This window comes from Leadbetterella sp. DM7, from assembly GCF_040829825.2.
GTDB lineage: Bacteria > Bacteroidota > Bacteroidia > Cytophagales > Spirosomataceae > Leadbetterella.
Window position 1 is genome coordinate 1 of sequence record NZ_JBFOLH020000004.1, and the last position, 216,723, is coordinate 216,723.

General features: G+C 50.3%; 195 protein-coding genes. 114 read left to right on the forward strand and 81 right to left on the reverse strand.

What is annotated here, in order from left to right:
- Nucleotides 1-236: 236 nt before the first annotated feature.
- Nucleotides 237-1,097, reverse strand: a complete 861-nt coding sequence (locus AB2U10_RS05575) for an AraC family transcriptional regulator (RefSeq protein ID WP_367913358.1) — start codon at nt 1,095-1,097, stop codon at nt 237-239.
- A gap of 143 nt (nt 1,098-1,240) precedes the next feature.
- Here AB2U10_RS05575 and AB2U10_RS05580 point away from each other — a divergent pair, with 143 nt between their 5' ends.
- From AB2U10_RS05580 to AB2U10_RS05655, 16 genes are all read left to right on the forward strand, one after another.
- The gene (locus AB2U10_RS05580; protein ID WP_367913359.1) at nt 1,241-2,839 is read left to right on the forward strand and encodes a fucose isomerase; all 1,599 of its coding nucleotides are present in this window, start codon (nt 1,241-1,243) and stop codon (nt 2,837-2,839) included.
- 5 nt (nt 2,840-2,844) lie between these two features.
- Nucleotides 2,845-4,395, forward strand: coding sequence for a sodium:solute symporter family protein (locus AB2U10_RS05585; RefSeq protein ID WP_367913360.1), 1,551 nt, complete (start codon nt 2,845-2,847; stop codon nt 4,393-4,395).
- Between the two features lie 5 nt (nt 4,396-4,400).
- Entirely contained in the window at nt 4,401-5,315 is a 915-nt protein-coding gene (locus AB2U10_RS05590; RefSeq protein WP_367913361.1) for a dihydrodipicolinate synthase family protein, read from the forward strand.
- A 28-nt stretch (nt 5,316-5,343) separates the two neighbouring features.
- Nucleotides 5,344-8,328, forward strand: coding sequence for a SusC/RagA family TonB-linked outer membrane protein (locus AB2U10_RS05595; protein WP_367913362.1), 2,985 nt, complete (start codon nt 5,344-5,346; stop codon nt 8,326-8,328).
- A gap of 21 nt (nt 8,329-8,349) precedes the next feature.
- On the forward strand, nt 8,350-9,951 hold the full coding sequence (locus AB2U10_RS05600) for a RagB/SusD family nutrient uptake outer membrane protein (RefSeq protein WP_367913363.1): 1,602 nt from the start codon (nt 8,350-8,352) through the stop codon (nt 9,949-9,951).
- A 22-nt stretch (nt 9,952-9,973) separates the two neighbouring features.
- Nucleotides 9,974-11,098, forward strand: coding sequence for a sialidase family protein (locus AB2U10_RS05605; protein WP_367913364.1), 1,125 nt, complete (start codon nt 9,974-9,976; stop codon nt 11,096-11,098).
- Between the two features lie 63 nt (nt 11,099-11,161).
- Nucleotides 11,162-12,328 carry a sialidase family protein gene (locus AB2U10_RS05610; protein ID WP_367913365.1) on the forward strand — a complete coding sequence of 389 codons (1,167 nt, stop codon included), beginning with the start codon at nt 11,162-11,164 and terminating at the stop codon, nt 12,326-12,328.
- Nucleotides 12,329-12,332: 4 nt separating this feature from the next.
- A complete protein-coding gene (locus AB2U10_RS05615; protein ID WP_367913366.1) occupies nt 12,333-13,439 on the forward strand; it encodes a sialidase family protein in 1,107 nt (368 codons plus the stop codon).
- 50 nt (nt 13,440-13,489) lie between these two features.
- The gene (locus AB2U10_RS05620; RefSeq protein ID WP_367913367.1) at nt 13,490-14,758 is read left to right on the forward strand and encodes a DUF3748 domain-containing protein; all 1,269 of its coding nucleotides are present in this window, start codon (nt 13,490-13,492) and stop codon (nt 14,756-14,758) included.
- A gap of 93 nt (nt 14,759-14,851) precedes the next feature.
- Nucleotides 14,852-15,514, forward strand: coding sequence for an HAD family hydrolase (locus AB2U10_RS05625; RefSeq protein ID WP_367913368.1), 663 nt, complete (start codon nt 14,852-14,854; stop codon nt 15,512-15,514).
- Nucleotides 15,515-15,803: 289 nt separating this feature from the next.
- Nucleotides 15,804-18,917 carry a SusC/RagA family TonB-linked outer membrane protein gene (locus AB2U10_RS05630; RefSeq protein ID WP_367913369.1) on the forward strand — a complete coding sequence of 1,038 codons (3,114 nt, stop codon included), beginning with the start codon at nt 15,804-15,806 and terminating at the stop codon, nt 18,915-18,917.
- Between the two features lie 13 nt (nt 18,918-18,930).
- Complete coding sequence (locus AB2U10_RS05635; protein ID WP_367913370.1) at nt 18,931-20,595, forward strand: RagB/SusD family nutrient uptake outer membrane protein; 1,665 nt, start codon at nt 18,931-18,933, stop codon at nt 20,593-20,595.
- Nucleotides 20,596-20,639: 44 nt separating this feature from the next.
- Complete coding sequence (locus AB2U10_RS05640) at nt 20,640-21,155, forward strand: hypothetical protein (protein WP_367913371.1); 516 nt, start codon at nt 20,640-20,642, stop codon at nt 21,153-21,155.
- 5 nt (nt 21,156-21,160) lie between these two features.
- Entirely contained in the window at nt 21,161-22,336 is a 1,176-nt protein-coding gene (locus AB2U10_RS05645) for a glycoside hydrolase family 88 protein (protein ID WP_367913372.1), read from the forward strand.
- Between the two features lie 55 nt (nt 22,337-22,391).
- Nucleotides 22,392-26,627, forward strand: a complete 4,236-nt coding sequence (locus AB2U10_RS05650; protein ID WP_367913373.1) for a hybrid sensor histidine kinase/response regulator transcription factor — start codon at nt 22,392-22,394, stop codon at nt 26,625-26,627.
- 267 nt (nt 26,628-26,894) lie between these two features.
- Nucleotides 26,895-28,010 (forward strand): alginate lyase family protein, encoded by a 1,116-nt coding sequence (locus tag AB2U10_RS05655; protein ID WP_367913374.1) that lies wholly within the window; start codon nt 26,895-26,897, stop codon nt 28,008-28,010.
- Nucleotides 28,011-28,108: 98 nt separating this feature from the next.
- On the opposite strand, the gene AB2U10_RS05660 is transcribed toward AB2U10_RS05655, so the two are convergent.
- From AB2U10_RS05660 to mnmE, 5 genes are all read right to left on the reverse strand, one after another.
- The gene (locus tag AB2U10_RS05660) at nt 28,109-28,264 is read right to left on the reverse strand and encodes a helix-turn-helix domain-containing protein (RefSeq protein WP_367913375.1); all 156 of its coding nucleotides are present in this window, start codon (nt 28,262-28,264) and stop codon (nt 28,109-28,111) included.
- Nucleotides 28,261-28,509: a DUF2442 domain-containing protein gene (locus AB2U10_RS05665; protein ID WP_367913376.1), complete on the reverse strand. Its 249-nt coding sequence runs from the start codon at nt 28,507-28,509 to the stop codon at nt 28,261-28,263. Before AB2U10_RS05665 ends, AB2U10_RS05660 begins: the two co-directional genes overlap by 4 nt.
- A 66-nt stretch (nt 28,510-28,575) precedes the next feature.
- A complete protein-coding gene (locus tag AB2U10_RS05670) occupies nt 28,576-28,959 on the reverse strand; it encodes a helix-turn-helix domain-containing protein (protein WP_367913377.1) in 384 nt (127 codons plus the stop codon).
- A 2-nt stretch (nt 28,960-28,961) separates the two neighbouring features.
- On the reverse strand, nt 28,962-29,174 hold the full coding sequence (locus tag AB2U10_RS05675) for a type II toxin-antitoxin system HigB family toxin (protein WP_367913378.1): 213 nt from the start codon (nt 29,172-29,174) through the stop codon (nt 28,962-28,964).
- Nucleotides 29,175-29,630: 456 nt separating this feature from the next.
- Entirely contained in the window at nt 29,631-30,965 is a 1,335-nt protein-coding gene (mnmE, locus tag AB2U10_RS05680) for a tRNA uridine-5-carboxymethylaminomethyl(34) synthesis GTPase MnmE (protein ID WP_367913379.1), read from the reverse strand.
- Nucleotides 30,966-31,167: 202 nt separating this feature from the next.
- On the opposite strand from mnmE, the gene AB2U10_RS05685 reads away from it, so the two are divergent.
- Together AB2U10_RS05685 and AB2U10_RS05690 are read left to right on the forward strand one after the other, a co-directional pair.
- A complete protein-coding gene (locus AB2U10_RS05685; protein WP_367913380.1) occupies nt 31,168-32,559 on the forward strand; it encodes an MBOAT family O-acyltransferase in 1,392 nt (463 codons plus the stop codon).
- Nucleotides 32,559-33,554, forward strand: coding sequence for a hypothetical protein (locus AB2U10_RS05690; protein ID WP_367913381.1), 996 nt, complete (start codon nt 32,559-32,561; stop codon nt 33,552-33,554). The genes AB2U10_RS05685 and AB2U10_RS05690 overlap by 1 nt, the downstream gene beginning before the upstream one ends.
- A gap of 70 nt (nt 33,555-33,624) precedes the next feature.
- On the opposite strand, the gene AB2U10_RS05695 is transcribed toward AB2U10_RS05690, so the two are convergent.
- A complete protein-coding gene (locus tag AB2U10_RS05695) occupies nt 33,625-34,761 on the reverse strand; it encodes a glycosyltransferase (protein ID WP_367913382.1) in 1,137 nt (378 codons plus the stop codon).
- A gap of 75 nt (nt 34,762-34,836) precedes the next feature.
- Complete coding sequence (locus tag AB2U10_RS05700) at nt 34,837-36,141, reverse strand: MFS transporter (protein ID WP_367913383.1); 1,305 nt, start codon at nt 36,139-36,141, stop codon at nt 34,837-34,839.
- A 193-nt stretch (nt 36,142-36,334) separates the two neighbouring features.
- Here AB2U10_RS05700 and AB2U10_RS05705 point away from each other — a divergent pair, with 193 nt between their 5' ends.
- From AB2U10_RS05705 to AB2U10_RS05740, 8 genes are all read left to right on the forward strand, one after another.
- Complete coding sequence (locus AB2U10_RS05705) at nt 36,335-37,852, forward strand: MFS transporter (RefSeq protein WP_367913384.1); 1,518 nt, start codon at nt 36,335-36,337, stop codon at nt 37,850-37,852.
- 91 nt (nt 37,853-37,943) lie between these two features.
- Entirely contained in the window at nt 37,944-38,159 is a 216-nt protein-coding gene (locus tag AB2U10_RS05710; protein WP_367913385.1) for a DUF6814 family protein, read from the forward strand.
- 69 nt (nt 38,160-38,228) lie between these two features.
- Entirely contained in the window at nt 38,229-39,602 is a 1,374-nt protein-coding gene (locus AB2U10_RS05715) for an L-serine ammonia-lyase (RefSeq protein ID WP_367913386.1), read from the forward strand.
- 40 nt (nt 39,603-39,642) lie between these two features.
- Nucleotides 39,643-40,911, forward strand: coding sequence for a cation:dicarboxylate symporter family transporter (locus AB2U10_RS05720; protein ID WP_367913387.1), 1,269 nt, complete (start codon nt 39,643-39,645; stop codon nt 40,909-40,911).
- 167 nt (nt 40,912-41,078) lie between these two features.
- The gene (locus AB2U10_RS05725; RefSeq protein ID WP_367913388.1) at nt 41,079-41,348 is read left to right on the forward strand and encodes a DUF2089 family protein; all 270 of its coding nucleotides are present in this window, start codon (nt 41,079-41,081) and stop codon (nt 41,346-41,348) included.
- Nucleotides 41,348-41,893, forward strand: coding sequence for a hypothetical protein (locus AB2U10_RS05730; RefSeq protein ID WP_367913389.1), 546 nt, complete (start codon nt 41,348-41,350; stop codon nt 41,891-41,893). Before AB2U10_RS05725 ends, AB2U10_RS05730 begins: the two co-directional genes overlap by 1 nt.
- Nucleotides 41,894-41,908: 15 nt before the next feature.
- Entirely contained in the window at nt 41,909-43,714 is a 1,806-nt protein-coding gene (locus AB2U10_RS05735; RefSeq protein WP_367913390.1) for a serine hydrolase, read from the forward strand.
- A 32-nt stretch (nt 43,715-43,746) separates the two neighbouring features.
- Nucleotides 43,747-45,108: an alpha/beta hydrolase family protein gene (locus AB2U10_RS05740; RefSeq protein WP_367913391.1), complete on the forward strand. Its 1,362-nt coding sequence runs from the start codon at nt 43,747-43,749 to the stop codon at nt 45,106-45,108.
- Nucleotides 45,109-45,158: 50 nt separating this feature from the next.
- Here AB2U10_RS05740 and AB2U10_RS05745 read toward each other — a convergent pair whose 3' ends face one another.
- The 3 genes from AB2U10_RS05745 to AB2U10_RS05755 form a co-directional block, all read right to left on the reverse strand.
- Nucleotides 45,159-45,992, reverse strand: a complete 834-nt coding sequence (locus AB2U10_RS05745) for an N-acetylmuramoyl-L-alanine amidase (protein WP_367913392.1) — start codon at nt 45,990-45,992, stop codon at nt 45,159-45,161.
- A gap of 237 nt (nt 45,993-46,229) precedes the next feature.
- The gene (locus tag AB2U10_RS05750) at nt 46,230-47,804 is read right to left on the reverse strand and encodes an amidohydrolase family protein (RefSeq protein ID WP_367913393.1); all 1,575 of its coding nucleotides are present in this window, start codon (nt 47,802-47,804) and stop codon (nt 46,230-46,232) included.
- Nucleotides 47,805-47,851: 47 nt separating this feature from the next.
- The gene (locus AB2U10_RS05755) at nt 47,852-48,337 is read right to left on the reverse strand and encodes a hypothetical protein (RefSeq protein ID WP_367913394.1); all 486 of its coding nucleotides are present in this window, start codon (nt 48,335-48,337) and stop codon (nt 47,852-47,854) included.
- Nucleotides 48,338-48,565: 228 nt separating this feature from the next.
- Between AB2U10_RS05755 and AB2U10_RS05760 the strand changes: the two genes are divergently transcribed.
- Complete coding sequence (locus tag AB2U10_RS05760; RefSeq protein WP_367913395.1) at nt 48,566-48,799, forward strand: helix-turn-helix domain-containing protein; 234 nt, start codon at nt 48,566-48,568, stop codon at nt 48,797-48,799.
- Between the two features lie 19 nt (nt 48,800-48,818).
- Here the strand turns inward: AB2U10_RS05760 and AB2U10_RS05765 are convergent, their stop codons facing one another.
- Nucleotides 48,819-49,511 carry an NIPSNAP family protein gene (locus AB2U10_RS05765; RefSeq protein ID WP_493820286.1) on the reverse strand — a complete coding sequence of 231 codons (693 nt, stop codon included), beginning with the start codon at nt 49,509-49,511 and terminating at the stop codon, nt 48,819-48,821.
- Between the two features lie 159 nt (nt 49,512-49,670).
- Between AB2U10_RS05765 and AB2U10_RS05770 the strand changes: the two genes are divergently transcribed.
- From AB2U10_RS05770 to rplQ, 32 genes are all read left to right on the forward strand, one after another.
- Complete coding sequence (locus tag AB2U10_RS05770) at nt 49,671-50,156, forward strand: hypothetical protein (protein ID WP_367913397.1); 486 nt, start codon at nt 49,671-49,673, stop codon at nt 50,154-50,156.
- On the forward strand, nt 50,039-50,332 hold the full coding sequence (locus AB2U10_RS05775; RefSeq protein WP_367913701.1) for a membrane dipeptidase: 294 nt from the start codon (nt 50,039-50,041) through the stop codon (nt 50,330-50,332). The genes AB2U10_RS05770 and AB2U10_RS05775 overlap by 118 nt, the downstream gene beginning before the upstream one ends.
- Before the next feature lie 400 nt (nt 50,333-50,732).
- On the forward strand, nt 50,733-50,930 hold the full coding sequence (locus tag AB2U10_RS05780) for a type II toxin-antitoxin system VapB family antitoxin (RefSeq protein ID WP_367913398.1): 198 nt from the start codon (nt 50,733-50,735) through the stop codon (nt 50,928-50,930).
- 389 nt (nt 50,931-51,319) lie between these two features.
- Nucleotides 51,320-51,937, forward strand: coding sequence for a 50S ribosomal protein L3 (gene rplC, locus AB2U10_RS05785; RefSeq protein ID WP_367913399.1), 618 nt, complete (start codon nt 51,320-51,322; stop codon nt 51,935-51,937).
- A 53-nt stretch (nt 51,938-51,990) separates the two neighbouring features.
- On the forward strand, nt 51,991-52,620 hold the full coding sequence (rplD, locus tag AB2U10_RS05790; protein ID WP_367913400.1) for a 50S ribosomal protein L4: 630 nt from the start codon (nt 51,991-51,993) through the stop codon (nt 52,618-52,620).
- Nucleotides 52,621-52,624: 4 nt separating this feature from the next.
- Entirely contained in the window at nt 52,625-52,912 is a 288-nt protein-coding gene (rplW, locus tag AB2U10_RS05795) for a 50S ribosomal protein L23 (RefSeq protein WP_367913401.1), read from the forward strand.
- Between the two features lie 53 nt (nt 52,913-52,965).
- Nucleotides 52,966-53,790, forward strand: a complete 825-nt coding sequence (gene rplB / locus AB2U10_RS05800) for a 50S ribosomal protein L2 (protein ID WP_367913402.1) — start codon at nt 52,966-52,968, stop codon at nt 53,788-53,790.
- Nucleotides 53,791-53,803: 13 nt separating this feature from the next.
- The gene (gene rpsS / locus AB2U10_RS05805; RefSeq protein ID WP_367913403.1) at nt 53,804-54,082 is read left to right on the forward strand and encodes a 30S ribosomal protein S19; all 279 of its coding nucleotides are present in this window, start codon (nt 53,804-53,806) and stop codon (nt 54,080-54,082) included.
- 38 nt (nt 54,083-54,120) lie between these two features.
- Entirely contained in the window at nt 54,121-54,477 is a 357-nt protein-coding gene (gene rplV, locus AB2U10_RS05810) for a 50S ribosomal protein L22 (protein ID WP_367913404.1), read from the forward strand.
- A 31-nt stretch (nt 54,478-54,508) separates the two neighbouring features.
- Nucleotides 54,509-55,303: a 30S ribosomal protein S3 gene (gene rpsC, locus AB2U10_RS05815; protein WP_367913405.1), complete on the forward strand. Its 795-nt coding sequence runs from the start codon at nt 54,509-54,511 to the stop codon at nt 55,301-55,303.
- 32 nt (nt 55,304-55,335) lie between these two features.
- Nucleotides 55,336-55,755: a 50S ribosomal protein L16 gene (rplP, locus tag AB2U10_RS05820; protein ID WP_367913406.1), complete on the forward strand. Its 420-nt coding sequence runs from the start codon at nt 55,336-55,338 to the stop codon at nt 55,753-55,755.
- Between the two features lie 15 nt (nt 55,756-55,770).
- Complete coding sequence (gene rpmC / locus AB2U10_RS05825; protein WP_367913407.1) at nt 55,771-55,956, forward strand: 50S ribosomal protein L29; 186 nt, start codon at nt 55,771-55,773, stop codon at nt 55,954-55,956.
- 17 nt (nt 55,957-55,973) lie between these two features.
- Nucleotides 55,974-56,228, forward strand: coding sequence for a 30S ribosomal protein S17 (gene rpsQ / locus AB2U10_RS05830; protein WP_367913408.1), 255 nt, complete (start codon nt 55,974-55,976; stop codon nt 56,226-56,228).
- Between the two features lie 36 nt (nt 56,229-56,264).
- Complete coding sequence (gene rplN / locus AB2U10_RS05835; RefSeq protein ID WP_013408575.1) at nt 56,265-56,633, forward strand: 50S ribosomal protein L14; 369 nt, start codon at nt 56,265-56,267, stop codon at nt 56,631-56,633.
- Nucleotides 56,634-56,657: 24 nt separating this feature from the next.
- A complete protein-coding gene (rplX, locus tag AB2U10_RS05840; RefSeq protein WP_367913409.1) occupies nt 56,658-56,996 on the forward strand; it encodes a 50S ribosomal protein L24 in 339 nt (112 codons plus the stop codon).
- 36 nt (nt 56,997-57,032) lie between these two features.
- A complete protein-coding gene (gene rplE, locus AB2U10_RS05845; RefSeq protein ID WP_367913410.1) occupies nt 57,033-57,581 on the forward strand; it encodes a 50S ribosomal protein L5 in 549 nt (182 codons plus the stop codon).
- A gap of 18 nt (nt 57,582-57,599) precedes the next feature.
- Complete coding sequence (gene rpsN / locus AB2U10_RS05850; protein WP_367913411.1) at nt 57,600-57,869, forward strand: 30S ribosomal protein S14; 270 nt, start codon at nt 57,600-57,602, stop codon at nt 57,867-57,869.
- 113 nt (nt 57,870-57,982) lie between these two features.
- Nucleotides 57,983-58,384 (forward strand): 30S ribosomal protein S8, encoded by a 402-nt coding sequence (gene rpsH / locus AB2U10_RS05855; protein ID WP_367913412.1) that lies wholly within the window; start codon nt 57,983-57,985, stop codon nt 58,382-58,384.
- 51 nt (nt 58,385-58,435) lie between these two features.
- Nucleotides 58,436-58,993, forward strand: a complete 558-nt coding sequence (gene rplF / locus AB2U10_RS05860) for a 50S ribosomal protein L6 (protein ID WP_367913413.1) — start codon at nt 58,436-58,438, stop codon at nt 58,991-58,993.
- 25 nt (nt 58,994-59,018) lie between these two features.
- Nucleotides 59,019-59,366 carry a 50S ribosomal protein L18 gene (gene rplR / locus AB2U10_RS05865; protein ID WP_367913414.1) on the forward strand — a complete coding sequence of 116 codons (348 nt, stop codon included), beginning with the start codon at nt 59,019-59,021 and terminating at the stop codon, nt 59,364-59,366.
- 10 nt (nt 59,367-59,376) lie between these two features.
- On the forward strand, nt 59,377-59,880 hold the full coding sequence (gene rpsE, locus AB2U10_RS05870; protein ID WP_367913415.1) for a 30S ribosomal protein S5: 504 nt from the start codon (nt 59,377-59,379) through the stop codon (nt 59,878-59,880).
- A gap of 24 nt (nt 59,881-59,904) precedes the next feature.
- Entirely contained in the window at nt 59,905-60,084 is a 180-nt protein-coding gene (gene rpmD, locus AB2U10_RS05875) for a 50S ribosomal protein L30 (protein WP_367913416.1), read from the forward strand.
- 45 nt (nt 60,085-60,129) lie between these two features.
- On the forward strand, nt 60,130-60,618 hold the full coding sequence (rplO, locus tag AB2U10_RS05880; RefSeq protein WP_367913417.1) for a 50S ribosomal protein L15: 489 nt from the start codon (nt 60,130-60,132) through the stop codon (nt 60,616-60,618).
- 14 nt (nt 60,619-60,632) lie between these two features.
- The gene (gene secY, locus AB2U10_RS05885) at nt 60,633-61,958 is read left to right on the forward strand and encodes a preprotein translocase subunit SecY (RefSeq protein ID WP_367913418.1); all 1,326 of its coding nucleotides are present in this window, start codon (nt 60,633-60,635) and stop codon (nt 61,956-61,958) included.
- A 1-nt stretch (nt 61,959) separates the two neighbouring features.
- Entirely contained in the window at nt 61,960-62,763 is an 804-nt protein-coding gene (gene map / locus AB2U10_RS05890) for a type I methionyl aminopeptidase (RefSeq protein WP_367913419.1), read from the forward strand.
- Between the two features lie 4 nt (nt 62,764-62,767).
- Nucleotides 62,768-62,986, forward strand: a complete 219-nt coding sequence (gene infA, locus AB2U10_RS05895) for a translation initiation factor IF-1 (RefSeq protein ID WP_013408563.1) — start codon at nt 62,768-62,770, stop codon at nt 62,984-62,986.
- A gap of 23 nt (nt 62,987-63,009) precedes the next feature.
- Nucleotides 63,010-63,126, forward strand: a complete 117-nt coding sequence (gene rpmJ / locus AB2U10_RS05900; protein WP_367913420.1) for a 50S ribosomal protein L36 — start codon at nt 63,010-63,012, stop codon at nt 63,124-63,126.
- A gap of 6 nt (nt 63,127-63,132) precedes the next feature.
- Entirely contained in the window at nt 63,133-63,507 is a 375-nt protein-coding gene (rpsM, locus tag AB2U10_RS05905; protein ID WP_367913421.1) for a 30S ribosomal protein S13, read from the forward strand.
- A 66-nt stretch (nt 63,508-63,573) separates the two neighbouring features.
- Nucleotides 63,574-63,969, forward strand: coding sequence for a 30S ribosomal protein S11 (rpsK, locus tag AB2U10_RS05910; RefSeq protein ID WP_367913422.1), 396 nt, complete (start codon nt 63,574-63,576; stop codon nt 63,967-63,969).
- A gap of 68 nt (nt 63,970-64,037) precedes the next feature.
- Nucleotides 64,038-64,643, forward strand: coding sequence for a 30S ribosomal protein S4 (gene rpsD / locus AB2U10_RS05915; protein WP_367913423.1), 606 nt, complete (start codon nt 64,038-64,040; stop codon nt 64,641-64,643).
- Nucleotides 64,644-64,739: 96 nt separating this feature from the next.
- Nucleotides 64,740-65,729: a DNA-directed RNA polymerase subunit alpha gene (locus tag AB2U10_RS05920; RefSeq protein ID WP_367913424.1), complete on the forward strand. Its 990-nt coding sequence runs from the start codon at nt 64,740-64,742 to the stop codon at nt 65,727-65,729.
- 161 nt (nt 65,730-65,890) lie between these two features.
- A complete protein-coding gene (gene rplQ, locus AB2U10_RS05925; RefSeq protein ID WP_367913425.1) occupies nt 65,891-66,493 on the forward strand; it encodes a 50S ribosomal protein L17 in 603 nt (200 codons plus the stop codon).
- Between the two features lie 185 nt (nt 66,494-66,678).
- On the opposite strand, the gene AB2U10_RS05930 is transcribed toward rplQ, so the two are convergent.
- The 14 genes from AB2U10_RS05930 to AB2U10_RS05995 form a co-directional block, all read right to left on the reverse strand.
- Nucleotides 66,679-68,820, reverse strand: a complete 2,142-nt coding sequence (locus tag AB2U10_RS05930; protein ID WP_493820293.1) for an outer membrane protein assembly factor BamB family protein — start codon at nt 68,818-68,820, stop codon at nt 66,679-66,681.
- A 57-nt stretch (nt 68,821-68,877) separates the two neighbouring features.
- Nucleotides 68,878-70,647, reverse strand: a complete 1,770-nt coding sequence (locus AB2U10_RS05935) for a RagB/SusD family nutrient uptake outer membrane protein (RefSeq protein ID WP_367913427.1) — start codon at nt 70,645-70,647, stop codon at nt 68,878-68,880.
- Nucleotides 70,648-70,662: 15 nt separating this feature from the next.
- Nucleotides 70,663-74,160, reverse strand: coding sequence for a TonB-dependent receptor (locus AB2U10_RS05940; protein ID WP_367913428.1), 3,498 nt, complete (start codon nt 74,158-74,160; stop codon nt 70,663-70,665).
- Nucleotides 74,161-74,383: 223 nt separating this feature from the next.
- Nucleotides 74,384-75,442: a FecR family protein gene (locus tag AB2U10_RS05945; RefSeq protein ID WP_367913429.1), complete on the reverse strand. Its 1,059-nt coding sequence runs from the start codon at nt 75,440-75,442 to the stop codon at nt 74,384-74,386.
- Nucleotides 75,443-75,530: 88 nt separating this feature from the next.
- Entirely contained in the window at nt 75,531-76,058 is a 528-nt protein-coding gene (locus AB2U10_RS05950; RefSeq protein WP_367913430.1) for an RNA polymerase sigma factor, read from the reverse strand.
- A gap of 117 nt (nt 76,059-76,175) precedes the next feature.
- On the reverse strand, nt 76,176-77,216 hold the full coding sequence (locus AB2U10_RS05955) for a response regulator (RefSeq protein WP_367913431.1): 1,041 nt from the start codon (nt 77,214-77,216) through the stop codon (nt 76,176-76,178).
- On the reverse strand, nt 77,213-77,581 hold the full coding sequence (locus AB2U10_RS05960; RefSeq protein WP_367913432.1) for a response regulator: 369 nt from the start codon (nt 77,579-77,581) through the stop codon (nt 77,213-77,215). Before AB2U10_RS05960 ends, AB2U10_RS05955 begins: the two co-directional genes overlap by 4 nt.
- 12 nt (nt 77,582-77,593) lie before the next feature.
- Nucleotides 77,594-78,934, reverse strand: coding sequence for a sensor histidine kinase (locus AB2U10_RS05965; protein ID WP_367913433.1), 1,341 nt, complete (start codon nt 78,932-78,934; stop codon nt 77,594-77,596).
- 134 nt (nt 78,935-79,068) lie between these two features.
- On the reverse strand, nt 79,069-80,316 hold the full coding sequence (locus tag AB2U10_RS05970; protein WP_367913434.1) for a sulfate adenylyltransferase subunit 1: 1,248 nt from the start codon (nt 80,314-80,316) through the stop codon (nt 79,069-79,071).
- Between the two features lie 116 nt (nt 80,317-80,432).
- On the reverse strand, nt 80,433-81,323 hold the full coding sequence (gene cysD / locus AB2U10_RS05975; protein WP_367913435.1) for a sulfate adenylyltransferase subunit CysD: 891 nt from the start codon (nt 81,321-81,323) through the stop codon (nt 80,433-80,435).
- A 1-nt stretch (nt 81,324) separates the two neighbouring features.
- Nucleotides 81,325-82,023 (reverse strand): phosphoadenylyl-sulfate reductase, encoded by a 699-nt coding sequence (locus AB2U10_RS05980; protein WP_367913436.1) that lies wholly within the window; start codon nt 82,021-82,023, stop codon nt 81,325-81,327.
- Nucleotides 82,007-82,588, reverse strand: a complete 582-nt coding sequence (locus tag AB2U10_RS05985) for a precorrin-2 dehydrogenase/sirohydrochlorin ferrochelatase family protein (RefSeq protein ID WP_367913437.1) — start codon at nt 82,586-82,588, stop codon at nt 82,007-82,009. Before AB2U10_RS05985 ends, AB2U10_RS05980 begins: the two co-directional genes overlap by 17 nt.
- A complete protein-coding gene (cobA, locus tag AB2U10_RS05990; protein WP_367913438.1) occupies nt 82,581-83,375 on the reverse strand; it encodes a uroporphyrinogen-III C-methyltransferase in 795 nt (264 codons plus the stop codon). Before cobA ends, AB2U10_RS05985 begins: the two co-directional genes overlap by 8 nt.
- A gap of 358 nt (nt 83,376-83,733) precedes the next feature.
- The gene (locus AB2U10_RS05995) at nt 83,734-85,803 is read right to left on the reverse strand and encodes a ferredoxin-like domain-containing protein (RefSeq protein ID WP_493820295.1); all 2,070 of its coding nucleotides are present in this window, start codon (nt 85,801-85,803) and stop codon (nt 83,734-83,736) included.
- A gap of 323 nt (nt 85,804-86,126) precedes the next feature.
- Here AB2U10_RS05995 and AB2U10_RS06000 point away from each other — a divergent pair, with 323 nt between their 5' ends.
- From AB2U10_RS06000 to AB2U10_RS06010, 3 genes are read left to right on the forward strand one after another with little or no spacing between them, the layout of a single operon-like run.
- Complete coding sequence (locus AB2U10_RS06000) at nt 86,127-87,023, forward strand: hypothetical protein (protein ID WP_367913440.1); 897 nt, start codon at nt 86,127-86,129, stop codon at nt 87,021-87,023.
- A gap of 12 nt (nt 87,024-87,035) precedes the next feature.
- Nucleotides 87,036-88,376 (forward strand): lipase family protein, encoded by a 1,341-nt coding sequence (locus AB2U10_RS06005; RefSeq protein WP_367913441.1) that lies wholly within the window; start codon nt 87,036-87,038, stop codon nt 88,374-88,376.
- Complete coding sequence (locus AB2U10_RS06010) at nt 88,370-89,674, forward strand: outer membrane protein assembly factor BamB family protein (RefSeq protein ID WP_367913442.1); 1,305 nt, start codon at nt 88,370-88,372, stop codon at nt 89,672-89,674. The genes AB2U10_RS06005 and AB2U10_RS06010 overlap by 7 nt, the downstream gene beginning before the upstream one ends.
- 58 nt (nt 89,675-89,732) lie before the next feature.
- Here AB2U10_RS06010 and AB2U10_RS06015 read toward each other — a convergent pair whose 3' ends face one another.
- From AB2U10_RS06015 to AB2U10_RS06025, 3 genes are all read right to left on the reverse strand, one after another.
- Nucleotides 89,733-92,291: a TonB-dependent receptor gene (locus AB2U10_RS06015; protein ID WP_367913443.1), complete on the reverse strand. Its 2,559-nt coding sequence runs from the start codon at nt 92,289-92,291 to the stop codon at nt 89,733-89,735.
- Nucleotides 92,292-92,424: 133 nt separating this feature from the next.
- Nucleotides 92,425-93,321, reverse strand: coding sequence for a sulfite exporter TauE/SafE family protein (locus AB2U10_RS06020; RefSeq protein WP_367913444.1), 897 nt, complete (start codon nt 93,319-93,321; stop codon nt 92,425-92,427).
- A gap of 198 nt (nt 93,322-93,519) precedes the next feature.
- Entirely contained in the window at nt 93,520-95,895 is a 2,376-nt protein-coding gene (locus AB2U10_RS06025; RefSeq protein ID WP_367913445.1) for a TonB-dependent receptor, read from the reverse strand.
- A 281-nt stretch (nt 95,896-96,176) separates the two neighbouring features.
- Between AB2U10_RS06025 and AB2U10_RS06030 the strand changes: the two genes are divergently transcribed.
- Together AB2U10_RS06030 and AB2U10_RS06035 are read left to right on the forward strand one after the other, a co-directional pair.
- Complete coding sequence (locus AB2U10_RS06030) at nt 96,177-96,878, forward strand: hypothetical protein (RefSeq protein ID WP_367913446.1); 702 nt, start codon at nt 96,177-96,179, stop codon at nt 96,876-96,878.
- 69 nt (nt 96,879-96,947) lie between these two features.
- Entirely contained in the window at nt 96,948-97,937 is a 990-nt protein-coding gene (locus tag AB2U10_RS06035) for an LLM class flavin-dependent oxidoreductase (protein ID WP_367913447.1), read from the forward strand.
- Between the two features lie 9 nt (nt 97,938-97,946).
- On the opposite strand, the gene AB2U10_RS06040 is transcribed toward AB2U10_RS06035, so the two are convergent.
- From AB2U10_RS06040 to hutH, 5 genes are all read right to left on the reverse strand, one after another.
- Nucleotides 97,947-98,909, reverse strand: coding sequence for a formimidoylglutamase (locus AB2U10_RS06040; RefSeq protein ID WP_367913448.1), 963 nt, complete (start codon nt 98,907-98,909; stop codon nt 97,947-97,949).
- Nucleotides 98,910-98,921: 12 nt separating this feature from the next.
- Nucleotides 98,922-100,154, reverse strand: coding sequence for an imidazolonepropionase (hutI, locus tag AB2U10_RS06045; protein WP_367913449.1), 1,233 nt, complete (start codon nt 100,152-100,154; stop codon nt 98,922-98,924).
- A 136-nt stretch (nt 100,155-100,290) separates the two neighbouring features.
- Complete coding sequence (gene tnpA / locus AB2U10_RS06050) at nt 100,291-100,743, reverse strand: IS200/IS605 family transposase (RefSeq protein ID WP_367913450.1); 453 nt, start codon at nt 100,741-100,743, stop codon at nt 100,291-100,293.
- A 624-nt stretch (nt 100,744-101,367) separates the two neighbouring features.
- Nucleotides 101,368-103,035, reverse strand: coding sequence for a urocanate hydratase (gene hutU, locus AB2U10_RS06055; protein ID WP_367913451.1), 1,668 nt, complete (start codon nt 103,033-103,035; stop codon nt 101,368-101,370).
- Complete coding sequence (gene hutH / locus AB2U10_RS06060) at nt 103,032-104,600, reverse strand: histidine ammonia-lyase (RefSeq protein WP_367913452.1); 1,569 nt, start codon at nt 104,598-104,600, stop codon at nt 103,032-103,034. Before hutH ends, hutU begins: the two co-directional genes overlap by 4 nt.
- Before the next feature lie 118 nt (nt 104,601-104,718).
- On the opposite strand from hutH, the gene AB2U10_RS06065 reads away from it, so the two are divergent.
- The 5 genes from AB2U10_RS06065 to AB2U10_RS06085 all read left to right on the forward strand — a co-directional run bounded on the left by AB2U10_RS06065 (nt 104,719) and on the right by AB2U10_RS06085 (nt 108,957).
- A complete protein-coding gene (locus tag AB2U10_RS06065) occupies nt 104,719-105,009 on the forward strand; it encodes a type II toxin-antitoxin system TacA family antitoxin (RefSeq protein WP_367913453.1) in 291 nt (96 codons plus the stop codon).
- Nucleotides 105,006-105,509 carry a GNAT family N-acetyltransferase gene (locus AB2U10_RS06070; protein ID WP_367913454.1) on the forward strand — a complete coding sequence of 168 codons (504 nt, stop codon included), beginning with the start codon at nt 105,006-105,008 and terminating at the stop codon, nt 105,507-105,509. The genes AB2U10_RS06065 and AB2U10_RS06070 overlap by 4 nt, the downstream gene beginning before the upstream one ends.
- Before the next feature lie 125 nt (nt 105,510-105,634).
- Entirely contained in the window at nt 105,635-106,312 is a 678-nt protein-coding gene (locus AB2U10_RS06075) for a YceI family protein (protein ID WP_367913455.1), read from the forward strand.
- A 171-nt stretch (nt 106,313-106,483) separates the two neighbouring features.
- A complete protein-coding gene (locus tag AB2U10_RS06080) occupies nt 106,484-107,485 on the forward strand; it encodes an NAD-dependent epimerase/dehydratase family protein (RefSeq protein WP_367913456.1) in 1,002 nt (333 codons plus the stop codon).
- Nucleotides 107,486-107,541: 56 nt separating this feature from the next.
- Nucleotides 107,542-108,957, forward strand: coding sequence for a tetratricopeptide repeat protein (locus tag AB2U10_RS06085; protein WP_367913457.1), 1,416 nt, complete (start codon nt 107,542-107,544; stop codon nt 108,955-108,957).
- 134 nt (nt 108,958-109,091) lie between these two features.
- On the opposite strand, the gene AB2U10_RS06090 is transcribed toward AB2U10_RS06085, so the two are convergent.
- From AB2U10_RS06090 to lysS, 7 genes are all read right to left on the reverse strand, one after another.
- Nucleotides 109,092-110,846: a DUF885 family protein gene (locus AB2U10_RS06090; RefSeq protein ID WP_367913458.1), complete on the reverse strand. Its 1,755-nt coding sequence runs from the start codon at nt 110,844-110,846 to the stop codon at nt 109,092-109,094.
- A gap of 13 nt (nt 110,847-110,859) precedes the next feature.
- Nucleotides 110,860-112,113, reverse strand: coding sequence for an NAD(P)/FAD-dependent oxidoreductase (locus AB2U10_RS06095; protein ID WP_367913459.1), 1,254 nt, complete (start codon nt 112,111-112,113; stop codon nt 110,860-110,862).
- A 16-nt stretch (nt 112,114-112,129) separates the two neighbouring features.
- Nucleotides 112,130-113,137, reverse strand: a complete 1,008-nt coding sequence (locus AB2U10_RS06100; protein ID WP_367913460.1) for a 4-hydroxyproline epimerase — start codon at nt 113,135-113,137, stop codon at nt 112,130-112,132.
- 48 nt (nt 113,138-113,185) lie between these two features.
- Nucleotides 113,186-114,652, reverse strand: coding sequence for an aldehyde dehydrogenase (NADP(+)) (locus AB2U10_RS06105; protein ID WP_367913461.1), 1,467 nt, complete (start codon nt 114,650-114,652; stop codon nt 113,186-113,188).
- A gap of 1 nt (nt 114,653) precedes the next feature.
- The gene (locus tag AB2U10_RS06110; protein WP_367913462.1) at nt 114,654-115,574 is read right to left on the reverse strand and encodes a dihydrodipicolinate synthase family protein; all 921 of its coding nucleotides are present in this window, start codon (nt 115,572-115,574) and stop codon (nt 114,654-114,656) included.
- 159 nt (nt 115,575-115,733) lie between these two features.
- Nucleotides 115,734-115,862, reverse strand: a complete 129-nt coding sequence (locus AB2U10_RS06115; RefSeq protein ID WP_367913463.1) for a hypothetical protein — start codon at nt 115,860-115,862, stop codon at nt 115,734-115,736.
- A 167-nt stretch (nt 115,863-116,029) separates the two neighbouring features.
- Nucleotides 116,030-117,730 (reverse strand): lysine--tRNA ligase, encoded by a 1,701-nt coding sequence (gene lysS, locus AB2U10_RS06120; RefSeq protein WP_367913464.1) that lies wholly within the window; start codon nt 117,728-117,730, stop codon nt 116,030-116,032.
- 200 nt (nt 117,731-117,930) lie between these two features.
- Here lysS and AB2U10_RS06125 point away from each other — a divergent pair, with 200 nt between their 5' ends.
- The 4 genes from AB2U10_RS06125 (at nt 117,931) to AB2U10_RS06140 (ending at nt 123,146) form a co-directional block, all read left to right on the forward strand.
- A complete protein-coding gene (locus AB2U10_RS06125; RefSeq protein ID WP_367913465.1) occupies nt 117,931-119,472 on the forward strand; it encodes a glycoside hydrolase family 10-like protein in 1,542 nt (513 codons plus the stop codon).
- 150 nt (nt 119,473-119,622) lie between these two features.
- Entirely contained in the window at nt 119,623-120,333 is a 711-nt protein-coding gene (locus AB2U10_RS06130; protein ID WP_367913466.1) for a DUF4290 domain-containing protein, read from the forward strand.
- A complete protein-coding gene (gene murA, locus AB2U10_RS06135) occupies nt 120,330-121,634 on the forward strand; it encodes a UDP-N-acetylglucosamine 1-carboxyvinyltransferase (RefSeq protein ID WP_367913467.1) in 1,305 nt (434 codons plus the stop codon). Before AB2U10_RS06130 ends, murA begins: the two co-directional genes overlap by 4 nt.
- Before the next feature lie 108 nt (nt 121,635-121,742).
- The gene (locus AB2U10_RS06140) at nt 121,743-123,146 is read left to right on the forward strand and encodes a Gfo/Idh/MocA family oxidoreductase (RefSeq protein ID WP_367913468.1); all 1,404 of its coding nucleotides are present in this window, start codon (nt 121,743-121,745) and stop codon (nt 123,144-123,146) included.
- 137 nt (nt 123,147-123,283) lie between these two features.
- Here the strand turns inward: AB2U10_RS06140 and AB2U10_RS06145 are convergent, their stop codons facing one another.
- From AB2U10_RS06145 to AB2U10_RS06180, 8 genes are all read right to left on the reverse strand, one after another.
- Entirely contained in the window at nt 123,284-123,853 is a 570-nt protein-coding gene (locus tag AB2U10_RS06145) for a hypothetical protein (RefSeq protein WP_367913469.1), read from the reverse strand.
- A complete protein-coding gene (locus AB2U10_RS06150) occupies nt 123,850-124,722 on the reverse strand; it encodes a hypothetical protein (RefSeq protein WP_367913470.1) in 873 nt (290 codons plus the stop codon). The genes AB2U10_RS06145 and AB2U10_RS06150 overlap by 4 nt, the downstream gene beginning before the upstream one ends.
- 131 nt (nt 124,723-124,853) lie before the next feature.
- Nucleotides 124,854-126,731, reverse strand: a complete 1,878-nt coding sequence (locus AB2U10_RS06155; RefSeq protein ID WP_367913471.1) for a TonB-dependent receptor — start codon at nt 126,729-126,731, stop codon at nt 124,854-124,856.
- Between the two features lie 184 nt (nt 126,732-126,915).
- Nucleotides 126,916-128,223 carry an AMP-binding protein gene (locus AB2U10_RS06160; protein ID WP_367913472.1) on the reverse strand — a complete coding sequence of 436 codons (1,308 nt, stop codon included), beginning with the start codon at nt 128,221-128,223 and terminating at the stop codon, nt 126,916-126,918.
- 3 nt (nt 128,224-128,226) lie between these two features.
- Nucleotides 128,227-129,225, reverse strand: a complete 999-nt coding sequence (locus tag AB2U10_RS06165) for a glycosyltransferase (RefSeq protein ID WP_367913473.1) — start codon at nt 129,223-129,225, stop codon at nt 128,227-128,229.
- Nucleotides 129,222-130,079, reverse strand: coding sequence for a glycosyltransferase family 2 protein (locus AB2U10_RS06170; protein WP_367913474.1), 858 nt, complete (start codon nt 130,077-130,079; stop codon nt 129,222-129,224). Before AB2U10_RS06170 ends, AB2U10_RS06165 begins: the two co-directional genes overlap by 4 nt.
- Before the next feature lies 1 nt (nt 130,080).
- On the reverse strand, nt 130,081-130,815 hold the full coding sequence (locus tag AB2U10_RS06175) for an FkbM family methyltransferase (RefSeq protein WP_367913475.1): 735 nt from the start codon (nt 130,813-130,815) through the stop codon (nt 130,081-130,083).
- Nucleotides 130,816-130,929: 114 nt separating this feature from the next.
- Complete coding sequence (locus tag AB2U10_RS06180; protein ID WP_367913476.1) at nt 130,930-132,021, reverse strand: glycoside hydrolase family 99-like domain-containing protein; 1,092 nt, start codon at nt 132,019-132,021, stop codon at nt 130,930-130,932.
- Between the two features lie 141 nt (nt 132,022-132,162).
- Here AB2U10_RS06180 and mutS point away from each other — a divergent pair, with 141 nt between their 5' ends.
- The 3 genes from mutS to AB2U10_RS06195 all read left to right on the forward strand — a co-directional run bounded on the left by mutS (nt 132,163) and on the right by AB2U10_RS06195 (nt 140,014).
- On the forward strand, nt 132,163-134,772 hold the full coding sequence (gene mutS / locus AB2U10_RS06185; RefSeq protein WP_367913477.1) for a DNA mismatch repair protein MutS: 2,610 nt from the start codon (nt 132,163-132,165) through the stop codon (nt 134,770-134,772).
- Nucleotides 134,769-137,096, forward strand: a complete 2,328-nt coding sequence (locus AB2U10_RS06190; protein ID WP_367913478.1) for a penicillin acylase family protein — start codon at nt 134,769-134,771, stop codon at nt 137,094-137,096. Before mutS ends, AB2U10_RS06190 begins: the two co-directional genes overlap by 4 nt.
- 278 nt (nt 137,097-137,374) lie before the next feature.
- Nucleotides 137,375-140,014: an alpha-L-rhamnosidase gene (locus tag AB2U10_RS06195; protein ID WP_367913479.1), complete on the forward strand. Its 2,640-nt coding sequence runs from the start codon at nt 137,375-137,377 to the stop codon at nt 140,012-140,014.
- 45 nt (nt 140,015-140,059) lie between these two features.
- Here the strand turns inward: AB2U10_RS06195 and AB2U10_RS06200 are convergent, their stop codons facing one another.
- From AB2U10_RS06200 to rsfS, 3 genes are all read right to left on the reverse strand, one after another.
- The gene (locus AB2U10_RS06200) at nt 140,060-141,109 is read right to left on the reverse strand and encodes a PDDEXK nuclease domain-containing protein (RefSeq protein ID WP_367913480.1); all 1,050 of its coding nucleotides are present in this window, start codon (nt 141,107-141,109) and stop codon (nt 140,060-140,062) included.
- 134 nt (nt 141,110-141,243) lie between these two features.
- Entirely contained in the window at nt 141,244-143,280 is a 2,037-nt protein-coding gene (ftsH, locus tag AB2U10_RS06205; RefSeq protein ID WP_367913481.1) for an ATP-dependent zinc metalloprotease FtsH, read from the reverse strand.
- A 30-nt stretch (nt 143,281-143,310) separates the two neighbouring features.
- Complete coding sequence (gene rsfS / locus AB2U10_RS06210; RefSeq protein ID WP_367913482.1) at nt 143,311-143,703, reverse strand: ribosome silencing factor; 393 nt, start codon at nt 143,701-143,703, stop codon at nt 143,311-143,313.
- A 74-nt stretch (nt 143,704-143,777) separates the two neighbouring features.
- Here rsfS and AB2U10_RS06215 point away from each other — a divergent pair, with 74 nt between their 5' ends.
- On the forward strand, nt 143,778-144,527 hold the full coding sequence (locus tag AB2U10_RS06215; protein ID WP_367913483.1) for a biotin--[acetyl-CoA-carboxylase] ligase: 750 nt from the start codon (nt 143,778-143,780) through the stop codon (nt 144,525-144,527).
- A gap of 87 nt (nt 144,528-144,614) precedes the next feature.
- Nucleotides 144,615-147,278 carry an MGH1-like glycoside hydrolase domain-containing protein gene (locus AB2U10_RS06220; RefSeq protein ID WP_367913702.1) on the forward strand — a complete coding sequence of 888 codons (2,664 nt, stop codon included), beginning with the start codon at nt 144,615-144,617 and terminating at the stop codon, nt 147,276-147,278.
- On the opposite strand, the gene AB2U10_RS06225 is transcribed toward AB2U10_RS06220, so the two are convergent.
- Nucleotides 147,243-150,269, reverse strand: coding sequence for an efflux RND transporter permease subunit (locus AB2U10_RS06225; RefSeq protein ID WP_367913484.1), 3,027 nt, complete (start codon nt 150,267-150,269; stop codon nt 147,243-147,245). The two genes, AB2U10_RS06220 and AB2U10_RS06225, sit on opposite strands and share 36 nt — an antisense overlap.
- A 10-nt stretch (nt 150,270-150,279) precedes the next feature.
- Nucleotides 150,280-151,122 carry an efflux RND transporter periplasmic adaptor subunit gene (locus AB2U10_RS06230; RefSeq protein ID WP_367913485.1) on the reverse strand — a complete coding sequence of 281 codons (843 nt, stop codon included), beginning with the start codon at nt 151,120-151,122 and terminating at the stop codon, nt 150,280-150,282.
- 406 nt (nt 151,123-151,528) lie between these two features.
- On the opposite strand from AB2U10_RS06230, the gene AB2U10_RS06235 reads away from it, so the two are divergent.
- From AB2U10_RS06235 to AB2U10_RS06260, 6 genes are all read left to right on the forward strand, one after another.
- Nucleotides 151,529-151,939 carry a 6-pyruvoyl trahydropterin synthase family protein gene (locus tag AB2U10_RS06235; protein ID WP_367913486.1) on the forward strand — a complete coding sequence of 137 codons (411 nt, stop codon included), beginning with the start codon at nt 151,529-151,531 and terminating at the stop codon, nt 151,937-151,939.
- Nucleotides 151,936-153,024: a lipid-A-disaccharide synthase gene (gene lpxB / locus AB2U10_RS06240; protein ID WP_367913487.1), complete on the forward strand. Its 1,089-nt coding sequence runs from the start codon at nt 151,936-151,938 to the stop codon at nt 153,022-153,024. The genes AB2U10_RS06235 and lpxB overlap by 4 nt, the downstream gene beginning before the upstream one ends.
- 4 nt (nt 153,025-153,028) lie before the next feature.
- Complete coding sequence (locus AB2U10_RS06245) at nt 153,029-153,502, forward strand: hypothetical protein (RefSeq protein WP_367913488.1); 474 nt, start codon at nt 153,029-153,031, stop codon at nt 153,500-153,502.
- 65 nt (nt 153,503-153,567) lie between these two features.
- Nucleotides 153,568-155,013 (forward strand): Fe-S cluster assembly protein SufB, encoded by a 1,446-nt coding sequence (sufB, locus tag AB2U10_RS06250; RefSeq protein ID WP_367913489.1) that lies wholly within the window; start codon nt 153,568-153,570, stop codon nt 155,011-155,013.
- Nucleotides 155,014-155,076: 63 nt separating this feature from the next.
- Nucleotides 155,077-155,802 (forward strand): monofunctional biosynthetic peptidoglycan transglycosylase, encoded by a 726-nt coding sequence (gene mtgA / locus AB2U10_RS06255; protein ID WP_367913490.1) that lies wholly within the window; start codon nt 155,077-155,079, stop codon nt 155,800-155,802.
- Nucleotides 155,799-158,279, forward strand: a complete 2,481-nt coding sequence (locus AB2U10_RS06260) for a DUF5686 family protein (RefSeq protein WP_367913491.1) — start codon at nt 155,799-155,801, stop codon at nt 158,277-158,279. Before mtgA ends, AB2U10_RS06260 begins: the two co-directional genes overlap by 4 nt.
- A gap of 208 nt (nt 158,280-158,487) precedes the next feature.
- On the opposite strand, the gene AB2U10_RS06265 is transcribed toward AB2U10_RS06260, so the two are convergent.
- A complete protein-coding gene (locus tag AB2U10_RS06265) occupies nt 158,488-159,693 on the reverse strand; it encodes an MFS transporter (protein WP_367913492.1) in 1,206 nt (401 codons plus the stop codon).
- A 195-nt stretch (nt 159,694-159,888) separates the two neighbouring features.
- Here AB2U10_RS06265 and AB2U10_RS06270 point away from each other — a divergent pair, with 195 nt between their 5' ends.
- The 4 genes from AB2U10_RS06270 (at nt 159,889) to AB2U10_RS06285 (ending at nt 163,858) form a co-directional block, all read left to right on the forward strand.
- Nucleotides 159,889-160,449 (forward strand): pentapeptide repeat-containing protein, encoded by a 561-nt coding sequence (locus tag AB2U10_RS06270; RefSeq protein ID WP_367913493.1) that lies wholly within the window; start codon nt 159,889-159,891, stop codon nt 160,447-160,449.
- 123 nt (nt 160,450-160,572) lie between these two features.
- Nucleotides 160,573-161,850, forward strand: a complete 1,278-nt coding sequence (gene glyA, locus AB2U10_RS06275) for a serine hydroxymethyltransferase (RefSeq protein WP_367913494.1) — start codon at nt 160,573-160,575, stop codon at nt 161,848-161,850.
- A 42-nt stretch (nt 161,851-161,892) separates the two neighbouring features.
- The gene (gene tatC, locus AB2U10_RS06280; RefSeq protein ID WP_367913495.1) at nt 161,893-162,750 is read left to right on the forward strand and encodes a twin-arginine translocase subunit TatC; all 858 of its coding nucleotides are present in this window, start codon (nt 161,893-161,895) and stop codon (nt 162,748-162,750) included.
- A complete protein-coding gene (locus AB2U10_RS06285; protein WP_367913496.1) occupies nt 162,737-163,858 on the forward strand; it encodes an AI-2E family transporter in 1,122 nt (373 codons plus the stop codon). Before tatC ends, AB2U10_RS06285 begins: the two co-directional genes overlap by 14 nt.
- On the opposite strand, the gene AB2U10_RS06290 is transcribed toward AB2U10_RS06285, so the two are convergent.
- The 7 genes from AB2U10_RS06290 to AB2U10_RS06320 form a co-directional block, all read right to left on the reverse strand.
- Entirely contained in the window at nt 163,842-164,594 is a 753-nt protein-coding gene (locus tag AB2U10_RS06290; RefSeq protein WP_367913497.1) for an RluA family pseudouridine synthase, read from the reverse strand. The genes AB2U10_RS06285 and AB2U10_RS06290 overlap by 17 nt on opposite strands.
- Nucleotides 164,595-164,617: 23 nt before the next feature.
- A complete protein-coding gene (locus tag AB2U10_RS06295) occupies nt 164,618-165,667 on the reverse strand; it encodes a sensor histidine kinase (RefSeq protein ID WP_367913498.1) in 1,050 nt (349 codons plus the stop codon).
- Between the two features lie 32 nt (nt 165,668-165,699).
- Nucleotides 165,700-166,374, reverse strand: a complete 675-nt coding sequence (locus AB2U10_RS06300; RefSeq protein WP_367913499.1) for a response regulator transcription factor — start codon at nt 166,372-166,374, stop codon at nt 165,700-165,702.
- 160 nt (nt 166,375-166,534) lie between these two features.
- Nucleotides 166,535-167,401, reverse strand: a complete 867-nt coding sequence (locus AB2U10_RS06305; protein ID WP_367913500.1) for a hypothetical protein — start codon at nt 167,399-167,401, stop codon at nt 166,535-166,537.
- Nucleotides 167,401-168,972: a maltokinase N-terminal cap-like domain-containing protein gene (locus tag AB2U10_RS06310; protein WP_367913501.1), complete on the reverse strand. Its 1,572-nt coding sequence runs from the start codon at nt 168,970-168,972 to the stop codon at nt 167,401-167,403. Before AB2U10_RS06310 ends, AB2U10_RS06305 begins: the two co-directional genes overlap by 1 nt.
- Before the next feature lie 65 nt (nt 168,973-169,037).
- The gene (locus AB2U10_RS06315; RefSeq protein ID WP_367913502.1) at nt 169,038-170,687 is read right to left on the reverse strand and encodes a lamin tail domain-containing protein; all 1,650 of its coding nucleotides are present in this window, start codon (nt 170,685-170,687) and stop codon (nt 169,038-169,040) included.
- A 48-nt stretch (nt 170,688-170,735) separates the two neighbouring features.
- On the reverse strand, nt 170,736-171,122 hold the full coding sequence (locus tag AB2U10_RS06320) for a hypothetical protein (RefSeq protein ID WP_367913503.1): 387 nt from the start codon (nt 171,120-171,122) through the stop codon (nt 170,736-170,738).
- A 224-nt stretch (nt 171,123-171,346) separates the two neighbouring features.
- On the opposite strand from AB2U10_RS06320, the gene AB2U10_RS06325 reads away from it, so the two are divergent.
- From AB2U10_RS06325 to AB2U10_RS06375, 11 genes are all read left to right on the forward strand, one after another.
- A complete protein-coding gene (locus AB2U10_RS06325; RefSeq protein ID WP_367913504.1) occupies nt 171,347-172,519 on the forward strand; it encodes a DUF4271 domain-containing protein in 1,173 nt (390 codons plus the stop codon).
- A gap of 44 nt (nt 172,520-172,563) precedes the next feature.
- Complete coding sequence (locus AB2U10_RS06330) at nt 172,564-173,337, forward strand: uroporphyrinogen-III synthase (RefSeq protein ID WP_367913505.1); 774 nt, start codon at nt 172,564-172,566, stop codon at nt 173,335-173,337.
- A gap of 71 nt (nt 173,338-173,408) precedes the next feature.
- Entirely contained in the window at nt 173,409-174,359 is a 951-nt protein-coding gene (locus AB2U10_RS06335) for a PorP/SprF family type IX secretion system membrane protein (protein ID WP_367913506.1), read from the forward strand.
- A gap of 197 nt (nt 174,360-174,556) precedes the next feature.
- Nucleotides 174,557-175,639: a T9SS ring complex lipoprotein PorK/GldK gene (gene porK, locus AB2U10_RS06340; RefSeq protein ID WP_367913507.1), complete on the forward strand. Its 1,083-nt coding sequence runs from the start codon at nt 174,557-174,559 to the stop codon at nt 175,637-175,639.
- 35 nt (nt 175,640-175,674) lie between these two features.
- Entirely contained in the window at nt 175,675-176,502 is an 828-nt protein-coding gene (gene porL, locus AB2U10_RS06345; RefSeq protein WP_367913508.1) for a type IX secretion system motor protein PorL/GldL, read from the forward strand.
- A gap of 33 nt (nt 176,503-176,535) precedes the next feature.
- On the forward strand, nt 176,536-178,137 hold the full coding sequence (gene porM / locus AB2U10_RS06350; RefSeq protein WP_367913509.1) for a type IX secretion system motor protein PorM/GldM: 1,602 nt from the start codon (nt 176,536-176,538) through the stop codon (nt 178,135-178,137).
- A gap of 6 nt (nt 178,138-178,143) precedes the next feature.
- Nucleotides 178,144-179,043 carry a type IX secretion system ring subunit PorN/GldN gene (gene porN / locus AB2U10_RS06355; protein ID WP_367913510.1) on the forward strand — a complete coding sequence of 300 codons (900 nt, stop codon included), beginning with the start codon at nt 178,144-178,146 and terminating at the stop codon, nt 179,041-179,043.
- Nucleotides 179,044-179,154: 111 nt separating this feature from the next.
- Nucleotides 179,155-180,606 (forward strand): Asp-tRNA(Asn)/Glu-tRNA(Gln) amidotransferase subunit GatB, encoded by a 1,452-nt coding sequence (gatB, locus tag AB2U10_RS06360; protein WP_367913703.1) that lies wholly within the window; start codon nt 179,155-179,157, stop codon nt 180,604-180,606.
- Nucleotide 180,607: 1 nt separating this feature from the next.
- A complete protein-coding gene (locus tag AB2U10_RS06365; RefSeq protein WP_367913511.1) occupies nt 180,608-181,735 on the forward strand; it encodes a redoxin domain-containing protein in 1,128 nt (375 codons plus the stop codon).
- A gap of 26 nt (nt 181,736-181,761) precedes the next feature.
- Nucleotides 181,762-182,562 carry a pyrroline-5-carboxylate reductase gene (proC, locus tag AB2U10_RS06370; RefSeq protein WP_367913512.1) on the forward strand — a complete coding sequence of 267 codons (801 nt, stop codon included), beginning with the start codon at nt 181,762-181,764 and terminating at the stop codon, nt 182,560-182,562.
- Nucleotides 182,563-182,681: 119 nt separating this feature from the next.
- Entirely contained in the window at nt 182,682-183,140 is a 459-nt protein-coding gene (locus AB2U10_RS06375) for an Lrp/AsnC family transcriptional regulator (protein ID WP_367913513.1), read from the forward strand.
- Between the two features lie 6 nt (nt 183,141-183,146).
- Here the strand turns inward: AB2U10_RS06375 and AB2U10_RS06380 are convergent, their stop codons facing one another.
- The 5 genes from AB2U10_RS06380 to AB2U10_RS06400 form a co-directional block, all read right to left on the reverse strand.
- Nucleotides 183,147-183,812 (reverse strand): response regulator transcription factor, encoded by a 666-nt coding sequence (locus AB2U10_RS06380; protein WP_367913514.1) that lies wholly within the window; start codon nt 183,810-183,812, stop codon nt 183,147-183,149.
- A gap of 66 nt (nt 183,813-183,878) precedes the next feature.
- Nucleotides 183,879-184,652: a sensor histidine kinase gene (locus AB2U10_RS06385; RefSeq protein WP_367913515.1), complete on the reverse strand. Its 774-nt coding sequence runs from the start codon at nt 184,650-184,652 to the stop codon at nt 183,879-183,881.
- Nucleotides 184,631-185,287, reverse strand: a complete 657-nt coding sequence (locus AB2U10_RS06390) for a hypothetical protein (protein ID WP_367913516.1) — start codon at nt 185,285-185,287, stop codon at nt 184,631-184,633. The genes AB2U10_RS06385 and AB2U10_RS06390 overlap by 22 nt, the downstream gene beginning before the upstream one ends.
- Nucleotides 185,288-185,292: 5 nt before the next feature.
- Nucleotides 185,293-185,979, reverse strand: coding sequence for a hypothetical protein (locus AB2U10_RS06395; protein WP_367913517.1), 687 nt, complete (start codon nt 185,977-185,979; stop codon nt 185,293-185,295).
- A gap of 222 nt (nt 185,980-186,201) precedes the next feature.
- Nucleotides 186,202-187,086, reverse strand: coding sequence for a YicC/YloC family endoribonuclease (locus tag AB2U10_RS06400; RefSeq protein ID WP_367913518.1), 885 nt, complete (start codon nt 187,084-187,086; stop codon nt 186,202-186,204).
- 99 nt (nt 187,087-187,185) lie between these two features.
- On the opposite strand from AB2U10_RS06400, the gene argS reads away from it, so the two are divergent.
- Nucleotides 187,186-188,946 (forward strand): arginine--tRNA ligase, encoded by a 1,761-nt coding sequence (argS, locus tag AB2U10_RS06405; protein WP_367913519.1) that lies wholly within the window; start codon nt 187,186-187,188, stop codon nt 188,944-188,946.
- Between the two features lie 149 nt (nt 188,947-189,095).
- Here the strand turns inward: argS and AB2U10_RS06410 are convergent, their stop codons facing one another.
- Nucleotides 189,096-190,331 carry a nucleoside recognition domain-containing protein gene (locus AB2U10_RS06410; RefSeq protein ID WP_367913520.1) on the reverse strand — a complete coding sequence of 412 codons (1,236 nt, stop codon included), beginning with the start codon at nt 190,329-190,331 and terminating at the stop codon, nt 189,096-189,098.
- A 90-nt stretch (nt 190,332-190,421) separates the two neighbouring features.
- Between AB2U10_RS06410 and AB2U10_RS06415 the strand changes: the two genes are divergently transcribed.
- The 3 genes from AB2U10_RS06415 to AB2U10_RS06425 all read left to right on the forward strand — a co-directional run bounded on the left by AB2U10_RS06415 (nt 190,422) and on the right by AB2U10_RS06425 (nt 194,670).
- Complete coding sequence (locus tag AB2U10_RS06415) at nt 190,422-191,180, forward strand: M15 family metallopeptidase (protein WP_367913521.1); 759 nt, start codon at nt 190,422-190,424, stop codon at nt 191,178-191,180.
- 97 nt (nt 191,181-191,277) lie between these two features.
- A complete protein-coding gene (gene pheS, locus AB2U10_RS06420) occupies nt 191,278-192,306 on the forward strand; it encodes a phenylalanine--tRNA ligase subunit alpha (protein WP_367913522.1) in 1,029 nt (342 codons plus the stop codon).
- A gap of 12 nt (nt 192,307-192,318) precedes the next feature.
- Complete coding sequence (locus AB2U10_RS06425) at nt 192,319-194,670, forward strand: sialate O-acetylesterase (protein WP_367913523.1); 2,352 nt, start codon at nt 192,319-192,321, stop codon at nt 194,668-194,670.
- Here AB2U10_RS06425 and AB2U10_RS06430 read toward each other — a convergent pair.
- The gene (locus AB2U10_RS06430) at nt 194,634-195,176 is read right to left on the reverse strand and encodes an RNA methyltransferase (RefSeq protein ID WP_367913524.1); all 543 of its coding nucleotides are present in this window, start codon (nt 195,174-195,176) and stop codon (nt 194,634-194,636) included. The two genes, AB2U10_RS06425 and AB2U10_RS06430, sit on opposite strands and share 37 nt — an antisense overlap.
- A 186-nt stretch (nt 195,177-195,362) precedes the next feature.
- Between AB2U10_RS06430 and AB2U10_RS06435 the strand changes: the two genes are divergently transcribed.
- The 7 genes from AB2U10_RS06435 (at nt 195,363) to AB2U10_RS06465 (ending at nt 202,382) form a co-directional block, all read left to right on the forward strand.
- The gene (locus AB2U10_RS06435; protein WP_367913525.1) at nt 195,363-196,565 is read left to right on the forward strand and encodes a bifunctional 3,4-dihydroxy-2-butanone-4-phosphate synthase/GTP cyclohydrolase II; all 1,203 of its coding nucleotides are present in this window, start codon (nt 195,363-195,365) and stop codon (nt 196,563-196,565) included.
- Nucleotides 196,566-197,097: 532 nt separating this feature from the next.
- The gene (locus tag AB2U10_RS06440; RefSeq protein WP_367913526.1) at nt 197,098-197,556 is read left to right on the forward strand and encodes an Lrp/AsnC family transcriptional regulator; all 459 of its coding nucleotides are present in this window, start codon (nt 197,098-197,100) and stop codon (nt 197,554-197,556) included.
- A gap of 9 nt (nt 197,557-197,565) precedes the next feature.
- Nucleotides 197,566-198,360, forward strand: a complete 795-nt coding sequence (locus tag AB2U10_RS06445) for an N-acetylmuramoyl-L-alanine amidase-like domain-containing protein (RefSeq protein WP_367913527.1) — start codon at nt 197,566-197,568, stop codon at nt 198,358-198,360.
- A 9-nt stretch (nt 198,361-198,369) separates the two neighbouring features.
- Nucleotides 198,370-199,653 carry an aminopeptidase P N-terminal domain-containing protein gene (locus tag AB2U10_RS06450; protein ID WP_367913528.1) on the forward strand — a complete coding sequence of 428 codons (1,284 nt, stop codon included), beginning with the start codon at nt 198,370-198,372 and terminating at the stop codon, nt 199,651-199,653.
- A 12-nt stretch (nt 199,654-199,665) separates the two neighbouring features.
- The gene (locus tag AB2U10_RS06455) at nt 199,666-200,082 is read left to right on the forward strand and encodes an OsmC family protein (RefSeq protein WP_367913529.1); all 417 of its coding nucleotides are present in this window, start codon (nt 199,666-199,668) and stop codon (nt 200,080-200,082) included.
- The gene (gene xerD / locus AB2U10_RS06460; RefSeq protein ID WP_367913530.1) at nt 200,082-200,972 is read left to right on the forward strand and encodes a site-specific tyrosine recombinase XerD; all 891 of its coding nucleotides are present in this window, start codon (nt 200,082-200,084) and stop codon (nt 200,970-200,972) included. The genes AB2U10_RS06455 and xerD overlap by 1 nt, the downstream gene beginning before the upstream one ends.
- Before the next feature lie 72 nt (nt 200,973-201,044).
- Nucleotides 201,045-202,382, forward strand: coding sequence for a tetratricopeptide repeat protein (locus AB2U10_RS06465; protein ID WP_367913531.1), 1,338 nt, complete (start codon nt 201,045-201,047; stop codon nt 202,380-202,382).
- A gap of 17 nt (nt 202,383-202,399) precedes the next feature.
- Here AB2U10_RS06465 and AB2U10_RS06470 read toward each other — a convergent pair whose 3' ends face one another.
- Nucleotides 202,400-203,173, reverse strand: coding sequence for an AMP nucleosidase (locus AB2U10_RS06470; RefSeq protein ID WP_367913532.1), 774 nt, complete (start codon nt 203,171-203,173; stop codon nt 202,400-202,402).
- A gap of 69 nt (nt 203,174-203,242) precedes the next feature.
- Between AB2U10_RS06470 and AB2U10_RS06475 the strand changes: the two genes are divergently transcribed.
- A complete protein-coding gene (locus AB2U10_RS06475; protein WP_367913533.1) occupies nt 203,243-203,689 on the forward strand; it encodes a type I restriction enzyme HsdR N-terminal domain-containing protein in 447 nt (148 codons plus the stop codon).
- Nucleotides 203,690-203,834: 145 nt separating this feature from the next.
- Here the strand turns inward: AB2U10_RS06475 and AB2U10_RS06480 are convergent, their stop codons facing one another.
- Together AB2U10_RS06480 and AB2U10_RS06485 are read right to left on the reverse strand one after the other, a co-directional pair.
- Nucleotides 203,835-205,280, reverse strand: coding sequence for a TlpA family protein disulfide reductase (locus AB2U10_RS06480; protein WP_367913534.1), 1,446 nt, complete (start codon nt 205,278-205,280; stop codon nt 203,835-203,837).
- 391 nt (nt 205,281-205,671) lie between these two features.
- Nucleotides 205,672-207,435, reverse strand: coding sequence for a phospho-sugar mutase (locus AB2U10_RS06485; RefSeq protein ID WP_367913535.1), 1,764 nt, complete (start codon nt 207,433-207,435; stop codon nt 205,672-205,674).
- Between the two features lie 378 nt (nt 207,436-207,813).
- Here AB2U10_RS06485 and AB2U10_RS06490 point away from each other — a divergent pair, with 378 nt between their 5' ends.
- On the forward strand, nt 207,814-208,647 hold the full coding sequence (locus tag AB2U10_RS06490; protein WP_367913536.1) for a hypothetical protein: 834 nt from the start codon (nt 207,814-207,816) through the stop codon (nt 208,645-208,647).
- Nucleotides 208,648-208,697: 50 nt separating this feature from the next.
- Nucleotides 208,698-209,039 carry a DUF2853 family protein gene (locus AB2U10_RS06495; protein WP_367913537.1) on the forward strand — a complete coding sequence of 114 codons (342 nt, stop codon included), beginning with the start codon at nt 208,698-208,700 and terminating at the stop codon, nt 209,037-209,039.
- An 83-nt stretch (nt 209,040-209,122) separates the two neighbouring features.
- Here the strand turns inward: AB2U10_RS06495 and accC are convergent, their stop codons facing one another.
- Genes accC through AB2U10_RS06535 form a run of 8 tightly spaced genes read right to left on the reverse strand, consistent with a single transcriptional unit; the run spans nt 209,123 to nt 214,955 of the window.
- The gene (gene accC, locus AB2U10_RS06500) at nt 209,123-210,466 is read right to left on the reverse strand and encodes an acetyl-CoA carboxylase biotin carboxylase subunit (protein WP_367913538.1); all 1,344 of its coding nucleotides are present in this window, start codon (nt 210,464-210,466) and stop codon (nt 209,123-209,125) included.
- Between the two features lie 26 nt (nt 210,467-210,492).
- Nucleotides 210,493-210,966 carry an acetyl-CoA carboxylase biotin carboxyl carrier protein gene (gene accB / locus AB2U10_RS06505; RefSeq protein WP_367913539.1) on the reverse strand — a complete coding sequence of 158 codons (474 nt, stop codon included), beginning with the start codon at nt 210,964-210,966 and terminating at the stop codon, nt 210,493-210,495.
- A gap of 59 nt (nt 210,967-211,025) precedes the next feature.
- A complete protein-coding gene (gene efp / locus AB2U10_RS06510; protein ID WP_367913540.1) occupies nt 211,026-211,595 on the reverse strand; it encodes an elongation factor P in 570 nt (189 codons plus the stop codon).
- Nucleotides 211,596-211,597: 2 nt separating this feature from the next.
- A complete protein-coding gene (locus AB2U10_RS06515) occupies nt 211,598-212,233 on the reverse strand; it encodes a hypothetical protein (RefSeq protein ID WP_367913541.1) in 636 nt (211 codons plus the stop codon).
- A 9-nt stretch (nt 212,234-212,242) separates the two neighbouring features.
- Nucleotides 212,243-213,229, reverse strand: a complete 987-nt coding sequence (locus tag AB2U10_RS06520) for a beta-ketoacyl-ACP synthase III (protein ID WP_367913542.1) — start codon at nt 213,227-213,229, stop codon at nt 212,243-212,245.
- 24 nt (nt 213,230-213,253) lie between these two features.
- Nucleotides 213,254-214,201 (reverse strand): phosphate acyltransferase PlsX, encoded by a 948-nt coding sequence (gene plsX, locus AB2U10_RS06525; protein WP_367913543.1) that lies wholly within the window; start codon nt 214,199-214,201, stop codon nt 213,254-213,256.
- 22 nt (nt 214,202-214,223) lie between these two features.
- The gene (rpmF, locus tag AB2U10_RS06530; protein ID WP_367913544.1) at nt 214,224-214,409 is read right to left on the reverse strand and encodes a 50S ribosomal protein L32; all 186 of its coding nucleotides are present in this window, start codon (nt 214,407-214,409) and stop codon (nt 214,224-214,226) included.
- A gap of 12 nt (nt 214,410-214,421) precedes the next feature.
- Nucleotides 214,422-214,955: a YceD family protein gene (locus tag AB2U10_RS06535; protein WP_367913545.1), complete on the reverse strand. Its 534-nt coding sequence runs from the start codon at nt 214,953-214,955 to the stop codon at nt 214,422-214,424.
- Nucleotides 214,956-215,193: 238 nt separating this feature from the next.
- Here AB2U10_RS06535 and AB2U10_RS06540 point away from each other — a divergent pair, with 238 nt between their 5' ends.
- A complete protein-coding gene (locus AB2U10_RS06540; RefSeq protein ID WP_367913546.1) occupies nt 215,194-215,943 on the forward strand; it encodes a type III pantothenate kinase in 750 nt (249 codons plus the stop codon).
- A gap of 45 nt (nt 215,944-215,988) precedes the next feature.
- Here AB2U10_RS06540 and nadD read toward each other — a convergent pair whose 3' ends face one another.
- A complete protein-coding gene (gene nadD / locus AB2U10_RS06545) occupies nt 215,989-216,561 on the reverse strand; it encodes a nicotinate (nicotinamide) nucleotide adenylyltransferase (RefSeq protein ID WP_367913547.1) in 573 nt (190 codons plus the stop codon).
- Between the last annotated feature and the right edge of the window lie 162 nt (nt 216,562-216,723).

The following is a 216,723-nucleotide window of genomic DNA, read 5'->3' on the forward strand; positions in this document are numbered from 1 at the left end:
CCGGCATATAGGCCTGCCTTGATGCACGTTTTTGACGCGCTTTTGCCATATTATTCGCTTTTGCCTCCGAAAAATAAGAAATAATCCCCTTTTAATAAAGAATTTAGCCTGTTAACAGCAAACCCTAAATAGAGAAGGGTTCGCAATGATCTCATGGAATAAAGATAGAAAGCGGGCCATAAAAAAGCAAATTTCGCTTATTACGGTAAGGGCAAAATGGCCGGAGTGATTTTTGCTTAAAGAAACCCGGCCTTATATTCCTTAGGTGTTATTCCCTTCATTTTCTTGAAGTGCCGGTAGAAGTTGGACGTATTTTCGAAGCCGCTGTCCATGGCAATATGCTGAATGGTGTAGTCGGTTTCTACAATGAGCCGACAGGCGTGATTGAGCCGTACTTCGGTGAGAAAATCAAAATACGATTTGTTGGCCGTGATCTTAAAATACCGGCAAAACGATGTCACACTCAGGTTAGTGAGCCTGGCCACATCTTCAATAAAAATCTTTTCCTTAAAATTCTGTAGCGTATAAGAGAAAATTTTATCGATCCGGTTTTCGTCAAGCTTATTGAATTTAGAATACTCAATACTGTTGGATAATACTTCATACTCCTGGTTTTCAAGCAGAATATGGAATATGCGCAACAGGTAGATGAGCTTGTTCAGCCCGCTTTCTGTTTTCATCATCCATAGCAGCTCGGTAATCGCTTCTTTGGAAGCCCCGTGAATGATGAGCCCGTTCCTGGCCAGCTCATTCAGCTTGTTGATTCCCTGGGTTTCCGAAAAATTCAGAAATTCCTTTCCCAGGCACTCCGGGTGGAAGTGCAGCACCATGGCCTCCACGTGGTCGTGGGTGGCATCGGAGATGGTGCGTTTCCACGTATGGGGCAGGTTGGAGCCCATCAGGATCATATCGCCTTTCTGGAAATTACCGATGTGATCTCCTATAAACCGCGTACCCTCACCCTTGATCAGGTAATGCAGCTCTATTTCAGGATGGTAGTGCCAGACCGTACCGAAATGGGGCAGGATATCGTGCCTCAGGCTGAACGCATTGTCCAGGGCTTTGGGAACAATATGTAATTTGGGAGTAAGGTTCATGGAATAAAGATATGTACGAAATTTTAAAAATGAGAACCGGAGAAAGAATAATATGATAATATATTGGATAAGTATGAAAATTTAGGGAAATGTTTCTTGTGAAAAGCTATTCAACTTTGTACCATCAAATTTGATTCAACCTTATGGAAAATAAAAGTGTGTTGCTGGTTTGCAGTGGTGATCTCCGGCCTTCAGCCAATCTCAAATGCTGGCCTATGCAGGAGCAGATGGAAAAAAACCTGGCGCTTACCCTGGAGCGGTACGGCTGGTCGGTGGAAAGGGCGCATACCTATAATGCAGAGAAAGGACATGGCTTCATCGATTACCAGCATGAAGGGGTAAAGATATTCAGGAAGATAGATAAAAAACGTCCGCTGATTGTGGCAGAAAGTGTCTGGCAGTACAGCCATCACGTGCTGGCCGGGCTGATCTCGCACGAAGGTCCCATACTGGTGGTGGCCAACTGGGACGGAACCTACCCGGGGCTGGTGGGTGCGCTTAACCTCACGGGCTCCCTGACCAAAGCCGGAGTGAGCTACAGTTTTCTCTGGAGCGGAGATTTTACAGATAATTTTTTCAGGAAAGGACTGCAGGAGTGGCTGGAAACAGGCAAAGTGAGCCAGGATTATTCCCACGTTACCCGTTTCAACCCGGAGGTTGTTTCGGGCAGTGACCGGGAGCTGGCCGGTGACTTTGCCGCCCGTATGCTGAACGACAAGGTCATCATGGGCGTATTTGACGAGGGCTGCATGGGCATGTTCAATGCCATTGTTCCCGATGCGCTGATTCACCGCCTGGGTATATTCAAGGAGCGGCTGAGCCAGTCTACCCTCTATGCAAAGATGCTGACCGTTACCGATGCAGAGGCCGAAGCCGTGCTGGGATGGCTGCTGGAGCGGGGCATGCGCTTTGACTGGGGCACCGATCCGGTTACCGAGCTGACCCGCGATCAGAGCCTGGAGCAGTGCAAAATGTATATAGCAGCTTTACGCCTGGCCGCAGAATTCGGCTGTGATACGATAGGCATTCAGTACCAGCAGGGACTGAAAGAGCTCACGCCTGCCAGTGACCTGGTAGAAGGGCTGCTGAACAATACCGACCGGCCGCCGGTTTGGGATGAACAGGGCAATGAGCTGTACGCGGGAGTGGCGCTGCCCCACTTCAACGAGGTAGACGAATGCGCCGGTATAGACGGTTATGTTACCTATCATTTGTGGCGGGAGCTGGGCCTGAACGGCGACAACACCCTGCACGACCTGCGTTACGGAGAGAATTTTACAATAGACGGCCGGGAAGAGTTTGTGTGGGTGTTCCTGATCTCGGGAGCAGTGCCGGCCTCTCATTTTGAGGGCGGCTATGCCGGAGCCAGCAGCCTGCGCCAACCGGCCATGTTTTTCAGAAAAGGCGGCGGAACCCTGTGTGGGGTGAGCCGGCCCGGCAAGATCGTCTGGAGCCGGGTATATATTGAAAACGATGAGTTATGGTGCGATATCGGTACCGGCAGAGCCGTGGAGCTGCCGGAAGAAGAAACGCAGCGCCGCTGGAAAATGACCGACCCGCAGTGGCCCGTGATGCACGGGGTGCTTGACGGCGTCAGCCGTGAACAGATGATGGCCAAGCACAAAGCCAACCATATCCAGGTGGTGTATGTAGACGGCGATTTTGATGTGAGGAGAGCGGCAGAGATCAAGGCAGCTACCCTGGAAAGCTTAGGAATCAAAGTGAACTTTTGCGGAATATAAAAGCCATGAATCACCTGCCTGTATTTGATATTGCCATTATTATTGCCTACCTGATCGGGATGGTGCTGGTGGGGGTGTATTTCTCCAGGAGAAATACCTCTGCCGATGAATTTACACGGGCTGCCGGGCGTATCCCGGGTTGGGCCATCGGTATTTCCATTTATGCCACCTTCCTGAGTTCCAATACCTTTCTCGGCGTTCCGGGGAAAGCCTACGGCGGCAACTGGAACGCATTTGTTTTCAGCCTGTCGATGCCCCTGGCGGCCTGGTTTGCCACGCGGTATTTTGTACCTTTTTACCGGAGCACCGGTGAGGTATCGGCCTACACCAACCTCGAGAAAAGGTTTGGTACCTGGGCCCGCACCTATGCGGTAGTGTGCTTCCTGCTGACCCAGCTGGCCCGTATCGGTTCCATCTTTTTCGGTATCTCGCTTACCCTGCAGGCGCTCACAGGTTACAGCATGGTCACCATTATGATCATAACGGGTATTTGTATCGTGATCTATACCGTTATGGGCGGGATTGAGGCCGTGATCTGGACCGAAGTGGTGCAGGGGATACTCAAAACCCTGGGAGCCATTATCATTATTTACCTGGTAGTCAGGGAGGTTCCGGGAGGCTTTTCTGAGATTATCCAGACCGGTAAGGCCGACCACAAGTTCAACCTGGGCTCCCTGGCGCCTGATTTTGTCAGCTCTTCTTTCTGGGTGGTGCTGTTGTACGGGTTCTTCATCAACCTGAACAACTTCGGGATGGACCAGAACTACGTTCAGCGTTACCATACCGCTACCAGCGCACGCGAAGCCAACAAATCGGTGTGGCTGTGCGTATGGATCTACGTGCCGGTATCGTTGCTGTTTTTTGTGATCGGCACCTGCCTGTACACCTATTACCAGCAGAACCCTGAGCTTCTGCAGACCATCACCCTGCAGGCAGCTTCCGAACGGCTGGGCCTGTCAACCAATAATCCCGAAGTGGTGAAGCTGGCGGCCACCCTGCAGCCGGCCGACTACGGTGACAAAGTGATGCCGCACTTTATGGTGCGTATGATCCCGACCGGCCTGCTGGGTCTGATCATCTCCGCTATATTATCGGCGGCCATGAGCACCATCAGCTCGGGTATGAATGCTTCGGCCACCGTATTTACCGAAGATATTTACAAGCGCTATTTTAACCGCGGCTCATCTGAAAAAAACAGCCTGAAAGTACTGTATATCGCCACGGTTATTGTAGGGCTGATGGGTATGCTGTGCGGCATAGCCATGATTGGCATCAAGAGCCTGCTGGATGTATGGTGGACCCTGTCGGGTATTTTTGCCGGCGGTATGCTGGGGCTTTTCCTGCTGGGCCTGATCAGCAAAAAAACGGAGAACAGCGATGCCCTGGCCGGAACCCTGGCCGGTATCCTGGTGATTCTGTGGATGACCTTCTCGTATCTCATCCCCGAATCGTATGCGTATCTGAAGAATCCCTTACACGCCAACATGATTATTGTGGTAGGCACGCTGACCATCTTCCTGGCCGGTAACCTCAGTAGAAAAATAAGAAAAAAATAAAAATTATGACCCATAAAAAATACGTACCTGTAATGCTGATGCCATTCCAGGCTGACAACACTATTGACTATAAAAGCCTGGATGAGCTGGTTGAGCTCTATCTGAATGCCGGTGCCGGGGGGCTTTTTGCCAACTGTCTTTCCAGTGAAATGTTTAATCTTTCCAGGGAAGAGATGCTGCGCTCGGTGGCCTTCATTGTAGAGAAAGTAAACGGGAGGGTTCCGGTAGTAGCTACGGGAACATTCGGGGAGCCCCTGGAAGACCAGGCCCGTTTTGTGAAAGAAATATACGCTACCGGGGTAGAAAGTGTGATTGTGATCACCAGCCTGCTGGCAGCGGAAACCGATGACGAAGCTACGTTCAGGGCCAATGTGGGAAAATTGCTGGCGCTTACCGGCGACGTACCCCTGGGCTTTTACGAGTGCCCTGTGCCCTACAAGCGGCTGATTCAGCCTGATTTCCTGGGTGAGCTGGTTGCCAGCGGCCGGGTGAACTATCACAAAGACACCTGCCTGGATATGGACGGCATACGCCAGAAGCTGGCCGCTACGGCCGCCTGGCCGGAGTTCGGGTTGTACGATGCCTATATGGCGCATGCTGTGGAGTCGCTGCGGGCCGGTTCGGCAGGATTGTCGTGCATCCAGGGCAATTATTTCCCGGAGCTGGTGACCTGGCTGTGCGATCACTACCATGAGGAATCGCCGGAAGTAGCCGAAGTGCAGCGCTTCTATGTCAGCAATATGGATGTCATGCACGATACCTATCCTGCCAGCGCCAAGTATGTGCTGCAGAAAAGAGGCGTGGATATCGGGCCTACCTGCCGTAACGGGAGCGTGACAGACCAGCAGGAAGAATTAGACCGGTTGCTGGATGAGTTCGAGGCTTTGTCTGAACGCATCGGCCTGGTATCTGTAAAATAATAACCAATTAACCTTAAATGAAAAACAAATGATGAATCGAAATCTGATCCAATTTCCTTTGGTTTTGATTTTGCTGCTGTTTTCGCTTACAGCTTTAGCGCAAAATGTCGTTACCGGGAGGGTAATCGACGCCAAAACCAATGAGCCGCTACCCGGTGCTACCGTAACGTTTGCCACGAACGGCCGGGGAGTATCTACCGATGAAAACGGTAATTTCCGGATAGAAGTACCGGAAAAGAAAGGCACACTGACCGTGTCTTTTATAGGCTATAACTCAAAGGAAGTCCAGTTAAATGCAAGCTCCGATAACCTGGTGATCGGGCTGAGCTCTTCCAATGAGAACTTAGATGAAGTGGTGGTAGTGGGGTACGGAACCCAGTCAAAACGAAAAGTAACCGGAGCCGTAAGCAGCCTGGATATGACGGTGCAGCAAAACAGCCCCTCGGTCAATGCAGGCCAGGCTTTGCGCGGACGGGTGGCCGGCGTGCAGATCCTGGATAACGGAAGGCCCGGCCAGGATCCGAGCATCCTGATCCGGGGTCAGCGTTCGCTGAGCGCCAACAACGCCCCCCTGATTGTGCTTGACGGGATTATCTTCGGCGGAACCCTGAGCGACATCAACCCGAACGACATCCTGTCTATGGACGTCCTGAAAGATGCCAGCGCCGCGTCGATATACGGTTCAAGGGCAGCAAACGGGGTGATATTGATCACGTCGAAAAAGGCAACTACCGAAGGAGTGGTGATTACGGTGAATTCCAGTGTGTCGTCGTATGGATGGGGCAAGAAGATCCCTTTTTACAGCCCGGAAAGATACATTCAGAGCAAGCTGGATTACCGGAAGCAGTCGGGCCTGGAAGCGGATCCTTCCAAAATAGCAACGTATTTGTACAAGACAGAGGCCGACAATTACCTCAACGGTAAGGTGACGGATCCGTACGATGAGGTTTCACAAAAAGCCGGCATGTTCAACTACGATATTAACCTGGCCGGAAGAAGCACCAAAACCAATTATTACTTGTCCAGCTCATTTTCAAAAGAAGCCGGGCTGCTGGTGAACGACAACTTCAAGCGGCAAACTTTCCGGGCCAACCTGGAAACGGAAGTGAATCCGTTTATTAAGCTGGGTCTGACTTCTACCTACGGACAAAGAGATATGAGCGGAGTGGCGGCATCTGTGGCAAGCCTGTATACCAGCAGCCCGTACGGAACCTGGTATTACCCCAACGGAAATCCTTCGAAATACGTGGTAGCGGAAGACCAGGTATCCTCTAACCCGTTGTACAATTCTTTTATGACAGACAATGAAGAGATATACAACAACCTGCTGAGTAATTTTTACACCGAAATAGCGATACCAGGTGTAGAAGGCCTGAGCTTCAGGATGAACTTCTCGCCCAATGTAAGGTGGAGCCATAATTACAACTTCTTCAGGCAGGATCAGTACCTGACCAACAATACTACCTATGCCAATAAGCAGAATCAGAACGGTTTTGACTGGGTGTGGGAGAATATCGTGAAGTACAACAAAGACATCAACCGTCACCATTTTGATGTAACCCTGTTGTTCGGTAAAAACTATATGAAGCAGGAGCAAACCCGGGCCAATGCCGATCAGCTGAGCTCAGATGCCCTCGGCTACAACGATTTGAGCCTGGGCACCATCCTGACCAACAGCTCATCGGCCTACGAGATACGGGGTATTTCTTCCATGGCCCGCTTAAATTATGACTACGCCGGGAAGTATATGGCTACGCTCACTACCCGTCGCGACGGTAGCAGTGTTTTTGCAGCCAATAATAAATATGCGTTGTTCCCTTCTGTAGCGCTGGGATGGAACGTAACCGGTGAAGAGTTTATGAACGACCAGGATATTTTTGATAACCTGAAGCTGAGACTCTCCTACGGCTCGATAGGAAACCAGGGGATTGATCCCTACCAGTCGCTGAGCTTATCCAGCATTACCCAGTATGTATACGGAAACGGCGGAAGCATGTCTATCGGGGCCTATCCAAACATTATGGGGAACGATGACCTTCGCTGGGAAACCACTTATTCCGGTAACCTGGGAATAGATTTCAGCATCCTTAAGCGGCGGCTGAGCGGTACAGTGGAAGTATACAACACCAAAACCAAAGACCTCCTGGTACGGAGATCCATCCCTGCCATGAACGGCTACCTGAACGTACTGACCAACATCGGGGAAGTACAGAACAAAGGGATCGAGCTATCGCTGAATAGCGTGAACATCGCTACTCCGAAATTTGGCTGGAACACCGGCTTTAATTTCACCTACAACGTCAATAAGATCACCAAGCTCTACGGCCAGGACCTGAATAATGACGGTGTGGAAGACGATGACCTGAGCAACCGCTGGTTTATCGGTTACCCGATCAACACCTATTACGATTATGTATTTGACGGTATTTACCAGGTGGGAGAGGAAATGCCTGCCGGCTATAAGCCCGGGTATGTGAAGCTGAAAGATGTCAATAAAGACGGTAAAATAGATGCCAATGACCGGCAGATTATCGGTTCGGGCGGTCAGCCTAAATTCAAATTCGGGCTTTCCAACGAGTTCTACATCGGTAACTTTACCATTTCAACCTTCTTTAACGCCATGACCGGCTGGATGAGCAATTTCCCGCTGCTGAATACGGCTGTGAGTCCTAATGCTCCGGGCCGCGGACTTAACCAGCTCGATGCCGGCTACTGGACAGAAGAAAATGCTTCCCAGACCCGTCCGTCGCTCCTGTACACCAACCCTCAGGGCCATGGCTGGTACGTTAGCCGGAATTTTGTTCGTCTGCAGGACCTGTCGGTTTCTTATCAGGTGCCTGAGTCGGTGACCAACCGGCTGAAACTGCGCTCACTTCGGGTTTATGCCAATGCTAAAAACCTGTTCACATGGAGCGACTGGCCGGGTACTGACCCTGAAATAGGCGGTACCTCATCTGACCAGCTGTACTCTTTGCCGCGCATATTTAATCTTGGTTTAGGTTTTAGCTTTTAATTGATGAAAAACAGTAAATATATGAAACGCATTTTAATCTTACTGACAGGGTTGATCTTCTGGGGCTGCCAGAAAGATGAGCTCAAGGAGACTCCGTTATCCAATCTGAGTGCGGAGCAGATTCTTACTTCGCCCAACGGCTTCAGAATGTATCTTACGGGATTGTATGCGGCCTCGCGGGAAGAAATGTCAATGGGCGATAATACCTATTTTGCATTGAACTTTGCATATACAGACATCGGTGCCGACGCCGGCGTGGAGTATATCGGTCTGAGAAATTACCAGACCACCTATACGCCTACCAATGCCAACCTGAATACGCTCTGGAACTGGGCCTATACGGCGATGATCGTCAGGGCCAATACCCTCCTGCATTACGGGGAGGCCCACAATGATATCTGGACTTCCGAAAAAGAAAAGAACCAGATCATGGCAGAAGCCCGGTTCTTCAGGGCCTACACTTATAATCTCCTGGTTAATTCATTCGGAGGAGTGCCCATTGTAGACGATATTACCAATACGCCTAAAAATGACTACTCCCGGGCTTCCAAAGAAGAAGTGCTGAATTTTGTAAAAAGCGACCTGGACTTTGCCATACAGTGGCTGCCGTCTGTTACCGAAGGAAACTACGACGGGAAAGTAACCCGGGGAGCGGCCCAGCACCTGATGACCGAGGTATACCTGAGCTTAAATGACCCGGCCAATGCCGTAAAGGTATCCTCTGACCTGATCGGGTCCGGTGATTACAAGATCATGACGTCGCGCTTTGGTTCGAAATCAACCCAGCCGGGCGATGTATTTTCAGACCTGTTTCTGGACAGGAACCTCAACAGGTCATCCGGAAACCTGGAGTCGATTTTTGTGTGGCAGTTTGAAAATAACGTACAAGGGGGAGGCAGCAGCCTGAACGGGAATGTGCAGATCAGGAACTGGGCTCCTTTCCTGAGTAAAATTGTGGCTCCTGACGGGGTAGCTATGCTGGTAGTAGACAGTTTGGGCAGGGGTGTTGGACGAGTTAGGGGAACAAACTATTATCTTTACGATATCTGGAAGGGATATAAGCAGGATATGCGTAATTCTCAGTACAATATGCGGAGGAAGTTCTATTACAATAACCCGGCCTCCCGGTATTTTAACCAGGAGGTGGAAGCCAGAACGGCATTAGACGATACTATGAGGAATATCTATCCTTACTCCCGGAAGATCGAAGGCGAACCCTGGGCAAACAATGCCACTTCGGGCCGTTCGGCCAAAGACGTTATGGTTTACCGGCTGGCAGAAACCTACCTGCTGAGAGCGGAGGCCAACCTGAAGCTGGGCCGTAAAGATCTTGCCGCTGATGACATCAATGTGATCAGGAAAAGAGCCAATGCGCCTGCAGTGACTGCCGAGCAGATCGATATAGACTTTATATTGGATGAAAGAGCTAGGGAGCTGACCGTAGAGGAACCCCGCAGGCGGGTATTGGTGCGCCTGGGTAAGCTGGTGGAACGGGTGAAGAAGTATAATTTCCTGGAAGAAACGAAAAACTCAATCCAGGATTACCATATGTACTTCCCTATTCCGCAATCGGTTATCGATGCGAATTACGGGAAAAAGATAGAACAAAATCAGGGATATTAACAATTCAACTTATTCGTAGATTATGGTAAATTTTAAGAGCATTCGAAAAACGGTTCAGGTAGCAGGGCTTTCCGCTTTCAGCGTATTGTGCTTTGGGCAGAAATATACGATTCCGGAGCGGGCTGTAGTAGGAAAGCAGGGTGTGGTGAGCGCCGAACTGGTTTATGAGCTGGATGAGAAGCCAACCGCCCAATGCCATGCATCAACTATCCTGGAAACCCGTGACGGGCTGATGTGTGCGTTTTTTGCAGGAACCCACGAAAACAACAAGGACGTGGGTATCCGGGTGGCGCACTACAGGAACGGGAAGTGGAGCTGGCCGGTGGAAGTAGTTAACGGCTTTGTGTCTGACTCCGTTAAATACCCGGCCTGGAACCCCGTATTGTTCCGGCCCAAGGGCGGCCCCATTTATTTGTTCTATAAGGTAGGCCCCAATGTAGATGACTGGTGGGGAGCCTATACTACCTCTTCTGATGAGGGCCGTACCTGGACGAAACCCGTGGTTATGGGCAAAAATGAGCTGGTGGGGCACCTGCTCGGACCGGTCAAAAATAAGGCGGTTCAGCTGGCTGACGGTACCATTATCTCACCCACCAGCCTGGAAAGAAGGGGAACGCCGAACGGGCGCGACTGGCGGATTTATTTCGAGATCAGTAAGGATAAAGGAAAAACCTGGAAGGTAATTCCACCCATTAATGACGGCGTAGAATACGACGCCATCCAGCCGAGTGTCCTGATCCATAAAAACGGTGACCTCCAGATCATAGCCCGGACCCTGCAGGACGTGCTGGTCACCAGCTGGTCGAAAGACAAAGGGGAGACCTGGTCGAAGCTGGAAAGTACCGGACTGCCCAACCCGAATTCAGGAACCGATGCGGTTACGCTCAAAGACGGAAGGCATTTGCTGGTATATAACCATACTACCAATAAAGGAGATGAGCCTAAAGGAAGAAATATGCTGAATGTGGCTATCTCCGAAGACGGTAAAAACTGGAAAGTAGTAACCACCCTGGAAAATGAGCCTATCTGGGCAGGCTATTCTTACCCGGCAGTTATTCAATCGTCTGACGGACGGGTTCATATTACCTATACCTATGGAAGAAGATCGGTTAAGCATGTGGTGGTTGATCCTGCTAAGCTGAAGTGAGAAGAATCAGTGCATTATCGAATTTGAAGCCGGGTAGTTTTCCGGGCACTAAAAAAGAGATTCATGTTTAAGGTGTGGAAGCTATATGGTTTATTATTGTGGAGCAGCAGTTTATTGGCCCAGACTGTTCCGGGGAATATCGTTTGCTACGAGCCCGCCTCGTCGCAGCGGTACATCGGTTCACCCGGCCTGGCTATGCTTCCCAATGGCGACTATGTAGCTTCCCACGATTTTTTCGGGCCTCAGAGCTCGGAGTGGCAGCAGGCTACTACCCGTATCTATTCGTCGAATGATAAAGGCAGGACCTGGAGGTACCTCACCGAAATTCACGGAGCTTTCTGGAGCTCGCTGTTTGTACACCGGGGTGTGCTCTATCTTTTAGGCCCCGATCGTCATCACGGAACGGTGCTGATCCGGAAATCAACAGACGGCGGCATGACCTGGACCCAGCCCACCAACCGGGAGAACGGTGTACTGCTGACGGGTGAATTCCATTGTGCACCCATGCCGGTAATAGAATACAACGGCAGGCTGTGGCGGCCGATGGAAACCGCTCACGGACCCATATTGCAGTGGGGCAGGCGCTACGGGGCCATGGTGATGTCGGCGCCGGCAGATGCCGATCTCCTCGATGCCCGGTCGTGGCAAACCAGCACACCCATGCTCTATGACAGTACGTATAACAACGGCGACTTCGGCGGATGGCTGGAAGGTAATTTCGTGGTAGACCGGAACGGGAAGATGTGGGATATGCTGCGGGTGGCCAATACGAAGTCGATCGACGAGAAGGCGGCAATGGTCGGGATATCTGCCGATGGCAAGACACTGGATTTTGACCCGGCAATCGGCTTTATTCCTTTTGATGGCGGAAGCAAGAAATTTGTGATCCGATACGATACGGTCAGCGACCGGTACTGGACGCTCGTTAACGCGGTAAAAGACAAATACCGCAGGCAGTTCCCGGAGCGGAACCCGTCGGGTTTCCGGAATGTGCTGGTGCTTAAAAGCTCAAAAGACCTGAAAAGCTGGCAGGAAGTGAAGGTGATCCTGGAACATGAAGATGTGCTCAACCACGGATTCCAGTATGTGGACTGGTCTTTTGAAGGAGAAGATATCATCGTGCTGTCAAGAACAGCGTATTTTGACGGAAAGGCCAATGCGCACAATAATCATGATGCAAACTACCTGACCTTTCACCGGGTAGAGAACTTTAGAAAACTCAAAAAGTAACGGAATGATACGGGGGAGAAACACCTTATTATTAGCGGGATTCCTGGGTATTGCCTCTGCAGGCACAGGCCAGGGGCTTCCTGCCCGGGCCACCCCGGGAGAACAGGGCGTAGTTCGCGCAGAGCTCATCTATGAGCTGGATGAAAGACCAACCGCCCAATGCCATGCTTCTACGCTTATTGAAACTCAGGACGGCCTGATGTGTGCATTCTTTTCCGGAACCCACGAAGGAAACGGGGATGTGGGCGTACGTGTGACGCATTACCGAGACGGGAAGTGGAGCTGGCCGGTAGAAGTGGTCAACGGCTTTGTATCAGATTCGCTGAAGTATCCTGCAAGGAATCCTGTATTGTTCCAGCCTAAGGGAGGCCCCCTCTATTTATTCTATAAGATCGGGCCCAGGGCAGCTGAGTGGTGGGGAGCTTATACCACCTCTTCTGATGGAGGCTATACCTGGGAGAAACCCGTGATCATGGGTAAGCATAGTGTAGTGCGCGACCTGCTGGGGCCGGTCAAAAACAAGGCGGTTCAACTTTCAGACGGCACCATTATTTCACCCACCAGCCTGGAAAGGAAGGGAACACCCAACGGGAGTGACTGGCGCATCTATTTTGAGATCAGCAAAGATAACGGCAAGACCTGGAGGGTGATCCCGCCTATCAATGACGGCGTGGAATATGATGCTATCCAGCCCAGTATCCTTGTTCATAAAAACGGTGATCTCCAGATCATTGCCCGCACCATGCAGGATGTGCTGGTGACCAGCTGGTCAAAAGATAAGGGCGAAACCTGGTCGAAGCTGGAAAGTACCGGACTGCCCAACCCGAATTCAGGAACCGATGCGGTTACGCTCAAAGATGGCCGGCATCTCCTGGTCTACAATCATTCCACCAAACAGGGACCGGAGCCGAAAGACCGGAATATGCTGAACGTTGCCATTTCAGAAGACGGGAAAAAGTGGGAAACAGTATCCACCCTGGAGAATGAACCGGTATGGGCGGGGTATTCTTACCCGGCGGTGATCCAGACCGCTGACGGGCTGGTGCACATTACCTACACTTATGGCCGCCAGTCGATCAAGCACGTGATCATCGATCCATCCCGCTTATAAATATGACTTTAAGATCATTCATAACTATTTTTATCAGCTGCCAGAGTTGTATGACAATAAATCACAAAGATAACGAACCACTTACCCATTCTGCCACAGGACATACTATTCATCACAACGGTGTTTTTTCACCTGACGGCCGGTGGGTCGTATTTGATGGCCGGAATGACGATACCAAAATAGGGGAGAACGCTGTTATAGGTCTCGTGAACATTTCAACGGGTGAAGAAAAGATCATTTATAAAACACAGAATCCTACGGTTTACGGTCCCGGTGTGGGAGCCGCTTCTTTCAGCCCCGTTCGTGATTTCGTGATTTTTATTCACGGGTTACCCGATGCTGACCGGGAGAAACCGTATGCTATGAGCCGGAGAACAGGGGTAGGAATTGACATTCATCAACCCTTTCAGCCGGTGATGATGGATGCGCGCGACGTTACTTTGCCTTACACGCCCGGCTCGCTTCGGGGCGGTACCCATTCGCACGCCTGGAGCGGCGACGGACAGCTGATCAGCTTTACCTATAACGATGAGCTGGCGGATCCTGACCTGCGGGTAGTGGGAGTAATGATACCCTGTGAAAAGGGTGTGCAGGCAGACAGTGCGCCGGGGAACAATAACGGGAAGGACTACTCCGCCATCGTGACAGAAGTGGTGAGAAAACCTGTACCGGGCTCTGATGAGATCAGCAAAGCCTTTGATGAATGCTGGGTAAACGGTTATACCGATAAAACCGGTAAAAAGATACCCTATGCCATAGCATTCCAGGGAAATGTTCTTACGGCTGACGATAAGGTGAAAACGGAGATATTCCTGGTGGATATTGACCCCGGTAAAATCATGGGAGATCCCGGCGCTGTAGGAAACAAAGGGGAGCGGCCCCGTGTGCCGGAGGGCATCAGGCAAAGAAGGCTGACGTTTACAGAAAACGGGATTTCGGATACCCGCCACTGGTTACGTTCTTACGGTACCTTTATTTATGCTTTAGCCAAAGACCAGAAAGGATGGAACCAGATCTTACGGGTAGAAGTGAATACGGGTAAAACGGAGTGGGTCAGCCGGAATGACTTTTCCATTGATTATCCCTTTAACCTAAGCCATGACGGCCGTAAGATCGGTTTTGTGGCATTGAATCATGTATACATCCTTGACCTGGAAACGCGGGAATGCCGTCGTTTGACGCCTGATCATACCGCGGGTAAAATTGTCGGAGCACCTTCCTTTTCTCCTGACGGCACTTGTATGGTATACAATCGATACCGGATGCATACCGACGGGCGGGAATACCTGCAAATAGAGATCATTAAATTGAAGAATTAGCATTTTAACTTATACTATTTCAGTGAATTTCCACCTTTTTGGTGGATTTTTGCTTTTAACCCGGACCTTTGCGGCAGAATTTACGGAGAAAATATGGCCTTAAAAGCAGTTTTGTTTGATATGGACGGGGTAATTGTAGACTCGGAACCCCTGCACCGAAAAGCTTTTCACCGGGTTTTTGAAGACCTCAATATTCATGTTCCGCAGGAAATGTACTATTCATTCTCAGGAGCAGCCACCCGCCATATTGCAGAGCGCTTAACCGACCTGTTTGCCTTGCGGGTAAGCCCGGAATGGATCATGGAAGCCAAGCGGAAATATTTCCGGGAGCTCTTCTACAACGATACGGAATTTGACCTGCTGCCCGGGGTAAGAGAACTCATCGGGCATTACCATAAACAAGGCATCAGGCTGGTGGTAGCCTCTTCCGCTACCCGGAACACCATCGCCATGGTCTTTGACCGGTTTGGCCTCGATCCCTACTTTACAGCACGCATCAGCGGCGCCGACCTCAAAGCTTCCAAACCTGACCCGGAGATTTTCATCCGTGCCGCAGAACTGGCCGGCGAACCCCGCGAAAACTGCATGGTCATTGAAGATGCCACCAACGGAATCCTGGCGGCCCACCGTGCCGGTATCTTCTGCGCCGCCTTCAAAAGTCCGCACACCCACCTGCAGGATTACACCCTGGCCAACCTGGTGGTATCGGATTACCGGGAGCTGTGGGTGGATAACATAAATGTATATTTCCGGTAAATGAACCGTCGTTAAAAGTAAGCATCAGGCACTTTCTTCTCAGCGGTTATATCCCATCTTGTAATTACACCGGTAAGGAGGTGATGTTTCCGGGCTTATTGCTCCTGATTTTGCAGAATAATACTCGGATACAAGGCAATACGTTGCTGAAACCAGGGGTTTGAGCCGGATGCTGCTATCTGCCTGAACATTTTTTACCCCGCTTTCGACCGATAATTACCCCGTTAGGGGTTTTGTACCTCCCTACATTTGCTCCTGTAATTATTTACAAACGTTCAACCTTGACAATATGAATAAATGCTTTACAAAAAAACGAAGCTATGGCTTCGTATTAGCCCTGTGGATAGCCTGTATCGGTGTTGCCAACGCACAAATCACGGTGACCGGGAAGATCCTTCACCAGGACAGTTCACCCGCCGTGGGCGCCATTGTGACCGTAAAAGGAACAGGTACGGCTTCCATAGCAGATGCAGAAGGGAATTACCGTATCTCAGCACCGGGAGACGGCACCCTCGTATTCACATTATTGGGCAGTGTAGCCCAGGAAATGGCCGTTAATAACCGCTCAGTGATAAACATAACCCTTGCGGAAGACGTAGCTGCGCTGGAAGAAGTGGTGGTAGTGGGTTACGGTACCCAGAAAAAAGTAAACCTTAGCGGGGCAGTGGCCCAGATCAACAGCGACGTGCTGGTGAACCGGCCGGTGGCTAACCTGACGGGAGCTCTGCAGGGCGTATTGCCCGGTGTTACGGTATTCAGAGGCAGCGGGAAGCCCGGGGCCGAAGGCTATGGCGTGCGTATCCGGGGTTTTTCGTCGGCAAATGCCACCAATGCCCTGGTACTGGTAGATGGCATCCAGATGGACATGAACCTGCTGAATCCCGATGACGTGGAGTCGGTTTCCGTGCTTAAGGATGCTTCGGCATCGGCCATTTATGGCGCGCGTGCCGCGGGTGGCGTGGTATTGATTACCACCCGGAAAGGCAAAACGGGAAAAGCCCGGATCAATTTCAACAACTACTACGGCATCAATGCCACGGCACGCCAGCCCCAGCGCCTGAACTCATGGGACGAACAGACGCTCATCGATGAATCCCGTATTAACGCTACGGGAAACCCTGAATTCAGTGCGGAACAAATGGAATGGTTAAGCAATCCGAATTTCTCGGTAAGACCTAACCCCACACAGGACCGCTGGGAATATTTCGGCAATAACAACTGGCTCAAAGAGGGAATGGATAAGTACAATGCCATGCAGAATTATACCCTGTCTGTGAGCGGCGGAGCCGATAAGGTGAATTACCTGGTGTCCGGGAGTTACTATAAACGCGACGGGGTGTTACGTTACGGACCGGACGATAACTCGCGGTACAACATCAAAGCGAATATAAACGCGGACCTTAACAAGTACATGAAGCTGGAGCTGGTGACCGGGTATATCGGTTCCGTTGTCAATGAAAACGCTTATGGAACCGAACAGATCATTAACCGCCTCTACCGCAGCCGTGCCCGTCAGGACCTGTACGTACCCGAAGAGGATATCACCGGCCAGCCCTATAACGGCGACCTGCAGATCAATGCAGTGGATATTGAAAAAAATGCAGGAAGAGAACAGCGCCTCTACGAGTCGTTTACCGGGCGGGTAAACCTCAAAATACAAAACCTGGTAAGGGGCCTCACCTTTGATCTCTCGGGCTGGCGTAACCAGGACTACTACTCCATGGAGAATAACAGCCGTACGCTGTTATGGTACGGACGTACCACCGGTACCGTGCGTTTCCGGATTAACGACCCCAACACCAAAAATATGGTGAAAAACAGGGGTTACCACAATAACCTTCAGGGGGTGATGACCTACAACCTTTCGCTGGCCGATGCGCATAATTTCACGGTTCTCGGCGGGGCGTCGTTTGAAGAATACCGGCGCGACGAGTTTTCGGCAGGAGCGCAGTCGATGATCACCAACGACTTCTTCAGCTTCAACTTCGCCGATCCGCTCACCAAAACCAACGGTGATAACAATGCTACCTGGGCCATGGGCTCCTACTTTGGCCGGTTCAATTACAACTTCCTGGAAAAATACCTCTTTGAAGCCTCTTTCCGCTACGATGGAAGTTCCCGGCTGGCGCCTGAAAACCGCTGGCAGCTGTTTCCGTCCTTTTCTGCAGCATGGCGACTTGACCAGGAGAAATTCATGCGGGATCAGACCCTTTTCTCGGCACTCAAGCTACGGGGCTCCTGGGGCCAGCTGGGCAATGGCTCCGTGTTGGGGCTGTATGATTACATTGCCCTCTTAACCAGCGGACTCACGCAGTCGGGTAACCTGGTCTTCAATGACACACGTACCCAATATATGTACCAGTCCCAGCTGGCTTCTCCCCAGAAAACCTGGGAAACCGTACAGCAGGCTGATATAGGGATAGATGCCGGATTCCTGCGTGACCGGCTCACGCTCACGGCCGATTACTATGTAAAACGGAACAAGGATATGCTGGCGTCACTAAACCTCCCCAGCCTCATCGGGGTGACCGTTCCTGTCATGAACATCGGTGAGCTGAAAAGCTGGGGTTGGGAGCTGGATCTTCGCTGGCGTGACAAAATCAATACCCTTGAATACCGGCTTGGCTTCAACATTTCGGATAACCAGAACAAGCTGGTGAAATACGATGGCCGGAACTCTTTGGGTAACGGCGGCGTGATCCCGCTGCTGGAAGGCTACCCGCTGAATACGGTTTGGGGGTACCGGACAGACGGCTTCTTCCAGACCAACGAAGAATACCAGGCCTACAAGAAAACCGTGTCTACGCCGTTTTTTCCTAACAATGCCGGTGCCGGCGACATCAAATACCTGGATCTGAACGGGGACGGTGTCATCTCTCCCGGAGAAGCTACGCCCGAAAACCCGGGCGACCTGGTTTATCTCGGCACCACAAACGCCCGGTATACCTATGGATTTGACCTGGGACTCAACTGGAAGGCGATCGACTTTTCGGTATTCTTCCAGGGAGCTGCACAGCGCCGCTTCCTGATTAACGAAGGTACCCTGTCTCCCATGCTGGGTACGGCAGATATGCCCTGGACCATCCACATGGACCGGTGGACACCCGAAAACCCCGATGCGTATTTTCCGCGCATGTACCAGACCAGTGCCCACAACTACCGGGCGTCTGACCGTTGGGCACAGAATGGTAATTATCTCCGGCTTAAAAACATCCAGCTGGGCTATACAGTACCTGTGCGATGGAGCCGGATCCAGCAGATGCGGGTTTACTTCTCCGGGCAGGACCTGTGGGAGAAAACAGATGTCATGAAGGTGTTTGACCCCGAGGTGGGCAATGACGTAAGTGCTACCACTTACCCCTTCTACAGATCCTATTCATTTGGTTTAAATCTTACCTTTTAAAATCTTTCCGAACATGAATTATCCCAATATAGCCGGCTATATGCGTAAGCTTGTTTTCCTCTTTGGTATGGTTTTTCTTGGAGGCTGTGAGCTGGACCGTTTTCCCGAAAGTCAATTCACCGATGCCGCCTTCTGGAATACGGAAACCGACCTTACGAATGCCTGCAACCGGCTTTATCAACTACTGGCCGGATTCCAGCTCGATAGCCGGGGAGACGACAATGTGAACCAGACGGCCAACAGCATCAGTAACGGTACCCGGAATGTTCCGGCCACCAGTGGCGACTGGTCAAATGCATACCGCGATATTTTCACGGCCAATAATATTCTTGAAAAGGGAGGCAAGGCACAAGTTTCTGAATCGGTAAGAAACCGGTATTTTGGCGAAGCACGGTTTTTCCGGGCAAGTGCCTATTTCGGTCTGGTACAGAAATACGGCGATGTACCCCTTCTTCTGAAAACACTCGATGTCAATGCGCCGGAACTGTCTCAGCCCCGGACACCCAGGGCAGAGGTCATACAGGCCATTTATGATGATCTCGATTTTGCAGCGCAATGGCTTCCCACCCGCCAGCAGTTGCCCGCCGCGCAGTACGGGCGGGTTACCCGGAGCAGTGCATTGGCATTGAAAGCACGGGTGGCCCTGTACGTGGGTACACGGGCCAAATTCCACAATGAGGGCGACTGGCAACCGCACCTGAACATCGCCGTGCAGGCAGCACAGGCCGTAATGGCCCAGGGGCACCAGTTATACCGCTCTTACCACGGGTTGTTTCAGCACGAGGCCGAAGGTCCTTCCAATACCGAAAATATCTTTGTAAAGATCTATGGGGTGAGTGTTTCCAATCTCATTGTAGGCCACAGCTACTCCCGGGATATGGAAAACGGCCGTAATGCCCCCACCCGGAACCTGGTCCGTCAATACCTGTATACCGATGGCCTTCCGGCTTTCAACGGGCAAAACCAGCCTTCAGCCAGGCGTTCTGCCTACTTCGTTGAAGAAAAAGACGAAGCAGGCTACAATACGGTCTTTGAAAACCGTGATCCGCGTTTGGCCATGACCCTGTTCCAGGCAAGGGAGGAAGCGTACAAAGGCCCCTGGGTGCCTACCACCACCCTGGGTTCACGGACTGCCTATGCGGCAAAAAAAGGCTTCAACCTGACCGACTGGCAAACTACCGGTGCCGGCACAGTGGATAAGATCCTGATCCGTTACGGTGAAGTGCTGCTCATCTATGCGGAGGCTAAGTACGAACTGGACGGCGCAATAAGCGATGCCGACCTGGATCTTACCGTCAATGCCCTGCGCCAGCGCGCAGGCTTCGGGGCACGGCTTACCAACGCCTTTGCCACAGCAAATAACCTGGACATGCGCGACGAGATCCGGAGGGAGCGCACCGTGGAACTGGCATTGGAAGGGTTTCGTTACGACGACCTTATCCGCTGGAAAACGGCTGAGATCCACCTGGCAGGGCAATTGCTCGGCGCCAAATTCAATGCCACGGATTGGGTAGGGGCGGACCCGTCTACGCTGAGGATCAACAGTGACGGCGTACTCGTTACCGAAGATACAAATGTACGCTCCTTCAATCCTGCAAGAGACTACCTCTATCCCGTTCCGCTGCAGGAGATCACCTTAAGCGGCGGAAATGTGAGTCAGAACCCGAATTGGCAATAATACAAACGAAATAGCTGAAGGCTTAAAGCTAAAAATTTATACAGATGAAAAGACCAAATATATTTCTTATTTTACTGCTGTTATGCGGGGGATTGTTTTCCGCCTGCGAGGACAAGAGCTATCCTGCCGGGCTGGCGGAATACGAACACCATTATTACATTGTGTATGTACCGAACAATAACAGCGCAGTTACCGTGAGCAAGGCACAAACCGGGCTGTTAAAGCTGCCCGTCCAGTTTTATTCTTCATTCACGCGTACCTACGATGCCGTAGCGAATTACGCCGTGGTAACTCCGAATGTTGCTAATCCAGCTGTACCCGGCGTAGACTTCCAGATCGTGGACCGGCAGGGGAACACCCTTCAGCCGGACAGCCAGGGGAAATATTCCCTCCTGTTTCCCCAGGCCAGGAAAGCCACTGATACCGTGTATGTAAAGCTGCTGAATAACCCGGCACCGGGACGGCGTATCGTGGAGATCAATTTTGAAGACCATATTACACCCGATTACCGGGTAGATATTTTTTCCACGGCGTTCAAACGGACCCTCAATATTGACTAAATCGTATGATCAGAACAGGTTTTTTAGTAATCGTAATGGTATTGCTGTCCCGCGTCGGTCGCTCCCAGGCGACAGACGTGGAACAGGCTGTCCGTTTCACGGAAGCACAGGCCACGCTACAGCTGGAAGAGGTTCGTCGTTTAAACACCCCTGAGCGGGTCTCGCCGCGTACCTTAGATGCCGCCGGCCGTTTGGTACTGGTTCCGGCCGGTGACTGGACCAGCGGCTTCTTCCCCGGGATCCTTTGGCAATTGTACGGCTTTACGAAAAAGAGCAAATGGCTGGATGCGGCGCGGGAGGCTACCGCTAAGCTCGAAAACGAGCAATACAACGGCCGTACCCATGACATGGGCTTCAAGATTTACTGCAGCTATGGCCAGGGTTACCGGCTCACCGGCGATACGGCTTACCGGGCAGTGGTCATCCGTTCGGCACAGACCCTGGCTACCCGGTTCAATCCCGTGATAGGCTGCATCCGTTCCTGGGACCATAACAGGGATACATGGGAATTCCCGGTCATCATCGATAACATGCTTAACCTGGAACTGCTCTTTGCCGCTACCCGGCTGACCGGCGATTCCACCTTTTACCGGATCGCCGTATCTCATGCCAATACCACCCTGAAAAACCATTTCAGGCCTGATGGAGGCACGTACCATGTTATTGACTACGATCCGAAAACGGGAGAAGTCAAGAACCGGAACACGCACCAGGGATACAGCGATGAGTCGACCTGGGCGCGCGGACAGGCCTGGGCGCTGTATGGTTACACCATGTGTTACAGGGAAACAAAGGATCAACGCTATCTGAGCAAAGCGCTGGACATTGCCGCCTGGCTGATGAATCATCCGCATTTTCCGGCAGACGGAGTGCCGTATTGGGACTTCGATGCCCCCGGCATTCCCCATGAGCCCCGGGACGCTTCTGCGGCAGCCGTGATTGCCTCCGCTCTGTACGAACTCCACGGTTTTGCACCGGGAAACCTCGAACTGCGCAGCCTGGCAGACCGCATCGTACACAGTCTTGTCACCGGTTATACCGCCCCTGCAGGAACGCACGGCGGGTTTACCCTGCTGCACAGCACCGGATCGAAACCTGCGGGCTCCGAAGTGGATGTGCCCCTGATTTATGCGGACTATTATTTACTGGAAGCACTGGCCCGGGGGAAAACTACCCCTTAAGTACAGAAAATGTAAATATTTTCCCGATATTGTACCTGATACCTTAAAACAATACATGCGCTGCTCTGCTGTATCTTCTGTCCTTCTGGCGGCGGCCCTGTTGCTGGCTTCCGTCACATTTGGCCAGAACCCGGTCAAATTTACACAGGTCGGGCTAAGAGAGGGGCTGTCGCAAAGCAGTGTTTTCGCGCTGTGCCAGGATTACCTCGGCTTTATGTGGATAGGAACGCGGGACGGCCTGAACCGTTACGATTCCCGGAAGTTCATCACTTACCGCAATGTTCCTTCGGATAGTACATCGCTGACAGATAACTATGTTCTTTCTTTACTGGAGGATAGCAAAAAGCGGCTATGGGTCGGTACCCGTACCGGCCTGAACCGGTATGACCGCCTTCGTGACCGTTTCATCCGTGTACCTCTTCCGGATAACTCATCCGGCAATTCTTCCTCAGAACCTATGATATGGTCCATTGTGGAAGATCGGGCCGGCCGGGTCTGGTTAGGTACCAATCAGGGGTTATACTGCTATGATGAGCAGTCGGCAACCGAACCGCTGACGCTCGTATTTGAAGCCGTGAGATATCAGCTGCCCATGGGGTGCAGCAATGTAATGTCTTTCTACGAAGACAGGAAAAAGAACATCTGGTTAAGTACGGTTAACGGGGTGCTGGTTTTTGAGCCCTACCGCAGCGGATCTGCTCTCCGGCTGCAAAGGCATTTCCGGCAACGGGAAGGGGAGCTGAACAGCGAAGATGTGCGGGTGGTACAGGAAGTGAAAGACGGCATTTTCTGGTTCGGCACAAGGGAGGGCGGTATCAACGTGTACAACACCCTCACCCGGCAATTCAGCTATCTTGTTCATCAACCTCACGCAAAGGGGCGGTCCCTGGCCGGGAATGATGTAAGGTCTATCCTCAGGGACCGCTTTGGCGGGTATTGGATCGGTACCATTAACGGCCTGAACTATTATTCCGAAGCGGAGGGCTTCCTGACGTATTCAGCCAATGATTACGACCAGTTTTCGCTTACCAGTAATTCCATCCGGCCGATTTTCCAGGACGCCCGCGGATCGGTGTGGATCGGAACGTATTACAGCGGGGTATGCGTTTATGACCGGCATATCCCGGTTTTCAGGAATTATGCATACAGCCCTTATGTAAGCAGCCTGAGCTACAATGTGGTAAGCGGTATATTGGAAGACAGCAGGGGAAACCTGTGGGTAGGCACGGAAGGGGGCGGGCTGAATTACATGGACCGGTTCGGGCATGTTTTCCGGCAATTCAAACATGATCCGGCGAATCCGGGTACCCTGAGCCATAACCATGTGAAGTCGCTCCATCTTGATCAGGAAGGCGATCTTTGGGTAGGCACCTACCAGGGCGGGCTGAACCTGTTGCGAAAAGGTAGTCATACCTTCCAGCACGTCAGGAATGATCCGTCTGTACCCCATTCGTTATCCCATAATAACGTATATGCCATCAAAGAAGACAGGCAGGGAAATATGTGGTTTGGCACGTATGGCGGCGGTCTCAATCTTAAAAAAACCGGCCGGGAGATGCACTTTGAGAGCTACCGGGCAGGCAAAACGGGCCGTTATCACATCAGCTCAGATCTGATACGCACGGTTTTCATCGATAGCCGGGGCAATATCTGGGTGGGCACTGAAGACGGGCTGAATCTGAAACGCGCGGGCACGGATCATTTTGAAGTTTTCCGTTTTTCGCCCGATGACCCGGGCAGCATCAGCGGAAACGTGGTTATCAGCATCTTTGAAGACAGCCGGAACCGTGTGTGGCTGGGTACGTACAAAGACGGGTTGAACCAATATATCCCGGAGACAGGGTCGTTCAGCCGTTTCAGCGAGCGTGACGGGCTGCCCGGCAACAACATCTTCGGCATACTGGAAGATCAGCAAAAGCTGTGGCTCAGCACCAATAACGGTATCTGCAGCTTCAATCCCGGATCGGGCAGCGTCCGGTCGTATAATATCAAAGACGGCATCGGGGGCAACGAGTTTTCGATCGGCGCTTACTGTAAAGCTGCCGACGGGCAGCTGATTTTCGGTGGTACGCACGGTCTTACTTCTTTTTATCCCCGGAACTTCAGTGCCAGTAACTATGTGCCCCCCATTGTATTTACTGATTTCCGGCTGTTTAACGAACCCGTGGTTCCCGGTAAAAAGCATGTTCTGGAGAAACCCATTTCCGTTACCGATACCATTGTACTCACACACAAGCAGAATATTTTCACCATTGAATTTTCGGCTATCAATTACGTATTGCCTGAAAAGAACAGGTATGCGTATCGCCTGGAAGGCCTGGAAAATCAGTGGAACTACGTAAACGTCCCTTCAGCTACCTATACCAACCTGCATGCGGGTACCTATACGCTGCTGGCCAAAGGGGCGAGCAATGACGGCATCTGGAACGAAGAGCCTGCCGCGCTGACCATCCGGATCCTGCCGCCGCCCTGGCAAACCTGGTGGGCCTATGCCATTTACCTGGCCCTGATCGTGACGGCCGTTTATATGATCATCCGGTTTACCAAAATCAGGAGCCGGCTGGAACACGAGCTGCAGCTGGAACACCTGGAAAATGAAAGGCAACGGGAAATCAACGAGATCAAGCTTAACTTTTTTACCAGCATCTCCCATGAATTTCGTACTCCTCTCACGCTCATCCTGGCACCCGTGCAGCACCTGATCACCCACATGAACCTGGATGAAAATGCCAGGACCATGATGGCTACCGTGAAAAACAACTCGCTGCGATTGCTCAACCTGGTGAACCAGCTGCTGGACTTCAGGAAGCAGGAAAGCGGGAGTTTCCAGCTGGCAGTGGCCGCCCATGACCTCGCGGCGTTCACAGACCGGATCGCAGCGGAATTTACGCACTATGCGGAGGAGCGGAACATCCGTTTTCAATACAAGAGACCCGCGGCGGGTATCGAGGTTTGGTTTGATACCGATCAGTTGGAAAAAGTAATCTATAACCTGCTTTCCAATGCATTCAAGTTTGTTCCTGCAGGAGGAAAGGTAAAGCTGGATGTTGAAAAAACAGAACCTTCCCTTACCTGTCCGCAGGGGGCTGTGGCCATTCGTGTATGGGATAACGGCAAAGGAATTCCTGCCGACAAGCTGTCTTCCATCTTTGAATTTTACTATCAGCTTCAGACCGGACACGAAAAAAGGCAGGGGCATTTTGGTTCGGGGATAGGCCTGGCTTTAGCCAAAAACCTGACGGAAATGCATGGCGGAAAAATCCATGTGGAGAGCTACAACGGAGAGGAACAACCTACCTACACCTGTTTCACGGTGGAGCTGCCTTTGGGGAATGTGCATTTAAAACCGGGGGAAGTGACCGGTTCCGGAAAAGAGGAGCCCGGAAAGCGGGTGGAGGAACCGTCCGTAAAGGATGTTGATGACGCTGTGTATCCTGCAAATGCGCCGGCTCCTACCGGGAACGCTTCCGGCCGGCCGCTTATTCTTGTGGTGGATGACCACGAGGAAATACGGACAGTGATAGCCCAAAGCCTGCTTGACGATTATACGATACTGGAAGCGGCCGAAGGGCAGGAAGGCTGGGAGCTGGTCAGGTCGCATTTACCCGACCTGGTCATCACTGACATCATGATGCCGGTAGCCGATGGCATATCGCTGCTGAAAAACATCAAGCAAACCCTGGACACCAACCACATCCCTGTATTGTTGCTCACGGCACGTACGGCCATGGAAAGCGTTATTGAAGGCCTGCAATCCGGTAGCGACGACTACCTGACCAAACCCTTCCACCCGGAAGTGCTGTCGCTCAAGATACGGAACATTTTAGCCGCCCGTGAGCGTTTCCGCAAAAAGTTTATCCGGGAATATGTGCTCACCCCGCAGCAGGAAGTCAGTGAGCCGGATGCCGATCAGCAATTCCTGCATAAGGTCATCCGGCTGATTGAAGATAACCTTGCAGAAGTAAACTTCAATGTGAATGTACTGGCCAGGGAGCTCAGCATGAGCCGGCCGGTACTTTACCGGAAACTGAAGCAGCTGACCGACTTAAGCGTTATTGAGCTCATCAATATATTACGGCTTAAAAAGGCGGCCCAATTACTTGCCCAGGGCCATACACAGGTCAGCCAGGTGGCCTACCAGATCGGTTTCAGCGACCCCAAGTATTTCAGTAAATCGTTCAGAAACTATTTTGGCAAGTCGCCCAGTGAATACATCGCATTGAATGCCATTGAACAGGCGGAAATTATCACGTATAAATTTGATTCTTTTTCTCACGAGCCCCGTTCTTAACCTTTTTACTTTCGGTTTCTCCTTCTGCCCGGGCTAAATACCTCAGAAGGGACAATCTGAACGATTTTTACTATGGAAATAAGCGATAATTACCCCTGCGGGACGGTATCTACCCGATACCTTTGCAGCACAAGGTACCCGTTCCTGCAATATGATTTATATATGAAAACCGGCCGTAAAAAAACAATTATAACCTGCCTATTTCTCCTGCTTGTAACGGCAGTAAGGTATAATCTGCAGGCTCAATGGTTATGGGATGTGCAGAAAATGCATACCATTAAAGGTCAGCTGGCCTCTTCTGACTATGCACCTGCGTACAGAACCCTGATCCTGGAGGCTGACAGCCTGCTGCTCAGGCAGCACACCTATTCCGTGACCCAAAAAGAAGGTATAGCGCCCAGCGGAGACAAGCACGACTACGTAAGCCTGAGCCGGTACTGGTGGCCTAATCCGGATACCCCCGACAGGCTGCCTTACATTTACAAAGACGGGCAGTCGAATCCCGAACTGAACCACTACGACCGGAATACACTGGGCAATATGTGTTCCGCCGTGAATACGTTATCCCTGGCCTACTTCTACAGCGAAGAGGAAAAATACGCCCAAAAGGCTGTTGAGATCCTCCGGACCTGGTTTTTGAACAAAGACACCCGCATGAATCCACACCTGGAGTACGCACAATTTATTCCGGGAAGGAACGGCTCAAAGGGCCGGCCGGAAGGCCTTATCGACAGCTATTCGTTCGTCGATATGCTTAACAGTATACAATTGCTGAACGGATCGCCGGGCTATACCCCGCAAGACCGGGAAGCGCTTAAACAATGGTTCAGGGATTTTGCCAACTGGTTCCAGGTAAGCAGGCAGGGCAAAATGGAGAACATCGCTAAAAATAACCATTCCACTTCCTACGATGCGCAACTGATCTCTTACCACCTTTTTGCGGGAAATGAGAAAGCCGCCAGAGCCATCATCCGGGATTTCCCGGGGAGAAGGATATTCGCTCAGATCGAGCCGGATGGGAAACAGCCCAACGAGCTGTGGCGTACCCTCGCCTATCATTATTCCCAATACAACCTAAGCCATATGATCGACGTCTGCGCAATGGCCAAAAGGCTGGGAATCGATCTGCTGCATAGCAAGTCGGCCGACGGGCGGTCCATCTTTACAGCAATGGACTACCTCACCTCATTCCTCGGCAAGGAAGTAAGCAGCTGGCCCTACCAGCAGATCAGCGGATGGGAGGCTGAACACCAGGACATCTGCAATGACCTGGTCCGGATCCTCGACATCGATCCCGGCCAGGATGCCTACCGGAACCTGGTACGTACATACGCCCGGCAGGACACGACTGACCGGTGGCGACTGTTGTACGGAGCGGAGTGAAGCGGGGTGCGTTCTGCTGAAGTTTTAACGGATAAGGTAAAAGGATAGATTGAAAGGTAGTATACTTTCCGGTCTTTCAATATAGAGGAATGCTCTGATTAGAGAGAAACTTCCAAAAGCTCTTTACCAATGCGGTGTAGTTCTTTTTCTATTTCCTTCTTCCGGGATTCGCTCGGGATTTTGCTGCCGTTAATATAAGCTGCTATCAAGGGTTGGGAAATACCTAATCTTCTGGCAAAAGCGGAAATATTCAATTCTTGAACTTGCTGAATGTTTTCCCCATTTTCGGTTTAAAAAAGCCCCCGAAGCTCAAATCCTCGTCCAGTTCCGCCCAATGTATGCCGAAAGCGGAGGTGGTATAGCTTTCCCTTTGTTTTTGAGTAGCATTTTTCAGGCTCGGATAATCGGCAAAGTACTCCGTTCCTGTTTTACCCTCTTTGGTTTCTATGTGTATGGCTTCATCGGTAAGCCATATTTTAATAATATCTGCAAGTACCATAGCTATTTGTTATAAAAAAAGTCTGTCCAACACGCTATAGCTATTTCCTTTAAGACGTTTTTATTTTCAGGCAAGTAATACCTCGGCCGGAATACCAAAGTGTTTATGGAGCTTCTTAACCATATTTAAAGTAAGCTGCCTTTTTTTGTTCAGAACCTCGGAAACCCGGTTTTCTCCGCCAAAATAACGGGCAACATCCTTTTGGTTCAGATTCAGCATTTCCATACGCTGTTTAATGGCCTCTATCGGATCCAGCGGAGGCATAGGGTAGTGTTTTTTCTCGTAATCAATGGCCAGTACGGTAATGGCTTCCAAAATGTTCAGGGCCTTTGTTCTTTGGGCTTCGTCTTCTATCATATCCGCATCAACCAAAGCCTCAATGATCTGGCTGGCCTCCTCAAAATCCTCCTCTGTTACGATGGGCTTGATTTTTATATCGTCAATATTCATAATCAGATGTTTTTTATATCCTCTATCTTATCGTAGTCTTTATGGATGCCTATGAACCTGACAAAAACAAACCCTCTGTCATACTCGAATTTTGCAATCATCCTGTACTTGTTGCGACAAATGTTGAATACGATCCGGCTATTTCCTACGGTGTCAGCTCCTTTGAACAGCTTAATTACCTCATTCGGGTTTTTAAAGTCTGTTTCCTCTACCACGTCAAACCACGTCTTTAACGACGGGTATGCATCAGGATAGATGTTCCAGAACTTTGCCAGTGCCTTTGGTGAATATTCTCATAACAGTGTGAAGGTAAATAAAATTCCCAAATGTGGAAGTGATTTAAAAAAGTGCCCTAACCCTTAACCAACTTCACTATAGATTACTCTCCTGCCATCTTCCAAATTCTAAGTTCTTGTGTATGATGTCAATTTGCTGAATCCAATATGCTCTTTATAGACAGTGTGGTGAGCATTTATGACCGCAATATTGATTTCCCTATAAAAGGGTCGAGTTTGTACCTCAACTCGATAAGGTACAATAAAGGTACAAAAATAAACGTAATAAACTTATAGTATCACAAAACAGATCGTAATATCAATGCAATAAAAAAGCCCTTAAATCAGGGCTTTATAATGATTATTCTATTTTTATTACTGGTTTGTTTATCCCGGTTACTTTCCGATACAAAACTTCCCGAAAATATTCTTCAGCAAATCATCTGTTGATATCGTCCCTGTAATTTCCCCCAGATGATGCAGCGCCACGCGGATATCCTGGGCCAGGAAGTCGCCGGTGATGCCGGCGGCCAGGCCGGAGAGGACGTCGTTGAGGGCGTCGTTGGCTTTGGAGAGGTGTTCGTAGTGGCGGATGTTGGTGATGGTGTTATCTTCGGTTTTCAGGTCCTGAACGGCGCTGACAACGGCGGTTTTGAGAGCTTCGAGGCCCTGGTTTTCTTTGGCGGAAATGCTGAGCTCTTCGTCCCGGATAGGGGCAGGGGAAAGATCGGTTTTGTTTCTTACCCAGAATAAAACCTGCTGGTCGGAAACCTGGTCGCGCAGGTTTTGCAGGAAAGAGTAGCCTTCCGGTGAATCGTAGAGAAAGATCACCAGCCGGGCTTCTTTCAGGGCCTTTTTGGAGCGTTCTATCCCCATCGACTCGATGAGGTCGTCGGTTTCCCGGATGCCGGCAGTATCAATGAAGCGGAATTTGATCCCGCCAATGATCAGCGTGTCTTCGATGATGTCGCGGGTGGTGCCGGCAATGTCGGTGACAATGGCTTTTTCTTCGTTCAGCAGGGCATTCAGCAGGGTCGATTTCCCGGCGTTGGGTGCTCCGATGATGGCTACCGGGAAGCCTTCCTTGATGGCGTTCCCGTTATCAAAGGAGCTCAGCAGGGGCAGGATCTGGGCCTGGATGTTCAGGATCAGCGCGCGGAGGTCGTCACGGTCGGCAAATTCCACGTCTTCTTCGCCGAAGTCCAGCTCCAGCTCTACCAGGCTCGCGAAATGGATGAGGTCTTCGCGCAGCACGGCCAGCTTTCTGGAAAACCCGCCCCGCAGCTGATGCAGCGCCGTTTTATGGGCTGCTTCAGAATCGGCGGCGATCAGGTCAGCTACGGCTTCGGCCTGTACCAGGTCCATCTGGCCGTTTAAAAAGGCGCGTTGGGTGAACTCACCGGGAGCCGCTAAACGGCATCCGTTTTGCACCAGCAGCTTTAAAACATACCGGATAATGTACGGGCTGCCGTGGGTAGATATCTCGATCGAGTCTTCGGCTGTGAACGATTTCGGCGCTTTGAAAACGGACACCAGCACTTCGTCTACGGTTTTGTTACCGTCTGTTATCCGGCCGTAGTGGATAGTGTTTCCGGCTGCTTTGGTCAGGTCCCCGCCTTTGAAAATAGTATTGCCTATTTCAAGAGACCCGGGTCCTGAAACACGTATAATCGCCAAGGCTCCTACTCCGGGTGGAGTGGCTACAGCACAAATGGTATCCTGGTAATTCAAATTCTGATCTTTTTCAGTTACAAAGATAGTGTATTGTCTATAAATTGCGTTTGATCATGGTCAGACCAGCGGGGAGACAGGCAATAAAGTATTCTTTCTCCCGTAATTTATATTTTACGGTTACCAACTATTTTTACCCCTGATTTTACATTCCCTCTAACTTTCTCTATTTTTGAGCCCGGAATAACCCCATACGGCATAGATGTTATTTGACTCGCTGCAGTTTATACTGTTTTATATCGTAGTTACCATCCTTTATTTTTCGATTCGTCATCGGGGAAGGATCTGGCTGTTGCTGCTGGCGTCGTGTTATTTCTACCTGGTGTTCAAGCCGGTGTATATCCTGATCCTGCTGGTGACCATTGTGGTCGATTATTTTGCCGGTATCTGGATCGCCAACAGCGAAGGCAGGAAACGAAAATGGTTCCTGGTGCTAAGCCTGATTGCCAACATAGGCTTCCTGGCCTTTTTCAAATACTGGAACTTTTTTAACGATAATCTTACCCACCTGCTGAGCCTGTTCGGTATGGTGAATCACCTGCCCGACTATCGGCTGGAGCTACCCATCGGGCTGTCGTTTCACACGTTCCAGGCCATGAGCTATACCATTGAGGTGTACCGCCGGAAGCAGAAGCCCGAGAAAGATTTCATCATTTACTCGCTCTATGTAATGTTTTACCCGCAGCTGGTGGCCGGACCTATCGAAAGGCCCCAGAACATGCTGCCCCAGTTTCATACCTTTTTCAGGTTCAACTGGGAGAATATGAAATCGGGCCTCATGCTGATGCTGTGGGGGCTCTTCAAGAAGGTGGTGATCAGTAACCGCCTGGCCGAAATGGTCGACTATTGCTTTGATAACCCGGCTGAACATCCCGGCCTGACCCTCCTGGTGGCATCGGTGTTTTACAGCTTCCAGATCTATTGTGATTTTTCCGGTTATTCTGATATCGCCATTGGTGCCGGCCGGACCATGGGGTTCACCCTGATGAAAAACTTCGATGTGCCCTATTTGTCCAAAAGTATCGGTGAGTTCTGGCGGAGGTGGCACATTTCCCTATCCACCTGGTTTAAAGATTACCTGTATATCCCGCTGGGCGGCAGCCGCGAAGGGGAGTGGAAATTGTACCGCAACCTGGCCATTGTGTTCCTGGTGAGCGGGCTCTGGCACGGTGCCGCCTGGACCTTCATCATCTGGGGCGGTCTGCATGCTGTATTCCAGATCCTGGCGCGTATGCGCGACCGATACCTGCCTTTCCGGGTTCCTAAAAACGATGTGCTGTCGGTTATTTTTACGTTTGTCCTTGTTACCCTGGCCTGGGTGTTTTTCCGGGCCAAAGGCCTGTACAATGCAAAGGTGATCCTGGGTAAGCTGCTGACGTTCGACTTTTTCAGCGGCTATTCCATGCCGTACTCGGTCAATGAATTTATCTTCTGCTGGCTTCTTATTGCTGCCCTGTTCCTGAAGGATATTTTTGCTACGGAAACCAGCGTAAAAAATACGCCGGTGTTTTACCTGAAATTTGCAGGACTGGCCGTTTTGTGTTACTTCTTCGGCGTATTTTCGGGTGATCAATTCATTTATTTCCAGTTTTGATGAAGGTACTGAAATACATAGCGTTGGTGATTTGCGGTTTCCTGTGGTTCCTGGGATGCTCACGCGATACCGTCGTGTACCTGGTAGACAACGGGTTCATCGGCGACGATTTCCGGTACGGTGATCTGTACCGTCTTTCCAATCTTTCGGCTTACCGGGTGCCGGCAGAGAAATGCGACAGGCCTTATCGGGGGGCAAAGGTACCGGTGGCACTTTACCTGGCCGGTGACAGCTTTACGGAAGAGGGGCGGGTGAACCGGAATGAATATGCCACCGATCGTTACTTTCGCTCATTTGTGGCTGACGGGCAGGTACCGCTGCAGCTTTCAGACGGGAAAAAGATCCTGGTGATTGAGACCGTAGAGCGGCACCTGCGCGAGCGCTTCTCCGAAAAGCCCTGGATGAACTGGGTTGTGTCCCAACCGGCCGCTGCTGTGCCTGGCCCGGAGTCTTTCTCCTTTGCAGGGCTCTATCGTGCCCTGGTAGATTACAAGATTCCTTACCGCGAGGAGATGCATGAATCGGTGCTCTTCAGCAGTGATTTTATCCTGAAAATCAAAGAATGGAAAGCAGATTTCAACTACCGGGTTTTCGGGCGGGTAGATCCGAAAGTGGGTGTGCTAAAAAACCAGCTGGTGTATGATCTTGACCTCGCACCGGGCATCAGCTCGGTGTATGACCCGGTGCCGGAAGAGGAGATCAGCCGCATTGTAAAACATGCCAATGCTACCTGTGAACATTACCGCTCACTGGGTTTTGATGAGGTTTATCTGAGCATTATTCCCAATAAATCCAGCCTGTTAATCCGGGATGATACCGCTTATAATCACCTGGTGGAACGGGTGGAGGGCCATCCGGATCTGCAGGTACCTGTGATCAGCGTGTGGAAAGCCTTTACCGCAAAAAACTATTACCAGGCAGGAGATTCCCACTGGAATTGCGCAGGGCAGAAGCTTTGGGTAGATGCCGTCAACGAGCAGCTCTCCAACCACTGATCCGTAGGATCAGCACACCCACTACCCGGGGATTTATCCCCGAGGGGACGGCGGCACGCCACTCCCGGGCCTATAGCCCGCCCTCCAACAACACCTCCGCAAAGGCCCGGATATCGTGGGTATCGCGGTAGGCGGCTCCGTCAATAACCGGGGGCGACTGCCTGTAGCGGAGGATCGCGCTCCGGATGGCCTGCGGATCATGGGGGTTGACCACGTCGCCCAGCTTATATTTCTTCACCAGCTCGGCCATTACACCGCTGTCAGAAACAATCACCGGCTTATCGTGCCGGGCGGCTATGCCTACCACCCCGCTTGACCCGAAGAAGTTGACGTTCATGCGGAGAATAACATCCGATTGGTGAAAGGTACTTTCCATTTCTTCGTCTGAAATGAATTCGTCGCGGGTGATCATCGTGAACGGTCCGGTTTTGAGCCTTTTCAGCTCGTCTTCATACCCCGGTTTGAACTTACCGATGATCAGCAATGTTATATCAGTATAGGGCAGCTCATTCAGGGCTGCCAGTATATTCTCATTGTTTTTACGTTCATCCGCATAACCGAACTGCAGCAACACCATGTGATCATCCGGAATACCGTACTGTTTACGCAGGTCAGAGCCTTCTGCCATAGGGTAGTCAAACCAGGGGTCGGGCAGGGTAAAAAAGCGGCGGGCATCCAGCCAGGCGGGCATCTGCTCATCGTTCAAAATAAATATTTTATCGAGAGAGGGGTTACGGAGCGCCAGCTTCATCACCATCTGCTTTTGCAGCTTTGATTTCAGGAACCGCATTTTTTGAAGTATTCCCCTGCCTTCGGGTTCCATGCGCGCATAGGGCCGGAACCAGATCCCCGAGATTTTATAGGGAGCTGTATTTCTGCCGATGGCCACCTGGTAAAGATCCAGCTCCATCAGGATCACCCGCTGACAGCCGTACCGCCGGGCTTCGCGGTCAATGAGCGTCCATTCTGCCGCTGATTTTTGGAGCAACCCCGGCTGGCTTTGCAGCTGTTTTTGCTCTTCTGCTGCGGGTTGAATAACCTGTATATGCGGATAGGCGCTCTCAAGCTGAAAATCAGCTGAGCGGTTAACCAGGAATACAAATTCATCGTTCGGCCTGTTCTTCCCGGCGTAGTGCAGCAGGTTATTCACAAAACCGAATTTGTGCCCGTTGAGAGTGATATTTAAGTCAGCGATAAGGTACTTCATTCTGATAAAAAGTTCCGGGTTCAGAGCAGGGAGTTCTGATTTTCCGGGCAATGCCTGTGAGCTAAAGGTTACGGATCAGTCGGTATAAACGTGCTTCGACGGGATACGGATCAGCAACAGGAACCCGGCCACAAACAGTACGATCAGGAACAGGATGGAATTGCGCATGCTGCCGGTCTGATCCAGGATGAACCCGAATATAAACGTTCCGAGGGTCAGTGCTATTTTCTCCGTAATGTCATAAAAGGCAAAATAGGCCGAAGTTTCTTCCGCATTGTCAGGGATAAACTTGGCAAAAGTAGACCGGGAAAGCGACTGTATCCCGCCCATGACCAGGCCCACCAGGCAGGCAATAACATAAAACTGGTTGGCGGTGGTTGTAAAATAGGCGGCTATGGGTACGATGGTCCAGAGCACGATCTCGATCCGTAAAGCAATGGTGTTACCGAATTTTTCAGATAGCAGGGATGCCAGGTAAGAACCGGGAATGGCAATAAGCTGGATCAGTAGCAGGGTAGTGATCAGCCCCTGCCTCGGGATATTGATTTCTTCGTTGGCAAAGAGGGTGGCTACATAAATGACGGTCATCACGCCCATGTCATAAACCAGGAAAGCCAGCAGGAAACGTTTCAGGTACCGGCTTTTGCGCACATTCAGGAAGGTGTTTTTCAATTGCAGGAAACCGTTTTTAAGAAACTTCGACTGGAAAGGCTTGTTCTCGTCTTTGGGCAGGCGGAAAAACGGGATCTGCGCAAAGCCGGCCCACCAGAGCCCTACGGTAATGAAGGAAATACGGGTGGTAAAGCCGGAGTCGGAGTCGGCCTGCGTTAACCCGAACAGATCGGGCTTCATGATCAGGAGCAGGTTAAAGATGAGCAGCAGCACGCTTCCCACGTATCCGAACGCAAACCCGCGCGCGCTGAGGCGGTCATAATGCTCTTCTGTGGCGATCTGCGGGATAAAGGCATTGTAAAATACAAGGCTTCCACCCCAGCCGATGATCGACAGGCCGAAGGCGATCATAACGAATTCCAGGTTTTCCGGGGTGAAAAAGTAGAAATACGTACAGGAGGCAGCCCCCAGGTAGCAGAAGAATTTCATGAACATCTTTTTCCGCCCGGAGTAGTCGGCAATGCCGGTAAGAATGGGGTTGAGAAAGACCAGCAGCAGGGAGGCTGCCGAAATGGTAAACGTATAGAGGGCGTTCTTATCAAATTTAAAATTGAAAAAAGAAACGAGCTCTTTGGTGCCGCTGATTTCAGAAACCTGTACGGTAGACTGGTAGTAAATAGGAAATATAACGGTAATAATGACCAGGTTATGAACAGAATTGGCCCAGTCGTACATACACCAGGCATTCCACGTTTTCTTGTTATTCATTAAAGGGTTTCGGGTTTGGTAATGTTGTTTTTTGTGTTTTTGTCTTTCTGCCTGGCTATGGAGCCACCTCTCGAAAACACGAATTTACGAAAAAACGAATTTACAAAAAAACAAAACCATCCTCTCCAGCCGGTTTTACGCACAAATCCGATATATTTGCTCTTGTTCGACCTTAAACTAAGTAAAAGCATTCATGTCTCAGAAAAGGAGCCCGATGTTTGCCGTAATCGGCGCGTCATCAGTGGGTACCATGATCGAGTGGTACGATTTTTATATTTTCGGAAGTCTTGCCACCCTTATCTCCACCAAGTTTTTCCCGGGCGGGAATGAAACCCTTGCCTTTTTGTCAACGCTGGCCACTTTTGCCGCCGGGTTCATTGTGCGGCCTTTCGGTGCTTTGTTTTTCGGCCGGCTGGGCGATCTCATCGGAAGGAAATATACCTTTATGGTCACGCTGCTGCTCATGGGCGGCGCCACTTTCCTGATCGGCTGTATCCCGGCATACGAAACCATCGGCATTATTTCACCCCTGTTGGTGCTGCTGCTGCGCCTGCTGCAGGGACTGGCCCTGGGTGGAGAGTATGGCGGTGCTGCTACCTATGTGGCCGAGCATTCGCCCGATCACCGGCGGGGCCTGATGACCTCCTGGATCCAGACCACGGCCACGGCGGGCCTGATCATTTCGCTGATCGTGATTGCGGTTACCCGGAGCAGCATGTCGGAAGAATCTTTTCATGCCTACGGCTGGCGGATACCCTTCCTGGCTTCTGCAGTCATGATCTACGTATCGTATATCATCCGGAAAAACATGCATGAGTCGCCCCTGTTTGCCAGGGCCAAAGCAGAAGGAAAGACCTCTGCTAACCCCCTGAAAGAGTCATTCGGTAACCGGTATAACCTGAAATATGTGCTCCTGGCTTTGCTGGGGGTGACTATGGGACAGGGTGTGGTATGGTACACCGGCCAGTTTTATGCCATGTCGTTTATAGAACGCGTCATGCATGTTCCGAAGGTACAGGTAGACGGTATCCTGATCTGGGCGCTCTGCCTGGGTACCCCTTTCTTTATCTTTTTCGGATGGCTGTCGGATAAGATCGGGCGAAAATGGATCATGATGGCGGGGATGCTGGTGGCGGTACTGAGCTACCGGTTTATTTATACGCAGATGTACGAGACAACAAACGTACAGAACAAGACTGAGCTGACCGGCGAGACGGTGTTTAATACAACGGCAGCAGGAGCAGATTCGGTATATACCACTACCCGCAAGTACAGCGATGGTACCCTGTACAGCGAGGTCACCACCGTAAAAGCCGGAGCCCGGCATACGGATAAGGCCGTGACCATTAACGACGCAGATAAGCGCACACTGATCTTCTGGGTGTTCATCCAGGTGCTTTTTGTGACCATGGTTTACGGGCCGATAGCCGCTTTCCTGGTAGAAATGTTTCCTGTAAAAATACGGTATACGTCAATGTCGCTGCCGTATCATGTGGGAAACGGTATTTTCGGCGGACTGCTACCGGCCATTGCCACCTTCCTGGTCACCCGGGCAGGAGCCCTCAATGAAAAGGCGGTTGAGCAGGGGCTGTTGCCACCGGTAGATAAGCCTTACCTGGAGGGGTTGTGGTATCCTATGGTGATTGCGGCCATCTGCCTGGTCATAGGCGTGGTGTACCTCGACGGCAAAGATAACCGCGTAGACGATTAAAAAGCCGTTGAAAAACTACAAAACGGGTTAAATTACACCCGGAACTAAGAACCCGGAACTCGGAACTCGGAACTAAGAACTCGGAACTTCTATGAATACAATAAAACGAATTTTAGGTATTGTATGGATCCTGCTGGGAGTGGCAGCGGTCTGGTACCTGGTCTATAACCAGGCTATTCCCCTGTGGAAAGCCGGCGGTGAGAACATCATTGCCGCGGTAATTTACATTTTTGTTCTCTGTCCTATTGTTGCCGGCTCATTGGGCTGCTTCGGCTGGTTTGCCTTTCGGGGGGAGTTTGATGAATAAAATTTGTCATACGAATGATTATATGTTATTTTTGAGCTTGCGGGCTATATATAACATCAACGTAACCTTATGAAACAGGCGATTATCACCACTTCCGTTTTTGATTTGTTCAAAATCGGGCCCGGGCCGTCAAGCTCCCATACCATAGGACCTATGAAAGCCGGGTACGATTTTCTTGAGCGGATAAACCGCCTTACCTTTCCGGCGCACCGGGAGCTGAAAATAGAGATTCACCTGTACGGGTCGCTGAGCGCCACCGGTAAAGGGCACGGTACAGACCGGGCTGTTATCGGCGGACTTCTGGGCTGGTTGCCCGAGTCGGTTAACCCGGCAGCTTTTACCTCATTGCTGAAGAACCCCGGTGACGCCTACGCGGTCAAAGCAGGAGAGCACACGGTAACGGTATCTGCCGCCAGCGTGATTTTCCAACGGGTGAGGTACGATTCTCCACACCCCAATACCGTGGTCTTTAAGCTGCTGGGCGACGGTGAAGTTTTGCACGAGGAAGAATACTATTCAGTAGGGGGAGGATTTATTCAGCGGAAGGGAGAAGGGAAAGGAGAGGAGAGCAAAATACAGCCGCCATATCCTTACGCCACTATGAAGCAGCTGAAAGATCACCTGGTTACGCACGGGATATCGCTTTCGGAGCTGATGCTGGCCAACGAAGAAGCCCTGTCAGGCCTGGACAGGAAGGACATCCTGAAAAAAATAGACGATATCATTGAAACCATGCACAAGGCGGTGAAGCGGGGCTTAAAGCACCGGGGAGAGCTGCCGGGCACTATACGGCTGAGAAGGAAGGCCCCTGTTTTGTATGAGCAGGCCAAAAGCAGCGCTTCCACGTCAGACAGCTTCATGGTGTTCCTGAACGCCTATTGCATGGCGGCATCGGAAGAAAACGCTGCGGGGAACCTGGTGGTTACTGCGCCTACTTCGGGGGCTTCAGGGGTGATACCGGGCGTGACGTACCTTTTAAAGAATCATTACCATTACGACAGGCGGAAAATCAGGGGCGGAATGCTTGCGGCTGCTGTTATCGGGTTCCTGATCAAGCATAACGCGTCTATTTCCGGTGCAGAAATGGGCTGCATGGGAGAGATCGGCTCGGCCTCGGCTATGGCGGCGGCCATGCTGGCGCATTGTGCCGGTAAAAGCATTGAAACCATCGAAGTAGCGGCTGAAATTGCTATTGAGCATCACCTGGGCATGACCTGTGACCCTATCGGCGGGTATGTGCAGATCCCCTGTATAGAAAGGAATGCCATGGGGGCCATTAAAGCGTACAATGCCTACCTGATTGCGTCTTCGGGCAACCCCGGCGACCAGAAGATCTCTCTTGACAGCGTTATAAAAGTAATGCGGGCCACCGGCCGCGATATGTCTAAAAAGTATAAGGAGACGTCTGAAGCGGGCCTGGCGCTGAGCGCAACGGAGTGTTGAGTTTTTTTTTGTAAATTCGTGAAGTTGAGTTTTCGTAAACATGAAAAAAATACTCACCAATCTCACTTTCTGGGTTTTGTTGTCTATTGTGGCCGGCACACTGCTGGGGCATTATTTCCCTGACCTGGCTTTAAGCCCCATTATGGACAAGCCAGTGAAGTTCAGCCTTATCCTTACTTCTTTTGAAATCAAAGCCTCTTTCAGTGAGGCATTCAGCAGCGCATTTATCAGCCTGGTCAAGATTTTTATTAACCCCATTATCTTCCTGACCATTACCCTGGGCATGATCTCTATGGGAAACCTGAAGAAAGTAGGGAAGGTGGGCGCCAAGGCCCTTATTTATTTTGAAGTGGTGACCACGCTGGCGCTGATCATTGGAGTGGTGGTGGCCAATGTGATCCGGCCGGGTGTTGGTGTGGAAAGAAAGCATATTGCCGGGGGAGACATCAGCCGTTATACGCAGCAGGTAGATGATTTCACCTGGGCTCAGTTCTTTTGGGATAACGTTACGTTGCAGGTGCTGGTGCTCTCGCTGGTTCTCGGCATAATTTTCAGCAATTACAGCGGAAGGCAAAAGGTAGTAGACTTCCTGAACCCTATAGCCCGGGTGGTGTTCCGGGCCCTGCACAAGGTAATGTACCTGGCACCGTTGGGTGCTTTTGGCGGAATGGCCTATACGGTGGCCGTTTACGGGATTGATACCCTGCTCCCCCTGGCCAGCCTGATGGTTACGGTATATATCACCATGGCTCTTTTTATCTTTATTGTGCTGAACCTGATCCTGCGGCGGTATAAAGTGCGCATCGGGCGTTTTCTCCGGTATATCCGTGAAGAGCTCCTGATTGTTCTGGGCACGTCTTCTTCTGAAGCGGCCTTACCCTCGCTGATGGAGAAGCTGGAAAAAATGGGCTGTTCGAAATCGGTGGTGGGGCTGGTGGTGCCTACCGGGTATTCGTTTAATCTTGACGGTACAACCATTTACCTGTCTATGGCGGTTATTTTCCTGGCCCAGGTGTATAACGTACACCTGACGTTTGAGCAGGTGCTGACGGTTATCGGGATATTGATGGTGACATCCAAAGGTGCTGCAGGCGTTACGGGCAGCGGCTTTGTAGTGCTGGCTTCAACTCTTACTGCCATCAAGGTTATCCCGGTAGAAGGACTGGCTCTTCTGCTGGGGGTTGACCGTTTTATGTCAGAAGCCCGTGCTATCACCAATTTCATCGGGAACGGTGTGGCCACCATCTGGATCTCGAATAATGAGGGCGAATTTGATCGTGAAAAGATGGAAGCAGCCTTCCGGGAGTAGCCGGTTTCCGGTATGGAGCACGTACATAAGGGCCGCCTGTAGGCGGCTTTTTTATGTAAAAATCAACGATTTTGTTACTTTTTTTAAAAATAGTTAAAAATAAATAGTACTTTATTTTTAATTTTATTAAAATATATTTTAACTTTGTTTAATAAAGGTAAAAGAATATGAAACTCCCTATCGTTTGCCCTAGTTGTGAAAACATCCTTAAGGTGAGCCAGATGAAGTGCAGCTATTGCGACACCTCCATCAGCGGAAGCTTTGATCTGCCGGTCTTGCTGAGGCTGACCCAGGAAGAGCAGGAATTTATCCTGAATTTCTTTCTTTCCAGCGGAAGCATTAAGGAAATGGCACGACAGGCCGATATTTCTTACCCCACCATGCGAAATAAAATGGATGACCTGATAGAAAAAGTGAAAACCCTGCAAACCGTATAATGATGAAAAAACTGTTTAATCCTGTTGCGCATTTTGATGAGAAAGTACTGCTGGGAGCAGGCCTGGCCTCTGTAATTATTGCTATTGTTTTCGGTTATCTTTTTGGGTTTAAGCTGGATGCTTTATTTCATATTACCTATGCAAAGAAAGATTGGTCGGAAGTAGGTATTACTACCTTACGCAGTTACGGGGTTGCCGTTGCCGCTTTTTTTCTGCTGGGCTTACTCATTAATAAGAGAGCCCGTTTTATCGATATTCTTAATACGGTTCTTATTGCTAATGTTCCGCTCGTGGCTCTTTCACTTCTTCAGAAATTACCTTTTATTTCGAATGCATTAGACGCAGTACTTCGAAACCCGAAAGGCTTGGACCCGTTGACTATAAGTGCTCTGATGTTAATAAGCCTGATTGTTTTTCCCTTAACTGTGCTGTGCTTTGTACTTCTCTATAATGGTTTCAGAACTTCTGTTAATATGAAGGAGTGGTATCATATCACCTTGTTTGTTATGGTAGCGATATTCGTGAATTTTACCCAATTTATATAGTAAGCATTTCACCTTATGAAAAAGTTATTCATTGTTTTGATCCTGGTTTTTACAGGGCCTCTATATGCCCAGAAGAAGAAGAAAGCGGAGAAAATTGCAGATCCGCTTGCCGGCATTGAAAAGGAACTGGAGCAAATCCTGAAAGACCGTAAAGCCGCCGGTTTTGCGGTGGCAGTGGTCAAAAAAGACAGCGTAATCTATGCCCGGGGTTTCGGGTACAGGGATTACGAAAACAAGCTTCCCGTGACGCCCAATACCCTCTTTGCCATAGGGTCGTGCACCAAAGCCTTTACCGCATCACTCCTGGGGCTGATGAACAAAGAAGGTAGCCTGGATTTCAACAAGCCGGCCAGGGATTATTTGCCCGGCCTCAAGTTTTTTAACGACGACCTGACCCGTAATATAACCGTTAAAGATCTTATCGTGCACCGGACCGGCCTGCCCCGTCATGATTTATCGTGGTATTTGTTCAGCACGGATTCCAGGGAGGAGCTCCTGAAACGGATTGAATATATGGAGCCCACCGCTCCGCTAAGGCAAACCTGGCAGTATAACAATTTCATGTACCTTGTTCAGGGCATGGTGGCTGAAAAGCACTACGGGGAGACCTGGGAAAAGATTGTTGACAAAAAGCTATTGGAGCCCATGGGAATGAAACGGTCTAACAGCTCGATACCGGTATTAACGGCAGACAGCGATGCGGCTTTGGGGTATGAGCTCAAAAACGACAGCCTGGTTTCAAAGATGGATTATTACAATATTAACGCTATGGGCCCTGCCGGAAGCATCAACAGCAGCGCAATAGAAATGACCCGGTGGCTGAAAGTATGGATAAACAAGGGGAAGCTGAACGGCAAAGAAATACTGCCTGAGTCTTATATAAACGAGGCCATCAGCTCTCAGATGGTAATTTCTCCGCTTTTACCGCAGCCGGAGTCGCCTGATGTACATCTATCCAATTACGGGTATGGCTGGATGTTAAGCTCTTACAGAGGCCATTACCGGGCAGACCACGGTGGAAATATCGACGGGTTTTCGGCAAATGTTGCTTTCTATCCCACCGACAGCATAGGAATAGTGGTGTTGACCAATCAGAATGCTTCTTCCCTGAACAGTGTGGTCAGAAATACCATTGCCGACCGCTTATTGGTTTTAAAACCTGTTGACTGGAATGACAGGATGAATAAAGCACAGGCGAAATCAGGTTCCGGTTCGACAGGCGAAGAGAACCGGAAAAAAGGTACGCAGCCCTCGCATCACCTGGAAGAATACGCCGGGCTGTATACCCATAAAGCGTACGGAACTTTTGAAGTGAAGTATCAGAATGACTCGCTGATGGCTGTATTCCCGGTCGAAAAAATGTGGCTCCGGCATTACCATTACGATGTTTTCCAGGCAGTAGGCTATGATGATAACGGGCGGGTGGATACCACCGAAGTTTTTAATGTGCTTATCCCGTTTTATATGAATGAGGCCGGAGATATCGTTTCCACGAAGCTGCAGCTTCAGCCCGGGCTGGATGCCTTAACGTTTACCAAAGCCGGTAAATCGAAAGAGGTGAGTGAAAATGAGCTCCAGGTGTTTGTGGGGGAATATCAGCTGGCCCCGCAGGCCATTGCCCGGGTATATACAAAAGACAAAAAGCTGTATTTATTTATCCAGGGACAACCGGAATATGAGCTGCTACCCGTTGGAGACCGGAAGTTTGAAATAAAAACCTTAACGGGTTTTAGTGTGGAATTTGAAGGGAAAGATGACAGCGTGGAGGCAGTGAAATTTATTCAGCCTAACGGTATTTTTAAAGCAGGTAAAGTCAAGTAAAAATTAGCGCTCACAGCTAAAATTTAATACAGATGAAAAAGCTATTAATTCTCTTATTGGTCATGGCTCATACGGTTTGGGCCCAGGAAATCACCGGTTCATGGTCAGGCGAGCTGGCTGTGCAGGGAACCCGGCTTCCCCTCATTTTTAATATCAGCCGGGAGGGAGACGGCTACAAAACCACTATGGACTCCCCCCGGCAGGGAGCAAAGGGGATCCCACTCGGGGAAACCCGCTTTGAAAACGGTGAGCTGACCATCAATTCACCGGCGCAGGCGCTGAAATACACCGGGAAACTGAAAGATGAAAACACGCTGGAAGGTACGTTTTCTCAGGGGGGAATGAACCTCCCGTTTATCCTTCAAAGAGGGATACCGGCAGCTGCTGAGCTCAAACGTCCGCAGATGCCGAAGCCGCCGTATCCTTATAATACGGAAGACGTCACCTTCAGGAATGAAAAGGAGGGGAATCTGCTGGCCGGAACGTTGACAGCACCGGGTGAAAGTAAAGATATTCCTATTGTGGTAATGATTACCGGGAGCGGAGCGCAGAACCGTGATTCGGAACTTGCCGGGCATAAGCCTTTTTGGGTGATAGCTGATCACCTGGCAAAACAAGGGATCGGCACACTTCGGCTCGATGACCGGGGAGTAGGCGGCTCGGAAAGAGGGAAGGCGGGTCCCACCAGTGCAGATTTTGCGGGAGATATCAGCTCAGCCGTTAATTTCCTGGCAGAAAGGGGCTACACCCGCATCGGGCTGATGGGCCATTCAGAAGGAGGAATGATAGCACCCATGGTGGGAACTACCAACAATAAAGTAAAATTTATGGTATTGCTGGCAGGTCCGGGAATTCCCCTGGACAGGAACATGGATCTGCAGCTTTCCAATCTGTACAGAGCCACAGGGCTAAGTGAGGAAGTCGTAAATAGATTATCTCAGGGATTTAACAGGCTGATCCGGGAGGTTAATGAAAGGGAAACACCCCATACTGACCAGGAATTAAGAGCAGAGCTGAGTACCGTTTTTTCCGGAGTGCCCGAAAACCTGGGAAATGCTTTTATGAACGAGATCGGCCCTTTGTTTTCTTCGCCCTGGGGGCGGTATTTCCTAAGGTTTAAGCCGGAAGAATACCTTTCAAAAATTAAGGTTCCTTTATTGGCTTTAAACGGAAGCAAAGATATGAATGTTCCGGCTAAAGAAAACCTGGAAGGCATCAGGATGTCGTTGGAGAAAGGAGGAAACAAGCATTTTGAGGTAGCAGAGTTTGAGGGGTTGAACCATTTATTTCAAACCGCAAAAACCGGTAGCCCGGCAGAGTACAGCCTCCTGGAAGAAACCATTTCCCCGAAAGTACTGGAGAAGATCAGCACCTGGGTGCTGAATTTAAAGTGAGGCGGGTATTGGGACAGCGTTTTCCGCCGGGAAACCCTGCCCCAATCCTGTCATAAATACTTTTTAAAAATAGCATAAAGCACCTTTATATCCCATTCATTCAGGGTATTCTCCGGGCTGTCATCCTGGATATAATGAATTTTAAAGGCCCTGACGGTATTGTCTATGTTCCGGATATCGTAGCCGATAATACGCAGGGCCAAAACGGGGTCGAAGCTCGCCGGAGGGGTTTCCGGCTCTTCGTCATACCAGTACCCGAAGCCCTCTTCCGCCAGTCGTTTCCAGGGAAACCGGAAGGGGTCGACTTTCCGGTTAGGGGCATAGTCGGCATGCCCCAGGAAATTGCCCTGCGGAATATTGTAAGTTTCCCTGAGTACTTTCAGCAGCCCGATCAATGCGTTGATCTGTACCTCGGGCCAGGGATCAGTGGTACCGTTATTGTCCATTTCAATGCCGATTGAAGAGGAGTTCATATCGGTATTATTTCCCCATTTTCCCAAGCCTGCATGCTGTGCCCTGGCGTAGTCATTGACCATTTGCACCACCTTGCCGTCTCTTCCCACCACGTAGTGCGAGCTCACGGCGGTGCGCTCCAGTTGAAAGGTCTTTATGGTCTGATCGGTAGAATTCTGGGCGGTATGGTGAATGACCACATAATTGGGTTTGCGGATACCGAAGTTGGTTGTAGCGGCCCAGAGCTTGTCGTCCCATACGATTTTGTCTAGCTGGCTGGTCGCCGGCCGTTCGGTCAGCAGTTTTCCCATGGCTTTTACTTTTTTGCGGTATACTTTCTCCGCCGGGGCATATTTCCCGGTAATGCAGGACGAAGTGAGCAGCAGGAAAGCGGGGAAGAGTATAAAATTTCGGATCAGAAGTTTTTTCATTGGTAAATCGTTAGTTTTTAGTAGATAGTTACTAGTTCCGGGTGGAGAGTTCCGAGTTCCGAGTTTCGAGTTTCGAGTTTCGAGTGGGGAGTTCCGGATTATTGGCGCAGGATCCATCGTGCGGGGCTATGGACCGGCCCCTTGGTTTCCTGTTATACGAACCAGGATTCCTTACTCTCCACCCGTAACTCTCTACTCTCTACTCGGAACTCGGAACTCTCCACCCGGAACTCGGAACTATTTTTTCCCCGGCTGAGTAATTTCAAATTTTTCATCTTCCTTGGCTTTCTGAACGATCGCCTTCACGTCTTCCAGCAGCTTTTTGGCATCGTATACAATACCGTCTTTTACGGTATATTTTACCCCTCCCACACGTACCACCTCGTTGTCATCGGTCACCCGGATGGCTCCCGTACCGTACAGGGTACTGAAGTTGGCCAGCGGGTTTTCTGTGGTAATGACAAAATCGGCCAGCTTGCCTATCTCTACCGAACCCAGCTCTTTTTCCAGTCCCAGCGCTTCGGCCCCTTTAATGGTGGCCGATTGGATTACCTCTAAGGGGTGGAAGCCCGCCTCACGCAGCAATTCGAGCTCACGGATATAGGCAAAGCCATAGAGCTGATAAATATAGCCCGAATCAGAGCCGGTAGTGACCCTGCCGCCCCGGTTTTTGTATTCGTTCACAAAGCGCATCCAGAGGCGGTAGTTCTCTTTCCACCGGATCTCCTGCTCGGTACCCCAGTCGAGCCAGTAGCTTCCGTGGGACATGCGGCTGGGCCCGTAAAACCGCCACAGCGAGGGCAGGGTATATTCTTCGTGCCATTCGGCGCGGCGGGCACGCATGAAGTCGCGGTTGGCTTCGTAAATATTAAAGGTAGGGTCAAGGGTGAAATCCAGCTTCAGCAGCTCATCCATCACCTTATACCATTTTTCAGAGCCCGGTTCGGCCGCCTGCTTCCAGAGCTTTCCGGCCTCATCGAAACGGTGCTGCTCATTGTTGTAATTGTAGTCGGCGGGGTAATCCTGCAGGGTACGGTCGTTGAACAGGGCTTCGGGCAGTCCGTACCAGTGTTCCATAGAGGTAAGCCCGGCTTTGGCGGTAGCCAGCACATTCATGCGGGCCACATCCAGCTGGGCATGATGGCAGGCAGAACGCAGTCCCAGCTTCTTATTTTCTTCGAGCGCGGCACGGAAAACGGCGGGTTCTGCCCCGAAGAATTTGATGCCGTCAGCTCCCTTACGGGCATTTTCCTGCACCCAGATGCGGGCGGCTTCGGGGGTGCTGATGGCCTCCCTGCTGCCCGATCCGAAGAAGGTGTAGGCCAGGATACGGGGTGCCGTAATTTCATTTTTCAGGCTCAGCTGCTTGTGTCTGAGGGTCCAGTCGAGGCCGTTGCCCGAACCCGGTTCGCGTATGGTAGTGACCCCGTGGGCCAGCCACAGCTTGAAAACGTACTCTGACGGGGTGCCCTGGGCCCGCCCGCCGATATGACCGTGCATATCCACGAAACCGGGCATGAGGTACATCCCGGTACAATCCAGGTCTTTATCGCCGGCTCCGGCAGCGGGTCTTCGTTTCGGGTCGATGGGTACACCCGGGTAGCCTACCTGGCGGATCTCGCGGATCCGGTTTTGCTCCACCACAATATCTATAGGCCCTACCGGTGGCGCCCCGGTAGAATTGATAAGGGTAACTCCCCTGATGATAAGCCGGTTGTAAGGACCGTCGCCCTCCGTTCGCCGGGGAGCATCCTGGATCTGGGCCTGTGCACTGCCGGCAAGTATAAGAAGAAGCAGTAGTATTTTTTTCATAAATAAAGGTTTCGGTACCTAAAGTTATGAAAATATAGTCAATATCTCTACGGGGAGGGAAATTCCAGTCCTACCACGTCATGGAAATTTTGTTTTATCAGCTGCAGCAGGTAATCTATTCCGCCTTTATCCAGGTAAATTTTTTTTAGCTGATCGGGTGGGTTGATGTAACCGGGATAATGAATGTGCCGGGCAATAAAAAGCATTTCAGTGAGAAGAATTTTCCGGATGTTGGTCAGCTGATCAACGTCCAGGGCTATTGCCCCGCAATTCCGCAGGTCAATTTGCAGGTAATTTTTGTCGGAAAAGACATCTACATTCTTCAATGCGCCCTCATAATACTCTATTCCCAAAAAGGAAATGAGCTGCCGGCAGGTGACAACGATGTACATATACAGGGCTTCATCGGTTAGCGGGGCGGCTCTGCCGGACTTCAGCATGGCCTGGTAGCCGGATAATAATTGTACCCGGGGGTTAATGTACCGGGTACAAATCACTCTGGCATACTCGTGGTTAATATTTAGTGTTTTCATGGCTATAGAATTAGTGATTTAGGGGTTGTTATTATTCATGTAAAGCCATCTGACCTATAGGGGTAACAGGTATTGAGCTTTCTTATAAGTTATGATCCTCAAATAAAATACGTACTGGCCCGGCTTTTTAAAACATTCACCGGCCGCTTAATGCAAATATAGGGTTTAAATCCTATTTACCCAATATATTGGGTGGTAGAAATGTTTGTGTTGTTCCATTTTTGATATGTGAACAATTTAAGAAATAAGCACGTTTTGCTTACATTTGGACACCATTTAAAGAGTATTCGATTGGCTAAAGGTTGGAGCCAGGAAGAGCTATGCTTTAAAGCAGGATTGTCTAAAAATCAGATTGGCAATATCGAAAGGGGAGAGGTAAATGTAACTTTAACTACCGTAGTAGCTATTGCCAGTGCTTTTGGTATGAGCATTTCAGAGCTTTATACCGGGTTTGACCCGTAGAGCCGTTGAAGAAACGGCTCTAACGCATGCGTGAAAAATCTACGGGCCTGAGAAAGATACCCTCCATATTTTTTACGATTTTCCCGTCTTTTTCAGATTCATCCCGTACGTTTATCCATTGCGGATCACTCCGGAATGCTGCCAGCGAGCGGGCGGCGGTTTCAGCATCCGGATGGGTTCTGAAATACAGCAGGCTGCCGTCATCGGTATCGAAATACATGATGTTGGTCATGCCGTGTTTTTCGAAGAGTGTCATGGCATGATCCTTAAACCGTTTGATCAGGTCGGCGTATTTGCCCGGGTAGCAGTCGTAGGTGCGCATTTCAAACAGCCGGGGGACGTCAGCGGATTCCCGGTTTATGGCGGGGGTAAGTGAGGTGTTCAGCGTCATGAACCGGGAGGTGATCCGGGCCACGATTTTACCGTTAAGCTCCGAGTTACGGGCCACTTCCTGCCATTCGGGGTCGCTCAGAAACGATTTCCAGGAAGCTTCACGGGCCGCCTTATCGGGGAATCCCAGGATGTAATACAATACCTGCTCGTTACCTTCTGCCGGTACCCAGTAGCCGATATTCTCCATGCCGTGCTTCTCAAAGAGTTTCGTGGTATGGTTTCTGAACCGGTTGAGCAGGTCGCCCAGCTTGCCATCGTGGCAATAATAAGTTCTTAGCTCATAATAGGTAGACTGAGCAGGAGCAATAAGAGGTGTCATAAGGAAAAACAGAAGGAAAAAGATTTTATTCATCAGGCTGATTTTGAAATCGGTTCAAAGGTAAAGAGAAAAGCAATTAGATGAGCGGGTTTAAACGGGTAAAGCTTTTAAATTTAGTTTTAAATGTGCTACCTTTCAAAGTGGTTTAATTTTACCCCCGTGAAAAAAATACGCTGTTCCATTTTGATTTTGCTGCTGATCGGGGGAATTTACTTTTTCGGTTTTATGGCCGATGGCATCGATAAAAAGATGAATACCGTCAGCAATCCACACCCTTTGGAGAACCTGCAGCAAAAGGTAGAGCCTGTTCCCTTTATGGCCGACCTGCATTGTGATGCCCTGCTTTGGGACAGGAATTTGCTGGAGGAGGCCGATCACGGGCATGTAGACCTGCCGAGAATGCAAAAAGCGGGCATGGCGCTGCAATTCTTTTCTATTGTAAGCAAAACGCCCAAAGGCATTAATATTGAGCGTAACCCGGCGAACAGGGGATCTGTAACAATAACCGGAACCTCTCTGACCGGCACCTGGAAGAGCTCGGCTGCCGGAACGGGCTGGTGGGCATCGGCCTGTGGGAAACGGCGGTATGCGGTAAAGACGCCAGGGCCACGGCGCAGAACATCAAATACGTGGCAGACCGGATAGGGGTGGATAAGGTGGCATTGGGCAGTGATTTTGACGGAGCCATAGAAACCCACTTTGACGTAACGGGCCTGCCCCTGCTGGTGATAGAGCTTCAGAAGCTGGGCTTTTCTCAGGAAGACATAGATAAGATCATGGGCGGGAATGTGCGGGATTATTTCCTGCGGAACCTGAAATAGAAAACTCCTGCGGTGCCACCCCAGCCCCGAAGGGGCGTTATACGCTATCGACGGGCGAAGCCCGTCGTCTAAGGTAGCCACCTCGCCGCCTGCGTTCGTCTAAGCCAGCAGCTCTTTGCTCCCTGGTAGCCCTGAAGGGGCGGGATATTACGCCCCTTCAGGGCTACCAGGCAGGTGCCCTCACCGGCGCTTAGCGCACAGGGCCGCAGCCTGCGCCGGCAGGTTTAGCGTGGCGAGGGCTTCGGGTGTGGGGTGGGGCTGGGGGAGTATCATAGGGCTGTACCCTATGATGTGGGATAGCGCCCTTTCAGGGCTTATAGGAATGGAGAAATTGATTGAGTGGAGGTTTTGGGAGTAATATATCTTTTTTTGTATCTTTGTATATCAGAAAATATATATTATGAAAACATCCATAGATTTGCCCGAAGAGCTGATCAGCGAAGCGATGCGGATCAGCGGTGCCAAATCAAAGATTGAAGCCATCAAAAGGGCTTTGCAGGAAATGATTGAGCGGGAAAGGAGGTTGAAATTGCTCAAATTCAAGGGGAAGATAGACTTTGATATAGATTTGGATGCCGCCCGGGGCAGAACTTCCTGACTTATATGCCCTATATGGTTAAAATATTCCCCCAACTATTTCACCATTAAAAATTTATCCCTATCTTTGCACCGCAATTCCCGGAAGGAGTATTCTTTTTCTACGGTTTTGAGAAGTCGGAAATCTGCCGAAACCATCACTACCAGGACTTTAAATAGTCTCCGTTCGCGAAGTTTTATGGAAATCACCGTGAGGTAACAAGGCTTGTTCCTGCAATATAAAGTAGCCTTACCCGCCGTTTTGGGTTCACAGTGTTGTTCAAGTTGGTTCGTATGCCAACCTCTGGAGTTAAAAACTTGCTTTAAACTTTGAATATTGTATTGGTTTTCATACCTTTGCAGCCCGTTTCATGTTTGAGCGAAAAATTGCGAATAATATAAATTATAAATATGTCTGGTATTATTGGAAAAAAAATAGGGATGACCACCATTTTCAACAATGGTGCGGCTGTGCCTTGTACAGTGATTGAAGCAGGCCCTTGTGTAGTTACTCAGGTGAGAACTGAAGAAAGCGACGGATACAAAGCGATCCAGTTAGGCTTCGGTGAGAAAAAAGAAAAGAGAACTACCAAAGCCCTTTTAGGTCACTTCAAAAAGGCGAACACCACACCTAAAAGAAAGCTGGTTGAGTTTAAAGAGTTTGATAAGGAGTTCGCACTGGGCGCTACTATCAAAGTAGAAGACGTATTTACCGAAGGTGAATTTGTGGATGTCAGCGGTAATACCAAAGGAAAAGGATTCCAGGGCGTAGTGAAGCGTCACGGCTTCGGCGGGGTTGGACAGACCACTCACGGTCAGCACAACCGGGCCCGTCACCCGGGTTCAATCGGTGCCTGTTCCTATCCTGCACGGGTATTCAAAGGACTGAAAATGGCCGGTAGAATGGGTAACACCAAAGTGACCATCCAGAACCTCCAGGTATTGAAACTGTTCCCTGAGAAGAACCTGATCATCGTATCCGGATCTATCCCGGGAGGTAAAAACGGAATCGTAACCTTACATAAGTAATTCGTAATTTTTAAAGGTCGTGGCTGACGACATCGAAAAACAGCTGAGAAAAAATGGAAGTAAAAGTAATTAACAAAACAGGTAAAGAAACCGGGAAGTCGCTTCAGTTGAGTGACGAGGTTTTCGGAATTGAGCCTAACCAGCACGTGGTTTGGTTAGATGTGAAACACTATCTGGCTAACCAGCGTCAGGGAACTCACAAATCGAAAGAAAGAGCTGAGATAGCCCGTTCTACCAAGAAACTTCTTCGTCAGAAAGGATCAGGTGGTGCCCGTCACGGTTCTGCCAAAGCGCCTATCTACGTGGGTGGTGGTAGAGTGTTCGGTCCGCGTCCGAGAAACTACGATTTCAAACTGAACCTGAAAGTGAAGCAGCTGGCCCGTAGATCGGTGCTTTCTGCAAGACTGGCAGAAAACCAACTGAGAGTGGTGGAAGACTTCGGCTTTGAAAAGCCTAAGACCAAAGCCTATGTAGAGTTCCTGGATGCCCTTACACTGACCGGAAAGAAAACGCTTTTCGTAGTGAACGGTGCTGAAAACAACCTTTACCTGTCGGCGAGAAACATCCCTAAGACCAAAGTGGTGGATGTAAATTCAGTCAACACCTATGATCTGGTAAACACAGATACCATCCTGTTGGCGGAGAGTGCGATTTCTCAGTTAGAAACCATTTTGAAAGATTAAAGCAATGAGTATCTTAAAAAGACCCATTATCACTGAGAAGACTCAGGGGTTAAACGCAAAGAATAAATATACATTTGAGGTGGGCCGCGATGCCAACAAGATTTCCATCGCTGCTGCCGTAGAAAAAATGTACGGAGTAACCGTTGAGAAGGTAAATACCATTACCCAGATCGGTAAGAAAAAGTCGAGAATGACCCGCACCAAGATCAGCTCGGGTAAAACGGCTACTTACAAAAAAGCAATAGTTACACTTAAGGAAGGCGAAATCATTGATTTCTACGCCGAATTATAATCTAATTATAAAGTATAGCCCCGATGGGAATCGGGGCTGCAAAAGTTTGAACCATGGCAGTTAAAAAATTAAATCCGGTAACCCCCGGTACCCGACACAGAATTGCTCCTGACTTTTCTGATGTAACCACCAACAAGCCTGAAAAGAGCCTGCTGGGTGTTATCAAAAGAACGGGAGGTAGAAACAATGAAGGTCACAGAACCGCCCGTTATATCGGTGGCGGTCACAAGAGAAGATACCGTATTATCGACTTTAAAAGGGATAAATATGATGTTCCTGCAGAAGTATTGACCATAGAGTATGATCCGAACCGTACTTCCAGAATTGCACTTGTACAGTATACTGACGGCGAAAAGAGATACATCATCGCTCCTCAGGGTCTTAAAGTAGGTCAATCTATCGTTTCCGGTGAAAAAGTAGCTCCTGAAGTAGGCAATGCGCTTCAGCTGAAGAACATGCCGCTGGGTACTATTGTACACAACATTGAGCTGACTCCCGGAAAAGGTGCGCAGATGGCCCGCAGCGCCGGTACATACGCCCAGGTGCTGGCAAAAGAAGGGAAATACGTTACCCTGAAAATGCCTTCCGGCGAAATGAGACTGGTGCTCGCCAACAGCATGGCTACCGTAGGATCTGTTTCGAACCCTGACCACATGAACGTGGTATTGGGTAAAGCCGGACGTAACCGCTGGCTGGGCAGAAGACCAAGAGTAAGAGGGGTGGTAATGAACCCGGTAGATCACCCCATGGGTGGTGGTGAAGGCCGTGCGTCCGGAGGTCATCCGCGTTCACGTAACGGCCTGCTTGCGAAAGGTAAGAAAACCAGAAGCAAGAACAAGTACTCTAACAAGTTAATCATTTCCAGAAGAACCAAATAAAAACAAGTAATAAATGGCTCGTTCATTAAAAAAAGGACCATACATTGATTTTAGACTTGAGAACAAAGTCTTTGCAATGAATGACTCAGGAAAGAAATCCGTGATCAAGACCTGGTCAAGAAGATCCATGATTTCGCCAGACTTTATAGGACATACGTTTGCTGTACATAACGGAAACAAATTTATCCCGGTTTACGTGACAGATAACATGATTGGACATAAGTTAGGAGAATTTGCTCCTACACGTAACTTCAGAGGTCACGTAAATAAGAAAGATAAAGGTAAAAGATAATATTCTGAGGAGAAACTTCTCTACTAATAGATTAAGAAATGGAAGCAGTAGCAAAATTAAAGGATTTCCCTACCTCGCCGCGTAAAGCCAGGCTTGTAGCAGATCTTATCAGAGGTAAGAAAGTAAACCAGGCACTGGGGATTCTTTCTTATCAGCCTCAGCAGGCCGCACCGGTAATAAAGAAGGTATTACTATCTGCCATTGCCAACTGGCAAAACAGAAATGAAGATGCCCGTATTGAAGATGCTGATCTTTATGTGAAAACCATCATGATTGATGGCGGAAGAGTACTCAAGAGACTTCGTCCTGCTCCCCAGGGGAGAGCCTATCGGGTAAGAAAGCGTTCTCAGCACATCACCATCGTGGTTGACACACTGGAGAATCAATCAGCATAAGCAAATTAAGAATTTATATTAATCAGATACAATGGGACAAAAAGTAAATCCTGTAGGTTTAAGACTAGGTTACATAAGAGGCTGGGAGTCTAACTGGTACGGTGGAAAGACCTTTTCTGAGAAGCTTGTAGAAGACGATAAGATCAGAAAATATATTAACGCACGTATTCCCAAGGGTTCGGTTTCGAGAGTGGTTATCGAAAGAACCCTGAAAAGAATTACATTAACGATACATACGGCCCGGCCCGGTGTGGTTATCGGTAAAGCGGGGAGTGAAGTAGATAAGCTGAGAGAAGAGCTTAAAAAGCTGACCAAAAAAGACGTTCAGATCAACATCTTCGAGATCAAGAGACCTGAAATCGATGCCAAGCTGGTGGGTGAGACCATCGCGCAGCAATTGAGAGCAAGGATCTCCTTCCGGAGAGCCATGAAGCAGGCGATCCAGTCGGCCATGCGGGTAGGCGCTCAGGGAATCAAGATCAAGCTGGGCGGACGTCTGGGCGGTGCTGAAATGGCCCGTAACGAGCAATACAAAGAAGGCAGAATTCCTCTGCATACCCTCCGGGCAGACATTGATTACGCAGTAAGCGAAGCCCTGACCGTATACGGTCTGATCGGTATCAAAGTGTGGATCTTCAAAGGGGAGGTTTACGGTAAAAGAGACCTTACTTCGGTTCAGGCACTGGCTACAGAATCTCCGGACACCAAGAAGTCGTCGTTCGGCGGCGGACAGCAGGGTGACAGAAGAGGCCGCGGCGGAAGAGACGAAGAAGGCGGTAGAAAAAGAAGAGCTGGCGGTAGAGGAGCCGGCCATAAGAAAAATTAATTTAAGGGCTGTGAGCCGTAAACATTAGTATTATGTTACAACCGAAAAGAACCAGATTTAGAAAGCGTCAGAAAGGCAGAATCAAAGGTATTGCCAGCAGAGGACATGAGATTGCCTTCGGTTCATTTGCGATAAAGAGTTTAGAGCCGGGCAGGATCACTGCAAGGCAGATTGAAGCAGCCCGTATCGGGGTTACACGTGCCATGAAACGTGAAGGCCAGGTATGGATCAGAATATTCCCTGATAACCCCATCACTCAGAAGCCTCTGGAAGTGCGGATGGGTAAAGGTAAGGGAGCGCCTGAATATTGGGTGGCAAACATTTATCCGGGCACCATTCTTTTTGAATGTACCGGGGTTCCTTTAGAGTTGGCGAAAGAAGCTTTGAGATTAGCAGCTCAGAAGCTACCGGTTAAAACGAAGTTCGTGGTTCGCAGGGATTACGAAGCATAAAATTTCAAGAAGAAGATGAAAAAGAATGATCTAAGTGGCTTAACGGCTGAGCAATTGAAGCAACAGATAGCCGAAGAAAAGGACAGATTGGTGAAGCTTAAGTTTGCCCATGCAATTACTCCGATCGAAAATCCGAGGAGAATTACCGAGGCCCGTAAAAATATTGCACGGTTATCTACCGCTTTAACCAGTAAAAAATAATAAATTTTTAATTTCTCATGGAAAGAAAAGTAAGAAAAGAGCGTACTGGGGTAGTAACAAGCAATAAAATGGACAAATCCGGGACTATATCTGTGGTTCGGAAGGTGAAACACCCTAAATACGGAAAGTTCATGATCAGAAGCAAGAAGTTTATGTTCCACGATGAAAATAACGAAGCCGGAATCGGTGATACCGTAAGAATCATGGAAACCCGACCTCTTAGCAAGAACAAAAGTTGGAGATTGGTTGAGATTATTTCGAAGGCCAAGTAATCTGTTCATCACAAAACATAGTAAAAAGGTAATATAATGTTACAGCAGGAATCAAGAGCCAATGTAGCTGACAACAGCGGGGCTAAAGAAGTTTTGGTAATCAGGGTATTAGGGGGTACTAAAAAAAGATATGCCTCTTTAGGAGATAAGGTTGTAGTTACGGTAAAAAGTGCTCTTTCCTCTTCCAATATGAAAAAAGGTACCGTTTCCAAAGCCGTAGTGGTAAGAACAACCAAAGAGGTAAGAAGAAAAGACGGTTCCTATATCCGGTTTGAAGAAAATGCGGTGGTATTGCTGAATAACCAGAATGAGCCGCGCGGAACCCGGATCTTCGGACCCGTAGCCAGAGAGCTGAGAGAGAAGCAGTTTATGAAAATTGTTTCATTAGCCCCTGAAGTACTTTAATCATAGTAAAAGTAATTAATTGAAATGGAAAGGAAATTTAACAAGATACCTAAGCTTCACGTAAAATCGGGTGATACCGTGCAGGTGATTTCCGGGAACTCCAAAGGAAAAACCGGGAAGATCGTTGAGGTTTTGGTGAAGAAAAACAGAGTAGTGGTAGAAGGCGTGAATATCATCAAAAAACACGTCAAACCCAGCGCTCAGAACCCCCAGGGAGAGATCAGGGAGGTAGAAGCTGCCATTCACATCAGCAATGTGAAACTGGTAGATCCGTCTACAGGTAAGCCTACCCGTACCGGCAGAAAACTGAACGAAGCCGGTAAGCTGCAAAGATACTCGAAAGCAACAGGTAAATTTATCTAATGAAAACCGGGTGGGTCGGAAATCCACCTTACGAAAATGGCAAGATTAAAAGAAACATATAAGAACGAAGTAGTTAAGGCATTACAGGAGAAATTCCAGTACAAATCGATCATGCAGGTGCCTAAACTGGTGAAAATTGTAGTGAACAGGGGCGTGGGTGCTGCTACAGGCGACAAGAAGCTGGTAGACAGCAGCGTGGAAGAGCTGAGCACCATTACCGGTCAGAAAGCCGTACCAACCATCTCTAAAAAGGCCGTTTCTAACTTCAAACTGAGAGAAGGAATGCCGATCGGTGCTAAAGTTACCCTGCGTTCTACCATCATGTATGAATTCATGGACCGTCTGACTTCCGTGGCACTGCCAAGGGTAAGAGACTTCCAGGGTGTATCTGACAAAGGCTTTGACGGAAGAGGAAACTACAACTTCGGTGTAACCGAGCAGATCATCTTCCCTGAAATTTCGATCGACAAGATCAGCAAGATCCAGGGAATGGACATCACTTTCGTAACTACTGCCCAAACCGATGCCGAAGCATACGAACTGTTGAAAGCACTGGGAATGCCTTTCGCTAATAAAAATAAATAAAAGATATAATCACAGATCATGGCAAAAGAGTCAATAAAAGCTAGAGAGAGAAAAAGAGAGAAACTGGTAGCCCGCTATGCAGCTAAAAGAGAAGCTCTGAAAAAAGCGGAAGACTGGAAAGGTCTTGATGCCCTTCCCAAAAACTCTTCGCCTGTAAGACTTCATAACAGATGTAAGCTTACCGGTCGTCCGAAAGGATATATGAGGAGATTCGGCATCAACCGGGTTACCTTCAGAGAAATGGCCAGCAACGGATTAATTCCGGGTGTTACCAAGTCGTCTTGGTAAAAAAAGTTTTTTTTCTTATTCAGAATTATTATCTTTGCAGCCCAGTTAGATAAGTCACGCCCGTGATACTGTCTGACGTTGGCTTAAGGTATCCAAAATATTAACTTATTCAAATGATTACAACGGATCCAATAGCAGATTTTCTTACCAGAATCAGAAATGCTATTAAAGCGAGGCACAGAGTGGTGGATATCCCGGCCTCGAATGTGAAGAAAGAGTTGACTGCGCTCCTTTATGAAAAAGGATATATCGCCAGTTACAAATTTGAGGAGGAAGGTCCTCAGGGAAACATCAAAATTGCCCTGAAGTACAATCCCCAGACCAAAAAATCAGCTATTGTTAACCTGACAAGAGTATCCAAGCCGGGGCTTCGTAAATATGTGAAGTCTACTGAGCTTCCCCGGGTGCTTAACGGGCTGGGAATTGCTATCATCTCTACTTCAAAAGGTATTATTACCGATAAGGAGGCCCGTACACTGAACGTGGGCGGAGAGGTACTTTGTTACGTATATTAATTTTTGTTGACCGCTCAGCCCTTCAGGGGACTGAGCCTTAAACGTATAAACATGTCAAGAATAGGTAAAAAACCAATTAATATCCCTGCAGGAGTAACCGTAAACGTTGCTGACGGAAACGTAGTGAGCGCTAAAGGACCCAAGGGTGAATTAACACAGAAGATCGACGCCGACATGAAGATCTCTATCGAAGACGGCGTTCTGACCATTGAAAGACCTACCGAGCAGAAAAGACACAAAGCGCTGCACGGCCTTTCGCGTTCCCTGGTGAACAACCTGGTGGAAGGTGTAAGCACCGGTTATAAAAAAGAGCTGGAGCTGGTAGGGGTGGGTTACAAGGCTACCAATAACGGAAACGCTATTGATATGTCTTTGGGTTACTCGCACAACATCATCTTTGTGGTGCCGAAAGAAATTTCAGTAGCTACCCGGATGGAGAAAGGGAAAAACCCGATCATTACCCTGGAAGGTAACGATAAGCAACTGTTGGGCATGATCTGTGCCAAAATCAGGTCACTGCGTAAAATTGAGCCTTACAAAGGTAAAGGTATCCGTTTTGTGGGTGAAGTGGTGAGAAGAAAAGCAGGTAAGACTGCCGGTAAGAAATAATTAAGAACTTCAAAAGTTAACATATATGTCTGGTGTTAAGTCTGAAAGAAGACAAAAAATAAAATGGAGAATCAGGAAAAGAGTAAGCGGAACGGCCGAAAGACCCCGTTTGACTGTTTTCCGGAGCAATACCGGTATCTACGCGCAGTTGATTGACGATGTAGCTGGTAAAACCCTTGCAGCAGCATCAACACGCGAGCTGGGTTTAAAATCTTTAAATGTAGAGAACTCAAAGCAAGTAGGTGCTGCAGTGGCAAAGAAAGCGCAGGAAGCTGGTATCAGCAGTATCGTGTTCGACCGGAACGGATACCTCTATCACGGTAACGTGAAAGCTTTGGCTGACGGAGCAAGAGAAGCAGGACTTAACTTTTAATACTATTTAAATGAAAGCGATAAAAGTAAACGAATCAGAATTAAAAGAGAAAGTTGTAGCTATCAACCGGGTTGCCAAAGTAGTAAAAGGCGGACGTCGCTTCAGCTTTTCCGCTATCGTTGTTCTGGGTGACGGACAGGGTGCCGTGGGCCAGGGACTGGGAAAAGCCAACGAGGTAACTGACGCGATCTCTAAAGCCGTGGAAGATGCCCGTAAAAACCTGGTGAATGTTCCGATCATCAACGGAACCGTTCCCCACGATATGGAAGGAAAATTCTCAGGCGGTTTTGTATATGTGAAGCCTGCAGCACCCGGTACCGGTGTGATTGCCGGTGGTGCCATGCGTGCCGTACTGGAAGCAGCCGGAGTGCATAACGTACTCGCAAAATCAAAAGGCTCTTCTAACCCGCATAACGTGGTGAAGGCTACTATCGATGCGCTGACCAAAATGAGAGCTCCGCATGAAGTGGCTGTACAGAGAAGAGTGAAATTGAATAAAGTATTTAATGGCTGATAAAAGCCTCAAACATTTAGTAAAATGGCTAAAGTGAAAGTTACTCAGGTTAGAAGTACGATCAAAAGACCGAAGAATCAGAAACTTACTATGCAGGCTTTGGGCTTAACTAAAATAGGGAAATCTGTTGAAGTAGAAGCAAATCCGGCTATTGAGGGGATGATCCGTAAGGTGAACCATCTTATAACCGTTGAGAACATTTAATCAGGGATAACCGAGTAGTAGATTACTGCGATAAATTTTTTAAAAATGAAATTAGAATCATTAAAACCCGCTCAGGGATCCGTTAAAAGCAATACCCGTTTAGGTAGAGGACAAGGTTCAGGCGGCGGCGGAACAGCCAAAAGAGGTCATAAAGGTGCAAAATCACGTTCAGGCTACAGCCAGAAAAGAGGTTTTGAAGGTGGACAGATGCCCCTTCAGCGCCGGGTGCCTAAATTTGGTTTTAACAATGTGAACCGCGTGGCTTATAAAGCCATTAACCTGGATACCCTTCAGGCCCTTTTTGAGAAGACCGGAGAAGCCAATATGACGCTGACGTTCCTCAGAGAGCACGGCCTGGCTTCCAAATCTGATCTGATCAAAGTGCTGGGCAGAGGGGAGTTTACCGCTAAAGTAAACGTAACCGTTCACGCTTTCTCTAAATCAGCTGAAGAAGCTATTGCCAAAGCCGGTGGATCTGCAACGGTTTTCGGTGCTGCTGAAGCAGCCGGTAAAGAAGTAAAAGGTGGCGAATAATTGTTAGATAAACTATGAAAAAATTTATAACCACCCTAAAGAATATCTGGTCAATAGAGGAGCTCCGGAACCGTATCCTGGCTACTCTGTTCATCATTCTGGTTTTCAGGATCGGGTCGCATATCACCCTCCCGGGGGTTGATCCGTCGAAGCTGACCGATTTAACAGGGGGTAACGGACTTTTAGGCCTTCTGGATACACTGGTAGGTGGTGCATTCAGCAATGCTTCCGTGATGGCGCTGGGTATCATGCCCTACATCTCGGCATCTATTGCAGTGCAGCTGCTCGGACTGGCGCTTCCTTATTTCTCCAAACTGCAGAAAGAAGGAGAGTCAGGCAGAAAGAAGCTGAACCAGATCACCCGTTGGTTAACCATTGCCGTAACCGTTACACAGGGCTTTGCCTACCTGAAATCAACCATTCCTACTGACGCCATTGTGATTTCACAAGGGCTGTTTTACGTTGGAGGTGTGATTTTACTGGTGGCAGGAACCATGATGTGTCTCTGGCTGGGTGAGCGGATTACCGAAAAAGGAATCGGTAACGGTATCTCAATGATCATTATGATCGGTATCGTATCGCGTTTCCCCGGAGCTATCATCGGTGAAGGAAGAGCAAGAGTAGCTGACGGTCAGCCGCTTTACTTTATCCTGGAGCTGGTGGTGCTGTTCCTGGTGGTGATCTTTGCCGTAGGCCTTACCCAGGCGGTAAGAAGAGTGCCCGTTCAGTACGCCAAACAGATCGTAGGAAATAAGACGGTAAGCGGACAACGGCAGTACCTGCCTCTGAAAGTGAACATATCCGGTGTAATGCCTATCATTTTTGGCCAGGCCCTGATGTTTGTTCCTTCGTTTGTGGCCGGTTACTTTGCTGAGAAAAGCGATACGGCACAGTACATAGCCAGTGCATTCGGCAGCTTTACCACATGGGAATATAACCTGCTGTATGCCACGCTGATCATTGCCTTTACCTTCTTCTATACCGCTATTTCGATTAACCCTAATCAGATAGCCGATGATATGAAGCGGGGCGGTGGATTTATTCCGGGCGTAAAACCCGGACAGGCCACATCCGATTATATTGCACAGATACTGGACAGGATCACGTTCCCGGGAGCTATTCTCCTGGCACTGATCGCCATTTTCCCTGCTATAGCCAACCTGTTCGGAATGACGCAGATGTTTGCTTCATTCTATGGGGGTACTTCGCTGCTCATCCTGGTAGGGGTGGTGCTGGATACGCTGCAGCAGATTGAAAGCTATCTGCTGATGAAACGGTATGAAGGGCTCATGGAGTCAGGTAGAGTGCTGGGAAGAGAAGAGCAGCTGGTAACAAGATAAGATGGCAGGACGGGTAGTAATTCTTAAAAGTAGGGAAGAAGCGGAAATTATCAGGGCAAACGGTGAGATCCTGGGAAAGGCCCACGCTGAAGTAGCAAAGGTCATAGCTCCGGGAACCAAAACCAAAGACCTCGATAAGATTGCGGAAGAGTTCATACTGGACCACAAAGCGCGGCCTTCTTTTAAGAATTATAACGGTTTCCCGTTTTCGCTGTGTATTTCGGTAAACGAAGTAGTGGTGCACGGTTTCCCCGGCAACAGGGAGCTGAAAGACGGAGATGTGATCTCGATTGACGGTGGTGTTTACAAAAATGGCTTTCATGCTGACAGTGCCTATACCTACCTGGTAGGAGAGGTAGATGAGGCAACAAAAACCATGGTAAGAGAAACCAAGAGGTCACTTTTTGAAGGCATTGCCAAGGCAGCTCCCGGAAACCGGATCGGTGACCTGGGATATGCCATCCAGAGTTATACGGAGCAGCGGGGATATGGAGTAGTACGGGAGCTGGTAGGCCATGGTGTGGGAAGAAACCTTCATGAAGCACCGGATGTGCCTAACTACGGAAAACGGGGGCAGGGAACTAAAATACAGGCGGGAATGGTTTTAGCCATTGAGCCTATGATTACCCTGGGTAAGCGGTTTGTGCTTCAGGAGGCTGACGGATGGACGATCCGTACCGAGGACCGGTCACCGGCGGCACACTTTGAACATACGGTTTGGGTGACAGAAAGCGGATGCGAGATCCTGACCACCTTTGCCTATATCGAAGAAGTGTTAAGAAATAAAAATTTGGAAGTTTTATAAGGTTATGGCAAAACAATCGAACATAGAGGTAGATGGTGTCATTCTGGAAGCGTTGTCTAACGCCATGTTTAAAGTCCAGCTGGACAATAAGCATGAAGTGATTGCCCATATTTCGGGTAAGATGCGCATGAATTATATCCGTATCCTCCCCGGCGATAAGGTGAAACTGGAGATGTCGCCATATGACCTATCAAAAGCAAGAATTACATACAGGTACAAGTAAGGGATATTTTTAATACGACAGTAATGAAAGTTAAAGCATCAGTTAAAAAGCGTAGTGAAGACTGCAAAGTGATCAGACGCAAAGGTAAAATTTACGTAATCAATAAGAAAAATCCTAAGTATAAACAAAGACAAGGTTAATAATTTATGAGGATCTCAGGGGTAGATATTCCGGACAAAAAGAGGGGAGAAATCTCTCTTACCTATATTTACGGTATAGGTCGCAGTACAGCAAAGAACATTCTTAAGCAGGCCAACATATCTGTGGATAAGAAAGCCGGTGAATGGTCTGATGATGAAGCTAACGCTATTCGTGCCATCATCAACAATGAATTTAAAGTAGAGGGTGCGCTTCGTTCTGAAGTTCAGCTGAGCATCAAGCGTCTTATGGACATCGGTTGCTACCGGGGCCTGAGACACAGAAAAGGGCTGCCTTTAAGAGGACAAAAAACGAAGAACAACTCGCGTACCCGGAAAGGTAAGCGTAAGACCATAGCCAACAAGAAGAAGGCTACGAAATAATAAATAATTCATGATCAGGGGAGAGCGTTTTGCTTTCCTGCCTTTAATTTATCATTTTCTAATATAATGGCACAAGCTAAAAGAAAAGACAAAGCAAAAAAACGGGTAGTAGTAGTTGAACCTTACGGCCAGGTACATGTTAAGGCTTCTTTCAATAACATCATCATTTCGGTAACCAACAGTACCGGACAGGTGATCTCCTGGGCATCAGCCGGTAAAATGGGCTTCAGAGGTTCTAAAAAGAACACGCCTTATGCAGCGCAGATGGCGGCTCAGAACTGCTGCCAGGTAGCATACGATCTGGGTATGCGTAAAGCAGATATCTTTGTGAAAGGTCCGGGATCAGGCCGTGAGTCGGCGATGAGAACCGTACAAAGCGTGGGCATTGATGTAGTGAACATCTACGATGTAACTCCTATGCCGCATAACGGTTGCAGACCTCCAAAAAGAAGAAGAGTATAATTTATATAGTTTATCAACTCAAATGTTAGTTTGGACATTGGGGCTAACGATTTGAACAATTTAAGAAAATGGCAAGATATACAGGTCCGAAATCCAAGATTTCAAGAAAATTCGGCGAGGCAGTTTTAGGGCCTAGCAAAGCATTGGCAAAAAAGGCTTATCCTCCGGGACAACACGGAAGAGGCAGAAGAGGTAAAAAATCTGACTATGCACTTCAATTGCTGGAGAAGCAGAAGATTAAATATACATACGGTGTTCTGGAGCGCCAGTTTGCAAGAGTATTCCACCTTGCAGGTGTGAAAGAGGGCCAGACAGGTGAGAACCTTATCAAGCTGTGTGAATCAAGATTAGATAACATCGTTTACCGCTTAGGCATTGCCCCTACACGCAGGGCGGCCCGCCAGTTAGTGACGCACAAACATATTCTTTTGGACGGAGAAGTAAGCAACATCCCGTCTATCCTTGTTAAACCGGGACAAAAGGTGGCTGTTCGTGAAAAATCAAAGGCGCTGGATACCATTGCCAGCAGCACAAGCCTTAACGCCGCCAAAAAACACGGTTGGTTGGAATTTGACAACGCTGAACTATCAGGACTCTTTATCAACTACCCCGATATCGAGCAGATCCCTGAGAAATTCAATGTTCAGGCTGTTGTCGAATTGTACAACAAATAATTTTTATTTCACCTCTGTGCGTGCCACAGAGGTGAAACATACTTATTTGGGATAATCCCAAACTTATTTCGTTAACGAAAACAAAAACAGCACAGTATGTCAATTTTAGCATTTCAAATGCCCGACAAAGTCGTAATGGAGAAAGCCGACGACTTTCATGGTTTTTTCGAATTCAAGCCACTGGAAAGGGGCTACGGAGTGACCATAGGCAATGCTCTGCGTCGTATCTTGTTGTCTTCATTAGAGGGTTATGCGATTACATCCGTAAGATTTCCGGGTGTGCTTCATGAGTTTTCTGCGATTGAAGGTGTTGTAGATGATGTTACTGAGATAGTTTTGAATCTTAAACAGGTCAGATTCAAGAAGATCGCAGACTTTGTAGATAATAAAATCACGGTAAAGGTTAAAAACCAGGCTGAAATCACGGCCGGTGATATCAGCAAGTTTACTTCTTCTTTTGAAATATTGAACCCTGAGCTGGTGATTGCCCGCCTGGATTCCAAAAAAGAGCTGGAGTTCGAAATTATTGTAGATAAAGGCCGCGGGTATGTGCCCAGCGAAGAGCAAAAAACAGGCGATCTTCCCGTAGGGTTTATCGCTATCGACTCGATCTATACGCCCATCAAAAATGTGAAGTATAGCATTGAGAATACCCGTGTGGAGCAAAGAACCGACTACGAAAAACTCCTCCTGGAGATCAAAACAGACGGTTCCATTCACCCGGAAAAAGCCCTTCAGGAAGCTTCTCATATCCTGATCCAGCACTTCCTTAAATTTACCGATGAGAACATGGTGTTCGATTCGAAAAGCGATGAGGAAGACAATATGGTGGATGAGGAATTCCTGCATATGCGTAAGCTGTTGAAAACACCGCTTCAGGACCTGGATCTTTCTGTAAGAGCCTATAACTGCCTTAAATCGGCAGATATCCGCACTTTAGGAGACCTGGCGCGCCTGGAAGTAGCCGATATGATGAAGTTCCGTAACTTCGGTAAGAAATCACTCACCGAGCTGGAGCAGCTGATTGCAGACAAGCAGCTGCATTTCGGAATGGATGTATCGAAATACAAGCTGGACGAAGACTGATTTTTTATACCACATAGATACATAGGAATATAAGACTATGTTTCTATGTGGTTAGATATTAAAAATTTTATCGCAGAGAATAGTATAATTTAAAAATCGTAATAGGTGGGAGGCAATTGCTGCGATATGCTTCTTAACCGTTACTTACGAAAACCAACAAAATGAGACACGGAAAAACTGTTAACCACCTGGGAAGAACGAAGTCGCACAGAGATGCTCTGTTAGCTAACATGGCGGTTTCTTTGATCAAAGCCAAGAGAATCGAAACTACTTTAGCCAAAGCAAAAGCTTTGAGAAAGTATGTAGAGCCTCTGATCACCAAAGGTAAAAACGACACTACTCACTCCAGAAGGGTAGTTTTCTCTTACCTGCAGGACAAAGAAGCCATCAAGGAGCTTTTCGGTGAAATCGCTGTAAAAGTGGCGGAAAGAAACGGAGGTTACACCCGCATTATCAAATTAGGCCAGCGCCAGGGTGACAACGCCGAAGTGGCGCTGATTGAACTGGTAGACTTCAACGAAAACCTGCTGACCGCAGTTTCCGATGATAGCGAAGCCAAAGCGAAACGTTCAAGAAGAGGTAAGTCTAAGAAAGCTGAAGCCGCTCCTGCTGCTCCCGCTGCACCTGCCGCTGAAGAACCTTCTGCAGAAGTAGTAGAAGAGGCTCCTGTAGCTGAGGTGGTAGAAGACGCACCTGCTGCTGAAGAAGCTCCTGCCGCTGAAGAAAAGCCGGCCGATGACGCTTCAGAAGAAAGCAAAGCTTAATTTTGAGAAGTCTTTAAGAAGAAATCCCCGGGCAGATGTCCGGGGATTTTTTTATATTTTGTAAAGTGTGTCACATTCAGGCGTTTTGTGATATAAAATTAGTAATTACCTCAGCGTGTATGCAAATGCATATAATTCTCAGCAAATAGTGAAAATTACATGCATTTGCATATAGTTTACGGCTTTCAGTTGGGATCCGGCAACGCAAATGCCACATAACTATCGCCCTTTTTGGTGCCCAGCTTGGTACCGCCGGCGGCAATTACGATGTATTGCTTACCGTTGATCTCGTACGTGGCCGGGGTAGCAAACCCGGGCGCCGGCAGCTCGGCCTGCCACAAAAGGCGGCCGGTATTTTTGTCAAATGCCCGGAACATGCCGTCTTTGGAGGCGGCAATGAACAGCAGCCCGCTTTGGGTTACAACAGGACCGCCGTAGTTTTCGGTTCCGGTGGGCGGAATTCCTTTTTCCGTCAGCTCTTTGAACTCGCCTAGCGGAATCTGCCATTTGTGTTTCCCGGTGTTCAGGTCAATGGCGGTAAGCGTACCCCAGGGCGGGCTGATGGCCGGGTAGCCCTCACTGTTCAGGAATTTATGGTACCCGTTGAATTTATACGGCACGTAGGGTTTTTTGGAGGCAGGTTTTGCCGGATTCCCGGTAACTTCTTTCTTCTCTTCCCCGAATATAAAAGCGATCACCGCCTCTTTTTCAGCTGCCGATATCGCTGAAAAGCCCGGCATCATGCCCTTGCCGTTGCTGATGAGCTTCAGTACTTCGGGGCGCTTCATCCGGTTGCTGATGTTGAGCAGCGAGGGGTATCCGCTGGCGGGGTTACCTTGCAGGTCTTTGCCGTGGCAGGCGGCGCAGAGGGTTACATAGGTTTTCTCGCCCGGGCTTAAATGGGCCAGCTCATCTTCTTTGGGGGTATCGCTCAGGCTGAACAACCAGGCCATTTCATTGGCATTGACATACAAAACCCCTTCTTTATCAGCAGCGGCACCGCCCCATTCTGCTCCGCCGTCGGCTCCGGGAAAGAGCAGGGACGGCGTCTTGCTGAGGGGAACAAAGGCCCCTTTGATGGCAGAACGGTAGGTGGCCAGTACGCTGTCGTAATTGGCCGAACGGGTATTCAGGTCGGCTTCGGTGATCTGCTGGCGGGCAAACGGAAGCGGTAAACGGGGAACCGGCTGGGTAGGCCAGGCTTCTTCGCCTTCCATGACCGATGCCGGCACCGGCACCTCATCTATAGGAAATACCGGCTCACCGGTAACCCGGTCAAACATAAATACATGACCTGATTTGGTTACCTGGGCCACCACGTCTGTTTTTTTGCCGTTCTTCCGGATGGTCAGCAGGTTGGGCGGCGCAGGCAGGTCCCTGTCCCAGATATCGTGATGCACAAACTGGTAATGCCATTTGCGTTTGCCGGTGCGGGCATCCAGGGCCAGCAGGCAGTTGGCGAAAAGATTGCTGCCTTTGCGGTTTCCGCCGTAAAAGTCAAACCCGGCAGAACCGGTAGGAACATACACTATGCCGCGCTTCCGGTCAACGGCCATGCCGGCCCAGTTATTGGCAGCACCGATTTCGGTATTCTTCCAGGCATCTTCAGGCCAGGTGTCGTGCCCGAACTCACCCGGATGCGGAATGGTATGAAACACCCAGTCGGCTTTCCCGGTGATCACATTAAAGGCCTGTATATAGCCCGGTGCAGCATCAGCACCTTCGGATACCCGCAGCGGCATGATAATTTTATCTTCAAACAGGGTACCCGGCGTGGTAGATATGACAAATTTATCCTGCGCGTTTTCGCCCAGTCCCGACTTCAGGCTTACCCGCCCCTCTTCTCCGAAAGAGGTTATCTTCTCGCCGGTTTCCGCATTGACGGCATAGAGCCACTCGCCGAAAGAGTACATCAGCCGCACCGGGTGCTTCTCCTTGTCGCCGGCCCAGTAGGTAATCCCGCGGTTATTGCTAAAGACCGATTTCTCGGAGCCGCCCCAGAATTTCCAGAGCTCTTTACCGGTGGCGGCATCCACCGCAAACAGGCCGTTAGATGCGGTTACACCGTACAATATGCCGTTTACCACGATGGGGTTACACTGGATCTGCCCGGTATCCAGCGTGTGGTATTCCCAGGCTACGGTCAGGTTTTTTACATTTTCAGGGGTGATCTGCTCAAGCGAAGAGTAATGGTTGCGGTCAGGCCCTCCGAGGTATTCCGACCAGCCGCCGGAATCGTACTCCTGCTGTGACGAGCAACTCCATAAAACGGCGGCCAGGACAGCGCCGCCTAGTACTTTTAAACGGGTAGTATTGATCATTGTCATTGAGTTTATGGGTGAAAATTTTTCCGGGCTTCCCGCAGGAAACCCGGAAAAATTAATTTAGTACCCGGGGTTTTGTTTAAGGGTGGGCACTCCGCCTACCATGCTCTGGGTAATGGCATAGTCGGGAATAGGCTGGTACTCGCTTTTGTTGGGCGTAAACCTCACCCCGGCAAACAGGGATACCCGCCGCTGGCTTTCTTTGGGGAGATACTCCTGGTTGATCACCTTATCGGCTATGCCCCAGCGCACGAGATCAAAAAAGCGGTGGCCCTCCATTCCCAGCTCCAGCCTTCTTTCAAACCGCACGGCCGTACGGGCCGCCTCCTGGCTGGGAAAGGCATCGTACGGCTTTACGAGGTAATTGGCCGCATTTTTGGTGCCGTCTGCGCTTTTTATGGGTGAATTTGCCGCCCGGGCCCGCACTAAGTTAATATATTCCCGGGCTTTTTCCAGGCTGCCGGCCTCTATTTCGCATTCCGCCGCCATCAGCAGCAGGTCGGCGTATCGCATGATCTGGTATTTCAGTGAGCTGGCAATGTACCAGGAAGAGCGTACGGCTTTGCCGCTGTTAAATTCTTCTTTGGAGAAAACGTGCTTCTTGCCGGCATAAGGGCCGCCATTGGTGATGCTTTCGCCCGGAGGTGCCGTAAAGGCCACATCGTTGATCACGCCCCAGTCATGAAACGGGATCCCGCGGCGGCCTACCGTATGATCCAGCCTCGGATCAAGCGGCCCCTGGTACGGGGTAAACACTTCGTTATCTCCTATGCTTTCATGGGAAGTAACATCGGTGTTGTTATAGGTATCCGGAAGCGGCAGGCCGTTATCACCGGTTCTGAAGGCATTCACGAGGTTTTGTGAGGGCCGGTAGAACCACGAATTGGTTCCGCCGGCAATACCGTTGGGGTAGCACAGCAGCATTTCAAAGAAGCCGTTGATGTTATTGGTGGCTCCGTCGCCTACCACATTCTGCACTTCAAGGATCACCTCGGCATTTCCCTGCCTGGCCAGCCTGAAATTATCACCGAAATTCGGCATCAAGGCATATTTCACGCCCAGCGGATTTTTACCGTTCGCGATAACCTCGTTGAAAACAGCTTTGGCTTCGGCATATTTTTTCTGGTACAGGTACGCTTTACCCAGAAAGGCGCCGGCAGCCCATTTATTGGCGTGCCCTATGCCTTTTTTCACTTCATCCAGGTTTTCGTAAGCAAACTTCAGGTCTTTTTCAATGTCCGGCCAGATATCAATGTACTTCCCGGAGGCATCGGTATTGGATACCTTATAATCGGTTACGTTTTCATCCAGGAAAGGAACATTGCCAAAGGTTTTCTTGGCTTCAAAATGGTAAAATCCCCGCAAGAACCGGGCTTCGGCTTCAATCTGCGTTCTCACCTCAGGTGTCAGATCGGGGTCAGTGGCTGCTGCCAGCTTCTGAAGCACCAGGTTGGCTCTGCCTACGCCGTCATAGAGGGCATTCCAGCGGGTGAGCACCTGTGGGTTAGTGGTGGGCGTTGCGTATTGCATCACGTAATTCAGATCGGGCTGATCAGTAAAGCTGACTCCTGCCTTATAGGCGTCGCCTCCCAGGATGCTGCCCCAGATCCAGTTATAAGAGCCCGAAAAGCCGAGGGTACTGGCGTCGCGGCTCCCGTCGAGAGACGCGTAGGCACCGGTCAGAAATCCTTCTATACCTTTTTTGTTCAGCAGGGTGGTTTCAGAATAGACCCCCTGCGGTGTGATAGCCAGAAATTTATCTTTGCAACTGCCCAGGCCGGAAACGACCAGACCGCAGATCAGTATGTTTTTTATCAAATTTTTCATCATTGTTTTTCTTTAAGGTTAGAAGGTAAGATTTAAGCCGATCAAAAATTGCCGCGGAGTAGGAAAGCCCGAGTAATCTACCCCCAGGTTCTGATCACTGCTGGCCGTCTGGTCGGTGGTATTGCCCGATACCAGCCCCAGGTCAGGATCTGCCCCGCTGTATTTGGTGAGCGTGAAGAGGTTCTGGGCCTGCAGGTATACCCTTAAATTGCTCATTTTTATTTTCTGAGCTGCTTTAAACGGTAAGGTATACCCGATCTGTACGTTTTTGGCCCGCAGAAACGACCCGTCTTCCACGTAAAACGAAGTAGAATTACCGGTTACGAAAGACGTATAGCCGTTTTCTTCGCCTACACCTATGCGCGGGGTCTTGGCGGTTGATGCCGTTTCGGGAGTCCAGGCGTCGGTCATTTTATTCACGCTGATGCCGCCGCCCAGAACGTTCATGTAGGTAAAGAATTTGGTATAATTGAAGATCTCGCTTCCCTGGTTCCAGAACAGGAAGGTATTGAAATCAAAATCTTTGTAAACCAGGCCGATATTCATGCCCAGCTGGAAATCAGGATGGGGCGAGCCCAGCACTACCCGGTCGGCAGTGGTAATGTTCCCGTCTCCGTCTACATCGCGGTATTTCCATGTACCCACCACGGCAGGGGCTCCGTTAATTTTCGGACCGGAATTGACCTCTTCGGCCGAGTTGTAGAAACCTGCAATGTCGTACCCGAAAAACGAGGAGATGGCCATGTCTTTGGTGGTGATGAGCACGTTATTCAGGCGGCCGGTGGCTACATATTGGGCCGTGTTCTCGTCGTTCAGCTTGGTCAGCTTGTTTTTGTAATGGGTAAACGACATTGACACGTCGTATTTCAGGTGATTGCTGATACGTCCCTGGTTCCCTATCTGCAGATCAATACCCCGGTTACGCATGGTACCCAGGTTGATCAGCGGCTTGTTCACAATAGGCTCCAGCCCGTTCCTGAGCGAAGGCACCAGCAGGTCGCGGGTGTTTTTCTGGTAAACGTCCACGCTGAAATTCCAGGCTCCCTGGTTGAGTGAGCCGTCCAGTCCTACGTTAATGGTTTCGGTAGTTTCCCATTTGGTTTTCTGGTTCCCCTGCGAAGCCCACCCGTACCCCTGGGTAGAACCGTTGGTTACGCCACCAATATTGTAAAAATCGGTATTGGGCGATGAGCGGTAGGTAGAGTACTGGTTAAATGCCGGTACGTTGGAAATACTGCCGATCTGTCCCCAGCCCGCACGCAGCTTCAGGTCATTTACCCAGCTCAGCTCTTTTAAAAACGGCTCGTCTGAGATCCTCCATCCTACACCGATGGCCGGGAAGTTGGCGTAGCGCACTTCAGGTCCGAAGAGAGAGGATCCGTCTCTCCGGAAGGTGGCATTGAACAGGTATTTATCTTTCCAGGTATAATCTACCCGGCCAAAATAAGAGAACAGTGAATTGGCATACAGCACATTATTAACAGCCGTTATGTCGCCCAGTGAGCTGGGGAGCCCGGTGTTAAGCGAAATAAAGTCGGGGTCTTCCGAGTCATAATTGTTTTTGGCCGTATTGATTGATTTGCCCCGGTTTTTGATGGCTTCGGTACCGGCCAGCACTTTTACATCGTGCAGGTTATTGAAGTTCCGGTGGTAGCTGAGCGTATTACTCCAGGTCCAGCTGAGGTAGGCGCCTGCCCCCTCTTCCAGCTGGGTCACTTTGCGAGCCTCGGCTCTTTCATATTCTTTTAAATATACCCGGTAAATATCCGAATTGTAGGCATCAATACCAATAGAAGACCGGAACACCAGCTCTTTCATCAGGGTTACATCGGCAAAGATGTTTCCGAATGTACGCAGGTTTTTGTTGGTCCAGTCTTTTCTCCGGTACAGCGTGGCTACCGGGTTATACCCCACACCGGATATCCCACCGATCAGCGAGCCTCCGAAACCGCCTTTGATGTCGTATACGGGTGTAAACGGCGTGCTGCGGTAGGCATTGGCCCAGGCGCTGGTTTCACCGATCACCACGTTATCTCCCCTGCGGTTGTCATAAGACACCTGCACATTCTCGCCCAGGGTCAGGAAAGAGGTGGCTTTGAAGCTGGAATTCAGCCGTACGGAATACCGGTCATAGCCGGTATATTTGAAGGTACCTTCCTGGTTGAAATAATTCAGGCCCAGGGAGTAGGTAGAAGTTTCGGTGCCGCCGCTGGCATTCAGCTGATGAGTCTGGATAAGCCCGTTCTGCGACATGGCCCTGAACCAGTCGGTACCGGGGCTGGTCCTGAAAATCTGGTACGCGTTAGCATAATCGGAAATGGTGTACAGATCCGGGTTAATTCTCGGGTCTGAAGCACTCACGCCGCCCCTGAAGGTATTGCTCACCACGTAGTATTCGGGTATTGAAAACGAATTGTGCTGGCCGAATACGGGGTCGATATGGGTTTCAGGAGTGGTTATCCGGAGGTAGTCTACCAGCTGGGCCGTACTCATTAATTCAGGTGTGCGGTTCAGAGGCAGGGCCTGTACACCCATGTACGTATTGTAAGAAACGACGGTTTTGTTGGGTTTTCCCTGTTTGGTAGTGATAATGATCACCCCGTTAGCGGCCCGGGCTCCGTAAATAGACGCCGATGAGGCATCTTTCAGCACCTGGATAGATTCTATATCCTGGGGATTAATGCGGGAGCCGTCAGTAGTAGGTACTCCGTCTATCACATACAGAGGGTTGTTGTTCCCGTATGATGAAAACCCCCGGATACGGATATTGGCAGAACTGCCCGGATCTCCCGTACTACTGACTGTCACTCCCGATGCCCTTCCCTGTAACTGGGTTACCAGGTTAGCTGAGGGGGTAGCGTTAAGCTCTGACGCTTTAACAACCGACACCGCACCAATGATATCTTTTTTCTGCTGGGCGGTATAGCCCGTCACCACCAGCTCAGACAATAAGCTTACTTCGGGGTACAGCCGGATATTCAGTACGTTCTGGTTTCCCACTTTGATTTCTTCTGTTTTGTACCCCACAAACCGGAAGATCAGCACGCCGTCATCCGGAACATCTATGGAAAACCGCCCGTCGCCGTCGGTAAATACACCTTTGGTTGTGCCTTTCAGCTCAATGGTCACGCCGGCCAGCGCTTTGTTATTTTCATCTACCACGGTTCCCGTGACTGACCGGTCATTGATGATGCCCATGCCTTTTCTGACCAGGATGATCTGCCGCCCCTGTACTTTGTAGTCAAGATTCATGGGTTTGAGCAGGATTTCGAGCAGCTCGCCCAGCGAGCCATCCTGCATTTGCAGCGATAGCCGCCGGTGGGTGTTGACCAGCGATGTGCTGTACAGGAACCGGACGTCAGAGGCCCTTTCTATCTCGGAAAATGCCTCCTTGATTGTCAGGTTATCCAGTTTAATACTTACCGCACTGTTAAGAAAATTCTGAGCGTTGGTCTTGGCATAAGACGCGCCGAATAACACAATAGAAAAAAGTATTTGGGTCAGGGTTATTCGCATGATTTTGAATCCAATCTCATGGACTTGTAAACTGTTTTTCATACATTTGTTTGTTTTTGTTAGGTTAAAAAATTGACAAAACACTCCCTGTCTGAGCTCGAAAGTCAGATTCAGGATTAAGGGAAAAACGGGTCAGTAGTGTGGCAGCACTGCTGACCTTTGTTATTTCCTTTCTAAGAAGAATTCGGCCTGTTTTTCATTAGAAGAATTGTTTTAAGGTTGATTATTTAATTATTATCCCGTCAGGTCTTACTTCGTATCCCGCTTCAATGGCCTTACAGATCATCTCTATCTTGTCATAAAGGGGCTCGTCTGAAAGGTGTGCTGTCAGCTTCACATTTTGCCACTTGTCTTTGTCGTAAGCAATGTTCACATTATAGGCCAGCTCAAGATCGGCAATAATGCGGGCCAGCGGTTCATCATCAAAGTCAAACTTCATTTGCTGTACGGCATGGTTCAGCTCGGTGAGCTCACGTTTTACAATAGGTGACAGCTTCATGGTGGTTCTCTCCAGGTCTATTTTCTGGTTTTCCACCAGGTAGTTTCCATCCAGTTCTTTTGATTCCAGTATTCTCTTCTTCCGCGGATCTTTCTGGGTGATCACCTCTACCTTTCCTGATTTGACGATCACCTCTATTTTAGCCGAATTCTCGGGTGCCTTTATGGTAAAGCTGGTTCCCAGCACTTTGGTGATCAGCTCATTGGAGTAAACAAAAAACGGTTTTTGCGGATTTTTCGACACTTCAAAAAAGCCTTCGCCCGAGAGGTAAACTTCGCGCTTTTCGCGGTTGTACCCGGATATGGAGTAGCCGATGCGGCTTCCCTGGTAAAGCACCACCGAGCTCCGGTCAGGCAGGCTGATAAATACGGGATCAGGGCCGTCATTCCGGATCTCCTTATAATCTGATGGCGCTACTTCTGCAATCAGGTTTTCATAGGAAACCCGTGAGCCGGCGTTTTCGTACCGGTATATTCCCAGGAAAACCAGCAAAGCCGCTGCCATGGAACCGACAGCCCAAAGCCATTTCCTGCTGCGGTAGGCCGGCCGGAGGCTTTCCGGGCCGCTGATGCGTTGCCACACTTCAGTAGCTTCTGAGGGGTCTATGCTGACTTCAGGAGCTGTGGCAGCCGCTTTAACAAGCAGTGCGGCCTGGAGAATAATTTGCTGCTGCGCAGGATCAGATGCCATAGCCGACTCCCAGAAAGTATGATTTTCATTGGATCTTACCCATTGTATAAATGAGTCGTCCATCACAAGATCTTCTATTTTATAATGTTTCATAATGAACAGGGGTATAATACAATCTGAACCGGCTTTATTGATATAAAGCGGCTTTTTTCCGGTTTAACTCACTTAACGAAAAAAAAAATTACAGCAGGTAGGAGCGGAGGCTGACAATGGCCCGCCGGATGATGTTGCGAACCGATTGTTCATTCATGTTCATGATAGAGGCTACTTCATCAAAGGTAAAGCCCTCGTAGTATTTCAGGCGAAGCGCTTCCTGCTGGCGGACGGTCAGCTTTTCAATTCCTTTGGAAAGCTGCCGGAGATACCGGTTTTCGGTTTCTTTTGTGATCAGGTGCTGTTCGCACGAATCAACGGCGGGCAGGTCATTTTCGGCCAGGGCTAAGGGAGTGAAAACGTCTTCCCGGCCGGTGCTCACCTGCAGCCTTCTCCTGAGCGACCTGAACAGGTAGAATTTGACGGAAGTAGTTTCGGAAAGATTGGCCCTTAGCCGCCACAAATCGGTAAACAGCTCCTGGATGGCATCTTTTACCCGCGGCCTGTCGGGTACGAAATGGTACCCGTAGCTGTACAGCACCGCAAAGAAGGTTTCATAGATCTGAGAAAATGCCTTTTCATCTCCGGCGATAAAGCTTCGCCACAGTCCGGTCATTTTTTCTTCATTAATATATGAGTACCTTGCCAATACACCGCTGAATAAGTTACAAAGCTAAATAATTTATGAAAAGGTCAATGGTATTTTCTGCTTCGAAACAAAAGCGGTACCATCTCACCCCAGCACTTCGTATACTTTCAGCTCTGTAGATTTGTTTTTGACCTTCAGGGTGCCTACTTCATTGCATTCAAATGACTCGCGAATGGTCAGGTAATCGTCGTGAGCGATCAGGATCTGGCCCGGCCGGGCCGACGACTGCAGCCGCTGAGCGGTATTCACCGTATCGCCGATCACGGTATAATCGAGCCGCTTCAACGTTACAGAGCCGATATTCCCCGATACCATTTCCCCGCTTTTTATACCGGTGGCCAGCTTCGGGATAAAATCAGACCGGCCCTCCAGGGGCTCGGATATCTTGTTGATCTCCTCCCGCACCCGCAGCGCCGCTTCGATGGCCCGGTCGAGGTGGTAATCACCCTTGAAAATGGCCATGATGGCATCGCCCATGAACTTGTCAACTATACCGTTCTGGGCAATGATCTCTTTGACCATGATGTCGAAGTACTTGTTGATCAGCTTCACCACCACATCGGGTTTTTCCTTCTCAGAAATAGCTGTAAACCCGCAGATGTCCATAAAAATGGCGGTAGCGGTGATGATTTCGTTGGAAACAATCGATTGCTCAAATTCCTGGCGTGACATAAACTTCAGCACCGAGTCATCTACGTACATGCGCAGGATATTGTTCTCCCGGATGGCATTGAAGGTTTGCCGGATCTGCTCAATGTGCCGGATGGTCTTTTCCATGGTTACCTCCAGGTCATCAAAATTTACCGGTTTGCACACAAAATCAAAAGCACCCCGGTTCATGGCCGTGCGTATGTTCTCCATATCGCCGTAAGCCGACACCATCACCACTTTCACCAGCGGGTTATTTTCATTTATTTTGATCAGGAGGGTCAGGCCGTCCATCTCCGGCATATTGATGTCGCTCAGTACCAGCGAAATATCCGGGTTGGTGTCCATAACCTCCAGGGCTTCGCGGCCGTTGGCGGCAAACACAAACTCGTATTTATTTTCGCGGATCTGCTTCCGGAACTTTTGCTTGATCAGGATCTGCAGATCACTTTCATCGTCAACTACCAGGATCTTCATTTCAAAAGTTTGGTTTTCAGTTCGTTAAAATCCAGTGGTTTGGTGAGGAAATCATCGGCACCCAGGCTCATGGCTGCGTTGCGGTTCACGTCGTCGCCGTATGCGGTGATCATCATCACCTGCGGAGGGGCTATGGGATGCGTGCCGCGGATACGGCGGAGCAGCTCCAGGCCGGTCATTCCCGGCATGTTAATGTCTGAAAGGATCAGCACCGACTCCGGGTTCCTGTCTTTGAGGTATTCCAGGGCCTCTTCACCCGAGAATACAAAAGTGAAGCTCGTTTGCCCGCTCCGTATTTCTTTCCTGAATTTTTGCAGGAACAGGTCTTTGATATCAGTCTCGTCATCCACTACCAGGATATTCATAGCCAATTATATTTAAGAAACCGGCAGGCAGATGATAAACTGCGTGCCTTCGCCTTCCTTACTTTCCAATGTGATCTCTCCCGAATGCCCCTTGGTGATAATATCGTAGCTGAGCGAAAGGCCCAGGCCCGTACCCTGCCCGGTGGGCTTTGTGGTAAAGAAAGGCTGGAATATCTTGTTTTTCAGCTCATCCGGGATCCCTGACCCGTTGTCAGAGACCGTTATTTTAACGGCTTTCTCTGCCGGCAGGTTTTCGGTGGCAATGGTTACCATGGGCTTGTATCCCGGGATGTTTTCGCGGGCTTTTTTGCTGACGGCGTAAAAAGCGTTGTTGCAAAGGTTGAGCAGCACCCGGCCGAGGTCCTGGGGAATGCCCTGAACCGGCGGAAGGGCAGGGTCGGCCTGTACTTTAAAGTCGGAATTAAACGATTTGTCTTTGGCCCGCAAGCCGTGGAAGCTCAGCTTGATGTATTCTTCTGCCAGGGTATTCAGGTCTATCTGCTGTCTTTCGCCCGTACTGGCCCTGGAATGTTCCAGCATGTTTTTAACAATGCCGCTGGCCCGCTTGCCGTGGTAAGAGATCTTCTGGAGATTCTGAACGAGGTCTTCAATAATGTCGGCAGAATTTTCAGGCAGCCGGGTTGCGCTGAGCTCTTCCTTCAGCTCATCGAGCAGCTCGGTGCTTACTTCTGAAAAGTTATTGACAAAGTTCAGCGGGTTTTGTATTTCATGAGCAATACCGGCGGTAAGCTCGCCCAGCGAGGCCAGCTTCTCCTGCTGGATAAGCTGGTTCTGGGTTTGCTTCAGCTCTTCCAGCGTTTCTTCCAGCTGGTTTTTTTGCTGGAGGATCTCGTTGGTTCTTTCCCTGACCAGGTCCTCCAGTGCTTCATTTTCATGAATTACTTTTTCTTTTTGCTCTTTTTCGCGCCGGAGTGTATTCAGCTGGTTCTTTGCGCTCACCCCAAATGCAAAAAGCCATACCATGGTGATCACATTGAGGAGGTCGAGGTAGTCGTCTACGGTTTTGTAGAGCGCCGGAAGGGTGTATTTGATCAGGAATACTAAAACGAAATAAATGTAATAGGGCAGGCCGGCTTTCAGGAGGCTTCCGGCCAGGATGTTCTCTCTTTCCTGGTACAATACGTAGATCAGGTACGAGAGTACAGCGATCCAGCCTGCTTCGGCAATGAATTTGAACGAGCTGCCTAAAATAATATCAGCGCTCATCAGGCACGGTACCACCAGGAAGTTGAGCACCTTCAATACATCAATATTGTTCCGGAAATACCGTGAAGTATCCAGGTTCTTGCGAATGATGTTCAGCGCAAAAAAGCAAATAAAGAAATTCAGCATCGGATTGTTCCCGCTTTAAACCGGCCACAATATAGTGAAAAACCATTAGCTAAAGGAGAAAAGATGCGGAAGTCTGCCGCTCATCTTCTCCTGAAAAGGTCTTTAAGCCGGCTGATACCGGCCGGAACTGCTGATTACGCTACCTCCTGTATGATCACCGCACCTACCGTAATGTTGGTTCTCGGGTCAATGATAATGGCCCGGGAGTTTTCCGGGAAATTACGGCGGGTATCAAAAACAATTTCGTCAGCGGCTTTGATCCGGACCTTCCCGATATCGTTCAGCCGGATTTCTTCACCGAACAGCTGTTCCTGGGTATTTACATCGTATTTGTATTCTACCTCAGCTATTTTAATCCGGGATACTTTCGAATGGTTCTGCAGCAGGTAAACCTGGCCGGTATCCAGCGGCTTCTGGTCAAACCAGGCAATATCGGCTTCAAAGCTCCGTGCTGTTTCAGAAGGGTGAGAGGCCTGCACAATAAAGTCACCGCGCGAAATATCAACGTCATCGGCCAGGTGGAGAATAACCGACTGCCCGTTTTCTGCCGTTTCCAGGGGATTGCGGTCCAGTTCAATGCCCGAAACTGTGCTCCTTACCCCGCTGGGCAGAATGATCACCTCATCGCCGGTACGGAGCCCTTCGCCAATCACCCGGCCGGCATAGCCGCGGTAATCGGGCAGGTCTTCCGACTGCGGCCGTACCACCCACTGCACGGGGAAACGCCAGCCCTGCGCCGGAGAAGAGGTTTCAATTTCCACATTTTCGAGGTACTCCAGCAGTCCCGGGCCGGTGTACCACGGCATCCTGACAGAGGGATACACAATATTGTCTCCCTTTAAGGCAGATACGGGGATGTAATCCACCTTTTCCAGCCGGAGCTTCTGAGCCAGCTGCGCGTAGTCGGCTTTGATATTCTCGAAAACTTCGCTACTGAAATCAACCATATCCATCTTATTCACGCATACCAATACCTGTTTCAGCGATAGCAGCGCGGCCAGGAACGAATGCCGTTTGGTTTGCTCGATCACCCCTTTCCGGGCATCGATAAGAATAATAATGAGGTCGGAGTTCGAGGCACCGGTCACCATGTTCCGGGTGTACTGGATGTGCCCCGGGGCATCGGCAATAATAAACTTCCGGCTTTCCGTCTGGAAATATTTATAGGCCACGTCAATGGTGATGCCCTGTTCGCGTTCGGCTTTCAGGCCGTCGGTCAGGATGGCCAGGTCTACCGTGCCGTCGTCGTTCTTACGGTTAGCCCTTTGGATGGCCTCCAGCTGGTCGTCCAGTATGGAGTTGGTATCGTACAGCAGCCGGCCGATCAGGGTGCTTTTCCCGTCATCGACAGATCCGGCGGTGATGAATTTTAATATCTGCATAAAAGTTTTTTAGTTTTGAGAAAATAGTTAAAAACTAAAAGTTAAAAGTTTCGGAATCATTCCTTTATATACTTATGTACCTTAATTTTTAGTTTTTAACTTTTAACTTTTCACTTTCAAAAGTATCCCTGTTTCTTCCGTTCCTCCATGGCCGCTTCCGAAACTTTATCGTCCATACGGGCGCCCCGTTCACTCACGGTAGAGGCCTTGATCTCGGCAATGATGTCGTCTAACGCTACCGCCACACTGTCTACGGCAGCCGTACAGGTCATGTCACCAACGGTACGGAAGCGAACCGACTTGAAATCGGTGATATCTTCGTGGTCTACCTGGAGAAAAGGAGCCGCCGCCATCCACTGGCCGTTACGCAGCACCACTTCTCTTTCGTGGCTGAAGTAAATGGAAGGAAGCGCAATGTTTTCCCGTTTGATATAGTTCCATACATCCAGCTCGGTCCAGTTGGAGATCGGGAATACCCGTACATTTTCACCCTTGTGGATCTTGCCGTTAAAGATGTTCCAGAGCTCCGGCCGCTGGCGTTTGGGATCCCACTGGCCAAATTCGTCGCGAACCGAAAAGATCCGCTCTTTGGCGCGGGCTTTTTCTTCGTCTCTGCGGGCACCGCCAATGCAGGCGTCAAAACCGTACTTCTCAATGGTATCCAGAAGGGTAACCGTTTGCAGGGTATTGCGGCTGGCATTTTTTCCTTTCTGCTCTACGGCTTTTCCCTGGTTAATGCTTTCCTGCACATAGCCCACAATCAGCTTTTCACCGGTATTTTCAATCAGCCAGTCGCGGTACTGAATGGTTTCCGGGAAATTGTGCCCGGTATCAATATGTACCAGGGGAAAAGGAAATTTACCCGGACGAAACGCCTTTTGGGCCAGGTGTACCAGGGTGATCGAGTCTTTCCCCCCGGAGAACAGCAGGGCCGGCTTTTCAAATTGGCCTGCCACCTCCCGCAGAATATAAATGGCCTCAGCTTCCAAATGATCTAAATAATCCATCCTAATTTGTTGTTCTATGTAAACCACATTCTTTTTTGCTCTTGTCCTCCCACCACCATCGTCCGGCCCTGAAGTCTTCGCCGGGTTGAATGGCCCGGGTGCAGGGCTGGCATCCGATGCTCGGAAAACCTTTGTCGTGCAGAGAGTTGTAAGGAATATGATTCTGTTTTAAAAAATCTTCCACGTCTGCCAGGGTCCAGTAGAAAAGCGGATGAATCTTGACAATCCGGTTTGCCTCATCCCATTCCACACGGGTCATGTCTTCGCGGTTAGCCGATTGGTCAGCCCGGATGCCCGTGATCCATACCTTGTAGCCCTGTATAGCCCGCTTAAGCGGTTCAATCTTGCGGATAAAGCAGCATTCTTTGCGGTCTTCCACACTGTTATAAAAGCTGGAAGGCCCCTTTTCGGAGACCATTTTCTCTACGGCCCCGGTATCCGGGTAATAGGCCTTGATGGGCAGCCCGTATTTTTCCAGTGTACGGTTCCAGACTTTGTACGTTTCAGGAAAGAGGCGGCCGGTTTCCAGGGTGAAAATATCAATTTCAGCACCCGCTTCTTCCAGCAGGTGCGTGATCACCTGGTCTTCTATGCCGAATGAAGTTGAAAACACCGCTTCCCGGCCAAAGTTTTGGGTAATGTACCGGATAACCGCCGCTGCGTCCAGTCCTTCCGTATTTTTTTTAATCTGCTCTGTCATGAATAAAACCGCGGGTATGCGCATTCAGCGTTTCTACCTTTTCCTTAAAATCGCCTTTCAACCGGTTCCGATATTCGTGCATCAATTGCAAAGTCTCATCAATTTCTTCCGGCACAATGTCGTTAAAAAACTCTTTCAGCCGTTTGGCCATGGTAGGCGACTTCCCGTTGGTTGATATACCCAGCTTCAGGCTTCCCTTTTGTACTACAGCCCCCAGGTAAAAGTCGCACAATGCCGGCTTATCGGCCACATTCAGGAGAATATGTCTTTCTCTTGCAAAGGTACGGATTCTCTCATTCAGCCCCGCATTATTGGTGGCTAAAATCACCAGGTCTTTGTGATCCAGGTCGCTTTCCTCAAACTCCTTCCGCAATAGGCTGACCGTACTATGCTGCGCTATAAACGCCCGGGTTTCTTCTTCAATTTCCCGGGCCACCACATCCACCCTGGCCCGGGGCGAATTTTTCAGGATGGCCTGGAGCTTTTCCAGTCCTACCGGGCCGGCACCCACCAGCAGGGTCCGGATCTCGTGCATTTTCAGGAATATGGGGAACAGCTCATTCATGCGTATATATGCCCGGTACTTCGTGTTGAGTACTTAATTCGGTGTTTAGGTTGCTGACCAGCGCGTTGAACTCGCGGTGCCTGGACACTACTTCTCCCAGGATGATGATGGCTGGTACTCCCAGCAGGTTGTTTTCCGCCTGTTCCTCAATGGTGTCTACGGTGCCCAGCGCTATTCTTTCGTTGGGCAGTGAACCGTTCTGGATCAGGGCAATGGGCAGATCTCCCTTACCGTGCGCACGGTATAGCTCCGCAATCTGGTTCAGCCTGGCAAAACCCATCAAAACCACTACGGTGGCATTGGTTTTTACCGCAGAATATAGGTCTTCTGACAGGTGTCCTTCTTTGGTAGAGCCGGTGATCACCCAGAAGCTTTCGCTGATGCCCCGGTAGGTCAGCGGGATCTGCTGCAAAGCGGTAAGCCCGGTAGACGAGGAAATACCGGGTACAACGGCCGTTTCAATGCCGTGCCCGCGTACAAAATCGATTTCTTCCCCGCCACGGCCGAAAACAAAAGGGTCGCCGCCTTTCAGCCTGACCACGTGGCCGTGTGTAAGGGCATAATCCACCATCAGTTGGTTAATATTCTCCTGTTTGATAGAAAGCCGCTCGGCACGTTTTCCCACATATATTTTTACACACATAGGTTTTGCATATTCCAGGAGGTCCTCATTGACCAAGGCGTCGTACAAGATTACATCCGCCTCGCGGATGGCTTTGATCCCTTTCAGGGTGATCAGATCCGGATCTCCGGGTCCTGCGCCTACTAGTGTTACGTACGGTTTCATATTTTTGTTTTCCCGGATTGTAGCCGGGATGTTTGTCTGCTTTTTCCCCGGATTGCATCCGGGGTTATGTATGTTGGACTCCTACGGAGTTGTTTGCCTGCTTTTCCCCGGATTGCATCCGGGGTTATGTATGTTGGACTCCTACGGAGTCTGGTATGCGTTAATTTGCAGGAAACCTGCCTGGTATTTACTCAAAACTCTCCACTCAAAACTCTCTACTCGGAACTCTCTACTCGGAACTCCCCACTCAAAACTCTCTACTCGGAACTATTCACTCGGAACTATTCACTCGGAACTCTCTACTCGGAACTCTCTACTCAAAACTCTCTACTCAAAACTCTCTACTCGGAACTCTCTACTAACTATTCACTACCCGTATCTCCTCCCGCTTTTCGGCTGCCTCCAGGTGAAATGCCGTGGCCTGCAGCAGGAAAACCTCCGCAAATTCTTTGGAAGGTTCGTATTTATTGATCTGCAGAACCCGGTCGCTGAAATTGACAGGGAATGAAAAGGTGCCGTCTTCCACAAAGTGTTTGTCAAACTCCTGGATCACCATGATCTGGGTACGGGTACTGATGCCTTTGTCGAGCAGCAGCGCCTTGGCGGTCCAGAGAAACGTGTTATACGAATGATAAATGGAATCGGCGTATAAGCCTTTATCCAGTGCCTCCCGGGCCCAATCCAGCTTTTCTTCGGCTTCAATGAGCAGGGTGGCCACCAGGTCAATGATCACGCCGGCGCATTCTCCCACCCCGATAGCCGTGGCGTACGTTCCTTCATGGCCCCAGTCAATATATTCATCTTCGGTGAGGTTGGAGGTATCGGCCAGGGGCTTCAGCAGCTGATAGAAATGGTCTTTGGTGCGGCGGTCGTAATAATCGTGAAAGCTCTCATCGGTTACCTTGTTCAGCTTGTAATCCTGCAGGATATAATCTACTACCTGCAGCACCCGTTTTGTGGGTACTTTGGTGATGCGCTCGGCCACGCGGCCTACCCCGTTACCCACGGTGCCTCCGCCCAGCATAACCTGTGCGGCAGGAATCACTTTCCCGTCTACTTTGCTTGAGCTGCCGTGGAAGCCGATATGCGCTAGGCCGTGCTGTCCGCAGGAGTTCATACAGCCCGAGATCTTGATCTTAAGGTCGGTTTCCGTAACAAAATCAGAATGGAACTCGTAGATGTACTGTTCCAGCACCCGTGCCATTTCGGTAGAGTTGGAAATGCCGAGGTTGCAGGTATCCGTACCGGGACAGGTGGTAACATCGGCCGTACTGTTGTGGCCGGGCCGGGCAAAGCCCAATTCGGCCAGCAGGTTATAAATGTGGGGAAGTGATTCTTCCCGGGCATATTTAAACAGCAGGTTCTGGTCCTGGGTGATCCGGATATCGTCAGCAATATGCCGGCGTACTCCGGCTACCAGCTTTCGGGCCTTATCGGTCGGGATATCGCCGGTCAGCACTTTTACATACACCCCGAAATATCCTTTCTGCTTCTGTTCAAATACATTGGTTCTCCTCCAGAGGGCGTAGGCCCCGGCATCGACCGGTGCTGCCGGCTCCACAGGCTCTGAAGGAGGTTCGGGTTGGCTTATTTTATCGGTGTTAAAATGAAAGACCTTGTTCTTTACCGCTGTTTTTTCCTCTTCTATAAGGCGGAGAACTTCTTCAAGGCCTTTACCCTGGATCAGGTATTTGAAACGGGCTTTGTTCCGGTTTGTTCGCTCGCCATAACGGTCAAACACCCGGATGCCCGCTTCCACTAAAGGGATGATCTCTTCTTCCGCCAGGAAATCAAAGACCTCGTAGGCCAGCATAGGCTGTGCGCCCAGTCCGCCGCCCATCATCACTTTAAAGCCGCGTTTTTCACGGCCGTTTATGTGTTTTATTTTAGGGATAAATCCGAAATCGTTTCCATACGAAAAGGCAGTGTCTTTTTCGCTGGAAGAAAAAGCAATTTTAAACTTTCTCCCCATTTCCGCGCATATGGGGTTGCGTACAAAATATTCAAAAGTGGTTTGGGCATACGATGAAACATCAAACGGCTCATCGGGATCAATGCCGGCGGCAGGCGAGGCGGTGACATTCCTGACCGTATTTCCACAGGCTTCGCGGAGGGTCATGTCGTCTTCGGCCAGCCGGGCCCAGAGTTCGGGGGTCCTGTCGAGGCTCACATAGTGGATCTGGATGTCCTGGCGGGTGGTCAGGTGCAGGTTCCGGCTGGCATACTCGTCAGAAATATCGGCAATTTTCAGAACCTGGTTAAATGTAATTCTGCCAAAAGGCAGCTTGATGCGCACCATCTGAACACCGGGCTGACGCTGCCCGTATATTCCGCGGGCCAGTCGCAGGGAACGGAATTTCTCATCAGGCATCTTTCCTCCCCGGAATTCCCTGATCTTTCTTTCCAGCTCGATGATTTCCCGTTCCACAACGGGGTTTTCTAGTTCGGTACGGAAACTCTGCATCTTTTGTATTCAATTAGTAAACTGACCCGGCCTTGCTGCCCAAAGGCAGGATTGAGCCAACAAAAATAAATACAAAAATCTACTATACTAATATAGTCTATAGATTTAGTAGGAAAATATAAGAGATACTTGGAAAAGTGAAAATTTCATACACCCGAAACGGTGTTCTACGGCGATTACCGGGTGAAAAATTATCTGCAGATAAGTTTTTCTCAAAAAAGTACCGGATACCCTTGCCTTTATTTTTTTCCGGTTTACCTTCGTTGACACTTAAATCGCATGGACTTATGAAAACCCACATCTTTCAACTCTCTTTTTTGGTATTGTTCTACGTTATTTGTGCTGCACTTTTTATTTCCTGTAATGTTTTAAACAGTCAGACAGATGCCCGGTTATCCCCTGTTTCGTACCGGTTGGATGCCAACGAAAAAGCCAGGGTCTCCTATGAGGCAGAAACCGTAACCGTTACCCGGTACGACGGCGATATACCTGAACCGCTCAGGGAACAGTATGCGCTCCGTTTAATACCCGCCATCAGCCGAAGCCGGGTTGAAGTAAGCATTGACAAAGCCGGGCAGACCCGCTGGGTCATTGAAGACGTGGAGCCCGGGCGGAAAATCCCCGACGGCAGGCACAATGTTCCGCCGGATCTTTCCCCGAAAGTGAAAAAAACGGTCATTCATGACCAACGGGCCGACTTTTACGATGCCGCCGGAAAGCTGATCAGAACCGGTCGGATGGATATGCCGGACATGACAGAGATCAACGGTTTTTTGAAATACGCCGGCAGCGGGGAAGAAGACATGGCGGAAAGAATAGCCAGGGCCCGGAAAAACGGGAGTCATATCCGCGAGCACTCCAACGGAAACCTCACGATACGAACCTGGAAAACGCTCACTGATTTTTACCGGCGGGACGGCTCCGGTCCTGCTGCGGAAGTGCCGCCCGAAAAAGTGGAGATCCGTGAGCTGGTAGATACAAAAAACAACCTGATTGTTGCCACGGCCCTGTACAACCAGTCGGGTGAACCCCTGGAAGAAACCCGTTTGAAATACAGGGACGGCACCCGCGAGCTGCAGCATATCCACAGTGTTTCCACCGTTACCGACCGCAACCGGGTCAAAGTGAAGAATATCACGGACACCTATTTTGACTACCTTCATGTAATGATTTCTGACAACTAAAAATTCATCCAAATGAAAAAGTACTTTCTGTGTTTTCTCGGATGCCTTGCCGCAATAGGCATGGCGTCAGCCCAATCAACCCGCCCTGTACACTGGGTACACGGCCTGAACGGGAGCAGTACTACCTGGAATTTTCACAAATCCTATTTTGAATCGGCACGCCGTATTGACGGACCGGCCTCTTATAACTCCACCGGTTTAACGAACCTCGGAGTGGTCTCTTACTCCAATGCGGTCCGGTCAGCTATGATACCGAATGCCAATGCCATTGCTATAGGGCACAGCATGGGCGGAGTAACGGTCAGGGATATTGCCCGGTACGACGCCATTAACTCTACCACCACATTCGGCGGCTTTATAGCCGCCGGGGCTCCCTTAACAGGAGCAAAAATACTCAACAGCATCTCCAACGGTTCTGCTGAAAATTTTATCCTGAACGGGGTAGATGAAATTGTCAGAGGGCCGGCAACTGCACTGGGGCTATACAATTTTTTTGTGGCCGGAGAGCCCGTTATCTCCTCAGTATTGCTGATCAAGAGCATCCGGAAAGGCATCCTCAAATTTTTCCTGGGCAGTTTCGACTTCCCTTTAAATGACACCCATGCCGGCAGCGCCTTTGGTGTACAAACCTTTGATGACTTAAAGGAAAACAGCGCCTATATGAATGCCGTCAATACCTTTTCCGGGCCGTATAAGGACAGGCTGTTTATCTATGGCAATGAAAGCAGCCCGATTCACTGGCGGCTGGCATCTTCCACGTTGAAAAGCGGGAGCGGCGCCTCGTGGACTTCAACCGATGATGAATACCTGGTGAACCTGGCGTCTAACTTCAGGTCGGTTTACAATACCCAGAATACGCTTAACATTACGGCTGCTATACTGGCGTATTCCACCTTCAACTTTGGAGTAGGGGCCGGGCATACTTATATGGCCTCGCAATGGAGAAAAGGAAGAGACTGGCTCGACATGTCGGAATCGTACTGGGCGGGGCTGATCGGTGCGCACGGCACCACCTACTATGCCGGTATGATAGATACCTATGAAGACCAATGTGATATGCCCCGGTTTGAAGAGTGCTTCGGCAACGGAGATGATCCCGTAACTGTTGACTGTGAAGACTGCACCGTGGTGCCGGTAACCTATGCCGTGTGGATACCCACTCAAACCGGTAGTGACGGACTGGTGGCGGTGTACTCCCAGCTGGCTGAAGGAACTCCTTGGGCGGTATCCTCGGGCAGAACATACCAGGCCGTAAATGTCAATCACATGGAAATGCGTGGACATACCCATATGACGACGGAGCTGTCCCACTGTTTTGACAGGCTTGATTTTTTCTCTACTCCGTTATGGTAAGAAGAATTCTGTATTGGGTACTGGTGGCGGGGTGTCTTTCCTGCAAAGAAAAACCGGGGGATGAATTTTATCCGGATGGCGTGTTATTGAGCAAAGAACCCGCCTGGAAAACGCAGGTATCGGTTAACTCCTTCCTGGCTCAGGGGATAGATATTCCGCCTACCTTATACAATGACGGAGCGGTCATGGCCTGTGCAACCGGGTTTGAGCCTGTGGCAGGCTCCGGTTTGAGCAGGCCGGGGCTCCTGATGCTGGATGTTCTGACCGGCAAGGTCAGGTGGAAATGGGACGATTACATGTATGACAGGGAAAGCTTATTCCTGACCGGCAGGTATACATTCAATGACCGGATGGTTTTTCATAATGGCCCCCGTACATACTGCATCAATCTGTCTACCGGTAAAACAGAATGGAAAAAATGGAAAGCAGACAGCGTCAATACATTAAATCCCGGTCTCATTTCAGGTATAGGTCATCGGTACTTCTTCTCGGCCATAGCGATAAAAAGGGGGGATGAAGATTACCCGCTCAACAAGCTGTACGAGGGCAACATTTTAAATGCTGTTCGGGAGGTGGAAGTCGTAAATCCACAGCTTCCGAAAGAGTATTTCGGTGTGACCCCTATTCCGGCAGGGGCAACATTTTTCTGCCCCACCGTTCTGGACGGTGACACGGTCATTGCGGTAGCCTACCAGGTACCTGCGGCAGATGCGCAGTACAATGTTATTAAAAGCGCATTCGGCTTGTATAACCTTAATAAGAAAGAATGGATATACAAAGACCGGATGCTCCTGGAGCCCCAACGGGGCGGTGTGGTAGACTGGTGCCCGGTGATTTACGGGGAAAAGATCTATTGGAACGCCAACCGGGATATTGTCTGTAATGACCTGCGTACGGGTAGGGAGATATGGAGGAAGGCCTTTCGGCAGGATTTTCTTTTTACTCCGCTCATCATAGCAGAAAATAAGGTCATTGCCAACAACGAAGATACCTGGCTGTATGCCCTGGATATAAACACCGGGGCGGAATTATGGAAGACGTCGTCTGCCGGTACCAGCTCGCACCTGGTATACCTGGATGGCTACGTGTATTACATCGGCGGGGGAGACGGCTTTCTTCATGCCGTAGATATATCGAACGGAAAAACGGTCTGGAGGCTTAGATCGCCCGATCTTAAAGCAGACAGCCGGGCCCATTTTTCGGGTGGGATATCCGGTGTACCGGCAAAAAACGGGAAAAAGGGGCGTATCCTGGCCGGTACCGGCCGGCATGTATACAGTTATGAAGCCATCCGTTAAAAAAGTGGCAGGCCTCCGTATGGAAGCCTGCCGGCATTTAAAAGAAAGGGTTATTTAGTTAGAATGAATAACGCAGTGTGACGCCGTAGGTCCTGGGATCTCCCAATATACCGGCATACTGGCCGTAACTGCCGGGAGCGGCCAGAAGCTGCTCATAGTAATCGGTATTGGTCAGGTTCCTGCTCCAGAGGAAAAAGGTGATCCCGTTGGAAGCACGGAATCCCGCTCTCGCATTCAGCAGCGCATAACCGTTGATATTCAGGTAGCGCGAAGGAGAGGGGCTGGACGAGAAATCAGACCGGTAAAATACATCGGCTCCCAGGAAATAATTGCCCCTGAGCTGGATCAGGCTGCCTTTCCGGGCTACCTCTGCGCCCAGCGATCCCGACCATTTCGAGATGCCGGGAAGCTCTCCGCCGGAAATATCTTTGAATGCCTGGGCTCCGCCCACTTCTTCAAGAGGTACGGGCGCATTGGTAAATTTCAGGTATTTGCCATCGGTATAGGCCAGGGCTGCATTCAGGCGAAGCGAGTTGCCCACCGACAGGTTGCCGTCTACTTCCACGCCGCGCACCCGTACCTTTTCAGCGTTGGCCAGGTAACCCCGGTTTACACCGGGTTCAGGGGTTTGAACCTGGGTCTGGAAATCGTGGATATCGGTCTGGTACACGGTAAAATTAAGAACGGCATTTTTCCCGGGGTTGGTTTTAATGCCCAGCTCCTTATGATTAACCGCTTCCGGCTTTACCTGGGCCAGATCCAGCAGCACCTCTCCGTTGGCAGTAGGCAGGCCACCCACGTTTACGCCCACGGGCTTGTAGCTCACAGAATAGGTAGCAAAGCCGTTTATTTTGGGGCTGAACCTGTATTGCAAAGATAGCTGGCCGGAGAAATTGCCTTCTACGGCATCGGTATCGAACGACTGGTCGCTGTATACCCCGTTTTTGAGAGCCAGCAGGGCAGGGTCGCTTGTTTCCAGTCCGCCGTAGCGCTTACGGTCATAATTTACAATTTTTTTGTCATAATTATACCTCAGGCCCGGCAATACATGGAGCTTAGGCACAACCTCCCAGTCGATCTGCGTATACGCTGCCAGCCCTGTGCTCCTGATGCCGTAAACGGTGCGGATGCCGTAGTGGTCAAACAGGCCGGGGGTGGCCCATAACGGGCTGGTAGAACTTTGGGCAAAACGCCACTGGGCCGATCCCGCCTCTTCAGTATGCACGGGGTCGGTCTGCAAATCCTGCCATAGTCCGAAAAGCCCGATCACCCCGCTGACCTTTTCGCCTACCCGGCCTGAATACCTGAACTCCTGCGACCATTGGTCATGAATGGAGTTACCGGCAGAAATGGTAAACACCGGCAGGCCGGTATAATCCCTGTCGTTCAGCGGTACCCATTTCCAGTAACGGTAAGCCGTGGTAGAGGTGAGGGTTCCGTTCCCGATTTTAACGTCGGCATTCAGGGAAACGCCGCCCAGCTGGTTATCGGCTTTCGACCGCGTATCCAGGTCTACCTTTCTTTCAAAGGCACTTTTGTAGGGAATCTCGTAACCCAGGTCTTTGATAATAGCGTCAAATTGCCTGTATGCAGGTCTTTGTGTAGTAACCACCCCGGCAATTCCCCAGCCATAGCCGTCGGGCTTCTGATCGGTAAGATCGCCGGCCAGGACAATTTTGACCTGCTCGGAAGGGGTGTAAAGCAGCTGTCCCCTTACTCCCAGGTTGTTAATATCGTTGATATAAGAATCGCTGGCCAGGTTATAAATTGTACCGTTTCTTTGGGTACCGGAAAAAGAGATCCGGGCTGCCAGGTTTTTGGTCAGCGGACCGGTCAGCGAGGTTTTGGCCTGCAGGTATCCGTAATTTCCGTAACTTACCTCAAACGTTCCCCCCGGCCTGAATTCGGGCAGGCGGGAGGTAATATTGAATGCACCTGAAGTGGTGTTCTTTCCGAAGAGCGTACCTTGCGGACCCCTGAGCACTTCCACCTGCTCTATATCAATGAAATCAAGCGCGGTGGCGGCAGGCCGGGCCAGGTAAACGCCGTCAAGGTAAAAACCCACTCCCGGATCGATTCCGTCATTGGTCAGACCGTAGGTAGAGCCCAGGCCCCGGATGTTTAACGTAGTGTTCCGGGGGTTTGAGGCATAAAGCTGTACCGTAGGAACCAGCTCCTTCAACCGGTTGACATTAAAGGCTCCGGCATCTTCAATGGCTACTCCCCGCACAATAGAGATGGGAATAGGCACTTCCTGGATTTTTTCGGTACGCCGCCGCGAAGTAACCACCAGCTCCTGGAGAGAAGATTCCGAAGGCGTGAGCTCAATTGTTAAATGGTTTGATTCCGCGAGAAATTCCAGGGTTTTATACCCTACAGACCGTACCACCAGCGTAAAAGGGAGAGTTTGCCCGGTAGTGAGGCTGAACTCACCGTTTATATCCGTAATGGCACCGTTGGTGGTTCCGCGAATGGTTACACTGGCTCCCGTTACAGGTTCTTTGGATACTTTGTCCCTGATAACTCCTTTTACCTGCGCATTGATCAGAGGCGTGTTCTGCCCATGGCTCAGGTAGGGAACCAGAGTCGACAGGAATAGAAAGACGAGTTTTTTCATAAGAATTGGTTTTTGATTATGTATAATTATATATAATCTATAGATTAAATATACTATGAAATAATAAAATTGCCTGCTCCCGGCAACTTCCCTCAAAACAAAAACACGAAACCACAAGCCACCTCTTACCCGCTTACAGTATTCCCAGGGCCAGCAGGAAAGTCCGCAGGCTGGTGATGATGATCACAGTACCTACAAAGATAAACATGGGTTTGACCGGTATTTTTCGCACCATGAAGGCTGCAATGGGAGCTGCAATCACTCCGCCGAGGATAAGTCCGAGGATGATCTGCCAGTGACCAAAGCCCATGACGAAAATAAAGGTCAGGGAGCTGGCAAAGGAGACGAAAAACTCGGTCAGGTTTACAGACCCTATGGTGTACACCGGGTTCCGGCCATTGGCTATGAGGGTTGAGCTCACAATAGGCCCCCACCCGCCGCCGCCGATCGAGTCAAGGAACCCACCTGCACCGGCCAGCAGCCCCAAACGCTTGATGGGTCTCTTTTTTTGTTTTTTTGCCGCTACTTTCAGGATGATCCTGATGCCGAGATAAAGCGTATATGCCGCTACAACAGGCCGTATATAATTGTTGTAATCTTCCAGTGAAGATACGAGGTAGGCCCCTACAATGGCGCCAAGCACACCCGGCAGCAGCAGGTAACGGAAAAGCCTTTTGTTTACATTACCGAATGTCAGGTGACTGAGCCCTGAGACACCGCTGGTGAAAATTTCGGAGGCGTGCACACTGGCACTGGCGGCAGCAGGATTGAGCCCTGTAGCCATCAGGAAGCTCGTGGCGCTCACCCCGTAAGCCATTCCCAGCGAACCGTCGATCATCTGGGCTATAAAGCCGGCAGCCATATAAATGAGAATACTGCTGTCCAGCGAATCCCATAAATTGACCAGGTGCCCCTTGAACCACAAAACAGGAAAGAAGCTAAAGAGAATATGCCCGGCTATCATCCAGCCGATGATGCTTAGAAGCTGAAATATCCGGTTTTTCCAAATCACCTTGCTGTTCCGGTGCATAGGGTATGTTTTGTAATTGTGGGGCAAGTTTACAACATAAACTTTTAAAGTCTACTAAAATTGTAGACTTTATTGAAAAAATTATAGGAGAACTATGAATTGTTTTATTACCATAAGCGGAGAGCCGGGATCTCCCGGTTTTTCTGCAGATGACCGCACAGCGTAAACCCCGATAGCTTACCGCTGAAGGGGCATAGCTTATTGTATACCACCTTCTGCTGCCGGCATATCCGGGTTGAACCCGTTTTCGGTATGTTTCTTCCGGCCGAAATTGTAGCGCAGGTTAAACCCGAAACGGCGGGAGTCGCGGTACTGGAAACCCCTGGCAACCATGCTCCCCTGGTTTATCCTGAAATTGAATTTGTTGGTAAACAGTACATCGGATGCATTGAGGGTCAGGGTCAGCCGGTCATTCATAAAACGGCGGTTAACGCTCAGGTTAAGGTTTCCGAAATCACCCAGTTCCGTAAATTGCATCTGGCCCCGGGTCATGTAAAACCCATTCAGCATCAAAGCGCTTCGCCTGTCGAATTTTAGCTCATGAAAGGTGAAGAAACGCCAGGTTCCCCGCCTGAAATTTACGGGAGAGTTTTCATACAGGCCGGTGTAATCGTTCAGGGTAAATTGAGCACCTGCCACAAAGAAGTACTTTCCTCCCGGCGGTACCGCACCCATCAGCCGGAAATAGGTTTCCTTGTTCCGGGCCAGGTTATCGTAAGTGCGGTTGGTGATTTGCGGGTCTTTCGGATCCTGGTAAAGCACCGAAGTAAAGATATCCCGGATATACCTTTGCCCTACGGCCAGGATCGGGGTACCGTCTACACTGACATTCATTTCATAATTATTGGAGAACTGGGGTTTCAAAGCCGGGTTCCCCGACTGGTAGGTAAATTCGTTCACATATTGCCGGAAAGGATTCAGCTGGTCGTATCCCGGCCGGCTGACGGTTCGTTGCGCCACCAGGGTAGCCCGCATTTCCATACCCATAAGGGTAAGAATTCTCCGGCCGAAAAACAGGAAGGGGAAGAGGTCGGTTCTTTGTACTTTAAACGTAGTATCGGAAGGAATTTTCTGATGTCTGTACATATACGTATTTTCCAGCCGCAGCCCGGTTTTTACGGAAAAAGAACCGAAGCTTCGGGTGCCTTGCAGGTAAAGGGCGCTGATGCGGTTATTGAAATCAAAGGCATTGTTCCGGAAGAGGTCGGGGGCGGTCACCCCGTTTTCCGTCCGGGTAAATGCTGCCCGGTTGCTGAAATCCTGAACAGAGAGCTTTCCGCCCGTTTCCAGCTTGATCTTGTTTTTGAACAGGTAGGTAAGCTCGGCCCGGGCAGCATAGAAATCAGACCTGCCCGAGTTGTTTCCTGTACCGCTATTGCCCGGCATTATCCCGGTGCTCCGTTCAAAAGTATTCCCGTAGGTCTGGTCACTTTTGGGCCTGAAGAATGACCCGGAGAAATCCAGCAGCAATTTCCGGCGACCCGCACTGTCAAACTTCAGAAGAGCATTCAGGCTCTGATTTACAAAGAAACGCCCGCCTTCGGTATCCGTATGGTTGACATTTGTGAAGTCTGTTTCCTGTCCCGATAAAGATTCGGTGGTATTGAAGTTCCGGCTCTCAGAGCGGCTGCTGCTGAGCTGCCCGTCATAAGACAGTGTCCATTTCGGGGTAAGATCATAGGCTATCCCATAGCCTAGCATGCCGTTCTGCTCTTTAGACCGGGATTCGCTTTTGGAGTCGAGCAGCGATTCACTGCTTATTTTTCGTTGGTTTTCGTAGACATTAAAGTTTTCTCCCTGGTTGCCTCCGCCATTGAGGTAGTAAGTGGTTTTTCCGGCAGAGCGGTTATAGGAGGCGTTGAGAAACCGGCCTCCGTATTTTCCCTGGTTCATCCCTGCCGAGATGCTGCCCGAGCCGAAGAGGCTGTACCCTTTGCGGAGGATCAGGTTGAGTGAGCCGCCTGTATTGGCGGCATCCATGGTGGCAGAGGGAGTACGGATGATCTCTATTTTTTCTATGGCATTGGGCGGGAGGCTCCTCAGCAGGGCGGCCAGGTCGCCGGTTCCCATTCGTTGCTCCCGTCCGTTGATGTAAATTCTGGCAGGTGTGCTTGAGCTCAGGTAGAAATTTCCGTCGGTATCTGTAAAAACCCCCGGTGTTTTCTCCAGCACTTCCATTACGTTGGTGGAGGACTGGATCAGCGGTTCCGGATCTACAATCGCTTTGTCGTCTTCATGGGTAATGAGGGGTTTCCGGGCGGTGACAGCTACCTCGCCAAGTAGGGTGGACGATGCCTTCAGCGTTATCCTGAATTCGGCTTTATCGGTGACTATTTCCTGTTCCAGCGTCTCGAATCCCACGGCGGAAACCCGTATGGTATACTGCACATTTTCCTGCAATGTGATCCGGGTTATGCCGTTGGTATCGGTAGCGCCGGCAAATGTCTTGTCTGCCCGTTGAAGAACTACGGTAGCACCGGGTATGGGTTCTGTGCCGTCGGTAACGGAGAAGGTGTATTGCCGGGCGTAGGATAAGTGAGTGAAAAAGAATAAAAGCAGGTACAGGTTTTTCATACAACGGTTCTCAGGGGGAAGAGGTCTTCCTTTTTGTCCTTAACGACAGCCTGGAAAGAATAGTTGAAAGGGAGTTATTAAAATTTAACCGTGAAGTGGTCTTTTTCGTTTATACATACCAACCGTGCACTTTTCAGGGTGTGGCGGAATAAAAAAACAATAATTCATAGGAACTATTCAAGAAAAAATTGGACTTTTGTATAAGTTTTGTCTTTTGACCGGAAACCGGGAGAAGCCCGGCCGATGAAGTTTCTGGAAATGAAACTTTTAGCTTTAAATTTGTGGTGATAAATTTCAGGGAAAATACGGAGGAGCTTTTAATAGAGCGGCTGTTAAAGGGCTTTGATCATTCAAGAATGGTCAGATGGGCCCGTGCTTCGCTGGATTCGGGAAGGTATGCGGAGAGCCTGATCATTTTAGCGACTATGGACAAGGCAACAAGAGAGGAAATAGAAAAATATTTTCTGAAAAGTATAGAGGAACTGGAATTGAATATTCCGAAAGATGTCCGGTCTCAGCTCAGGGAATATGCCAATGATATTGCCCTCGGGGTGCTGAGCGGGGATATGGGCCTCGACTACGGTTTCCTGCAGATGCTGAAGGTGGCGAAAGTATCTGACCGGGATGCCCGGTATACGGCATTTTCAGAAATAGAAGAAGACCTGGATAATCTTTTTTACGGACGGAAAACAAAAAGAGATGGCCTGACGCTGGAAAACCAGAAAGCATACATCAGGGAAGAGTTTGCCCTTTTCTCTGCTATGGAAATGCTGGATATCCCCCTGGCTGCCCGGCAACAGGAGTATTGTATGATCTGCGGGAAATTGTCTACACCCTACCCGCGGAAAAAATATTCGGTCAAAAGACCCTTCATTTTTCACGTGCTCAGCTGCGACTACTGCAGGTCAGAGCGCCTGAAGTCGGCTTCCCAGCATTATGTGAAGCGTAAAATCATTGAAAGTTACCAGCTGCAGGGATCCTGACAGAACGATCAAGGACTCTGGTGTAAACTTATCGGTATCCGAAAGTGTTTTATAGGAAAAGGAGAGACATTGACGGATTTATCGATATTGGAGCTGGCCATCATCCGCGAAGGAGGAAATGCAGGAAAGGCCATTGAAGAAACAGTAGAAGCGGCCCGGCAGGCCGAAAACCTGGGATTTAAGCGTGTCTGGCTGGCAGAACACCACAATATGCCACATGTAGCCAGCTCGGCCACCGCTGTGCTGATCGGGCACGTGGCAGAGAAGACTGAGCGTATCCGGGTCGGATCAGGCGGAATTATGCTTCCCAACCATTCACCGCTCATTGTGGCGGAGCAGTTCGGTACGCTGGAGGCCATGTATCCCGGGCGGATCGACCTCGGACTGGGCCGGGCTCCGGGAACCGATCAGGCTACTGCCCGGGCTATCCGGAGAGAGAATATCAATGCGGCTTTCAGTTTTCCGGCAGATGTGAGACAATTGCAAAAATACCTGGGAAATACCGATGAAAAAGCAGAAGTAAGGGCTTTCCCGGGCGAAGGAGCGCAGGTGCCGCTCTGGATCCTGGGCTCCAGCACCGATAGCGCTTACCTGGCCGCTGAATTGGGGCTCCCGTATTCATTTGCTGCTCATTTTGCCCCCCAGCAGCTTCATTCGGCTATAGATATTTACCGCAAAAACTTTAAGCCGTCGGCAGTGCTGGAGCAACCGAAAATGATGGTTTGCGTGAATGTTATTGCCGCCGATACCGATGAGGAGGCCCATTTTTTATCGACCAGCCTGATCCGGATGTTTATCGGCATTGTAACCAATAACCGTCTGCCCCTTATGCCACCCCAGGAGCTGCCCGATATTTTCTACCAGCACCGGGAATTAAAGCATATGGTAGAAAACATGCTGGCCCATACGTTTATCGGCAGCAAAGAAACCATCCGGAAAAATTTATCGGTTTTTATTGCCGATACCCGCCTTGATGAGCTGATGGTGACTTCTTATTTTTATGATATAGAAGCAAAGCTGAAGTCCATGCGTATTCTGAAGGAAGCACTTGAATCATGAAGTGAGGATTCAGGCCCGTAAGAATTCAGCTATCATCTCTGCCAGGAGCTTCCCGATAGCGGGACAGGTCCTGCCATCGTACAGTTCGGCGGCACCTTCGCAAAGGTGAATGTAGCTGAGGTTCGGGGTGGTTTTGACTTCCCGGATAAACCGCAATGCCTGCCGTACGCTGAAACCTACCGGTGAAGAGGCGCTGGAAAGTACGTTTTCCACGGCATCCAGATCGATCTCTATGCCCAGGGGCATCGAAGAAGTGTGATCCAGTGCCGACTTTATGGCCCTTTTATAGGCATCATTTTCCAGGTCTGCCAGCTCGTCGAAGTAGTGTACCTGTAGTCGGAAATTCGTTTCGAATTCGTGAAGCATATATTCGTTGATATAGCTCTTCTGAAGCCCGAAAACCGAATATTGTCCCAGGTATCCCTCGCTCATGGCGTAAGAAAACCCGTTCCCGGAATGCCGCCCCTCGGGTTTCCGGAAGTCAGCGTGTGCATCAAAATTAATTACAGACACAGGCATGCCCAGGGCCTGTGAAGTTCCCCTGAGGTGGGCATAGGCATTGTTATGTCCGCCACCGATAACAACGGGTATCCTGCCCGCAGAAACAATTTCATAGATTTTCAGGGAAACCTCCCGGTCTATCTGCTCTACCTGTTTCCGAAGCTCATCCACGCCGGCATGCGCCAGATCGGGAAACCGGAAATACCCGGATAGAAAAATGCTCTCTCCGCTTAAGAAACGGTTACTTTGCAGGTTAAGAAATGCTTTCAGGAAAGCTGGCCAGGCAGTTTCCGTACCGCCGGTTCCGTAATTGGCACGTACCCCTACTGATTCAGGGATCCCGATAAGCTCATAAGGGGTATTTTCATTACCGGTCAGGGAGATGACTTCGCCAATGCGCGTTTCGCCGTTGCGCGGCTTTACGATCTCCGCTATATCTTCCGGGCCGTATTTTATAAAATGACTGGTCATGGAGGTAAGGCATTACTCATAAAACTCACCATTAATGATCACCTGATCTACGAGATTTTCTCCAAAACTATACGGCAGGTAAGCGACAGACGGGATCTTTTCGGTGAGGATCAGGTTGGCCCGTTTGCCTGTTGCAATACTGCCCAGTTCCTCTTCCAGCTCCATCGCGTATGCACCGTTTAGGGTGGCGGCATTTATAGCTTCTTCGGGCAGCATTTTCATCTGGATACAGCTCATGGAAACCACCATATTCATGTTGCCGGAGGGAGATGACCCCGGATTGAAATCGCTGGCCAGCACTACTGCGGCATTGTTTTCAATAAGCCTTCGGGCAGGGGGGAAGCCCATACGCAGGAAGTAGGCAGCGGTGGGCAGCAAGGTGGCCATAGGCGCATCGGTAAGCCCGAGAATCCGGATCTCTTCATCGGAAATGGTTTCAAGATGGTCAACCGACAGGGCCCCGGTACGATAGCCGGCCTGCACCCCGCCTGAAATATTCAGCTGGTTGGCGTGAATTTTCGGTTTCAAACCGAAAGCTGCGCCTACCCTGCAGATTTCTTCCGTCTCCGCCTGACTGAAAAAACCCTCTTCGCAAAATACGTCGATATAGTCGGCCAGGTTTTCCTGCACTATAGCCGGCAGCATTTCCTGCAGGATCAGGTCAATGTAGGCCCGGCGGTTGCCCTTGTATTCCATAGGGATGGCATGCGCACCCAGGAAAGTGGCTTTGACGGGAACCGGGGCCCACTCCTTCAGGCGGCGGATCACCCGGAGCATCTTAAGCTCAGTTTCGGTGCTTAAGCCGTAACCGCTTTTGATCTCCAGCGCTCCGGTGCCCAGGCGTATCAGCCTGGAGAGCCGTTCTTTGGCGAGATCAAAAAGAACCTCCTCTTCCGTTTCGGCCAGTTTCCGGGCAGAGTTAAGAATTCCCCCTCCTTTGGCGGCAATTTCGGCATAGCTCAATCCTTTGATCTTATCTATAAATTCGGCCTCGCGTGACGCCGCAAAAACCAGGTGGGAGTGGCTGTCGCACCAGGCGGGCAGCACTGACCGGCCTTCGGCGTCTACGATACGGTAGTCGCCGAAGTGGTGCAGGTCTTCCATCCGGCCGAATCCGGTGATACGCCCGTCGTCTATTTTCAGGTACGCATGGTTTAGTACGGGCAGCTCGGCCAGCTGGCTGCCGCGTAAGCGCCCGGTGTTCGGGCGCACATTGATGAGATGTCGTATATTGGTTATAAGCATAGGCAGGGGTGCCCTGGACTGTGTCCAAGGGTAAGGTGGATGCCATACCTGCGGTACGGGGGAAGGAAGGTATCATGTACTATCCGGAGGCCCGTACCGGTAAATGAAGTGCAGCATTTGTGATGACGGGTGGAAATCAGGTTTCTTCCCAGAACCATTTGATGTCTTTTTGTATGTTTTGTTCTTTCCATAGTCTTTGGATTTCTTGCTGGAAGCTCTCGTTTCTATGGTGTTTTTGTTGGTTTTTGATATAGTTAGTTATGACTTCTTTTTGCTTATATGCATACGTTAAGGCGCAATATTTTATTCCCCAGCCTCTGAATTTTGGAAAAAGTCCGGACGCTTTGATCCATTTTCCAGAACTCCCTTTTATGGCTTTTATCAGGTCGGCTAAGGGGACTGTCGGGTGAAGGTCGCATAGCATGTGTATATGATCTTCCATTCCATTTATCCGGTACAGCACGCAGCCCTTGTTTTTGATGATACCCCAGATGTACCTGTATAGTTCCGGAGCTTTCTCCAGCTCCAGAGCTTTATCGCTGTATTTTGTGCGGATGATGATGTGATATAGTATTTGTGTGTATGCCATGGTATGTAGTGTTTAGCCCCCGTACATATGTCCGGAGGTGTGTGGGTGTCTGGTCCCTGGGGCCGGGCTGGTGACGGGCGGGGTCACGGGTCGGGCCCGGGTTAGGACCCCGGACTGCGTCCAGGGGTAATGCAAATGTAACTCCTACGGAGTTAAGAGAGAAACTTTTGGGGGCAAAAGTTGAAGTGTCCCCAACTAACTCCGTAGGAGTTGTACTACCGTATCCGCTGGACGGACTCCGCGGAAACTGGGTGCAAAAGTTGAAGTGTCCCCCAACCAACTCCGTAGGAGTTGTACTACCGTATCCGCTGGACGGACTCCGCGGAAACTGGGTGCAAAAGTTGAAGTGTCCCCAACCAACTCCGTAGGAGTTGTACTACCGTATCCGCTGGACGAAGTCCGCGGAACCTGGGGCAAAAGTTGAAGTACTCCCAACCAACTCCGTAGGAGTTGCACTACCGTATCCGTTGGACGAAGTCCGCGGAAACTGGTGAACGAAGTCCGCGGGAGACGGGTGAAGTCCCGGCAGGCAGCCACGCCCCCGCGCTTCCTTTGCTCTCTGAACGGCGTTCAGGACTAAGGTAAGTGTAACTTCCGGGAAGTTCAGGAGGCTTGGCAAGCCCCTCAACTTAGCCTGAACGTCTCCTTTACTTCCAGTGCCTTTCCGTAGCCCGCGTCTGCGTGCCGGTAGACTCCCATGGCGGGGTCGTTGAAGAGCACCCGGCGGAGGCATTCTCCGGCGCGGTCGGTACCGTCGGCCAGCACCACCATTCCCGCATGCTGCGAGTAGCCCATGCCCACGCCGCCGCCGTGGTGAAAGCTCACCCAGGTGGCACCGCCGGAGGTATTGCTGAGCAGGTTCAGCAGGGCCCAGTCGCTCACGGCGTCTGAGCCGTCTTTCATGGCTTCGGTTTCGCGGTTAGGCGAGGCCACGCTGCCGCAGTCGAGGTGGTCACGACCTATTACCACAGGCGCTTTCAGCTCACCGTTGCGAACCATTTCATTGAACCTGAGCCCAGCTTTTTCTCTTTCTCCCAGGCCAAGCCAGCAGATACGGGCGGGTAAACCCTGGAACGCGATCCTTTCCCGCGCCTGGGTGAGCCAGGTTTTCAGTCCTTCGTTTTCGGGGAAAAGCTCCAGCAGGGCCTGGTCGGTTTTGTAAATATCTTCGGGGTCACCGCTAAGTGCCACCCAGCGGAAGGGCCCTTTGCCTTCACAGAAGAGCGGCCGGATATAGGCCGGTGAAAACCCTGGGAAATCAAAGGCATTCTTCACTCCGCCCTGTTGGGCAAATGCGCGGATATTGTTGCCATAGTCAAAGGTTACGGCTCCTTTTTTCTGCAGTTCGAGCATCAGGCTAACATGGCGTGCCATGCTCTGAATGGCCAGCTCCTGGTACCGGGCGGGGTTTTCTTTCCGAAGCTTCTGGGCTTCCTGCAGCGGCATGCCGTGCGGCACGTACCCGTTCACCGGGTCGTGGGCCGAGGTCTGGTCGGTAAGAATATCCGGGGTTATCCCGTCTTCGAGGAGGCGTTGCAGGAAATCCCCGGCATCCATTTCAATGCCTATGGAAACGGCTTTTCCTTCTGCTTTGTACTTCAGGGCCAGGTCGCGGCCCTCTTCGTATGTACTGGCCCGGATGTCGAGGTAACGGGTATCCAGCCTTTTCTGAATGCTGGCAGGATTGATGTCGGCCGAGAGGCTGGTGGCTCCGGCCATGCTGGCGGCCAGGGGCTGAGCACCGCCCATACCGCCCAGGCCGGCGGTGACCAGCAGCCTGCCTTTCAGATCTCCGCCGAAATGCTGCCGGCCGCATTCCACAAAGGTTTCATAGGTGCCCTGCACAATGCCCTGTGAACCGATGTAGATCCACGAGCCGGCGGTCATTTGTCCGTACATCATCAGCCCTTTTTCCCGCAGCTCATAAAAATGCTCCCAGGTGGCCCATTTGGGTACCAGGTTGGAATTGGCAATGAGCACACGCGGCGCCTGCGGATGGGTGCGTACCACCCCCACAGGCTTGCCGCTTTGCACCAGGAGCGAATGGTCTTCGTCCAGCTCGTACAGGTATCTGATGATGCTGACCAATGCTTCGCGGTTGCGCGCAGCTTGCCCGATGCCGCCATATACGACCAGCTCATCGGGGTTTTCTGCAACTTCCGCGTCCAGGTTGTTGAGAAGCATGCGTAAAGGGGCCTCGGTTTGCCACGACCGGGCATGGAGGCGGGTGCCTGTAGGGGCCTTATACACCGGATGTGCTGCGTACCGGGCAATAAACTGTTCTGCTGTCATAGGTTGATGGTAAATGTTGAATAGTTTTGATTCAGTTCGGTTTGCTGGGCACGGGCTGCTTCTTTCATGTTTTTGACGAAGGAGTAGTCCTGCACCATTCGTTTGATCTCTTTGATATCTTCCGCAAAAATGCGGTCTTCTTTGGCAAAAGAAACCTTCCTGCGTACAAACTCATGGGCCTCTTCCAGGAGGACCGAGCTTTTCAGCGGTCTCCTGAACTCAATGGCCTGGCAGGCGCTCATCAGCTCAATGGCCAGGATGTACTCCAGGTTATCCAGTATTTTGTAGAGCTTCCGTCCGCTGATGCTGCCCATCGATACGTGGTCTTCCTGGCCCAGTGAGGTGGGTACGCTGTCGGCCGAGGCCGGAAAGCAGAGCGTTTTGTTCTCGGTCACCAGGGCCGCGGTGGTGTATTGCGGGATCATGAAGCCGGAGTTCAGGCCTACATCGTTCATGAGCAGCATGGGCAGCCCGAATTTCCCTTCCAGCAGGAGGTAGCAGCGCCGGTCGGAGATATTGCCCAGTTCGGCGGCGGCAAAGCAGGCGTAATCTAAGGGCAGCGCCATGGGCTGGCCGTGGAAATTGCCCCCGCTGATGGTGTCATTGCTGCTAAAAATGATGGGGTTGTCGGTAACGGAATTCAGCTCGGTTTCGGTGAGCTCTTTCAGGTGCAGCCAGGCATTCCGGGCCGCTCCGTGCACCTGCGGCATACAGCGCAGGCTGTAGGGGTCCTGTACCCGTTCGCAGTCTACATGGCTCTCCATGATCTCGGAGTCGCGGAGGAGGACCCGTAACCGCTGGGCCACCAGCTGGTTGCCGGCAAAGGGACGGAGCTCATGCAGCCGGGCGTCAAAAGGAGCCTTGGTGCCCTGTAGCGATTCGAGGCTCATGGCGCCGATCACGTCAGCGATCTCGAGACAGTTGAAGAAACGTTCCACGCATTTCACGGCATAGCTCAGGATAAACTGGGTGCCGTTAATGAGGGCCAGGCCTTCTTTCGGGCCCAGCTGAACCGGTTCAAGCCCGGTTCTTTCCAGCACCCGTGAAGTAGCCGTTATTTCACCCCGGTATTCTACTTCTCCCAGGCCGATCAGGGGTAGGAACAGGTGGGAAAGGGGGGCCAGGTCACCGCTGGCACCTACGCTTCCTTTCTCGGGGACAACCGGTATGACATTGTTTTCGATGTGCCACAAAATACGTTCCAGCGTGGTCAGCTGCACACCCGAATACCCCCTGGCCAGGGCGTGGAGCTTGGTGATGAGCATGATTTTGGCAATTTCGGGGGGAATATTGTCGCCTACCCCCACACTGTGCGATTGCAGGATTTTGTATTGCAATGTACGGGTGTCTTCTTCCGAAATACTTTTGTTGGCCAGGATGCCGAAGCCCGTATTTACACCGTAAACGGTTCTCTGGCTGGCCACAATTTCCTGCACATCGGCCTGTGATTTTTTGATTTTTTTCAGCGTGTTTTCCGATAAGACCCCTTTTACCGTACCCCGGGCTAAACCCAATGTGATTTCTACGGTCAGGTGGTCTTCGCCGTAATTAAAGTGTTTGTTCATGAAATAAATATTGGACTGTTCAAAGATAGGGATATTTTACGAGGGTTGTAATTGGTTTGCACATAATAGTGATTTGTACAGATTTTTTACGTACATTTGTAAAAAGAAGTTGAATTATATGAATACAATAGCAAAAGAACAGGCGCGGTTTGATGCAAGACTTTCAAAAGAACAAAAACAGTTTTTTGAAAGAGCAGCTTATTTAGGAGGTTTCAGAAGCCTGACTGATTTTGTTATGCTGACCGTTCAGGAAAAGGCCAAAGAAATAATCAGGGAAAAAGAACAGATAATAGCTTCAGAAAGAGATGCAGAAATCTTTTTTGATGCTATTACTAATACAAAGAAATCCTCTGAAACATTGAAAAAGGCTTTTGAGGATTATAACACTTTTATCACCAACTCTCAATGATTGAACTACTGAATAAGAAGCACAACAGGAACGATTTTGACTGCGGAAAAGAACTTTTAAATAATTACCTGAAAAACCAGGCGGATCAGGATGCCACGAGAAGGTGGTCTGCGTGTTTTGTCCTGGCATATGCCCATACCCTTATGGGCTATTATACACTTTCAAATAATAGTATTCCTCTAAATAGCTTACCTGAACACATTCAAAAGAAATTACCCAAATCCTATACTTCCATACCGGTTACTTTACTTGGAAGGTTGGCAATAGACCAGGAATATCAAGGGAAAGGGATTGGAAAGATCCTGTTGATAGATGCCCTTAAAAGAAGTTATGAAGCATCACAGAGCATAGGGTCTTTTGCGGTAGTTGTAGACCCGACAGACCAGGAAGCTGAAATGTTTTATGAAAAATATGATTTCAGAAAATTACCAGACAGCGAAAAAATGTTTATTGGCATGAACACACTTAAAGCACTGTTTGGATTCGTGGATCAACAGTAGTGCATAGTGGGAGCCGGTTTCAGTAAGGTGTTTATAATTTTAAGCAAATTTTAAGGTCTTTCAGAAACTTTTACATTAACAATTAATGTTACTACATCAATTAACAAAAAAATACACGTTAAAAGATGAAAAAAGTAACCGTTTTAGCTCTTGCAGTGCTTATTGGAGCTGCATCATGTAAAAACACTAACTCAGACTCTGCGGAGACCTCTGAGGCAGAAGAAGTAGCTGTTTCAGAAGGACATGCCTATCCGGCAGATCTTCAGTCAAGCCAGGTAGAATGGAAAGCGTTCCATAAAGGCGGATTTGCGCCGAGATGGGGAACCCTGAAGCTTTCTGCCGGCGAGCTTACCGTGGCAGATGACAACATCACTTCCGGAAAATTTACCATCGACCTGAACACACTTACGGTGGATCCTGCTTCAGTAACGGAAAAAGACAAGAAAGCCATTGATCTGCAGAATCACCTGAAGAGTGCTGACTTCTTTGATGTGGCGGAGTTCCCTGCAGGAACGTTTGAGATCACTGGTATTACAGATTTTGATCCTGCCAAAGACAAGAGTGTGGTAGAAGGTGCCAACAAAATGGTCAGCGGAAACCTGACCCTGAAAGGAAATACCATCAACGTGACCTTCCCGGCACGGATATCGGTAGGTGACGGAACAGCCCGCGTAGAAGCCCGGTTTACAGTAGACCGTACAGCATGGGGACTGAAATTCGGGGTTACCGATGCCGACCCGGCCGAGTGGGGTATCAGCAAAGATTTTGAAGTAGGTATAGATCTTACTGCCGTAGCGAAATAAGCCGGAAGATCAGGAGCTGCCTGAATTTTTAAACGGCTTCCGGTCTGCATTTTAACTCCTGTTGCGTAACCTGTACCTCCGGTAAGGAGTGGGTACGCAACAGGGGCTTATTTTTTACGGATACCCTGAAAAAGCAGATAATTTGCGTTACTTTTGTATAAAAATCTACTTATGAACGTATTTCTTACCGGTATAACGGGTTTGTTGGGAAGCGAGGTGGCCCGTCAGCTGTTGGAGAGAGGGTACAAAATCAGGGCATTGGTAAGAACCCCCGAAAACGTAAAGCTGCATCATCCGGATATTGAATATGTTCAGGGAGATATCCTCGATGTTACCGTGCTTGAAGAGCAGATGCAGGGCATGGACTATGTAATTCATGCGGCGGCTATCGTATCTTTTGCTCCCAAAGACCGGAACCGGATGTACAAGACCAACGTGGAAGGAACGGCCAACGTGGTCAATGCCTGTCTTTCTGCCGGGATAAAAAAGCTGGGCTATGTAAGCTCTATAGCGGCTTTCGGGCGGCCACCCTTAAGTGAGATGAAGAAAGCCGACCGTGTGGAGATCGACGAGGAGCAGAAGTGGATAGCTTCGGAGACCAACTCGCATTATGCCATCACCAAATACCTGGGCGAATGCGAGGTGTGGCGGGGGGCTGCAGAAGGCCTGAAGATGGTGATTGTTAACCCGTCAATTATACTCGGAGAGAGCGACTGGGAGATGAGCAGCACACGGCTGTTCAAATATGTATACGACGAAAAACCGTTTTACCCGGAAGGCTTTCTGAACTTTACCGACGTCAGGGATGTGGCATCGGCCCTTATCCGCCTGCTGGAATCAGACACGCAGGAAGAACGTTTCTGCATATCGGCCGGGATGGTTTCCTACAAGGAATTTTTTGACAGGATAGCAGACCGCTTCGGGAAGAAAAAACCCTGGTTCAGGGTAAGTGCGGGCATGATGGGCGCTATATGGCGCCTGGAGGCGTTGAAATCGTTCCTGACGGGTGCAGCACCGCTGATTACCAAAGAAACGGCCAAAACGGCGCAATTAAAGATACTTCAGAAGAACGGGAAGATCCGGGAAACCCTGGGCTTTGAATTCAGAACATTGGATGAAACCCTGGACCGGGTTTGTACATTTCTGGAAAGCAAAGAATTAAAAAAGGCTTAAATTCCTGCAGGAATTAAAAAAAGCTGTTACATTTACCAAGCATTGGAGGGAATAGAATGAATCAGGATTTTAGCGAACCTTTTGAAGAATACAACGAGACTTCGCCTGAAGAGGTGGCCAGGAGATTCGAGCTGCTGTTGAAGCGGAAGGAGTCTCCGGCATTCAGCGAGGAGGTTTTTGAGTCGCTGACCGAGCACTATCTCGTTAAAGGGAATTTTGAAATGGCCTTAAAGGCCTGCAATTACGGCCTCCGGCTCTATCCCAATTCACTCGATATGATGCTGAATAAGGTGCAGGTGCTGATTAACCGGCTGGAGCTTTATGAAGCCACGGAAATCCTGGACCAGGCCTCTGTATTTTATCCTTCCGATACCGAAGTCCGGTATTTTCGCGGAGTGATCAATATTTATTCCGGTGAAAATGAGAAGGCTATCGAGATTTTCCGGGAAATCCTTCCTATTTCGGAAGAAAAAGAAAATATCTATTTCCAGCTGGGCATGGCCCAGTCGGGCTTAGGGCTGCTGGAAGATTCCATTGAATCTTTCCAGATGGCCATTGATGAGAACAGCAAGAGTGAGATTGTTTATACTGAGCTGGTTTTCAGCTATGAGCTGGCTTCAGCGCTGGAATCAGGCGTGGAGTATTTCAAAGCACTGATCGATAAAGACCCTTACAACCACCTGGCCTGGTTTGCCCTTGGCCAGTGCTACAACAACCTCGGCCTCTTTGAGGAGGCCAAAGATGCGTTCGGATTTGTTACGGCCATTAACGATACATTCCCCGGCGGATGGTACAACCAGGGCCTGTCTCACCTGAGCATAGAAGAATACGAATCGGCAAAAGAATGCTTTCAGCGCACCCTTGACCTGGAAGAGGAATCGTCGGAGGTGCTGGTGCACCTGGGCGCTTCGCATGAGCGGCTGGAAGAATTCTCAGATGCCTTCAAATGCTATAAACGGGCGTCAGAGCTCGATGAATACAGCGACGAAGCCTGGTTCGGGATGTCGTCTGTACTCTATGAACAGGAGCGTTACGTGGAGGCCATTCATTTCATTAAGAAAGCCATCAAGCTGAACGGGGTTAACTCCGATTACTGGCTGCTGCTGGCCGATAACGAGAGCAAGTTCGGCAACATGGTTTCGGCAGAAGAGGCTTACCGGAGGGCGGTTGAGCTGAACCCGATCGACCCGGATATCTGGCTGAACTGGTCACTGCTGTATTTCGATGGCGAAGATTATAACCGGGCGCTGGAGATCGTAACCGACGGGCTGGAAGACCTGCCTGAAGAGGCTGACCTCTATTACCGGGCTACCGTTTACCTGCTCTATGAGGGCAGCTTTAATATGGCCTACAAATACCTCCAGGAAGCGCTTGCCCTGGATTACGATAAGCACGTTCAGCTGTACGATTTCTTCAGTAACCTGAATACGCTGAAAACCCTTCAGCGGATCATAGAACAGTATAAAGCATAAAAAGAGTTAAAAGACGAGGCTGTAATGCCTCTTGTCAGGCCGGACCGCACAAGCCCGGCCTGACAAGTAGCAGCTCTTAATGTCACAGGTAGCAGCTCTGCCTGTGAGTTCGAGTGAAGACGGGAACAGATTTCTTACTTTTTAAACGTATAAAACTTCCAGTTCGGCGTATAATCTTTCGGGATAGGCTTGTTCAGCAGCGATGCCCGGATCATTTCCATCGGCATGTGGTTCAGCTTGATCACCTTGTCATGAAAATCGGCAAACGACATCTTCCCTGATTCCACGAATTCATTTTTTATGCTGAACAGCTGAAGCCCTCCCACCAGGTAGGCCAGCTGGTAAAGCGGCGGGTAGCCTCCTTCAAATGAACGCTTGACTTCTGCATGGGCATTGGAATACTCGTGTCCTACGCGGTCTACCAGGTAATCCACGCACTGCTGGGGTGTCCATTCGCCCAGGTGATATTTGAGCGAGAAGGTGATCCTGGCGCAGCGGTGCATTCTCCAGAACAGCATTCCGATCCTTTCTTCCGGGGTTTTGGCAAAGCCTTTTTCATAAAGCAGCAGTTCCCAGTAGAGGGTCCAGCCTTCCGTAGAAAAAGGTGTGGAGAAGGCCTCACGCCGGTAGGGCCTGTAGCGGCTGTTCATATAAAACTGCAGGTGGTGCCCCGGTACCAGCTCATGCTGCACAGTTCCGCGCGAGAAATAAGGGTTGTTGCCCCGCATGCTCATCATCTTGTGCTCGTGTTCCATGGTGTTGGTAGGGTAAGAGATAAGGATGTCTCTTCCTCCCAAAAAGAACGGGCTTACCAGCTGCCGCTCGGGGCTCATCATCTGCATGCCCCAGGTTTCATCGGCAATAGGAGGAATATTGATCAGCTGGTGGGCTTTGATAAACTCCTGGGCGTCGTTGTAGAGCTTAATGATGAGCTCGGGCTGGGTACCTGCCGGCACATAGCTGTTTTTTACCTTTTCCTGGGCGGCTTTCCAGTTATCGCCGAAGCCCATCTCGCGCGAGGCTTTGATAATTTCGGCTTCACACCAGGCAAACTCCTGGTCGGCCAGCCTGATCAGCTCTTCGGGCGTGTAGGCCACCATTTCCACTTTCAGCTGACGGTTCAGCTCCTCGCGGCCTATCGGAAGTCCGCCGATACCGCTACCGTCATCCGAGGGTTTTGCATCGCTTTTCGAGCGGATCAGCTTTTCGTATTCGGTGAGCTGCTCGTCAAGCTTTTTGTAGGTGGTGGGTACCCACCAGGTAAACAGCGGGTCGTATCCGTTATAAAAGTCATAAAAGTTTTTCAGACGGCCTTTGAGCGAAGCAATCATATCTGCCGTAAAATTGGCTTTCGCTTCTGCGATCTTCCCGCCGGCGGCCACCTCTGCTTTCACCTTTTCCAGGTCTTTGGAAACCTGGTTGAATTGTGCAGCCACCTCCTGTCCGTTCATGGTAGCCCCGCGCCGCCGCAGCTTCTCGTAGTTAAAGAGGGTAGGGGCAAAAGACAGGTATTTTTCAATTTCCTTATAGAGGGCAGCCTCTTTGGTGAGCACATTCTGTGTTTCTTCAATTTTCCGCTTCAGCAGGATGTAATCTACCTGGCCGTCTACACTGATCGTGTTGTATTCCGTATTGGCCAGCTTCTGCAGGTATTCGCGGTTCAGGGCCATCATCCTGTCGCGCTGATCAGGAGAGTTGGCCAGGCTCCGGTATCCGCCGGCAGTGGCCCCATAGAAGTAGTTAACGGCCCGGGCGTCATTCGTATACTGAACCACCAGGCCCGAGGTTTCGCTGGCCTGCTCGTACATGGCGGCCGTTGGCTTATCCTGGCCCTGAACAGCAGAAGCTAACAGGATGCCCGCAAGCACCGTAAGGATATTTTTTTTCATACAGTATAAAAGGTTAGTTAAATCGATCGGGGTTGAATAGCTGGATATCGGTGCCGGTACGGCCGCCGTTGACCAGGTCAGCTACGGTTTTGCCTACGGCCGGCCCCAGGCTGAGACCCATCATGCCGAGCCCGCCGGCTATGGTCAGGTTTTTCAGCTTTCCTGAATTACCCAGGTAGGGCAGACCGTCCGGAGAGCAGGGCCGGAAACCGTACCAGATGGCCGGGTCTTCCGGAACGGGCAGCCGGTATTCGGGGTAATAGTCGGGGATGGACCGGACAATTCCCTCCACCCGGTTCCTGTTGATCCGGTGGTTGATGGCTGCCAGCTCCATTGTGCCGCCAATCCTGACCTGTCCGTTCATGGGGGTCAGCGCTACCCGTGCTTCCAGCAGCAGGGCCGGGTGCTTCACTTTTCCTTCAAAAGCACCGGTCATAAACGAATAACCTTTTCCCGGCATAACAGGAACACGGAGGCCCGCTTTAAGCGATGTATCCTGGAGCAGGGCACCGGTGGCAAAGATATAGCGGTCGGCCGAGAATTTTTTACCGCTGCCGGTTTCCAGCATGGTGATCTTTCCATCAGCCCGGACAACATCTACTACCTCCTCCTGCGGGTAAAACTTCACGCCTGCCGTTTCCAGCTTCTTTTTCAGGGCGTTCATCAGCGCCGGCGGATAGAGGTGCCCGTCGCACCTGTAGTGCACGGCTCCCAGCACATCCAGCTTCACATCGGGTTCCATGGCTTCCAGCTGCTGCCTGCTCAAGACTTCCACATCCAGGCCCAGCTCCTGCGCGGTATGGGCCAGGTGAATTTCTTCTTCTTCCGTACGGGCCGTCTTGTACATCATCAGGATCCCCTTCTTTTCCAGCCCGAAAGACTCATCCAGGTCACGGAAAAGCTCATCGTATAAGGAGCTGCTGTACAGATGGAGGTCACGAAGATAGGGTGCCGAGGTAGTGACGTGCTTATCGTTGGCGTTCTGCATAAATTTCACGCCCCAGGAGATCAACGAACGGCTAAGGGAGGGTTTCACATAAAACGGGCTCCTGCTGTTAAACATCCAGCGGATGCCCTGCGAGATCATCCCCGGAGCTGCCAGGGGAGTAAAATGGCTGGGCACAATCATCCCTGCGTTTCCGTATGAGCAGTTGTCAAGAAAATCGCCTTTGTCGAGTACCGAAACTTCCCAGCCTGTTTTTCTAAGGTACCAGGCCGAAGACAATCCTGCAATTCCACCCCCTACGATCAGTGCACTACCGTTCATAATTTTTAAATCTGTTTTATATTACCTGGAACCCGTGCGCATACGGGTCATTATCGTCTATAAAAATCGTATTGTACCCGTAAATGATGGCCCAGCCTTCAATGCTGGGAGTAATGGCCGGCTTGCCGTCTCCGAAAGCGTTGGCATGCTCGGCTTCTATTCTGCCCGTAAAGCGCGAGCCGATGATGCTTTCATGAATAAACGAATCTCCCGGCTTCAGCTTGCCTTTGGCATGCCATTGGGCCATCCGGGCGGAGGTTCCCGTACCGCAGGGTGAGCGGTCAATGGCCTTATCGCCGTAAAATACGGCATTCCGCGCCGTGGAGGTAGGGTCCAGCACTTCACCTGTCCATTGAATGTGGCTCAGCCCGTTGATGTTGGCGTCTTCGGGGTGAACAAAGGTATACTGCTCGTTCAGGCGGTTCCGGAGTACGCGGCTCCAGCTGATCAGCTGGTCGGCCGGGTAATCCTGCAGCCCGGTGAAGTTCTTTTGCGGGTCAATGATGGCATAGAAGTTCCCGCCATAAGCTACGTCTACGGTCAGTTCGCCGAGATCGGGGCATTCTACCGTAAGGTTTTCGGCTGCCAGGAAAGATTTGACATTGGTCAGCTTAACCGACTTCACTTTGCTGCCCTCCTGCACGTAATCGATCAGCACCAGCCCGGCCGGAGCTTCCAGGCGGAGCTTCCCGGGGACTTTGGGGGTAATCAGGCCTTCTTCAATGGCGATGGTAACGGTACCAATGGTGCCGTGGCCGCACATGGGCAGGCAGCCGCTGGTTTCAATATACAATACGGCCACGTCGTTTGCCGGGTCTACCGGCGGGTACAGGATACTGCCGCTCATCATGTCGTGCCCGCGGGGCTCAAACATCAGCCCTTTCCGGATCCAGTCGTATTCCCTCAGGAAATGCAGGCGGCGTTCCATCATGCTGTTGCCTTCCAGGAAAGGCCCGCCTCCCGATACCAGGCGTACGGGGTTGCCACAGGTGTGGGCATCAATGCACGAAAATGTTTTTTTCATTCGGTATAAAATAGTTTCAGGTAGTGAGTTCCGGGGCTTCATTAACCATTACTCCACCGCTTCCTGTGTAACCTTCCCGTTCACCAGCCGGTAAAGTCCCAGCGGGTTAGCGTTCTTTAGTTCATCGGGAAGATAGGTGTCAGGAACATTCTGATAGCTCACCGGGCGGGCAAACCGGCGGATAGCATCGGGGCCCACCGAGGTAAACCGGCTGTCGGTACAGGCCGGGAAAGGCCCGCTGTGGTGCATGGCGCTAACCACTTCCACTCCCGTAGGGAAACCGTTGAAGAGCAGCCGGCCGCATTTTTCAGTAATCAGCAGAAGCAGGTCTTCGTAGTTCCTGATCTCTTCTTCCTCGCCCAGCACGGTGCAGGTCAGCTGGCCGTGTATTTTCCGGGCTATATCTTCCAGCTGTCCGGTATTGGCGTAGGTAACCACCAGCCCGAACGGACCGAATACTTCTTCCTGCAGGGTATCGTTAGCCAGGAATTCGCCGGCGGTAGTGAGGGCAAGAGACGGTGCTCCCGTTCCTTTTTCGGAAGAAGAAGCCTCAAGCAATACCTGAACGTTTTCCTGGGAGCTCACCGTGGCCTTGTTCTGCACATACGAATCGGCGATGCCTTCGTGCAGCATTTTGCACGGCTCTACCTGTGCCAGTGCAGCTACCAGGCTGTCGGTGAATTCGTTGTGACCTTCCGGTATAATAATGATGCCGGGGTTAGTACAGAACTGCCCTACACCCAGGGTAAGAGAGGCCGCATATTGCTGCGCTACTTCTGCCGGGGCATTCTTTATTTTTTCAGGCAGCACGAAAACGGGGTTTACACTTCCCATTTCGGCAAAAACGGGAATAGGCTCCGGCCGCTGACCGGCAATATCAAAAAGTGCTTTTCCGCCGGTGTATGAGCCGGTAAAGCCTACTGCTTTTACGAGGGGGTGTTTCACCAGCAGCTGCGCACCCTCGCGTGAGCTGCTGAAGACCTGGCTGAAGGTTCCTTCGGGGTATCCCGCCTTTTTTACGCCTCTCCGGATGGCTTCGGCCATGATGCGGGCTGTACGGGTATGGGCCGAATGGGCCTTTACTATCACGGGGCAGCCGGCTGCAATGGCCGATGCCGTGTCGCCACCAGCCGTTGAGAAGGCAAAGGGAAAGTTACTGGCACCGAACACCACCACCGGGCCTATGCCCACATACGTTTTCCGGATGTCGGGACGGGGCGGCGTGCGTTCATTTAGCGCTGTATCAATGCGTACGTCCAGGATGCTGCCCGATGCCAGTGCAGCTCCGTAGCTGCGCCATTGCAGTAGGGTACGGCCTTTTTCGCCTGTAAGCCGGGCCACAGGCAGGTGGGTTTCTTCATGGGCCGCCTGGATCAGCTCATCGCCAAGGGCCTCAATTTCATCTGCTATCGTGTTCATCAGCGCCGCTCTCTGGCGAAAATTGCTTTTCCGGAGTACAAGAAAAGCCTCGTGAGCAAGACCGGCTATGGTGTTAATTTCTTCCAGTGATGCCATACTATAAATTTTTGTAATCGGGTAGTTTGGGTCTTGATGCCTGGGCATCTGTAATAATTTTCAGAATTCGTTCTCTTTCTTCGCCTTCCAGGGTAAGCCTTGGAGCCCGCACGTATTCGTTGCTGATGCCTTCAGCGGTAGCAGCCAGCTTGATGTATTGTACCAGCCTGGGGTGGATATCCAGCTCAAGCAGGGGCATAAACCAGCGGTAAATTTCCACGGCTTCGCTTAACCTGCCGGCCTGTGCCAGCTTGTAGATGGCTACGGTCTCGGCAGGGAAGGCGTCTACCAGCCCGGCTACTGAGCCCACGGCTCCCATGAGCTGGGTTTCGAGTGAAATGGTATCTACTCCGCCCAGGATCCTGAAGCGATCCCCGAAGCGGTTGATCATACGGGTTACGTTGGTCAGATCACGGGTAGATTCTTTTACGGCCTGGATGGTCGGGTATTTTTCCAGGTCGGCAAACATATCCACCGTCACATGGATACCGTAGTCTACCGGGTTATTGTAAATCAGTATAGGAAGGTCTGTGGCGCTGGCTACGGCACCGAAATAGGTGACCACTTCGCGGTCAGAAGCTTTGTACCGCATAGGCGGAAGCAGCATCAGGCCGTCAGCACCCAGCTCTTTTGCCTTTTTTGCAATGGCCACGGCCTCACGGGTGGTTTGCTCTGCAATGTTCAGGAGCACGGGGAAAGATTCGGGAACTACACTTTTAGCAAACGTCAGCAGGTCAAACTTTTCCTCAGCGGTTAAAGTACTGGCTTCTCCCAGTGTTCCGGCCAGGATGATCCCCGAGATTCCTGCATCGATCTGGAACAGGAGGTTCTTTTTAAACATATCGTAGTCGATCTCCTCATTGGCGGTGAAAGGAGTCAAAACCGCAGGATATATTCCATGCCAAAGTGCTGTCTTACTCATGAATTTTTTGTTTTATATTTTTGGATAATTTCTGAAATAATACAATAGGTCAAAGTTATAAAGGTAATTCATGGAAACCATATATAAAATTAATCAATAGCACACATATTTTAGCTAAGCAGGAAAAAGGTGCTGTTTGCGGTTTCCGGAGAGTCAAAATTAAACCGGTAATCCGAATTTATTCCGGGGAATAACATGGCCGTACGAGCGTTTTTGCTGTTCATCACCTCCGTAAACCCATGCTTTGTACAAGTCTTTTTCTCCTGAAATCGTTTCAAAACGAAGCATAGGTTTAAACATGTCCGGCATAACGGTTAGAGAAGCTTTAAACTCTACCCGATTTTCAACCAGTAAGCCTGCTTCATTCCCGGCAGAGTCGCGCCAGTTTGACCGGCCGCTAAAACAAAAACGGCACCGGGGTCACCGATGCCGTTTTCGTTATATGCAAATCAATTCTAAACCAGGTTCACGGTGAGCCCTTCTCCGTTTTTCTCTACTTTGGCCAGGCCGTTCCGGGTCAGCTCCTTAATGGCCGTATCCCATTTTTTATTGCTGAAACCGGTCTGGGTCTTCAGCTCTTCCAAAGCTATCACCGGGCTGGCATTCAGCAGGTCAAGAACCGCTTTGGCGTCTTCACTGACGGCAGGCGCTTTTTTCTCCGGGCGCATCTGCGGGAAGAACAACACCTCCTGTATGCTGGCGTTATTGGTCAGCATCATGGTCAGCCGGTCAATTCCTATGCCGATACCCGCCGTGGGAGGCATACCGTATTCCAGGGCACGGATAAAGTCTTCGTCCAGGGCCATGGCTTCTTCGTCGCCTCTTTCGGCCAGCCGCAGCTGCTCTTCAAAACGCTCCCGCTGATCCAGCGGGTCATTCAGCTCGGAATAGGCATTAGCGATTTCTTTGCCGTTAACAAACAGCTCAAAACGCTCTACCAGACCGGGCTTCGAACGGTGCTTTTTGGTAAGTGGCGACATTTCTACCGGGTAGTCAATGATGAACGTAGGCTGGATCAGGTGGTCTTCCACCTTCTCGCCGAAAATCTCATCAATCAGCTTGGCTTTCCCCATGGTATCGTCTACTTCCATGCCCCATGCTTTGCATTGGGTGCGCAGCTCTTCTTCGGTAGCCGAGTCTACGTTAATGCCGGTATGCTTTTCAATAGCCTCAATAATGGAAAGCTTCGGATAAGGTCCCTGGAAATCGATCACATTTTCTCCGAAAGTAAATTTCGTGTCTTCGTTTACCGCAAAGGCCACCTTCTCCAGCAGCTCTTCCGTAAACTGCATCATCCAAGTATAATCTTTGTAGGCCACATAAAATTCCAGTGCCGTATATTCCGGGTTGTGGGTACGGTCCATACCCTCGTTCCGGAACATCTTTCCGAACTCGTAAACCCCGTCGAAACCTCCCACGATCAGGCGTTTGAGGTAAAGCTCATTGGCTATCCGCAGGTATAAGGGGATGTCAAGGGTATTATGATGGGTAACAAAAGGCCTTGCAGCCGCTCCGCCATGGATAGGCTGAAGAATCGGGGTTTCCACTTCCAGCCAGCCCTTATTGTCGAAAATCTGCCGCATGGTGCTGATGATCTTTGCGCGTTTTACAAAGATCTCCCGGTTTTCGGGGTTCACGATCAGGTCTACATAGCGCTGGCGGAACCGTTGCTCCGGATCGGTGAAGCCGTCGTAAATGTTCCCTTCGTCATCGCGCTTGACAATGGGCAGGGGCTTCAGCGACTTTGAAAGCAGCTTGAACGAGCGTACATGAATGGAGATCTCGCCGGTCTGGGTTTCAAAGCAGTAACCGTTGATGCCGATGATGTCGCCGATGTCGAGCAGCTTCTTGAATACGGTATTGTAAAGGGTTTTGTCTTCTTCAGGGCAGATATCGTCCCGTCGGATGTAGATCTGTATACGGGCGGTTTCGTCCTGGATTTCGGCAAAAGAGGCCGAGCCCATGATCCGGAAGCTCATCAGCCTGCCTGCCACGCTCACATCCTTGAAGTCAAACTTATTGTGTTTCCAGTGCATCAGGATGTCGCGTATCGTGGTATTGGTGGAAAACCCTTCTGCCGGGTAAGGATCTATTCCCAGAGCCATCAGCTCTTCTCTTTTTTGTCTTCTCAGTAGTTCCTGTTCGCTCAATTGCATGAGGTAATAATCATTTTCGCTGCAAAATTAGTGTTTTTTGGCGGCTCTATTTCAAAAAAAGCGGATATTTGAATTCTATTTTTCGGATGGAACAGCTATTTTTATACAGATGAAATCCCGGCAAAGGGGATTTTGACATAAACCTGTCAATGAATAAAACGCGAAACTCACTACTCGGAACTCGGAAATTTTATACATACATGAAGGAAATACTGGCAGGGAAAGGCATTCTTGTTTCCGCGTTTTTTTTGCTGGTGATCCAGTGCTCATCCCACCAGGCGGTTCCGGCCAGTGAAGTTCCTCCCAAACGCGAGCTCAGGGGAGTGTGGATCGCCTCGGTAGCCAATATCGACTGGCCCTCCCGCAAGGGGCTGCCCACGGCTGAACAGCAGCAGGAATTTGTCAATATCCTCGATAACCATCAGCGTTTAGGCATCAATGCCGTGTTTGTGCAGGTAAGGGCGGCTTCTGACGCCTTTTATGCAGAAAGTGAAGAGCCCTGGTCAGAATGGCTCACCGGAATCCAGGGCAAGGCACCTGCGCCTTTTTACGACCCCCTGGCGTTTATGATCGAACATGCGCATGAACGGAATATGGAATTTCATGCCTGGCTGAACCTGAACAGGGGCACGCATGCCTCGGCTACCTCGGTTTCGGTCAACCACATCACCCGCATCCACCCGGAGTGGTTCCTGAGCTACGGGGGCTACAAAGTATACAATTTCGGAATACCCGAAGTACGGAGCTATATCGTGAACACGGTGCTTAACATTATCCGGAATTACGATGTGGACGGGATCCATTTCGACGATTATTTTTACCCGTACCCGGTGGCCGGAAAGCGTATCAGCGACCAGGCCACCTTCAGGCAGTACGGCCGCGGGTTCAACCGTATAGAAGACTGGCGGAGAGACAATGTGAACCTGCTGGTCAAAGAGATCTCGGAGGCCATAAAAAAGGAGAAACCGTATATTAAATTCGGGATCAGTCCCTTCGGGGTGTGGCGCAGCCGCGACAAAGATCCGGAAGGGTCGAACACCACAGGTGCGCTCAGCTCATATGACGACCTCTACGCCGACTCCCGCCTGTGGGCCCGCGAGGGATGGGTAGATTATATTGTTCCGCAGGTTTACTTTTCTTTCGGACACACTACTGTTCCCTACAAGCCCATGGTAGACTGGTGGACAAGAAACAAGGGCGACCATCACCTCTACATCGGCCTGGGCAGCTACCGGGTGGGAGAGAAGAACCGGGAATGGAGCTCAGCCAGCCAGATCATGAACCAGGTACGTACCAATGCGCAGACCCCGGGGGTCAGCGGTAGCGTGTTCTACAGCTCGCGTTCACTGATGCCCACCTCTCACCGGCTTTCTGACTCCCTGAAAAACTACTACCGGTACCCGGCCCTGCCCCCGGTGATGGAATGGAAAAAAGCTGACCCGCTGCCCCGCCCGGAGGTGACCGCCCTGGCCAGAACTGACAGCGCGCAGGTAAGGATCCAGTGGCGTATCCCGGATGAATACGAAGAATATGTACGAAGCTTCGTGATCTATCGTTATAAGAGAGGAGAGAAAAGAACCCTGGAGGATCCCCGTAATATCCTGGCCATTGTCAGGAACAAAGAAGAGAAGGTTTTCCTGGACCGGACAGCCGAAGCCGGCAGCCAGTACGAGTATGCCCTGACCGCCCTTGACCGGCTTTCCAACGAAAGCAGACCGAGCAAACTGTACAAGCTGAACTGAGATCACGAACCGGAATTTATTTCGGGAGAAAATAGGCATTGATCGGTTTTTTGCTTATTTTTGCTCGCTTCTTCCGTAGCTTCTTCCCCCCGTTTGAATATCCCGGGGAAGTTTACAGGCAGATAATTTATTTAATCAAACGTTTTATAGATGAAAGAATATGGCAGTAATGTTCAAAAGCTGGTAGAACATATTGTGACCATACCCGATAAGGAAACCAGGACCAAACATGCCCACATACTGGTTGAATTGATGCGGCAGATCCATCCGCAGATGCGCGACGGTGCCGATTACAGCAAAAAACTTTGGGATGATCTTTATATAATGGCCAACTTCGACCTGGATGTCGACAGTCCTTTCCCGGCTCCGCCCAAGGAGATCCTGGGGAAAAAACCCAAGCAGATCCCGTATACGCAAAGTAAGCTGAAGCACAAGTTTTACGGTCGTAACCTCGAGCTGCTGGTGCTGAAAGCCATGCTGGCCGATACCTTTGATGAACGCAAGGCTTTTGTGTCTTACCTGGTGAAGCTGATGAAGTCGTTTTACCTGAGCTGGAACCGCGATTCGGTCGAAACAGGTGTTTGCCTGAACCAGATCCTGGAACTGTCGGGCGGGCGACTGAAGCCCGAAATCGACGACCTGCTCGTGAACGGCATGGTTGATGAAGCCAACCCGAAAGACGGTCCGTCGGGCTTCCGGCAGAGAACCAACTTTGTGAACCGCAATAACAATAACAACAACAACAACAACGGCGGAGGCTACCGGAACAACAATAACCGCAACCAGCCGCAGCGCAATAATAACGGCGGGCCGATGAATAAGAACAGATTTAACAATAACCGGAAAAGGCCAGGGATATGAGTTCGTTCAGAATTACGGGAGGGAGAAAGCTTAAAGGCGAGATTATTCCTCAGGGCGCTAAAAACGAGGCCCTGCAGATCCTGTGTGCCGTTCTGCTTTCCAAAGAGCCTGTTGTTATTCATAATATCCCGGATATCCGCGATGTCAATAAGCTCATAGAGCTCCTGCAGGACATGGGTGTGGAAACCCGTAAGCTGGGTGAAGGCTCTGTTGAATTTAAGGCCGCCGGTGTGAATTTTGAGTATTTCGAAACAGAGCAATACAAAAAGAAAGCCGCTGAGCTGCGCGGCTCGGTCATGCTGCTGGGCCCTATGCTGGGCCGTTTCGGAAAAGGAAAAGCTCCTAAGCCGGGAGGAGATAAGATCGGTAGAAGACCCCTGGATGCTCATTTTACCGGGTTTCAGAAGCTGGGAGCCACCTTCTCGTACGATGCCGGTGATGCCTTCTACCACGTAGACGGCAGCGGCATGAAAGGGGCGTATATCTGGATGGAGGAGATCTCCGTGACCGGTACGGCCAACGTGATCATGGCGGCCGTGCTGACAGAAGGCACCACCACCATTTACAATGCGGCCTGCGAGCCTTACCTCCAGCAGCTGTGCAGGATGCTGAACCGCATGGGTGCCCGCATCAGCGGAGTGGGCTCCAACCTGCTGACCATCCAGGGCGTGAGCCAGCTGGGCGGTTGTGAGCACACCATGCTGCCCGATATGATCGAGATCGGCAGCTTTATAGGGCTGGCCGCTATGACCGAATCGGAAATTACCATTAAAAACTGCCGGATTCCCGAGCTGGGAATCATCCCGGATGTATTTAAAAAGCTGGGCATACAGATGGAGTTCCGGGGCGATGACATTTACGTTCCGGCGCAGAAGAACTATACGGTCAGCAAGCTGATCGACGGCTCCATTCTTACCGTATACGATTCTCCCTGGCCCGGTTTCACCCCCGACCTGATCTCTATTGTGCTGGTAACGGCCATACAGGCCAAAGGCACCGTGCTCATCCACCAGAAAATGTTTGAATCCAGGCTTTTCTTTACCGATAAGCTGATCGATATGGGAGCGCAGATCATCCTCTGTGATCCGCACCGGGCCACAGTGATCGGCCTGAACCGCGAATACAACCTGCGGGGCATCCGCATGAGCTCGCCCGACATCCGTGCGGGGGTAGCCCTGCTGATTGCAGCCCTGTCGGCTGACGGAACCAGCATCATTGACAACATTGACCAGATAGACCGGGGCTACCAGAACATTGACGGCCGCCTGAATGCATTGGGCGCCGATATTGTACGGGTGTAAGACAAAGCGCAGATGAAGCAGGTTTACGCGATTAATGCATAAAAATCTGCTTCATCTGCATCCTGCGCTTATATTTGTAAATCGTTGACCTTAATAAAAAAAAGACTTATGATCTCAAGACGTAAATTCCTGGCCTCTTCGGCTATGACCACCGCTACTCTTGCGGCTACTTCTGCTTCCGGTTATTCCCGCATTATTGGGGCTAACCAAAAGGTGAATATCGCCTGTATCGGTATCGGCAACCGGGGAGAGCAGATTATTGACGAATTTGAGAAAACCGGCCTCGTGAATGTGGTGGCCCTGTGCGATGTGGATATGGGTGCCCCGCATACAACCAAAATCATGAACAAATTTCCGAAGGCCAAACGCTACCAGGACTTCCGGCAGCTGCTGGATAAATCGGGCGGGGAATTTGATGCCGTTACCATTGCTATACCCGACTTCTCTCATTTCCCGGTGGCCATGGCCTGTATGCAGGCCGGTAAGCACGTGTATGTGGAGAAGCCGATGTCGCGCACCTTCCATGAGGCGGAGCTCATGATGAAAATGGCTTTGAAGAACCCCAAGCTGGTAACCCAGGTAGGAAACCAGGGCCATTCGGAAGGAAATTATTTCCAGTTTAAAACCTGGATGGAGGCCGGCATCATTAAAGATGTGACGGCCATTACCGCCCACATGAATAACGCCCGGCGGTGGCACAAGCTGGATCCCAAAATGAAGATGTGGCCGGCAGCACAGCCGGTGCCGTCTACCATGGACTGGAACACCTGGCTAACCACCTCTATGCCGAAAGAGTACAACGACCTGTACCATAACGGGGAGTGGCGCTGCTGGTACGATTTTGGTATGGGAGCACTGGGCGACTGGGGCGCTCACCTGATCGATACGGCGCATGAGTTTCTTGAGCTGGGACTGCCTTACGAGATTAACCCGACCTACCTGGAAGGCCATAACGATTTCTTCTTCCCGATGTCGTCAACCCTGCTGTTCCGTTTCGGAGCACGAAAGGGCATGCCGCCGGTAGATGTAACCTGGTACGACGGGTTAACCAACCTGCCGCCCCTGCCCAAAGGCTATGGCGGTTCAGCTGCTACAGCCAATGTGCCGGGTACCAACCAGGGCGAGGTGAAGCCGGCTACGCTGAACCCGGGACGGATCATCTACAGCAAAGACCTGATCTTTAAGGGCGGTAGCCACGGCAGCACACTGAGCATTATACCGGAAGAGGTGGCCCGGGAAATGGCACCAAAGCTTCCTGAAATACCGAAAAGCCCGTCTAACCATTTTGCCAACTTTATCCTGGCCTGCCAGGGCAAAGAAAAGACCCGTAGCCCGTTTGAGATCAATGGCGTGCTGAGCCAGGTCTTCTGCCTGGGGGTAATTGCCCAGCGCGTAAACCGGCCTCTGTATTTTGATGCGGTGACCAAGCAGATCACCAACGATACGTTTGCAAATGCCCTGCTGGTGGGGGCTGAGCCCAGGAAGGAATGGATGGAGTATTATAAGGTGTAGTGAGGATAGGGAAGTACAGGAAAGAAAGTACAGGAAGAGATAGAGAGGTAAGGCGGGGCGGTGGCTTCGCCTTACTTTTTTTGAACCATACGAGGCATATAAGGCATGGAAGTGGGGTAGAGAGAAGTTAGGTGCGGTTAGCGGAAGCGGTTGGAAATGGTGAAATAAACGTTCCGGCCTATTTCATGGTAGCCGTATTTCCGGAGCTTCGGAGTGGTGGTGGCTTTTGACATACGGGTCTCCAGGAAAGAAAGAATATAGTATTTGTTCTCTTCAAAAGGGCGGTTGAATAGCTGCGATTTGAACGAAAGGTTGGTGGCCATGGTTTTACGGCCGTCGATATACAGCTCGTTCTTGCCGATCCACAGGCATTTCAGCTCTTTGATCTGCTGCGCAATGTCCGTCAGCTCTTCTACCGTCAGGCTCGATTGCTTCATTTCATCAAAGACCAGCTTACGGTTCATGCGGGTATTGAAAAGGTAACGTACCGAGTCGGTATACATAATAATGGTGTAATAAGAAAACCGCTTGTCCGAGAAGCCGATAGCAAAGGGTTGTTTCCGGTAAAGGGCTTCGTAGTCTTTCAGCAGGGTTTCGAGGGCGGGTTTATTTTCAAAATAATAATCTTCCGACTTCCGGATTTTGGCCGGGAAGCAGGAAGTAAGCAATATTCCGCTCAACAGGAAAATAACGAGGCTTTTGTTCATTTGGTTTTGATGTACGTGATGCCGTAGATCAGCTTCCTGAATTTTCGCTTCCGGAGCTTCATTTTCGTACGAAGTCCGTAGTCCCAATAATCCAGGATATTATAGCCGTCTGCCCGGTCAATATGGTATAGTACCACAAAATGGGTAGGTGTGGGCAAAATAAACCGGAAAAATTTATTGGGATACAGGGCTTTGTTGTTCAGGTAAAGCATTACGGTATATTCTTCGTTTTTCTCCCGGCAGAAACGGTAATAGTTGAGAAAGACCGGCCCCATCAGATCAGCTCCCCGGGCATGAACCTCCAGCCCGGTCAGTGAACGGAGCATCCGGTTAAATTTCCGGAAGTTGGTAGCCGCCCAGAAGGTGTTTTCATCGCCGGGGTCAAACGACTTGTCCCGCAGATTAAGATACCCCTTGTAGTTCTCGGAGAGTACCATAAACCACATCTGGTCGGCGTGATTAATGTCCATTACCCCTTTGTTATAGAGAGTTCCGGCTGCTTCGTGTATTCTTTCGGAGCTGACCAGGGTTCTGTCGGTTACCTGTGCAGCGCCGGTAGCATACAGGTCGGTCATCCAGGCCACATAGCTTTCCGGGTCGTACAATAGCAGGAAATGAGTCAGGGCGGCGTAGCCGCAGAAGTAGGTAGGTTTTCCCTGGTTCAGGTACAGGGGATTTTCCACGTTATTCCTGAGGTTCCGGAAAAACAAAGCGGGGTCAATGTTAGGCCAGTATTCGCTTTTCCGGGCCGATCGGGCCTGGTCTATCCGGAGCAAAGCCCGCTGCTTCGCCTCCGGGTCCTGGGCAGGTGGCTGGGCTTCAGCACACAGGCTGAAAAAACAACAAAGAAGCAGAATCCGGGTATACACGCTGTTGCCTGGGGAATAGGAAACAAAGGTAGAAAACTTTTTGAAATCCGCTAAGCCGTGAGAGAAAAGTGTGTTTTACAGCCTGAAGACAGAGGAGGAGGTACCAGGGATACCTCCTCCTGCATAAACCATCAGATCTTATACCGGACCCCGCCGGTGATCCAGCGCGGCGGCTGGGCTACAAAACCGTGCTCAAAATATTTTTCATTCAGCAGGTTATTGGCATCCAGGGTGAATGTGAGCTGCTTCCAGCGGTAGGCGGCCCGTACATCCACCAGGCTGAAAGAGCCGTAGCTGACCGGTGGAGTGGCATCGTCCCAGGAGTATTGTCCTGCGCGGTTCTTAAAGGTGTACCAGCCGCTGAGCGACAGGTTTCGTACCGGCTCAAAAAACAACCCGGCAGAAAGCTTTTGTTTAAGGTAGTTCAGCGTATAGAACGACTGGAAGCCCTCTTCTTTCCTGTCGGTAGTGAGCCAGGAGAAGTTCAGTACCACCTGCTTCAATTTCAGCCGGTTGGCGGAGAACCCGAGCGTATGGGCTGTTTCAAATCCGTACCGGTTGATGTTGTCGATGTTTTCCATGAGCGGCACGGCTATGCCGGGGCGTTTGATTTTATCGATGGCATCTTCTGTCGCGGTGTAAAAAACCGAGTAGTTACCGGAGTAGCGGCTTTTCCGGGTTTTGAAGCCGAGCTCATGGGTCCAGGCTTTTTCGGGCTTAAGGTCGGGATCCCCCTTCACGGTAGCATTGTTCAGGTAGAGTTCGGTAAAGGTAGGGAAACGCAGCGAGCGGTTAACCGAGTAATACAACCGGGAGTCCTGTCCCACGGCATAGGCCAGGTCGAGGCCGGGAAAAAGGGAAAACCCGAACTGGGAGTTGATGTTGCCCAGGGTACCCACGTTCAGGATAAAGCGGTTGAAACGGGTGCTGTGCTCGGCAAAAAGGCTGTAGTTATCCCGTGATTTCCCGTACGTATAATACAGGTCCGGCCATCCGCTGATCGCCTCTTTCTCCCCGAGCTCCTCGCCCAGGCGGTTAGATCGTACCACCTCGTTCCGGTATTCGGCTCCGAAGGCACTGTTACCCCAGGCGTTGCGTAGCCTGAATTTCCACTCCACATCAAGTACCCCGGTTTTATGCAGGTTGAGCAATGTCAGCCGGTCGGTATTGCGGTAATTGTCAAAATCATACATATCGTGATGAATCCGGTAATTGGCCATCAGCGTACCCGACAGGCGGGGGGAGAAAGCGTGTTTCCAGGTAGCGTTCATGAGCTGCGAGGCCACCTCTTCATACTGGTTGCTGAATTTGGGGTGGTAGAAATTTGAAGCTCCGAAGTCGTTGCCGGTGAAGCCGTAGCCCAGCTGAAGGCTGCCGCTCCTGTATTGCTTTTCCGCCCGCAGCGAAGCCGTATTTTTCCGGTAGCCGGTAGCAGGAATGAAGCCGTCGCTGCCGGCCAGCTCAGCGCCGCCGGTCAGTGAGAGACCCTTTTTTACCCAGGCACCACCGGCATAAGTATTCCAGCTGCCGTATGAGCCGGCCGAAAGCTGCAGCTCCAGCTCAGAAGCAGCCGGTTGGCGGGTAATGATGTTGATTACCCCGGAGAAAGCACTGGGGCCGAATACCCGCGAGGCGCCCCCCTGGAGCACTTCTATTTTTTCGATCATCGAGAAAGGTACGGGAATGTTCAGCGCATGGTGACCGGTTTGAGGGTCGTTTACTTTTACGCCGTCTACCAGGATGAGCGTCTGGTCGTAATGCCCGCCGCGAATACTGATATCGGCCTGCACACCGAAGGCCGAGCGTGAGCGCACATCTACGTTCATAGCGTACTGCAGCACGCCGTCAAGCGTTTTGACGGGAGAGGCTTCTATGGTGGCCCGGTCAATCACGGTGATGTTCCGGGCTGTGTTTTTGATCTCGTTCCGGATAATGCCGGCAGTGACAGTCACGCTTTGCAGCTGGATGGTGTCGCGTTGTGCACTGGCATTCAGGCTTATCAATCCCAAAAGTATATATTTTAATATTTTCATTATTGTAATAATGTATATATTTATTATTATATAATTTAATAATTATATAAATATTTTAATGTATTTGAAAATTACTCCTTTTATGTTGTGTTCTTGGTGCCTTTTCTTGGTGTTCTTCGTGAAATACAGTATACACAAAGTCATAAAGTTTCACAAAGGGTCACAAAGGGTTTTGCACAAAGGTCACAAAGTATTGAGACAGGAGAGAGAAAGGGTCTTCGTCTACGGGCTTTTTGGGCCGTATTTTGAAATTTACTTTTGCTGAGGGGAGGTCACGGGGAATGTACGGCAGACGTATGGATGGAATCGTTTTTTTTAACAGGAAGATCTGCAATTCGTCCTGGCTCAGGGGCTCTTCCCGGCTCAGCAGGAGGGTAGGAAGCGTAACAGGGGCCGGTGCGGGTTCCGTTACCGGCAGACCGGTTCCGGCCGCATTCCCGATCTCTTCTGCGAAAGGGTTCGGTTGGCGGCGGTGAAACATCTGCCCGTTACGCCCCAGCAGGCACAGGTGCCCTTCCGGATCAATAAAGCCCAGGTCGGAAACCGTGGGCGTGTGCCGGTATCCGGGAGAAACGTACGGGCTTTCCACCCAGATTTTTTCATTCCGGATACGGATGCTTACGCCGGGAAAGGGCTTGCCCACAGAAGCCGGCCTTTCCACAATTTCGCGGCCCTGTATATAGCTGATATGGCCCAGCTCAGCCGCGCCGTAGTATTCGGTAAGCCGGGCCTCCGGGAAGAGCCGCAGCAGCTTTTCCGCCAGTAGGGGATCCAGTTTTTCTCCTGCGCTGACAGCGGAGCTGACGCCGGGAAATACCCTGTTTTCAGGCAGCAGGCGGTAATGCGACGGCACCAGGAACAGGCTGGTGATTTTTTCCTGCCGGAGGATATTGTCCCAGTTGGCGGCCTCACGCAGCGGCGTCAGCACTACTGTAGCCCCCAGCCAGAGGGCGTGAATAACGGTATTGAGATTGGCAGAATAGGCCAGGGCATCAACCACCATTACCCGGTCTTCGCGGCCCATGCCGAAAACTTCCGACTGGGCAGGGAAGGCACTGAACCAGGCGTGATAATCTTTCCAGATGACCCGGTTTTTTTCCGGGGAAATAATGCCGAGGAAACAATCGCTTCCGGCCGGCAGATAGGGCGGTACAGGTGCCGTTTCAGGCACCGGCGGCAGGAAGTCGAGCAGGCCCAGATTGTACTTTTCAGCATAGGCCAGCTTCTGTTCACGCGTGATGTTCCGGCCGCTGAACACCCCTTTTTGACCGGTATGCATCAGGGCCAGGAAGCTGATCAGGTTTTCGGCTTCCGAAGAGTGGCAAAGCAGGTAATCGGCCGGGTGCTGCCGCAGCCAGGCGGCCCTGTTCTGAACCTGCCGGTACAACTCCCCATAGCTGATCTCCCGGCCCCGGTATTTCAGCGCGGTGCGGGAGGGATCTGCCGAAAGGAAACGTTCAAAAAACATGGGTCAGGGCTTCAGCTTTGGTATTTTGTCAAGGCGGTCAAAGGCCTCCGAAAAACGTTTTTTCTCCTGCAGCAGGGTTTCGCAAAAGGCCCGGTTACGAATCCCGAACAGCTCGCGCTGGCCGGGATCTTTAATAGTGCCCCGTTTTGTGAAAAAGGCAAATTTCTTCCCGATATAATTGAACCACCACTTTTTCCGGAGGGTGGTCATGAGCGACCTCCTCCCCGTATTTTCGAGGTAGTGGATCTGGTAAACCAGCACAAACACATCCGCTGCGCCGAAACCGTAGGTCATATTCTTCAGCCGCTCCCAGGTAATGCGGTTCGCGGCCGTAAAATGCTTGAAATGCAGCTCGTTCGAGTAATAAATTTTATAGCCCAGCAGGCGCGTGATAAAGCACATTTCACTGTCGGCACCCGCGCTCTGCCGGTTGCCCACCCGCCCTTCCAGGAAAGGCTGCCAGTTCAGTGCATAGAGGTGATCGTACACCTCTTTCCGTACGCTCAGCCCGGCACCGGGCACCAGCGCATCTTCCGTGATATCGGTGAAGGTACCCTCGTAGAGCTTCCCGATGGCAAAGGCATGCTCATTTTCTTTGAACCACGCGGGCAGGGGTGCTTCAAAGTCGCCTTCGCCGGCACAGCCGATCAGGCCGATTTCCGGGTCTTTGTAGTACTTGAAGATGGTTTTTATCCAGTCGGGTGCCACCCGGTTGTCGTCATCCACCACGCTGAGAATGCTGTAGCGGGCAGCTTTGATACCGGCTTTGCGGGCATTGGCCTCACCCATCCGGGGCTCGGGGATAATCCGGAGGGGCACTACCGGGTTTTCATTCCATATGCCTTCTGCTACCTCCGCCGTTTGGTCGGTAGAATTGTTGTTGACCAGCACCACTTCCCACGCAATCCCCTCGAAATCGTGCTGGGCCTGCAGGTGCCGGAGGGTTTCGGGAATGACCCGTTCGCTGTTATAACACGCTATGATAACTGAAATGCCATTCATGTAAAAATCCGGAATAGACGGTGATACAATCGTACTTCGGGAGGAAGCCCCGCAGGTATTTCTGCGTTCCCGATCTTCCGCGCCCACCGCAGGGCGGTTTTCCGGCGTACGGCGAAAGGTATGGGGTAATGGGCATAAATGTACCGGATCACGCGGAAGCCCTCCGTAAAGAGCAGTCCTTCACGTTCCGATTTAAAGGAGACATTGCCGGCATGTCTCCGGAAAAAGTTAAGCCGCCTGTCGAGCCTTACTACCCGGGTACCGGCGGCTACCTGTACCCAGAACATCCAGTCGCCGGTGTACCGGAAAGTACGCAGGGTGCCGAAATCTACCCCGGCTACCCGGTTTTTCCGGAATACGGCCGAGCTGGCATTGTAGATCAGCGGGCCGTTCAGGAATTCGCTCCGGACCAGCTCGCTGCCGCTCCACCGGCGGTCACCCGACTCATGGCCGGGCCGGTGAATTTCGGTGCCGTTCTCATCGATCCATACGGAAGAGCTAAAGACCACGCCGGTATCTTTGTTCCGGTCAAGTACCTCAACGGCCTCTGACAGGAAACGGGGTGCAGCTATATCGTCGCTCTCGGCTATCCAGATGTATTCGCCGCGGGCCAGGCTGAGGCCCTTTTCCCACTGGATGAACGTGGAACCTGAATTGCTTTCATTTATGATGAAGTGGGAAATCCGCTTATCGGAAGCGTATTTCTCCAGGATGTCTGTACTGTTATCCGAAGAATGATCATCGAGGAGGATCACCTCGAAGTCGCTGAAATCCTGCCCCAGGATGCTCTCCAGCCTTTCGGGCAGGTAAGCAGCATGGTTGTAGTTGGGCATTATGACAGAAACTTTCGGCATATCAGGCCCATCCGTGGCTTTTTCTGAGTATACTGTCTTCTTTGACAAAACAAATGTCGAGCTGCCCGAGCGCCATGTCCAGCGGGCGGTTGGTAAAGCCGGCAAAGTCGTAGATCACATAGCCCCGCTGGGTCATGTAGGCAATAAGGTCATGCAGAAGGGGCTGATCAGGCGAAAATTTAAAGAGGGAAGCCTCCAGGATAAATACCTCGGTTTTTCCGAAGATGCCGGCGGCACCTTTCAGCACTTCGATCTCAAATCCCTGCACATCGATCTTGCAAATGTCGGGAACCGGCATTTCACCGCGGGCAATGAGCCCGTCGATGCTGTAAATGGGTACCTTCTTTTGCATTCTTCCACCGCCCTGCCCGGCCTGGGGCAGGAAAGAAGACCCGGCAAAATCTTCCCACATGGTGAGGGTGAGCTCACCGTCTTCGGCACCGGCACCACCAAAAAACACCCTGCCTTTGTGACGGGCAAGAAATTTATCGATTTCCGGCTTCAGCTCTTCCTGGGGTTCGATCAGGTAGTAGGTGGCTTCGGGTAAAATCCGGGCAGCCAGCACGCTCCAGTCGCCTTTGTGGGCGCCTACATCCAGGATAGTACGTAGGGTAAGACCACGGGTTTTCAGGCTTTTCAAAAAGAGGCTCATGTCGCCCGATATCCCGTTTTTACTTTGAACGTGATACCCGAAGCGATGTGCGAGCCACTGGATCAGGTCTTTTATTTTTTTCATGTGTATAAGATTAGCTTTGCGCTGCAGGCCTTAAGCGATGCGCTTTTGCGCAGGGCGGATGGCCACCCCGTAACGTCCGGCCTGCCGGGTTGCCTGTTTCTCATAGCGCTTGTCTCACTGCTCATGGCTATACTTCGTTAAAACCCGTTGGGTTGCCTCCAGGAAAGCCCGCTTCCATTTCTGGTCAGGCTCCAGGTGGTTCCCTTCGGCCCATTCGTTCCAGGCATTGATAAATACAAAGTTTTCTTCAGGCGAATAGACCTCGCTTTGAGAACAAACGTCTTCCAGCCAGTCCTGGTATAGCTCAGGCGTAGCGTTGTGCATGATGAAGGCGTCATTTTTCCGCCGTGCACTGTTGTCCCAGCCCGGCACAAGCGCCCTGAAGTGCTTTTGCAGCAGGGGGGGCTTGTTTTTCATCCGCCTGACCACTTCGGCATAATCGATTTTCCGGAAGGTCTGCCCCAGGGAAAATTTATTTTTCAGGCGGTCTGTGAACCCCGGCACCACTTTCAGGTGGGTCCAGTCGGGCTGCCAGTCGATCACGATGTCCAGCCCTGTTTCGGCGGCGCGTACCTCAAACTCGGAAGACGTGAGTATGCCGCCGAGGTAAAGGTCGTCAAAGCCGTTTTGGCGGGCCACTTCCCGCCAGATCGCCACTGTTTTCTTCAGGTCGGGAATGATATGCGTATTATAAAACAGGAAAAAAGGCTTGTTGTTGATCCGGATATACCGCTCGTCGCTGAAAACACGGGTGCATAGATACTGCGCATGGTTCCGGTGGTCTTCTTCCGAATAGTGCTGCTCCATGAGCACTTCCTTATCTTTGCCGTCCCAGCGGCGCGACCAGTTTTCATTGGCCCAGGCCAGCATGAAAGGGAAATCGGGCCGGCCTGAAGCCAGGATCTCATCTACCGGGCGTTCCATCAGCCGCTTGCCGTTAAACCAGTAATGGTAATAGCAAAAGCCGTAAAGGCCGTATTCCCGGGCCAGATCGGCCTGGTCGGCCAGTGATTGCAGCAGGCGCAGGTCATAAAAACCCAGATCAGCTGGCAGGTGAGGCTGGTAATGGCCTTTGAAACGCGGCCGCGCCTTCACCGTGTTGGTCCACTCCGTAAAGCCCTTTCCCCACCAGGCATCGTTTTCGGGGAAAGGATGAAACTGGGGCAAAACCACCGCTAAAGCTCTTAATCTCTTATCGATCTGCACTGTGCTGATTTTCTGATTTGAAGGTGCGAATTTACTATAAAAACCCGGAAATCCGCCCAAAGTAAAGGTATTGAAACCTAAATTTCACTTTCCGCCCAAAAATTCATAATTTTGAAGGGAATCTAAACAAACACGAACAGAATGGCCAAAGCCGCCGAACCAAAGGAAACACCCTTAAACAAACAGTATAACCAGATTAAGGCCAAATATCCCGGCGCCATGCTGCTCTTCCGGGTTGGGGATTTTTATGAGACTTTCGGGGAAGACGCCATCAAAGCTTCGAAGATCCTGGGCATTGTGCTGACCCGGCGGAATAACGGCGGGTCAAACGACGAGCTGGCCGGTTTCCCGCACCATTCGCTGGATACTTACCTGCCCCGGCTGGTGCGTGCCGGGCAGCGGGTGGCCATCTGTGATCAGCTGGAGGACCCGAAGTCGGTAAAGGGAATTGTAAAACGCGGAGTAACCGAACTGGTTACCCCCGGTGTTTCTTTTAATGACAACGTGCTGGATGTACGCCAGAACAATTACCTGGCCTCGGTGCATTTTGCCGGTGATGACCTGTTGGGGGTGGCGTTTCTCGACATCAGTACGGGAGAATTTTTTACCACCGAAGGTACCACGGCCTATGTAGATAAGCTGATCCAGGGCTTTAGCCCGGCAGAAATACTCTACTGCAAAAAACACAGGAAACGGTTTGAGCACATCTTCGGTGAGAAATACAATACCTATACCTTTGAAGACTGGGTATACGCGTATGATTTTTCGTACGAGCTGCTGATCAAGCATTTTAAAACCAGTAACCTGAAAGGGTTTGGCGTGGAAAACCTGCGGGAAGGCATCACGGCCGCCGGGGTGATCCTGCAATACCTGAACGACACCGAGCACCGGGAAATGAGCCATATCAGCCGGCTGAACCGGCTGGATAAGGACCATTACGTGTGGCTCGACCGCTTCACCATCCGCAACCTCGAATTGCTTTTTGCCCAGTACGAAGGCGGCGTTCCGCTGATTGAAGTGCTGGACCAGACCATTACACCCATGGGTGCGCGGCTGCTGCGGAAATGGATGGTGTTGCCCCTGAAAAACAAAGCGCAGATCGAAGAAAGGCTGGATACGGTAGAGTTTTTCCGGAGCGATGATGCCGTGATGCAGTCGCTCATCCAGATTCTGAAGCCTATCGGCGACCTGGAGCGGCTGGTGTCGAAAGTGGCCGTGCGGCGGATCAACCCCCGCGAAATGGTGCAGCTTAAGCGGGCACTGGACCAGATCACGCCCTTAAAGCAGCTGTTAAGCGAAAGTCCGAACAAAGCGCTTGAAAAATATACGGCTCAGCTGAACGACTGCCGTTTCCTGGTCGATAAGATCGCTGCTGAGCTGCGCGAGGATGCACCCACCCAGGTGAACCAGGGGAACATGATCCGGACAGGCGTAGATGAAGCACTCGACGAGCTGCATAAGATCGCCTTTTCCGGGAAAGATTACCTGCTGGATATCCAGACCCGCGAAGCGGAACGCACGGGTATCCCGTCGCTGAAAATTGCCTATAACAAAGTATTCGGCTATTACCTGGAGGTGTCTAACGCCCATAAGGAAAAGGTGCCGCAGGAGTGGATCCGGAAGCAGACGCTGGTCAATGCCGAACGCTACATTACAGAAGAGCTGAAAGTATACGAAGAGAAGATCCTGACCGCCGAGAGTAAAATCAATGAGATCGAGTTCCGGATCTTCAACGACCTGGTCGTAACGGCCGGAGAGTTTGTAACGGCTATCCAGGAGAATGCCCGGGTGATCTCTGCCCTGGATGCCCTCCTGTCTTTTGCCCGTGTAGCCCGGAAAAACGGATACTGCCGCCCGGTGATATCTGAAAACCGGGTGCTGAATATCAAAGAAGGCCGGCATCCGGTCATTGAGCAGCAGCTGCCGCCGGGAGAAACGTATGTGCCGAACGACCTCTATCTCGACGATGACACCCAGCAGATCATTATCATCACCGGTCCGAACATGGCCGGTAAGTCGGCCCTGCTGCGGCAAACCGCGCTGATCGTGCTGATGGCCCAGACGGGTTGCTTTGTGCCGGCGGCATCGGCAGAAGTGGGCCTGGTCGACAAGATATTTACCCGGGTAGGGGCAAACGACAACCTGTCGCGGGGCGAAAGTACCTTTATGGTGGAAATGACCGAAACGGCATCTATCCTGAATAACCTGGGCGACCGCAGCCTGGTGATCATGGATGAAATAGGCCGGGGAACCAGCACCTACGATGGTGTGAGCATTGCCTGGAGCATTGCCGAATACCTGCACAATAACCCGAAGCTGAAGCCCAGAACGCTCTTTGCCACCCATTACCATGAGCTGAATAACCTGGCAAACGACCTGCAGCGCATTAAGAACTACAATGTGTCGGTGAAGGAGCTGAACGGCCGCATCGTATTCCTGCGTAAGCTGAAGGAAGGCGGCAGCGAGCACAGCTTCGGTATCCACGTGGCTCAGCTGGCCGGCATGCCCCAAAGTGTGGTGCTGCGGGCCAACGAGATCCTGCAGGCCCTGGAAAAGAGCGAAGCCAAAGAAAAGAACAAGCAAAAGCTGAGCGATGCGCCGAAAAGTAACTACCAGCTTAACTTTTTTGATCCTGTTGACCCGGTAGGAGAGGAGATCAAAGAACGGATCCGTGAGCTGGATCTGAATACGCTTTCGCCCATAGAGGCACTGCTGAAGCTGAACGAATTACAGAATAAATTGAAAGGATGAACAGGTACCTGTTTTGTGGAATTTGCCTGATGTTAACCGGGCTGACCGCTGCAGCGCAGCACCGGGTACAGGTAGAAGGACTGAAAGAGGAAGTAGAGATTTACCGCGATACCTGGGGGATCAATCATATCTATGCGGCCAACGAGCCGGATCTGTTTTTTGCACAGGGCTACAGTGCCGCAAAAGACCGGCTTTTCCAGTTTGAGCTGTGGCGGCGGCAGGCTACCGGGACGGTCTCCGAGATCCTGGGGCCTTCCGAACGGAAACGGGATATCGGCCTGCGCCTGTTTAAGTACCGGGGCGATATGCAAAAGGAGCTCTCCCATTACCATCCGAACAGTGCGGCCATTATTCAGGCCTATGTAAACGGGGTGAACGCCTGCATTGACGAGGCGAACCGGAATCCGGATACCCTTCCTGTAGAATTTAAAATGCTGGATATCCGGCCTCAGAAATGGACGCCGGAGATAGTCATATCCCGCCACCAGGGATTGCTGGGAAATATAGAAGATGAGCTGAAAACCGGCCGGGCCGTGGCAGCGGCAGGTGCCCGGCAGGTGTCGGATCTCCTGTATTTTCATCCCAGGCAGCCTGATCTCCGCCTGGATCCGTCTATTACACAGGAAATGCTCAGTCACGATATCCTGGAGCTGTACAAAGCCTCGCACCGGCCTCTTACCTTTGGCCCGGAGCACAGCGCTTATGTGGAAAACAGGCGGGAAGACAAAGACGGGAGCAATAACTGGATCGTATCGGGTAGCCGCACGGCCAGCGGATTTCCGCACCTGGCCAATGACCCGCACCGCAGTGTTTCTCTCCCAGCGCTCCGGTATGTGGTGCACCTTTCCGCACCGGGCTGGAATGTGATAGGGGGCGGAGAACCCGTTATCCCGGGCGTTTCTATCGGGCATAACGAGCACGGTGCCTGGGGGCTTACCATTTTTGAAACCGATTTTGAAGACCTGTACGTATATGACCTGAATCCCGGGAAGCTCTCACAATACCAATACAAAGGCCGGTGGGAGGAGATGCAGACCATCCGGGAGGAAATTAAAATAAAGGGCCAGGCTCCTGAAAAGGTGGATCTGCGGTATACCCGGCACGGCCCCGTGGTGTATATCGATACCCTCAATAAAAAAGGATATGCCGTCCGGTGTGCCTGGCTGGAGCCGGGCGGAGCCCCTTACCTGGCCTCGCTGCGGTTTAACCAGGCTGAAAGCTGGGAAGAATTCCGGGAAGCCACGCGCTATTCGCATGTTCCGGCTGAAAACATGATCTGGGCCGACCGGCACGGCGATACCGGCTGGCAGGTAGTGGGTCTTGCACCGGTAAGAAAAAATTTCAGCGGTATGGTGCCTGTACCCGGCGACGGGCGCTTTGAGTGGAGCGGCTACCTGCCCATGCTGGAACGGCCGAATAGCCATAACCCGCCGGAAGGATTCCTGGCCACGGCCAACGAAAACGTAACTCCGCCCGGTTATTCGCATTGGGATGCAGTAGGCTACCTCTGGTCTGACCCTTTCCGGGGTGACAGGATCCGGGAAGTGCTGGCCGCAAAAGATAAAATGACGCTGCAAGACCACCAGGCGCTTCAAACCGATTACTTTTCCCTGCCGGCCAGGGAGCTGGTACCCCTGCTCAGCGGCCTGAAATTCGGAGATTCGCTGACTGAAAATGCACGAAAACACCTGGAAACCTGGGATTACCGCCTGGAGCCTGACGCAGTAGAGGCCGGCATTTATGCCATGTGGGAGCGGAAATTGAGCCAGGAGGCCACGGCTGCGCTTGTACCCGCTGAGCTGAAAGGCCTGGTCAGCCTGCAGCTGAAGAAGCTGATCCAATGGATAAAAGACCCGGAGAGTCCCATTCAGGACAAGACGGCCTTTTTAACGGTTACTTTTGAGAAGGCGATAGCTGAGCTGGTTAAAAAGCTGGGGGATGACCCCGAAAAATGGCAATATGGGCAGGCCACTTACAAGCATATCCGGCTGACGCACCCGTTGAGTGATTTCCTGAGCAGCGAAGAGCAGGAGGCCATGAACCTGAGCCCCCTGCCCCGGGGAGGTAACAGTTACACGCCCAATGCCACAGGAGGAACAGATACGCAGAGGCACGGAGCTACTTTCCGGGTGATTATAGATACGGGTGACTGGGATAAAACCCTGATGACCCTTTCACCGGGACAGTCGGGTGATCCGGCCAGCCCGTTTTACAGCAACCTGTTTAAGAGCTGGGCACAGGATACCTATTTTCCTGCGTATTTCAGCAAAGACAAAGTGGAGGCCCATACGTATGAAAAAACGGTATTGACGAAGAAGAAATAAAAAGGAGGGATAGGGTTTAAATGAGAGAAGTTAGATATTAGTATAAATATCTAACTTTTCTCATTTCTCATCGAGCCGGTCGTACTCGGTCTCTTCAAAATCCTGGAAATCCAGGTCTTCAGGGTGCAATGCGTAATCTTCCATGGTGTTGTTTATTTTGGTTTCACTCTTCAAAGTTGATTTTTAAATGCCCGGTTTCCAAAGAAAGGAGATTAAGGAATTATAAAATCCTGGCCAGCAATTCTTATTTTTACAGGAATAACCAGAAATGTTGTCTCATGAACCGTCTTTTACTCAGCCTTTGTCTTCTCCGTTTTTTCACCGCGCACAGCCAGGTGTACGATCTGCGTACCGAATACCTGACCGCACCACTCGGAATAGACACTCCGCAGCCCCGGCTTTCCTGGAAGCAGAAAGATGAACGCCGCGGAGCCGGGCAAAGCGCTTACCAGGTTTGGCTGGGAAAAGACTCGCTGGCAGTGGCCACCGGAAAGGCGGGTTCTACCGGGAAAATTAATGCTCCGGATAACCGGGTCATTTATACCCGTGAAAACCTGCAGCCCTATACCCGGTATTTCTGGAAAGTGACCGTATGGGATAACCACGGCGGAAGAGTGCAATCACAAGTGGTACACTTTGAGACGGGACATATGCAAATAAGTAACTGGAAAGGGGAGTGGATCAGCGACGGTACAGATATCCGCCTGAAGCCGGCGCCGTATTTCCGGCAGGATTTTGAAACCGGGAAGAAGATCCGGTCGGCCAGGGCATACATAGCGGCCGGCGGGCTTTTTGAGCTGTATATCAATGGGGTTAAGATCGGTGATCATGTGCTGGATCCCAACTACACCCGGTTTGACCGGCGTATTTTATACGTTACACACGATGTTACCGGCGCATTGAAAGCCGGGAAAAATGCTATCGGTGTTTTACTGGGAAACGGCTGGTATAACCACCAGTCTACCGCTGTATGGTATTTTGACCGGGCCCCCTGGCGAAACCGTCCTGCTTTCTGCATGGACCTGAGAATTACCTACGAGGACGGATCGGTAGAAACCGTTTCTTCGGGCCGGTCGTGGAAAACGGCGCTCAGCCCGGTCATCTTCAACAGCATTTATACGGCCGAGCATTACGATGCCCGCAAGGAGATCAGAGGCTGGAACCTCCCGGATTTTGACGACAGCCAATGGAGAAACTCCACATTGAGGTCGGCACCCTCTCAGAATATCGTGTCCCAGGCTTTGACGCCTGTCCGCGCAGTGGAAGAGATCCCGGTGAAAAGCCTGAACAGGATCAGCGATACGGTATATGTTTTTGACCTGGGCAGGAACATTTCAGGGGTGAGCCGGATCACCTTATCGGGTCCGGAAGGAACAGTGATCCGGCTGAAGCATGCGGAACGGCTGTATGACAACGGCCGCCCGGATATGTCGAATATTGATGCCCATTACCGGCCCACCGACGATACCGACCCGTTCCAGACCGATATATTTATCCTGAAAGGGGAGGGAACCGAAAGCTTCATGCCCCGCTTTAACTACAAAGGATTTCAATACGTGGAAGTAACCGCCAGCCGGCCGGTGCAGTTGAACAGCACCAGCCTGAAAGGATATTTCATTCATTCTGATGTGGAACCCGTAGGCCGGATAAGCTCTTCAGACGAAACTCTGAACCGCATCTGGCAGGCTACCAATAACTCGTACCTGTCCAACCTGGTGGGCTATCCTACCGACTGCCCCCAGCGGGAAAAGAACGGGTGGACGGGCGATGCTCACATTGCCAGTGAGACCGGCCTGTATAATTTTGACGGCATCACCGTTTATGAAAAATGGCTGGCCGATCACCGCGACGAGCAGCAGCCTAACGGAGTTCTGCCTTCTATAATTCCTACCGGCGGCTGGGGATACGAGTGGGGCAACGGCCCCGACTGGACCAGCACCATTGCCATCATCCCCTGGAACCTGTACCTGTTTTACGGCGATAAAAAACCCCTGCAGGATAACTATGAAAATATCAGGCGGTACGTAGATCATATTGCAGAGCTATACCCTTCAGGGCTGACCAGCTGGGGGCTGGGCGACTGGATACCGGTGAAATCGAAAGCCCCGGTAGAGCTGACCTCCACCGCGTACTATTATACCGATACCCGGATCCTGGCTCAGGCGGCTGAGCTGCTGGGCCGGGAAGCCGATCACCGGGAATACAATGCCCTGGCCGAAAAGATCCGGAAGGCATTCAATGATAAATACCTTCACCGTGAAACGGGGCTTTACGGCAGCGGCCTGCAAACCGAGCTGGCGGTACCGCTCTTCTGGGGCCTGGTTCCGGAAGAGCTTCGCCGGGAAGTGGCCGATCACCTGGCGCAGCGGGTACAAGCCGACGACATGCAGATGGACGTGGGCCTGCTGGGCACCAAGGCCCTGCTGCAGGCGCTCAGCGATAACGGCCATGAAGAGGTAGCATACGCCCTGGCCACCCGGAAAACGTTCCCTTCCTGGGGCTGGTGGATCGCCAACGGGGCTACCACCCTGTACGAAAACTGGCCCATTGACGCCAAATCCGATATCTCCATGAACCACATTATGTTTGGTGAAATAGGCGCCTGGCTGTTCAAGGCACCGGGCGGCATCAAGCCGGATCCCTGGCAACCCGGCTTCCGGAATGTGATCCTGGAACCCCGTTTTACAGGCGGCCCGGATACTTTCAGTGCAGAGCACAACGGCCGCTACGGCACTATCCGCTCTGCCTGGGAGAAAACTGAAAAAGGCATTACCTACCGGGTGACAATTCCGGCAAATTCTACTGGCACGGTACGGCTGCCGCAGGTTAAAGGGAAGAGTTGGTATAAAGACGGGGTAGTGATGAAAAATTCTGAAGTTCAGGTTCTTTCAGGAGAATATAAATTCGAGAATAAGTAATCAGAGCGTATGCAGGGTATTTCCTGATACCGGTTGTTTGAAAGTTCAACGAATGGCGGGAAGTGAGGGATTACGGGATTGCAACCGGCTTAATTCACTTTCAATTTCCTCTATGCTCGGCAGATTACGTTTGAGGTTTTCAGGAATGGATGATACTATTTCATAAGCCAATATCCCCAATGGCTTATTCAAGTTTTTGAGTGCATATTCAGCAACTATTTTATTCTTTTCCTGGCACAATAGCAACCCGATACCCGGTTGATCATGCTCACCTTTGAGGGTATCATCAATAACGGTCAGGTAAAAGTTCAGTTTTCCGGTATGTTCAGGTTTGAATGGGCCTTTTTTTAACTCAATTACCACGTAAGAACGAAGCTTAATATTATAAAACAGGAGATCTATATAGAAGTCCTGACCGCCCACCTGTAAATGATATTGTTTCCCGACAAAGGCAAAGCCGGCTCCCATTTCCAGCAGGAACCGGGTAATATGTTCGGTGAGTGCATTTTCCAGGTCTTTTTCCTGAAAGTCATCCTGTAAAGTCAGAAAATCAAAAATATAGGGGTCTTTAAAGATTTGCCGGAACAGATCAGAATCTGATTCAGGGATGGTTTTGTTAAAATTATTAATGGTACTGCCTGCTCTTTTATGAAATTTTGACTTTATCTGGTAAGCCAGGATATCCCGTGACCATCCGTTTTCAAGGGTTTTGGTCATATAAAATATTGCGGTTTCAGGATCTTTTATCTTATCCATCAGTAAGATATGGTGGCCCCAGGGAATTTGTGCAGCAGCCTGCTGCACAAATGCAGCATCACGGTAAACCTCGGCAAAGAGGCGCATGTAATGAATATTTCTGTAAGATAGCCCCCTCATATCCGGGAACTCACTGCGTAAATCTGCTGCAAGTTTTTCAATGACTTTAGCACCCCAGCCGGCCTTCCCGGCTTGTTCTGAAACTAATTTTCCGATATTCCAATAGAGAACTAATAATTGGGCATTGGCAGACAGTACTGCCTTTTGACGGGATACTCTGACCTGCTTTTTGATGGCATTGAGTACCGTAATATAGCCGTGTGAATCTGTTAATTGCATGGGATGTAATGTTATGGGATTCAATTATAAATAAAATAGAAGCAATGCCCAAGATTTTTGTACTAAAATTGTGTGTTATGGCTCTGCATTAATAAGTAGGGCATAATAAAAAAGCCCGGTCACCCGGGCTTTTTTTATGCTTCTTTTTCTGTAGTCTGATCTTCCGGTCTGGGGTCGGAAACCTGTGCGGCTTCCGGGTCTTTTTTGTCCAGGAACTCCTGGTAAACCGTTGGCTTATCGAACGGCCTTTCACCGATGATCTCCACCAGGTCGTGCTGGTAAATGATCTCCCTTTCCAGGAGGGCTTTGGCCAGCAGGTCCAGCTGGTGACGTTTTTCAACCAGCAGGTCTTTGGTGGTAGAATACGCCAGGTCGATCAGCTTCTTCACTTCTTCATCGATCAGCTGGGCTGTACTTTCCGAATACGGCTTGGAGAACGAATACTCGTTTTGTCCTTTGGAGTCGTAGTACGAAATGTGGCCCAGCTTATCGTTCATACCGTAAATGGTCACCATGCTGTAGGCCATTTTGGTGATCTTTTCCAGGTCGCTCAGGGCGCCGGTAGAGATTTTGCCGAACACCACTTCTTCAGCGGCACGGCCACCGAGGGCCATACACATTTCGTCAAAAAGCTGTTCGGTACGGTAGAGATACTGCTCTTTCGGCAGGTACTGGGCATAGCCCAGGGCGGCAATGCCCCGGGGCACGATGCTCACTTTTACCAGCGGGTTGGCGTGCTCCAGGAACCAGCCGGCAATGGCGTGCCCGGCTTCGTGGTAGGCCACGATCTCTTTTTCTTCCGGCGATATCAGCTTATTCCGCTTCTCCAATCCACCGATCTCCCGGTCAATGGCATCCTGGAAATCTTTCATCTCCACCTGCTGCTTTCCTCTCCGGGCAGCCAGCAGGGCTGCTTCATTACATACGTTGGCAATTTCAGCCCCGGCAAAACCGGGTGTCTGGGCGGCCAGCTTCTTGGCATCTACTTCTGCAGCGGCTTTTACCGGCTTCAGGTGAACTTTAAAGATGGCTTCACGGCCGTTAATATCGGGTACATCCACAGAGATCTGGCGGTCAAACCGGCCGGGTCTCAGCAGGGCGGCATCCAGCACGTCAGGACGGTTGGTGGCTGCCAGGATGATAATACCGGTATCAGAACCGAAACCGTCCATCTCTACCAGCAGCGAGTTAAGCGTATTTTCACGTTCATCGTTTCCACCCGGCATAGCGCCTTTTCCACGGCTCCGGCCTACGGCGTCGATCTCGTCAATAAAGATGATACACGGTGCTTTTTCTTTGGCCTGCTTGAAGAGGTCACGTACCCGGGCAGCGCCCACACCCACAAACATCTCCACAAAGTCAGAGCCTGAAAGCGAGAAGAACGGCACGCTGGCCTCACCGGCCACGGCTTTGGCCATCAGGGTCTTACCCGTACCCGGAGGGCCCACCAGCAGGGCACCTTTCGGTATTTTACCCCCCAGCTCGGTGTATTTGCCCGGTTTTTTCAGGAATTCCACGATTTCGGTCAGCTCTTCCTTGGCTTCATCGAGGCCGGCAACATCGGCAAACGTTATTTTCACGCGGTTATCGGCATCAAACAGGGCGGCTTTCGACTTGCCGATATTGAATATGGCACCGCCGGGACCACCGCCTGACATCCGGCTCATCAGGAAATACATGAGACCGAAAAGGAACAGCCACGGGAACAAAGAGAGGAAGATCTGCATGTAATCGCTTCTTTCCACCGACTCGGGGTAAAGCTTGCTCTTGTAGTCGTCAGGCAGGTTGCTTTCTTTCAGGAAAGTTGTAAAGCTGCTCATGAACGAATCATCCGAAACCACGCTCATTTCCAGGTGCGGCCCTTTGGAAAACTTGGCATTGCCCAGCTTGCTCCGGTACGCAGGATTGTTGAGGCCCTTCTGGTTGAGTGAGATCTCCACCATTTTTTTCCCTTTTACGATAGCCAGGGCTTCCACTTCCTGGTTAGTGACCATTTCCTCGAACGTTTTATAAGGAACGGTAGGAAGCGCACTTTTGGAATTGAAGAAGAGCAGGCCCATAATGGCAAGAATAAGCGTGGCTACCATCCAGCCCTGCATACCGCCCGGCGGGGTAGGGTTGATCTTCTTCCGTGGTGAATTGGGCTGGCTTTTATTATTATCGTCAGACATAATTTACTTCGTTAAAATTTTGGTACATTGTTATTGGAGGGGTACTTTCGAAGGCACCAGGGTATCTCCGTAATAAGAGAAATCGGCGTCGCCCCAAAGGCTTTCCAGGTCGTAAAACTCCCGGCGGTCTTTCCTGAATATATGAACTACCACGTTCACGTAATCCAGCAGGATCCATTCCCTGTTGGAGAAACCCTCTTTATGCCAGGGAAGTTCCTGGGAAGATTTGAAGACCTCTTCATCTACAGAATCAGCAATAGCTCCGATCTGGGTGTCGGACCCGCCGGAGCATATAACAAAAAAGTCGGTTATGGCACCGGGTACCTTTCTTAAATCCAGTTTAACAATATCAAATCCCTTCTTTTCCTGTATTCCGTTTATTATTAGATCACATAAGGCCTCACTTGAAAACTTTTTCTTCATTCAAAAATCTTAATTGTTAATTTTGGAGCCGGGAAACCAGACCCCTTTTACTCAAAACGCTAAATTAATTTATTTTGCTCAAACTTCAGCCCAAAAGTTTATTTGTCGGTCAAAAACAAATTTATCTGCCACATTGTCATTCTACCAATGACGTAGCTTCCGGATTAAGCCAGAACGGTACTTTTACTGACGGCACCCTGGTGATCACAGACTACCAGAGCAAGGGCCGCGGACAGCGGGGTACCCAATGGGAGGGTGAGCCGGGTAAAAACCTAATGATGAGCCTCCTGCTCGATACCTCGTTTCTCGATGTGGCCCGCCAGTTTGACCTCAGTCTATGTGCAGCCCTGGGAGTGCATGCGGCTTTACGGTCTGCCGGCCTGGCCAATGCCCGGGTAAAATGGCCTAATGACCTGTATGCCGGCAACCGGAAGATCGGCGGTATCCTGATTGAGAATATCCTGCGGGAGTCGCGCCTGAGATCGTCGGTGGTGGGTATTGGCATTAATATCAGCCAGAATACATTCGGCAACCTGCAGGCTTCTTCCCTGAGCCTGGAGGGTTGCACCGTTGACCGGGATACCCTGGCCGAACAGGTATGCTTTTATTTTGAACAGTATTACCTGCGGCTTCAGCAGGGAGACGACCTGCGCCGGGAATACCTGCCGGTTTTACTGGGTCTCAATGAAGAGCGGGAGTATATTTCCGGCGATACGAAATTTACGGGCATTATCCGCGGTATTTCAGAGACCGGCCAGCTGATCGTGGAGTCTGAACTTCCCAGGAAAAATTTTGATATTAAGGAAATATCCTTTTGTTTTTAGAGAAAATCGGCCCGGTTAGCAGGCTGAGCAATATTTTTGTGTAATATTGGCCAATCCTTAAGCAGTTAAATAGTGAAAATTGAAAAGATGATGTCCAACGTGGAAAAGCACAGGCTTTTGGAACGGAGTGACAACAAAGGTTGGAAAAAGTGGGGGCCTTACCTGTCAGAACGGCAGTGGGGAACGGTTAGAGAAGATTACAGCCGCAACGGCGATGCATGGAATTATGTAAGCCATGATCTCTCCCGTTCACGGGCTTACCGCTGGGGAGAGGACGGCATAGGAGGGATTTCCGACAACAAACAGCACATATGCCTGGCATTTGCCTTCTGGAACCACAAAGACCCGATTTTAAAGGAGCGGCTTTTCGGGCTTACCAATAACGAGGCGAACCACGGAGAAGACGTCAAGGAGCTGTACTATTACCTCGACAGCACCCCGACCCATTCGTATATGAAGATGCTGTACAAGTATCCTATGGCGGTTTTCCCTTACGATATCCTGAAAGCTGAAAACCGGAAAAGGGGGCGCCGCGAAGACGAATTTGAGCTGGTAGACACGGGCGTTTTCGATAAAAACGAATATTTCGATATTTTCATAGAATACGCCAAAGCCGAAAAAGACGATATCTGTATTAAAATCACAGCCCATAACCGGAGCACCAGGGCGGCGCCGTTGACCCTGCTGCCTACCCTCTGGTTCAGGAATACCTGGTCATGGGGATACAAGGAATTTGAGAAAAAACCTATCCTGACCGGTATATCCAACAGCCAGGTAGAAGTATATCACCAGTATTTCAGCCGGATGAAGCTGTATTGCAAAGAAGCCGATGAACTGATCTTTACCGAGAACAATACGAACAATAAGCGGGTATACGGAACGCCAAACGAGACGCCCTATGTCAAAGATGCCTTTCACGAGTATATCATCCGGGATGCCAGGGAAGCGGTCAATCCCAACAAGATAGGAACAAAAGTGGCCGCCCGTTACAAACGCATGGTGAAAGCCGGCGGATCAACTACGGTTTGCCTCCGGTTTACCACCAAAACCATGCTGCATAACCCGTTTGAAGATTTTGACCAGGTCTTTGAAGACCGGAAGAAAGACGCCGAAGATTTCTACGGAATATTGCAGGAAGAAGTAAAAGACAAAGAGCTCAGGAACATTCAGCGCCAGGCTTTTGCCGGTATGCTGTGGAGCAAGCAGTTTTACTATTACAACATCAATCAATGGCTGAAAGGGGATCCCAAAATGCCTTTTGATTTCAGGGGACGCGATTACGAAAGGAATGCCAGCTGGCATCACGCCTATATGGCCAATATCCTTTCTATGCCCGATAAATGGGAATACCCCTGGTTTGCTGCCTGGGACCTGGCCTTTCATACAGTTACCCTGGCCAAGGTAGACCCTGACTTTGCCAAACGGCAGCTGTCGGTGGTGTTGCGCGAGTACTACATGCACCCTAACGGGCAGATCCCGGCCTACGAATGGAACTTTTCGGATGTGAACCCGCCCGTGCACGCATGGGCCACCCTGCAGGTGTACGAGCACGATAAGCGGATGAACAATGGCAAAGGCGACATCGTGTTCCTGGAAAGGGTTTTTCATAAGCTCCTGCTGAACTTCACCTGGTGGGTGAACCAGAAAGACGATGATGGCAATAACATTTTCGGCGGCGGCTTCCTGGGCCTGGATAATATCGGGGTGTTTGACCGGAACGCGCAGATTCCCGGTGTGAAGCTGCAGCAGGCCGATGCCACCGGCTGGATGGCCATCTATACGCTCAATATGCTGCGCATAGCCATGGAAATAGCCATTGAAAGACCGGCTTACCAGGATATGGCTTCCAAATTCTTTGAGCACTTCCTGCACATTGCAGCAGCCATCAACACCCCGATGGACAAATCGGGTCTCGGCCTGTGGGACGAAGACGACCAGTTTTATTACGATAAAATCTTCTCCAACGATAACCGTACGCTCTTCCTGAAGATCCGCTCGCTGGTGGGGCTGATCCCCTTGTGCGCGGTAGAGGTCATTGATGACGAGATGCTCGAAAAGCTGCCCGATTTCAAGCGCCGGCTCGAATGGATCCTGGCCAACCGGGCCGACCTGGCCGCCCTGATCTCGCGGTGGTATGAACCCGGTAAGGGAGAAACCCACCTGCTGTCGCTGCTGCGGGGGCACCGGATGAAGATGGTCTTTAAGCGGCTCTTTGACGAAACCGAGTTCCTGTCGGATTACGGCATACGCTCATTGTCGAAATATCACCTGGAGAATCCCTACCATTTCAACCTCCATGGTGAGCGGCTGACGGTAACCTATACCCCCGGAGAATCCGACCTTTCTATCATGGGAGGGAACTCCAACTGGCGTGGCCCGATCTGGTTCCCGCTGAATTACCTCATCATTGATTCCCTGCACAAATATTCGGAATATTACGGGGAGCATTATGAGGTGGAGTACCCCACGGACTCGGGGGAAATCATTACCCTTAAAGAGGCGGCCTTCCAGATATCGGAACGGCTGATCGACCTGTTCCGCGATAAAAACGGGCACCGGCCGTACAACGGCGGGGTGGAACTCTTTGACAAAGACAAAAACTTTACCCCGTATTACCTGTACAACGAGTATTTTCACGGTGACACCGGCAAAGGGCTGGGAACCTCTCATCAGACCGGTTGGACCGGCCTGGTGGCTGACCTGATCCAGGAGGTTTCAGAAAAAAGGAACGGGAAAGACCGGAAGAGCTGAGAGCCTTCCGGTAATTGTTTTATTTCCAGCCTCCGCCCAGCTATGCAATACCTGGAACAGCAGGTAAAGGAGCGGGATGATAAACAGCCCCAGCAAGATCCCGAAGAGCATGCCCCCGGCGGCACTGATGCTGACCGATTTATTGCCGATGGCAGAAGGCCCTACCGAAACCATCAGCGGGATAAGCCCCGCCACAAAAGCCAGCGAGGTCATGATAATGGGCCTTAGCCGGAGCCTTGCGGCGGTCAGGGCGGCTTCAAGGGCTGTGGCACCCTGCTTGCGACTCTGTATGCCGTATTCCACGATCAGGATGGCATTTTTAGCCAGCAGCCCGATCAGCATGATCAGCCCCACCTGCACATAAATGTTGTTTTCCAGCCCGGCCAGGTTGATGAAAGCAAATACGCCCAGGATACCCGTGGGAATAGACAGCAATACAGCCAGCGGAATGATATAGTTTTCGTATTGAGCGGATAACAAAAAGTAAACGAAAATGATGCTCAGGGCAAAGATCAGGGCCGTTTGCGAGCCGGCTCCCTTCTCTTCCAGGCTGATGCCCGTCCACTCGTAGTTGTAGCTGGCCGGTATTTTCTGAGCCGCCAGCTTTTCAACCGCCGCAATGGCATCACCGGAGCTGTATCCCGGTGCGGGCGAAGCCTTGATGCTGATGCCGTTAAACAGGTTATAACGGGTGACTATCTCGGGCCCGAACACCCGGTTTACCCGGATCAGCGTATTGATCGGGATCATTTCCCCCTTATTGTTCTTTACACCCAGGGCCTTGGCTTTCAGGTAATCAATGGTGATTTCGTATTGGGGGAAATCGGCTTTAAACGAAGTAAAGGCGTTTTTAATCTGGGGAAGCCGGTTCATTTCCCGGATAAACTCGTCAGCCACCTGGCTGAAATTCGAAAACTCCCCGCCCAGCCGGTCATGCAGCACCAGCTCAATCCCGTCAAAGTCACCAAAACCCTGAACGGTAGGCCGGACAAATACCGAGATCCGGGCATCGGTAACCGTACCCAGCTGTTTGCGGAGGTCGTCAATCACCCGGTGGATAGACTGTCTTTCGGCAATGGGCCTGAGGTTGATGTACCCCATTCCGAACGAAGGACTGGTTGAGCCGTCAATCACGTTATAGCCTGAAATACTGTTCACCGATGCCACGGCAGCATGCTTCTGAATGATGCGGTCGGCCTGGGTGATGGCTTCGGTGGTCCGGTTCAGCGAAGAGCCCGAGGGCATGGCCAGGGAGTAGGTCAGGAAGCTGTCGTCTTCTGTAGGGATGAACGACCGGGGTGTTACGGCAAACAAAAGATACGTGAGAAGGAACACCACGGCCAGCCCGAGCAGGCTCATTTTTTTATGGGCGGTGGTCCACCGCACAATCCCGGTATACCGGTCGGTAAAGGCCTCAAAACCGTAGTTAAAGCTTTTGAACAGGCGGTCTCTGTAGCGGGCAAATGTGCTTTTGCCTTCGGTGTCTTCGTCGGCAGGCCTGAGCAGCAGCGAGCACAGCACGGGGCTGAGCGTAAGCGCATTAATGGTCGAAATGAATACGGCTGCTACAAGCGTGTAGGCAAACTGGCGGTAAAACAGGCCTACGGGGCTTTCAAGGAAGCCCACCGGCAGAAACACCGCGGCCATCACCAGGGTAATGGAAATCAGCGCCTTTGAGATCTCGTTCATGGCTTCTACCGTGGCCGGGTAGGTCTTCATCTTTTTGCTGTGCATTTTATGATACACCGCCTCCACCACCACAATGGCGTCATCTACCACGATACCGATAGACAGCACCAGGGCAAACATGGTGAGCACATTGATGGGAAAGCCCATCAGGTCGAGGAAAAAGAACGTTCCGATAAGAGAAACCGGGATAGCAACGGCCGGGATAAGCGTAGCCCGGTAATTCTGCAGGAAGATAAAAACCGTGATAAAAACCAGGATAAAGGCTTCAAACAGGGTTTTGATCACCTGGTGGATGGATTCGTCGATCTGTTCACGGACACTGTAGGAAATATCGTAGGAAATGCCTTCAGGAAACAGCCGGGCGGTGTTTTCCAGCACCTCCCGTACTTTCTGGTCGATGACCTTGGCGTTGGAGTTGTTGGTTTGCGACACGTTGATGGTGATACCCGGCCGGGCGTTGACCTTGTTGTCGCTGCCGTAGTTGGAAGAGCCGAACTCTACCCGGGCCACGTCTTTAAGGTACAGCACAGAGCCGTCCTGGTTGGTGCGTATGGGTATGCACTCGTGTTCTTCGGGCTCGCTGAAACGCCCCTTGTGCTTCAGAACCGCCTCGAAAACCTCGTAAGAGGCCTCTCCGAATTTACCGGGGGCAGCTTCAAAGTTCTGTTGCCGAATGGCGCTGATCACCTCCTGCGGAATAAGCCCGTAAACGGCCAGCTTCTCCGGGTTAAGCCAGATCCGCATGGAATAGTCGCGCCCGCCGAGAAGCGTGGCCTGCGCTACGCCTTCCACCCGCAGGATCTCCCGGATAACGTTGATCCGGGCATAGGCCTGCAGAAAAGTTTCGTCGTAGGGGCCATCGGCCTTATCGCTGAAGATATTGATGGTCATGATGCTCCCACTCTGTCTTTTGACCACGGAGATCCCCGCTTCATTTACTTCGGCCGGTATCTGGTTAACCGCCTGCGAAATGCTGTTCTGAACATTGACAGCGGCAATATCGGGATCGGTGCCCGGCTTGAAAAAAACAGAGATGGAGCCCGAGCCCGAGTTATTTGCGCTCGACTTGATGTAGGTCATATTCTCCACCCCGTTCACCGCCTCTTCCAGCGGCAGGAGCACCGACTTGGCGACGGTTTCGGCGTTACCACCGGGATAGGATACGCTGATGCTTACACTGGGAGGCGCAATATCCGGGAAGCGGGTCACCGGCAGGCGCGTAATAGAGATCAGTCCGGAGATCAGGATCAGCAATGAAATGACAGAAGCGAGCACCGGCCTGCTTAAAATGTATTTAAACATAAAAATGCGTTTATCTGGTTTTCTGGCTAAGAATCTGGGTTTCGGTCATAGGGCTTAGCTTAATGCCTTCTGTTAATTTGTCGAGTCCCGAAGTCACAATCCGGTCTCCCTCTTTCAGGTTATGGTCTGCTACGATGTAGTTTTTGCCTGATTTTCCTTCGATAGTGATCAGCACCCGTTCTACGGTATTATCGCTTTTCAGCCGGAAAACAAAGGTCCTGTCCTGGATCACCGAGGTGGCTACCTGCGGCATCAGCAGCACATTGGGGTGCAGCTGTTCCATGAGGATCTTCCCGGTATTTCCCGACCGCAGCAGCTTGCCGGGGTTAGAGAAAGTGGCCCGCAGCGATATGGCCCCGGTTGAACGGTTCACCTGGCCGGCATCGGCATCCATACGCCCCGGCAGCTCATAAACCGAACCGTCGGCCAGCACCAGCTTTACATTGGGGTTGATCTTTTTGGCTGTTGAATCCTGGCTCATCTTTTTGAAGAAAAGATAATCCGACTCACTCATCGTAAAGTAAACGTATACCTCTTCTATGTCTGACAGCACGGTGATGGGCTGGCTGTCGTTTTTGGCCACCAGGTTGCCGATACGCTTCGGAATACGCCCGATATACCCGTTTACAGGAGCTTTTATGGTGGTGAAGCCCATGTTGATGCGGGCGGTGGCCTCCTGGGCCTGGGCGCGCGCCAGCGAGGCCTTGGCCACCTCGTAATTCGACTGGGCGGTTTTCAGCTGCACGTCAGAAATAACTTCGTTATCCACCAGGGGCTGCAGGCGGGTCAGCTCGATCTGGGCCGTTTGCAGCCGGGCCTTTTCCACTTCCACATTGGCCCGGGCATTTTTCACTTCGCCAGTCCGGGGTCTTCTTTTTCTTCTTCTTTACATCCGGTAAACAGGAAGGCTAAGCCGCTGATCAGCCATAAGATCTTTACGATTTCTTTCATTATCCTTGTCGTTTTGAAATTACTGCAGGAGGGGGATTTCCCGGTGTATGTAGCGCAATGAATGATTTATAACAGGTTCAGTTCAGGCCGGCCCCTCCGGGTTTATTGTCATGCAAAGTAAAAGCATTTGTAGTGCCCGGGGAAGCTTTTTAAAGGCCTGAGCACCAGATTTAATTGAATTTTACTTGAAGTTAAAATAAGCTTAAAAAGAAAAAAGGCGCTACAGCCCGGCTTTTGCAGACTAATTCTGCCGGATATTGTGTAATCTCGGATTTTGAGAATAATTTTGCCCTCTGAACTTTGCAGTGATGATTCAGATAACAAGAAGAGAGACATTTAACGCGGCGCACAGGCTGTATAACCCGCGGTGGTCGGAGGAGAAGAATTTCGGGGTTTTCGGGCCCTGTTCACGGGTTCACGGGCATAACTGGGAGCTCTTTGTAACGGTAGAAGGAGAAGTGAGCGAGGAAACCGGCTTTGTGATCGATCTCAAAGCGCTCAGCCGGACCATGCGCGAAGAGGTCATTTCAAAAGTAGATCACACCTATCTGAATGAAGATGTGGAATTCCTGAAGGGGAAGCTCCCCACTACCGAGAATTTTGCCATGGCCGTATGGAAAATTTTGCAACCCGTGCTCCGGGAAAAATACGGTGTTGAGCTGTACCGGATCAAGCTGACGGAAACCGCCAACCATTTTGTAGAATATTTTGGGAAATGAAATATTTTATCGTAGCCGGAGAAAGATCGGGCGACCTGCACGCAGGTAACCTGGCGGCCGCCATGCGGCAGCTTGACCCGGCTGTGGAGCTGCGCGGCTGGGGCGGGGAAAAGATGCGGGGGGCCGGTGTACAGATACTGCAGCGCTACGAGGAGCTGGCCTTTATGGGCTTTTGGGAAGTGCTGAAAAACCTGGGAAAGATCAGGGGCTTCATGCGCCTGGCACAGCAGCAGATTGAAGCCTTCAGCCCCGATGCGCTGATCCTGGTAGACTATGCCGGCTTTAACCTCCGGCTGGCCAGGTGGGCCAAAGCCCGGGGCATACGCGTCTTTTATTACATTGCGCCCAAGGCCTGGGCCTGGAACAAAAGCCGTGTGCACCAGCTGCGGAAATACACCGATCTTACGCTGGCCATTTTCCCTTTTGAAGTGCCTTTTTTTGAACAATACGGTGTACCCGTAAAATATGTGGGTAACCCGCTTTTTGACGAGATCCGGCAGTTCAGGCCCGATCCCGCTTTCCTGGCTGACCGGGGAAGCAAACCGGTGGTTGCGCTGCTGCCGGGCAGCCGGAAACAGGAGATTGAGGCCATGCTGAAAACCATGGCTGAACTGACCCGCACCCTGCCGGAGTATCAGTGGGTGATTGCCGGGATCTCCACCTTCCCGCGCGCATTCTATACTTCGCAGGGAGGAACATTTCAGCTGGTGTTTGACCGCACCTACGACCTGCTTTCCGTAGCCGATGCCGCCGTGGTGACCTCCGGTACTGCTACCCTGGAAACCGCCCTGTTCCGGGTGCCGGAAGTGGTGGTGTATAAAACCAGTGCGCTTACCTATGCCATTGCCCGCCTGCTGGTGAAGATCCGTTTTATTTCACTGGTGAACCTGGTGGCGGATAAGGAAGTGGTGAAAGAGCTTATACAGGGAGAATACACGACGGAAAACACCGGAAATGAGCTGAAAAAGCTGCTTTCGGATAATAAATTCCGGGAAAGGCAGTTAAATGAGTATAAAATCCTGACGGAAACGCTGGGAGACCGTGAAGCCTCGAAAACCGCGGCACACACTATTTTAAACTTTTAAATACATGAAAAAGATCACGCTCGTATGTATATTGTTTTTAACGGCCCTGGCCTGTAAGAAAGACGATCCGGAAACTCAGGGAACGCCCATGGAAAGGCTGGCCGGTACGGAGTCGAAAAAGTGGAAGCTGAGCTTTGCCGAAGCCAGGGATAAGGAGGGGGCCTCTGTTTCGTTAATGGCGCTCTACGAATGCTGGGCAGATAATTTGTTAACACTTTATAGCAACGGAACCTATACCTTGGAGGATACCGATAAAAAATGTTCAAACTTTGAGGATATATCTTCTTCATGGACACTTTCAGAAAACGCGGATCAGATTAAGCTGGCCAACTTCACGATTGCCGGCCAGGCTTTTGAAAACCTGACCCTGGAAGTGAAAGAGATCAAAAAGTCTTCTTTTTCCGGGATAGCCCGGAATGTTACCTACGGAACCCTTGTGGCGGATGAAGTAGAGCTGCGTTTTAAGGTATCCGATTAAGTTTTTTCATTCTCCGAAACATATTTGCAGGTTTGCGTGTTAAGTTATAGTAATGGTATGCATTTATGAGTAAAGATACAGATATACTGGAGGAAATCACCTCCTCGGAATATAAATACGGGTTTTATACAGACATCGAGGCCGATGAGGCGCCTCCGGGTCTGAGCGAAGACATCGTACGGTTCATTTCAGCCAAAAAGAATGAGCCGGAGTGGATGCTGGAATGGAGGCTCAAAGCCTACAACGAATGGTTAAAAATGACCGAGCCGGCCTGGGCCAACGTAACGTATGAAAAGCCTGATTTCCAGGCTATCAAATACTACTCGGCCCCCAAGCAGCAGAAAAAGCTGAACAGCCTGGATGAGGTGGATCCCGAGCTGCGGAAGACCTTTGAAAAGCTGGGTATTTCACTCAGCGAGCAGAAGCGTATTTCAGGTGTGGCGGTAGATGCGGTGATTGACTCCGTATCGGTAGCCACTACTTTCCGCGCCGAGCTGATGGAAAAAGGCATTATTTTCTGCTCTATTTCTGAGGCTATCCAGGAGCATCCCGAGCTGGTGAAGAAATACCTGGGCTCGGTGGTTCCGGTGAAAGACAATTTTTATGCGGCCCTGAATTCCGCCGTTTTTTCTGACGGTTCGTTCTGCTACATTCCGAAAGGAGTAAGATGCCCTATGGAGCTGTCTACCTACTTCCGGATCAATGCTGCCGGTACCGGGCAGTTTGAGCGTACCCTGATCATTGCCGATGAGGGAGCCTATGTCAGCTACCTGGAAGGGTGTACAGCCCCCAGCCGGGATGAAAACCAGCTTCACGCGGCTGTAGTAGAGATATTTGCCCACGAGAATGCGGAAGTAAAATACTCTACCGTGCAAAACTGGTATCCCGGAGATAAAGAAGGAAAAGGCGGTGTCTTTAACTTTGTAACCAAAAGAGGCCTGTGCTTCGGAAATAACTCCAAGATCTCCTGGACCCAGGTAGAAACCGGTTCGGCCGTGACCTGGAAATACCCGTCGGTTATCCTGAGAGGAGACCACTCTATCGGTGAATTTTACTCCGTGGCAGTGACCAATAACTTCCAGCAGGCGGATACGGGTACAAAGATGATCCATATCGGTAAAAACACCCGGAGCCGGATCGTTTCCAAAGGTATTTCAGCCGGAAGAAGCCAGAACTCCTACCGGGGGCTGGTAGAAATATCGAAGCGGGCCGATAACGCCCGTAACTTCTCACAGTGTGATTCCATGTTGCTGGGCGACCGTTGCGGAGCGCATACTTTCCCGTACATTGAATGCAATAACCCAACAGCCAACGTGGAGCACGAAGCGACTACCTCTAAAATCGGGGAAGATCAGCTGTTCTACTGCAACCAGCGGGGAATTGATACCGAAACGGCTGTAGCCCTCATTATCAACGGTTACGCCAAGGAAGTGCTGAACCAGCTTCCTATGGAATTTGCCGTAGAGGCGCAGAAGCTGCTGGCGGTGTCGCTGGAGGGCTCTGTGGGGTAAAAAAGAATCGTATTTTTGCTAAGGTCTGCTTTTAGTAGACCTTTTTTTATAGGAAAAATTAATATGGCAGCAAAGAAGAAAACTACACTCCTCGGCTCAGTAAAGCAATTGTTCGTAAAAGTAATTTTTTATTTCTTTGTTTTTTCCATTGGCGGGGTGATCCTGCTTAAATTTCTGCCTGTCCCGTTTACCATGACCATGATTGACCGGAAAGTGAAGTCGCTTTTCCGGGGACAGGACTCGGAGATCCATTACAAATGGCGCTCATATAACGAGATTTCACGGGAGATGCACCTGGCCGCCGTAGCGGCAGAAGACCAGAACTTTCCTAACCACTGGGGCTTTGATTTCAAGGCCCTTGAAAAAGCCTATGTCAATAACCAGAAAGGGAAAAAAGTGCGGGGAGCCAGCACCATCAGCCAGCAGGTGGCCAAAAATGTCTTCCTGTGGCAGGGCAGAAGCTACTTCCGGAAGGCGCTGGAGTTTTACTTCACCGGCCTGATCGAGCTGATCTGGGGCAAGCGGCGCATCCTGGAAGTCTATGTGAATGTAGCAGAAATGGGGAAAAATACATTCGGGGCGGAAGCTTCGGCACAACGCATATTTAAAAAACCGGCCAAAAACCTGACCCGGGCAGAAGCAGCCCGCCTGGCGGCAGTATTGCCCAGCCCGAACAAATGGTCAGCCGCTAAACCTGGTCCCTACGTAGCACGGCGCACGGCCGTTATTCAACGGTACATGCAGGCATTGGGGGGAGTGAAGTACATTGCAGATCTGAGGAGGTTTTGAATACACGCATCAGGCATATCGGGCCCGTCATTTTTCTTTTAGGTTTCCTGCTTTACGGGCACCTGCACGCCCAGGAAAGGCAGATCCGTATAGCTGTACGCGACTCGGCCACCGGCGAGCCGTTGATCGGTGCCGTTATCTGGGCGGGTAAGGCATTGGGGCAAACCAACGGGGAGGGCATTTTTACGGCCACCCTGGGCAGCAGCGCCCGTACGCTTCGAATCACTTCCGTAGGGTATGATACCCGGATCTACCGCCTGGAAGAGGTGGGCGATACCCTCGATGTACAAATGCAGGCCGGCTTTACCCACCTGCAGGAAGTGAAAGTAAAAAAGCGCCGATACCGGAACAAGGGAAACCCGGCGGTAGAGCTCATCCGGAATGTGATAGCAAATAAGTCGCTTAACCGCAACCCGGGATACGCCTGGTACAAAGAGCATGAGAAAGTACGGATCGGGCTGGTCAACCGGCGCGAAAGGCTGCTGAAGCACCCGGTGGTTCGTTTATTTCCGGCACTCGAACAGAATTTTGACTCCCTGCGGGTAGAAGGGCGCATTTTTCTGCCGCTTTATGTGCAGGAGCTGCTGAACGAATATCATACCGATTCAGGGCAGACGGTCAAAAAAGTACTGGAAGAAAAGGCGGTTTCACTCGATGAAAGCATTTTTGATAACGAAGGCATCCGCATGTACATAGCCCACGCCTACCAGCCTTTTGATATCTATGAAAATAACATGATGCTGATTACCAACCAGTTTGTGAGCCCCATAGCTGACCTGGCACCGGCATTTTATATGTACGATATTATCGATACCGTGCAGGTAAGGGAGAAACGGCTGGTGAAGCTGCTGTTTACCCCGCGCAATTCTACCGATTTCCTGTTTTGGGGCGATATGCGGGTTGACCTCGATACCTACGCGGTTACGGAAATTAACCTGCGTATCGGGAAAGGCATTAACCTGAATTGGGTGCGTAACCTGGAAATTACCCAGCGCTTTAACCGGAACAGCGAGGGAAGGTATAACCTGGCGGTCAGCAATATGGCCATGGAGTTTTCGGTTGCACCGAAGAGCCGGGAGTCGATCCTGACCGAACGGCTGGTCACTTATTATGACTACCGGAACACCCGGCCGGAGGCGGCAGCTCCCTTAACACCTGTCAGGAAGGGTATGCAGGAAGATATCGGCGAGCCATCGGATTACGATCATAAAATTTACCGGATGCTCGACAGCCTGAAAGAAACCCGCCGGTTCAAAACCGTTTCTGCGCTGATCGGACTGGCGGCCTATGGCTATTTCAACACCGGTAAATATTTTGAAATGGGGCCCGCCTCGGCTTTTGTAGGCCATAACCAGCTGGAGGGCTTCCGGCTAAGGCTGGGAGGCCGGACCATGCCCGCCTTCAGCAACCGTATTTTCCTGGAAGGGTTCGGTGCGTATGGCTTTGATGACCGGAAATGGAAATACAATGCTACCGTTACCTATTCTTTTACCGGCAAAAACAAGTACGTTTTCCCCATGAAAAACATCATGGCGGGTTACCGGAACGACATTGAGATACCCGGAAATAATCTGCGGTATACGGCAGACTACAGCTTCCTGCTGAATATTCCGCGCGGAGAAGTGAACAAGTGGGTATACTACAAACGGTTTACACTGCGGTATGTACAGGAATTTGAAAACCGGCTGTCGTACCGGCTGGGCTTTGAGCACACCGTTCAGAATCCTGCAGGATCGCTGAATTATCTTAAAGAAGGCACGGAGATCACTAATTTTACCACCTCCGAAATAAAGGGCGAATTCAGGTATGCGCCGCACGAGCGGTTTTACCAGGGAAAAACCAACCGGTCGAGCCTGGTCACCCAATACCCTGTGTTTACGTTACGGGGTGCCTGGGGCCTCAGCGGACTGTACGGCAGTAAGTACGATTACCGGAAGCTGAGCCTGAATATCGATAAGCGCTTCCTGCTTTCGCCGCTGGGCTATATGGAAACCACGCTGGAGGCTGGAGCTACCTTCGGAAAAAACCTCCCGTTTCCCCTGCTCGATATCATGCGGGCCAACCAGACCTACACCTTCCAGCAGGCTTCGTATAATATGATGAATTTTATGGAATTCGTAGCAGACCGTTTTGTGGCGTTACGGCTCGAACATAATTTTAACGGTGCTGTGCTGAATAAAATACCCCTGGTATCGCGGCTGAAGTTGCGGGAATTTGCCACGTTCAAAATCCTGTACGGAGGACTGCAGGCACAGAACCGGCCCGGTACGGGTACCGGCATATTTGCCTTTCCCACCGATGCGGAAGGCCGGCCGGCCATGTTTAGCCTGAACGAAAAGCCGTATATGGAAGGCAGCCTCGGGATAGGCAATATCCTGAAGTTTTTCCGGGTGGATGTGGTCAAACGGTTTACGTACCTGGATCACCCTGGAGTAACGGGCGTGGGTATCCGGGTCCGCGCCGACATGGATTTTTAGGGCCCCAATGGCTACAGGTATCCACAGATAAAAAACGGAATATCATTATGACAACCCTTTGAACTTCCGGAAAATAGCCGTCAACCTATCCATACTAACCACGAATCCAACCTAACCACGAACCCAACCTAACCACGAACCCAACCTAACCACGAATCCAACCTAACCACGAATCCAACCTAACCACGAAGTGGTGTCATGATTATAGCTATTTGCGGTCAATAGCCATCATCTTCGGAATAAAGAAAGAGATGAGACCCAGTAAGGCTATTCCGCCACCCAGCAGCACGAAAGTCTGGTTAATGCCCAGGTGGTCGGCAAAGATGCCTATGCCCAGCAAGCCGATGATTGAAGGGAACAGCGAAATGCTGCCGAACATGGCAAATACCCGGCCTAGCACTTCCGGTTCGATCTTTTCCTGGATAATGGTATTGAAGCTGGCATAATACACCGACGAAGCAATGCCGCCGATCCCGGTGAGAACCACGAACAAAATAAATTGGGAAGACGGAAGCAGTCCTGAAAACGCCAGGGCCAGCCCCAGTCCCAGGTAGGTGATATTGACCAGGGCTACCTTGTTCATCCCGGTATTGGAAATGCCCAGGAAACCTCCGCCCACCAGCATTCCCACTCCCCAGATCACTTCTATTATGCTTACTTCAAATTTTCCTCCTTCGAAATGACGAAGGGTCATGAGCGGGAACAGGATGGCAATCGGCATGATGAACAGGGTAACCAGGATGGAAAACAGGAAGAGCAGCCCCATACCCGACTTGGAAACCACCGCTTTGATGCCTTCCCTGACCTGGAAAAATACACTTTCAGCGTGCTCTGCTGTTTTTTCGGGGTTGGGAATAGCGATAAACACCAGCGATATAATGGCCACGGCTGCACCTAAAACGTCAAACAAAAGTACGTACTCAATATCGAGGTAAGTGATGGCCAGGGCGCCCAGGGCCGGCCCGCCGATGGTAGAAACCGACTGGATGGTCTGGTTAATACCCGAAATCCGCAGCAGCTGGTCTTCCGGGGCCAGGAGGGGGATTGACGCCTGCATGGCCGGCATATGAAAGGCCGATCCGGCCGACCGCAACGCCATCAGGAGGTAAATAAGGCCTACCTGGGGTTCTCCGAAATAAAAAAGTATGGAGATGGCCAGGGTGCACGCAGCAATAAAGCCGTCGGCCAGCATCATGGTGAGCTTCCGGTTCCAGCGATCAACATATACTCCTGAAAAAAGCCCCAGAACAGCCTGGGGCAGGAAGCTGGCAATGGCCGAGTTGGCCAGGATCACCGCTGAGTCGTATTGAATGCTCAGCCACAAAATAATGGCGAAATTAACCAGGCTACTGGTAATGATAGATATAAATTGACCTGTCCACAGTATGGCAAAGGTACGTTTCCAGTTTTGCATTACTAAAGTATGATTTTTGAGGCTAAGAATAAGCCATAAGGCTCATCTTCAGTTGGTTTCTGATGTCACGCCGGTATCTTCTGGGGGATATGCGGGAATCTGAGTCATAATTTTCCGGTTTAAATGTAAATATAATAAAAAAAGAAAAGTTAAAAAAGTTCCTTGTAGCTTTGCCGGTATAATCAGCAAGGCAATATGTATTTTGAAACACAGGTTTTTGAAGGGGCGGGCAGCTTGCAGCGGGGAGAATACGAAAACTGCACGTTTGTCAACTGTGACCTGACAGAAGGTGACTTCACCGGGTTTAAATTCATTGATTGTGTCTTTGAAGGCTGTAATCTCAGCATGATCAAACCGGCCGCTACCGCTTTCCAGGAAGTAAAATTTAAAGACTCCAAAATGCTGGGAATCCGGTTTGACATAGCCAATGGTTTCGGGCTGGCTTTTTCGTTTGAGAACTGTCGCCTCGACCATTCTTCTTTTTTCAGGCTGAGGCTCCGTAAAACAAAATTCAGAAACTGTGACATGGAAGGGGTAGACTTCGGGGAAGCTGACCTCTCCGAAGCCGTTTTTGAAAATACCAACCTGCGGCAGGCTATTTTTGATAACAGTGTGCTGGAAAAAGCAGACTTCCGGACCGCCTCGGGCTTTTCCATAGACCCGGAGCGGAACAGGCTGAAGAAGGCCAGGTTTGCGCAATCGGGGCTGGCCGGCCTGCTGGACAAGTACCAGATACAGGTAGATAAGAGCTTATAAACCGCCGGCAGGTGCCTGAATCCGGGCCGGATGCTACGAATGCATAAAATTTTTCTGATTCTACCGAAAGAACTCTTAAATTTGTCGCGGATTTAAACAAACCTCCTTTCTCAGAGAAAATTTATGAACAATTACGCAGACAGCCGCATTTTTGAACTGATCGGAAAAGAGCACGAAAGACAGCTCCACGGGATTGAGCTGATCGCTTCCGAAAACTTTGTTTCCGAGCAGGTGATGGCCGCAGCCGGCAGTGTTTTAACCAATAAATATGCTGAAGGGCTCCCCGGGAAGCGCTATTACGGTGGTTGTGAAATAGTAGATGAAGTGGAGCAGCTGGCCATTGACCGGCTGAAAGAATTGTTTAACCTGACCTGGGCCAATGTGCAACCGCACTCGGGTGCGCAGGCCAATACGGCCGTTTTCCTGGCCTGCCTGAAGCCGGGCGATAAGATCCTGGGCTTTAACCTCTCGCACGGCGGTCACCTGACCCACGGTTCGCCGGTGAATATTTCCGGTAAATATTTCCAGCCTTTCTTTTACGGGGTGGAAGAATCTACCGGTCTCATCAACTGGGATAAAGTAGAACAAACCGCCCTGGCAGAGAAACCTAAGATGATTATCTGCGGAGCGTCAGCATACTCGCGCGACTGGGACTATGTGCGCCTGCGCAACATTGCCGACCGGGTAGGAGCTATCCTGCTGGCCGATATCAGCCACCCGGCCGGCCTGATCGCAAAAGGACTTCTGAATGACCCGTTTGACCATTGTCATATTGTCACCACCACTACCCATAAAACCCTCCGGGGTACACGCGGCGGGGTTATTATGATGCGGAATGACTTTGAAAACCCGTTTGGCATTACTACCGCCAAAGGAAAAGTAAGAACCATGTCTTCGCTGCTCGACTCGGCGGTGTTCCCCGGTATACAGGGCGGCCCGCTGGAGCACATTATCGCAGCCAAGGCAGTGGCCTTTGGTGAGGCCCTGACCGACAGCTACGGTACCTATGTGCAGCAGGTGCAGAAAAATGCCAAAGTAATGGCAGACGCGTTTGTGGAGAAAGGCTATAAAGTGATCAGCGGAGGTACCGATAACCACCTGGCGCTGATTGACCTTCGCCCGAAAGGCCTGAACGGTAAGCTGGCTGAAAATGCCCTGATCCGGGCAGATATTACGGTGAATAAAAACATGGTGCCGTTTGATGATGCACCGGCCATGACCACTTCGGGAATCCGGGTAGGAACGGCCGCTATGACCACCCGCGGACTGGAAGAAAAAGATTTTGTGCGGATAGTGGAGCTGATTGACCGGGTACTCATGAACCACGATAATGAAAAAGTGTTGAACACCACCCGTGCCGAAGTTAATGAATGGATGAAGTGGTTCCCCCTGTTTAAGTAATTACCAATGAAGGCCCTCAGGGCCTTCTTTTTGCAGAAGATTATGCCTTTAGACCAAGCCCACGTAGAAGAAGAAGAATTTGATGGAGAAAAGGAAATGACCTTCCTGGAGCACCTGGAAGAGCTCCGGTGGCACCTGATCCGGTCAATAGCGGCCATATTCATATTCATGATAGTGGCCTGGTTTATCAAAGAATGGGTATACGGGTCGATCATTATGGGGCCTTCGAAGGTAGATTTCTGGACCTACCGCAAAATGTGCGAAATAGGACGGCTTCTGCACATCGACAGCCTTTGCCTCCAGGAGCTGAAGTTTGACGTTCAGAACCGGGAGATCTCCGGTCAGTTCATGCTGGCCATTACTTCTTCGGCCATCATCGGCCTGCTGATTGCTTTCCCGTATGTTATCTGGGAGATATGGTCGTTCATCAAGCCGGGGCTCCGTGCTTCGGAAAAAAGAGCGGCGCGGGGAGCCGTGCTGATCATCTCCCTGCTGTTTTTCTCGGGTGTTCTTTTCGGCTATTACATCGTAACGCCGTTTGCGGTCCACTTTATGGTGAATTTCCAGCTGGACCCCTCTATCGTCAACCAGTACGATATCAAAAACTATCTTTCTATCTTAACCACGCTTACCCTGGCCTGCGGACTCATGTTCCAGCTGCCCGTAGTGATCATGGTGCTGACCAAAATCGGTATTGTTACCCCTTCGTTCCTGAAGGAGTACCGCCGGCACGCTTTCGTGGTGATCCTGATCGTAGCGGCGGTTATAACACCTTCTCCCGATATGATCAGCCAAATTTTAGTGGCCATTCCGCTTTATTTTCTGTTTGAAGTAAGTATCTTAGTGTCCAATAGGATTTACAAAGACAATCTCAAACAGCTTGAAGATGAACACATTTAAGAAACCGGCTTCCCCCCGAAGCCTCGCCGGCACACTTGTTTCCCTGGTTATTATCGTCTACATCGCGTATATGCTGGAAGACGTGGTGGTGCCGTTTATTGTTGCCGCTCTCTTCTCCTTTCTCCTGTATCCGGTATGTAATTACCTGGAAACGAAGGGGTTTCCGCGGGTGATTTCCATTATCATCAGCATCATCCTCATCATGGCTTTGGTAGCAGGGCTGGTGTATGCGGCGTATACACAGGTGATCAGCCTCGATGACCTCTTTCCCCAGATGGAAAGCCGCTTCAACCAGTGGGTGGGAGACCTGGCCGGGTTCCTGGGCAATTTCGGGATCAATAAAGAACAGATCATTACCGAAGGCCAGAAGCACATTTCCGATGCCGTGAAAAGCGGATCGCAATTCCTGGGCTCAACCATAGGGGGTACTTCGAACTTCCTGGTCAGCATGGCGCTTATGCCGCTGTATATTTTCCTGATGCTGATGTACCGCGACTTCCTGAAGACATTTGTTTTTAAATGGCTGAAAGATACCAGCAAGCACAAAATTGTGGCTACCATCAATAAGGTGAAAACCGTGGTGAGAGGGTACATCCTGGGACTTATGCTGGTCATCCTGATTATCGGAACGCTCAATTCCACCGCCCTGTATGTCATCGGCATAGAACACGCCCTGTTTTTTGGCTTTTTTGCCGCCTTCCTGGCCATTTTGCCCTATATCGGGGTAGCTATAGGCTCGGCACTCCCTATCCTGGTGGCGCTTATTACCAAAGATTCCTACCTTTCGGCCCTCGCCGTGGCCGCTTCTTTTGCGGTGATCCAGTTCCTGGAAGGCAACTTCATCACTCCTTATGTGGTAGGTAACCAGGTCAGCATTAATGCGCTGGTTGCCATTACGGCTTTATTACTCTTCGGAAAGCTCTGGGGAATAGGCGGGATGATCCTGGCGCTGCCGGTAACCGCTATCCTGAAAGTCATCTTTGATGCCAGTCCGAGGCTCGAGGCCTGGGGATTCCTGCTCGGCGATACCGAGAACGAAGATGTGAAAAATGTTAAGAAGAACTTTAAGTTCCGTGACTTTTACGGTGCAGCTAAGAAGAAAACCTGACCAGCTGGTTGACCAGCACCTCGAAGTCGTTGGGGTAAGGCGCTGTAATGCTGAGCAGGCTTTCGTCAAGATCCCGGAAATGAATGGAATGCGCATGCAGCGCCACCCGTTTGATGAGGGGCAGCTCTTCCGTTTCTTCCTTCAGGTTGAATTTCCGTTTGATCTGTGACAGGAAGATATAGTCGCCGTTGTAGGTAGGATCACACACAATAGGCGCATTCAGGCATTGCAGGTGTACCCTGATCTGGTGCATACGGCCGGTAATGGGAATGCAGCGCACCAGCGTATGGCGGGCAAATTTCTGCAGGGTAAAGAAAACGGTTTCGGCCAGCTTGCCCCGCTGCCGGTCAATGCGTACGGCCGTGCCGTCTTTTACGATGGCAATAGGCAGGAAAACCGATACACTGTCAAAATCATGTACGCCGTTTACCACGGCATGGTATTCTTTCTGTACCTCGCGGTGCTCAAACTGCATGGAGAGGTGACGGTAGGCTTCGGGGTTTTTGGCCAGCACCAATGCCCCCGATGTTTCTTTGTCGAGGCGGTGACAAAGCTGCACATCATGGTAATGCTCACGGGCCAGCTTCAGGATGCTCAGGTGCCTGTCTGCCGTGCGCTCGTCAAGCGAAGGCACAAACGGCGGTTTGTTGATGACCACATAATTTTCATTTTCAAAAATGATGAGATCCTCAAAATTCAGGTTCCTGGGGGCTTTCTTAAATCGGGTTAAATCCAAATCGGTAAACGTTTGACGCAAAGTTACGAAGAAAAATCTTCTGCTGCCTGGGGCAGGGTAAAACTAAAGGTGGTGCCGTGGTCGGGTTTGGAGGTCACGTCGATACGGGTATTGTGGGCATTCAGGATATGTTTCACAATGGCCAGGCCCAGGCCTGTGCCTCCCACGGCCCGCGAGCGGCTCTTATCTACGCGGTAAAAGCGTTCAAAGATGCGCGGAAGATGCTCAGGAGCTATTCCTATGCCGTTATCGGTCACCCGGATCATCACATGGCGGTTTTCCTGGGTCAGCTCCACGGTTACCTTCCCGCCGTTTTTACCGTACGTGATGCCGTTGGTGATCAGGTTGGTCAGCACCTGGGTGATGCGCACCCGGTCTGCTTTTACTTTGACACTTTTTACGGCTTTTGGTTTAAGCACCAGGGCAATTTCCCGTTTCCCCGCCTTATCTTCCAGCTGATCAAAAATATCGCGGATCACTTCTACCAGGTCTACTTTCTCCATCTGCATCCGGATATCGCCTGACTCCACCTGGGTCAGGATCAGGATGTCTTTGACCAGCATTTCGAGGCCGTCCATAGACCGGGCCGCTTTTGTCAGGAATTTGTGCGATACCTCCGGGTCTTCGATGGCGCCGTCAAGTAGGGTATGAATAAAGCCCTGGGCCGCAAAGATGGGTGTTTTCAGGTCGTGCGATACGTCGGCGATAAACTCCCGGCGGAAGGTCTCCATCCGCCTGAGCGTGTCAATTTCCTCCTCTTTCCGCGATACATAATTGGAGATCTCCCGGTTCAGCTTTTTCAGCGGGTTTACACTTTTGATCAGGGACTTACGCGGTATGTCAAAGTCTTTGATCTTCAGTTTCCTGAGCGAAAGATAGATGCTGTTCACCTCCTGGAACACCAGCAGGTCAATGATATAAAAGATCAGCAGGAAAGACGAAATAAAGGCACTGGCTCCGGTCACAAAAAGCATAGGTACCGTTACACCGGGTATAAAATGCAGGAAGGCCACCGTAATAAAGGTGATCAGCACTGCGATCAGAAAAGAAATCCACCGGGGAGAGAGCAGCATACACCGGAATTATTTTAGCTCAAATATCTGCATTAATCGGCAGTAAACATATAGCCTACGCCTTTTAAAGTGCCGATATACTTTTCCCCGATCTTCTCCCTCACTTTACGGATATGCACATCAATGGTACGTTCCACCACGAAAATATCGGCGCCCCAGATTTTCTGAAGCAGCGACTCGCGGCTTTGAACCTTATTGGGATGGGAGGCCAGGTAATACAGGATCTCGAACTCTTTCCGGGGCAGGATTTTTACACTGCCGTCTTCTTTGGTTACCGAGTAGTTCTCCTTATTGATGGTCAGTCCGCCGATCTCCAGGATATTGCTGTCGGCATTTTTGCCCGTCTCTTTCCGGAACCAGGCCTGGATACGGCTGATAAGGGCACGGGGCTTGATGGGCTTGGTGAGGTAATCATCGGCACCGGCTTCAAAAGCGGCTACCTCCGAGTACTCTTCTGCACGGGCGGTGAGATAGATGAGGTGAGTATTCTTCAGCTCATTTTTGATGGCTTTACCGGCCTGTATACCGTCCATGACCGGCATCATGATATCGATCAGGATGACATCCGGCTGGAACTGACGCGCCACCTCCAGTCCTTTCAGCCCGTTATCGGCTGATCGTACTTCGTAATTTTCTTTTTCCAGATTGTAAGTCAGAAGCTCCAGGATGTCTTCATCATCATCAATTACCAGAATTTTACCATTCATACATTATTGGGATATTTCCGGTACAAAATTATAAGGTGTTGTTTTCTTTTGTGTTAAGGGAATATTAAATTTAAGAAAGGGGAGAAAGTTAAAAGTAAGTGAAAAGTTAAAAACTAAAAGTGAAAAGTTAAGGACTTCTTATATGAATACTTTATATAGCTCAACTTTTATCTTTTAACTTAATTCTGAACATTCCCCTTTGTTCATTCGTAAAAAGCAGCCCGCCCGTATCTTCAAAAAGTATCGCTTCCGTTTGCTTCCGGGCTATTTTGATGCAGGCAATGGGGGAGTGAAACCCGATCCTGCCGTTTGAGATACCGAAGAGGAAAATCTTGCCGTAAGAAATCAGGGCGAACCGGTCCTTACCGGCATTGATGGCTGCGCCCGTGATCTGGGCTTTGAAGAAGATTTCGTCATGCGGGGTCAGCTCATAGTCTCCGGGCCGGTCGGGAAGTACATACATCCGGCAGATTTTGGCCCCTTTCTCCCAGCTTTTGGAGAAGAGGTAGAGGGAGTCGTTAGCCCAGAAAAATGCTTCGCAGTCAAATTCTTTCTTCTCATCGGTGGCAAAGGTCTGGCCGGCGTAGCGGAAGGTGATTTTTGGGGTAACACTGTTGCCGGGAGCCCCGCCGGTGGAGGTATCCCGTGAATATTTGTAAATGGTGAGGTCTTTCCTGCGGTTGCTGTTGTTGCCGAAGTCGCCGATGTACACGTTTCCGGCCGGGTCGGTGGTGATTTCCTCCCAGTCACGGTTCACCGCACCGGGCACCGGGTGGGTATTCACCAGCTTCCCGTCTTTGCTGATCTCGTAGAGCTCCGCTTTTCCGCCTGAATCGTTCAGGGCCAGCAGGTGCTCTGACCAGGGTGACGGGCATATGCCGGAGCACTCGTCCAGGACGCGGTCCAGCGTACCGGTCCGTTCCACCTTCATCTTCTGCTTTTCCAGGCCGGCATGGCCGGTTTCGTAATGACAGGTGACCAGCGCTACTTTCGCCGCAAAAAAGAACATCAGCGCTTTCTGGAACATCAGACCGTTCTCAGTTTTTCAATCTCTCTTACCACATCCAGGATACCTTTCAGCGGGATTTTGATCCACGACGGCCGGTTGCTGATCTCAAAGCCCAGCTCATTGATGGCTTTTTCCAGCAGGTGGAACTGCAGGAGATAGTTCACTTCGTTATTGTTTTTCAGCAGGGTATGATGCGGACCGAAATAGGTCAGGTATTCTTCCAGGAAGGTATCACGCATCAGCTTGTACCAGCGGTCAGAAGCGCGCAGCAGGTCTTTTTCAGGGATCATCTGGGTTTGCTCACTGTTATACAGCTTGGCCGATACCGCATAATGATAAGAACGGATCATGGAGGCTACATCTTTCAGCGGGCTGTGCTTGGTAATGCGTTTGCTGATGGGCGTATTGGGCTCGCCTTCAAAGTCGATCATGTGGATCCCCTTTGCATTGATCAGGATCTGCCGCAGGTGAAAATCACCGTGTATCCGTATCCGGAGCGAGTTAAATACGCGGGTAAGAATCTGGTCAATAAAATTCAGGATTTTATCTTTTGCCTCCATGAACTGCCACGCCAGGGCCTGGGTCTGCTCGTCGAGGTCCATATACATGTCAATCAGCGTATCGTACCGTTTGTCGAGGGCTTCTTCCAGCTTCCGGTGAATTTCTGTACGGTAGCTCCGGTTGATCTGCTCGGGCCGGAAAGCCTCTTCCGCACCGGGATCAAACAGGGCATCGTGCATAACGGCGGTTCTTTTTCCCAGCTGGGCCACCTTCACAAAAACCTGCTCTTTAACCTGGAAATTGCCGTCGACCAGGCCAATGATAAAATCATTCAGGTAATCACCGGTCAGCGACCAGTTGTCTTTTGAATCGGCAATGTATTCGGTCATTACGCCAAAGGTGTAGAGCGGCGTATTTTCTTCGGTCAGGTTGATGCTGCCGCAGTATTTGGGGTAATTGCTGAATTTTTCTTTCCGCGAAAAAAAACGGAGCGATTCTATTTCCGGGTTAATGCCCTGGTAGAGGTTCCGGTAGAGCTTAAAGAAATACTTGTTGTTGTATACAAACGCCGTGTTGTTGCCGTCAATATCAATGAAGCAGCTCTCGGTTTCGGTTTCGTCTTCCAGTCCTTTGCCTCTTTCAAACTCCAGCACCTGCTCATTTTTTTGCCGGGTGGAAGCTGAGCTGAGCAGGCTTTTGAAAATAGCCAGGCGGAAGGCCGGATCGTACACGGCATCTACCAGGAAGCCCTCCTTTTCATCGAGTGAGGCGCGGGATATAAAAGCATTTTCGGGTATGTCACTCGTTTCTTCTCCTACAAATGAAACCGGGAAAAGGTATGATTCGGGTTCGCCTGAAGAATACCGGATCTGGAGATAGGTAAAGAAGAATTCCGTATCCCCGCATTTCATCCGTACGGCTCCGGTAATTTTGATTCTCCAGTTTTTCCGGTTCCTGCCTGCAAACCAGCTGCATTTCTCCAGGTAATTCGGGAGAAGGTTATCTTCAAGTACCGTGTGAACGTATTTATCTTTTTCAAACCCCTCCCAATCCAGCAATAAAACAAAAGGTGACATTTCGTATATCATTTTTTTAATTTTTAAAAATAGGATGTAAATCGCTAAAAAGTCAAAAAAACCTCTATAAATATTAGCTAATTCGTCGCTATGACGGTTTTTGCATAAAACATACGGTTGAGGCCGGTTCCGAATACGCGGATCACGAAAACATAGTAACCGGGCGGCAGGAGCCTGCCGCGATCATCGGTGCCATCCCAGGTTATTTGGCCCTGCATTCCCAGCAGCTGGCTTTGGGTCAGGCTCCTGACGGGCTGCCCGTGCCTGTCCAGGATGTTCACCGAAGCGTACGTTTCGCCGCCGGTCAGCACGTAGGTCAGGTAAGTCACGGGCGTATCTGAGTTGGGGTAAGGGTGAAAGACCAGGGGTTCTGCTGCGAAAAATGATGTTGGCCGGTCGTGCTCTTCCTGTGAGTTGGGCGCGCCGGGTGTGGCAAAGCCGGCGTCAGAAGAAGCCGAGGCCCACAGGTCGTGCCGGGAACGGAAAGAAACCCTTTCCAGCGAAACACCTTTGGGGTTCCGGACCAGCGAAGCATGCATTTTTTCCGAATACGTGAAGCGGTCGTAGACTGTGCTGTCGGGTTTCAGCAGCAAAACCGTGCCCGCATCGTTATTGTATGCCGGCAGGGCCGGGATCTCCGTGATGCGGCCGGTGACCGGGTAATGACGGGTGAGAAAAGAGCCGTTCACGGTAAACGCCATGTAGGCTTCACCGGGCAGGATCAGCCGGGTAGGAGACAGGGCTGCATGGCCGGTGATTTTCCCGTCAGCGCTGGTTCGGGCCAGCTGCCAGTTTTTCAGGTCAAAACGTTGCGCTTTTGTATTGTGCAGCTCCACAAAATCATCGCCGCCGGGCAGGGGATTGAACAGGATTTCCGACAAACGGATATCGCCCGGCAGGGGTTCGGGCAGGTCTTCAAAGATTACGGTAATATCGGGTGCGGTATTTCCCGTGCAATCTGCAGCACCGTAAATGCGCAGCTCCAGGTCGCCGTCGGGTGCCCTGTTCAGGGAGAGAACCACGGTTTCGCGGCCGGCATCGCCAAAAGCAGCACCGGTGACGGAGACGTCACCGCTCAGGATCCCGAAATGGCCGGGGTTCCCGGCCAGATCTGCGCTCATGACCTCGTTAAAAACCAGCAGCACCCGGTCTTGCTCCAGGTCATACCGGAGAAGCTCAGGCGGGGTCTCATCGGGATTCGGCCGCACCACGCTGTTGGGTTGGCCGGGTGTGCCTCCCTGTGCTGCCGTTGACGACGCCCAGTTGGCTTTTCCCCGGCAGGGGTAGTCTGAGTCGATCATTTCCAGGCTGTAACCTTCAGAGCGGCCCGGTGTGTACCAGGCAGAAGAGTAGGTCACCGTATGCGTTTCTGTGCGGGTGGGGTCTGACAGGCTCAGGGTATTCCCGGAGTTGTTCAGCACAAGGTTCGTGAGGCCGATGACCTTGCCCCACGGAGCGAGCTCCGGGGCATACGTGCTGCGGCAAACAATAGCATACTCACCCGGCTCGATGACCGCAGCCGGGAAGGTCACCCGGGTGTTCCCGTATTGCAGCACGTACCCGCTGAGCGAAACCGGCCGGTCTGAGCGGTTAAAAATTTCCAGGTATTCTCTTTCGGGAAGTCCGTGCGAGGGCGTGGGGTCAGCCAGAATTTCGGTGATAATAACAGATTGCGCCTGAAGCAGGCAGGAGGCTGTAAGCAGCCCTAAAAAAAGGTATAATTTCATGTGCGGATCTTTTTATCGCCTGAAATTATACCTTTTTTCCGGTAAAACCTATTCTTTGTCAGAAGATTTCCAGACTTCGGCTTTCAGGTTAACAGCCGTTTCGGCAGCCTCCTTTTTCACCGCAGCCGTTGCGGTTCCGCTTTTTGAGGCGGTACTCTTTTTAACCGGCTGGCCGTTTCCGGCTTCTGCTTTCCCGGATACAGGTGCTTTTACTTTTTTAGCAGCTTTTTTCTCCGCTTTCCCGGCCTTTTTTACGGCTTTGGCCGCTTCTTTTTCTTTTTTCTTTGTCTCCTTTTTCAAAAGTTTCCGCAGATCTTCGGCCAGTGCGGCGATCTTTTTCCGGATCGATTTTTTCTCCACCCGTTCACCGATGTCCGTTATGGCAGACAGGCTTTTGCTGATCTCCGCCTTAAGTTGTTTTGTTTTCTCTTTCATACCGATAGGAATGTTACGCTGCAAAGGATTATTTTTTTTACGGAATTTCCAAAAAAACCGTGTTAAGTTTTTCACCCTGTAAGGCATTTTAGTCCTATAGCTGAACTTATGTGGCTGGCATGCCTTATATAGTGAAAATATGTCTTACAGGGTGAAGATAAAAACGTGGCGGGGCCGCGGATTATGCCCGGGGTTTTATAATTTTGCAAAAAAAATTGCTGCGGGTGAGATATTCTTTTTTTCTTCTGGTATTCAGCCTGATCTGGACGGGAACCCGTGCCAATCAGCCGGTCAGGTATGAAAATTACCGCCCCGTTCATGATTTAACCCATGAATGGCTGATGTTTGACCAGGACGAAGAGGTGTATGTGCCTTACGTTTATAATTCCGATAAAGAGTTTCAGACTTTCGGGCTGTCGCTCGACCTCTCCCGCTTTCCCCATGCCTATTTGCTGGTAAGAACGCCCGAAAAGCCGGCCAATATATTTATCAACAACGCGTTGGAGCGGGTATGTAAGGAGCAGCACTGGCTGGTATATTCTGTTGACAGCCTCCGGCGGGAGTACAAAAGCGAAGAAATCTACTTCAGCTTTTTCACGGTTTCCTCGCCCCAGGAGGTAACAGCCTATGTGGGTTTTCCTTCGGGCAATAATGCGGCGGGCCCTTCGGTGCGCGAAGAAACCTCCGTGCGTGAAGTGGTCAGGCTGACGCCCCGGTCGGTATCCCGGTTTAACAGCGGTGTGGCCATTGCATTTGTGCTCAGCCTGGTGGTCATGAGCTTTGTTTCCAGCAATTACTTCCGGGTATACGGAAAATATTATTCCCTGCGCGATGTGCTTTCCACCCGGGTGAAAGAAGATCTCTTCATCATCGGTAAGCCGCTTGACCGCCCCAGCCTGCTCTTTGTAATCTTGCTGAGCGTGGTGCTCGGATTCCTGATCCTGATGCTGCAGTTCGGGGGACTTTCCCTGATTGACGGCAACTTCTTTTTTCAGTCGGGAAACACCTTTGCGGTTCATACAGTAAACTTTTTAAAGCTGTGCCTGCTCGTATTTATCGTATACGTAGTGAAGTTTTTTTACCTCAATATTATGGGGAAACTCTTCAACCTGGGCAGGCTTACCGACCTGCATTATTTCAAGGTGATCCAGTGCAGCCTCTTCTTTTATTCGCTTCTTCTTCTGGTAGCCCTGGTGATGTATAATACCTATATACCCATCCCGGAAAGTATTGGAAATTACCTGGTTATCCTGCTGATGGTATTTTATTTCTGCAGGGGGCTGCTGATATATTTTACGATAAACCGGGAGAGTAATGTGAAGTTTTTGTACTTGTTTTCGTATCTTTGCATCGCAGAAGCGCTTCCGGTTATTTTAGGAATGAGATTTCTTTTCTGAAAGCGCTGATGTGAAAGAAATTTCAGGTATTTGTTTTGAGCAAGATGACAGAAAATGACGAACGTTTGAGGAAGGTAGAAAGTATTTTAATTACTCTTGACAATCCGGGCGAAAAATCTCTTACTTACGCTGACCTGACCGACCGCTACAAGATCAAGGTGGACTTCAGGAACTTTATTGACGTCAGAAAAGTAGATCACAGAGAATTCAGAAAGCAGAAAATAGATATTTTAGCGCACACCGCTATTATATTTACCAGCAGGCATGCCATTGATCACTTCTTCAGAATATGCGAGGAGTTGCGGGTGGAAATCCCGATCGATATGAAATACCTGTGTATTACGGAGCAGACAGCCAATTATCTTCAGAAATACATTACCATCAGGAAGAGGAAGATCTTTTCCGGCAATAAAACGGCAGCCGACCTGGAGCCTTTCATTCTTAAAAACAAGAACGAAAAGTTTCTGTTCCCCTGCTCCAATATCCGGAACAACGCAATTCCCGACCTGATGAGGAAGCACGGCATACCGCTGACAGAAGCCATTACGTACGAGACCGTTCCGGCTGACCTGTCTGACCTGACCGAAGTATTTTACGATATCATTTGCTTCTTCAGTCCTTCAGGGGTGCATTCGCTGATGCATAATTTCCCGCACTGGGAGCAGAAGAACACCCGCCTGGCTGCTTTTGGCCCTACCACGGCCAAGGCCATTCGCGACCTCGGGCTGACGCTCGACATTGAAGCGCCTCTGCCCAATGCCCCGTCTATGGTAGGTGCGCTGGAACTTTACATTAAAAAAGCCAATAACATAGCGTAAATTTTCAATAAGACTCATAATATTATGAGTCTTATTTTGTTAATTTGTATATAGCTTTAAAATGAGACCGTATGGCCAGAAAGTATTTACTTGCTTTACTTTTTTCCTTTTCCGGGTTAACGGGTTTTGGCCAGAACCTGCCCCATTTCACGCATTACATTTTTAACCAGTTCTACCTGAACCCCGGAGCTGCCGGCCAGTTTAACCGGGTGCAGGTACAGTCTACCGTGCGGTCACAGTACCTCGGTTATGACGCCGCCGAATATTCGGGCGGGGGCAACCTCTCCACGGCTTTTGCCCTTGATATGCCCGTAGCCAAGCTGAAAGGCGGTGCAGGCGTGTATTTTGCCAGCCAGAATATCAGCAAGGCCCAGCGCATGAGTGAGCTGGTGCTGAGCTATTCCTTTCATAAGCGGATGGGCAGCAATATAGTGGGCTTCGGTGTGGGAGCAGGCTTCAATAACCTGACCCTGAACGGCGACGAGTACGTTCCGCGTGACCCGGACGACCCGTATATTCCCGGCAGCCGCATCACCGCTATGGTTCCCCGGCTGAACGCAGGTATTTACCTGGTTAATCCCAGCTACCAGCTGGGGCTTTCTGCCAAAAACCTGCTGGAGCCTGAATACCGGCTGGGTGGCGGGGACGATAATTTTAAAGAAAAGAGAGAATATTACCTGACCGGTAAGTACGACTTTGCCGTTTCGTATACGCTCGATGTCAGCCCCATGGTGATGGTCCGTTCCGACCTGGCCAGCACCTCGGTAGAAGCCGGTGTGATGGTCACCTATAACCAGAAGCTCTGGATAGGAGGGAACTACCGGAACCAGGATGCCGGCTCGGTGCTGCTGGGAACCAATTTACTCGACAACAAGCTTAAGCTGGGCTATGCCCTGGATATCGTTACTTCAGGAACAAATGCCAAATCAGCCACCTCACACGAAATATTTTTGCGCTATGTACTGGCACCTCTGAAAACGGGCAGAAAATCAGTGGTGAAGACCCCCCGGTACAGTTTATGATAAAAAGATGAAGACTAATCTATGAAACTACAATAGTTTTTCTGATTTTTGCGAAGCCTAAAAAAACGGAGTTGGCATGGTTTATGAATCAGTGTACATAAAAGCATGCGTTTTTATTATTACCGTTAACAATATATTATTAAGAACTAACGTTCTGACAAGTAAAAAATAGAAGATTAAATTCTTGCTTTCAAAAAATGAACAAGCACATTTCAAAAAAGATCTTGACTGTTGCAGTTATTTTATCCTCAGCGTTCTTATTTCAAAGTTGCGACACCGTAAATAAGATTTTCGGCAAGGGAGGAAAAAAAGGAGGTGGAAGTGTTGAGGATCCGCTTGCAGGAATTAAAAACGGGCAGCTGGTGGCCAAATCCAGGAAGGGCTATAAGCAGGTGGCACCCGAAGGGATGGTTCTTATTCCCTCAGGATCTTTTATGATGGGCCAGGCCGATGAAGATGTGATGTCTACCCGCATCAACCTCAACAAGCGGATATCCATCCCGGCGTTTTATATGGATGATACCGAAATCTCCAACAATGAATACCGGATGTTCATCAACTCTATCCTGGCCGACTCGCTGGAGGCGCTGGGAGAAGAGTTTATTATGACCAGCCTTTACCCCGACACGTCGGTGTGGAAGAAAGACTTTACGTACCATAACGGCGATCAGCTGACAGAAAACTATTACGGTAACCCGGCTTTTGATAACTATCCCGTGGTAGGGGTAAGCTGGGATGCCGCCCAGTTCTTCTGCCGCTGGAGAACCGACCTGTACAACAACTACCGGGCAGAGAATAACGAGTTCCGTTCGCCGAGATTCCGTTTGCCTTCCGAGGCCGAATGGGAATGGGCCGCCAGGGGAGGCAGTGAAGGTGCAAAATACCCGTGGGGAAATCCGTACGTAGCCAATGCCAAAGGCTGCTATATGGCTAACTTCAAGCCTAACCGCGGTAACTACCAGAAAGACGGATTCCAGTATACGGCACCGGTGAATATGTATGAGAAAAATGCTTTCGGCTTGTACAATATGGCAGGAAACGTGGCAGAATGGACACAGGATGCGTATTCTGAGTCGTATATGCCGGTAACCTGGGACTTAAACCCCAACTATGACAACCCGGATGAGCCCCGTAAAGTGATTAAGGGCGGCTCATGGAAGGATGTGGCGCACTATCTCGAATCAGGAACCACCACCTATGAATACCGTACGGCCACCAAGTCTTATATCGGCTTCCGCTGTGTAATGGACAGGATGGGATCAGTACCCGGCAGAGAATAAATAGAATAACCTTTATTAAAACATCATCATAAAATATGGCAGCAAATAACGGTCCCAGCTTATTTTGGGACAGATTCATTCCTTTTATTTACAGTGCCGGTGCAGCGGTTGTAATTGTAGGGGCTATGGGAAAGATCATGCACTACGACTGGGCCTCCTTTATGCTACCGATAGGTTTGGGGGTAGAAGCGATCATCTTCCTGACCTATGCCGCACAGTCATTGCTCAGACCGGTAACCGAATACCAGTGGGAAAGAGTTTACCCTGAGCTGGCCGAAGACTACAAAGGAGAATTACCTACCCGGTCACATACCCAGTCCCAGTCTTCAGGCCTTGGCCTGACGGCCAAAATGGATGATATGCTGGCCAATGCCAGGATTACACCCGATATCTTTGATAACCTCAAAGCCAGCTTTAAAAACCTGAACGAGTCGGTATCAGGCTTGGGTGAGATTGCCGGAACAGGCGTTGCTACCAGCGAGTTCAATGGCAAGATCAGGGAGGCCTCTTCCAAAATCAACGATATGAATGCTTCGCTGGGCAACGTGGTCAACTCAATGGTCAGCCTGGGAGATGCCACCCGCGATGCGCAGGAATACCGTTCGCAGTTTCATAAGATATCCCAGAACATGAGCGCCCTGAATGCCGTGTACGAGATTGAGCTACAGGATACCAACCGGCACCTGAAGGCCATGAATGCCTTCTACGGTAATTTCTCTAACGTTCTGAGCGATATGTCGGATGTGTCCAGAGACAGCCAGCAGTTCAAGGCGGAGTTGAATAAACTGACCACTAACCTGGCCTCGCTGAACAATGTGTACGGCAGCATGCTTTCGGCCATGAAAGGAAGTGCAAACGTTTAATTAACATTATTTTAACCCCAAAAGAACTAAAATATGGCAGGAGTTAAGGAAAGTCCACGGCAGAAGATGATCAACATGATGTATCTTGTGTTGACGGCTATGCTTGCCTTACAGATCAGTAATGCTATTCTGGAGAAGTTCTTACTTTTGGATAACTCTTTAGACCAGGCGAACAAAGCAGCTGATACCAGTAATAAAAGAACGTTAGACGCTATGAACGAGGCGGTGGATAAATCGGGAAACAAGCCGGAATACCGGACCCTGTACAACCACGCCGTGGAAGTAAGAAAGAAAACAAGTGATGTGATTTCCTATATTGAAAGCTTAAAGGAAATTATCCGGAACGAAGCCGGCGGCGGTATCGATCCGGAAACCAACCAGATCAAAAACCTGGCAGAAGAAGAAAAAGTAGCGAACATCTTTGTTAAAAATAAAAAAGGGTACGAGCTCAAAGGGAAGTTGGACGAATACGTAGCGTATATCCAGAAACATGCACCCAATATTAAATTTCAACCGCTGGCGCTTGATGCCAAAGACGACCCGGGTATGGCCAATGCCGACCCGATGACCCGGAAGAAAGATTTTGCAGAGCTGTTGTTTGCGCAGACGCCGGTTCCGGCGGCCCTGGCCGGGCTTAGTCAGAAAGAGTCGGTGATCAGGAGATACGAAGCCGAAGTGCTGGATTACCTGGCACAGCAGGTGGGAGCCAAAGAAATTAAATTTGACAAGCTGTTTGCAGTGGTGATCCCGGATTCGAGAACCGTGGTAGCCGGGCAAACCTACCGGGCGGAAATTGCCATCGGGGCTTACTCAAGCGCCATTACCCCCAGGATCAGCATTAACGGTGCTGCTCTGCCTGTCAGGGACGGGAAAGGCACCTACGAGCTGAAAGCGGGTGGCGGAACCTTTGACAAGAACGGCCAGCTGAAGCGCTCGTATACGGCAACCATCTCGTATCCGAAAGCTGACGGTACCACAGAAGTAGTTACCAAAGAAGAAGAATATACGGTATTGAAGCCTTCGGTGCAGATCGCTTCGTCGTCTATGCCGGCCCTGTATTTTAAATGTGCCAACCGGCTGGAGACTAACAGCCCCGGCCTCGGAGCTCTGTACAATCCTACATTTGCAGGAACAGGCGCTGATTTCATTCCCGGTGGAAGTGGTAAGGTAACCGTGGTGCCTACTTCCAGCAAAGTAAACCTGGAAGTGAAAAATGACGGGATCTTACTGCAGAACTTCCTGTTTAACGTGAGACTGGTACCCAAGCCTGCGCTTAAAGTGCTGATAAACGGTTCACCGGCTTCGATAGAAAACCTGAGGAGAGGTTTCCCGGCTTCACAGGTCAGGAACATTACCGTGGTGGCTGAGGCCGATCAGAGCTTTAAAGACACCAACCCGGAAGACGCTCGCTACAGGGTAACCGGCTTCACGGTGGTGCTGGCTTCGGGAGCGAGGTCGAAAAAGAACATGGAAAGCAATGGAAACAGCATCAACCTGGGTAGTGTGGCCTCAGAAGCAGAGCCCGGCGACCGGTACGTGATCACGATCAAAGACGTACAACGGATGAACTTCCAGGGTAATGTGGAAAATGTGAACATCGGTGAAGCAGGAGTACAAACCATAGCACTCAATTAATGTAATATGAAAAGAACAGCGATTTATCTGGTATGTGCTTTTATAGGTCTTCAGACAGACCTGGCGGCACAGGAGCGCTCTGACAACGGGGTAAACCCTCTTTCATTACGGCCTATCAATTCGCTGAACCAGGCGAAGAAATATACTTTGTGGAGAAGGATCGATCTGAAAGAAAAGGCCAACCTGCCTTTTTTTGCAAAGGGAAGTGAAATTACCAAGCATATTATTGACGGCGTACGGGCCGGGGTGCTGGAACCGTTCAGCAACGATTCGCTGACCCGGAAAATCACCCTGGAGGAGTTTAACAAACGGTTACACCGTGATTTTGAAGGCGGTGGTCTGTCGCAGGATGAAATTAATGCCGGCTTTGGCACGGCAGCAACCGAAGACGACGGCTGGGGCGATGGCGGATCAAAAGAGGCCGCTCCCAAGCAGGCGTCCAGCTCACAGGACGGCTGGGGCGACACACAGGTTACCTCCCTGGCCAGCGGTTACGAGCTGCTGCCCAATGAGCTGTATGTGCTGGAGATCAAAGAAGACTGGATATTCGATTCGCAGCGTTCACGGGCATACTACGACGTGCTGGTGCTGACCATCAAAATACCGGCTGAACTTTCACCGGAAGGCATTGAAAAAGACCTGGCATCTTTTAAATACAAAGAGCTGGAGTCGTATTTCCGGCTGAACCCCAATTGCCTCTGGTTTAACGAAGAGAACACCGCCCGGCACATGAACTATGCCGATGCCATAGAAAACCGCTTTTTTAACGGCCGTATCGTGCGTACATCTGATCCGAGGAACCGCTATCTTGACCAGATCTACAAGAACCCGCGCGAGGCCCTGCTGAAATCGCAGGAATGGGAATACCGGATCATGGAAGAAGAAAGTAACCTGTGGGAGTATTGATCTGCTCTCAGCTGGTTTGTGACAGATTTTAAGAAAAAGCCGCCCGATTTGGCCGGCTTTTTTGTTTTTAATAGCCGTAAAGGCCGTATTTTTGTAAAAAAAAGACGTTTGATGGAGTTTGATGTGGTTATAGGTCTGGAGGTGCATTGCCAGCTGAATACGAAAAGTAAGATATTTGCTGCAGATCATAACAGCTTCGGGGCTGAGCCCAACACCCACATCGGGGTGCTCACCCTGGCTCACCCGGGCGTGCTTCCCCGCACCAACCGTGAAGTGGTGGATAGCGCCGTAAAGCTGGGGCTGGCGTTCGGAAGCACCATTAACCGGATGAATTATTTCGACCGGAAAAATTATTTCTACCCTGACCTTCCCAAAGGCTACCAGGTTACCCAGGACAGCCGGCCGGTATGTGTGGGCGGAAGTGTGCGTTTTGTTCTGAAGGAAGGCCGTTCTTACCGTGAGCACGAAGTAAAGGTGCATCATATCCACATGGAAGAAGATGCCGGGAAGTCGGTTCATACGGCTGAGGGCACCCTGCTGGACTACAACCGGGCGGGTGCGCCCCTGCTCGAGATCGTATCCTATCCCTGCATTTCATCGCCGGAAGAAGCGGCCGGTTACCTGGCTGAGATCCGGCGGATCGTACGTTTTCTCGGGATCAGCGACGGCAACATGGAAGAAGGCTCCCTGCGGGCTGACCTGAACGTATCGTTGAAGCCGAAAGGCAGCGAGGTGCTGGGAACCAAAGTAGAGATCAAGAACATGAACTCCATCCGCTTTTTACAGCGGGCGGCAGAGTTTGAGATCCGCAGGCAGGCGGGTGTCCTGCAGGCCGGCGGGCAGCTGATTCAGGAAACCCGTACGTTTATCCCGGAAACGGGAGAAACCGAGAGCATGCGGGTCAAAGAAACGGCCAACGATTACCGGTATTTCCCCGAGCCTGACCTGGCCCCGGTGCAAATCTCCGAAGAAAAGCTCGAAGCGCTGAAGGCCGGCATACCGGCACTTCCCTATACGCTTTTTCATACGTTTGTTTCGCAATACGGCCTGTCGGAAGATAACGCCTATGTGCTCTCGGAAGAGAAAGAGCTGAGCGATTATTTCCTGGAGACCATACGCCACACCCCCCATTGTAAACCGGTTTCCAACTGGATGGTCTCTTACATGCGGGGCGATATGAACGAGCGGAGCATCGGGATAAACGATTACCCGGTGAGGCCCGGGCAGCTGGCTGAGCTGGTAAATGCCATTGAAGACGGGAAATTCAGCCATTCGGTAGGGCAGAAGCTGATGGTCCTGCTGGCAGAAAATTCCGGTAACGGAGGCTCGCAGGCCAACCTTATGGCGCTGGCGGAGTCTAAGGGGTGGGTGCTGAACCAGGACACCTCCCGTATTACGGAATGGGTGGAAGAAGTGCTTATGCGCAATAAATCGAAAGTAGAAGAGTTTAAGAAAGGGAAGAAAGGGCTCCTCGGGATGTTCGTGGGAGAAGTGATGAAGCTTTCGGGCGGCTCGGCCGACCCGAAGGAGGTGAATAAGGTGATAATGGAAAAACTTAAATAATATGCGATTACTGATTTTAGGCCTGCTGGTATCTTTCGGCAGCCGGGCACAGGGCCTGCCGGTGGAGATAAATATTACCCTTACCAACAAGGAAGCGAAGGGAAAAATATACCTCGAACAGATCAATGACCGGGGCTTTGGTGAGAAAATAGACAGTGTGCAGATAGCCGGCGGCCCGTTTGTCTTTCAGACCTCTATTCCGGAGCCGGGTATTTACCAGCTGAACATTGCCAATGATCAGCAGATCGGGCTGCTGCTGGACGGCGGCGAAAAGCTGGTGATCAAAGCCGAGGGCATAACACCGGAAGCTAAGGCTCCGGAGGCCTCTGTAGAAGGGTCAGAAGCCATGAAGATGTTCAATGAGCTGCAGGATACGTATTTCGGCTTCATGGGCAAAGTGAAAGACATTGATGCTAAATTCAGATCCAGCAGCAACGAAGCCACCCGTGCAAAGCTGAGAGAACAATACCTTGAGCTTCTCAAAAATCATAATACGGCCATTCTCGATAAGGTGAAATCGCTGGGAACCTCAGCGGCGGGCATACTGGCCACCAACAATTTCCTGAGCAGCGAGGTGAGCGGCGAATATTTTGATGAGCTGGCGGGCCGTTTACAGAAAGAAGGCAATAAGTCGCGCCTGGCCATGCTGTTTGTTCAGCAGGTCAACAAAGACAAGATGGGCCAGCCGGGCATAGAAGCACCTGATTTTACGCTAAGGAATCTGAAGGGAGAAGTGGTGAAGCTTTCGGAGCTGCGCGGTAAGCTGGTGATCCTTGATTTCTGGGCCACCTGGTGCGGCCCCTGCCTCATGTCTTTCCCGGGTATGAAAAAAGCCATGGAGAAATATGCGGGCAGAGATGACGTAGCCTTTGTCTATGTCAATACGTTTGAGCGGGTTCCGGTAGAGACCACCAAAGAATATGTAACCAGTTTTGTAGACCGGAGAGGGCTTAGCTACCTGAACCCGGTACTGGACGAAGGCCACGAAGTAGCCTTTTTATACGGTGTGGAGTCAATCCCTACCCGGTTTTATATTGATAAAGAAGGGAAATTCCTGAGCATGAGCCGCGGTTTTGCCGGTACAGACGATGCCGTGGTGGAAGAAGTCAGCCAATGGCTCGATAAATAAAATAGTACGCTGAAAACAGTATTGAAATGAAAATTGCTATTGTGGGCTGCGGGAATATGGGAATGGCTTTTGCGCGTTCTTTTGTTCAGTATGACCTGGTGAAAAAAGAAGACCTCCTGCTGATAGAAAAGAGCCGGGAACGCTCGGAGGTGCTTCGTTCGCAAAAAGAAGGGGTGGTGGTCGACACCATCGGTGAGGCCGTGGGCGGAAACGACCTGGTGATCCTGTCGGTCAAGCCCCAGGACTTTGCTGCCGTGGCCGCCGAGCTCCGCAGCTTCCTTCAGCCTGAGCAGGTGGTTCTTTCCATCATGGCGGGTATTCCGCTGGCTAAAATACAGGCGGCGCTGAACCATAGCCAGGTGGTACGGGCCATGCCCAACACTCCGGCCATGCTGGGACAGGGCATTACCGGCTACTGTGCCGCAGAGGGCATCAGCTTTCAGAAGCTGCAGCGCATAGATAACCTGATCAATGCTACAGGCCGTTCGGTATACCTGGAAAACGAAGAGCTGCTTGATGCCGTTACCGCCCTGAGCGGAAGCGGCCCGGCGTATTTTTATTACCTGGTCAAGCACATGGTAGAGGCCGGTACAAAAATGGGCTTTGATGAGGGGCTTTCGCGCCTGCTGGTGAAGCAAACCATGCTGGGCTCGTATCACCTGATCAATAACGCAGAACAGAGTCTCGACGAGCTCATTGCAGCGGTAGCTTCCAAAGGCGGAACCACCGAGGCAGCTTTAAAAACGTTCGGGGAAAGGCAGTTGGGCGATTCGCTTATCGAGGGGATCCTGAAGGCAGAAGCACGGGCCAAGGAGCTGTCGAAGTAAGAGACTAAAATTCTGATTTTTACGGAAAAATCCCTCTCGGGTAGAAAAAAAGTCTACCCGGGGGTACGTATTTCCCCTGCTGTCGGTAACTTTGTATCTCTCAAAGCCAGTTTATAAAGATGGATATTGACCCGGTAGATTTCAGGATACTCAAAATATTAAAGAAAGACGGCATGATGACCAACCGGCAGATTGCGTATGAGCTCAATCTGACTACCACACCGGTTCATGAACGGATCAAGCGCTTACGCCGCGACGGCCTCATTAAAAATTATACTATTGAGCTTGACCTGAAGAAGCTGAACAAGAACCTGATCGTATTTGTGAAGGTTTCGCTCAAAGAGCACAGCCAGGAATACCTGAAACGTTTTGAACAAGATGTGCAGGGCATACCGGAGATCGTGGAATGCTTTTGCATCTCGGGCGAGTCGGATTTTTTGCTGAAGGTGATTGTGAGCGATATGGAAGAATACAAGCATTTTATCCTGAACAAGCTGGCGGCCCTTCCGAACATCGGTGAGGCCCAGTCTAACTTCGTCATCACAGAAGCCAAGATGTCGTCAGTGCTGGGCGAATAACCGGTTTCAGAGCTTGAAATCTTTCGGATCGAAATATTTGTATTTAACGGCAAAGAGCACCAGGCCTACTCTTGAGCTGGTGCCCAGCTTGGTAAAAAGCGAGTCGCGGTAACCGTCTACCGTGCGGTGACTGCAGGCCATCTTCACGGCAATCTCCTTATAGGTCAGGTCCTGGCAAACGTATTTGAGAAATTCTTCTTCGCGTGCGGTGATGTTGTACGGGTTAAGCGGATTGGCCGGTTGCGGGGTGTTCACGTTGGAATAGAGCTTTTCAGTAGCCCAGCCGGGAAAGTAGATTTTTTCTCTTAACAGCGTTTTAAGGGCAAACTCCAGCTCGTGCGGGTGAATGTTTTTGTGCATAAACCCCTTGGCGCCGTTATTGATCATCCGGAAGAGCGACTGTTCGTCGTCCTGCATCGACAAGGCCATCACCAGTACATCGGGGTAATACTTTTTCAGCCAGCGGGCGGTCTGGAAGCCGTCCATAACGGGCATGGAAATATCAAGAAGAACAATAGAAGGCCGGTTTTCAGGCAATTTGAACTTTTCTTTCAGCTCGGCGCCGTTCCCTACATCGTAGATGACCTCAAACGATTCGAAATCGTTTACTATTGAACCTATAGCCTTGGCTATCAGTTCATGATCGTCTACAATTACCACCTTAGTTTTCATTGAGCTAAATAAGCTGTCTGTCGCCCGTTTTTCCGTTGCGAACTTACAATAAATTTAGCAAAAATATCAATAAGGTACAAAAAAAGTGAACTGGGTTCCTTCTCCCTTCCGGGAAAGAAACTCGGCCCGGCCCTTAATGTCATTCACCCGTTTTTTCATATTGGATATTCCTACGCCCGGCCCGTTGCTTTTCTGGAGGTCAAAACCTACCCCGTTATCGGAGCATTTTACCTGCAGCTGGTTTTCTTCGTAATTGAGATCAATTTTAATCTGCGAGCATTGGGCGTGCTTAACGCTGTTCTGGAGAAATTCCTGTATGATGCGGTGAATATTGTGTTTTGCGTCTTCATCCAGGTCAAACTCGCCGTTTTGCTCTACTTCCACCCGTATGCCGTTCATGTTCTGGATACGTTTGGTTTCCAGCAGGATGAGGTCCTGGAGGCGGGTCTGGTAGCGTTCGGCATTGACCAGTGTTCTCGACAGCTGGCGTAGTTCGGTGAGGGATTCGTCGATCAGCTCACTGATCTCGCTGATGTTATTGCCTAAATAATTCCCGGAGGAGACGCCATTCTTTTTAAGATATATGGAAGCAAGGGTAAGTTTCTGACCTACGCTGTCGTGGATCTCCTTACCTATTTTTTTCATGGTTTCTTTCTGAGCGTCCACCTCTACCTGAAGTTTTGCTTTTTCGTATTCCATTTTGATATGAGCTAATTCTTTTTCGTAAAGTATCTTCCGCTTCCTGAACTGGGAGACGAAATAGACCATCCCGATAATGAAGACAAATAAGATCAGGTTGACCAGGATAATAAAGGTGATTATTTCTCTTTGGCCGCCCATATAAAGCTGATCAGAAAACAGGTGTACATTATATAGTTGAAAATAAGTACTACTTTAAAATAAAAGATATGTAAAGTGGGATAGTTGAACACAAGGTAATTAAATATTCCGAAGAAAGGTAGTGAACCCAGCCAGAAAATCAGGAGTCCCAGCGATACCCAGAACATCCTTTCCTTATAGAAGAACAGAATCCGGTCGTTTTTGCTTAACTGGTAAAAATAGCGTAGGATATGGCCCAGCATCAGGAGATTGGCAACCATATACGAAAAGCTATTGAAATAATACCCGTCGAGCTTCACCAGGGTAAAGCATTCCACGATGACCGAAACAGCAAATATTACCGTGCCGATATAATAGGCTTTCCTGTTGTTTACGATATTCCTGTTGATCAGCCAGAAATAGTAAATGACCTGGAACGGGATGACAAAAAGCTGATAATAGTAAAAATTCAGCTTGGGGTAGCTTTCTGCAAAGATATAGTTAATAAGCAACCCGGCGCCATCCATAATACCTACCCCGATCAGGAACCAGGGAAAGGTAGTCCAGTAGTTTTTGGGTTGCTTCCTCGTATAAAGCAACCCAAAAACTCCTACAAGAGTAATGTAAATGAAAAGGTAATTCTTGAGAACGGCCACTTTGATCAGTTATTTTCCTCTAAGTAAGGTGGCTGGATATTGGCGAAGTCCGGTATGGGCGAATCTTCATCGTAATCAACCATTTTAAAGGTAGACAGTGCGTTTTTATAGTGCTCTGACAATGATTTGATTTTTTTCGACCGGCCACCGGCAATTTCAAGATAGTTTTTCTTGGGGTTAAACTCAAATCTTTTACCGTCCTGGATAATGGTGGGAACAAAGAAGATGGTTTGCTTACCGGCTTTATTGGCTTCGCCTCCCAGCTTCTCCAGCTGAGGAAACTGCTTCAGCAGGTCAGATGTGGGGTACTGTCCGAAGTGTACATTTACGCCCAGGTCTTCCGGTTTTACATTCTGGCCGGAAGCTTTGGCATAATACTCAATGTACCAGATCATGTTTTTCAGTTCTTCAAGCGTGTAATAAAGCGATTCGGTATCATCAATATTCAACGCCTTCTTTATTGCGGGAAGGTGGTTGGCCATATAGTTCCTCTTCAGGATCATGGCTTGCGGAATAGACATGGATTTGAACCCTTTGGTGTTGGCATAATCCAATACAACCTGGGTTTCTCTGAGGTTAGCTGACATACCGCCGGCTTCGTCGGGTTTGTCAGGTTGGGAGCAGCTCTTCATCACCAGCATTGTGAGAATGCCTAAAGTGACGAGATTCGAAAAAACAAGAATCTTTTTCATGGGCTTACAAGATTAATGAGTAAAAATATTACGATGCAAGTTACACAGTTTTTGTTTCTCTATCGTAATTCGATACAGGTATACAAAAAATGTAATTTTTTTAAAATGCTGTATGTGAGTTTTTTACAACGAAAAAGGGGGTGTTTTAACGGTATAAATTCCGTTAAAACACCCGGTTTTGAAGGGCGTGATCCGTGGCCGGCGGGGAGCCGGCGGCAGGAGTCAGAGAATATTGGAGGTTTGCTCCTTGATTTTTTCCAGCTCATCTTTCATCTGCACCACCAGGCGCTGGATTTCCGCATCGTTGGCTTTAGACCCGATGGTATTGATCTCGCGGCCTATTTCCTGGGCAATGAAGTTCAGCTTTTTACCGTTTGAATTGCCGTCCAGCTCCTTAATAAAATACTCCAGGTGAGCTTTTAAACGTACTTTTTCTTCCGAGATATCGAATTTTTCAATATAGTAAATGAGCTCCTGCTCAAAACGGTTTTTGTCGAAATTCTCGGAGTTAACGAAATCACCCATGGCTTTGGCAATTTTTTCCCGGGTGTTGACGATCCGCCGGGCATCCTGTGAGCTGATCTGCTCCAGCAGGCCGCTGATGATCTCAATATATTCTGTAAATTTAACTTTCGTGCCCTGGCCTTCCCGGATCCTGAACTCGCGGCATTTTTCGATACCGGTTTTGATCACCTCCAGCACCTCGTTCCATGCCTCTTCGGCCTCTTCGGCATCCTGGATGCCGTTATTGAACGCATTGGGCATCATGGTGGCCATGCGCAGCACATCGGTAGGTGAGGCTTCAAACTGCAGCTCAGCCGCCGTCTGCATCAGGTCACGGAAATAGGCTTTCACCAGGGGCCGGTTTACCAGAGTGGAAACCATGGCGTCTTCTTTCGGAACCAGGGTCAGCGTAATGTCTATTTTTCCCCTTTCCAGCTCTTTCTGGAGGAGATTCCGGATATCAATTTCACGGGATGAAAGACTTTTGGGCAGCCGGCAATAAATATCCGTGAATTTCGAATTCAGGGTTTTTATCTCAACAGACAGGGTCTGCTTGGCGGTTTCTTTTTGTACAGACCCGAAGCCGGTCATGGATTGCAACATAAAAAAGACAGTATAGTTTTGCGTAAAACTAATGATAAAAATACTTGTAGCCGCCTGACAAGGCAAAAATGTGTAATTTTGCAGCGTAACAGAATTTATATGAATATAGAAAATATACTGGCGGAAGAGGTAAAGAAGGCCGTAAGCAGCCTGTACAACCAGGAAGATAAAGTGGTTTTACAGCCTACCCGCCGGGAGTTTGAAGGAAATTATACCTATGTTTTTTTTGGCCTGGTGAAAAGCCTGAAGCGCTCTCCGGCCGAGATCGGTGCGGCCATAGGAGAGTACCTGGTGAATAACACGTCTGTTGTGAGCCGCTACAACGTGGTACAGGGCTTCCTGAACCTGAAGCTGACCGACAGCGTGTGGCTGGAGGTTTTCAATGCGTTGAAAGCCCATGACCGGGAAGCGAAAAAGGATAAGAAAGTGCTGGTGGAATATTCGTCACCGAATACCAACAAGCCGTTGCACCTGGGTCACCTGAGAAATAATTTTCTCGGCTATTCCGTATCGGAGATCCTCAAAGCGGCCGGTTATGACGTTACCCGGGCATGCCTGGTGAATGACCGGGGTATCCATATCTGTAAGTCGATGGTGGCGTACCGTCATTTCGGCAAAGGCGAAACCCCGGAGTCGGCAGGAATGAAAGGCGACCACCTGGTGGGAAAATACTACGTGGAGTTTGACAAAGCGTACAAAGCTGAGGTGACCGGGCTGATGGCGGGCGGCATGGCTGAAGAAGAGGCCAAAAAAGCAGCTCCGCTAATGGCAGAGGCGCAGCAGATGCTGGTACAATGGGAACAGCACGATCCGGAGGTCATTGCCCTGTGGGAAAAGCTGAACGGCTGGGTCTACGACGGCTTTAACGCTACCTACAAGAAAATAGGGGTGGATTTCGACAAGACCTACTACGAGTCGGATACCTACCTGCTGGGGAAGGATATCGTGGAAGAAGGTCTGCAGAAAGGCGTGTTTTATAAGAAAGAAGATAACAGTGTGTGGATAGACCTCACCGACCAGGGGCTGGATCATAAGCTGGTTTTGCGCGGCGACGGCACCTCGGTGTACATCACGCAGGACCTGGGCACCACCGACCTGAAGTTCCGGGATTTTCAGTGCGACAAATCGATCTGGGTGGTGGGCAACGAACAGGACTACCACTTTAAAGTACTCTTTGCCATCCTGGAAAAGCTGGGCCGGAGCTATGCGCCGGGGTGTTACCATTTGTCGTACGGCATGGTAGACCTCCCTTCCGGCAAAATGAAATCACGCGAGGGCACGGTAGTAGATGCCGATGAGCTGGTAGAGGAGATGATTGCCACCTCGAAAGCCATCACCGAAGAAAAAGGCAAGACCGAAGGTTTCTCGGAAGAGCAGCTCGAAGAGCTTTACCGTATGGTAGCGCTGGGCGCCCTGAAATACTACCTGCTGAAAGTAGAGCCGAAGAAACGGATGCTTTTCAATCCTGAGGAATCCATCGATTTCCAGGGCAATACCGGGCCGTTTATCCAGTATACGCATGCCCGTATCCGTTCCATTCTACGGAAATCAGGCCTGGAGAGCTTCCCGGTTCCGGCAGGAATAAAGGAGCTGAACGAAGAGGAGCTGGAGCTGATCTTCCTGTTGAAAGACTACGGGAAAGTGGTGGAGACCGCCGCCGCCGAATACTCGCCGGCCCTCATTGCCAACTACGTCTATGACCTGGCCAAGACCTTCAACAGCTTCTATACCCGGCATTCGGTGCTGAACGAAGAATCGGAAACCGTGCGGCTTTTCCGCCTGTCATTAATTGAAGAGGTGGCAGATACCATCAGGAGCGGCATGGGGCTGCTGGGGATTGAGGTGCCGGAGAAGATGTAGGAAAGATAAAAGTTAAAAGTGAAAAGTGAAAAGTTGCGGAACATTAGTATATCATGAAAGAATGTACCGCAACTTTTCACTTTTAGTTTTTCACTTTTTCACTTTTTCACTTTTTCTTAACTCTTAACTCAGCGTTCCTTCTCTGATTTTCAATAAAAGAATATATACGACACCACTATCGCCGTCACCACCCCTGCGAAATCGGCCAGTAATCCTGCCCAGAGCGTGTAGCGCGTATTTTTAATGCTGATGCTGCCGAAATACAGGGCCAGGATATACAGGATGGTATCTGAGCAGGCCTGGAATACGCAGGAAAGCCGGCCCACAAATGAATCTACCCCGTGTTCTTTCATGGCTTCGATCATCATGGCCCGAGATCCGCTGCCGCTCAGCGGGTGCATAAGGGCAGTAGGAAGCGCATGAGTAAACTCGGTATTAACGCCGGTAAAGCTGAAAATCCATTTGAAGAAATCCACGATGTAATCCAGCGTGCCGGAAGCCCGGAATACGCTGATGGCCACCAGCATGCCCACCAGGTAAGGCATGACCTTAACAGAGGTTTCAAAGCCTGCTTTGGCGCCTTCAACAAATTTAGTGAACACATCTACTTTTTTATAAAAGGCAGCCCCGGCAAAGCCCGCCACAAACAGGAACAGGATAAGATTGCTGACCACCCCGGAGGTGGTTTCGATTTCTTCCTTGCTCAGGCGGGAAAAATACCACAGGATGAAGCCTATGAAAGCAGTGAGGCCTACCAGCCACGAAAACAGCACCCGGTCAAAAAAGTTGATTTTCTGCTTGATACCCACAAAAAGGAGCCCGGTAAGGGTGGCCATATAGACCGATATCAGCGCCGGTATGAAAATATCAGAAGGGTCAGCAGCCTGGTAAATGGCCCGTTGCGCCATTATGGAAATCGGGATGAGCACCGGTCCGGCACTGTGCAGCACCATGAACATGATCTGGGCGTTGCTGGCGGTATCGGGCTTGGTATTCAGCTCCTGCAGGCTTTGCATGGCTTTCAGGCCAAACGGCGTGGCGGCGTTATCGAGCCCCAGCATGTTGGCAGAAAAATTCATGATCATCTGCCCGTTAGCCGGGTGATCTTTGGGAACTTCAGGAAACAGGCGGCTGAAAAACGGCGAAATAACCCGGGCCAGCACACGGATCACCCCGGCCTCTTCGCCCAGCTTCAGGATACCCATAAAGAAGGTCATTACCCCTGCAAGCGGCAGGGCAATGGTCATGACCGCCATCTCCGCCGAGCTGAACATCCCGTCAACGATCTGCTTGAAAATGAGCGTGTCTCCTAAAAAGATCCACTTGATCAGCGCAACAATCAGCGCTATGATGAAGAAACCTACCCAGATGTAATTTAAAGCCATTGGCGGGAACTTTTAATAAATTTTCGTAAATATATAAACAGAAAGGCTTTATATCTGCTATTTTTAAACTTTCATTGTTATTGCATTTGAATGACCTCAACGCTCCGCTATATACTTTTCTGTTCTGTCATCCTGGCGGTGGCCTGCAGAGAAAAAAAGCGGCATGATCTGCCCCGGTCGCTGACGCCGGCCGAGATCAACGAGTTCTTCCCGAAGAGTGAGCCCATGACCATCAGCCCGTGGGAGACCGCCATGCAGGAGCAGGGGTTGCTGGACCTGCAGGCTCTGGATGAAGAAATACTGGTGGCATTAAAATACAGCTCAACCGACAATTTTGCCGGAGCCGACCTGTACGGAACCCTCGAGCTGGCCTACCTGCAGCCTGAACCTGCCCGTGCGCTGGCCGCTGCCAGCCGGCTGCTTCGGCAGGACAACCCCCAATTACGGCTTTTGGTATACGATGCAGCCCGGCCGCTCAGCGTACAGCATATTTTGTGGAATACGCTTGACAGCCTCTCGGAGCGGGAGCGTAAAAAATACGTGGCCGACCCGGACGAAGCCTCCATTCATAATTACGGGTGTGCCGTAGATCTCACCCTCTTTGACCTGGAAACAGGCAGGGCGCTGGATATGGGTACCCCGTTCGACTACTTTGAAGAGCTGGCCTACCCGAAGCTCGAACGGCAGATGCTTAACGAAGGAAGGCTGAGCCTGAGGCAGCTGAACAACCGCATCCTGCTGCGAACAGTGATGCTGGATGTGGGGTTTACGCCTATTACCACCGAGTGGTGGCACTTTAATTTTAACTCCCGTAAAACGGCCGAATTAAAATACCGGATCATTGAATAAACCGGTTCCCGGATTTCGTTATTAAGGTACAAACTTAAAGGCGGTTATTTAAAAATTTCAGGTATATACTATATTTGCGGACTGAAAAGATCCAGGGGTGTTAGAGAGCATAGAGAAAATACGTAAAGAAGCCGAGGAATTTCTTGCATCGGCGGGCGGAACTGCCGAGCAGTTCCGGCTCACTTATCTGAGTAAAAAAGGTATACTGAACGGGCTGTTCGAAGACTTTAAAAAAGTGGATCCGGCGCAAAAGAGGGCCGTGGGGCAACAGCTCAACGTGCTGAAAAATGCGCTGGAAGAGATTCATGCATCGCTGCAGAAAGAGACCTCTTCCGATACCGGTAAGCTGCCTTCGGAAGACCTGACGCTGCCCGTTGTGCCAGACAGTCAGGGAAGCCTGCACCCCCTGAGCATTGTCAGAAGACGGATTGTGGAGATTTTCTCCCGTATGGGCTTTAATGCCGAAGACGGCCCGGAAATTGAGTACGACTGGTACAACTTTTCAGCCCTTAATTTCGCGGAAAATCACCCCGCACGGGAGATGCAGGATACTTTTTTCGTGGAAAAGGCAGACGCCACCCGCGACGACCTCCTGCTGAGAACGCATACATCGAACGTGCAGATCCGGCTGATGGACAGGAAGAAACCGCCGGTGCGGTCAATTATGGCCGGGCGGGTTTACCGTAATGAGGCCATCTCGGCCCGTGCTCACTGCCAGTTCCACCAGGTAGAAGGACTGTACGTGGATAAAAACGTATCGTTCCGCGACCTGAAAGACACCCTGTTGCACTTTTCAAAAGAAATGTTCGGCAAAGACACACAAATAAGGCTGAGACCTTCGTATTTTCCTTTTACAGAACCCAGTGCGGAAATTGACGTAACCTGCTTTATCTGCGGAGGAAGCGGGTGCAACATCTGTAAGCACTCGGGCTGGGTGGAAATTGCCGGGTCAGGCATGGTAGACCCCAATGTGCTGGCCAATTGCGGCATTGATCCGGAAGAATACACGGGCTTTGCTTTTGGAATGGGAATTGAGCGGATCACCATGCTGAAATACGGTATTAACGACCTGAGATTATTTTTTGAAAACGATCAGAGATTTTTAAAACAGTTTGTAGGGATATAATCACTGGACTTCATGACTTATAAGAGAGCTTTATCCATCGCCTTGTTTTTATTGATACACACCTTTACTTTGGGGCAGATCACCATTGGCTTCCCCGTGGAAAGGATGGTTTTTCAACGGAATAACTCCAATACGGGTTATGTCAATGTGTACGGGAATGTTGCCCAGGATTGCGACCGTGTGGAAGCGCGGCTGGTGGCCAGGAGCTCAGGCCAGGGAGTAACCACTTCATGGGCGGTGATTGACTCCAGGGTAGACGGCCAGGCGTTCTCCGGGAAAATCCAGAATTCGGGGGGCTGGTATACCCTGGAGGTACGCGGGATTAAAAATGAATCGGTGCTGTTCAGCTCATCGGTTGAGCGCGTGGGCATCGGTGAAGTATTCCTCATTGCCGGGCAGTCAAACGCGCAGGGGTATGGAACGGCACCCAATGCCAAAGGAGCTAATGATGACCGGGTGAATACCTATGTACCCCGTTACCATGACACCCATGCTTCGGATCAGTATATAAACCTGCCGAATTACCTGAATGATCTTTCCTTTGCGAAGCTGGATGCTGACAAGGGTATAGGGCCTACGGGCTACACCCCTTACTGCTACGGCGAGCTGGGAGATATGCTTGTGAGTCGTCTGAATGTGCCTGTACTTTTTTTCAACGCAGCCTTTACCGGAACATCTACTACTAACTGGGTACAGTCTGCCCAGGGCATCCGTACCTACAATGAACAGTTCAGGAGTGCAGAACTGTTTAACGGTGCCCCTTACAGGGCTTTCCAGGTTACACTGCAGAGCATAAATACGCTTCTCGGCTTCCGGTCGGTTTTGTGGCACCAGGGAGAGCATGACCGCTTTACAAACGGTAGCGGACTTTCTGCCGGAGAATATGCTGCCAATCTCCGCTATCTGATTGATAGATCAAGGTCAGACATCGGTGCCCAGATCCCCTGGGTGGTGGCTCGGGTTTCCCGTTACCTGGGAAGTAACGACCAGCGGATGATTGATGGCCAGAATATGGTAATTAACTCGGTTCAGAGCGTGTGGGCGGGACCTGCCACTGATAATATACAGCCCAACCGCTATGACGGGGGGCACTTCCAGAATGTGCCGGGGAGCATGGGGCTCACTGAGCTGGCTTCGGCCTGGAATGCTTCACTTACCGACGGCTTCTTTTCGTCTTCCAACCCCATATTGCCCAAAGATATGCTGCAGATCAGGCACTATTGCCAGGGCACGGGCAGCGTGAAGCTTACGCTGGATAACCGGTATTACGAATACTACTGGAATAACGGCGAACAGGGCCCGGAAATCAACTCCGGTTCAGGAACCTACCAGGTGGCCGTTCGCGATGCCATCGGGAATATCTACCGGTCAAACCAGGTCAATATCAACGATGTATATGTGCGTACGCTGCCGGTTGTTTCGGCACCTGACGGCCTGGTGGGCTGCGAAGGCAAAACCGTGCGCCTGGTGACCCCGGAATCCAAATTCAATGTACTGTGGAGTACGGGAGACATAGGTACTACACTCACAGTAAGCCGGGCGGGGTCTTATTCAGCGCAGTATCGCTCCGATCAGAACTGCTACTCCAACAGCAGCCAGTCGTACAACATCAGCTTTAAAGCGCCGCCGGCCAAACCCGAGCTGGCCTTCCTGAACGGCGGCGGATACAAGTGCGACGGGGAAACCGTAACCGTGGCCGTTACTAACGTGCAGGGTGCCGATATTCAATGGAATACCGGCGCTACCACCAGCCAGATCACTTTAAAGGATAACGCTTACCCGTACGTAACGGCTACATTGTACAGCCTTCCGAACTGCCCGAGCCCGGTTTCCAACCAGCTGGGCTATCACCTGTACGATAAGCCGGGTATACCAACGATCAGCTATAACGGACCTTTCTACCTGCAGGCGGAGTCAGACGATGCTGACGCAGGCTTTGACTGGACGGTGGAAGGAACCCGCATTGAGGGGGTGACCCAAAGCCTCCTGCATATAGAGCAGACAGGAAATTACAAGGTAACGGGTGTGCACACCTATACTACCCCGGTTGGCGGAACGCTGGCTTGTGCTTCTGCCCCGTCAAAAGAATTTGCGGTAGCTGAAAACAATAACCTGGTTGGTTTCAGCATCTATCCCAACCCGGTTTCTACCGGTGTGATCCGGGTGACCTCTGACGGTGAGCGCGAGAACGTGAACCTTACTATCATTGACCAGCTGGGCCGCGAGGTATACCAGACCCGCTTCGATAAGATATCGTACCCGCATACACTGGATCTTACGTCCAGGAACTTCCAGGGAAAATACTTTGTGCAGCTGAAATACGAGGCTCACTCCAAGACGTTCCCCATTGTCTTTGTGAAGTAATCCCAAAGGAAAATTCCGGCCGAAACGCTGACATTGAACGAGTGCTTGGTGCCGAATTGCGGAATTTCAATGACCTGGTCGGCCAGCTGCATCAGGGCATCGTTGACACCGAATACTTCATTTCCCAGGATAAGGGCGTAACGGGCACCGGGGTCGGGGTTGAAACGATAGAGTGAAACGCTTCGGTCAGCCTGCTCCAGTGCCAGGATACGGTACCCTTCTTCTTTCAGGTTTTTGACCAGGTCTTCGGCCTGTGAATAGTACGACCAGTTTACAGAGGCCGTAGCTCCCAGGGCGGTCTTCTCGATTTCGCGGTGGGGCGGGGTAGAGGTAATGCCGCACAGGTAGATTTTTTCTACCCGGAAGCCGTCGGCGGTTCTGAAAACAGAGCCTACATTGGCCATGCTGCGTACATCGTCAAGGATCAGGCTGAGCGGTAATTTTTTTTTGTCTTTAAACTCCTGCACCGAAATGCGGTTCAGGCTTTCCATTGAGAGTTTTTTCATGTATCTGAAAATTCCGGGTTCCCGGTTTTATCCGTTGAAAAGCCGGCCCCTGACCAGTAAACTTTTCTTCCCGTTTCTGAGTTTTATAAGTAGGGAATATCCCTCCTGCAAAGGTCGTAAACTTTTAAGAAGATAAAGTAAAAAGTAAGGGGAATGCAGGTAACTTTGCGATAATTAATCAGGATTATGAAACTGGACAGCATAGAAGAGGCCATTGAAGAAATCAGGAGTGGCCGGATCATTATAGTAGTGGATGATGAAGACCGTGAAAACGAAGGAGATTTTATCTGTGCAGCAGAGAAAGTGACCCCGGAAATGGTCAACTTCATGGTAAGAGAAGGGCGTGGGCTCATGTGTGCCCCGCTTACGGCTGAACGTTGCCGTGAGCTGGAGCTGACGCCTATGGTGCACCGCAATACGGCGGAATACGAGACGGCCTTCACTGTTTCGGTTGACCTGCTGGGCAACGGCTGCACCACCGGTATCTCGGCATCTGACCGGGCCAAGACCCTTCAGGCCCTCGTGGATAAAAACACCCGGCCTTCTGACCTGGGCAGGCCCGGGCATATTTTCCCGCTGATGGCCCAGGACGGCGGCGTGCTGCGCCGGGCCGGTCATACCGAGGCGGCAGTTGATTTTGCCCGCCTGGCCGGGCTGGCGCCGGCAGGGGTGCTGATCGAGATCCTGAACGAAGACGGTAGCATGGCCCGGCTTCCCGAATGCAGGACCATCGCTGATAAATTTGGCCTGAAGCTGGTGTCTATCCAGGACCTGATTGCGTACCGGCTCAGGAACGAAAGCCTGATCACCCGCGAAATAGGCGTGGTTATGCCTACCGAGTGGGGCAACTTTGAGATGATCGCGTTCCGGCAGAAAGACAATAACCAGCTCCACTTGGCCCTGATCAAAGGCAGCTGGGAGAAAGACGAGCCGGTGCTGGTACGGGTGCATTCTTCCTGTGTTACCGGCGATATTTTCGGCTCCTGCCGTTGCGACTGCGGTCCGCAGCTGCATGCGGCCATGCAGATGGTGGAAAAAGAGGGGAAAGGGGTGATCGTATACATGAACCAGGAGGGCCGGGGCATTGGCCTGCTGAACAAGCTGAAGGCCTATAAGCTGCAGGAACAGGGCAAAGACACCGTGGAGGCCAACCTGGAGCTGGGCTTCAAAGCCGACCAGCGCGATTACGGCGTGGGTGCGCAGATCCTGCGTGACCTGGGCATCACCCAGCTGCGGCTGATTTCCAATAACCCGAAAAAAAGAGCCGGCCTGATAGGATACGGCCTGGAGATTGTAGAGAACGTTCCGATTGAAATCGCTCCGAATCCCCATAATGAGTTCTACCTTTCTACGAAGAGGGATAAGCTGGGGCACACGATTATGTCGTGATTTTGTTTTTCTGATGAGTAAATAGGACCTCCTCATGAAAAAGCGAATTTAGGAAAAAACGACCTCACTAAAAAACAAAAAACACACAGCCTGCAACCCGAGACTGTGTGTATGACTATACTTCATCAACAAACTAAAAAACAATGTTTCAAAAGGATATAAAAATAGCATGAATGTGATTTCATGCTATTTTTTTGCTGTAGGAGGGGGAGTCGAACCGCCCACGATGCAGTTAGCCGTAGTGCAAATTTGGTGGTCAACCCCAGTCGAGACTAAACCGTTCGGCTTACACTATGTTTATCCTGTGATCATCACCCCCGAGACAGGAGGGCACGGCTGCCAGTTTCGTCATCCTACAGTATCGCTTGCGTTACCCGCCGTTTGAATGACAGTACAAAGGTAAAGAGGATATTTTAAATATTAAAAAATATATCAAGAAAAAATTATAGTTTAATATTATCTATAGAATTTGTTGGTATTTACAGAATATTATTTAATTTCGTGCAACAATAAAAACTAATGACTAAATACAATGAAGGAAAACATTGATGAAACCGACTATAAGATATTGCGGATACTGCTGGACGATGCCAAATTATCGTACCAGGAGATCGGGGAGAAGGTAAATCTTTCGCAGGGGGCGGTGCACGCCCGTGTTAAAAAGATGGAAAACTCCGGGATTATTGTGGGCAGCAGCATAAAAATTGATGTTAAACGTTTAGGTTGGGACATATCGGCATTCCTGGGCATATACCTGGAAAAACCGGAGCTCTACGAACATGCTAAAAATGAGCTGATGCAGATCCCGGAAGTGGTCAGCATTAACTATACTACCGGAAATTATAGTATGTTTGTGAAGCTGGTTTGCCGCGATACCACGCATCTGCGCGATGTGCTGGCAGAACGGATCCAGAAACTGCCGGGTATTCAGCGTACAGAGACCATCATTTCGCTGGACGAGTCACTGAACCGGTCGGCACCTTTAATATAAACGAAGACGATGAGAATCTTTTTTTTAAGCTTACTGATCAGCATTTCGGTATCGGCCCAGGAGCAGGCCGTACGGATATTGCACACACCACCGAAAGAGAAGCTGAACAAAACCATCCTGGATGTGGCAGAGACATTCCTGGGCAGGCCCTATGTGCCCGCCACACTGGAAAAAACACCCGAGGCGCTGGTCATTAACCTCGAAGCGTTTGACTGCTACACGCTGGTAGAGAATGTGCTGGCCTTATCACTGGCCCGCCATAACCCGGAAGCCGGCCTCGACGTGTACCGCGAGTACCTCCAGCTTCTGCGGTACCGGAACGGGGTGATAGACGGCTACCCCTCGCGCATGCACTATTTTACCGACTGGGCCCGCCAGGCCGTAGATAACGGTATCCTGGTGAATGTTACGGAGCAGGTGGGAGAGGTGCAGGACAAGCCCATTGACTTTATGTCGGTCAACCGCAGGCTTTATCCTGCCCTGGCTACCGACGATAAGGCCTGGGCGGAGATCGTAAAAACAGAAAAGGAACTGAATGAAAACGCATTCTATTATGTGCCGAAAGAAAAATTCGCCGCAGTAGAGCCCCTCATTGAAGACGGTGACATCATTGCCTTTACTTCTGTAATTAAAGGACTGGATGTGAATCACGAAGGATTTGCCATACGAAAAGGCGGCAGGCTTCACCTGCTTCACGCCTCACTCGATGAAAAAAAAGTAATTATTTCTAAAGAAACCCTGCAGCAGTACCTGGACCGGATCAAAAAACATTCGGGCATCATGATTTTCAGGCCTGCCCGGTAATTTCAACCCATGAGCGTACGATACGAACGAATCAGCAGCGAAGTATTTTCACAGAACCGCAGGAGGTACCTGGACCGCATGCCGGAGGGATCGGTTTCTGTTTTTGCCGCCAATGACCTTCTGCCGGCCAACGCCGACGGTACTTTTGGCTTTATCCAGAACAGCACGTTCTTTTACCTGACCGGTGTAGACCAGGAAGACGCCTGCCTGATCCTGGTAAAGGGCGGAGGCGAGTGGCTTTTTGTTAAGGAAACCTCGGAGCTGATCAGGATCTGGGACGGTGACAAGCTCTCGCAGGAAGAAGCCCGGGCCGTTTCAGGCATTGAACAGGTTCACTGGCTGGAAGACTTCCGGAAAGTGCTGAATACCTGCCTGGAGGGCAAAGAAGAGATGTATCTTCACCGCGATACCACGCAGCAGCACCGGTTCCGGTCGTTCCGGTCAAAAGAAAAATGGTTAACCGGACAGCTGCAGGAGGAATACCCGCTGATAGAGATCCGGAACCCGGAAAAAATCATCAACCAGCTGCGGCTTTTTAAGGGAGAAGGAGAGCTGGCGCCGTTGAGAAAAGCCATTGACATCACCCGTAAAGGACTGCTGCGGGCCGCCCGGTTTGTGAAGCCGGGAAAATACGAATTCGAGGTGGAAGCCGAGATCACTCATGAATTTATGATGAACCGCTCGCGCTTTCACGCTTTCCTGCCCATTGTGGCCTCCGGGGCCAACGCCTGTGTGCTGCATTATGTAGACAACAACCGGCGCTGCGAAGACGGCGACCTGCTGCTGCTGGATTTCGGCGCAGAATACGGCAATTACAAGGCCGACATGACCCGGGTGCTGCCGGTAAACGGTAAATTTACCGACCGGCAGGCGGAAGTATACTCGTCAGTACTGCACATTATGAAGACCCTGAAAGCACTGATGGTCAACGGGAACACCGTGATCAATCTTAAGCAGGAAGCGCTTGACCTGACAGGTAAAGAGATGGTTAAGCTGGGGCTGGTGAGTGCGGCCGACCTGGAAAACAACCCCGGGATAGTGAACAAATACCTCCCGCACGGGGTGTCGCATTCCCTGGGTATAGACGTACATGACGTAGGCGACCGGAGCACGCCGTTTGCACCGGGCATGGTGCTTACCCTTGAGCCCGGCATTTATATCCGGGAGGAGGGAATCGGCATTCGCCTGGAAAATGATATCCTGATCACCGCGTCGGGGAACGAAGACCTGATGGCCCACGTACCCCTTGAAATAGAAGAAATTGAAAGAGCTATGCGCTCTCAGCTACCTTAAACAAATCATCGTATGAGTACTTCAAAAATCAAATACCTGGGCGACCTGAGTACAGAGGCCGTTCACCTGAAATCGGGTAAAACCATAGAAACCGATGCACCGGTAGACAACAACGGGAAGGGCGAAGCCTTTTCTCCAACCGACCTGGCGGCCACCTCACTGGGCGCCTGCGCCATGACCGTCATGAGCATTGCTGCACAAAAGGCGGGGCACGAGTTCAAAGGCAGCGAAGTGAGCATCACCAAGGTGATGAGCGCCGATGCTCCCCGCCGGATCAGCCGCGTGGTAGCTGAATTTACCCTGCAGAGTGAACCTGCCCTGAGTGCGGAAGAAAAAGAAAGATACGAGCGGGTAGGCCGGAACTGCCCGGTGGCCCTGAGCCTGCATCCTGACATTGAGCAGGAGCTGATCTTTAACTGGGTGGACTGATGCTCTGGCCCGAGGCGCTTCCGGCCTTTAAAAACTTTCTGAAGCTCGAAAGGGGCCTGGCAGAGAATTCGCTGGAGTCATACCTGCGGGATATCGCCAAGCTGGCCTCTTTCGTGCAGAACAGCCGGTCACCGGAGAGCGTATCGGAAGAAGATATTCACCGCTTCCTGGCTTTCCTGACAGAAATAGGCATGTCTTCTACTTCACAGGCCCGTATTCTCAGCGGGCTGAAGGCCTTTTTTGAGTTTATGCGCATAGACCGCCGGCGGGAGACCGATCCCACCGCCCTGATTGCCGCCCCGCGCCTGACCCGCAAGCTCCCGGAAGTGCTGCAGGTAGAAGAGATAGAAGATATGCTGGCCTGTATTGACCATTCTACTCCTGAAGGTACGCGGAACAGGGCCATCCTGGAGGTCATGTACAGTTCGGGGCTGCGGGTATCGGAGCTGACAGCGCTGAAGATATCCCAATGCCATTTTGACGAAGGTTACCTGCTGGTAGTAGGGAAAGGAAATAAAACCCGCCTGGTACCGGTAGGCAGCTCAGCCATTGCCTGTTCGGAGATCTACCGCAGGGAAATACGGGCCGGTATGGAAGTTCAGAAAGGCTATGAAGACCATCTTTTCCTGAACCGGCGGGGTGCCGCCCTCAGCCGGGTTATGGTTTTCTATATTGTCAAAGACCTGGCGGAGAAAGCCGGTATCCGGAAAACCATTTCACCCCATACGCTCCGGCACAGCTTTGCCACCCACCTGGTAGAAGGAGGGGCCGACCTCCGGGCCGTGCAGGAAATGCTGGGCCATGAGTCGATTACCACCACCGAGATCTATACGCATCTCGACCGGGCCTACCTGCAGCAAACCCTGAAGGAATTTCACCCGAGAGCCTAGAATTTTGTATATTTTTTGGGCTGAGGCCGGTTTCCATCGTAATTTTAAGCATCAATTAACCTCATCATTCCTATGAAACAATTATTCTTAGCCATAATTACTATCTTTTTCCTAGTGTCGCAGGGGTATGCCCAGCAAACGGCTTCCGACTATTTTGATGCGGGGGTCAGCAAGAGCAGGGCGGGCGATTACCTGGGGTCAATAGCGGCCTTCAGCTCGGCCATATCCATGAACCCGGACAATGCCCGGAGCTATTTTAACCGCGGGCTGGCCAAACAGGCGCTGAAAGACCATCGCGGCGCCATCTCTGATTTTGATAAAGCCATCCAGATTGCCCCTAAAGATGCCCTGAGCTACCATTACCGGGCCATCAGCAAAAGCAGCCAGGACGATAACCGGGCGGCAGTGCAGGATTTCAACACTTCTATTGAGCTGGCCCCCAACGACCCGCTTTCGTACCTGCAGCGCGGTGTGCTTTTTGCCAAGCTGAATGACCTGAACCTGGCCATCCGCGACTTCAACAAGGTTATTGATCTCGGACCCGGCAATACCGAGAAATTCCAGGCTTTTTACTCCCGCGGGCTGTGCAAGGCCAAGCTGAATGATTTCAAAGGAGCAATCGTTGATTATACCTCTGCCATTGAAACCAATTCCAAGCACCCGCAACCTTTCCTGGAGCGGGGCCGTAACGCGATCCGTACAGAAGATTACGACAGGGCGGTAGCTGACCTGAACGAGGCCCTGAAAATGGACAACCAGAATGCCGATACCTATTCGCTCCGGGGATTTGCCAAGAGCCGGCTGAAAGATTATAACGGGGCCCGGATAGATTTCGATAATGCCCTGAGAATAGATCCTTCGCTGAAGGAAGCTTACTACGGCCGGGCTTTTGCCCAGGCTATGCTGGCCAATCCGAAAGGCGCCGTTTCCGATCTTGATAAGATTCTTGATGTGAAAACATCGGGCAAAGAGCAGAAAACCCAATACGTGACCATTCCGAAAAGCCAGCTGGACAGGCTGCGTGATGCCATAGTTACCCGGGTGGCCATTCCGGATCTCTCTGAAGACCTTTCCGAAGGCTATTTCGTGCGGGGATATGCCCAGATGAAAGCCAATAACATGAAAGAGGCGCTGGCCGATCTGAATAAATCGGTTGAGATCAACCCCATTTATCCCGAAGGTTACTTTGTCAGGGGGCTGATCCGTTCTTCAATGGGACTGCAGCAGGAGTCGGTGATCGACTTTGGAAACGCCGTCAAGCTGAACCCGAATTACGCCGAGGCCTTCTATGTACGGGGCCTGATCAAAACGGCCACAGGCGACACCAACAGCGGTTGTATCGACCTGAGCCGGGCGGGTGAGCTGGGCTATGCCAATGCTTACACGCTGATCAAGGATTATTGCAATTAAGAAGCCGGAGCTTCTTTTCAGCTTTCGTATCTCAGGTGTTTCACTGATTCGCCTGAGTTGGCCAGCTCTTCCAGGGCATCTATCCCTATCTGGAGGTGTTTTTCCACAAAAGAGCCGGTGACTTTTTTGTCGCTGGCTTCGGTTTTGACGCCTTCGGGGGTCATGGGGTTGTCAGAAACCAGCAGGAGCGCTCCGTGAGGAATAGAGTTCATGAAGCCTACAATGAAGATGGTGGCGGTTTCCATGTCAATACCCATGGCCCGTATTTCACGAAGGTAATTTTTAAACTCTTCGTCGTGCTCCCATACGCGGCGGTTGGTGGTATACACGGTGCCGGTCCAGTAATCCATCTTATGCTTAATGATCATTTCCGATACCGATCGCTGAAGGCGGAAAGAAGGCAGGGCCGGGATCTCGGGTTTGGCGTAGTCGTTGCTGGTACCTTCTCCGCGGATAGCGGCAATAGGCAGGATGAAATCACCCAGGGCGGTTTTCTTCAGTCCGCCGCATTTGCCGAGAAACAGCACGGCTTTGGGTTCTATAGCCGTCAGCAGGTCCATAACGGTAGCGGCCATGGGGCTGCCCATCCCGAAGTTGATGATGGTGATATTGCCGGCTGATGCGGTTTGCATGGCATTGTTTTTCCCCCTCACTTCTACTTTGTATTTCTGGGCAAACATTTCCACGTAATTGGAAAAGTTGGTCAGCAGGATGTAAGGCCGGAATTCCTCAAGCGGGGTACCGGTATAGCGGGGCAACCAGTTTTGTACGATTTGTTCTTTTGTCTGCATATATTATTGTTAAATTCTGAATATTGAAGAGTACAACCAATATCTTAGCGAAATAATTCCCGGAGTTCAGTGAAAAATTCAGGTCTTAAAACAAAAACGGAAGACGGCGTTACCTATGTATACGATATTATACGAAAAAAATACCTGGTATTGACCCCGGAAGAGAAGGTGAGGCAGACCTTCGTACATTTTCTGATTACCCGCCTGGGCTACTCCCGTAACCTGATCCGTACCGAGCTGGGTACCCGGTACCATGCACTGAGCAAGAGAACCGATATCCTGGTATTTGATACCGCCGGGCAGCCCTACATGCTGGTAGAATGCAAAGCCGCTGACGTAAAGATATCCGGGCAGGTAATAGAGCAGGCCAGCCGCTACAATCTTACGCTCAGAGCGCCGTATATATGCATCACCAACGGCAAAAGCACATACTGCTTTCATATTGATTTTGAAGGCGGTTCTACTACCCAGCTGAGTGCAATACCTTTACCGGGTGATGGCTCCGCCTCTTTTTAAAACCATATAAGGCATATGAGACATAAAGAAATGTATGTATGACTTAAGGTCTATTTGAATTTAAACTCAATTGAAGAATCCGGTTTGATTCCACAAGATAAATTAAATCACAGCTTATGTAACTACTTATAACCATTTACAGAATCTATTTATCTAAACTTGTGGGAGATGGAGGACCTGGTTCTTTTGGTAAACTACTTTCTGAAAACTTCGATAAACTCCCGGCATCAGCATTAATCGTTTTCCCGTCTTTGCCAAAAAGAAAATAATGCGGAAATTCTCCTTTCCAACCGGTATGAATAGAGAATTCTTTGATTAGTTCCCGGCTAGGATTTCCTGTGATTATAAAACAGTTTTCTTTTTTGAGTTGGTATTTGATTAGAATATTAATCCATTTGCTCTTATCGTTTTCGAAGAAAATCCAGATGGGTTTTACTTTTTTTGAGTTATCCAGGTGTTTATTTTCTGAATATTTGGCTATTGCCTCCATACATGGTTTGCACCATGTACCACAAAAGTCAAGGAAGAGATAAGGCTGAGTGCTATTTTCAAAAATTTCGCCCAAGGTATGTTTAGAATCATACACATCAAAAACCTCGGTGTTGTAAATGGCTTCTGGCAGTTTAACATTTCTTTTTACTTCCTGGATTATTTTTTCTTCAAACTCCTTGTAGGGAGCGTAAGTAATTTTATTTAAAACCTGGGACTCATCCAGTAGTCCGTCCCGAAGTAGATTGAGCAGAATGTATTGTTTAATGACCTGGTCACAATTTTCAAACTGAGAAATAATTTCAGAAGCATTTAAGTCTCTACTTCTAAAAAATTTGTAGATGGGCAGATATCTTATCCAATTAGTACTGTATTGTAGATTGTCATTTTCAGATGCATACTTTAACATCTCAACTACAGGTTTTTGAAAATATTCTTTTTTAGATGAGCTTACGTATCCGTTAAGAGAGAAAAATATTTCATCATAAACTCCATTTAGCGAGAATTGTTTAATGGCTTCTCTTGTCTCCCTGTCTTTGTTTAAATTGGGCCAATACTTGAATAATATTTCTGTGTATTGTTCTATTAAATGCGTAACGTTTTCTATTGATAGATATTCATTGATACTGCTTGAATCCTCTAAATTTCTTATTGTATCAAATATGGACCATTTGAATTTACCTGGTGGTTTTTTATAACCAACCTCTCTGAAGGAAACATTACCATGGTTGACTGTTATTGTATCGATAACTTCTTCAGGTGTGCGTAATAAAGTTTCATAATCGAAATTTAGGCTATCTCCAGGGCTTATATAAAAATATTGAAAGCCCAAAATTAACTCACTTGTGGTAGCAAGATTTACTTTAAGATGCGTCTTTAAGGGAGTAGACGAAATAACTTTATATGGAGGAGGAGTATCCAGTGGAGCGCCTAGTCCGTAAGGTATAAATTGATTAAAAGAGTTTACGAAAAATTTGTCAGAAGATTTTTTTAGATTTACTACAATTGTAGTGTTATACGTTGTGTCTTGAGCGTAAGAACACCAATTCGATATAAAGAGAAAAATAAGCGTTAAACTTGTGTATTTATGTAGCCTTCCCATATTTAGTACAGTTTACTATAGATTAAATAAGTTTCTGAGCTCCCCGCAGTTGTTTAAACGGCAGTTATTGAGATACTAAATTAAGAATAAAAAATGTAACTATTTCTTTAGGAGTCTTTTTTATTGTGAACAAATAGGGCTATATGCAGCACCACAACCTTTCCGTAATGGTTTTGCCAGGGGCTGGTCCTCTACCGTCCTTTAGGGGGAGATTTCAGGAATTTTGATCTGTTTAGGGCAGATATGGACAGTCTTTTTCCAGGACGTTATTCAAAAGACCCTGTTTTCAGGCAGCGTGTATGCTATTCCTTTCAACCACATAAGGCATACAAGACATATTTCTTTATGCCTCATATGCCTTATAGGGTTTAAAAGAAAAAAGGCGTAGCCGTCACCCGAGGTGCAGCTCCTCCCCAATTGCCGTCACTTTCGCTTTCAGCGATTCAAGCGTGGCATTAAACTCGGATTTGTTCTTTAATTTGCCTTTCACGCCGATATAAAATTTGATCTTGGGTTCGGTGCCTGAGGGCCGGCAGGTGAATTTTGTGCCGTCGGCGGTAAAGAACTGCAGCACATTAGACGACTCAATGCCCAGCTTACCGGCAGGGATGTCGGTAACTTCACCCGTTTTCATATCGGTTCTTTTCAGGGCCTTGAAGTCATCCATCCGGATCACCCGTGAACCCCCGATGGTTTTAGGCGGAGCGCTCCTGAAGTCGGCCATCATCTGCTGGATTTCTTCGGCACCGGTTTTCCCTTTCTTGGTCACCGAGATCAGGCCTTCATAGTAGAAGCCGAACTGCTTGTACATTTCAGCCAGGAAATCAAAAAGGGAAATGCCTTTCTGTTTGGCAAAGGCGGTCAGCTCGGCAATCATGGCGCAGCTGGCAATGGCGTCTTTGTCGCGCACCTTGTCACCGATCAGGTAACCGTAGCTTTCTTCGCCACCGCCTATAAAGGTCTCACGCCCTTCGGTTTCCCGGATCACCTGGGCAATATACTTAAAGCCGGTAAGCGTATTGTAGCATTTTACGCCGGCTTTTTCAGCCATAGCGTCAATCAGGTCAGTGGTCACAATGGTTTTACACACAAACTCGCTGCCGGTCAGCCTGCCCGCCTTCTTCCAGGCTTTGAGCAGGTAATAGATGATCAGGCTGGCGGCCTGGTTACCGTTCAGCAACTGCCATTCTCCTTCCGGGTTTTTAATGCCCATGCCCACCCGGTCAGAGTCGGGGTCGGTGGCAATTACCAGGTCGGCGTCAATCTTTTTGGCCAGGTCGAGCGCTTTGCTCATGGCCTCTTTTTCTTCCGGGTTAGGGTATACCACCGTAGGGAAGTTGCCGTCAGGAACAGCCTGCTCTTCTACCACGGTTACCTTCTCAAAACCCAGCTGGGCCAGGGCAGGTGGCACCATGGTGATGCCCGTTCCGTGAATAGGACTGTACACAATCTTCAGGTCTTTCTGTTTCCGGATCATCCGCGGTGAAACGGTGATGCTCTTCACGGCTTTCAGGTATTTCTTGTCGAGTGCCTCGCCGATCATTTTGACCCGCTTTTTGACCCCTTTGAATTTGATGTCTTTGACGTTGGTGATGGCGTTTACTTCTGCCACAATGTTCTTGTCGTGCGGAGCCACCACCTGGGAGCCGTCTGTCCAGTACACCTTATACCCGTTATACTCGCGCGGATTGTGTGATGCCGTGATCACAATACCCGACTGGCAACCCAGCTCACGTACGGTAAACGAAAGCTGCGGGGTGGGCCGCAACGCCTTGTACAGGTACACGGTAATGCCGTTAGCCGAGAGAATATCGGCGGCTATCCGGCCAAACTCAGGTGAGAAATTACGGCTGTCGTAAGCAATGGCTACTTTGATCTCCTGGTCTGTAAATACCTTATTCAGATAATTGGCTAAACCCTGCGTGGCAGCACCTACCGTATACTTGTTCATCCGGTTGCTGCCTACGCCCAGCTCACCCCGCATACCGCCCGTACCGAACTCCAGGTTTTTGTAGAAGGAATCGGTTAGCTGGCCGGCATTGCCCGAGTCGATGAGCGCATTGATCTTGTCTTTGGTTTCCTGGTCGTATCTGCCCTTCAGCCAGGTTTTAATGTTCTTTTCGGTAGTAGAATCTAATTTAAGGTCCTTTAACATTTTACAGAATTTTTAGGAGTATAACTTCGGTCGTGATTAATAAGATAACCCTTATTCGTGTAAATATAAAAGAAAGCCTGTGGTTTTAGCCACAGGCGCCTAAAAAAAATCAAATACAGCAATTACAGGGCACAAACGTGCACTTAATGATCTTCGAGATGAGTCCTGTTATATCCGTTGGCAAATACAATGGCCATGATGAGGGTTCCGACGATGAAGGTAAACAGATCACCGAATACCGCCAGTATAACAAGGATGAATAAAAACAGGACAAGCATAGCCCATGCTGGCACTTTTGACGAAATATTACTCATGGATGTCATTTTTTTACAAAAGTATACGTATTTTTAGATAAAACAAAGTTTGACAAAGTAAAGTATGAGCAGGTATCTATTCTTATTTTCTTTTCTCCTTGCAGCGATGGGCGTACAGGGTCAGGAAGAAGAATACTATAAGATTCCGGAGAACCGGAAGATGAGCCACGAAGTGGAGAACCTGCCTCACCTGGACTCGCATTTTTCCAGCTTTTATGCGGGTCTCAGCGGCGGGCTCCGGAGGCCCTATAACGGGAGCACGGCCGGCTTTGAGAACTTTGCGGAGAATAAGACGGCTATGAACGAGTGGGTGGAGCTGAACATCGGCCTGAACATGAACAATAATTTCTTTGTGGAAACCGGGGTTACGCGACTGAAAAACCAGTTTTCCACCTATGTATTTTCTACGCAGGCTTACCCGCCTTTTATACTCGGGATCCGTAACCGGCAGTGGTATATCCCGGTGATCATTAAAAAGCGGGTGCTTAACCTGAACCGGGTCACCCGCAATGCCTACATTAACCTGGGAGCGGGCGGCGGAGTGCTGGTGGCTACAGAGCCTGAGGTGCCCCGGCGGTATACCCTCGACATCCAGGAATCGCTGCAGAGCCGCGACCTGGAATATTTTAATGTTACTTTATCGCAATCGCATAGTCTAATGTATGGAGAGGTCAGCGCCGAGTTGAAAGGAAATATTACCGACCGGCTGGAAATCCTGGTTTTCTTTAAGGGTATTTTCAGGAAGCCGGAGTACCTGTCGAATACGTTCGATATCCGGTTTACCGGCGGAGGGCCTGCAGAGCAATACCGTGTTTTTGAAAAGGCGGGCTCGCTGGTATTTGGCATACAGGGAAGATTCAACTCCCGTAAATTTTACCGGTATACCAGCAGGATATAATGTATTTTTTCTAATTTAGTAAACATTTTTCACCTTTTAACTATTAAATAATGAGCAAATTTGATGACAATCTGGAGCTGTACAAGGCTCAGAATGCTGAATTAGGCCTGGGCCTGAGTGAGGCACTCCTTACCGCTGTAGCGAAATCTCTGGGACCTTCAATTTATAACGCTGACTCTTCGAAAGTGTCGGGAACGGATCAGAAGGAAAGAGAGACCGTAAAAAATAATTTCCTGATCAAGAAACTGGGATTAAAAGACGGGCCCGAGCTGGATGCCGCCATTGAAGAAGCTATGGTTAAAATGGGCAGCAGCAACCGGAATAAATACCGGACTGTAGTATACGCGCTGCTGGCCAAAAAATTCGGAAAAGAAAGTTTATACGTAAAATAATACGCCCTCCGGCGACACCCTTACGGTAGAAAAAGAGGGATCAGTTTTAGCTGATCCCTCTTTTTTGATATATCCCGCAGGCATTACAGGTCTGAAAAATCAAAATTATCCAGGTAACCCGTATTGAAAATACCCGATTGGAAGGTCTTGTCGTCCATCATTTTCAGGTGGAAAGGAATGGTGGTCTTGATGCCGTCGATAAAGAACTCCTGCAGCGCCCGTTTCATCCGTACGATCGCCTCTTCGCGGCTGGGTGCTGAAACAATCAGCTTGGCGATCATGGAGTCGTAGTTCGGCGGAATCACATAACCGGCATAGACATGGGAGTCTACCCTTACACCGTGCCCGCCGGGCAGGTTGATTTGTTTGATGACTCCCGGGCTGGGCCGGAAACCGTTTTTAGGATCTTCGGCGTTGATCCGGCACTCCATGGCATATTGGGTAGGGTAATAATTTTTACCCGAAACCTTCTCGCCGGCAGCCACTTTGATCTGTTCTTTGATCAGGTCAAAACCGGTTACCTCTTCGGTGATGGGGTGTTCTACCTGGATACGCGTATTCATTTCCATGAAATAGAATTTCCCGTATTTGTCTACCAGGAATTCGATAGTTCCCGCGCCTTCATACCGGATAGCCTTGGCACCGGCCACAGCAGCCTGTCCCATTTGTTCCCGCAGCTCAGGCGATACAATGGGAGAGGGGGTCTCTTCAATCAGCTTCTGGTGTCTTCTCTGGATAGAGCAGTCGCGTTCAGAGAGGTGAGAAACGTTTCCGTACTGGTCACCCACAATCTGGATCTCGATATGGCGGGGCTCTTCAATGAATTTTTCAAGGTAGAGGCCGTCGTTACCGAAGGCAGCGCCTGATTCGATCTTGGCGTCATCCCAAAGCTTTTGAAATTCGGAAGAATGCCGGATGATCCGCATACCACGTCCGCCACCGCCGGCGGTAGCCTTGATGATCACCGGGTAGCCTATCTTTTCCGCCAGCTCTATTCCTTCCTCCACAGAAGAAAGCAGTCCGTCAGAGCCGGGAATGACCGGCACACCGGCTTTTTTCATGGTCTCTTTGGCGGTTGCCTTGTCGCCCATCTGGTTGATCTGGTCGGCTGAAGCCCCGATAAATTTTATTTTATAGGCCTCACATATCCTGGAGAACTCCGCATTTTCAGAAAGGAAACCGTAGCCGGGGTGGATGGCATCGGCATTGGTGATCTCTGCAGCCGAGATGATGCTCTGCATATTCAGATACGATTGCTTGCTGGGCGGGGGGCCGATACATACGGCCTCGTCAGCAAATCGTATGTGCAGGCTGTCTTTGTCTGCAGTTGAATATACAGCCACAGTTTTGATGCCCATTTCTTTGCAGGTGCGGATGATCCGCAGGGCAATCTCGCCTCTGTTGGCTATAAGTATTTTTTTAAACATAGGTTCAGATTTTAGAAGAGGTGTTCTTAAGCGGGTTCAACTAAAAATAACGGCTGATCATATTCTACCGGGGTAGCATCATCTACCAGGATTTTAACAATTCTGCCCGAAATCTCCGATTCTATCTCATTGAACAGCTTCATGGCTTCCAGGATACAGATCACTTTTCCGCTGGTGATCTCATCGCCAACTTCAACGAAAGAAGGCTTATCCGGTCCGGCTGAACGGTAAAACGTACCGATCATCGGTGCTTTTATTTCTACCAGGCGGCCGTTGGAAGCAGGTGCCGGAGCAGGAGCTTCCGCTTCGGGCGCCCTGGGAGCTGCCGCCTGCAGTGCCGGCTCAGCATAGATGACCTGTGGCGCAGCAGCCACCAGCTTAGGGGCTTCGGCACCACCGCGTCTCACCTGGATTTTCAGCTCGGAAGTCTCAATTTTTACCTCACTAAGATCGGTTTTGGAAATAAATTCAATCAGCTTTTGTATTTCTTTGGTATCCATAACGGGTTTAATTTCGAATTTTATTGTACAAATGTAATATTTTATTGTACCGGTGCAAATTATTTCTCCTTAACGCGGGAGTCGTACTCGTAGGTAGAAGTATTTACCTTGATGAGCTCGTCGTTATCAATGAACAGGGGCACTTTGATGGTGGCGCCGGTTTCTACTGTGGCGGGCTTGCCGGCGTTGGTAGCGGTGTCGCCTTTAACACCCGGTTCGGTGTAGGTAACACGCAGTTCCACGTAGGCAGGCATTTCTACCGAGAGGGGCGTTTCCGTTTCGGCATGGATCAGGATATCCACGTTGGAGCCTTCTTTCATGAGGTCGGCCTGAGGCACCATGTGCTCTTCCAGTGAAATCTGCTCAAACGTATCGTTGTCCATGAAGTTATAGCCCAGCTCGTCTTTGTAGAGGTACTGGAACGTTCTTCTTTCAATACGGGCCGTAGTTACTTTTTCACCTGCGGTGAAGGTATTTTCAAAGATTCTCCCGGTTTTGATGTTTTTAAGCTTGGTCCTGACAAAAGCGCCCCCTTTACCGGGTTTAACGTGCTGAAATTCAACTATCGTAAAAAGGTCGTTATTCCATTCCAGGGCCAGTCCGTTTCTGAAATCTGCTGTTGTTGCCATCTTTATTTTTCAATATTTAATCTGATTCCTACCGTAAAAGTGTCGTCGCTCAGGCGGGCATAGCCCAGTTCTTTTGTTTCGTTGGTTTTTGTGAATGTAGAGGTGATCCGGTTGTAGCCGGCCTTAACCGAAAAAGAATCGCTGAAGGTATACGCCAGGTATACCCCGCCGGTAAGGTTTGTTTTTTTGCCGAAGATACCGCTGAATCCCTGTGTTCTGAGCATTTCTTTCTCGATCAGGGGGGTATAGGCGTCGTCGTATTTCTTTTTGCCGCTGAAGGAGATCAATTCCTGGAAAGCGCCGATGCTTAAGGCTTTGTAGAACAGCTCAAGTCCTACCGGGAAAGCCACCGTGGTGTAAATAGGTTTTTTGTCGAATTGCAGGGTAGTAAAGCCTGCACCTTCTTTCACGGGGTATATCCCTTTGGTTTTGTCGTTCATGGCCAGCCGGAGGCCGGTGGTAAACCGGAACGGAACGGGCGATTTGATCTGTAGTGATTCTCCCCAAAACAGGGAATACTGGTGCGTGTTTTTGGAAAACGAAGTAGCTAATTCAAGATTGTTGAATGTCCGGATGTTTTGAGCCCGGGCCGTTATGCAGCCCAGGGCAAGCAAAGTTGCTATTGCAAGTGTTTTCATAGTTGTATATTAAATTGCCCATTTTATATACATGGCGCCCCACGTGAAGCCTCCGCCAAAAGCGGCCAACACCAGGTTATCGCCTTTTTTCAGCTGGTCCTGATAGTCAAATAAGCAAAGCGGGATGGTTCCTGCGGTAGTATTCCCGTATTTTTGAATATTTAACATCACTTTTTCTTCCCCGATGCCCATGCGCTTGGCGGTGGCATCAATGATTCTTTTATTGGCCTGATGGGGAACCAGCCAGTCCACATCGTCTCCGGAGAGATGGTTTTTCTCCATGATCGCTGCAGCGGCATCGGCCATGTTGGTAACGGCAAATTTGAATACCTGGGGGCCTTCCTGCTTGATGTAGTGCATGCGCTGATCCACGGTCTCGTGCGAGGCCGGGTAAACGCTGCCGCCTCCCTTCATCATCAGGTATTCACCGCCGCTTCCGTCTGAATGCAGCATAAAGTCAACAATCCCGACATCTTCTGTAGAAGGTTCCAGGAGAACCGCCCCGGCTCCGTCGCCAAAAAGAACGCAGGTAGTACGGTCTTCGTAATCAATGATCGAAGACATTTTGTCGGCTCCGATAACAATTACCTTCTTATAACGTCCGGATTCGATAAATTGTGCACCGGTGGTCAAAGCATATATAAAACCGGAGCAGGCGGCCAGGAGGTCGAAGCTGCAAATGCTGGGAATGCCCAGGCGGCTGCATACCAGGTTCGCCGTAGACGGAAACATGTAGTCAGGCGTAACGGTAGCGCAGATCACCAGGTCAATATCGAGCGGCGAAGTGCCTGTTTTTTCCAGTAGTCCCCTTACGGCTTCGGTTGCCAGTACAGAAGTCCCCTGCGCTTCGCCTTTGAGGATTCTTCTTTCTTTGATGCCGGTACGGGTGGTGATCCACTCGTCATTGGTATCTACCATTTTTTCCAGCTCGGCATTGGTAAGGATATAATCAGGAACATAACCGTGTACTCCTGTTATTGCAGCTCTTAGACTCATCAGATGAACTAGCTTTTAAGATTCTCAGGCAAACGCCTCTTTGATTTTTTCTACTACCTGGGATTCAATTTGTCTCTGTGCCAGGCGGATCATGTTTTTGATGGCTACCGGGCTGGAGATGCCGTGACCTACAATGACGTTCCCGTTGATACCGATGATCGGGCTTCCGCCTACCACCTCGTAGTTCATGCGGTTAATGAGGTCATCGTTGATTCCCACTGAAGCGGCGTGCTCGTAGAGCGACTCGCCCATTTTGAAAATAATATTACCGGTAAAACCGTCGGAAACGATCACATCTGCCTTGGCGTCAAAAATATCGCGCCCCTCAATATTACCTACAAAATTGATTTTTTTGTTGTTTTTAAGCAACTGGTAAGCGGCTTGTGCCACGGTATTGCCTTTTTCCTCTTCTTCACCGATGTTCAGAAGGCCCACGCGGGGATTGTCCAGGTTAAGCGTATACCGGGCATGCAGGCTTCCCAGCTCGGCAAACTGGTTCAGCACCTCCGGCTTACAGTCGGCGTTGGCGCCGATGTCCAGCATAATTCCGTACCTGCCGCCTTTGAAGGGCAGGTAGCCGGCAATGGGCGGGCGCTGAATGGTGCCTACGGTTTTCAGGGTGAAGAGCGAGCCCACCATCATGGCGCCGGTGTTTCCGGCACTGCAGAATGCAGAAACCGTACCCTCTTTTAAAAGTTTAAACCCAACGCCTATAGAGGAATTGGGTTTCTGACTGAAAGCTCTTGTAGGATGTTCCCCCATTTCGATCACCTCAGCGGCATCCACCATTTCTATGGAGCCGGCCCGGTAAGTGAGCGTACGGAGTACCCCCAACATAGCATCCTTTTTGCCGACCAGAACTATCTGATAATTTTCGGGAAGTTCAGAAGTGGCCATTACGGCACCCTCTACTACAGCCTTGGGGGCGTAATCCCCTCCCATTGCATCTACTGCAATTTTTTTCATCGACATTAGTTTATGTTATGCTGAAATCCTATTGGTAGTTTTCCACCACCAGTTTACCTCTGTAATACAGGTTGCCCTCGCTTACGTGGGCGGTGTGACGACGATGAACTTCACCGGTGGTAGCATCTACCGACAGTTGCTTCAAAGTAAGGGTATCGTGCGTTCTACGCTTGTCTCTTCTGGTTTTCGATATCTTTCGCTTAGGATGTGCCATTGCTTTCTGATATTAATTTTTGTTCTTCAAATTTATTAATGCTGCCCACCGTGGGTCTTGTATTTCTTCTTGCTTCTCTTCTGTAAATTCCGGGTCTTTGTATATCAGAGCCCCTTCTTCGGGAATATCGTCAGACCGGAACCGCGGATGAAGCTTTTTCATAGGTACCTGTAACAGGATATAGTCAAACAAAAGATTGGCTATATTGATCTTGTGGGTACCAAACGGGATCACCTCAAGGTCATCACTCATCTCTGCGGCTTCACTTCCGAACTTAAAAATATGCATTTCACGGGAGTGGAATTCCTCTTCAAAGATATCCAGGCTCCTGTCGCACTGCAGCCTGAGCCGGGAAGTAATATCCATGTTCAGGCGGATCAGCGTAGGGCTTTTTTCCAGGATGGCTTTGGCTTTAAAGCTTCCGCCCTCAACAATATCCTGATCAAATTCCTTGAAAAAGGCATCTGTTCCTTCAAATTCAAACTCATGGCTTTTGTCTTCCAGGCCATGAATCAGGATATCATATTTGGATAACTCCTTCTTCACACACATTTTACAGAAAGGACGCAAATTTACTTCCTTTTTTTTATATGAAAAAGTTTTAGGCAGATAAAATGCCGGGAATGAGCCGGAAGCGCCCGGTTTTCAGGAGAAAGTGGTCAGCAGGGGGGAATAAGAGCCGTCTCAGCCGGCCGGTTGCACGCTGACTTTTTTAGGCGAATTGCTCTACTTACGGAAAATCTCTTTTATATTGGGGCCGGATTCGCAAGACAAAAATGACGGTATGATAGTTTTTGACGTAGGAAATACAGATACGGTAGTAGGGATCTTCAAAGGCAATGAGCTTTATCAAAAGTTCAGGATCAGGTCTTTGAAGAGTGAGAATTCCGTCTTTTTTGAGTATAGGATATTGAATTTCATGTTGGAAAACAACATTGAAAAGACCGCCCTGGAGAAGGCTGTGATCAGTAGTGTGGTTCCGGTGCTGACCCCCTTTTTCGCTAATTTTTGTGAGAAATTCCTGTCGCTGACCCCTGTTGTGGTAGAGCCTGCCCGGAGCAGCCTGTTGCGGTTGAATATCGACAGCCCGGAAGAGCTGGGCTCCGACCTGTTCCTGAATGCCCTGGCGGCCCTCCGGAATTACGGGGAAAACTGCCTGGTGGTTGATTTCGGAACGGCGCTCACTTTCAGCGTGGTAGTGGCTGGGACCATCGAGGGTGTCACCATCGTGCCCGGGCTGAATACAGCCATGAAATCGCTTTTTTCGGAGGCCTCGCTTCTGCCTGAGGTGTCCCTGGAACGCCCGGATACCGTGATCGGTAAAAATACCCGGCATTCTATACAGGGCGGCCTGTATTTCGGTTACGAAAGCATGATACGGGGGCTGATAGGGCGCATAAAAGCCGAGCTACAGGTGCCGGTGAAGGTTATTGCCACCGGCGGGCTGTCATCGGTCATTACCGAGCTGAAGGACATCTTTGACGATACCGATCCCGACCTGACCCTGAAGGGCATGTATTATTACGGGCAGTAAAGGGGAAAAGGTACTTCAGAGTCCTGTTAACCTGCGTTTCCGGGCCTATTCGTAGAACTTTTTAAGGCGTATCAGTGCTTCCACCGGTTCGGTGACGAGGTATTTGATTTCGCGGTGCTCCTGTATTCTTTTCCGGATATAGGTGGCAGAGATGTCGAGCAGCGGAGCCTGGATAAATTTAATACGGGGATGATCGGTAAAATCGTGGGGCGGTGTGTCAGGCCGCGGGTATACATAAATACGGAAAAACTCCAGGATCTTCTCGTAGTTCTTCCAGTTCTTAAACTGCACCAGGTTATCTTCCCCCATAATGAGCACAAATTCGTGCTGCGGGTATTTGTCCGATAAAACGGTGAGCGTATCGATGGTATAGCTGGGTTTGGGCAGGCTGAACTCTATATCCGAAGCCTGCAGGCGGTAGTTTTCGGCAATGGCCCGCTCTACCAGGGTCAGGCGGTCAAACTCATGCAGCAGCGAGTTATTCTTCTTGAACGGATTCTGCGGCGACACCACAAACCATACCCGGTCAATATCAGTATCCGTAGCCATGGTATCGGCAATGATCAGGTGACCGATGTGAATGGGATTGAAGGAGCCGAAGAAGAGACCGATTTTCATTCAGTTAAAAGATAAAAGTTAAAAGATAAAAGTTGCGGAACATTCTTTTATTTTCAGTGAACAACTAACAGTGAACAGTGAACAATTTCGGAACATTCTTTTATTTTCAGTGAACAACTAACAGTGAACAGTGAACAATTTCGGAACATTCTTTTATTTTCA

Bases quoted from the DNA above. Each gene is read 5' to 3' on its own strand.
- nadD (WP_367913547.1), bottom strand. From the start codon at position 216,561: ATGAAAATCGGTCTCTTCTTCGGCTCCTTCAATCCCATTCACATCGGT.
- AB2U10_RS06445 (WP_367913527.1), top strand. From the start codon at position 197,566: ATGAGAATCTTTTTTTTAAGCTTACTGATCAGCATTTCGGTATCGGCC.
- AB2U10_RS06425 (WP_367913523.1), top strand. From the start codon at position 192,319: ATGACTTATAAGAGAGCTTTATCCATCGCCTTGTTTTTATTGATACAC.
- AB2U10_RS05940 (WP_367913428.1), bottom strand. From the start codon at position 74,160: ATGCGAATAACCCTGACCCAAATACTTTTTTCTATTGTGTTATTCGGC.
- AB2U10_RS06005 (WP_367913441.1), top strand. From the start codon at position 87,036: ATGAAAAAGTACTTTCTGTGTTTTCTCGGATGCCTTGCCGCAATAGGC.
- AB2U10_RS06065 (WP_367913453.1), top strand. From the start codon at position 104,719: ATGAATACAATAGCAAAAGAACAGGCGCGGTTTGATGCAAGACTTTCA.
- rpsE (WP_367913415.1), top strand. From the start codon at position 59,377: ATGAAAGCGATAAAAGTAAACGAATCAGAATTAAAAGAGAAAGTTGTA.
- rpmC (WP_367913407.1), top strand. From the start codon at position 55,771: ATGAAAAAGAATGATCTAAGTGGCTTAACGGCTGAGCAATTGAAGCAA.
- AB2U10_RS06025 (WP_367913445.1), bottom strand. From the start codon at position 95,895: ATGAAAAACCTGTACCTGCTTTTATTCTTTTTCACTCACTTATCCTAC.
- rplB (WP_367913402.1), top strand. From the start codon at position 52,966: ATGGCAGTTAAAAAATTAAATCCGGTAACCCCCGGTACCCGACACAGA.
- AB2U10_RS06140 (WP_367913468.1), top strand. From the start codon at position 121,743: ATGATCTCAAGACGTAAATTCCTGGCCTCTTCGGCTATGACCACCGCT.
- AB2U10_RS05585 (WP_367913360.1), top strand. From the start codon at position 2,845: ATGAATCACCTGCCTGTATTTGATATTGCCATTATTATTGCCTACCTG.
- hutI (WP_367913449.1), bottom strand. From the start codon at position 100,154: ATGCTTATAACCAATATACGACATCTCATCAATGTGCGCCCGAACACC.
- rsfS (WP_367913482.1), bottom strand. From the start codon at position 143,703: ATGAAGAAAAAGTTTTCAAGTGAGGCCTTATGTGATCTAATAATAAAC.
- plsX (WP_367913543.1), bottom strand. From the start codon at position 214,201: ATGTCGATGAAAAAAATTGCAGTAGATGCAATGGGAGGGGATTACGCC.
- AB2U10_RS05650 (WP_367913373.1), top strand. From the start codon at position 22,392: ATGCGCTGCTCTGCTGTATCTTCTGTCCTTCTGGCGGCGGCCCTGTTG.
- AB2U10_RS05685 (WP_367913380.1), top strand. From the start codon at position 31,168: ATGTTATTTGACTCGCTGCAGTTTATACTGTTTTATATCGTAGTTACC.
- AB2U10_RS05935 (WP_367913427.1), bottom strand. From the start codon at position 70,647: ATGATGAAAAATTTGATAAAAAACATACTGATCTGCGGTCTGGTCGTT.
- sufB (WP_367913489.1), top strand. From the start codon at position 153,568: ATGAGTAAAGATACAGATATACTGGAGGAAATCACCTCCTCGGAATAT.
- AB2U10_RS05960 (WP_367913432.1), bottom strand. From the start codon at position 77,581: ATGAATATCCTGGTAGTGGATGACGAGACTGATATCAAAGACCTGTTC.
- AB2U10_RS06190 (WP_367913478.1), top strand. From the start codon at position 134,769: ATGAACAGGTACCTGTTTTGTGGAATTTGCCTGATGTTAACCGGGCTG.
- rplF (WP_367913413.1), top strand. From the start codon at position 58,436: ATGTCAAGAATAGGTAAAAAACCAATTAATATCCCTGCAGGAGTAACC.
- AB2U10_RS05690 (WP_367913381.1), top strand. From the start codon at position 32,559: ATGAAGGTACTGAAATACATAGCGTTGGTGATTTGCGGTTTCCTGTGG.
- AB2U10_RS06195 (WP_367913479.1), top strand. From the start codon at position 137,375: ATGAACCGTCTTTTACTCAGCCTTTGTCTTCTCCGTTTTTTCACCGCG.
- rplX (WP_367913409.1), top strand. From the start codon at position 56,658: ATGGAAAGGAAATTTAACAAGATACCTAAGCTTCACGTAAAATCGGGT.
- map (WP_367913419.1), top strand. From the start codon at position 61,960: ATGGCAGGACGGGTAGTAATTCTTAAAAGTAGGGAAGAAGCGGAAATT.
- rpsN (WP_367913411.1), top strand. From the start codon at position 57,600: ATGGCAAAAGAGTCAATAAAAGCTAGAGAGAGAAAAAGAGAGAAACTG.
- cobA (WP_367913438.1), bottom strand. From the start codon at position 83,375: ATGAAACCGTACGTAACACTAGTAGGCGCAGGACCCGGAGATCCGGAT.
- AB2U10_RS05705 (WP_367913384.1), top strand. From the start codon at position 36,335: ATGTCTCAGAAAAGGAGCCCGATGTTTGCCGTAATCGGCGCGTCATCA.
- argS (WP_367913519.1), top strand. From the start codon at position 187,186: ATGAATATAGAAAATATACTGGCGGAAGAGGTAAAGAAGGCCGTAAGC.
- AB2U10_RS06365 (WP_367913511.1), top strand. From the start codon at position 180,608: ATGCGATTACTGATTTTAGGCCTGCTGGTATCTTTCGGCAGCCGGGCA.
- AB2U10_RS06015 (WP_367913443.1), bottom strand. From the start codon at position 92,291: ATGAAAAAACTCGTCTTTCTATTCCTGTCGACTCTGGTTCCCTACCTG.
- rplO (WP_367913417.1), top strand. From the start codon at position 60,130: ATGAAATTAGAATCATTAAAACCCGCTCAGGGATCCGTTAAAAGCAAT.
- AB2U10_RS05780 (WP_367913398.1), top strand. From the start codon at position 50,733: ATGAAAACATCCATAGATTTGCCCGAAGAGCTGATCAGCGAAGCGATG.
- AB2U10_RS06040 (WP_367913448.1), bottom strand. From the start codon at position 98,909: ATGACCAGTCATTTTATAAAATACGGCCCGGAAGATATAGCGGAGATC.
- AB2U10_RS05745 (WP_367913392.1), bottom strand. From the start codon at position 45,992: ATGAAAAAACTTCTGATCCGAAATTTTATACTCTTCCCCGCTTTCCTG.
- AB2U10_RS06520 (WP_367913542.1), bottom strand. From the start codon at position 213,229: ATGAGTCTAAGAGCTGCAATAACAGGAGTACACGGTTATGTTCCTGAT.
- infA (WP_013408563.1), top strand. From the start codon at position 62,768: ATGGCAAAACAATCGAACATAGAGGTAGATGGTGTCATTCTGGAAGCG.
- rpsS (WP_367913403.1), top strand. From the start codon at position 53,804: ATGGCTCGTTCATTAAAAAAAGGACCATACATTGATTTTAGACTTGAG.
- AB2U10_RS06130 (WP_367913466.1), top strand. From the start codon at position 119,623: ATGAAAGAATATGGCAGTAATGTTCAAAAGCTGGTAGAACATATTGTG.
- rplN (WP_013408575.1), top strand. From the start codon at position 56,265: ATGTTACAGCAGGAATCAAGAGCCAATGTAGCTGACAACAGCGGGGCT.
- mutS (WP_367913477.1), top strand. From the start codon at position 132,163: ATGGCCAAAGCCGCCGAACCAAAGGAAACACCCTTAAACAAACAGTAT.
- AB2U10_RS06220 (WP_367913702.1), top strand. From the start codon at position 144,615: ATGATGTCCAACGTGGAAAAGCACAGGCTTTTGGAACGGAGTGACAAC.
- efp (WP_367913540.1), bottom strand. From the start codon at position 211,595: ATGGCAACAACAGCAGATTTCAGAAACGGACTGGCCCTGGAATGGAAT.
- hutH (WP_367913452.1), bottom strand. From the start codon at position 104,600: ATGAACAAACACTTTAATTACGGCGAAGACCACCTGACCGTAGAAATC.
- AB2U10_RS06320 (WP_367913503.1), bottom strand. From the start codon at position 171,122: ATGAAAGAGAAAACAAAACAACTTAAGGCGGAGATCAGCAAAAGCCTG.
- AB2U10_RS06490 (WP_367913536.1), top strand. From the start codon at position 207,814: ATGAGCAGGTATCTATTCTTATTTTCTTTTCTCCTTGCAGCGATGGGC.
- AB2U10_RS05970 (WP_367913434.1), bottom strand. From the start codon at position 80,316: ATGCAGATATTAAAATTCATCACCGCCGGATCTGTCGATGACGGGAAA.
- AB2U10_RS06295 (WP_367913498.1), bottom strand. From the start codon at position 165,667: ATGCTGCTCTCTCCCCGGTGGATTTCTTTTCTGATCGCAGTGCTGATC.
- AB2U10_RS06080 (WP_367913456.1), top strand. From the start codon at position 106,484: ATGAACGTATTTCTTACCGGTATAACGGGTTTGTTGGGAAGCGAGGTG.
- AB2U10_RS05575 (WP_367913358.1), bottom strand. From the start codon at position 1,097: ATGAACCTTACTCCCAAATTACATATTGTTCCCAAAGCCCTGGACAAT.
- AB2U10_RS06380 (WP_367913514.1), bottom strand. From the start codon at position 183,812: ATGAAAACTAAGGTGGTAATTGTAGACGATCATGAACTGATAGCCAAG.
- AB2U10_RS06160 (WP_367913472.1), bottom strand. From the start codon at position 128,223: ATGTTTTTTGAACGTTTCCTTTCGGCAGATCCCTCCCGCACCGCGCTG.
- porK (WP_367913507.1), top strand. From the start codon at position 174,557: ATGAACAAGCACATTTCAAAAAAGATCTTGACTGTTGCAGTTATTTTA.
- AB2U10_RS06540 (WP_367913546.1), top strand. From the start codon at position 215,194: ATGATAGTTTTTGACGTAGGAAATACAGATACGGTAGTAGGGATCTTC.
- porM (WP_367913509.1), top strand. From the start codon at position 176,536: ATGGCAGGAGTTAAGGAAAGTCCACGGCAGAAGATGATCAACATGATG.
- AB2U10_RS06515 (WP_367913541.1), bottom strand. From the start codon at position 212,233: ATGAAAACACTTGCAATAGCAACTTTGCTTGCCCTGGGCTGCATAACG.
- AB2U10_RS06075 (WP_367913455.1), top strand. From the start codon at position 105,635: ATGAAAAAAGTAACCGTTTTAGCTCTTGCAGTGCTTATTGGAGCTGCA.
- AB2U10_RS06480 (WP_367913534.1), bottom strand. From the start codon at position 205,280: ATGGGAAGGCTACATAAATACACAAGTTTAACGCTTATTTTTCTCTTT.
- AB2U10_RS06225 (WP_367913484.1), bottom strand. From the start codon at position 150,269: ATGTTTAAATACATTTTAAGCAGGCCGGTGCTCGCTTCTGTCATTTCA.
- AB2U10_RS06085 (WP_367913457.1), top strand. From the start codon at position 107,542: ATGAATCAGGATTTTAGCGAACCTTTTGAAGAATACAACGAGACTTCG.
- mtgA (WP_367913490.1), top strand. From the start codon at position 155,077: ATGGCAGCAAAGAAGAAAACTACACTCCTCGGCTCAGTAAAGCAATTG.
- rplE (WP_367913410.1), top strand. From the start codon at position 57,033: ATGGCAAGATTAAAAGAAACATATAAGAACGAAGTAGTTAAGGCATTA.
- porN (WP_367913510.1), top strand. From the start codon at position 178,144: ATGAAAAGAACAGCGATTTATCTGGTATGTGCTTTTATAGGTCTTCAG.
- rplD (WP_367913400.1), top strand. From the start codon at position 51,991: ATGGAAGTAAAAGTAATTAACAAAACAGGTAAAGAAACCGGGAAGTCG.
- AB2U10_RS05700 (WP_367913383.1), bottom strand. From the start codon at position 36,141: ATGAATAACAAGAAAACGTGGAATGCCTGGTGTATGTACGACTGGGCC.
- AB2U10_RS06495 (WP_367913537.1), top strand. From the start codon at position 208,698: ATGAGCAAATTTGATGACAATCTGGAGCTGTACAAGGCTCAGAATGCT.
- rplC (WP_367913399.1), top strand. From the start codon at position 51,320: ATGTCTGGTATTATTGGAAAAAAAATAGGGATGACCACCATTTTCAAC.
- AB2U10_RS05715 (WP_367913386.1), top strand. From the start codon at position 38,229: ATGAAACAGGCGATTATCACCACTTCCGTTTTTGATTTGTTCAAAATC.
- AB2U10_RS06435 (WP_367913525.1), top strand. From the start codon at position 195,363: ATGAAACTGGACAGCATAGAAGAGGCCATTGAAGAAATCAGGAGTGGC.
- rpsM (WP_367913421.1), top strand. From the start codon at position 63,133: ATGAGGATCTCAGGGGTAGATATTCCGGACAAAAAGAGGGGAGAAATC.
- AB2U10_RS06330 (WP_367913505.1), top strand. From the start codon at position 172,564: ATGACAGAAAATGACGAACGTTTGAGGAAGGTAGAAAGTATTTTAATT.
- rpmD (WP_367913416.1), top strand. From the start codon at position 59,905: ATGGCTAAAGTGAAAGTTACTCAGGTTAGAAGTACGATCAAAAGACCG.
- AB2U10_RS06485 (WP_367913535.1), bottom strand. From the start codon at position 207,435: ATGTTAAAGGACCTTAAATTAGATTCTACTACCGAAAAGAACATTAAA.
- AB2U10_RS05955 (WP_367913431.1), bottom strand. From the start codon at position 77,216: ATGAAGATCCTGGTAGTTGACGATGAAAGTGATCTGCAGATCCTGATC.
- AB2U10_RS06450 (WP_367913528.1), top strand. From the start codon at position 198,370: ATGAGCGTACGATACGAACGAATCAGCAGCGAAGTATTTTCACAGAAC.
- rpsK (WP_367913422.1), top strand. From the start codon at position 63,574: ATGGCACAAGCTAAAAGAAAAGACAAAGCAAAAAAACGGGTAGTAGTA.
- glyA (WP_367913494.1), top strand. From the start codon at position 160,573: ATGAACAATTACGCAGACAGCCGCATTTTTGAACTGATCGGAAAAGAG.
- AB2U10_RS05765 (WP_493820286.1), bottom strand. From the start codon at position 49,511: ATGACACCTCTTATTGCTCCTGCTCAGTCTACCTATTATGAGCTAAGA.
- ftsH (WP_367913481.1), bottom strand. From the start codon at position 143,280: ATGTCTGACGATAATAATAAAAGCCAGCCCAATTCACCACGGAAGAAG.
- rpsC (WP_367913405.1), top strand. From the start codon at position 54,509: ATGGGACAAAAAGTAAATCCTGTAGGTTTAAGACTAGGTTACATAAGA.
- AB2U10_RS06100 (WP_367913460.1), bottom strand. From the start codon at position 113,137: ATGAAAAAAACATTTTCGTGCATTGATGCCCACACCTGTGGCAACCCC.
- AB2U10_RS06010 (WP_367913442.1), top strand. From the start codon at position 88,370: ATGGTAAGAAGAATTCTGTATTGGGTACTGGTGGCGGGGTGTCTTTCC.
- AB2U10_RS05645 (WP_367913372.1), top strand. From the start codon at position 21,161: ATGATCAGAACAGGTTTTTTAGTAATCGTAATGGTATTGCTGTCCCGC.
- AB2U10_RS05620 (WP_367913367.1), top strand. From the start codon at position 13,490: ATGACAATAAATCACAAAGATAACGAACCACTTACCCATTCTGCCACA.
- AB2U10_RS05695 (WP_367913382.1), bottom strand. From the start codon at position 34,761: ATGAAGTACCTTATCGCTGACTTAAATATCACTCTCAACGGGCACAAA.
- AB2U10_RS06395 (WP_367913517.1), bottom strand. From the start codon at position 185,979: ATGAAAAAGATTCTTGTTTTTTCGAATCTCGTCACTTTAGGCATTCTC.
- AB2U10_RS05595 (WP_367913362.1), top strand. From the start codon at position 5,344: ATGATGAATCGAAATCTGATCCAATTTCCTTTGGTTTTGATTTTGCTG.
- AB2U10_RS06470 (WP_367913532.1), bottom strand. From the start codon at position 203,173: ATGCAGACAAAAGAACAAATCGTACAAAACTGGTTGCCCCGCTATACC.
- AB2U10_RS06090 (WP_367913458.1), bottom strand. From the start codon at position 110,846: ATGAAAAAAAATATCCTTACGGTGCTTGCGGGCATCCTGTTAGCTTCT.
- AB2U10_RS05665 (WP_367913376.1), bottom strand. From the start codon at position 28,509: ATGGTACTTGCAGATATTATTAAAATATGGCTTACCGATGAAGCCATA.
- AB2U10_RS05720 (WP_367913387.1), top strand. From the start codon at position 39,643: ATGAAAAAAATACTCACCAATCTCACTTTCTGGGTTTTGTTGTCTATT.
- AB2U10_RS05615 (WP_367913366.1), top strand. From the start codon at position 12,333: ATGATACGGGGGAGAAACACCTTATTATTAGCGGGATTCCTGGGTATT.
- AB2U10_RS06095 (WP_367913459.1), bottom strand. From the start codon at position 112,113: ATGAACGGTAGTGCACTGATCGTAGGGGGTGGAATTGCAGGATTGTCT.
- hutU (WP_367913451.1), bottom strand. From the start codon at position 103,035: ATGACAGCAGAACAGTTTATTGCCCGGTACGCAGCACATCCGGTGTAT.
- rplQ (WP_367913425.1), top strand. From the start codon at position 65,891: ATGAGACACGGAAAAACTGTTAACCACCTGGGAAGAACGAAGTCGCAC.
- accC (WP_367913538.1), bottom strand. From the start codon at position 210,466: ATGTTTAAAAAAATACTTATAGCCAACAGAGGCGAGATTGCCCTGCGG.
- AB2U10_RS06415 (WP_367913521.1), top strand. From the start codon at position 190,422: ATGACCTCAACGCTCCGCTATATACTTTTCTGTTCTGTCATCCTGGCG.
- rpsQ (WP_367913408.1), top strand. From the start codon at position 55,974: ATGGAAAGAAAAGTAAGAAAAGAGCGTACTGGGGTAGTAACAAGCAAT.
- AB2U10_RS05750 (WP_367913393.1), bottom strand. From the start codon at position 47,804: ATGAAAAAAATACTACTGCTTCTTCTTATACTTGCCGGCAGTGCACAG.
- AB2U10_RS06430 (WP_367913524.1), bottom strand. From the start codon at position 195,176: ATGAAAAAACTCTCAATGGAAAGCCTGAACCGCATTTCGGTGCAGGAG.
- AB2U10_RS06170 (WP_367913474.1), bottom strand. From the start codon at position 130,079: ATGCCGAAAGTTTCTGTCATAATGCCCAACTACAACCATGCTGCTTAC.
- lysS (WP_367913464.1), bottom strand. From the start codon at position 117,730: ATGCAATTGAGCGAACAGGAACTACTGAGAAGACAAAAAAGAGAAGAG.
- AB2U10_RS06465 (WP_367913531.1), top strand. From the start codon at position 201,045: ATGAAACAATTATTCTTAGCCATAATTACTATCTTTTTCCTAGTGTCG.
- tatC (WP_367913495.1), top strand. From the start codon at position 161,893: ATGCCTTTAGACCAAGCCCACGTAGAAGAAGAAGAATTTGATGGAGAA.
- AB2U10_RS05945 (WP_367913429.1), bottom strand. From the start codon at position 75,442: ATGAAACATTATAAAATAGAAGATCTTGTGATGGACGACTCATTTATA.
- AB2U10_RS05605 (WP_367913364.1), top strand. From the start codon at position 9,974: ATGGTAAATTTTAAGAGCATTCGAAAAACGGTTCAGGTAGCAGGGCTT.
- AB2U10_RS06265 (WP_367913492.1), bottom strand. From the start codon at position 159,693: ATGCAAAACTGGAAACGTACCTTTGCCATACTGTGGACAGGTCAATTT.
- AB2U10_RS06310 (WP_367913501.1), bottom strand. From the start codon at position 168,972: ATGATATACGAAATGTCACCTTTTGTTTTATTGCTGGATTGGGAGGGG.
- tnpA (WP_367913450.1), bottom strand. From the start codon at position 100,743: ATGGCATACACACAAATACTATATCACATCATCATCCGCACAAAATAC.
- AB2U10_RS05610 (WP_367913365.1), top strand. From the start codon at position 11,162: ATGTTTAAGGTGTGGAAGCTATATGGTTTATTATTGTGGAGCAGCAGT.
- AB2U10_RS05590 (WP_367913361.1), top strand. From the start codon at position 4,401: ATGACCCATAAAAAATACGTACCTGTAATGCTGATGCCATTCCAGGCT.
- AB2U10_RS05580 (WP_367913359.1), top strand. From the start codon at position 1,241: ATGGAAAATAAAAGTGTGTTGCTGGTTTGCAGTGGTGATCTCCGGCCT.
- rpsD (WP_367913423.1), top strand. From the start codon at position 64,038: ATGGCAAGATATACAGGTCCGAAATCCAAGATTTCAAGAAAATTCGGC.
- AB2U10_RS06305 (WP_367913500.1), bottom strand. From the start codon at position 167,401: ATGTTCCAGAAAGCGCTGATGTTCTTTTTTGCGGCGAAAGTAGCGCTG.
- AB2U10_RS06270 (WP_367913493.1), top strand. From the start codon at position 159,889: ATGTATTTTGAAACACAGGTTTTTGAAGGGGCGGGCAGCTTGCAGCGG.
- AB2U10_RS06245 (WP_367913488.1), top strand. From the start codon at position 153,029: ATGAAAAAGATCACGCTCGTATGTATATTGTTTTTAACGGCCCTGGCC.
- rplR (WP_367913414.1), top strand. From the start codon at position 59,019: ATGTCTGGTGTTAAGTCTGAAAGAAGACAAAAAATAAAATGGAGAATC.
- AB2U10_RS06375 (WP_367913513.1), top strand. From the start codon at position 182,682: ATGGATATTGACCCGGTAGATTTCAGGATACTCAAAATATTAAAGAAA.
- AB2U10_RS05920 (WP_367913424.1), top strand. From the start codon at position 64,740: ATGTCAATTTTAGCATTTCAAATGCCCGACAAAGTCGTAATGGAGAAA.
- lpxB (WP_367913487.1), top strand. From the start codon at position 151,936: ATGAAATATTTTATCGTAGCCGGAGAAAGATCGGGCGACCTGCACGCA.
- AB2U10_RS06285 (WP_367913496.1), top strand. From the start codon at position 162,737: ATGAACACATTTAAGAAACCGGCTTCCCCCCGAAGCCTCGCCGGCACA.
- AB2U10_RS06175 (WP_367913475.1), bottom strand. From the start codon at position 130,815: ATGAAAAAAATAAAAGACCTGATCCAGTGGCTCGCACATCGCTTCGGG.
- AB2U10_RS06335 (WP_367913506.1), top strand. From the start codon at position 173,409: ATGGCCAGAAAGTATTTACTTGCTTTACTTTTTTCCTTTTCCGGGTTA.
- AB2U10_RS05600 (WP_367913363.1), top strand. From the start codon at position 8,350: ATGAAACGCATTTTAATCTTACTGACAGGGTTGATCTTCTGGGGCTGC.
- AB2U10_RS05735 (WP_367913390.1), top strand. From the start codon at position 41,909: ATGAAAAAGTTATTCATTGTTTTGATCCTGGTTTTTACAGGGCCTCTA.
- AB2U10_RS06070 (WP_367913454.1), top strand. From the start codon at position 105,006: ATGATTGAACTACTGAATAAGAAGCACAACAGGAACGATTTTGACTGC.
- AB2U10_RS05655 (WP_367913374.1), top strand. From the start codon at position 26,895: ATGCATACCATTAAAGGTCAGCTGGCCTCTTCTGACTATGCACCTGCG.
- murA (WP_367913467.1), top strand. From the start codon at position 120,330: ATGAGTTCGTTCAGAATTACGGGAGGGAGAAAGCTTAAAGGCGAGATT.
- AB2U10_RS06145 (WP_367913469.1), bottom strand. From the start codon at position 123,853: ATGAACAAAAGCCTCGTTATTTTCCTGTTGAGCGGAATATTGCTTACT.
- AB2U10_RS05985 (WP_367913437.1), bottom strand. From the start codon at position 82,588: ATGAATGAGCTGTTCCCCATATTCCTGAAAATGCACGAGATCCGGACC.
- AB2U10_RS06200 (WP_367913480.1), bottom strand. From the start codon at position 141,109: ATGCAATTAACAGATTCACACGGCTATATTACGGTACTCAATGCCATC.
- proC (WP_367913512.1), top strand. From the start codon at position 181,762: ATGAAAATTGCTATTGTGGGCTGCGGGAATATGGGAATGGCTTTTGCG.
- secY (WP_367913418.1), top strand. From the start codon at position 60,633: ATGAAAAAATTTATAACCACCCTAAAGAATATCTGGTCAATAGAGGAG.
- rplV (WP_367913404.1), top strand. From the start codon at position 54,121: ATGGAAGCAGTAGCAAAATTAAAGGATTTCCCTACCTCGCCGCGTAAA.
- gatB (WP_367913703.1), top strand. From the start codon at position 179,155: ATGGAGTTTGATGTGGTTATAGGTCTGGAGGTGCATTGCCAGCTGAAT.
- AB2U10_RS06410 (WP_367913520.1), bottom strand. From the start codon at position 190,331: ATGGCTTTAAATTACATCTGGGTAGGTTTCTTCATCATAGCGCTGATT.
- AB2U10_RS05930 (WP_493820293.1), bottom strand. From the start codon at position 68,820: ATGACAATGATCAATACTACCCGTTTAAAAGTACTAGGCGGCGCTGTC.
- AB2U10_RS05710 (WP_367913385.1), top strand. From the start codon at position 37,944: ATGAATACAATAAAACGAATTTTAGGTATTGTATGGATCCTGCTGGGA.
- AB2U10_RS05630 (WP_367913369.1), top strand. From the start codon at position 15,804: ATGAATAAATGCTTTACAAAAAAACGAAGCTATGGCTTCGTATTAGCC.
- AB2U10_RS05725 (WP_367913388.1), top strand. From the start codon at position 41,079: ATGAAACTCCCTATCGTTTGCCCTAGTTGTGAAAACATCCTTAAGGTG.
- AB2U10_RS06105 (WP_367913461.1), bottom strand. From the start codon at position 114,652: ATGGCATCACTGGAAGAAATTAACACCATAGCCGGTCTTGCTCACGAG.
- rplW (WP_367913401.1), top strand. From the start codon at position 52,625: ATGAGTATCTTAAAAAGACCCATTATCACTGAGAAGACTCAGGGGTTA.
- AB2U10_RS06300 (WP_367913499.1), bottom strand. From the start codon at position 166,374: ATGAATGGTAAAATTCTGGTAATTGATGATGATGAAGACATCCTGGAG.
- accB (WP_367913539.1), bottom strand. From the start codon at position 210,966: ATGGATACCAAAGAAATACAAAAGCTGATTGAATTTATTTCCAAAACC.
- cysD (WP_367913435.1), bottom strand. From the start codon at position 81,323: ATGGATTATTTAGATCATTTGGAAGCTGAGGCCATTTATATTCTGCGG.
- rpmF (WP_367913544.1), bottom strand. From the start codon at position 214,409: ATGGCACATCCTAAGCGAAAGATATCGAAAACCAGAAGAGACAAGCGT.
- AB2U10_RS06235 (WP_367913486.1), top strand. From the start codon at position 151,529: ATGATTCAGATAACAAGAAGAGAGACATTTAACGCGGCGCACAGGCTG.
- porL (WP_367913508.1), top strand. From the start codon at position 175,675: ATGGCAGCAAATAACGGTCCCAGCTTATTTTGGGACAGATTCATTCCT.
- AB2U10_RS06440 (WP_367913526.1), top strand. From the start codon at position 197,098: ATGAAGGAAAACATTGATGAAACCGACTATAAGATATTGCGGATACTG.
- AB2U10_RS06455 (WP_367913529.1), top strand. From the start codon at position 199,666: ATGAGTACTTCAAAAATCAAATACCTGGGCGACCTGAGTACAGAGGCC.
- AB2U10_RS06110 (WP_367913462.1), bottom strand. From the start codon at position 115,574: ATGAGTAAGACAGCACTTTGGCATGGAATATATCCTGCGGTTTTGACT.
- xerD (WP_367913530.1), top strand. From the start codon at position 200,082: ATGCTCTGGCCCGAGGCGCTTCCGGCCTTTAAAAACTTTCTGAAGCTC.
- AB2U10_RS06125 (WP_367913465.1), top strand. From the start codon at position 117,931: ATGAAGGAAATACTGGCAGGGAAAGGCATTCTTGTTTCCGCGTTTTTT.
- AB2U10_RS06000 (WP_367913440.1), top strand. From the start codon at position 86,127: ATGAAAACCCACATCTTTCAACTCTCTTTTTTGGTATTGTTCTACGTT.
- AB2U10_RS06385 (WP_367913515.1), bottom strand. From the start codon at position 184,652: ATGGGCGGCCAAAGAGAAATAATCACCTTTATTATCCTGGTCAACCTG.
- AB2U10_RS05635 (WP_367913370.1), top strand. From the start codon at position 18,931: ATGAATTATCCCAATATAGCCGGCTATATGCGTAAGCTTGTTTTCCTC.
- AB2U10_RS05950 (WP_367913430.1), bottom strand. From the start codon at position 76,058: ATGACCGGACTGTGGCGAAGCTTTATCGCCGGAGATGAAAAGGCATTT.
- rplP (WP_367913406.1), top strand. From the start codon at position 55,336: ATGTTACAACCGAAAAGAACCAGATTTAGAAAGCGTCAGAAAGGCAGA.
- AB2U10_RS05980 (WP_367913436.1), bottom strand. From the start codon at position 82,023: ATGACAGAGCAGATTAAAAAAAATACGGAAGGACTGGACGCAGCGGCG.
- AB2U10_RS05670 (WP_367913377.1), bottom strand. From the start codon at position 28,959: ATGAATATTGACGATATAAAAATCAAGCCCATCGTAACAGAGGAGGAT.
- AB2U10_RS06315 (WP_367913502.1), bottom strand. From the start codon at position 170,687: ATGAAATTATACCTTTTTTTAGGGCTGCTTACAGCCTCCTGCCTGCTT.
- AB2U10_RS06115 (WP_367913463.1), bottom strand. From the start codon at position 115,862: ATGCTTCGTTTTGAAACGATTTCAGGAGAAAAAGACTTGTACAAAGCA.
- AB2U10_RS05965 (WP_367913433.1), bottom strand. From the start codon at position 78,934: ATGCTGAATTTCTTTATTTGCTTTTTTGCGCTGAACATCATTCGCAAG.
- AB2U10_RS05730 (WP_367913389.1), top strand. From the start codon at position 41,348: ATGATGAAAAAACTGTTTAATCCTGTTGCGCATTTTGATGAGAAAGTA.
- AB2U10_RS06165 (WP_367913473.1), bottom strand. From the start codon at position 129,225: ATGAATGGCATTTCAGTTATCATAGCGTGTTATAACAGCGAACGGGTC.
- AB2U10_RS06400 (WP_367913518.1), bottom strand. From the start codon at position 187,086: ATGTTGCAATCCATGACCGGCTTCGGGTCTGTACAAAAAGAAACCGCC.
- rpsH (WP_367913412.1), top strand. From the start codon at position 57,983: ATGATTACAACGGATCCAATAGCAGATTTTCTTACCAGAATCAGAAAT.
- AB2U10_RS05640 (WP_367913371.1), top strand. From the start codon at position 20,640: ATGAAAAGACCAAATATATTTCTTATTTTACTGCTGTTATGCGGGGGA.
- AB2U10_RS05625 (WP_367913368.1), top strand. From the start codon at position 14,852: ATGGCCTTAAAAGCAGTTTTGTTTGATATGGACGGGGTAATTGTAGAC.
- AB2U10_RS05740 (WP_367913391.1), top strand. From the start codon at position 43,747: ATGAAAAAGCTATTAATTCTCTTATTGGTCATGGCTCATACGGTTTGG.
- AB2U10_RS05755 (WP_367913394.1), bottom strand. From the start codon at position 48,337: ATGAAAACACTAAATATTAACCACGAGTATGCCAGAGTGATTTGTACC.
- AB2U10_RS06020 (WP_367913444.1), bottom strand. From the start codon at position 93,321: ATGCACCGGAACAGCAAGGTGATTTGGAAAAACCGGATATTTCAGCTT.
- rpmJ (WP_367913420.1), top strand. From the start codon at position 63,010: ATGAAAGTTAAAGCATCAGTTAAAAAGCGTAGTGAAGACTGCAAAGTG.